The organism is Micromonospora sp. LOL_023 (genome assembly GCF_048060115.1).
GTDB lineage: Bacteria > Actinomycetota > Actinomycetes > Mycobacteriales > Micromonosporaceae > Micromonospora_E.
Genome location: NZ_JBHMIM010000001.1, coordinates 1 through 230,546 on the forward strand (window position 1 = coordinate 1; position 230,546 = coordinate 230,546).

The 230,546-nt window shown below is 70.5% G+C and carries 213 protein-coding genes and 6 pseudogenes; 66 read left to right on the forward strand and 153 right to left on the reverse strand.

Features of this window, described 5'->3' with window-relative positions; genetic code table 11:
* Positions 1-218: 218 nt before the first annotated feature.
* Positions 219-401, forward strand: a complete 183-nt coding sequence (locus tag ACFHVL_RS00005) for a hypothetical protein (RefSeq protein WP_416624396.1) — start codon at positions 219-221, stop codon at positions 399-401.
* Positions 402-1,370: 969 nt separating this feature from the next.
* On the opposite strand, the gene ACFHVL_RS00010 is transcribed toward ACFHVL_RS00005, so the two are convergent.
* The 8 genes from ACFHVL_RS00010 to ACFHVL_RS00045 form a co-directional block, all read right to left on the reverse strand.
* Positions 1,371-1,925, reverse strand: a complete 555-nt coding sequence (locus ACFHVL_RS00010) for an MBL fold metallo-hydrolase (protein ID WP_416624398.1) — start codon at positions 1,923-1,925, stop codon at positions 1,371-1,373.
* 270 nt (positions 1,926-2,195) lie between these two features.
* Positions 2,196-2,990 carry an alpha/beta hydrolase gene (locus tag ACFHVL_RS00015; protein ID WP_416624399.1) on the reverse strand — a complete coding sequence of 265 codons (795 nt, stop codon included), beginning with the start codon at positions 2,988-2,990 and terminating at the stop codon, positions 2,196-2,198.
* 46 nt (positions 2,991-3,036) lie between these two features.
* Complete coding sequence (locus ACFHVL_RS00020; RefSeq protein ID WP_416624400.1) at positions 3,037-3,873, reverse strand: alpha/beta fold hydrolase; 837 nt, start codon at positions 3,871-3,873, stop codon at positions 3,037-3,039.
* A complete protein-coding gene (locus ACFHVL_RS00025; protein ID WP_416624402.1) occupies positions 3,873-4,766 on the reverse strand; it encodes an alpha/beta fold hydrolase in 894 nt (297 codons plus the stop codon). Before ACFHVL_RS00025 ends, ACFHVL_RS00020 begins: the two co-directional genes overlap by 1 nt.
* A gap of 9 nt (positions 4,767-4,775) precedes the next feature.
* Complete coding sequence (locus tag ACFHVL_RS00030; RefSeq protein WP_416624404.1) at positions 4,776-5,771, reverse strand: helix-turn-helix domain-containing protein; 996 nt, start codon at positions 5,769-5,771, stop codon at positions 4,776-4,778.
* A gap of 97 nt (positions 5,772-5,868) precedes the next feature.
* Positions 5,869-6,555, reverse strand: coding sequence for a helix-turn-helix domain-containing protein (locus ACFHVL_RS00035; protein ID WP_416624406.1), 687 nt, complete (start codon positions 6,553-6,555; stop codon positions 5,869-5,871).
* Positions 6,470-6,829 (reverse strand): hypothetical protein, encoded by a 360-nt coding sequence (locus tag ACFHVL_RS00040; RefSeq protein ID WP_416624408.1) that lies wholly within the window; start codon positions 6,827-6,829, stop codon positions 6,470-6,472. The genes ACFHVL_RS00035 and ACFHVL_RS00040 overlap by 86 nt, the downstream gene beginning before the upstream one ends.
* Before the next feature lie 129 nt (positions 6,830-6,958).
* Complete coding sequence (locus ACFHVL_RS00045; RefSeq protein WP_416624410.1) at positions 6,959-7,477, reverse strand: CGNR zinc finger domain-containing protein; 519 nt, start codon at positions 7,475-7,477, stop codon at positions 6,959-6,961.
* A 96-nt stretch (positions 7,478-7,573) separates the two neighbouring features.
* Between ACFHVL_RS00045 and ACFHVL_RS00050 the strand changes: the two genes are divergently transcribed.
* Positions 7,574-8,455, forward strand: a complete 882-nt coding sequence (locus tag ACFHVL_RS00050; RefSeq protein ID WP_416624412.1) for an alpha/beta fold hydrolase — start codon at positions 7,574-7,576, stop codon at positions 8,453-8,455.
* A 24-nt stretch (positions 8,456-8,479) separates the two neighbouring features.
* Here ACFHVL_RS00050 and ACFHVL_RS00055 read toward each other — a convergent pair whose 3' ends face one another.
* Both ACFHVL_RS00055 and ACFHVL_RS00060 read right to left on the reverse strand, forming a co-directional pair.
* The gene (locus tag ACFHVL_RS00055; protein WP_416624414.1) at positions 8,480-9,445 is read right to left on the reverse strand and encodes a DUF2332 domain-containing protein; all 966 of its coding nucleotides are present in this window, start codon (positions 9,443-9,445) and stop codon (positions 8,480-8,482) included.
* Between the two features lie 18 nt (positions 9,446-9,463).
* Positions 9,464-10,774: a sugar transferase gene (locus tag ACFHVL_RS00060; RefSeq protein ID WP_416624693.1), complete on the reverse strand. Its 1,311-nt coding sequence runs from the start codon at positions 10,772-10,774 to the stop codon at positions 9,464-9,466.
* A gap of 199 nt (positions 10,775-10,973) precedes the next feature.
* Here ACFHVL_RS00060 and ACFHVL_RS00065 point away from each other — a divergent pair, with 199 nt between their 5' ends.
* A complete protein-coding gene (locus tag ACFHVL_RS00065) occupies positions 10,974-12,038 on the forward strand; it encodes an LCP family protein (protein ID WP_416624416.1) in 1,065 nt (354 codons plus the stop codon).
* A gap of 22 nt (positions 12,039-12,060) precedes the next feature.
* Here the strand turns inward: ACFHVL_RS00065 and ACFHVL_RS00070 are convergent, their stop codons facing one another.
* From ACFHVL_RS00070 to nrdR, 11 genes and pseudogenes are all read right to left on the reverse strand, one after another.
* On the reverse strand, positions 12,061-13,425 hold the full coding sequence (locus ACFHVL_RS00070) for a glycosyl hydrolase family 28-related protein (RefSeq protein ID WP_416624417.1): 1,365 nt from the start codon (positions 13,423-13,425) through the stop codon (positions 12,061-12,063).
* Positions 13,422-14,726 (reverse strand): hypothetical protein, encoded by a 1,305-nt coding sequence (locus ACFHVL_RS00075; RefSeq protein ID WP_416624418.1) that lies wholly within the window; start codon positions 14,724-14,726, stop codon positions 13,422-13,424. The genes ACFHVL_RS00070 and ACFHVL_RS00075 overlap by 4 nt, the downstream gene beginning before the upstream one ends.
* On the reverse strand, positions 14,723-15,952 hold the full coding sequence (locus ACFHVL_RS00080; RefSeq protein WP_416624419.1) for a hypothetical protein: 1,230 nt from the start codon (positions 15,950-15,952) through the stop codon (positions 14,723-14,725). Before ACFHVL_RS00080 ends, ACFHVL_RS00075 begins: the two co-directional genes overlap by 4 nt.
* On the reverse strand, positions 15,949-17,022 hold the full coding sequence (locus ACFHVL_RS00085) for a glycosyltransferase (RefSeq protein ID WP_416624421.1): 1,074 nt from the start codon (positions 17,020-17,022) through the stop codon (positions 15,949-15,951). Before ACFHVL_RS00085 ends, ACFHVL_RS00080 begins: the two co-directional genes overlap by 4 nt.
* Complete coding sequence (locus tag ACFHVL_RS00090) at positions 17,022-17,999, reverse strand: glycosyltransferase (RefSeq protein ID WP_416624422.1); 978 nt, start codon at positions 17,997-17,999, stop codon at positions 17,022-17,024. Before ACFHVL_RS00090 ends, ACFHVL_RS00085 begins: the two co-directional genes overlap by 1 nt.
* Positions 17,986-19,074, reverse strand: a complete 1,089-nt coding sequence (locus ACFHVL_RS00095) for a glycosyltransferase (protein ID WP_416624423.1) — start codon at positions 19,072-19,074, stop codon at positions 17,986-17,988. Before ACFHVL_RS00095 ends, ACFHVL_RS00090 begins: the two co-directional genes overlap by 14 nt.
* Positions 19,056-19,880, reverse strand: a complete 825-nt coding sequence (locus ACFHVL_RS00100; protein ID WP_416624425.1) for a hypothetical protein — start codon at positions 19,878-19,880, stop codon at positions 19,056-19,058. Before ACFHVL_RS00100 ends, ACFHVL_RS00095 begins: the two co-directional genes overlap by 19 nt.
* A gap of 430 nt (positions 19,881-20,310) precedes the next feature.
* Complete coding sequence (locus tag ACFHVL_RS00105; RefSeq protein ID WP_416624695.1) at positions 20,311-24,030, reverse strand: vitamin B12-dependent ribonucleotide reductase; 3,720 nt, start codon at positions 24,028-24,030, stop codon at positions 20,311-20,313.
* A 123-nt stretch (positions 24,031-24,153) separates the two neighbouring features.
* Positions 24,154-25,026, reverse strand: a pseudogene (locus ACFHVL_RS00110) (LAGLIDADG family homing endonuclease); the annotation flags it as partial.
* A gap of 9 nt (positions 25,027-25,035) precedes the next feature.
* Positions 25,036-25,608: pseudogene (locus tag ACFHVL_RS00115) on the reverse strand (hypothetical protein); the annotation flags it as partial.
* Positions 25,609-25,745: 137 nt separating this feature from the next.
* Entirely contained in the window at positions 25,746-26,243 is a 498-nt protein-coding gene (gene nrdR / locus ACFHVL_RS00120) for a transcriptional regulator NrdR (protein WP_416624427.1), read from the reverse strand.
* 514 nt (positions 26,244-26,757) lie between these two features.
* Here nrdR and lexA point away from each other — a divergent pair.
* The gene (gene lexA, locus ACFHVL_RS00125; protein ID WP_416624697.1) at positions 26,758-27,471 is read left to right on the forward strand and encodes a transcriptional repressor LexA; all 714 of its coding nucleotides are present in this window, start codon (positions 26,758-26,760) and stop codon (positions 27,469-27,471) included.
* Between the two features lie 80 nt (positions 27,472-27,551).
* Here the strand turns inward: lexA and ACFHVL_RS00130 are convergent, their stop codons facing one another.
* Entirely contained in the window at positions 27,552-29,261 is a 1,710-nt protein-coding gene (locus ACFHVL_RS00130; RefSeq protein ID WP_416624429.1) for a hypothetical protein, read from the reverse strand.
* 71 nt (positions 29,262-29,332) lie between these two features.
* Entirely contained in the window at positions 29,333-30,700 is a 1,368-nt protein-coding gene (gene hflX, locus ACFHVL_RS00135; protein WP_416624699.1) for a GTPase HflX, read from the reverse strand.
* Positions 30,701-30,996: 296 nt separating this feature from the next.
* On the opposite strand from hflX, the gene ACFHVL_RS00140 reads away from it, so the two are divergent.
* A complete protein-coding gene (locus ACFHVL_RS00140) occupies positions 30,997-32,529 on the forward strand; it encodes an NAD-dependent malic enzyme (protein WP_416624431.1) in 1,533 nt (510 codons plus the stop codon).
* A gap of 30 nt (positions 32,530-32,559) precedes the next feature.
* On the opposite strand, the gene miaA is transcribed toward ACFHVL_RS00140, so the two are convergent.
* Both miaA and ACFHVL_RS00150 read right to left on the reverse strand, forming a co-directional pair.
* A complete protein-coding gene (gene miaA / locus ACFHVL_RS00145; RefSeq protein WP_416624701.1) occupies positions 32,560-33,510 on the reverse strand; it encodes a tRNA (adenosine(37)-N6)-dimethylallyltransferase MiaA in 951 nt (316 codons plus the stop codon).
* On the reverse strand, positions 33,507-34,334 hold the full coding sequence (locus tag ACFHVL_RS00150; RefSeq protein WP_416624433.1) for a hypothetical protein: 828 nt from the start codon (positions 34,332-34,334) through the stop codon (positions 33,507-33,509). Before ACFHVL_RS00150 ends, miaA begins: the two co-directional genes overlap by 4 nt.
* Positions 34,335-34,597: 263 nt before the next feature.
* On the opposite strand from ACFHVL_RS00150, the gene ACFHVL_RS00155 reads away from it, so the two are divergent.
* Positions 34,598-35,806: a DUF349 domain-containing protein gene (locus ACFHVL_RS00155; protein WP_416624434.1), complete on the forward strand. Its 1,209-nt coding sequence runs from the start codon at positions 34,598-34,600 to the stop codon at positions 35,804-35,806.
* A gap of 583 nt (positions 35,807-36,389) precedes the next feature.
* Positions 36,390-37,760, forward strand: coding sequence for a cellulose binding domain-containing protein (locus ACFHVL_RS00160; protein ID WP_416624436.1), 1,371 nt, complete (start codon positions 36,390-36,392; stop codon positions 37,758-37,760).
* A gap of 56 nt (positions 37,761-37,816) precedes the next feature.
* On the opposite strand, the gene miaB is transcribed toward ACFHVL_RS00160, so the two are convergent.
* On the reverse strand, positions 37,817-39,316 hold the full coding sequence (gene miaB / locus ACFHVL_RS00165; RefSeq protein ID WP_416624438.1) for a tRNA (N6-isopentenyl adenosine(37)-C2)-methylthiotransferase MiaB: 1,500 nt from the start codon (positions 39,314-39,316) through the stop codon (positions 37,817-37,819).
* A gap of 97 nt (positions 39,317-39,413) precedes the next feature.
* Positions 39,414-39,914, reverse strand: coding sequence for a hypothetical protein (locus ACFHVL_RS00170; protein WP_416624439.1), 501 nt, complete (start codon positions 39,912-39,914; stop codon positions 39,414-39,416).
* A 170-nt stretch (positions 39,915-40,084) separates the two neighbouring features.
* Here ACFHVL_RS00170 and ACFHVL_RS00175 point away from each other — a divergent pair, with 170 nt between their 5' ends.
* From ACFHVL_RS00175 to ACFHVL_RS00190, 4 genes are all read left to right on the forward strand, one after another.
* Positions 40,085-40,831 (forward strand): amino acid ABC transporter ATP-binding protein, encoded by a 747-nt coding sequence (locus ACFHVL_RS00175; RefSeq protein WP_326554759.1) that lies wholly within the window; start codon positions 40,085-40,087, stop codon positions 40,829-40,831.
* 86 nt (positions 40,832-40,917) lie between these two features.
* Positions 40,918-41,808 carry a glutamate ABC transporter substrate-binding protein gene (locus tag ACFHVL_RS00180; RefSeq protein WP_416624440.1) on the forward strand — a complete coding sequence of 297 codons (891 nt, stop codon included), beginning with the start codon at positions 40,918-40,920 and terminating at the stop codon, positions 41,806-41,808.
* Between the two features lie 114 nt (positions 41,809-41,922).
* A complete protein-coding gene (locus ACFHVL_RS00185) occupies positions 41,923-42,630 on the forward strand; it encodes an amino acid ABC transporter permease (RefSeq protein ID WP_416624442.1) in 708 nt (235 codons plus the stop codon).
* A 67-nt stretch (positions 42,631-42,697) separates the two neighbouring features.
* The gene (locus ACFHVL_RS00190; RefSeq protein WP_416624703.1) at positions 42,698-43,726 is read left to right on the forward strand and encodes an amino acid ABC transporter permease; all 1,029 of its coding nucleotides are present in this window, start codon (positions 42,698-42,700) and stop codon (positions 43,724-43,726) included.
* Between the two features lie 106 nt (positions 43,727-43,832).
* Here ACFHVL_RS00190 and rny read toward each other — a convergent pair whose 3' ends face one another.
* The 7 genes from rny to ACFHVL_RS00225 form a co-directional block, all read right to left on the reverse strand.
* Complete coding sequence (gene rny, locus ACFHVL_RS00195; RefSeq protein WP_416624444.1) at positions 43,833-45,611, reverse strand: ribonuclease Y; 1,779 nt, start codon at positions 45,609-45,611, stop codon at positions 43,833-43,835.
* Positions 45,612-46,105: 494 nt separating this feature from the next.
* Positions 46,106-46,840, reverse strand: a complete 735-nt coding sequence (locus tag ACFHVL_RS00200; protein WP_416624446.1) for a regulatory protein RecX — start codon at positions 46,838-46,840, stop codon at positions 46,106-46,108.
* Positions 46,841-46,845: 5 nt separating this feature from the next.
* Positions 46,846-47,892 (reverse strand): recombinase RecA, encoded by a 1,047-nt coding sequence (recA, locus tag ACFHVL_RS00205; RefSeq protein WP_416624447.1) that lies wholly within the window; start codon positions 47,890-47,892, stop codon positions 46,846-46,848.
* Between the two features lie 273 nt (positions 47,893-48,165).
* The gene (locus ACFHVL_RS00210; protein ID WP_416624449.1) at positions 48,166-48,366 is read right to left on the reverse strand and encodes a DUF3046 domain-containing protein; all 201 of its coding nucleotides are present in this window, start codon (positions 48,364-48,366) and stop codon (positions 48,166-48,168) included.
* Between the two features lie 23 nt (positions 48,367-48,389).
* Positions 48,390-49,784: an MFS transporter gene (locus ACFHVL_RS00215; protein ID WP_416624451.1), complete on the reverse strand. Its 1,395-nt coding sequence runs from the start codon at positions 49,782-49,784 to the stop codon at positions 48,390-48,392.
* A gap of 2 nt (positions 49,785-49,786) precedes the next feature.
* Positions 49,787-50,485, reverse strand: coding sequence for a UdgX family uracil-DNA binding protein (locus tag ACFHVL_RS00220; protein ID WP_416624452.1), 699 nt, complete (start codon positions 50,483-50,485; stop codon positions 49,787-49,789).
* Positions 50,486-50,575: 90 nt separating this feature from the next.
* Positions 50,576-51,925 carry an aminotransferase class I/II-fold pyridoxal phosphate-dependent enzyme gene (locus ACFHVL_RS00225; RefSeq protein ID WP_416624454.1) on the reverse strand — a complete coding sequence of 450 codons (1,350 nt, stop codon included), beginning with the start codon at positions 51,923-51,925 and terminating at the stop codon, positions 50,576-50,578.
* A gap of 38 nt (positions 51,926-51,963) precedes the next feature.
* On the opposite strand from ACFHVL_RS00225, the gene ACFHVL_RS00230 reads away from it, so the two are divergent.
* Both ACFHVL_RS00230 and leuE read left to right on the forward strand, forming a co-directional pair.
* Positions 51,964-52,650 (forward strand): pyridoxamine 5'-phosphate oxidase family protein, encoded by a 687-nt coding sequence (locus tag ACFHVL_RS00230; RefSeq protein ID WP_416624455.1) that lies wholly within the window; start codon positions 51,964-51,966, stop codon positions 52,648-52,650.
* A gap of 44 nt (positions 52,651-52,694) precedes the next feature.
* Entirely contained in the window at positions 52,695-53,369 is a 675-nt protein-coding gene (gene leuE, locus ACFHVL_RS00235) for a leucine efflux protein LeuE (protein ID WP_416624704.1), read from the forward strand.
* Positions 53,370-53,379: 10 nt separating this feature from the next.
* On the opposite strand, the gene ACFHVL_RS00240 is transcribed toward leuE, so the two are convergent.
* From ACFHVL_RS00240 to ACFHVL_RS00285, 10 genes are all read right to left on the reverse strand, one after another.
* A complete protein-coding gene (locus ACFHVL_RS00240) occupies positions 53,380-54,444 on the reverse strand; it encodes a hemolysin family protein (RefSeq protein ID WP_416624456.1) in 1,065 nt (354 codons plus the stop codon).
* Positions 54,441-55,778 carry a hemolysin family protein gene (locus ACFHVL_RS00245; RefSeq protein ID WP_416624458.1) on the reverse strand — a complete coding sequence of 446 codons (1,338 nt, stop codon included), beginning with the start codon at positions 55,776-55,778 and terminating at the stop codon, positions 54,441-54,443. The genes ACFHVL_RS00240 and ACFHVL_RS00245 overlap by 4 nt, the downstream gene beginning before the upstream one ends.
* Before the next feature lie 149 nt (positions 55,779-55,927).
* Entirely contained in the window at positions 55,928-56,299 is a 372-nt protein-coding gene (mnhG, locus tag ACFHVL_RS00250; protein ID WP_416624460.1) for a monovalent cation/H(+) antiporter subunit G, read from the reverse strand.
* Entirely contained in the window at positions 56,296-56,589 is a 294-nt protein-coding gene (locus ACFHVL_RS00255; protein ID WP_326554773.1) for a monovalent cation/H+ antiporter complex subunit F, read from the reverse strand. Before ACFHVL_RS00255 ends, mnhG begins: the two co-directional genes overlap by 4 nt.
* A complete protein-coding gene (locus tag ACFHVL_RS00260; RefSeq protein ID WP_416624462.1) occupies positions 56,586-57,152 on the reverse strand; it encodes a Na+/H+ antiporter subunit E in 567 nt (188 codons plus the stop codon). The genes ACFHVL_RS00255 and ACFHVL_RS00260 overlap by 4 nt, the downstream gene beginning before the upstream one ends.
* The gene (locus ACFHVL_RS00265) at positions 57,149-58,831 is read right to left on the reverse strand and encodes a Na+/H+ antiporter subunit D (protein ID WP_416624464.1); all 1,683 of its coding nucleotides are present in this window, start codon (positions 58,829-58,831) and stop codon (positions 57,149-57,151) included. Before ACFHVL_RS00265 ends, ACFHVL_RS00260 begins: the two co-directional genes overlap by 4 nt.
* Positions 58,828-59,307, reverse strand: a complete 480-nt coding sequence (locus ACFHVL_RS00270; RefSeq protein WP_416624466.1) for a Na(+)/H(+) antiporter subunit C — start codon at positions 59,305-59,307, stop codon at positions 58,828-58,830. Before ACFHVL_RS00270 ends, ACFHVL_RS00265 begins: the two co-directional genes overlap by 4 nt.
* Before the next feature lies 1 nt (position 59,308).
* Positions 59,309-62,332 carry a Na+/H+ antiporter subunit A gene (locus ACFHVL_RS00275; protein WP_416624467.1) on the reverse strand — a complete coding sequence of 1,008 codons (3,024 nt, stop codon included), beginning with the start codon at positions 62,330-62,332 and terminating at the stop codon, positions 59,309-59,311.
* Positions 62,333-62,512: 180 nt separating this feature from the next.
* On the reverse strand, positions 62,513-62,941 hold the full coding sequence (locus ACFHVL_RS00280; RefSeq protein WP_416624469.1) for a hypothetical protein: 429 nt from the start codon (positions 62,939-62,941) through the stop codon (positions 62,513-62,515).
* 275 nt (positions 62,942-63,216) lie between these two features.
* Entirely contained in the window at positions 63,217-63,534 is a 318-nt protein-coding gene (locus ACFHVL_RS00285; RefSeq protein ID WP_416624470.1) for a hypothetical protein, read from the reverse strand.
* A 172-nt stretch (positions 63,535-63,706) separates the two neighbouring features.
* Here ACFHVL_RS00285 and ACFHVL_RS00290 point away from each other — a divergent pair, with 172 nt between their 5' ends.
* The 4 genes from ACFHVL_RS00290 to ACFHVL_RS00305 all read left to right on the forward strand — a co-directional run bounded on the left by ACFHVL_RS00290 (position 63,707) and on the right by ACFHVL_RS00305 (position 70,755).
* Positions 63,707-68,314: an ATP-dependent helicase gene (locus tag ACFHVL_RS00290; RefSeq protein WP_416624471.1), complete on the forward strand. Its 4,608-nt coding sequence runs from the start codon at positions 63,707-63,709 to the stop codon at positions 68,312-68,314.
* A gap of 163 nt (positions 68,315-68,477) precedes the next feature.
* The gene (locus tag ACFHVL_RS00295) at positions 68,478-68,717 is read left to right on the forward strand and encodes a CPCC family cysteine-rich protein (RefSeq protein ID WP_416624472.1); all 240 of its coding nucleotides are present in this window, start codon (positions 68,478-68,480) and stop codon (positions 68,715-68,717) included.
* Between the two features lie 332 nt (positions 68,718-69,049).
* Positions 69,050-69,781, forward strand: coding sequence for a DUF4142 domain-containing protein (locus tag ACFHVL_RS00300; protein WP_416624473.1), 732 nt, complete (start codon positions 69,050-69,052; stop codon positions 69,779-69,781).
* 131 nt (positions 69,782-69,912) lie between these two features.
* Positions 69,913-70,755: a DNA-formamidopyrimidine glycosylase family protein gene (locus ACFHVL_RS00305; protein WP_416624474.1), complete on the forward strand. Its 843-nt coding sequence runs from the start codon at positions 69,913-69,915 to the stop codon at positions 70,753-70,755.
* Here ACFHVL_RS00305 and pspM read toward each other — a convergent pair.
* The 9 genes from pspM to ACFHVL_RS00350 form a co-directional block, all read right to left on the reverse strand.
* On the reverse strand, positions 70,658-71,443 hold the full coding sequence (pspM, locus tag ACFHVL_RS00310) for a phage shock envelope stress response protein PspM (protein WP_416624475.1): 786 nt from the start codon (positions 71,441-71,443) through the stop codon (positions 70,658-70,660). The genes ACFHVL_RS00305 and pspM overlap by 98 nt on opposite strands.
* 45 nt (positions 71,444-71,488) lie before the next feature.
* Complete coding sequence (locus ACFHVL_RS00315) at positions 71,489-72,349, reverse strand: PspA/IM30 family protein (protein WP_416624477.1); 861 nt, start codon at positions 72,347-72,349, stop codon at positions 71,489-71,491.
* A gap of 268 nt (positions 72,350-72,617) precedes the next feature.
* A complete protein-coding gene (locus ACFHVL_RS00320) occupies positions 72,618-73,142 on the reverse strand; it encodes a helix-turn-helix domain-containing protein (RefSeq protein WP_416624479.1) in 525 nt (174 codons plus the stop codon).
* Between the two features lie 132 nt (positions 73,143-73,274).
* Positions 73,275-73,832 (reverse strand): CinA family protein, encoded by a 558-nt coding sequence (locus ACFHVL_RS00325; RefSeq protein ID WP_416624480.1) that lies wholly within the window; start codon positions 73,830-73,832, stop codon positions 73,275-73,277.
* A gap of 10 nt (positions 73,833-73,842) precedes the next feature.
* Positions 73,843-74,451 carry a CDP-diacylglycerol--glycerol-3-phosphate 3-phosphatidyltransferase gene (pgsA, locus tag ACFHVL_RS00330; protein ID WP_416624481.1) on the reverse strand — a complete coding sequence of 203 codons (609 nt, stop codon included), beginning with the start codon at positions 74,449-74,451 and terminating at the stop codon, positions 73,843-73,845.
* 4 nt (positions 74,452-74,455) lie between these two features.
* Positions 74,456-75,988, reverse strand: a complete 1,533-nt coding sequence (rimO, locus tag ACFHVL_RS00335; protein ID WP_416624482.1) for a 30S ribosomal protein S12 methylthiotransferase RimO — start codon at positions 75,986-75,988, stop codon at positions 74,456-74,458.
* A 77-nt stretch (positions 75,989-76,065) separates the two neighbouring features.
* Entirely contained in the window at positions 76,066-76,674 is a 609-nt protein-coding gene (locus ACFHVL_RS00340; RefSeq protein ID WP_416624483.1) for a TetR/AcrR family transcriptional regulator, read from the reverse strand.
* A 1-nt stretch (position 76,675) separates the two neighbouring features.
* A complete protein-coding gene (locus tag ACFHVL_RS00345; protein WP_416624484.1) occupies positions 76,676-76,996 on the reverse strand; it encodes a DMT family transporter in 321 nt (106 codons plus the stop codon).
* Positions 76,997-77,051: 55 nt separating this feature from the next.
* Positions 77,052-79,562, reverse strand: coding sequence for a DNA translocase FtsK (locus ACFHVL_RS00350; RefSeq protein WP_416624486.1), 2,511 nt, complete (start codon positions 79,560-79,562; stop codon positions 77,052-77,054).
* A gap of 210 nt (positions 79,563-79,772) precedes the next feature.
* On the opposite strand from ACFHVL_RS00350, the gene ACFHVL_RS00355 reads away from it, so the two are divergent.
* From ACFHVL_RS00355 to ACFHVL_RS00365, 3 genes are read left to right on the forward strand one after another with little or no spacing between them, the layout of a single operon-like run.
* On the forward strand, positions 79,773-80,243 hold the full coding sequence (locus ACFHVL_RS00355; RefSeq protein ID WP_416624487.1) for a YbjN domain-containing protein: 471 nt from the start codon (positions 79,773-79,775) through the stop codon (positions 80,241-80,243).
* Positions 80,244-80,247: 4 nt separating this feature from the next.
* Positions 80,248-82,074, forward strand: a complete 1,827-nt coding sequence (locus ACFHVL_RS00360; RefSeq protein ID WP_416624489.1) for an HSP90 family protein — start codon at positions 80,248-80,250, stop codon at positions 82,072-82,074.
* The gene (locus ACFHVL_RS00365; protein WP_416624491.1) at positions 82,071-83,645 is read left to right on the forward strand and encodes a YbjN domain-containing protein; all 1,575 of its coding nucleotides are present in this window, start codon (positions 82,071-82,073) and stop codon (positions 83,643-83,645) included. Before ACFHVL_RS00360 ends, ACFHVL_RS00365 begins: the two co-directional genes overlap by 4 nt.
* Here ACFHVL_RS00365 and ACFHVL_RS00370 read toward each other — a convergent pair.
* The 8 genes from ACFHVL_RS00370 to ACFHVL_RS00405 all read right to left on the reverse strand — a co-directional run bounded on the left by ACFHVL_RS00370 (position 83,611) and on the right by ACFHVL_RS00405 (position 91,118).
* Positions 83,611-83,976 carry a DUF2784 domain-containing protein gene (locus ACFHVL_RS00370; protein WP_416624492.1) on the reverse strand — a complete coding sequence of 122 codons (366 nt, stop codon included), beginning with the start codon at positions 83,974-83,976 and terminating at the stop codon, positions 83,611-83,613. The genes ACFHVL_RS00365 and ACFHVL_RS00370 overlap by 35 nt on opposite strands.
* Before the next feature lie 478 nt (positions 83,977-84,454).
* Complete coding sequence (locus ACFHVL_RS00375) at positions 84,455-84,664, reverse strand: DUF397 domain-containing protein (RefSeq protein WP_416624493.1); 210 nt, start codon at positions 84,662-84,664, stop codon at positions 84,455-84,457.
* 88 nt (positions 84,665-84,752) lie between these two features.
* The gene (locus tag ACFHVL_RS00380) at positions 84,753-85,658 is read right to left on the reverse strand and encodes a helix-turn-helix domain-containing protein (RefSeq protein WP_416624494.1); all 906 of its coding nucleotides are present in this window, start codon (positions 85,656-85,658) and stop codon (positions 84,753-84,755) included.
* Positions 85,659-85,752: 94 nt separating this feature from the next.
* Positions 85,753-87,441, reverse strand: coding sequence for a ribonuclease J (locus tag ACFHVL_RS00385; protein ID WP_416624495.1), 1,689 nt, complete (start codon positions 87,439-87,441; stop codon positions 85,753-85,755).
* The gene (gene dapA / locus ACFHVL_RS00390) at positions 87,438-88,361 is read right to left on the reverse strand and encodes a 4-hydroxy-tetrahydrodipicolinate synthase (protein WP_416624497.1); all 924 of its coding nucleotides are present in this window, start codon (positions 88,359-88,361) and stop codon (positions 87,438-87,440) included. The genes ACFHVL_RS00385 and dapA overlap by 4 nt, the downstream gene beginning before the upstream one ends.
* A 60-nt stretch (positions 88,362-88,421) precedes the next feature.
* On the reverse strand, positions 88,422-89,177 hold the full coding sequence (gene thyX, locus ACFHVL_RS00395) for an FAD-dependent thymidylate synthase (RefSeq protein WP_416624498.1): 756 nt from the start codon (positions 89,175-89,177) through the stop codon (positions 88,422-88,424).
* Positions 89,178-89,256: 79 nt separating this feature from the next.
* A complete protein-coding gene (locus ACFHVL_RS00400) occupies positions 89,257-89,838 on the reverse strand; it encodes a DUF2752 domain-containing protein (protein ID WP_416624705.1) in 582 nt (193 codons plus the stop codon).
* 2 nt (positions 89,839-89,840) lie between these two features.
* Positions 89,841-91,118 (reverse strand): winged helix-turn-helix domain-containing protein, encoded by a 1,278-nt coding sequence (locus ACFHVL_RS00405; RefSeq protein ID WP_416624500.1) that lies wholly within the window; start codon positions 91,116-91,118, stop codon positions 89,841-89,843.
* A gap of 258 nt (positions 91,119-91,376) precedes the next feature.
* On the opposite strand from ACFHVL_RS00405, the gene ACFHVL_RS00410 reads away from it, so the two are divergent.
* Positions 91,377-91,655: a YggT family protein gene (locus ACFHVL_RS00410; RefSeq protein ID WP_416624501.1), complete on the forward strand. Its 279-nt coding sequence runs from the start codon at positions 91,377-91,379 to the stop codon at positions 91,653-91,655.
* Positions 91,656-91,736: 81 nt separating this feature from the next.
* Positions 91,737-92,312, forward strand: coding sequence for a GNAT family N-acetyltransferase (locus ACFHVL_RS00415; protein ID WP_416624503.1), 576 nt, complete (start codon positions 91,737-91,739; stop codon positions 92,310-92,312).
* Here ACFHVL_RS00415 and ACFHVL_RS00420 read toward each other — a convergent pair.
* Positions 92,226-93,536, reverse strand: a complete 1,311-nt coding sequence (locus ACFHVL_RS00420; RefSeq protein WP_416624504.1) for a glycosyltransferase 87 family protein — start codon at positions 93,534-93,536, stop codon at positions 92,226-92,228. The genes ACFHVL_RS00415 and ACFHVL_RS00420 overlap by 87 nt on opposite strands.
* Before the next feature lie 31 nt (positions 93,537-93,567).
* Between ACFHVL_RS00420 and ACFHVL_RS00425 the strand changes: the two genes are divergently transcribed.
* Positions 93,568-94,143, forward strand: coding sequence for a GNAT family N-acetyltransferase (locus ACFHVL_RS00425; RefSeq protein ID WP_416624506.1), 576 nt, complete (start codon positions 93,568-93,570; stop codon positions 94,141-94,143).
* 10 nt (positions 94,144-94,153) lie between these two features.
* Here ACFHVL_RS00425 and dapB read toward each other — a convergent pair whose 3' ends face one another.
* The 16 genes from dapB to rimP all read right to left on the reverse strand — a co-directional run bounded on the left by dapB (position 94,154) and on the right by rimP (position 110,949).
* Positions 94,154-94,909 (reverse strand): 4-hydroxy-tetrahydrodipicolinate reductase, encoded by a 756-nt coding sequence (dapB, locus tag ACFHVL_RS00430; protein WP_416624507.1) that lies wholly within the window; start codon positions 94,907-94,909, stop codon positions 94,154-94,156.
* Positions 94,910-94,949: 40 nt separating this feature from the next.
* Complete coding sequence (locus ACFHVL_RS00435) at positions 94,950-96,296, reverse strand: M16 family metallopeptidase (RefSeq protein ID WP_416624509.1); 1,347 nt, start codon at positions 96,294-96,296, stop codon at positions 94,950-94,952.
* 11 nt (positions 96,297-96,307) lie between these two features.
* Positions 96,308-98,659 (reverse strand): polyribonucleotide nucleotidyltransferase, encoded by a 2,352-nt coding sequence (locus ACFHVL_RS00440; protein ID WP_416624510.1) that lies wholly within the window; start codon positions 98,657-98,659, stop codon positions 96,308-96,310.
* Positions 98,660-98,891: 232 nt separating this feature from the next.
* A complete protein-coding gene (gene rpsO, locus ACFHVL_RS00445) occupies positions 98,892-99,161 on the reverse strand; it encodes a 30S ribosomal protein S15 (RefSeq protein ID WP_326554809.1) in 270 nt (89 codons plus the stop codon).
* Positions 99,162-99,354: 193 nt separating this feature from the next.
* On the reverse strand, positions 99,355-100,317 hold the full coding sequence (locus ACFHVL_RS00450) for a bifunctional riboflavin kinase/FAD synthetase (RefSeq protein ID WP_416624512.1): 963 nt from the start codon (positions 100,315-100,317) through the stop codon (positions 99,355-99,357).
* A gap of 60 nt (positions 100,318-100,377) precedes the next feature.
* Positions 100,378-101,262, reverse strand: coding sequence for a tRNA pseudouridine(55) synthase TruB (truB, locus tag ACFHVL_RS00455; protein ID WP_416624513.1), 885 nt, complete (start codon positions 101,260-101,262; stop codon positions 100,378-100,380).
* A gap of 38 nt (positions 101,263-101,300) precedes the next feature.
* Complete coding sequence (locus ACFHVL_RS00460; RefSeq protein ID WP_416624515.1) at positions 101,301-102,632, reverse strand: MATE family efflux transporter; 1,332 nt, start codon at positions 102,630-102,632, stop codon at positions 101,301-101,303.
* Positions 102,633-103,072: 440 nt separating this feature from the next.
* Positions 103,073-103,291 (reverse strand): DUF6186 family protein, encoded by a 219-nt coding sequence (locus ACFHVL_RS00465; protein ID WP_416624517.1) that lies wholly within the window; start codon positions 103,289-103,291, stop codon positions 103,073-103,075.
* Positions 103,288-103,695 (reverse strand): hypothetical protein, encoded by a 408-nt coding sequence (locus ACFHVL_RS00470; RefSeq protein ID WP_416624519.1) that lies wholly within the window; start codon positions 103,693-103,695, stop codon positions 103,288-103,290. The genes ACFHVL_RS00465 and ACFHVL_RS00470 overlap by 4 nt, the downstream gene beginning before the upstream one ends.
* 77 nt (positions 103,696-103,772) lie before the next feature.
* Positions 103,773-104,810, reverse strand: a complete 1,038-nt coding sequence (locus ACFHVL_RS00475) for a DHH family phosphoesterase (protein ID WP_416624521.1) — start codon at positions 104,808-104,810, stop codon at positions 103,773-103,775.
* Positions 104,807-105,292: a 30S ribosome-binding factor RbfA gene (gene rbfA, locus ACFHVL_RS00480; protein ID WP_416624522.1), complete on the reverse strand. Its 486-nt coding sequence runs from the start codon at positions 105,290-105,292 to the stop codon at positions 104,807-104,809. Before rbfA ends, ACFHVL_RS00475 begins: the two co-directional genes overlap by 4 nt.
* 122 nt (positions 105,293-105,414) lie before the next feature.
* Entirely contained in the window at positions 105,415-105,708 is a 294-nt protein-coding gene (locus ACFHVL_RS00485) for a DUF503 domain-containing protein (RefSeq protein WP_416624524.1), read from the reverse strand.
* A 163-nt stretch (positions 105,709-105,871) separates the two neighbouring features.
* Positions 105,872-108,829: a translation initiation factor IF-2 gene (gene infB, locus ACFHVL_RS00490; protein WP_416624525.1), complete on the reverse strand. Its 2,958-nt coding sequence runs from the start codon at positions 108,827-108,829 to the stop codon at positions 105,872-105,874.
* A 93-nt stretch (positions 108,830-108,922) separates the two neighbouring features.
* The gene (locus tag ACFHVL_RS00495) at positions 108,923-109,255 is read right to left on the reverse strand and encodes a YlxR family protein (RefSeq protein ID WP_416624527.1); all 333 of its coding nucleotides are present in this window, start codon (positions 109,253-109,255) and stop codon (positions 108,923-108,925) included.
* Between the two features lie 9 nt (positions 109,256-109,264).
* Positions 109,265-110,302, reverse strand: a complete 1,038-nt coding sequence (nusA, locus tag ACFHVL_RS00500) for a transcription termination factor NusA (protein WP_416624528.1) — start codon at positions 110,300-110,302, stop codon at positions 109,265-109,267.
* Positions 110,299-110,949 (reverse strand): ribosome maturation factor RimP, encoded by a 651-nt coding sequence (rimP, locus tag ACFHVL_RS00505; RefSeq protein ID WP_416624530.1) that lies wholly within the window; start codon positions 110,947-110,949, stop codon positions 110,299-110,301. Before rimP ends, nusA begins: the two co-directional genes overlap by 4 nt.
* Positions 110,950-111,260: 311 nt before the next feature.
* Between rimP and ACFHVL_RS00510 the strand changes: the two genes are divergently transcribed.
* The 3 genes from ACFHVL_RS00510 to ACFHVL_RS00520 all read left to right on the forward strand — a co-directional run bounded on the left by ACFHVL_RS00510 (position 111,261) and on the right by ACFHVL_RS00520 (position 112,854).
* Complete coding sequence (locus ACFHVL_RS00510) at positions 111,261-111,821, forward strand: hypothetical protein (RefSeq protein ID WP_416624531.1); 561 nt, start codon at positions 111,261-111,263, stop codon at positions 111,819-111,821.
* Positions 111,818-112,234 carry a ferritin-like domain-containing protein gene (locus ACFHVL_RS00515; protein ID WP_416624533.1) on the forward strand — a complete coding sequence of 139 codons (417 nt, stop codon included), beginning with the start codon at positions 111,818-111,820 and terminating at the stop codon, positions 112,232-112,234. Before ACFHVL_RS00510 ends, ACFHVL_RS00515 begins: the two co-directional genes overlap by 4 nt.
* Before the next feature lie 68 nt (positions 112,235-112,302).
* Positions 112,303-112,854, forward strand: a complete 552-nt coding sequence (locus ACFHVL_RS00520; RefSeq protein ID WP_416624534.1) for a PadR family transcriptional regulator — start codon at positions 112,303-112,305, stop codon at positions 112,852-112,854.
* Here ACFHVL_RS00520 and ACFHVL_RS00525 read toward each other — a convergent pair.
* Positions 112,809-113,525, reverse strand: coding sequence for a VIT1/CCC1 transporter family protein (locus tag ACFHVL_RS00525; RefSeq protein ID WP_416624535.1), 717 nt, complete (start codon positions 113,523-113,525; stop codon positions 112,809-112,811). The two genes, ACFHVL_RS00520 and ACFHVL_RS00525, sit on opposite strands and share 46 nt — an antisense overlap.
* Positions 113,522-114,382 (reverse strand): type I methionyl aminopeptidase, encoded by an 861-nt coding sequence (map, locus tag ACFHVL_RS00530; protein WP_416624537.1) that lies wholly within the window; start codon positions 114,380-114,382, stop codon positions 113,522-113,524. The genes ACFHVL_RS00525 and map overlap by 4 nt, the downstream gene beginning before the upstream one ends.
* 96 nt (positions 114,383-114,478) lie before the next feature.
* On the opposite strand from map, the gene ACFHVL_RS00535 reads away from it, so the two are divergent.
* Positions 114,479-114,793 carry an STAS domain-containing protein gene (locus ACFHVL_RS00535; RefSeq protein ID WP_416624539.1) on the forward strand — a complete coding sequence of 105 codons (315 nt, stop codon included), beginning with the start codon at positions 114,479-114,481 and terminating at the stop codon, positions 114,791-114,793.
* Positions 114,794-114,825: 32 nt separating this feature from the next.
* On the opposite strand, the gene ACFHVL_RS00540 is transcribed toward ACFHVL_RS00535, so the two are convergent.
* Together ACFHVL_RS00540 and ACFHVL_RS00545 are read right to left on the reverse strand one after the other, a co-directional pair.
* Positions 114,826-118,572 (reverse strand): SpoIIE family protein phosphatase, encoded by a 3,747-nt coding sequence (locus tag ACFHVL_RS00540; RefSeq protein WP_416624541.1) that lies wholly within the window; start codon positions 118,570-118,572, stop codon positions 114,826-114,828.
* A gap of 162 nt (positions 118,573-118,734) precedes the next feature.
* Positions 118,735-118,929: a hypothetical protein gene (locus ACFHVL_RS00545; RefSeq protein WP_416624543.1), complete on the reverse strand. Its 195-nt coding sequence runs from the start codon at positions 118,927-118,929 to the stop codon at positions 118,735-118,737.
* Between the two features lie 266 nt (positions 118,930-119,195).
* On the opposite strand from ACFHVL_RS00545, the gene ACFHVL_RS00550 reads away from it, so the two are divergent.
* Both ACFHVL_RS00550 and ACFHVL_RS00555 read left to right on the forward strand, forming a co-directional pair.
* On the forward strand, positions 119,196-120,158 hold the full coding sequence (locus ACFHVL_RS00550) for a hypothetical protein (protein ID WP_416624544.1): 963 nt from the start codon (positions 119,196-119,198) through the stop codon (positions 120,156-120,158).
* A 15-nt stretch (positions 120,159-120,173) separates the two neighbouring features.
* Positions 120,174-120,686 carry a DUF309 domain-containing protein gene (locus tag ACFHVL_RS00555; RefSeq protein ID WP_416624546.1) on the forward strand — a complete coding sequence of 171 codons (513 nt, stop codon included), beginning with the start codon at positions 120,174-120,176 and terminating at the stop codon, positions 120,684-120,686.
* Here ACFHVL_RS00555 and ACFHVL_RS00560 read toward each other — a convergent pair.
* The 7 genes from ACFHVL_RS00560 to ACFHVL_RS00590 all read right to left on the reverse strand — a co-directional run bounded on the left by ACFHVL_RS00560 (position 120,637) and on the right by ACFHVL_RS00590 (position 128,531).
* Positions 120,637-122,772 carry a putative bifunctional diguanylate cyclase/phosphodiesterase gene (locus ACFHVL_RS00560; protein WP_416624548.1) on the reverse strand — a complete coding sequence of 712 codons (2,136 nt, stop codon included), beginning with the start codon at positions 122,770-122,772 and terminating at the stop codon, positions 120,637-120,639. The genes ACFHVL_RS00555 and ACFHVL_RS00560 overlap by 50 nt on opposite strands.
* A 26-nt stretch (positions 122,773-122,798) precedes the next feature.
* Positions 122,799-123,623, reverse strand: a complete 825-nt coding sequence (locus tag ACFHVL_RS00565; protein ID WP_416624549.1) for an SAM-dependent methyltransferase — start codon at positions 123,621-123,623, stop codon at positions 122,799-122,801.
* Between the two features lie 203 nt (positions 123,624-123,826).
* Complete coding sequence (pcaF, locus tag ACFHVL_RS00570) at positions 123,827-125,032, reverse strand: 3-oxoadipyl-CoA thiolase (RefSeq protein WP_416624551.1); 1,206 nt, start codon at positions 125,030-125,032, stop codon at positions 123,827-123,829.
* Between the two features lie 20 nt (positions 125,033-125,052).
* Entirely contained in the window at positions 125,053-125,850 is a 798-nt protein-coding gene (locus ACFHVL_RS00575; RefSeq protein ID WP_416624553.1) for an ABC transporter ATP-binding protein, read from the reverse strand.
* A 76-nt stretch (positions 125,851-125,926) separates the two neighbouring features.
* A complete protein-coding gene (locus tag ACFHVL_RS00580) occupies positions 125,927-126,703 on the reverse strand; it encodes an ABC transporter permease (RefSeq protein ID WP_416624555.1) in 777 nt (258 codons plus the stop codon).
* Positions 126,700-127,572 carry an ABC transporter permease gene (locus ACFHVL_RS00585; RefSeq protein WP_416624557.1) on the reverse strand — a complete coding sequence of 291 codons (873 nt, stop codon included), beginning with the start codon at positions 127,570-127,572 and terminating at the stop codon, positions 126,700-126,702. The genes ACFHVL_RS00580 and ACFHVL_RS00585 overlap by 4 nt, the downstream gene beginning before the upstream one ends.
* Entirely contained in the window at positions 127,569-128,531 is a 963-nt protein-coding gene (locus ACFHVL_RS00590; RefSeq protein ID WP_416624558.1) for an ABC transporter substrate-binding protein, read from the reverse strand. Before ACFHVL_RS00590 ends, ACFHVL_RS00585 begins: the two co-directional genes overlap by 4 nt.
* Before the next feature lie 150 nt (positions 128,532-128,681).
* On the opposite strand from ACFHVL_RS00590, the gene ACFHVL_RS00595 reads away from it, so the two are divergent.
* From ACFHVL_RS00595 to ACFHVL_RS00635, 9 genes are read left to right on the forward strand one after another with little or no spacing between them, the layout of a single operon-like run.
* Positions 128,682-129,905 (forward strand): 4-hydroxybenzoate 3-monooxygenase, encoded by a 1,224-nt coding sequence (locus tag ACFHVL_RS00595; protein ID WP_416624559.1) that lies wholly within the window; start codon positions 128,682-128,684, stop codon positions 129,903-129,905.
* Between the two features lie 36 nt (positions 129,906-129,941).
* Positions 129,942-130,781, forward strand: a complete 840-nt coding sequence (locus ACFHVL_RS00600) for a CoA transferase subunit A (protein ID WP_416624561.1) — start codon at positions 129,942-129,944, stop codon at positions 130,779-130,781.
* A gap of 38 nt (positions 130,782-130,819) precedes the next feature.
* A complete protein-coding gene (locus ACFHVL_RS00605; protein WP_416624707.1) occupies positions 130,820-131,545 on the forward strand; it encodes a CoA-transferase subunit beta in 726 nt (241 codons plus the stop codon).
* A 34-nt stretch (positions 131,546-131,579) separates the two neighbouring features.
* Positions 131,580-132,326: a protocatechuate 3,4-dioxygenase subunit beta gene (gene pcaH, locus ACFHVL_RS00610; protein WP_416624562.1), complete on the forward strand. Its 747-nt coding sequence runs from the start codon at positions 131,580-131,582 to the stop codon at positions 132,324-132,326.
* Positions 132,323-132,910, forward strand: a complete 588-nt coding sequence (gene pcaG, locus ACFHVL_RS00615) for a protocatechuate 3,4-dioxygenase subunit alpha (protein WP_416624564.1) — start codon at positions 132,323-132,325, stop codon at positions 132,908-132,910. Before pcaH ends, pcaG begins: the two co-directional genes overlap by 4 nt.
* The gene (gene pcaB, locus ACFHVL_RS00620) at positions 132,885-134,312 is read left to right on the forward strand and encodes a 3-carboxy-cis,cis-muconate cycloisomerase (protein WP_416624566.1); all 1,428 of its coding nucleotides are present in this window, start codon (positions 132,885-132,887) and stop codon (positions 134,310-134,312) included. The genes pcaG and pcaB overlap by 26 nt, the downstream gene beginning before the upstream one ends.
* The gene (gene pcaD / locus ACFHVL_RS00625) at positions 134,309-135,133 is read left to right on the forward strand and encodes a 3-oxoadipate enol-lactonase (protein ID WP_416624567.1); all 825 of its coding nucleotides are present in this window, start codon (positions 134,309-134,311) and stop codon (positions 135,131-135,133) included. The genes pcaB and pcaD overlap by 4 nt, the downstream gene beginning before the upstream one ends.
* Positions 135,111-135,590, forward strand: coding sequence for a 4-carboxymuconolactone decarboxylase (pcaC, locus tag ACFHVL_RS00630; RefSeq protein ID WP_416624569.1), 480 nt, complete (start codon positions 135,111-135,113; stop codon positions 135,588-135,590). Before pcaD ends, pcaC begins: the two co-directional genes overlap by 23 nt.
* Positions 135,591-135,617: 27 nt before the next feature.
* Positions 135,618-136,424 (forward strand): IclR family transcriptional regulator domain-containing protein, encoded by an 807-nt coding sequence (locus tag ACFHVL_RS00635; RefSeq protein ID WP_416624571.1) that lies wholly within the window; start codon positions 135,618-135,620, stop codon positions 136,422-136,424.
* Between the two features lie 99 nt (positions 136,425-136,523).
* On the opposite strand, the gene ACFHVL_RS00640 is transcribed toward ACFHVL_RS00635, so the two are convergent.
* From ACFHVL_RS00640 to ACFHVL_RS00655, 4 genes are all read right to left on the reverse strand, one after another.
* A complete protein-coding gene (locus ACFHVL_RS00640) occupies positions 136,524-137,075 on the reverse strand; it encodes an AAA family ATPase (RefSeq protein ID WP_416624573.1) in 552 nt (183 codons plus the stop codon).
* Positions 137,076-137,170: 95 nt separating this feature from the next.
* Entirely contained in the window at positions 137,171-137,707 is a 537-nt protein-coding gene (locus tag ACFHVL_RS00645; RefSeq protein WP_416624575.1) for a GNAT family N-acetyltransferase, read from the reverse strand.
* A 41-nt stretch (positions 137,708-137,748) separates the two neighbouring features.
* Positions 137,749-137,985, reverse strand: coding sequence for a DUF397 domain-containing protein (locus tag ACFHVL_RS00650; RefSeq protein ID WP_416624577.1), 237 nt, complete (start codon positions 137,983-137,985; stop codon positions 137,749-137,751).
* A 120-nt stretch (positions 137,986-138,105) separates the two neighbouring features.
* Positions 138,106-138,261 (reverse strand): Scr1 family TA system antitoxin-like transcriptional regulator, encoded by a 156-nt coding sequence (locus ACFHVL_RS00655; protein WP_416624579.1) that lies wholly within the window; start codon positions 138,259-138,261, stop codon positions 138,106-138,108.
* 59 nt (positions 138,262-138,320) lie between these two features.
* Between ACFHVL_RS00655 and ACFHVL_RS00660 the strand changes: the two genes are divergently transcribed.
* From ACFHVL_RS00660 to ACFHVL_RS00675, 4 genes are read left to right on the forward strand one after another with little or no spacing between them, the layout of a single operon-like run.
* Entirely contained in the window at positions 138,321-138,497 is a 177-nt protein-coding gene (locus ACFHVL_RS00660) for a hypothetical protein (RefSeq protein ID WP_416624580.1), read from the forward strand.
* Between the two features lie 4 nt (positions 138,498-138,501).
* Positions 138,502-139,134: a DUF998 domain-containing protein gene (locus tag ACFHVL_RS00665; RefSeq protein ID WP_416624582.1), complete on the forward strand. Its 633-nt coding sequence runs from the start codon at positions 138,502-138,504 to the stop codon at positions 139,132-139,134.
* A 10-nt stretch (positions 139,135-139,144) separates the two neighbouring features.
* Complete coding sequence (locus tag ACFHVL_RS00670) at positions 139,145-139,690, forward strand: ArsR/SmtB family transcription factor (RefSeq protein ID WP_416624584.1); 546 nt, start codon at positions 139,145-139,147, stop codon at positions 139,688-139,690.
* Positions 139,687-141,258, forward strand: coding sequence for a serine hydrolase domain-containing protein (locus ACFHVL_RS00675; protein WP_416624585.1), 1,572 nt, complete (start codon positions 139,687-139,689; stop codon positions 141,256-141,258). The genes ACFHVL_RS00670 and ACFHVL_RS00675 overlap by 4 nt, the downstream gene beginning before the upstream one ends.
* Before the next feature lie 403 nt (positions 141,259-141,661).
* Here ACFHVL_RS00675 and ACFHVL_RS00680 read toward each other — a convergent pair whose 3' ends face one another.
* From ACFHVL_RS00680 to ACFHVL_RS00695, 4 genes are all read right to left on the reverse strand, one after another.
* Complete coding sequence (locus tag ACFHVL_RS00680; RefSeq protein ID WP_416624587.1) at positions 141,662-142,501, reverse strand: GNAT family N-acetyltransferase; 840 nt, start codon at positions 142,499-142,501, stop codon at positions 141,662-141,664.
* Between the two features lie 336 nt (positions 142,502-142,837).
* A complete protein-coding gene (locus ACFHVL_RS00685; protein WP_416624589.1) occupies positions 142,838-143,386 on the reverse strand; it encodes a hypothetical protein in 549 nt (182 codons plus the stop codon).
* Between the two features lie 763 nt (positions 143,387-144,149).
* Positions 144,150-144,632, reverse strand: a complete 483-nt coding sequence (locus ACFHVL_RS00690) for a beta/gamma crystallin domain-containing protein (RefSeq protein ID WP_416624591.1) — start codon at positions 144,630-144,632, stop codon at positions 144,150-144,152.
* 209 nt (positions 144,633-144,841) lie between these two features.
* Positions 144,842-146,326, reverse strand: a complete 1,485-nt coding sequence (locus ACFHVL_RS00695) for an SDR family NAD(P)-dependent oxidoreductase (protein ID WP_416624592.1) — start codon at positions 146,324-146,326, stop codon at positions 144,842-144,844.
* A gap of 224 nt (positions 146,327-146,550) precedes the next feature.
* Between ACFHVL_RS00695 and ACFHVL_RS00700 the strand changes: the two genes are divergently transcribed.
* The 5 genes from ACFHVL_RS00700 to ACFHVL_RS00720 all read left to right on the forward strand — a co-directional run bounded on the left by ACFHVL_RS00700 (position 146,551) and on the right by ACFHVL_RS00720 (position 150,765).
* Positions 146,551-147,102, forward strand: a complete 552-nt coding sequence (locus ACFHVL_RS00700) for an RNA polymerase sigma factor (protein WP_416624594.1) — start codon at positions 146,551-146,553, stop codon at positions 147,100-147,102.
* Complete coding sequence (locus ACFHVL_RS00705) at positions 147,099-147,893, forward strand: zf-HC2 domain-containing protein (protein WP_416624596.1); 795 nt, start codon at positions 147,099-147,101, stop codon at positions 147,891-147,893. Before ACFHVL_RS00700 ends, ACFHVL_RS00705 begins: the two co-directional genes overlap by 4 nt.
* A gap of 87 nt (positions 147,894-147,980) precedes the next feature.
* Entirely contained in the window at positions 147,981-148,781 is an 801-nt protein-coding gene (locus ACFHVL_RS00710) for an ABC transporter ATP-binding protein (protein ID WP_416624708.1), read from the forward strand.
* Positions 148,778-150,154, forward strand: coding sequence for a hypothetical protein (locus tag ACFHVL_RS00715; RefSeq protein WP_416624598.1), 1,377 nt, complete (start codon positions 148,778-148,780; stop codon positions 150,152-150,154). Before ACFHVL_RS00710 ends, ACFHVL_RS00715 begins: the two co-directional genes overlap by 4 nt.
* Before the next feature lie 125 nt (positions 150,155-150,279).
* A complete protein-coding gene (locus ACFHVL_RS00720; protein ID WP_416624599.1) occupies positions 150,280-150,765 on the forward strand; it encodes a hypothetical protein in 486 nt (161 codons plus the stop codon).
* Positions 150,766-150,872: 107 nt separating this feature from the next.
* Here ACFHVL_RS00720 and ACFHVL_RS00725 read toward each other — a convergent pair whose 3' ends face one another.
* Positions 150,873-151,259 (reverse strand): hypothetical protein, encoded by a 387-nt coding sequence (locus ACFHVL_RS00725; protein ID WP_416624601.1) that lies wholly within the window; start codon positions 151,257-151,259, stop codon positions 150,873-150,875.
* Between the two features lie 100 nt (positions 151,260-151,359).
* Positions 151,360-151,773 carry a hypothetical protein gene (locus tag ACFHVL_RS00730; protein ID WP_416624603.1) on the reverse strand — a complete coding sequence of 138 codons (414 nt, stop codon included), beginning with the start codon at positions 151,771-151,773 and terminating at the stop codon, positions 151,360-151,362.
* 405 nt (positions 151,774-152,178) lie between these two features.
* On the opposite strand from ACFHVL_RS00730, the gene ACFHVL_RS00735 reads away from it, so the two are divergent.
* The 4 genes from ACFHVL_RS00735 (at position 152,179) to ACFHVL_RS00750 (ending at position 157,423) form a co-directional block, all read left to right on the forward strand.
* The gene (locus tag ACFHVL_RS00735) at positions 152,179-152,523 is read left to right on the forward strand and encodes a DUF4212 domain-containing protein (RefSeq protein ID WP_416624605.1); all 345 of its coding nucleotides are present in this window, start codon (positions 152,179-152,181) and stop codon (positions 152,521-152,523) included.
* Positions 152,520-154,208 (forward strand): sodium:solute symporter family protein, encoded by a 1,689-nt coding sequence (locus ACFHVL_RS00740; protein WP_416624607.1) that lies wholly within the window; start codon positions 152,520-152,522, stop codon positions 154,206-154,208. The genes ACFHVL_RS00735 and ACFHVL_RS00740 overlap by 4 nt, the downstream gene beginning before the upstream one ends.
* Positions 154,209-154,390: 182 nt before the next feature.
* Entirely contained in the window at positions 154,391-156,835 is a 2,445-nt protein-coding gene (locus ACFHVL_RS00745) for a low temperature requirement protein A (protein ID WP_416624608.1), read from the forward strand.
* A gap of 141 nt (positions 156,836-156,976) precedes the next feature.
* Complete coding sequence (locus ACFHVL_RS00750) at positions 156,977-157,423, forward strand: MerR family transcriptional regulator (protein WP_416624610.1); 447 nt, start codon at positions 156,977-156,979, stop codon at positions 157,421-157,423.
* 131 nt (positions 157,424-157,554) lie between these two features.
* On the opposite strand, the gene ACFHVL_RS00755 is transcribed toward ACFHVL_RS00750, so the two are convergent.
* The 6 genes from ACFHVL_RS00755 to ACFHVL_RS00780 all read right to left on the reverse strand — a co-directional run bounded on the left by ACFHVL_RS00755 (position 157,555) and on the right by ACFHVL_RS00780 (position 164,121).
* Positions 157,555-159,714 (reverse strand): cellulase family glycosylhydrolase, encoded by a 2,160-nt coding sequence (locus ACFHVL_RS00755; protein WP_416624612.1) that lies wholly within the window; start codon positions 159,712-159,714, stop codon positions 157,555-157,557.
* A gap of 277 nt (positions 159,715-159,991) precedes the next feature.
* A complete protein-coding gene (ispG, locus tag ACFHVL_RS00760; RefSeq protein ID WP_416624614.1) occupies positions 159,992-161,164 on the reverse strand; it encodes a flavodoxin-dependent (E)-4-hydroxy-3-methylbut-2-enyl-diphosphate synthase in 1,173 nt (390 codons plus the stop codon).
* Positions 161,165-161,171: 7 nt separating this feature from the next.
* A complete protein-coding gene (locus tag ACFHVL_RS00765; protein ID WP_416624616.1) occupies positions 161,172-162,419 on the reverse strand; it encodes a M50 family metallopeptidase in 1,248 nt (415 codons plus the stop codon).
* Positions 162,419-163,612 carry a 1-deoxy-D-xylulose-5-phosphate reductoisomerase gene (gene dxr, locus ACFHVL_RS00770; RefSeq protein WP_416624710.1) on the reverse strand — a complete coding sequence of 398 codons (1,194 nt, stop codon included), beginning with the start codon at positions 163,610-163,612 and terminating at the stop codon, positions 162,419-162,421. Before dxr ends, ACFHVL_RS00765 begins: the two co-directional genes overlap by 1 nt.
* Positions 163,613-163,637: 25 nt before the next feature.
* Positions 163,638-163,760, reverse strand: a complete 123-nt coding sequence (locus tag ACFHVL_RS00775; RefSeq protein WP_416624618.1) for a hypothetical protein — start codon at positions 163,758-163,760, stop codon at positions 163,638-163,640.
* A complete protein-coding gene (locus ACFHVL_RS00780; RefSeq protein WP_416624619.1) occupies positions 163,753-164,121 on the reverse strand; it encodes a hypothetical protein in 369 nt (122 codons plus the stop codon). Before ACFHVL_RS00780 ends, ACFHVL_RS00775 begins: the two co-directional genes overlap by 8 nt.
* Before the next feature lie 437 nt (positions 164,122-164,558).
* Here ACFHVL_RS00780 and ACFHVL_RS00785 point away from each other — a divergent pair.
* Positions 164,559-165,299, forward strand: a pseudogene (locus tag ACFHVL_RS00785) (YhjD/YihY/BrkB family envelope integrity protein); the annotation flags it as partial.
* A gap of 52 nt (positions 165,300-165,351) precedes the next feature.
* Here ACFHVL_RS00785 and ACFHVL_RS00790 read toward each other — a convergent pair.
* Positions 165,352-167,610: an MMPL family transporter gene (locus ACFHVL_RS00790; protein ID WP_416624620.1), complete on the reverse strand. Its 2,259-nt coding sequence runs from the start codon at positions 167,608-167,610 to the stop codon at positions 165,352-165,354.
* A gap of 53 nt (positions 167,611-167,663) precedes the next feature.
* Here ACFHVL_RS00790 and ACFHVL_RS00795 point away from each other — a divergent pair, with 53 nt between their 5' ends.
* Positions 167,664-169,352 carry a phytoene desaturase family protein gene (locus ACFHVL_RS00795; protein WP_416624622.1) on the forward strand — a complete coding sequence of 563 codons (1,689 nt, stop codon included), beginning with the start codon at positions 167,664-167,666 and terminating at the stop codon, positions 169,350-169,352.
* A gap of 50 nt (positions 169,353-169,402) precedes the next feature.
* On the opposite strand, the gene ACFHVL_RS00800 is transcribed toward ACFHVL_RS00795, so the two are convergent.
* Positions 169,403-170,989 carry a Rieske 2Fe-2S domain-containing protein gene (locus tag ACFHVL_RS00800; RefSeq protein ID WP_416624624.1) on the reverse strand — a complete coding sequence of 529 codons (1,587 nt, stop codon included), beginning with the start codon at positions 170,987-170,989 and terminating at the stop codon, positions 169,403-169,405.
* Between the two features lie 216 nt (positions 170,990-171,205).
* Between ACFHVL_RS00800 and ACFHVL_RS00805 the strand changes: the two genes are divergently transcribed.
* Positions 171,206-171,427 (forward strand): DUF2631 domain-containing protein, encoded by a 222-nt coding sequence (locus ACFHVL_RS00805; protein ID WP_326554906.1) that lies wholly within the window; start codon positions 171,206-171,208, stop codon positions 171,425-171,427.
* 88 nt (positions 171,428-171,515) lie between these two features.
* Here the strand turns inward: ACFHVL_RS00805 and ACFHVL_RS00810 are convergent, their stop codons facing one another.
* From ACFHVL_RS00810 to ACFHVL_RS00845, 8 genes are all read right to left on the reverse strand, one after another.
* Positions 171,516-172,643: a DivIVA domain-containing protein gene (locus ACFHVL_RS00810; RefSeq protein ID WP_416624626.1), complete on the reverse strand. Its 1,128-nt coding sequence runs from the start codon at positions 172,641-172,643 to the stop codon at positions 171,516-171,518.
* 37 nt (positions 172,644-172,680) lie between these two features.
* The gene (gene rlmN / locus ACFHVL_RS00815) at positions 172,681-173,808 is read right to left on the reverse strand and encodes a 23S rRNA (adenine(2503)-C(2))-methyltransferase RlmN (protein ID WP_416624628.1); all 1,128 of its coding nucleotides are present in this window, start codon (positions 173,806-173,808) and stop codon (positions 172,681-172,683) included.
* 91 nt (positions 173,809-173,899) lie between these two features.
* Positions 173,900-175,186, reverse strand: a complete 1,287-nt coding sequence (locus ACFHVL_RS00820; RefSeq protein WP_416624630.1) for a phosphatidate cytidylyltransferase — start codon at positions 175,184-175,186, stop codon at positions 173,900-173,902.
* A 113-nt stretch (positions 175,187-175,299) separates the two neighbouring features.
* Entirely contained in the window at positions 175,300-175,857 is a 558-nt protein-coding gene (gene frr, locus ACFHVL_RS00825; RefSeq protein ID WP_416624631.1) for a ribosome recycling factor, read from the reverse strand.
* 76 nt (positions 175,858-175,933) lie between these two features.
* Positions 175,934-176,689 (reverse strand): UMP kinase, encoded by a 756-nt coding sequence (pyrH, locus tag ACFHVL_RS00830; protein WP_416624712.1) that lies wholly within the window; start codon positions 176,687-176,689, stop codon positions 175,934-175,936.
* Positions 176,690-176,931: 242 nt separating this feature from the next.
* On the reverse strand, positions 176,932-177,762 hold the full coding sequence (tsf, locus tag ACFHVL_RS00835) for a translation elongation factor Ts (protein ID WP_416624632.1): 831 nt from the start codon (positions 177,760-177,762) through the stop codon (positions 176,932-176,934).
* Between the two features lie 39 nt (positions 177,763-177,801).
* Positions 177,802-178,659: a 30S ribosomal protein S2 gene (rpsB, locus tag ACFHVL_RS00840; RefSeq protein WP_416624634.1), complete on the reverse strand. Its 858-nt coding sequence runs from the start codon at positions 178,657-178,659 to the stop codon at positions 177,802-177,804.
* A gap of 298 nt (positions 178,660-178,957) precedes the next feature.
* Complete coding sequence (locus ACFHVL_RS00845) at positions 178,958-179,860, reverse strand: hypothetical protein (RefSeq protein ID WP_416624635.1); 903 nt, start codon at positions 179,858-179,860, stop codon at positions 178,958-178,960.
* A 182-nt stretch (positions 179,861-180,042) separates the two neighbouring features.
* Here ACFHVL_RS00845 and ACFHVL_RS00850 point away from each other — a divergent pair, with 182 nt between their 5' ends.
* From ACFHVL_RS00850 to ACFHVL_RS00870, 5 genes are all read left to right on the forward strand, one after another.
* Positions 180,043-180,405 carry a YraN family protein gene (locus tag ACFHVL_RS00850; RefSeq protein ID WP_416624637.1) on the forward strand — a complete coding sequence of 121 codons (363 nt, stop codon included), beginning with the start codon at positions 180,043-180,045 and terminating at the stop codon, positions 180,403-180,405.
* A 283-nt stretch (positions 180,406-180,688) separates the two neighbouring features.
* Positions 180,689-182,206, forward strand: a complete 1,518-nt coding sequence (locus ACFHVL_RS00855; protein WP_416624639.1) for a YifB family Mg chelatase-like AAA ATPase — start codon at positions 180,689-180,691, stop codon at positions 182,204-182,206.
* Positions 182,206-183,462 carry a DNA-processing protein DprA gene (dprA, locus tag ACFHVL_RS00860; protein ID WP_416624641.1) on the forward strand — a complete coding sequence of 419 codons (1,257 nt, stop codon included), beginning with the start codon at positions 182,206-182,208 and terminating at the stop codon, positions 183,460-183,462. The genes ACFHVL_RS00855 and dprA overlap by 1 nt, the downstream gene beginning before the upstream one ends.
* Positions 183,459-184,409, forward strand: a complete 951-nt coding sequence (locus tag ACFHVL_RS00865; RefSeq protein WP_416624642.1) for a tyrosine-type recombinase/integrase — start codon at positions 183,459-183,461, stop codon at positions 184,407-184,409. Before dprA ends, ACFHVL_RS00865 begins: the two co-directional genes overlap by 4 nt.
* A 38-nt stretch (positions 184,410-184,447) precedes the next feature.
* Entirely contained in the window at positions 184,448-185,668 is a 1,221-nt protein-coding gene (locus ACFHVL_RS00870) for an aminotransferase class V-fold PLP-dependent enzyme (protein ID WP_416624643.1), read from the forward strand.
* Here ACFHVL_RS00870 and ACFHVL_RS00875 read toward each other — a convergent pair.
* The 20 genes from ACFHVL_RS00875 to ftsY form a co-directional block, all read right to left on the reverse strand.
* Positions 185,642-186,211, reverse strand: a complete 570-nt coding sequence (locus tag ACFHVL_RS00875) for a M23 family metallopeptidase (RefSeq protein WP_416624645.1) — start codon at positions 186,209-186,211, stop codon at positions 185,642-185,644. The genes ACFHVL_RS00870 and ACFHVL_RS00875 overlap by 27 nt on opposite strands.
* A 175-nt stretch (positions 186,212-186,386) precedes the next feature.
* The gene (locus ACFHVL_RS00880) at positions 186,387-186,710 is read right to left on the reverse strand and encodes a DUF2469 domain-containing protein (protein WP_123604412.1); all 324 of its coding nucleotides are present in this window, start codon (positions 186,708-186,710) and stop codon (positions 186,387-186,389) included.
* A complete protein-coding gene (locus ACFHVL_RS00885) occupies positions 186,707-187,564 on the reverse strand; it encodes a ribonuclease HII (RefSeq protein ID WP_416624647.1) in 858 nt (285 codons plus the stop codon). The genes ACFHVL_RS00880 and ACFHVL_RS00885 overlap by 4 nt, the downstream gene beginning before the upstream one ends.
* A complete protein-coding gene (locus tag ACFHVL_RS00890; protein WP_416624649.1) occupies positions 187,558-188,067 on the reverse strand; it encodes an NUDIX hydrolase in 510 nt (169 codons plus the stop codon). Before ACFHVL_RS00890 ends, ACFHVL_RS00885 begins: the two co-directional genes overlap by 7 nt.
* Positions 188,068-188,110: 43 nt before the next feature.
* Positions 188,111-188,743, reverse strand: a complete 633-nt coding sequence (gene lepB / locus ACFHVL_RS00895) for a signal peptidase I (protein WP_416624651.1) — start codon at positions 188,741-188,743, stop codon at positions 188,111-188,113.
* Positions 188,740-189,588: a signal peptidase I gene (gene lepB / locus ACFHVL_RS00900; RefSeq protein WP_416624714.1), complete on the reverse strand. Its 849-nt coding sequence runs from the start codon at positions 189,586-189,588 to the stop codon at positions 188,740-188,742. Before lepB (ACFHVL_RS00900) ends, lepB (ACFHVL_RS00895) begins: the two co-directional genes overlap by 4 nt.
* Before the next feature lie 314 nt (positions 189,589-189,902).
* The gene (rplS, locus tag ACFHVL_RS00905; RefSeq protein ID WP_326554923.1) at positions 189,903-190,259 is read right to left on the reverse strand and encodes a 50S ribosomal protein L19; all 357 of its coding nucleotides are present in this window, start codon (positions 190,257-190,259) and stop codon (positions 189,903-189,905) included.
* A gap of 142 nt (positions 190,260-190,401) precedes the next feature.
* Entirely contained in the window at positions 190,402-191,175 is a 774-nt protein-coding gene (gene trmD / locus ACFHVL_RS00910; RefSeq protein WP_416624716.1) for a tRNA (guanosine(37)-N1)-methyltransferase TrmD, read from the reverse strand.
* A 164-nt stretch (positions 191,176-191,339) separates the two neighbouring features.
* Entirely contained in the window at positions 191,340-191,906 is a 567-nt protein-coding gene (gene rimM / locus ACFHVL_RS00915) for a ribosome maturation factor RimM (protein ID WP_416624717.1), read from the reverse strand.
* A 2-nt stretch (positions 191,907-191,908) separates the two neighbouring features.
* On the reverse strand, positions 191,909-192,169 hold the full coding sequence (locus tag ACFHVL_RS00920) for an RNA-binding protein (RefSeq protein WP_326554924.1): 261 nt from the start codon (positions 192,167-192,169) through the stop codon (positions 191,909-191,911).
* The gene (rpsP, locus tag ACFHVL_RS00925) at positions 192,144-192,656 is read right to left on the reverse strand and encodes a 30S ribosomal protein S16 (RefSeq protein ID WP_416624653.1); all 513 of its coding nucleotides are present in this window, start codon (positions 192,654-192,656) and stop codon (positions 192,144-192,146) included. The genes ACFHVL_RS00920 and rpsP overlap by 26 nt, the downstream gene beginning before the upstream one ends.
* Positions 192,657-192,883: 227 nt before the next feature.
* The gene (locus tag ACFHVL_RS00930) at positions 192,884-193,534 is read right to left on the reverse strand and encodes a DUF402 domain-containing protein (RefSeq protein WP_416624654.1); all 651 of its coding nucleotides are present in this window, start codon (positions 193,532-193,534) and stop codon (positions 192,884-192,886) included.
* Positions 193,535-193,657: 123 nt separating this feature from the next.
* Positions 193,658-195,064, reverse strand: a complete 1,407-nt coding sequence (gene proS, locus ACFHVL_RS00935) for a proline--tRNA ligase (protein WP_416624655.1) — start codon at positions 195,062-195,064, stop codon at positions 193,658-193,660.
* Between the two features lie 102 nt (positions 195,065-195,166).
* Positions 195,167-196,264: an amidohydrolase family protein gene (locus ACFHVL_RS00940; protein WP_416624657.1), complete on the reverse strand. Its 1,098-nt coding sequence runs from the start codon at positions 196,262-196,264 to the stop codon at positions 195,167-195,169.
* 8 nt (positions 196,265-196,272) lie between these two features.
* Positions 196,273-197,826, reverse strand: a complete 1,554-nt coding sequence (gene ffh, locus ACFHVL_RS00945) for a signal recognition particle protein (protein WP_416624659.1) — start codon at positions 197,824-197,826, stop codon at positions 196,273-196,275.
* A gap of 137 nt (positions 197,827-197,963) precedes the next feature.
* Positions 197,964-200,219, reverse strand: coding sequence for a [protein-PII] uridylyltransferase (locus ACFHVL_RS00950; RefSeq protein ID WP_416624661.1), 2,256 nt, complete (start codon positions 200,217-200,219; stop codon positions 197,964-197,966).
* Between the two features lie 19 nt (positions 200,220-200,238).
* Positions 200,239-200,577 (reverse strand): P-II family nitrogen regulator, encoded by a 339-nt coding sequence (locus ACFHVL_RS00955; protein WP_282226188.1) that lies wholly within the window; start codon positions 200,575-200,577, stop codon positions 200,239-200,241.
* 24 nt (positions 200,578-200,601) lie between these two features.
* The gene (locus ACFHVL_RS00960; protein ID WP_416624664.1) at positions 200,602-201,855 is read right to left on the reverse strand and encodes an ammonium transporter; all 1,254 of its coding nucleotides are present in this window, start codon (positions 201,853-201,855) and stop codon (positions 200,602-200,604) included.
* Positions 201,856-202,251: 396 nt separating this feature from the next.
* A complete protein-coding gene (locus tag ACFHVL_RS00965; RefSeq protein WP_416624666.1) occupies positions 202,252-203,082 on the reverse strand; it encodes a phosphotransferase in 831 nt (276 codons plus the stop codon).
* A 6-nt stretch (positions 203,083-203,088) separates the two neighbouring features.
* Complete coding sequence (gene ftsY, locus ACFHVL_RS00970; RefSeq protein ID WP_416624667.1) at positions 203,089-204,297, reverse strand: signal recognition particle-docking protein FtsY; 1,209 nt, start codon at positions 204,295-204,297, stop codon at positions 203,089-203,091.
* Positions 204,298-204,568: 271 nt separating this feature from the next.
* Between ftsY and ACFHVL_RS00975 the strand changes: the two genes are divergently transcribed.
* A complete protein-coding gene (locus ACFHVL_RS00975; protein WP_416624719.1) occupies positions 204,569-206,272 on the forward strand; it encodes an alkaline phosphatase D family protein in 1,704 nt (567 codons plus the stop codon).
* Here ACFHVL_RS00975 and smc read toward each other — a convergent pair.
* Both smc and ACFHVL_RS00985 read right to left on the reverse strand, forming a co-directional pair.
* Positions 206,232-209,831: a chromosome segregation protein SMC gene (gene smc, locus ACFHVL_RS00980; RefSeq protein ID WP_416624669.1), complete on the reverse strand. Its 3,600-nt coding sequence runs from the start codon at positions 209,829-209,831 to the stop codon at positions 206,232-206,234. The two genes, ACFHVL_RS00975 and smc, sit on opposite strands and share 41 nt — an antisense overlap.
* Before the next feature lie 317 nt (positions 209,832-210,148).
* Positions 210,149-210,343 carry a hypothetical protein gene (locus ACFHVL_RS00985; protein WP_326554934.1) on the reverse strand — a complete coding sequence of 65 codons (195 nt, stop codon included), beginning with the start codon at positions 210,341-210,343 and terminating at the stop codon, positions 210,149-210,151.
* Positions 210,344-210,750: 407 nt separating this feature from the next.
* On the opposite strand from ACFHVL_RS00985, the gene ACFHVL_RS00990 reads away from it, so the two are divergent.
* On the forward strand, positions 210,751-212,139 hold the full coding sequence (locus tag ACFHVL_RS00990; RefSeq protein WP_416624671.1) for a CAP domain-containing protein: 1,389 nt from the start codon (positions 210,751-210,753) through the stop codon (positions 212,137-212,139).
* A 62-nt stretch (positions 212,140-212,201) separates the two neighbouring features.
* Here ACFHVL_RS00990 and mutM read toward each other — a convergent pair.
* The 8 genes and pseudogenes from mutM to rsmD form a co-directional block, all read right to left on the reverse strand.
* A pseudogene (gene mutM / locus ACFHVL_RS00995) lies at positions 212,202-213,041 on the reverse strand (bifunctional DNA-formamidopyrimidine glycosylase/DNA-(apurinic or apyrimidinic site) lyase); the annotation flags it as partial.
* Positions 213,042-213,072: 31 nt separating this feature from the next.
* Positions 213,073-213,963, reverse strand: a complete 891-nt coding sequence (rnc, locus tag ACFHVL_RS01000; RefSeq protein WP_416624673.1) for a ribonuclease III — start codon at positions 213,961-213,963, stop codon at positions 213,073-213,075.
* Positions 213,960-214,982, reverse strand: coding sequence for a phosphate acyltransferase PlsX (locus ACFHVL_RS01005; RefSeq protein WP_416624721.1), 1,023 nt, complete (start codon positions 214,980-214,982; stop codon positions 213,960-213,962). The genes rnc and ACFHVL_RS01005 overlap by 4 nt, the downstream gene beginning before the upstream one ends.
* Before the next feature lie 45 nt (positions 214,983-215,027).
* A complete protein-coding gene (rpmF, locus tag ACFHVL_RS01010; protein WP_326554937.1) occupies positions 215,028-215,201 on the reverse strand; it encodes a 50S ribosomal protein L32 in 174 nt (57 codons plus the stop codon).
* 5 nt (positions 215,202-215,206) lie between these two features.
* Complete coding sequence (locus tag ACFHVL_RS01015) at positions 215,207-215,770, reverse strand: YceD family protein (protein WP_416624675.1); 564 nt, start codon at positions 215,768-215,770, stop codon at positions 215,207-215,209.
* A 90-nt stretch (positions 215,771-215,860) separates the two neighbouring features.
* Positions 215,861-216,361, reverse strand: a complete 501-nt coding sequence (locus tag ACFHVL_RS01020) for a hypothetical protein (protein ID WP_326555737.1) — start codon at positions 216,359-216,361, stop codon at positions 215,861-215,863.
* 179 nt (positions 216,362-216,540) lie between these two features.
* Complete coding sequence (gene coaD / locus ACFHVL_RS01025; protein ID WP_416624677.1) at positions 216,541-217,032, reverse strand: pantetheine-phosphate adenylyltransferase; 492 nt, start codon at positions 217,030-217,032, stop codon at positions 216,541-216,543.
* Positions 217,029-217,595: pseudogene (gene rsmD / locus ACFHVL_RS01030) on the reverse strand (16S rRNA (guanine(966)-N(2))-methyltransferase RsmD); the annotation flags it as partial. The gene coaD and the pseudogene rsmD, both read right to left, overlap by 4 nt.
* A gap of 387 nt (positions 217,596-217,982) precedes the next feature.
* Here rsmD and ACFHVL_RS01035 point away from each other — a divergent pair.
* Positions 217,983-218,987, forward strand: coding sequence for an LPXTG cell wall anchor domain-containing protein (locus ACFHVL_RS01035; RefSeq protein WP_416624679.1), 1,005 nt, complete (start codon positions 217,983-217,985; stop codon positions 218,985-218,987).
* A gap of 111 nt (positions 218,988-219,098) precedes the next feature.
* Here ACFHVL_RS01035 and recG read toward each other — a convergent pair whose 3' ends face one another.
* Positions 219,099-221,312 carry an ATP-dependent DNA helicase RecG gene (gene recG, locus ACFHVL_RS01040; protein WP_416624681.1) on the reverse strand — a complete coding sequence of 738 codons (2,214 nt, stop codon included), beginning with the start codon at positions 221,310-221,312 and terminating at the stop codon, positions 219,099-219,101.
* Between the two features lie 19 nt (positions 221,313-221,331).
* Positions 221,332-222,990 (reverse strand): DAK2 domain-containing protein, encoded by a 1,659-nt coding sequence (locus ACFHVL_RS01045; protein ID WP_416624683.1) that lies wholly within the window; start codon positions 222,988-222,990, stop codon positions 221,332-221,334.
* A 229-nt stretch (positions 222,991-223,219) separates the two neighbouring features.
* On the opposite strand from ACFHVL_RS01045, the gene rpmB reads away from it, so the two are divergent.
* Positions 223,220-223,414, forward strand: a complete 195-nt coding sequence (gene rpmB, locus ACFHVL_RS01050) for a 50S ribosomal protein L28 (protein WP_326554943.1) — start codon at positions 223,220-223,222, stop codon at positions 223,412-223,414.
* Positions 223,415-223,526: 112 nt separating this feature from the next.
* Here rpmB and ACFHVL_RS01055 read toward each other — a convergent pair whose 3' ends face one another.
* Together ACFHVL_RS01055 and ACFHVL_RS01060 are read right to left on the reverse strand one after the other, a co-directional pair.
* Positions 223,527-224,000: a GNAT family N-acetyltransferase gene (locus tag ACFHVL_RS01055; protein WP_326555738.1), complete on the reverse strand. Its 474-nt coding sequence runs from the start codon at positions 223,998-224,000 to the stop codon at positions 223,527-223,529.
* 57 nt (positions 224,001-224,057) lie between these two features.
* Positions 224,058-224,996 carry a thiamine-phosphate kinase gene (locus ACFHVL_RS01060; protein WP_416624685.1) on the reverse strand — a complete coding sequence of 313 codons (939 nt, stop codon included), beginning with the start codon at positions 224,994-224,996 and terminating at the stop codon, positions 224,058-224,060.
* A 111-nt stretch (positions 224,997-225,107) separates the two neighbouring features.
* Between ACFHVL_RS01060 and ACFHVL_RS01065 the strand changes: the two genes are divergently transcribed.
* Positions 225,108-225,341 carry an Lrp/AsnC ligand binding domain-containing protein gene (locus ACFHVL_RS01065; RefSeq protein ID WP_326554945.1) on the forward strand — a complete coding sequence of 78 codons (234 nt, stop codon included), beginning with the start codon at positions 225,108-225,110 and terminating at the stop codon, positions 225,339-225,341.
* Entirely contained in the window at positions 225,341-226,081 is a 741-nt protein-coding gene (locus ACFHVL_RS01070) for a DUF3515 family protein (RefSeq protein ID WP_416624687.1), read from the forward strand. The genes ACFHVL_RS01065 and ACFHVL_RS01070 overlap by 1 nt, the downstream gene beginning before the upstream one ends.
* 15 nt (positions 226,082-226,096) lie before the next feature.
* On the opposite strand, the gene ACFHVL_RS01075 is transcribed toward ACFHVL_RS01070, so the two are convergent.
* Together ACFHVL_RS01075 and ACFHVL_RS01080 are read right to left on the reverse strand one after the other, a co-directional pair.
* A complete protein-coding gene (locus ACFHVL_RS01075) occupies positions 226,097-227,197 on the reverse strand; it encodes a D-alanine--D-alanine ligase family protein (RefSeq protein WP_416624688.1) in 1,101 nt (366 codons plus the stop codon).
* Positions 227,198-227,405: 208 nt separating this feature from the next.
* A pseudogene (locus tag ACFHVL_RS01080) lies at positions 227,406-227,586 on the reverse strand (DUF397 domain-containing protein); the annotation flags it as partial.
* 132 nt (positions 227,587-227,718) lie between these two features.
* Between ACFHVL_RS01080 and ACFHVL_RS01085 the strand changes: the two are divergent.
* Positions 227,719-227,943, forward strand: a complete 225-nt coding sequence (locus ACFHVL_RS01085; RefSeq protein ID WP_416624689.1) for a hypothetical protein — start codon at positions 227,719-227,721, stop codon at positions 227,941-227,943.
* Positions 227,944-227,963: 20 nt separating this feature from the next.
* On the opposite strand, the gene ACFHVL_RS01090 is transcribed toward ACFHVL_RS01085, so the two are convergent.
* Positions 227,964-228,380, reverse strand: coding sequence for a hypothetical protein (locus ACFHVL_RS01090; protein WP_416624690.1), 417 nt, complete (start codon positions 228,378-228,380; stop codon positions 227,964-227,966).
* 144 nt (positions 228,381-228,524) lie between these two features.
* On the reverse strand, positions 228,525-230,546 hold a 2,022-nt coding region (locus ACFHVL_RS01095), incomplete at its 5' end, for an RHS repeat-associated core domain-containing protein (RefSeq protein ID WP_416624692.1).

Below are 230,546 nucleotides of genomic sequence, written 5' to 3' on the forward strand. Positions count from 1 at the left end.
CCACGTCACGCGGCACCGACCTCGCGAGGACCCCCAACGAGATCCAGTCCGGCAACCGTCCACCCACGACACCCGCATCCGCGACCACCCGCAGACCGTAGCGCCCCGCACCCCGGACCTACGCCGCGACACCAACACGGCCACGAAACCCCAGCCCAACACCATGATCAACTTACGTTAAGTGGCATTGGCTCCTGGGCGGCGGCACCATGGCGCTGATGGGCTGGCTCGTGCGCCGCGCCACCATGGCCGACCTGGCCGCCGGCATCGCCGTGCCCATCACGATTCCATGGCTCCCGTTGCTCGGCATCGGCGTCACCTGCCTGCTGCTCACCGCTGCGGCGGCAACGGCTGGCATCCGTACGCGAAAGCCACCGCACCTTGCCGACGACCCGGCCTGACCGACCGCAGCCGCCCAACACGATCGATACCCAAGCGAGGAGCGTCGGGGCCCGCTCGAACACCGGGACCAGGCACCTATCCAGTTACCCCGATTCTTGCTTTTAAGTCGAAATCAAGTATCCAGGATACCACCTATCGCCAACACTCACTCGCTGAGGCCAATAGTCAGCAGCAAATTGTTAGAACAAACGGCTGCGCTTGCACCGCCACGCTGCCGCCAAATTCTTTTATCAACGAGTCACGACGGCAGCACTCAGGCGAGCGGCCATTCTTCACGTGTAGCGCGCGAGCAGCGGGCTACCTGCGGCCACCTGGCCATACTTCCCGCTAGCCAACCTGGAAGTATTGTTCACTTACAGTCTGTATGGCCTCCTTGCCAAGCGAGCATACGTACGTCGATTTCGACGTCCCGCCCACCCACGGCCCATAATACGGACCGAATATTATTCCAGTGCCGGCATCTTGACACATGGTGCGTACGCGGTGATTCCAGCCATACGAGCCTGCTGGACACTGGGAGCCGGCCGCGTGCTTTGCCCAATGCACGAAAGTATATGCCCAACATGGCCCAGCAGCCGAGGCCGGAGTCCCTATCGCGACAACTGCGGACGTTAAGCCGACCACCAATGCCATGGTAGCACCAATATATCTTTTTCTTCTTGCCACAAATCCTCCCCAGTTATAACTGACTCCAGTCTGAGCGCAAGATTCATTTATTTCAACCCTTGACTTTATTGGAGCACCGCGGTAATGGCGGGGCGACTTCGAAGTTCATGACGGAAGGCAGTTGGCCCAGATCTTTCACGACCTTGGGGCAATGCCGCGAAGCACGAGTCGATCACGGTGTTGAGCTGGGACTTGTGGAACGTCGGTGTGGCGTGACGTTTGCGGGGTGGTGGTGCAACAGGTGACGCAGCGAGCACCACTCCCGGTGCCGGTGGAAGTACCACCGGCACCGGGAGCCCAGGTCAGACCGGCAGGGGTGTGAACGTGCCGGGGGTCAGCCAGTGCAGGCTGTGCCGTACCGGATCTCCGGCGGCGGTGAACGCGGCCTCGACCGCCGCGCGGCCCTCGGTGAAGTGGCCCCGGCCTTCGTAGTGCACCGGCACCACCGTGTGCGCCTTGACCAGGGTGCACAGCTCGACACCGTCGGCCGCTGTCATCGTGTAGCGCAGCGGCCCGGTCAGGCCGAACCGCACCGCGCCCAGGTGCAGCACCATCGTGCCGACGGTGAGCCGCTCGGCCACCTGCCGTACCCCGGGGTAGAGGACCGTGTCCCCGGTTATCCACAGCGCGCCGTACTGCTGGCCAGGCCAGCGCAGCGCGAACCCGGTCACCTCGCCGGCGACGGGGCGGCTCAGCGGCGGCCCGTGCCGGCAGGGGGTCGCGGTCACCTCGATGCTCGGGCGGCCCGGTGCGGTCAACTCGGTACCGCCCCACGGCGCGAGCCCGACCACCGCCGCGGAGCCGACCACCGCCGCGCGGCCGAGGGCTGCAGCCCCGAGGCGGCGGCTGCCGGCCATCGTGGTGACGATCCGGTCGGCGTACGGCAGCAGCGCCCGGCCGGCATCGTCGAGGTTGTCGGGCGTGGTGGTCGTGGGTCAACAGCACCACGTCGATGTGGCCCAACGCGTCCGGCGGCAGCGCCGGACCGGCCAGTTTGCGTGACGCCGTACCCCAGCCGAACCGGTAGGTCCGGCCGGGGTCGTCGAACGTCGGATCGGTCAGGATCCGCCAGCCAGCCACCTCGATCAGCGTGGTGGGACCGCCGATGTGGGTGATCCGCGTGTCGCTCACCGCACGTGCCGCAGCGCCCAGTCGAGGACCTCGTCGGCGATGGTCTCCCGCCCCTTCTGGGCGGGTAGCAGATGGGCGTAGCCCTCGTACTCCAGCCGTTCGGTGACGGTGTTCGACTTGTAGTGCTTGGCGTTCGAGGCCTGGATTGCCGGCGGCATGATGTGGTCCTCACTGCCGGAGACGAACAGCAGCGGCGCCCGGTCGTCGTTATGGTAGTCGACCCAGGTGTCCTGGTGGCCGGGCTGGAAGTTCGCCAGTACTCTGCCCCAGAGGATGCCGCCGCTGGCCGGGATGGCGTACCGCTGCCAGAGCGCCCGGCCCTCCTCCTCGGTGAACGTGTTGGTGAAGGCGTACTGCCACTGCTCGAAGGTCAACGGCACCGCCTTGTGCCGGTTCGCCGGGCTTTTCAACACCGGGAAGGTCGATTTCACCTGCGACAGCGGCACCACCCGGACGCCTTCGGTCGGAGCGGAGTTCATCGCCACCCCCACCGCGCCGAAGCCGTGGTCGAGCAGGACCTGGGTGAACGCGCCGCCGGCCGAGTGGCCGATGATGATCGGCGGCTTCTCCAGCTCGCCGATGATGGCCTCGTAGTGGGCGATGATCCGCGGCACGGTGGACTGCAGGATCGGGGTCGGGTCGGCGTTGAGCGCCTCCACCTCCACCTCGTACCCGGGATAGGCGGGTGCCAGGACCCGGAAGCCCTTTGCCTCGTAGTGGCTGATCCAGTGTTCCCAGCTGCGCGGGGTGACCCAGAATCCGTGGATCAGCACGATGGTGTCAGGTGCCACGTCAGGCGTCCTCTCCGGTAAGAAGGTCGAGTTAAGAAAGTCAGGGTCAGGAAGTCGAGGTCAGGAAGTCGAGCAGGTCCCGGCCGAGCTGCTCGGGATGGGTGTCGGTGATGCCGTGCGGCGCACCGGGGTAAACGAGCAGCCGGGCGTTCTTGATCCGGGCCGCCGATGCCTGGCCGCCCACCGCGAACGGCACGACCTGGTCGTCGTCGCCGTGGATGACCAGGGTGGGTACGTCGATCGCGTCGAGGTCGGGCCGGAAGTCGGTGGCCGAGAACGCGGCGATGCACTCATACGCGTTGCGGTGCCCGGAGGCCATGCTCTGCAGCCAGAACGCGTCCCGGATGCCCTGCGACACGGTCACGCCGGGCCGGTTGTTGCCGAAGAACGGCCCGTCGGCCAGGTCCCGGTAGGTCTGGGAGCGGTCGGCCAGCGACCCCGCCCGGATGCCGTCGAAGGCCTCGATCGGTACGCCGCCCGGGTTGTCCGGAGTCTGCAGCATCAGCGGTGGTACCGCCGAGACGAGGACGACCTGGGCGACCCGGCCGGTGCCGTGCCGGCCCACGTAGCGGGCCACCTCACCGCCGCCGGTGGAGAAGCCGACCAGGGTGACGTCCCGCAGGTCCAGGGTGTCGATCAGGGTGGCCAGGTCGTCGGCGTAGGTGTCCATCTCGTTGCCGTCCCATGTCTGGGTCGACCTGCCGTGGCCGCGCCGGTCGTGGGCGATCACCTGGAACCCGTTCTCCGCTAGGAACAACGCCTGGATCTGCCAGCTGTCGGAGTTCAGCGGCCAGCCGTGGCTGAGCACGACCGGGCGACCCGACGCGGGTCCCCAGTCCTTGTAGAAGATCTCCGCACTGTCGACTGTGGTCACGTACGGCATCAGGACACTCCTTTGATCGCGGCGAGGATGACGTCGGTGGTCGGGCCGGGCCGGGCCACCATGACGGCGTGCGAGGCCTTCACCTCAGTGACCCCGGCACCCGCCCGTTGCGCCATGAACCGTTGGGCGGCGGCCGGGATGACCTGGTCGTCGGTGGCGACCAGCGTCCACGACGGGATGGTCGCCCAGGCGGGTTCGCCGGCCGGCTGCCCGAGGGTGGCTAGTTCGGCCGGGCGCTGGGTGGCGGCCATCACCGCGGCGGTGCCGGCCGGTACGTCGGCGGCGAACACCGAGCGGAACAGCGAGGTCTTGATGTAGCCGTCGTTGCCGCCCGGGTAGGGGCGGATGTCGAGGGCGGTCGGGTCGAGCCGGCTGCCGGGGAACTGGCTGGCCAGGCCGCCGACGGTGTCGCCGATGTCGGGGGCGAACGCCGCGACGTAGACCAGCGCTTGATGTCCCGGTCGCCGGTCGCGGCGGAGGTCATGACGAAGCCGCCGTACGAGTGGCCGACCAGCACGATCGGGCCGTCGATGGTGGCCAGCACACTGCGCAGGTACGCGGCGTCGGCGAACGCGCCGTGCACGAGCACGACTGTCGGCTTGGGACCGTGCGGGCCGGCGGCGACCGCCGCCGATCCGGCAGTGCTCGGGCCAGCCGATCCGGCGGCGGCCGCACCACCCACCGCCGCCACACCGCTCACCCCGAGCAGTACGGTGACTGCCAGGGCCAGGCGTGGCAACCGCCGGCTTCGCAGGGATCTGAACATCGGAACTCCTCACGCGCCGGCCGCGTGCGGGCCGGCGTTGCGAAAAATGTCGCACCGTGGCGACGGTCGGAGTTTTCTGACGACGCACAGCACTTTCGCCTCGTTGCACAATTTGCTGTCGACGCACCCGCCGGTGTCAGCCGGAGCCGCCGTCGCTCGCCGAGGTGGCCAGTTCGCGCCGCCCGGGTACGGCCCGCGCCGCGACCAGCTGTCGGGGTGTGACGCCGAAGGCTTCCCGGAACTTGGTGGAGAAGAAGCTCGGGTTGGCGAAACCCCAGGCACGGGCGACGGCGGCGATCGAGGTGTACCGGCGGTGCGACGCGGTCAGGTCGGTCCGGGCGCCCTGCAGACGCTGCTCGATGATCGATCGTTCCAGGCTCTGCCCCATCGCCTCGTACAGCTTGTACAGGGCACGCAGCGAGATGGCGTTCGCCGCAGCGATCCGGGCCGGGGTCAGGTCGGGGTCGCGCAGGTTGTTGCGCACGTACGCCAGGACCCGGGCCTGCATGAACGACTGCATCGTGTCCCTGAGTCGCCGACCGTCACTTGCCGCCGAGACCACCAGCGCCCGCATCAGCTCGGCGGAGGCGGCCCCGAGCTCGGCCGCGCCGGGGCTGACGGCCAACTGCTCGGCCTGCGCGGTCACCCGGGCGACGTGATCGCGCACCAGGTCGTAGAGCGGGCTGCGACGCGGTTCCCGGGCGGCGGCGTGGATCAAGTCGCGGGGCAGGCCGAGCTGGTCGACATCGACATGCAGGGCGTACGAGGCACCACCACCCTGCCAGCCGTAGACGTAGGGCAGCGACAGGTCGACCAGCATCAGGTCACGGGGGCCGTACAGCCGTTCCTCCCGCGCCCAGCTCAGGTGGTTGTCGGTGCGCATCGGCAGGGCCAGCACGATCGACGTCTCCGGGCTGGACCGGGATATCGCCGGGGTACGGCGCAGCGTGGTGCCGGACGCGTCGATGTTGAAGACCTTCGCCGCGCCGAAGTCGGAGACCGTCATCTTCGCGTGGATCGCCGACGGGTCCTCGAACGTCGCCATGCTGGCCGAACAGTTCCCGCTGACCGTGGCCTGGAACGCCTCGGCGCGTTCCCCGGCCGGCATCGACTGCGTGTCGAGAACGAGCATGGCACTCCCCATTCGAGCTCCGACAGCGGAAACGTAACGTCGGGGCCCGGGGCCGCTGAGGGGCCCTGCGTGCACCGATGTTGCCCACAGTGCACGATCAGGGCGGGGCGGTCTCCTCGGCGGAGCGCCGCCACTCGCCGGGCGAGATGCCGTAGCGGGCCTTGAACCGCCGGGTGAAGTGCGTCGGGTCGCGGAAACCCCAGCGGTGGGCGATCACCGCGACCGGCCGGTGCCCGTTCTCCGGGCGGCGCAGGTCGTGCCACGCGTTCTGCAGCCGCTCGCTGATGATCCACTGTTCGAGGCTGGCGTCGGCCTGCGCGCACACCTTGTACAGGTGCCGCAGCGAGACGTTGTGCGCGGCCGCGATGCGGCCGGGCGTGAGGTCCGGGTCGGCCAGGTGCTGCCGGACGTACGTTCGGACGCGGGTGAGCAGCGTTTCAGCGAGCACCTGGCTGGTCAGCCGGTCGGCGTGGGCGGCCGAGGCGAGCAGCGCCCGGGCCAGTTCGATGCTGGCGGTGGTGACCGAGGCGGCGGCAGGGTCGGCGGTGATCCGCGCGGGATCCCGGGTGAGGTGCGCGATGTGGTCGGTGATTATGTCGTACAGCGGGCTTGACCGCAGCCGGTGGATGGCCTGCCGGATGATGTCGATCGGCAGTCCGAGCTGGTCGCTGGGGATCTGGATGCAGCCGGCCGCCCCGTCACCGGACCACGAATAGTCGTACGGTGCGGAGGTCGACGGCGAGTAGGTCGCCTGGCGGGACGACCTGCAGGTGCTGCTGCTCAAGGTGTCCGTGGGCCTGCCGCTGAACGGACAGCGCGACGACCGGCATCGCGTCCTGCCGGGCCTGTTTGGCCGTACGCAGCAACCGGATGCCGGAGGAGCGGCTGATGAAGATGTTGGCGCCGCCGAGGTCCCACAGCTCCATCCGGCAGTGGATGTCGCCGCCGGGATCCTCGTGGAGGACGTGGCACGGTGCCGAGGCGTACATCATTGCCAGGTAGACGGCTTCGACGCGGTCCGGCTGCGGCATGTCCGTGGTGTCGAGTACGTACGGCATCCGAAATCCGCTTCTACTGTCTGTCCACCTGCCCCGAAATATAGACCGCAGCGTGCGCAGGATGAAACCGTGACCGTCAAGGCTGAGGATCGCTATCGCCGAGGTCGTTTTCGTTTCGGGCGGGGCATGTCAGGTCGTCGGGTCCTGGCGGACGCGTTGTTGGTGGCGGCGCGCCTTCAGCCGGTTGCCGCAGGTCTTCATGGAGCACCAGCGGGCGGTGTTGGCCCGAGAGCGGTCCAGGTGGAACAGGCGACACTCGGTGTTGTCGCAGGGCCGCAGCCGGTCGGGTAGCCGGGTCCGGACGTCGTACCAGGCGAGCACCAGTTCCACGGCAAGCATCCGGTCGGGTGGCCCGCACAGCCGCCAGCGCAGGCCCGACGCGTCGATCTCGGGTAGCTGGTGGACGTCGGCGAGGATCCGTCGCAGGTCCGTTTCGGGCACGGTGCCGCGGGTGGCGGCCTGCAGCGCGTCTCTGGCGGTCCGTAGCCAGGCGGTCGCTGTCGGGTCACCGGAGCCGCCGTGCCGGTATGCCCACTGCCGCAGTGCGGTGTCGTCGGCCCACCGGTCCTGTGCCCGGCCGTCCACCACGGGCGTGCTGTTCAGCGCGTCGAGTAGTGCCTGCTCGTCGAGCACGGTGACCTCACCCACCCTCACCTCTAACCCCATCGCCACACTTGACAGGTTATCGCAGATCGGGTCCACTTGACTCCAGATAACCGCCACGAAGCTCCGAGAGGGTTAGAGATGGTCGAGGTTCACCACCGGTACGCCACCGTGCAAGGGCACCGCGTCTTCTACCGGCAGGCCGGCCCCCACGACGCACCGACGCTGCTGCTCCTGCACGGGTACCCCACCAGCTCACGGATGTTCCGCCAGCTGATCCCGCGACTCGCCGACCGGTTCCACGTCATCGCCCCCGACCACATCGGCTTCGGCCACTCCGACGCCCCGCCCGCCGACACGTTCCCGTACACGTTCGACGCGCTCACCGACGTCACCGAAGCGTTCCTGGCCGAGCTCGGTGTCACCCGCTGCGCCATCTACGTGCAGGACTACGGCGCTCCGATCGGATGGCGGCTCGCCCTCCGCGCACCCGACATGATCACCGCAGTCATCAGCCAGAACGGCAACGGGTACGACGACGGCTTCGTCCCCGACTTCTGGACGCCCGTGTGGGCGTACGCCGACGATCCGGGACCGGACACGGAGCCGGCGGTGCGCACCGCTCTCGGTCTGGACGCCATCCGCTGGCAGTACCTGCACGGCGTGGACCGGCCCGACCTGGTCGATCCCGACACCTGGACCTACGACCACCGCGACGTCAGCCGCCCCGGCAACGACCTGGCACAACTAGCACTCTTCCGTGACTACGCCACCAACCCGCCCCTGTACCCGAAGCTGCACGCGTACTTCCGGCGCAGCGGGACACCGCTGCTTGCCGTGTGGGGAGCCGAGGACCTGATCTTCGGTCCGGACGGCGCGCGGGCCTTCACCCGGGACCTGCCGGACGCCGAGATCCATCTGGTGCCCGGCGGCGGCCACTTCCTGCTCGAGAGTCACCTGGACACTGTGGTCGGCCACATCCGGAATTTCCTGGCCCGCGTACTGCCGGCGACCCGCCCGTGAATCGGCGCCCACCAGGGTTGGCGATCAGCTGAACCAGGTCATCCCCTGGCCGTGTGGCCGGGTCCAGGCCAGCGGGCGGCCGTCCAGGGCCAGCACGTTGTGCAACGTGCCGTCCGGTGGCGGCGGCAGCGCGTCGTGACGCAGGATGTCCGGCCCCTCGTTCGCCACCCAGTGGCCGGGCAGGCCGCGTACCAGGTCGACGAAGGCCGCCCGGCGCGCCGCCGGCACGTGGTAGAGCACGGCGGTGTGGAACACGACCAGCGTCGCGTCCGGCGGTGCCGTCGCAGCCAGCGCCGGCAGGTCGTCGACCAAGTCGCCGCGGACCAGCAGCGGCGGATCGGCCGCTGCCACGGCCGCCGCGGCCGCCAGCCGGGCCCGCCGATGCTCCTGTTCCGGCCAGATCAGCGCGTCGAGCCAGGCGATGTCGGCGGCGTCGGTCACGTCCAGCGGGGTGAGGTCCAGCCCGGCCCGCCACACCACCTCCGGCCGGGTACGCGGCAGCGCGACCCCGGTCGTCGCGCAGTCGAGCACCGGCGCACCCTCCCCCAGGATCGGCCCGCCGTCGTAACGGTAGGCGTACCGGTCCGGGTAGAGACACAGGCCCGCTGACGCGCCGACCTCCAGCAACGCCAGCGGCTGCGGCAACGCGGCCAACACCGGCAGCAGTACGGCGCACCGCCCGGCCTCGTTGGTCTGGGTGAGCCGGCGGCGCAGCTGCGCCTCGACCACCGGCCAGTTCGCCAGCGTGAAGCCGTGGAACCCGGTCGGGTCGTCGACCGGCCCGCCGAGCAGCCGGACCACTCCGAACAGCAGATTGGGTTGCCGCGTCGGTGCCGGCAACGAGTCGAGCAGCGTCAGGACCGGCTCGTCGCCGGAGACCGCGTACGCGAGGCGCTCGTAGCTGGGCGACACCCCGTGCGCCTGCCGACGCGCGAAGTCGATGTAGAGGTCAGCGGTCGGCGGAGTCGCCGTGCGGTCAGTGGGCTTCACCACCTCATGATCGCCGCCTCAGCGGCCGCCGCCACGGATGACTTCCATGATTGTCCACAGGATCACCTTCACGTCCAGCCAGAGCGACCAGTTCTCGATGTAGTAGTTGTCGAATCGGGCCCGGTCCGAGATTGGCGTGTCGCCGCGCAGGCCGCTGACCTGCGCCAGACCGGTCAACCCGACCGGCACCCGGTGGCGCATCGCGTACTCGGGATAGTCCACCGAGAACCGGTCGACGAAGTACGGGCGCTCCGGGCGCGGTCCGACCACGGTCATGTCGCCGCGCAGGATGTTCCACAGCTGAGGCAGCTCGTCCAGCGAGGTACGGCGCAGGAACCGGCCCACCGGGCCGAGGCGTGGATCGCCGGCGACGGACCAGGCGGTCTGTGACTCCGTCTCGTCCACCGGCCGCATCGACCGGAACTTGAACAGCTCGAACGGCTCGCCGTGCCGCCCGACGCGGACCTGACGAAACAGCACGCCACGGCCACCCTCGAACCAGGTGGCGACCGCACACAGCAGCAAGACCGGGCTGAGCAGCACCAGCGACACGCCGGCCGCGACGATGTCGAAGGCCCGTTTCACCGCGAACTGGGGGCCGGTCAGTGAGGGGCGGGTGACCCGGCTGACGCCGATCGCCCCGACGTGGTCGGCGATGCCGTCGCGGGCATGGAACTCCCGCAGCCGGGGCACCACCCACAGGTCACAGGCCGCGACCCCGGGCAGCCGGGCCACCCGCAGCAGCTCCTCGTCGGTGCAGTCGACGTCGGCGATCAGCACCACCTCGCACTGTAGCTGTCGGATCATCTCCTCGATCTGGTCGAGTTCACCGATCAACGGCTGCCGGTCGCGGCCCTCGTGTCCGGCCGTCGTCACGTCGACGAACCCGACCACGCGCAGACCGTACTCCGGGTGCCGGCGCAGCAGCCGGCCCAACTCGGTGGCGACCGGACCGCCGCCGACGATGATGGCGCCGTGCCCGACCCAGCGGCGTCGGCGGGCGAGCACCACGGTCAGCCGGGTCACCAGCCGCCCGGCCAGGACCAGCCCGGCGCTCTGGGCGACCACCCGCATGAATCCGCCGACGTAGTCCACCGAGTCATGCCGCTCGGCCGCGATGATCGCCACCACCGCGGCCGCGGCGAGCAGCCGTACGCACAGCTGGGGCAGCTCGTCGAGGAAACTGACATGTCGGCGGCCGGCGTAGAGTCCACCCAGGGCGAAGACGGCCACAGTGACCAGAGCGGCGGCGATGACGCCCTTCCAGTAGTCCCGGTTCCACGCCAATGGCAGCAGGAACGCGCCGAGATCGACTGGTAGCGTCAGCATCCAGGCCCGCAGCGCGCGGCTGCGCTGGGCCGACCGGGACGCCAGGTACGGCAGCACGGCGGTCGGCGTCGAACGCTGCCGTGGCACGGCATTCAGCTGCGCCATGAACTCCCCCGAGTCGCTGACCGAACCGACCAGAATAATACGGCGACTGTCAATGTCCACCCGTACCGTTACGAACGCCGCTACGATCGCCGCCATGCCCGCCGAAGCGAAATCCGCCGACGCCGACGCCGAACCGGTGGTCCGGCAACCGGCCGCTCCGACCCGACGGCGCCGGTGGCGGCGTGCCGTGCTGGTCACCCTGATCGCGCTCGCCCTGCTGGCCGGTGGCGGCGCGCTCGCGGTGTCATGGTACGCCCGGGACATCGGCGGCGACATCGTCCGCATCGAGGCGTTCGACCAGGTACCGCCGGAGGCCCGCCCGGTACGGGAGGAGGCCGCGGCGGACGCGATGAACCTGCTGCTGTTGGGCAGCGACACGCGCGATCCCGGGTCGACCGGTGGTTCCCGCGCCGACACGATCATCCTCGTCCATCTGCCGGCCGACCGCTCCGGCGCGCAACTGGTGTCCATCCCCCGCGACACCTGGGTCCACGTGCCGCGCAGCGCCGACGGCCGGTACGGCGACACCTACGCGAAGATCAACGCCGCGTACGCCTGGGGGGATACGCCGCTGATGGTGCAGACCGTCGAGGACTACACCGGGGTCCGGATCGACCACGTGGCGATGGTCGACTTCGCCGGCTTCAAGGAGATCGTGGACGCGCTCGACGGGGTCGAGATCGACGTCGAACGGGAGTTCACCTCGACCCACTCGCTGAACCCGAGCAGCCTGCGCAGATTCGAGGCCGGACCGCAGATCATGGACGGTGCCGCCGCGCTGGACTACGCGCGGGAGCGGTACGCGTTCGCCGACGGCGACTTCGCCAGGATCCGTCACCAGCAGCAGGTGATCCGGGCGATCATCGACAAGGCCTCGTCGGGCGGGGTCCTGACCAACCCCGGCCGGCTCAACGCCTTCCTGCGGGCCACCGCCGACACCGTCGCCGTCGACGACACGCTGAACATCCTCGGCATGGCCACCGAGCTGCGGCATCTCCGGAGCACGAACCTGAACTTCTACACCAGTCCCACCTCAGGCACCGGCACGCGCGGCGACCAGAGCGTCGTGCTGCCGGACCTGGCCAGGGCGAAGGTGTTCTATGACGCGGTCCGCCGCGACGATACGGCGGCGATCACGGCCACCGGCACCGCCGGATAACCTCCGGCCGCACCATGCCTCATCAGCTTTCGCCGGCCAGGACGCGGACCTCGCCGTTGGAAAACCGGGCGCAGAGCTGCGTACGGCCGTCGACCTCGCGGGCGAACACGCGGACCTGGCCGTCGTCGGGGGCCGCCGGGGTCGGTTGGGCCCGCAGGTCGAACGCGGGCCGCACGACCAGGTTCTTGGTGGCGTGACCGAGGCCGTGGGTGATGTCCACCTGCGAGTCCGGATTCGGCCGGCCGATCCAGCCGAGCCCGGTGCCGGTGACACCGCTGACCCCCGGCTGCGACAGCATGGCCCGGATGATCGACATGCCCCGGTCGGCACCGAAGTCGACGGCGGCGGTCGCGCAGTTGCGGATCTGCGTGTCGATGGTGGCCGCCGCAGGTTCCTCAGGTCCTACGCCGGGCGCGAACTGGACACCGATCTCGACGGCCGGACCGGCATGGTTGGCACCCTGCACGTAGCCGGCCAGCCAGCGACAGTCGTTGCGGGAGATTCGCACGCCGATCCCGCCGTCGAGGTCGGCGTAGCAGTTCACGCAGCCGATGCCGGAGGCCGCCAGTTCGAACGAGACGTTCTGCCGGATGCCCCAGGCATGGCAGTTGACCATCAACGTGCCGTACGAGTTGCCGGCCAGGTGGAACCCGGTGCCGCCGTTCTGAAAGGACAGACAGTTGACGAACATCGAGTCGTGCGGGCCGGCGAAGTTGACCCCGTGTCCGCCGTTCTCGTGGGTACGCAGACCGGTGATCCGGGACTCCATCTGGTGCGACGGGGCCGGCAGGTGACCGGCGGTCCCCCAGTCGCTGGCCACCCCGTCGGCACCACAGTTGAAGACGGTCAGGTCCGTCAGGTCGTAGCCGTACCCGTACAGGCGCAGCCCGTAGCTGACCGGGTTGTTCTGCCCACGGTTGCCGTCGAGGGTGAGGTCACGGACGCTGAACATGGTGATGCCCGCGTCGCTACCGGCGCTCGACTCCTGCTCGAAGCGGTCGGACTCGAGAATCGCGGTGTTGGTGTCGGGGGCCAGCCGCAGGACCGTGGCGTCGCCGCCGGAGCCGCGCAGATGGACCCGGGAGTACAGGGTGAGCCGGCGGGTCAGGTAGCTGCCCGGTGGCAGGAACACGGTGCCACCGGTCGCCCGGGCGGCGTCCAGGGCGCGTTGCAGGCTGTGGGTGTCGTCGGTCGCGTCGTCGCCGACGGCGCCGAATTCGCGCACGTCGTAGTCGCGGCCGGCCGGCGCGGCGCGGCCACTGCCGTACGCCGTGGCGCCGATCCCGCCGAGGCCGGTAGCGGCGATCAGCGCACCGGTGGCGGCGATCGCCCGACGGCGCGGCACCGCCGCTCGGGCGCCGTGCTCGCCGAGCGACTCGGGTCTCATGGCTTCTCCTGCGGCTGGCGCGACCTGACGAGAGTAGTCGATGAATCGTGGGGCCCGACAATCTCCGGAGGTGCCGGTGCGGCCGGTGCCGGCACTACCGGCGGAGGCGGAGGTACGGCCGTCACCAGCAGCCGTACGGTGAACCAGGCCGCGACCAGCGACTCGCCGAGGGCGAGCAAAACGAACAGGCCACCGACGGTGCGTACCCCCAGCAGCGCGACGGCCAGCCCGACGAACGCGATCGTCCGCGATCCGACCGCCGAGACGAGGTACGTGCTCGGTGCCGCCCGCACCAGGTGCCGCACGGACAGCCAGGTGGACACCATCACGGTGGCCTTGTGTGCGCAGTAGAGCGCCACCGTCGCCAGGGCCGCTGTGGCCAGCGCCTCGGCCAGCAGGCCACGCACCGGGGCACTGGCGAGCAGCACCCCGGAGATGCCGACCAGCAGCGCCATCGTCAACAGCCGGGTGCCGGTGCGGAAGCGGCTACCCCGGCCGGCCACCAGATCCTCGCGGGTGGTCGCGGCCAGCGCCACGTGGAACGGCCCGAACGCCAGGTCCATGGCGCGCAGCAGCACGATCGCGGCCGGACCGGCCACCACCGCGGCGACCGCCGGCAACGCGATGACGTACCCCAGGTCGACCGCTGCGGCCAGACAGTAGGTGGCCCCCGGGCGCACGCCGGCAAGCGGACCAGGCCGGGTCTGGCCGACCAGCCGGACCCGGGTGACCAGCACCCAGGTCAACACGGCGAGCTGGCTCGGGACGGCCGCGATCTCCAGCCGTACGCCCACGACGACGAAGACCACTGCGGTGGCGAGCGTGCCGGTTGCGACCAGCTGGGGTACCAGATTGGCACGCCGACGCCCACCGACCGCTGCCAGTGACCAGAACAGCGCCTCGATCGGCAGTTGCAGCAGTACCGGCAGCACGACCAGGAGCCGGTCGACGACCCCGGTGTACGGCAACGCCACCGATACCGCGGCGAAGCCGATCGCGGCGACCGGCAGCGTGACCACCGCCGCCGTCCGGGTCGCCCACGCCTGCCGGTCCCACTCCGATGGCACGATCCCGGCCGACTGCGGCCGCCCGACCAGGGCCTCGATCAGGGTGTACGGAATGGCGAGCAGCGCACCCTGGAACGCGACCAGGGCGAGGTGACCGTTGTCAGCCCAGGACGCCAGCAGGAACACGCCGATGCTGGTCAGCCGGGTCGCCGCCTGCACGGACAACTGCGACTGCTGCAGTCGCCGGATCACGGTGACGCCGGGGCGGAGCACGACGGCACCCAGACCGATCATGGCGGTGCCGAGGCGGAGCGCAGTCCGTGGTACCCGAACAGGATCAGCGCCAACATCGTCGACTCGAACTCCCAGACGTCCAGGGTCAGGCAGGCCCCGGCCAGGCCGCTCAGCAGGGCGATCGGCATCACCAGCTCCGGGTGCCCGGCCGAAGCCCGCGCGAGACGCACCAGGGCGAACACCGTCGCGCCGACCAGCAGCACCATCACCACCGGCCCGAACTGCAGCCCCACGTTCAGGAAGTAGTTGTCCACGAACCTCGGTGGCGAACTGGCCACCCGGGAGTAGGTGGCGCCGCCGGCCGCGCCGATGCCGTCCCCGGCCAGTGGCACCGAGGCCAGCAGCTCACCCCACACGCCGAAACGCTGGAACAAGCTGCTGGTGCCGCCCGCGCCGAACACGACGAACATCGCCGCGACGCCGACCGCGACCAGTCCGGCGAGGGCGATGGCGAGCCACCGCCGGGCCCGGGAACGGGCATGGGGCCCGACCAACGCGCCGGTCAGGCCGGCGACCACGAGCAGCGCACCGGACCGGCTGGTGCTCAGCGTCAGACACAGCACCGCCGCGGCCGCCGCCAGATGCCACAGCACGGCCCGTGGTCGGGCCATCTGGGTGAACCAGCAGGCCACGTAGCCGAGCAGGTACGCCCCGGCCAGCAGGCCCAGTTCGGCGTTGACCTCGGTCAGGGCGGGTACCCGGAACACTCCGTCGATGTAGCGGATGTTGTGGTGCGGGCTGAATCCCCAGCGGACCAGGGTCGCCGGCCCGATCAGCACCTCCGCCACCCCGGCCACCGCGTTGGCGACGATCATCCAGGACAGCGCGGTGAGCAGACGCGACACCGCCGCCGGCGCCAAGGCGGCGACGATCACCAGGAACGCCACCGGGATCAGGATCAGCCGCAGACCGGTGAAGGTCTGGGCCGCGCCGTGGTGCGCGACGCCGATCGCGCTCCAGGTCAGCGCCACCGCCGTACCGACCGCACCGACCACCACCCACCGCACCGGCAGGTCCCCGCCACGGCGCAGCACCACGGCCGCCGCGAGCACACAGGTGACCACGGCACCGGCCAGGCTGAAGACCCAGGGCCGGCCAGCGAACAGCAACCAGGACAGCCCGGACAGCGGAAGCGGCGCAGTGCTCGCCACCAGGACGAACAGCAGACCGTACTCGTGGACCCGGTCCCAGCGTGACGTCGTACGACTCGGATGTTGTTCGATCATCGGACCCCACCGGCGGCGAGTTCGTAGGCGTCGAGCACCGCGCTGACGTGTTCGTCCCAGTCCAGTCTGCTGCCGTCCGCCGCCGCTGACGCCGCCAGCCGGGCGTACTCGTCGGCCGGCATCGCGGCCGCCCGGTGCAGCGTCGCGCGCAGCCCTTCGACACCAGCGAAGGACAACGTGGACGCCTCGGTCGCCATCGACGGCAGCGCGTGCGCCCCGACGATGATCGGCCGGCCAGCCAGCAGCGACTCCGCGCAGACCAGCCCGAACGTCTCGGCGACCCGACTGGGGAACACCAGCCAGCCGGACCGGGCGAACGCCGCACGTTTACCGGCCTCGTCGAGGTGACCCAGACAATGCACCCCCGGCCCGGCCCGTTCGACGCGCGAACGCAACGGCCCCTCCCCCGCCACGAGCAGGGTGCCCGGCCCATCCCAGGCGTCCAGCAACCGGTCGAGACCCTTGTGGCTGCCCAAGGCGCCCAGGAACAGGAAGGTGGTGGGGTCGCCCGGCGGCCACGCCCGCCGGTTCCAGTCCAGCGCCACCGCCAGCGGCACGATCCGGGCCGGCGGCCGCCGGGTCGGTGAGGCGGCGCTCAGCACCAGGTCACGGACCCGTTCGGTGGCACACAGCAGCCGTAGCCGCCGGAACCGCCGCAGAATCCACGCCGACCGGAGCCGCAGCAGCGCGTCCAACCCTCGGGAGCGTCCCACGTTGCGCAACGCGTTGTTCGGATCCAGCACGGCGTAGTCGTGCACTGTGTGCACCGTCGGGTACGCCCGGGCCAGCCGGGCCACCGCCGGCACGCCGAGACCCTGCCAGTTGTGCACGTGCACCACGTCCGGCGCGAAGTCACGCAGGTCCACCGGGCCCAGGCCGGTGGGGTCGAACAGATCACCCAGATGCACGGCAGCCTTGCCGGGCAGCCGGGCCGACCAACGCGGCCGGTCCCCGGCGGTGCAGACGCGTACCTCATGCCCGCGCGCGGCAAGGCTGCCGACAAGATCGTCGAGGTAACGCTCGGCACCGCCGCGGACCGCGAAGGTGGCGTGCACCATGGCGATCCGCATCAGCGCCACAGCCGCTCGACGAGGTCCACGGTCGCCTCCCGCCAGGTACGTACCGTCACCGGCCCGGGTTTCTCGATCCGGCCCAACGCCTCCACCAGCGCCTCGACCGACCAGCTCCGCATCCGGATCGCGGCACCGGCGGTCGCCTCGTGCAGCGCCGGATCCGGCGAAACGATCGTGGGGGTCCCCAGCGCGAGCGCCTCGGCGGCCGGCAGACCGAAGCCTTCGAAATGGCTCGGCATCACGAACGCGGCGGCACCCGCCACGGTCGCCGCGTACGCGGCGTCGTCCAACCGGTCCAGGAACACCGTCGCGCCGGTGGCGTCGTGGAAGTGTCGGGTGCCGCCGGTCAGTACCACCAGCGTGTACCGGGGAAAGACCCGGATCGCCTCGATGGCGAGTTCGACGCCCTTGTGCGGGGCATGCCCGGCGACCACCACGTAGTCAGCCGGCAGCGGCGGCGCCACCCCGACAGCGGCCAGGTCACTGCCCGGATGCCAGACGGTAGCCCGCTCGCCGGCCGCCCCGTACAGGCCGAGCAGATCGTGACGGGTACGGCCGCTGACACACAACAGACCCGCCGAGCGGCGCAGCGCGGTGGCGTAGCTCAACCCCCGGTACGCAACTACCGACCGGGACAGCCCCTGCGGCCAGAGCCGGAAGGCGAGATCGTGCACGATGGTGGTGACCGGCAGGCGGGCACCGACGGCCGCCACCGACGGGCTGAGCGACAGGACCCGCCCGTGACGCTCCCGGCGCAGCGCCGCGAACGCGGTGGCGATCGTCGCTGACCGGCCACCGGACTGGCGACTCACCACGATCTCCGCCGGCCCGGTGAACTCGACCGGCGCGGCGACGAGACGCAGGTCATGCTCCGCCGGCCAGTGCCGGACCAACTCCTGGAGCATCCGGGTGATCCCGCCGGGGCCGACCCCGCTGGCGTCCAGCACCGTCACCCGGCGGTCACCGGAGCGCATCGTCGACCCACCTCGTCATCCGTGCGGCGAACCGGGCCGGGCCGAAACCTGCCGCGTGTCGACGGATCCGCGCCCGGTCCAGCCGCGACACCTGGGCCACCAGCCGGGCATGCACCCCCGGGTCGGTGGAATCGGCGAGCATACCGGTCTCGCCGTGCACGACCGTCTCCAGCAGACCACCCCGGGCCAACCCGACCACCGGGGTCCCGGCGGCCTGCGCCTCGACCGGCACGATGCCGAAGTCCTCGTGTGCGGGGAACAGCAGCGCCGCCGCACCGGCGTACAGCTCGCGCAGCCGCGACCGGGACGGACGCACCTCGAAGCGGACGTCAGGCCCGGCCCGCCGGCGCAGCTCCGCCTCCGCCGGCCCGGAGCCGGCGAGCACCAGCGGCATCCCGGCCGCCGCCGCCACCTCGATCATCAGATCGAACCGCTTGTACGGAATCCACCGCCCCACACCCAGCAGGTAGTCCCGGTCACCGGCCGGCCCGGCACCGAAGTACGCGACGTCCACCGGCGGATTGATCACCACCGCGTCGCGGCCCCAGAAGCGCCGGATCCGGTCCCGGACCTCGACGGAGTTTGCCGCGTACGCGTGCACGTGCCGCCCGCCCCACCGATCGACCCGACGCAACGCCACCCGGGGCAGGGCGAGTACCGGGTTCCTGCCCCGCCCGTCGAAACCGGGGCTCCACACGTACCGGGCCGGGGTGTGCACGTAGCTCAGGTGCCGGGTACGTGCCGGGTCACCGAACTTCACCGTGTGCGCGAACGCATGACTCGACGAGATCACCACGTCCGGCGCGGGCCGGCCCGCCGTACGCCAGACCAGCGGCATCACCGGCAACGCCAACGCCTTCGACCGACGCAGCGGAGTGCGAGCCAGCCACGTCTCACGCAGGCCGGTCCGGTCGACATCCGGTTCGGCCCACAGCACGTACCGTGCCGCGTGCGGAACAAGCCCGGCGATAGCCAGAAAGACGTTCTCCGAGCCGCCGACAGCGCTGAACCACTCATGAACCACCGCCACCGACCGGTCAGCGAGCAGGCCAGCCATCAACTGTGCCGCTGCCACACGGCACGCAGCGGATCCCACTCACCACCGAGGCTGTCACAGATCACGTCCATGTAGACGGCCGTGTCGGTACTGTCCGGGTTCCACCAGATACCGCACAGGGCCGGGTCCTTACCGGACCGCGTGGCGTACTCCACGTAGGTCCCCGCGATCGCGGTGACGCCGCCCAGCTTGCGGCCCGGCTGTTCGGCACCGGCCAGGATGCCCGCCGAGTTCAACGCGATCTGCTGGCGGTAGGCGAGGTCGGCGGCTTTCGCGTCCGCCGACTCATACGCGACGAAGTGCAGATACATGCCCCCGTTGCGGCACAGCACATGGGACCGCTGGCCGTCGTCCAGCCTCGGCCCGTCGCGGTCGGTGTCCGCGACACAGCCACTCATGTCGGCCAGCCACGGCTCAGCCAACGGAAGGAGCTCGTCGGGAAACTTGGCCCGGTTGGCCGCGATCAGCTCGGTGATCGCACCCGGCGGCGGAACCACCACCGTGACCGACTCGCCACTGTCGACACTCTCCCGTCCGAGAAAGAACGCGGCGGTCCCGGCCACCAGCGCCCCGGCGAGCACACCGCCGACCAGGATCGGCCAGACCCTTCTGCGCGGCGGTTGCGGCAACGGCAGGATGCGTCGCTGCGGCGACGGCGAGGGCTCGATCCGCTGCGGTTCCTGCGGCCGCCCGAAGTAGCCCCCCGGCGGCGGCGCGGGGTATCCACCGGGAAGTGGCTGGCCAGAGTCTCCACCGGAGACCGGCGCGATGTCGAGGCCGAACTCATCGCGCCCGTACGGCGAAGCCGCCGGAGACCCGGACACTGGAAACTCGGACGCTGGTTGACCGGGCACGGGTTGACCGGGCACGGGTTGACCGGGCAGCGTCGACCAGGGACCCGGCCGTGGCGAAGGGCTCTGCGGCGACGACGCCGGGCGGTCGTCCGGCTGGCCCGTGTGACCCGGCTGGTTTGCCTGACCCGGCTGGCCGGCGTAACCCGGCCGGTGCTCACCTGAGCGGGCCGCTTCATCAGTCACGAGCGGCACGATATCAGCACGCATCGACCCTGGACCGGACCCCGAACCGCAGCCGCCCGCCCTCGTCCGAAGGCGCCGCGACACCGCACGCTGCCGCCACGGTGCCGGCGCTGCGGCCGACATCCGACGAAGGGGCCCGACCACATCGGCCAGACCCCTCGGTCGACTACCGCATCTCAACGCGCCCCTGGCTGCGACACGCCGAGAATGGTCACTCTCAGCTGCAGCCCGAGGTGGAGCCGCAGCCCTCACAGACGTAGCAGCTTCCGGCCGGGCGCATCTTCGTGCCGCAGGTGAAGCAGAGCGGCGCGTCGGCCGCCTTGCCGATCACCGCCTCCAGCAACTCCGTCGACGAATGCGCCGACGACGGGGCCGGCGTCACGGCGGCCGGCAAGGTCGGCGTACCGCCGCCCGCCTCGACCGACGACGACGCCTTCGACTCGGTCCTCGGCTCGACCGGCGCGGACACCGCCATCGCCGACAGCTCCGACGCGTCGTTCTCCGCCTCCGCTTCGGCACGCATCTGCGCGGTCCGCTCGGCGGCGGTGAAGATCCCCAGCTCGGCCCGGCGGTCGTACGGCAGGAAGTCCAGTGCCAACCGCCGGAAGATGTAGTCCATCACCGACGCCGCCATCCGCACGTCCGGGTCGTCGGTCATACCGGCCGGCTCGAAGCGCATGTTGGTGAACTTCGCCACGAAGGTCTCCAACGGCACGCCGTACTGCAGGCCGATCGAGATGGCCACCGAGAAGGCGTCCATCACCCCCGCCAGCGTCGAACCCTGCTTCGACATCTTCAGGAAGACCTCACCGAGGCCGTCGTCCGGGTACGACGACGCGGTCAGATAGCCCTCGGCACCGCCAACTGAGAAGGAAACCGTCTCCGACGGACGCTTCTTCGGCAGCCGCTTACGTACCGGCCGGTACTCGACGATCTTCTCGACGATCGTCTCGACCACTTTGGCCTGCTCGGCGGCGGCGATCTCCTTGGACTTGTCGGACTTGGCCACCGACAGCGGCTGGCCGACCTTGCAGTTGTCCCGGTAGATCGCCAGCGCCTTGAGCCCCAGCTTCCAGCCCTGGTAGTAGATCTTCTCCACGTCGGCGACGGTCGCCGCCTCCGGCATGTTGACCGTCTTGGAGATCGCGCCGGAGATGAACGGCTGCACCGCCGCCATCATCCGCACGTGCCCCATCGGGGCGATCGACCGCTCCCCCATCGCGCAGTCGAACACCGGGTAGTGCTCGGTACGCAGACTTGGCGCGTCGACCACGTACCCGTGGTCGGCGATGTGCTCGACGATCGCCTCGACCTGCTCCTCCGGGTAGCCGAGGCTACGCAGCGCGCGCGGCACCGTCTGGTTGACGATTTGCATCGAGCCGCCGCCGACCAGTTTCTTGAATTTGACCAGCGCCAGATCCGGTTCGACTCCGGTCGTGTCGCAATCCATCATCAGACCGATGGTCCCAGTGGGCGCGAGCACACTTGCCTGGGAATTGCGCCAACCATTCTTCTCGCCGATCTTGTTGCCCATTTCCCATTGTCGGGCGGCCTCGCGGGCCAGGGCCGTGGCGGTCGGGTTGGTCGGGCGGATCTCATCACTGGCGGCGGCGTGCTTACGCATCACCCGCTTGTGCCCCTCGGCGTTGCGGGCGTAGCCGTCGTATGCGCCGACCACGCCGGCCAGTTCGGCCGATCGGCGGTACGCCGTACCGGTCATCACCGAGGTGATGGCGGCGGCGTACGACCTGCCGGCCTCTGAGTCGTACGGCATGCCGGAGGCCATCAGCAGGGCGCCGAGGTTGGCGTAGCCGATGCCGAGCTGCCGGTACGCGCGGGTGGTCTCGCCGATCTTCTGCGTCGGGAAGTCGGCGAAGCAGATGGAGATGTCCATCGCGGTGATGACGAACTCGACGGATCGGACGAACTTCTCCACCTCGAAGCCACCGTCGGCCCGCAGGAACTTCATCAGATTGAGCGAAGCAAGATTGCACGACGAATTATCGAGGTGAAGGTATTCCGAGCAGTTGCGAACTACCACACCGTTGGCAATGTACGAATGGTTGCGCGGCTCGGAAAGATTGTAGGTGGTCTCGAAACCGTCGAACTCACGGCTGACCAGCTTCGCGGTCTGATCCGTCCGGTAGGACCGGTGCTCCTCGAGCCAACGGGCCACCCGCTGCGCCTTGGCCGAATGGTCGAACCCGATCCGGCTGGCGAACAGGCGAATGTTCTCCCCGCTGATGCGCAGGTCGTACAGCTGCTCGCCGTGGTACTCCCGCTCATCGCCGTTCTTGGCGGTGTACCGGAAGGTGGCGCCGTCGGCCTCGCGGGTGGCGTGGATCCGGCTACCGATACCGAACGCGCTCAGCAGGCGCTGTGCCTCGCGGAGCAGCTCGATCGAGACCGCGCCGAACCCGACGTAGCGGGTGCCGTCGGCGGACTCGACGGCGCAGCCGTCCGCGTCGAAGAGTCCGCGCAGGAATGCCGCCTGGATCTCGGGCGGCGCTTCCAGCACCGACGACGGCAGCCGCTTGTCCACCGCTCGGGCGGTGCTCACGCCGAGCCCGGTCAGAAAGTCGACCACGGCGGTACGACCGCTGCGTAGTTGCACGGTGCCGTTCGGCGTCTGCATGGGCCGGAACCGCAGACCGACGATGCTCTCCAGCACGGACTGGTGACGTTGGACGATCTCGTTCGGGTCGGTCTGGCTGTAGGCCCAGCTGGCGTTCGGGTTGTCGCCGCGTACGCCCGGGGTGCCCTGGCGGACTGAGCCGTCGCCGACCAGCCAGCCGAGCAGGTGCGCGAAGTCCTCGGTCCACTTCTCCGGCAGCCGCGACTCACGCTGCCACCTGGTCGGCACGACCTCGCCGGGTGACACCTGGGCGTCCGCGCGCATCCGGAACTCCCAGGACGCGGCAGTCGCCGGCGTCGGCTGGTCGAGCGGCAGGATCTGGTCGTCCGGGGTGAGGTCCTTGGCCTCGACGTACCCACGGTTGGTGGTCCAGATCCGGTGGTTCGGGGTGCAGCGCAGCACCATGCCGTTGCTGAACTCGAGCCGGGTGATCTCGTTCGTCCCGGTGATCATGACCGCTTCGGGGCGGGTCAGCACGACCTGGTCGGCGGGGGCGTCCGGGTTGGTCGCGTCGTGGGTGTAGACGCCGAACGACTCACCCTGCCGGGTCCGGTCGACGAGTGCGTCGAACCGGATCAGCCCCTTGTCGGTGTGGACCAGGGTGTCGCCGGTGAAGCAGGGATTGGACGCGGTGATGCGTCCGGTTTCCGGGCAGGTGTGCCAGTCGTTGATCGTGTCGTCGTACTGCAGGCCAGGGTCTGCGCATTCCCAGGCGGCCTGCGAGATGGTTCCGAACAGCTTCTTGGCGTCGACGGTGTCGATCACCGAGCCGTCGAGCCGGCTGCGCAGGTCGAAGCTGCCGCCGTCCTCGTACGCCCGCATGAACTCGTCGGAGACCCGGACCGAGTTGTTGGCGTTCTGGTACTGGACGCTGACGATGTCGGCGCCGCCGAGGTCCATGTCGAATCCGGCGTCGCGCAGCGCCCGGATCTTGTCCTCCTCGCGGGCCTTGGTCTGCACGAACTCCTCGATGTCGGGGTGGTCGACGTCGAGGATGACCATCTTGGCGGCCCGGCGGGTGGCGCCGCCGGACTTGATGGTGCCGGCCGAGGCGTCGGCACCGCGCATGAAGCTGACCGGGCCGGAGGCGGTGCCACCGCTGGACAGCAGCTCCTTGGAGGAGCGGATCCGGGACAGATTGACGCCGGAACCGGAGCCCCCCTTGAAGATCAGCCCTTCCTCTTTGTACCAATCGAGGATGGAATCCATCGAGTCGTCAACGGCGAGGATGAAGCAGTTGTGCACCCGCAGGTTGCCGGAGAGGTACTCCCCCGACTCGGTCTGGATGTCGTAGACCTCCATCGCCCCGAGCAGTTCGACCCGCTCGATGACAAGGCGCTTCGTCGGCTTGGCGGACCGGCCCACCTTGGCGAAGCTCTCCTCCAGTTTGCCGGATTTACGGGCGTCGACGAACCCGATCTCCGCAGCGAAGGCGTCCCGGTCGCCGTGGTTCTGGATCCGCAACGACCAGGTGCCGTGCCGGTTCGGTCGCGGGTCGGCCTTGAAACCGACCCGAGAGAAGATCCCGAAGCGCAGCAGCAGCCGCTGCAGTCCGCGGACCAACCGCTCGGCGATCATGTCCATACCGACCAGGGTGGATGCCTCGCGTGCCGAGACATAGCCCTCGGCCTGGAAGATGCTCTTCAGATAGGCAGCGACGACCGGCAGCGGCGCGGTGAACAACGCTGCCGGCACCTCCATCTCGGTGCCCCGGGCGAGCAGGCCCCACTTGTCGACGAACGGGCGCAGATGCTCCCCGTACAGGCGGGTCCGCCGGCAGTCGAGAGTGATGTCCTGGGTGACGACGCGGCGTTCGTGGCGGTGTGCGCCAGGGAAGACCTGGTCGATTGCGGCGACAACCCAGCTGAGTTCGTCGTCGTTGACGGTCATCGCCTCGATCGTCAGCGACTGGTTGGTGCCCTGGTCGTACTGGCCGACGAAACCGTCGGACTGCAGCCATCCGGCCAGCGCGGCCTCGTGGACGTCGGCGAGGCGGAACTCCGCCTCGCCGACGCTGTCCCGCCGGTGCCACTCGAGCGTGTCCCCAGTGGCCAGAGTGCCGGCTTCGACGAACCTGCCGGTGCCGACGCCGGTGGATTTCCAGACCAGGTGGTCGGCGGTGACGTCCAGGGTGTAGCCGGCCTTGGTGTGCAGGCGCAGCACGTCTTTGCTGCCGTTGGCCTTGACCGCGAGGATCCGGGTCAGACCGTGCGCGTCGTAGACCTTCGCGCCGATCGCATTCTCCTCGACCAGCTTGCCGATCGGAACCAGGCCGGCCGGCGTGCTCACCAGCGAGTGGTACGGCTGGCAGGCCGATACCTGCTGAGGTGAGGCGGTGCCGACGTTGAACCAGACCGGGGAGTTGAAGCTGAACACCTGGTGCAGCAGCATCCAGGTCAGCTCGTGCTCGAAGATCTCGGCGTCGGCGCTGGTGGCGAAGTAGCCGTGCTGCTCACCGGCGGCCCGGTAGGTCTTCACCACCCGGTCGATCAGTTGCTTGAGCGACCACTCCCGCTGCGGGGTCCCTACCGCGCCACGGAAGTACTTGGTGGTGACGATGTTCGCCGCGTTGACGCTCCAGGTCTCCGGGAACTCGACGCCACGCTGCTCGAAGTTGATCGAGCCGTCCCGCCAGTTGGTCATCACCACATCACGGCGCTGCCAGGTCACCTCGTCGTACGGATGCACGCCATCGGTGGTCCAGACCCGCTCGACGGTCAGCCCGGCCGCACCGGCCTTGGCTCGCACCCGCCCGTTGCCGTTGGCCTTGGCTGCCACGCCGTTGGACCGGCCGCCCGCGCCATTGGACTTCGCCGTCGCGCTGTCGCCGACGCTACCGCCGGTATCGCCTGTCTTCGCGGTCACACCATCCCCCGCCATCTCATCGCCCCCTCAGACTCTCGCGCAGCACCCCGCCGCGCGGTTTGTTTCGTCAGACATGTATCGGTCTTGTTGTTGGCGCCGCGCGCGCCGATGCGGGCAGCCAGCCGCCCCGCTTGCCGGCGCACCGCGATGGGTCAGCCGGTAGCCGGGCCGGTCGGCACCGCGTCGGCGTCGGCCGACTTCGCCGTAGCGGCGGCCCGCAGCGTCCCGATCTCGCGTTCGAAATCGTCGAGCGAGTCGAAGGACCGGTAGACGCTGGCGAACCGCAGGTACGCCACTTCGTCGAGCTCCCGCAACGGCCCGAGGATCGCCAGCCCGACGTCGTGGCTGGGGATCTCGGCCGCGCCCTTGGCCCGAATGGTCTCGTCGACCTTCTGAGCCAGCAGGGCGATGGCGTCGTCGTCCACCGGACGCCCTTGGCACGCCTTGCGTACCCCGCCCATGATCTTGGTCCGGCTGAACGGCTCAGTGACGCCGCTGCGCTTGACAACGGCGAGGACCGCTTCCTCGACGGTCGTGAAGCGTTTGCCGCATTCGGGGCAGGATCGGCGGCGGCGGATGAGCTGACCGTCTTCGGCTTCCCGCGAGTCGACGACGCGCGAGTCGGCGTGCCGACAGTACGGGCAGCGCATGCCGAGATCCCTTCGGTCGAGTCAGGTGGGTCGCCGGGCGGGGTGTCCACCGCACCGGTCACCGTAGGGTGCGTGGGCGCGGCCGGCCGAAAATACCACTCCCGACCAGGAGACCCAACCTGTGGGCAACCTACACCCTTGTAACTACTAGATGTTGGGGTCGACGGTAGGCCGCAACCGGGGCTCGGTCAAGTTGACTGGCCCCGCTCGGCGCGTCGTCACTCTGCCAACACCAACCCTGGGCTCAGGGTTACCGTCAACCAGCGCGCAATCACCGGCCGACCGCCGCCGACCCCGACCATGACTCGTCGAGCCGACACGCCGACCGAAGTCGTACAGATGTTTGAACCTGGGCGGTTCTGTGGCTACGGTCATCGTCAACACCGACGGCACGCCGACAGGACGGAATCTGCCGGCTGACGAGAGGACGGACGTGTCGACCGACGACAGGACGGGCCCGCCCCAGCAGACGACCGGTACGGGTGGAGCGGCGACGGCCAACGCTGGCGCGTCGATGCGCGGCCGCCGTTCCGGACGGTCTGGTGAGCCCCGGTTGCGGGCCGTGACTCCTGTGGTGAGCACCTTCCCTGAGCCGGTCGCCGCCGAGTTGACCGTCCGCCAGCGCCGGATCCTGGAGTTCATCCGGAGTTGGGTGGACCGGCACGGTTATCCGCCGAGCGTCCGCGAGATCGGCGAGGCGGTCGGTCTGGTCTCCCCGTCGAGCGTCGCCTACCAGCTCAAGGAGATGGAGCGGAAGGGCTTCCTGCGACGGGACCCGAACCGACCCCGTGCCGTGGATGTGCGTCCCATGGGCGACGCCGCCGACGACGAGGCGGCACGAGCCTCACGGCCGACACCGGCGTACGTGCCGATGCTGGGCCGGATCGCCGCCGGCGGGCCGATCCTGGCCGAGCAGGCGGTGGAGGACATCTTCCCGTTGCCGCGTGAGTTGGTCGGCGAGGGCGAGGTGTTCATGCTCCAGGTCAAGGGCGACTCGATGATCGACGCCGCGATCTGCGACGGGGACTGGGTCGTGGTGCGCCAGCAGCCGACGGCCGACTCGGGAGAGATCGTCGCGGCGATGATCGACGGCGAGGCGACGGTGAAGACCTACCGCCGGCGGGACGGGCATGTCTGGCTGATGCCGCACAACGCTGCCTTCGACCCGATCCCCGGTGACGAGGCGACCATCATGGGTCGCGTGGTGGCGGTGCTCCGGCGGGTCTGACGACTTGCCCGCCGGACTGCCCGGCAGCGGTGTGGCAAGGCTTCCGTGGGCTGTGCCGGTTCGTCAACCGCGTCGGTTCGTCAGCCGCGTCGGTCGTGGTCCGGGTGCCCGCCTCGGCCAGGTCTGCCGTACACCCCGGCGTCCCGGTCGTCCGCTGGCGGCCGGCTGCCGGCCCGGGGTTGGTCGTAGCGGTCGCCCGGGTAGCCATCGCCCGGGTAGTCGCCGCCGACGTCGGGGTCAACTCGGTAGCCGCTGTTGCCTGGCCGCACGGGTGGGACCGGCTTGGCGGCTCCGTACACGGCTCCGGAATCGACGACTCCGGCGGCGCGGTAACCACCGGAGTCCCGCTGCGGTACCGCAGCGGGTGGTGGGGGCGGGGCTCCTCCGTACACCGCACCAGTGGGCGGTTTCGCGGCACCGCCGTAGACACCGCCGCCACCAGCAGCGGGTTTGGTGCTGCCGTAGACGCCACCCCCGGCAGATTTGGCACCGCCGTAGACGGCACCCTGTTTCCGGCCGGCCGCGCCCGGCGGGCCACCGGCCGGTAGCGCGCCGCTGCCCAGTGCGCCACTTGCGTACGCGCCGCTGCCCAGTGCGCCACTTGCGTACGACGCGGCGGCGGGTTCACTGTCGCCATCACGCTCGGATCGGGCCGGTTCGCGACTGGCTGCCGCCAGCCGGGCTTTGCGGCGCCCTCGCACGATGCCGTGGATACCGACGCCCACGAGCACCGCGCCGAGCAGGCCGACCGCCGCGATCAGCAGGTTGATGTCCTGCAGGGTGATCCGATTGATCCAGGATGGGCCCTGCACGCCATCTGATTCGGTATCGGTGGGGGCGGCGACCTCGGTGCTCGGCGTGTAGCGCAGGATCTCGACCGTGGCGTCCTCATCCAGGGTGGCGACGTCGGAGACGGTGACGAAGCTGGCGCCGTCGGCGGTGTAGGAGATCGCCTCACCGAAGGCGTCGGTGAGCGGGGTGGCTCGGGGTTGTTCGTCGGTCAGCGCGGCGACGAGATCGCCGTCGGCGGGCACGTCCCACTCGAAGGCGTCGGCGTAGGTACGGATGACCACCCGAGTGCCGTCCGGGGATCGGGCCGCGCCGGTGACGGTGAGTCGGCCGGCAGCGGCGAACAGATTCGGCGTGTTGGTCCGGGGTAGCTCCAGCTCGCCGACCTTCTCCATCGGCACCGGGTCCTCGTTGTCGCTGCGCAGCTGGTCGACGGGCCGGTAGAGGCCGGCGGGCCCGGTGTCCTTGGTGATGATCAGTGGGGTGCCGTCGTTGAGGATCAGCAGGGCTTCGGCATCGTGCGGGCCGTCCGGGTAGCTCAGCCGGTGGACGACCGGTTGCGCGGAGCCGTCCGCCGGTATCGACCACAGGGCGATCCGTTGCCGGCGTTCATCGTTGGTCGGATTGTCGCCGATGTCGCCGATCCAAAGGGTCTGCCCGTCCGGTGAGAGCGCCAGGTCCTCCGGATCGTAGGGGCTCACCGGGTACTGGACGGCGTTGGCGACCTCGCAGGAGGAGTCGAGGAAGAACACCCGTTCGTTGCGGCCGATGTCGGTGCCGTCGTTGACAACCACGTACCCGTCGGCCGTCGCCACCAGCCCGGAGAGTTCCCGAAGTCGATCATCGGTGATCTCACAGACCCGCTCACCCGGGGTGACCTGCGGGTCCACTGGTGCCGACGGGTCCTGGACGGGCAGGGCGACGGCCGGCCCTGCCGGGAGGACGACATGGACCGCGAGGAGTCCGACGACGATCGCGGCCGGGGTCAGAATCCGACGCATCTGACGAGTGTCGCATGCCGACCTCAAGGCCCGTGTTACATCGTGATCAATCACTGTCAGTTAATGGGTAACTACTCGTAGCGGGTCAGGAATGGCTCGAGTTCACCCGCGAGCGCCTCGTCGACCCGAGCGCTCAGCACGGTGCCGGCGTCGGTGTGCCGGGTTCCGAGCACCTCACCCCGGTGGTGCACCCGGGAGACCAGGTCGCCACGGTGGTACGGAAGCAGCACGCTCACCGGTACGGACGGTCGGGGCAGTCGCTGCTCGATCGCGGCGCGCAGATCCTCGATGCCCCGGGCCTGCCGGGCGGAGACGAAGACCGCCTCCGGCCAGAGACGTTTGAGCCGCAGCAGCTCCTCCTCACCCGCAGCGTCGATCTTGTTGACCACCAGCAGTTCGGGACGCCGATCCGCACCGACCTCGGCGAGCACGGTACGCACCGCCCGCACCTGCTCCTCCGGATCGGGATGGGCGCCGTCGACCACGTGCACCACCAGGTCTGCCTCCGCGACCTCCTCGAGGGTGGAGCGGAATGCCTCGACGATCTGGTGCGGCAGGTGCCGGACGAACCCCACCGTGTCGGACAGCGTGTAGACGCGGCCGTCGGCGGCATGGGCCCGACGGGTGGTCGGGTCGAGCGTGGCGAACAACGCGTCCTCGACGAGCACGCCCGCGCCGGTGATCCGGTTCAGCAGGCTGGATTTGCCGGCGTTGGTGTAGCCGGCGATCGCCACCCCTGGGACCGCGTTACGGGTACGTCGGGCACGCTTGGTCTCGCGTACCGTCCGCATGCCTTTGATCTCCCGCCGCAGGCGGGCGATCCGGGTCCGGATCCGGCGGCGGTCGGTCTCCAGCTTGGTCTCGCCGGGGCCGCGCAGGCCGACACCACCGCCGGCGCCCCCGCCGCGCCCGCTGCCGCCGCTCTGGCGCGACAGCGCCTCACCCCAGCCACGCAGCCGGGGCAGCAGGTACTCCAGCTGGGCCAGCTCGACCTGCGCCTTGCCCTCCTTGCTCTTGGCGTGTTGGGCGAAGATGTCCAAGATCAGGGCGGTCCGGTCGATCACCTTGACCTTGACCGACTGCTCCAGGTTGCGCAGCTGGGACGGGGAGAGCTCGCCGTCGCAAATGACGGTGTCTGCGCCGGTGGAGGTGACGACGTCGTCCAACTCGCCCACCTTGCCCCGGCCGACGTAGGTCGAGGGATCCGGGCGGTCGCGGCGCTGAATGAGCCCTTCCAACACCTGGGATCCGGCGGTTTCGGCCAGTGCGGCGAGCTCGGCGAGGGAGTTCTCCGCGTCGGTCACGGTTCCGCTCTCCCAGACTCCCACCAGCACCACGCGTTCCAGGCGGAGCTGGCGGTACTCGACCTCGGTGACATCGGTCAGCTCGGTGGACAGCCCGGCGACCCGGCGCAGTGCGTGCCGTTCGGCGAGCTCCAGCTCGCCGGTGGTCGCGACGTCCTCCGGCGGACGGGGGTCGTCGGTGACCGGGGAGTCGAAGAACGGATGGGGCGCCTCATCGGCGCGATACGTACGCAAAAGCTGCCTCCTCAGGGTTCGATCGTGACACGCCTGGCGTGCGGGCGCACCTACTATTCACGCCGCGTCGCCCGCGTCGGCGCCAGGGCGGTCGGCCCGGGGCCGTACGCGGGGTGGGGCGGGGACGTGACGGGTCACGCGCAAGAATGGTCGGGCGGCCCCGTACGGGTCGCCCCCACCAACGACGGAGGGAACCCGTGGCGACCACCCGCCTGCCCAGTGCCGGCTTCTCCATCACCATCCGGATCAGCATTCCCGCGGACGCCTCGGCGATCGGCCGGCTGACCACCTGCGTCGGCGAGGCCGGAGCCATCGTCACCGCGCTCGACGTGGTCGACTCCGACCCGGTCAGCGTGGTGGTCGACCTGACCTGCGACACGGCCGACTCGACGCACGCCGACGACGTGGTCAAGGAGCTGGAGGCGCTCGACGGCGTCGAGGTCCGTAAGGTCTCCGACCGGACGTTCCTGCTGCATCTGGGTGGCAAGATCGAGGTGTCGCCGAAGGTGTCGCTACGCAACCGCGACGAGCTGTCCCGGGCGTACACGCCGGGCGTGGCGCGGGTGTGCCTGGCGATCGCCGAGAATCCGGCGGACGCCCGCCGGCTCACCATCAAACGCAACACCGTCGCGGTGGTCACCGACGGCTCGGCGGTGCTCGGGCTGGGCAACCTCGGCCCCGCCGCCGCGCTGCCGGTGATGGAGGGCAAGGCGGCCCTGTTCAAGCGCTTCGGCGACGTCGACGCCTGGCCGGTGGTGCTCGACACCCAGGATCCGGACGAGATCGTGTCGATCGTGCGGGCGATCGCGCCCGGCTACGGCGGGATCAACCTGGAGGACATCGCCGCGCCGAGATGCTTCGAGATCGAGTCGAAGCTGCGGGAGCTGCTCGACATTCCGGTCTTCCACGACGACCAGCACGGCACCGCGATCTGTGTGCTCGCCGCGTTGACCAACGCACTGCGGGTGGTCGGCAAGCAGCTCGGCGACGTACGGGTGGTGGTGTCCGGTGCCGGCGCCGCCGGGACCGCGATCATCAAGCTGTTGCTGCGGCAGGGTGTCGGCGACGTGATCGCGTACGACCGGCCGGGAGCGCTGCACCGTGGACTGGCCGGGCTGAACCCGAGCTGGCAGTGGCTGGCCGAGCACACCAACATCGGCGGGTACGCGGGTGACCTGCGCGGTGCCGTGCGTGGCGCGGACGTGTTCATCGGGGTGAGCGCCCCCAACCTGCTGACCGGCGACGACATCGCGACCATGGCGCCGGATTCGATCGTGTTCGCGCTGGCGAACCCGGATCCGGAGGTGGATCCGCGGGAGGCCCGCAAGCACGCCGCGATCGTGGCGACCGGGCGTTCCGACCAGCCGAACCAGATCAACAACGTGCTGGCGTTCCCGGGCGTGTTCCGGGGGATGCTGGACGCGCACGCGGAGTCGTTCACCGACGACATGGCGCTGGCCGCGGCGCGGGCGATCGCGGACGTGGTCGGTGAGGAACGGATCAACCCGACGGTCATCGTGCCGAGCGTCTTCGACCCCCGGGTCGCGCCGGCGGTGGCCGCCGCGGTACGGGCGGCGGCACACGCCACGGCTGCCGCGGCAGCTGCGGCCTCGGTGTCCCACTCGGCAGAGGCGGCGGCCAGCACCGACGCCGCGGAGTTGGCGGTCCCCGGTGACCTGCCGGCCGGTGCGAGCACCGTCAAGCAGCGGTCGGCCACGACGATCCGTTGAGGGTTCGCGCGCTCTCGGAAACAGGTGAACTCAACCGGTGGTCAGGGCGGTCAGCGCCGCCCTGACCAGATCCGGTTCGCTGCCGTCGAGCCAACGCACCCGGTGGTCGCGTCGGAACCACGAGCGCTGGCGGCGGACGAACCGTCGGGTGGCGCGGACCGTGTCGGCCCGCGCCTGCGCGTCGTCGCATTCGCCGTCGATCATCCGGAGCACCTGCTGGTAGCCGAGCGCCCGGCTCGCCGTACGACCGTCCCGTAGGCCCTGGCCGACCAGGGCGTGGGTCTCGGCGACCAGCCCGGCCGTCCACATCCGGTCGACCCGGGCGGCGATCCGCTCGTCGAGTTGGTCGGTGGGCAGGTCCACGCCGAGTTGGACGGCGTCGTAGTAGGGGGCCGGCTCCGGTAGGGCCGCGGTGAACGGGTTGCCGGTCAGCTCGATCACCTCCAACGCGCGGACGATCCGCCGGCCGTTGCCGGGCAGGATCGCGGCGGCGGCGGCCGGGTCGGCGGCGGCCAGCCGGGCGTACAGCGGGGCCGGGCCGGCCGCGGCGAGTTCGGCTTCGAGGCGGGCTCGCAGTTGCGGATCGGTGCCGGGGAACTCGAAGTGCTCCAGTACCGCCCGCACGTACAGGCCGGAACCGCCGACCAGCAGTGGTAGGCGTCCCCGGCGCAGGATGTCGTCGATCGCCGCCCGGGCCAGGCGCTGGTACCCGGCGACGCTGGCCGGGGTGGCCACCGGCCAGATGTCGAGCAGGTGGTGCGGGACCCCGGCGCGTTCGTCCACGGCGAGCTTGGCGGTGCCGATGTCCAGGCCCTGGTACAGCTGCATCGAGTCGGCGTTGACCACCTCGGCGTCCAACTCCTGGGCCAGTTCGACGCTCAGCGCCGACTTGCCGGCCGCCGTCGGGCCGATCAGGGCCACCACCCGGGCCGGGCGCGCCCCGGCCGGGGTGCGCTGCGGCGGTCCGCCGCCGTTGGTCAGTTCCGATGCCACGAGGCCACAAAGTACGCGACGCCGTAGGGCGCGGCGTAATGGTCGACCCGGCCGCTCCAGTCGGCGGTGGTGGCGGCGACCGCTGCGGCGGCCAGTTGCCAGGTGGTCCGGCCGGCGACCTGTAGGTCGGCGGCGAGGTCCGGGGCCAACGCCGTCAGGGCTTGGTGGTCGGCGGCGGCCAGGGCGGCGGCGATCCGGTCGTCGAAGGGTTCGGCGCGTTCGTCGTGGTAGCCGGGCGAGGAGAGCCCTCGGCACGCCGATCCGTCGCCCATCACGAGTAGCGCCGAGGGCCCGTCTACGGCGAGTTCGCGGCCCCAGCGTCGGCAATCGGTGGGTGCCGCACCGGCCGGGACCTCGATCATCTCAACGGCGGTCGCCGCCGGATCGAGCCCGTTGCGCGACAGCAGCCAGGCGGCCATGGTCAGGCTCAGCGGCAGTCGGGCGGCCGGACCGACGGCTTCAGCAGCCGGGTGGGTTCCGGCCGGTGGCGGCTGGCCCCCGGGTACCGGGGCCGGCTGGGGCCGGACGGTCAGCTGTACGTCGGCCGCCAGGCCCCAGGGCCGGAAGCTGGCGTGCAGCGGTGGTCGGTAAACGGTCGGCCCGCCGCCCAGGGCCGGGCGGGGGCCACCGGGCGCACCGCCGGGGTCCTGTCCACCGACGACGACGATCCGATCGACCGCACGACCGAGCAGATCGCGGACCGCCGCATCGGCCGCCCGGCGTAGGGTGTCGAGTTCTCCGGCCGCCTGACCTGCGAGTTCGGGGACGAGCACCGGGGGTTGCGGGCAGAAGGCGACACGATGCAGTGGCACCGGACCACCCTAACCCCGACTCGGTGGCGTCAAGCGACCACCCGATCACCGACGGTGCGGACAATGCGGCGATTTGTAGGCAACCGCCGGGCCGACGCCGGACAAGGACACCGTATGGTCACGGTCGGCGACAGGCGCTCGACGCGGGCAGGGTTGGACCTGTGACAATGCGCGGGGGAAACTTACCTGCAACCTAACTGCGCCGTGGCGGCGCCCATCGAGATCTCTCGATCTCGCGGCGCCGGGAGAACGAGGATGGGCACATGAGTGACTGGACTTCCTTCGGACGGGTTGATGCGGACGGCACGGTCTACGTCAAGACCGCCGAAGGAGAGCGCACGGTCGGGTCCTGGCAGGCCGGCGCGCCAGAGGAAGGCCTGGCACACTTCGCCCGCCGCTTCGCCGATCTGGTGACCGAGGTGGATCTGACAGAGGCCCGGATGCAATCCGGCGCCGCCGACGCGACCCATTCGCTCAGCACGATCCGGCGACTACGCGCGTCCCTCGCCGACGCCCATGTGGTCGGTGACCTCGACTCTCTCGCCGAGCGCCTGGACAAGCTGACCACCGTCGCCGAGGCGAAGGCGACCGAGGCGAAGGCGGCCCGCGAGACCGCCCGGGCCGAAGCACTGGTACGCAAGACCGCGCTGGTCGAGGAGGCCGAGAAACTCGCCGCAGAGTCCACCGGGTGGAAGACCGCCGGCGATCGTCTCAAGGAGATCCTCGACGAGTGGAAGACCATCCGAGGCGTCGACAAGAAGGCCGACGGGGAGCTGTGGAAGCGCTTCGCCGCCGCCCGCGACGGCTTCACCCGACGTCGGGGGGCTCACTTCGCGACGCTCGACGCCCAGCGCAAGGAGGCGCAGACCGCCAAGAGCGCGCTGCTCGCCGAGGCGGAACGGCTGGCCGAATCGACCGAGTGGGCCTCCACCGCGAACCGGCTTAAGGAGCTGATGACCGAGTGGAAGGCGGCTCCACGGGCGTCGAAGGAAGCCGAACAGAAGTTGTGGGAACGGTTCCGCGCCGCCCAGGACGCCTTCTTCACCCGCCGCAGCGAGGTCTTCTCGGCCCGCGACGTCGAGCAGCGCGACAATCTGGAACGCAAGCAGGCTCTGCTGACCGAGCTGGAAGCCGTCGACCTGAGCGCGGACCCACGTACCGCTCAGGCGAAGCTGCGCGAGGTGCAGGGTCAGTGGCACGACATCGGCCGGGTGCCACGGGAAGCGGCCGCCGGGCTGGACCGCCGGCTGCGGTCGGTCGAGGACCGGGTACGCGAGGCGATGGACTCGGCGTGGCGGCGTACCGAGCCGGCGGCGAATCCGTTGCTGGCCCAGATGCGTGAACAGGTCGCTGAGGCAGAGCAGCGGCTGGAGCGGGCCCGGGCGGCTGGTGACGCCAAGCGGATCCGCGAAGCGGAGAAGGCGCTCGCCGGCAAACGGCATTTCCTCACCCTCGCGGAGCAGGCCAGGTAGCACGTCGCGGCGTTGCGGCGGGCGCTGGCCAGGAACCCGGTCGACGCCGGCAGTCCGGAACAGTTCGGCGTCGGCGCCAGGTCGGTGCCGCAGCCGGTGCACGCGTCCGGTTCGACCCCGTTCCGTTCGTCGGGATTGTCGACCGACCTGACGGCGTTCTTCCCCGCCGCGCCACGCTGCTTTCCCAGCTTGTGGGCGGGCCCGTCGCTACCGGGCATGCCGGAGGTCTTCGGCGGTGGCCTCTTGAACGGGCTGTCCGACAGCGGCGATACGCCGCCCGCCAGAGGACCACGTTCTCTCAGGTACCGCCAGAAACGACGTGACTGTCCTACAGCTGACTATCCGGTCATATCGCGGCCCCGCGAAGGCCCTGGGCGGGCCGTCAACCGCCCGCCGCCCACAGCCCAAGCTTTGACATTTGCATGCATCTATGCTCTGCTGGGGAAAGCGCTTCCCCGCACCGTCCAGCGGGAGCCGTCCTGTCATTCCCGTGGCAGGATGCGCCGCCAGCACTACACGTTGGAGCCAACCGGGCTAGCTCCTTCCACGGCGACGCACCCGCCAATGCGTAAGGAGATCCTCAATGCACGCAGTACGGCGCCCCACCGCGCTGATCACCACTGCGATCGCGGCTGTCGCCCTGACCGGGGTCACGGTCGTCAGCGCAAGCACCGCCCACGCTGCCGCCGGATGCCGAGTCAACTACTCGGTTGCCTCCGAGTGGCCTGGTGGTTTCACCGGTAATGTCGTCCTCACCAATCTCGGCGACGCGATGTCGTCGTGGACCCTGCAATGGAGCTTCGGCGCCGGGCAGCAGGTCGTCCAGGCATGGAACTCCGAGATCTCGCAGAGCGGCAGCTCCGTGACCGCCCGCAACGCCAGCTACAACGGCAACCTCGGCACGAACGCCGCGGTGTCCTTTGGCTTCAACGGCTCCTGGAACAACTCGTCGAACCCGGCGCCGAGCAGCTTCAGCCTCAATGGAGTGACCTGCACCGGCGGCACAAGCCCCACCACGCCGCCCAACCCCACCACTCCACCGCCCAACCCCACCACACCACCACCCAACCCCACCACACCACCGCCGGGGCAGACGCCGACCGGCCTGGTCGGCTGGGCCACCCAGAACGGTGGCACCACCGGTGGTGGTAACGCCTCACCGACCACAGTCAGCAACTCGTCGGCGCTGTCCTCTGCCATCAGTGGGTCCGGCTCCGCTGTCATCCGGGTGTCCGGCACCATCTCCTGCTCCGGAATGTTGAACGTCGGCAGCAACAAGACCATCGTCGGCACCGGATCATCGGCCACCATCTCCGGCTGCGGATTCAACATCAGCAACCAGCGGAACGTGATCATCCGCAACATCAACTTCCGCAACTGGAATGACGACGCCGTCAACGTCCAGACCGAGTCGAAGAACATCTGGGTCGACCACAACAGCTTCACCAACGGCTACGACGGTGCCGTCGACATCAAGCGGGGCTCCGACTTCATCACCGTGTCGTGGAACCGCGTCTTCAACCACGGCAAGTCGATGCTACTTGGCCACTCCGACAACAACGGCAGCCAGGACCGAGGCCACCTGCGGGTCACCTACCACCACAACTGGTTTGACGCCTCCGGGTCCCGCCACCCACGGGTCCGCTTCGGCAACCCGGTCCATGTGTTCAACAACTACTACTACGACAACGACTACGGTGTCGCCTCCACCGAGGGCGCTGGCGTACTCGTCGAGGGCAACTACTTCGAGAAAGTCGACGACCCGACGCACGTCGGTTACGCCGCCTCGGGTCCCGGCACCCTGGTCGCCCGTAACAACCACTTTGTCGACTCCGGCAGCCCGGAGACCGCCGGCAGCGTGGCCAGCATCCCCTACTCCTACTCGCTGACCACCGCGAGCCAGGTGAAGTCGGTCGTCACCAACGGTGCCGGCACCGGCAAGATCGGCCTGTAACCCTCAGCCCGTCCACCGCCTCCCGGCCAGCCCGCCTGGCCGGGAGACGCGTGTTGTCAGCGGTCGCAGCCCGGTGCGGCAAGCCGTGCGGGTGGCGGCTCACCAACTGTCGGCAGGCCGAGGAGCACCCCACCCGTACGGGGTGCCTGTCCTGCCTCGTGGGCGTCGCCGGCCCTGGTCCGGCGATGCGCGACCGGCTCGGCGTCGGCGTTGAGATGATGCGGCGCGGCGTAGTCGATCACCGTCTCGACGATGTCACCCGGGCGGATCCGCCCGGCGAAGCCGCCGGCGGCGAAGTGCACCAGCCGCCCGTCCCGGGACCGCCCGGACAGCCGCCCGGTCCGGTCGTCCTTGCGTCCTTCGCCGACCGCCACCAGCACCTCGACGGTCTTGCCGAGCAGCCGACGGTTCTCCGCCCAGGTGATCTCCTCGAGGCAGGCGATCAGCCGGTCGTAGCGCTCCCGCACCACCGCCTTCGGCACCTGGCCGGGCATCTCGGCGGCCGGGGTACCGGGCCGGATGGAGTACTGGAACGTGAACGCCGAGGAGAACCGGGCCGCCCGGACCACGTCCAGGGTGCGTTCGAAGTCGTCATCGGTCTCCCCCGGGAAACCGACGATGATGTCGGTGGTGATCGCCGCATCCGGCATCGCGTCGCGAACCTTGTCGATGATGCCGAGATAGCGCTCGGCCCGGTAGGAGCGCCGCATCGCCCGCAGCACGGTGTCCGACCCCGACTGCAGCGGCATGTGCAGCGAATGGCAGACGTTCGGGGTTTCCGCCATCGCGGCGATCACGTCGTCGGTGAAGTCCTTCGGGTGCGGGCTGGTGAACCGGACCCGTTCCAAACCGTCGATGCCGCCGCAGGCGCGCAGCAGCTTGCCGAAAGCGAGGCGGTCGCCGAATTCGACGCCGTAGGAATTGACGTTCTGGCCGAGCAGGGTCACCTCCAGCACACCCTCGTCGACCAGCGCCCGCACCTCGGCGAGCACGTCACCGGGGCGACGGTCCTTCTCCCGGCCACGCAGCGCGGGCACGATGCAGAAGGTGCAGGTGTTGTTGCAGCCGACGGAGATCGACACCCAGCCGGCGTAGGTCGACTCCCGGCGGGCCGGCAGCGTGGAGGGAAAGACCTCCAGCGATTCGAGGATCTCCACCTCGGCGGCGGCGTTGTGCCGGGCGCGGTCGAGCAACGCGGGCAACGCGCCGATGTTGTGGGTGCCGAACACGACATCCACCCAGGGTGCCCGGCGGACGATCTCGCTTCGGTCCTTCTGCGCCAGGCAGCCACCGACCGCGATCTGCATCTGCGGATGTTTCTGCTTGGCCGGACGCAGTTGGCCGAGGTTGCCGTACAGCCGGTTGTCGGCATTTTCCCGCACGGCGCAGGTATTGAAGACCACGACGTCCGGATCGTCGGACTCCCCCACCCGGAGGTATCCGGCCGCCTCCAGCAGCCCGGAGATCCGTTCGGAGTCGTGCACGTTCATCTGACAGCCGTAGGTGCGCACCTGATAGGTACGCGAGTGGCGGGCGTGTGCTGCGCTGGTAGTCATGACACGAGACAGCGTAGCCGGCAGCCGCCGGACGCCGGCAGCCTCGGGTGGTGCCCGCTCGGCACCGGCGGACCCGGCCCGGCGGATGCCGACGCTCTCAGGCGGCGCGGCGGGCTGGCACCACCGAATCCGGTCCCCAGCGCGACGCGCCGCAGGACACCCCGTTGTGGCAGCCGGGGTCGGCGAGGCTGCACAACCGCAGGTTGGCCCGGCGGTCCCCGTAGCTGGTCGGCTCGATGTCCAGGTGCACCGGGCGCAGTGTGCCGTCCGGGGACACCAGCAGGTGCCGGCCGGGGTCGAGGGTGTCGTCCGGCAGTACGCACCGGCGCCGCACCCGCCGGGCGAACGCGGCGAGGACCAGGGTCTCCGGCAGTTCCGCCGGCACGGCGTAGCAGTCGACGCCGACCGGGAACTCGCCGGCTCCCTGCCACACGTCGCAGAGCACCGCGCCGTCGGGGAACTGCTCGGCCGGCACGGTGTCCAGGGCGACCACCGGCCGGCCGAGGATCGACGCGAGGGTGGCTCGGACCTGACCGGGGACAAGTGGTCCATCAGTGGACCAGTTCCACAGCGCGGCGCGAAACGGTGCAATCGCCATACGATCATGTTGCCGGCACCGTCGCCGCTACGCGGGGTGTGTTACCGCTCCGTGACCATTTGAGTTGCCTTCCGACACATTGCCCCGCCTAAAGTGGCGGGACAGACGTGAGGTGGCCTCGGCCGACCGTTGACCCAGGGACGGTGCATGGACAGGGACGGTGCTTGACGGTGACGACCAGTGAACCTCTGATCGTGCTCAGTGGGGTGAACAAGTGGTTCGGCCCACTTCACGTGCTCGACGACGTCGACCTCTCCGTCGACCGTGGTGAGGTCGTCGTGGTGATCGGCCCCTCGGGGTCCGGCAAGTCCACTCTGTGCCGCGCGATCAACCGGCTGGAGCCGATCAACTCGGGCACCATCGTGTTCGACGGGCAGCCGCTGCCGGCCGAGGGCCGGGCGCTGGCCCGGCTGCGCAGCGAGGTCGGCATGGTGTTCCAGTCGTTCAACCTCTTCGCGCACAAGACCATTCTGGAGAACGTCGCGCTCGGCCCGATCAAGGTGCGCCGGGAGAAGCCCGCAGCGGTGCGGGAACGAGCCCTGCAGCTGCTCGACCGGGTGGGGATCGCCAACCAGGCGGACAAGTTCCCCGCGCAGCTCTCCGGCGGCCAGCAGCAACGCGCGGCGATCGCCCGGGCGTTGGCGATGCAGCCGAAGGCGATGTTGTTCGACGAGCCGACCAGCGCGCTCGACCCGGAGATGGTCGGTGAGGTGCTCGACGTGATGACGTCGCTCGCCGCCGAGGGCATGACGATGGTCGTCGTCACCCACGAGATGGGTTTCGCCCGGCACGCGGCGAACCGGGTGATCTTCATGGCCGACGGCCAGCTCGTCGAGGACGCCCCGCCGGCCGAGTTCTTCGCCAATCCCCGCAGCGACCGGGCCAAGGACTTCCTGTCGAAGATCCTGACCCACTGACCTTTTCTCACAAACCTGATATTTCATCCATCGTGGAGTCGACCGCGATCCGGCCGGCTTCCCAACGTAGAGGAGATCACTGAGCAATGCGTATCTCACGCATGGCGGCGGTAGCCGCAGCGGCCGCACTGGCGCTGTCCATGGCGGCGTGTGGCGACAACGGGGACGACACCGGCGGTGAGAACCCCGACGTGGTGGAGAGCCCGACCTTCGAGGCCGGCACGACCATGGCCGAGCTGAGCGAGGCTGGCAAGCTCGTGGTCGGCACCAAGTTCGACCAGCCCGGCTTCGGCCTGCAGGGCCTCGACGGCACGCCCGCCGGTTTCGACGTCGAGATCGCCAAGCTGATCGCGGGCGAGCTCGGCATCGCCGCCGACGACATCGAGTACGTCGAGGCTCGCTCCGCGGTCCGCGAGGAACTCCTCGAGCAGGACCGGGTCGACATCGTGGTGGCCACCTACACGATCAACCCGACCCGCAAGGAGCGGATCGACTTCGCCGGCCCGTACTACGTCGCGGGCCAGCACATCATGGTGCGCGCCGACGACGACTCGATCACCGGGCCGGAGTCGTTCGAGGCCGGCGACAAGAAGGTCTGCTCGGTGCAGGGCTCCACCCCGGCGGAGAACATCCAGGAGTACCTGGCGAACGCCGGTGAGCAACTGGTGCTCTTCGACATCTACGACAAGTGCGTCGACGCGCTGCGCGGCGGCCAGGTCGACGCGGTCACCACGGACAACGTGATCCTGCTCGGCTTCATCGCCTCCAACGAGGGCGAGTTCAAGCTCACCGGTGAGCAGTTCACCGAGGAGCCGTACGGCATCGGGGTCAAGAAGGGTGACGACGCGTTCCGCGACTTCATCAACGACACCCTGGAGAAGATCTACGAGAACGGCGCCTACGCGCAGGCGTGGGAGTCCACCGCGGGTGAGTTCGACGACAACACCCCGACCGGCCCGGCGGTCGACCGCTACTGACCTTCGAGGTCGCATCTGATCGAGCACGGCCGGCCCGGTGCCTTCCAGCTCCGGGCCGGCCGGTCGGCACCGGCCGGTCGTCCCGGCGGATGGTTCGCAAGAAGGGTCTTTCGTGTGAGAGTGCTCGTCGACCACTTCGACGTGTTCGTCGGAGGTTTCTGGCTCACCCTCCAGCTGTGCGTGCTGTCCGCGACCGGTGCCCTGCTGATCGGCACGTTCATCGCGATCCTGCGGATCTCGCCGGTGCCACCACTGCGGTGGCTCGGCGGGGCGTACGTGACGATCTTCCGCAACGTGCCGCTGACCATCGTGATGTTCTTCTCGGCCTTCGGGCTGCCGGCGCTCGGCTCCAACGCCGACTTCCTGCGGATCCCCGGCCTGTCGTCGATCTTCAGCCGGCTCGGCATCGACCTGCCGTACTTCCGGTTCGCGGTGATCGCGTTGAGCGTCTACACCGGAGCCTTCGTCTGTGAGGCTATCCGCAGCGGCATCAACGCGGTCTCTCCCGGTCAGGCGGAGGCCGCCCGCGCGATCGGCCTCACCTTCACCCAGAATCTGCGGTACGTGGTGCTCCCCCAGGCATGGAAGGCCGCGATCGTCCCGCTGGGCAGCGTCATCATCGCGATGATCAAGAACTCGGCGCTCGCCGGCTTCTTCGGGGTGGTCGGTGACCTGTCGAACTCGGCCCAGAACCTGACCAGCGCCCTGGGCGAGCCGATCATCCCGGTCTTCGTCGGCATCTCGATCGGCTTCCTGATCATGACCGTGCCGTTGGGCATGCTGTTGGACCGGGTCGAGGGCCGCCGGGCGGTGGCCCGGTGAGCACAGCCGACGGGTCCGGCCCCGTAGCCGCGAACCAGGGATCGGGCACCGCGAACGAAGGGTTGGCATCGTGAGCCAGCAGAGTGTGCTGTACGACGCCCCCGGCCCACGGGCGCGGCGGGTCACCCTGATCGTCAGCGTGCTGTCGGCGGTCGCCGCCGCGGCTGCCGGCTACTTCTTCGTCTACCGGCCACTGGCCGCACGTGACCAGTTCACGATGGCCAAGTGGGGTCCGCTGATCGACCCCGGTGACGACGTGTTCGGCCAGGTGTGGGCGCTGCTCGGCGACGGCATCGCCGCCACCCTGATCGCCGCCGGCCTGGCGATCGTGTCGTCGCTGCTGTTCGGCACCGCGCTGGCGATCCTGCGGATTCAGCTCAAGGCGCTGATGCGCCGCCGGTTCGTCGGTCTGGCCACGCCGCTGGCCATCGGAGTGCGGGCGCTGAGCTGGGTGTTGAACGCGGTGACCCGCTTCTGCGTCGAGGTGTTCCGTGGGCTGCCGGTGGTCATCACCATCTTCTTCGTGGCCCGTGGACTGCCCGAACTCGGTCTCGAGGTCACACTGCCGTTCGGCCACGAGATGCTGCCGTACCTGGTGCTGGGCCTGACGATCTACAACGGCGTCGTCCTCGGTGAGATCGTTCGTTCCGGCATGGAGGGTCTGCCCTCCGGGCAGCGGGAGGCCGCCGCTGCGATCGGGCTGACGTCGTTCCAGACCACCCGGATGATCCTGCTGCCGCAGGCGTTCCGGATCATGCTGCCGGCGCTGATCAGTCAGCTGATCGTGGTGCTCAAGGACACCTCGCTGGGCTTCATCATCGGCTACCAGGAAACGTTGCTGGTCGGCCGGACGATCATCCAGAACCTGCGCAACCCGATCCAGGTCTACATCGTGATCGGGGTGCTCTTCATCGCGGTGAACTACGCCCTGTCGCGGCTCGCCGAGTTCGCGCAACGGATGCTGGCCCGGGGCCGGCGCTCCGGCCAGCTTCCGCCGGCCGCCCCACCGGCGTCGACGTTGGTCGGTCCGCAGCCGTCTGTGAGCGGCGGCCCCGGTGCCGGTGCCGGCGCCGGTACGACCGCACCCACACCCTGACCCCTCCGACGATCTTGCAGTCATCGAGAGCGTTCGTCTGAACTGTCCGTCGAGGGGCAAGATCGCTGCGTGCGGCGGCGGGTTGGGTCAGCGGATCCGGACGGGTTCAGCGGGCGATTTCGGTGACCCGGGACTCGCGGACCACGGTGACCCGGATCTGCCCCGGGTAGGTGAGCTCTTCCTCGATCTGCTTGGCCACGTCCCGGGCGAGCACCGCCGCACCGATGTCGTCGACGTCGTCCGGCTTGACCATCACCCGGATCTCCCGGCCGGCCTGCATGGCGAAGACCTTGTCGACGCCGATCTTGCCGGCGGCGATCTCCTCGATCCGCTCCAGCCGCTTGACGTACGCCTCCAGGCTCTCCCGCCGCGCGCCGGGACGCCCACCGGAGCAGGCGTCGGATGCCTGGGTGAGCACGGCCTCGACGGTCTGCGGGGGCACCTCGTTGTGATGGGCCTCGATGGCGTGCACGATGTCCTCGGCCTCGCCGTACTTGCGGGCGACGTCGGCTCCGATGATCGCGTGGCTGCCCTCCACCTCGTGGGTGAGCGCCTTGCCGATGTCGTGCAGGAACGCGCACCGCTTGATCAAAGCGACGTCCAGGCGCAGCTCGGCCGCCATCACCCCGGCGATGTGTGCCGTCTCGACCAGGTGCTTGAGCACGTTCTGGCCGTACGAGGTCCGGTAGCGCAGCCGGCCGAGCAGGGCGACCAGCTCCGGGTGGATCTCGGTGATCCCGACATCGACGAGCGCGTCCTCGGCCGCGCGGTGACACAGCTGCTCGACTTCCTGCCGGGCGGTCTCGAACACCTCTTCGATGCGGTGCGGGTGGATCCGCCCGTCGAGTACCAGCTTCTCCAGGGTGAGCCGGCCGACCTCCCGGCGGACCGGGTCGAAGCAGGACAGCAGGACCGCTTCGGGAGTGTCGTCGATGATCAGGTTGACGCCGGTCACCGATTCGAAGGCCCGGATGTTGCGACCCTCGCGGCCGATGATCCGGCCCTTCATCTCGTCGCCGGGCAGGTGCAGCACGCTGACCACGCTCTCGGCGGTCTGTTCGCTGGCCACCCGCTGGATCGCGTCCACCACGATGTGCCGGGCCCGTTGGTCGGCGGTGTTGCGTGCGTCGGCCTCGATGTCGCGTACCAGGATCGCGGCTTCCCGTTTGGCCTGGTTCTCAATCGCCTCGACGAGCTCACCGCGGGCCGCCTCCGTGGTGAGCCCGGCCACCCGCTCAAGCTCCCGCCGCCAGCGTTCCTCGGCGGCGGCGAGGTCCGCCTCCCGCGCGGCCAGTGCCGCCTTGCGCTCGGCGAGTTCGGCGGCGGTGGCGCTCAACCGGCGGTCCCGCTCGGCGATCCGGTCGGCCTCCTCGGTGTGCTGCCGTTCCCGCTCGTCCATCCGCTGGCTGCGCCGGTCCAGCTCGACGGACTGCTCCTTGACCGTCCGGGACAGCATCGCGATCTCCCGTTCGCCGCTGCGGCGGGCGGCGGACCGGACCTGCTCTGCCTCGGCCTCGGCCTGTCGGTGCGCGCGTTCCAGCACGGTGTCCGCCTCGGCACGGGCCGCGTCGAGAACCCGGCGGGCCTCGGCGCGGGCGGCGGTCGCCTCGGCCTTGGCTGCGGCAGCGTCGGTCCGGGCGGCGGCAGCGGCGGTCTTGGCCTGCTCGACGGCGCTGGTGGCCTCGTCGGCGGCGGTACGCAGCGCGGCGAGGGACTGCTCGTGGCGGTCCCGGGCGGCGACGAACGCGGGGTCGTCCTCGGCCGGGGGTGGCGGACCGGGCGGCGTCAGCCGGCGCAAGGTACGGGCGCCGACGACGAGCCCGGCGGACACCGCGCCGACGAGTACGACGACGGCGGCGAACAGCCCCCACTCCAGCCCGGTCATGCCGATGCTCCGGACACGCCGGCACTCACGTGCCCCGCCGGGTCCCTGTGCTGCGCCATGACCGCCTCCAGTCCGCCGTCGACCCGTCCGGAGGCCCGTCGCTCCGGCCGGCCACGGCTATGGGAACGCCCGACCGTGGCGGCTGACCATCGACCAGACGGCACCCTCGCGGTGCCTCGTGACAGCGGCGTGGTGCCGCCGTCGCATGCCATGGCCACCGGACCGGCCTGTCCGGTGGCGACGTATCTGGCTACTCAGCTGCTGCGAAGTGATGTCGTACTGTTATGAGATCTATATTGTGCGGTTAGCCTACGACGGATCGGTTGTTCGTCTGTAACGCGAGGCTAGGTCGCGAGGGGCCGTTCGGTCAAGAACTCATGATCGAACCCATGGCGGAACTCAGGGCAGCCACGCGCTCACTGCCAGCTTGCCACGCTCAGGACGCAGCAGGATGAGTCGGAAATTTGGCACATCCTGCGGTGGAGTACATCTCGTCAGGTGGGCCAGCCACGCCCGGCATCCGGGTCGGGCAGGTCGCCGATCAACCCGTCTTCCTCCACCAACTCGGTGAATTCCGCAGCCTCGGTGGAGTGTGCGGCGAGCGCCTCCCGCACCACCGGCACCGCGACGCCCGCCGAGTAGCCCTTGCGGGCCAACATCGCGACCAGACGCCGGAAGAGCGCCGCCGGCTCCCCTCGGGCGGTACGCAGTTTACGGTTGACCAGCTCCTCGGCGGTGGCCAGCTCGGTCTGCTCGTCCAGCCCGTCGAGAGCGTCCCGGGCGGTCTCAGGATCGACTCCGCGTTGGCGCAGCTCGACGGCGAGGCTGCGCCGGGCGAGGCCGCGACCGTGATGCCGGCTGGACACCCAGGCCCGGGCGAACGCCGCGTCGTCGATCATCCCCACCTCGTCGTACCGGTCCAGCACCGACCGGGTTGTCTCCTCCGAGATGCCACGACGACGCAACGCGGCGGCCAACTCGGCCCGGGTCCGCGGTCGTGCCGCGAGTTGACGCAGACAGATGTCGCGCGCCCGCTGAGCCTCGTCGATCTCCTGGCCGCCGGCCACCGTGCCACGGCCGGCGGAGCGTGGCACCGGTCCAGCGGTGCCGGCCAACTCGGCCGGCTGTCCGTCAGGGTCGTCCTGCTGCCCGATGTGGGACGTGCGTGGACGGGGCGGAGCCGCATCCCAGCCCCGCCCCGTCCACGCACCTCGACGCCGCCCTGCCATCTGGATCAGAAGTCGACCGGCGGCAGCTCGGGCCCACCGGCTTCGTCCGCGCCGAGCACCCCGACACCCAGCTTCTCCAGGATCTTCTTCTCGATCTCGGCGGCCACGTCCGGGTTCTCCCGCAGGAACTCGCGCGCCTTCTCCTTACCCTGGCCGAGCTGGTCGCCCTCGTAGGTGTACCAGGCGCCGGACTTACGGATGATCGACTGCTCGACGCCGACGTCGATCAGCGAGCCCTCCCGGGAGATGCCCTTGCCGTACATGATGTCGAACTCGGCCTGCTTGAACGGCGCGGAGACCTTGTTCTTGACGACCTTGACCCGGGTCCGGTTGCCGACGACGTCGGTGCCGTCCTTGAGGCTCTCGATCCGGCGTACGTCCAGCCGCACCGAGGCGTAGAACTTCAGCGCCCGGCCACCGGTGGTCGTCTCCGGCGAGCCGAACATCACACCGATCTTCTCCCGGAGCTGGTTGATGAAGATCGCCGTGGTGCCGGTGGTGCTCAGCACACCGGTGATCTTACGCAGTGCCTGACTCATCAGCCGGGCCTGCAGGCCGACGTGGCTGTCGCCCATCTCGCCCTCGATCTCGGCGCGCGGCACCAGCGCGGCGACCGAGTCGATGACGACGACGTCCAACGCTCCGGACCGGATCAGCATGTCGGCGATCTCCAGCGCCTGCTCACCGGTGTCGGGCTGGGAGACCAGCATCGCGTCGGTGTCCACGCCGAGTGCCTTGGCGTACTCCGGGTCGAGCGCGTGCTCGGCGTCGATGAACGCCGCGATGCCGCCGGCGCGTTGGGCGTTCGCCACCGCGTGCAGCGCGACCGTGGTCTTGCCGCTGCTCTCCGGTCCGTAGATCTCGACCACCCGGCCCCGGGGCAGCCCGCCGATACCCAGGGCCACGTCGAGGGCGATGGACCCGGTCGGGATCACCGCGGTCTGGATCACCGGCCGATCGCCCAGCCGCATCACCGAGCCCTTGCCGAACTGTTTGTCGATCTGAGCCAGCGCCAGATCGAGCGCCTTTTCCTTGTCAGGCACTGCCGCCATTGCTGCCACCCCTACGTTTGCCGACTTTCCAGGCGTCCTGGCCGAGCTTCTCGTCACACGGCCACGCTAGGCGCTGGGTCCGACAGAAAACAGCCGACTGGCCGCAGCCTGTGGACGAGCACCACTGGGTGGACAATAGCCGAACAGATGTACGACTGGAGCGGGGACACGCCAACCAGATTTCCACCGCAGAGCCATCAAGCAATTGCACAGCGTCGCAATTTTACGTGCCGCTTCCAGGCAACAACTTTCAGTGAGCGACGCCGGACCGGTTCAGCGCAATCGGGCTGGCACCCGATCCGGATAGGCGGCGCAGACAGCACGCCAGACCACCACGGTCTGCTCGCCCGCCGCCAACGCCTGGGCGATGGTCCGACCGCCCAACTGGGCCAGCACCTGGTCCACAGCGATACTGCGGGCGTACGCCGGACCGAAGACCTCGTCCAACCGTCCCCAGAAGTCCGTCAACCGCATTCCGACCTTTCCCTCCTACGACGTCAGCCGTCCACCGAATTGGTCACTGTGGACACCGGACCGGCCGGTACCGGGCCCGCCGGGGCGGGTGCCGACGTCGGACGCAGCGCCAGACCCAGCAGCGGCACCGTCGCCAACGCCGCGAGCACGGTCAGCACGCCGAAACCAGCGACACCGACGATGACGCCGCTGACCGCTCCCGCCGCCGCGCCGGCCAGACCCATGATCAGATCGGACAGACCCTGCACCGACGGACGGACGTCGACCGGCACCGACTCCGACAACAGCGTCGATCCGGCCACCATCGTGCCCGACCAGCCGAGGCCGAGCAGCACCAGGCCGACCGACAGCCGTGGCGCGTCGTGGCCGGCGGTGCCCGCGACCACGCACGCGGCGACCAGCAAGCCGACCCCGCCGAGGATCACCGGGCGCCGACCGGCCCGGTCGGTCAGCCAGCCGACCACCGGCGCGAACGCGTACATGCCGGCGATGTGCAGACTCAGCACCAGCCCGACGATCCGCAACAGGTCGTCGCCGGCGTGCGCCGAGCCGAGATGCACCGGCGTCATCGCCATCACCCCGACCATCACCAGGTGACCGACCGCGACAGCGGCGATACCGAGTCGCGCGGCCGGTTGGATGGCGACGACCGCGAGCGCCGGCCGCAGACCGCGGGCAGCCCGCGCCGGTGGGTGGCCGGCGGCACCGGCCGGGGCCACCGGCAGGGTGCGACCGGCATCGGCGGCTGAGGCCTGCCGCGGTACGACGACGGCGAGTCGCCGGGCGGTCAGCAACGGGTCCGGGCGGAGTAACACCAGTACCAGCAGCCCGGCGATCAGGAACGCCACCGTGCTGACGACGAACGGACCGGACAGCGGTGGCAGTCCGAAGCCACCGGCCGACCGGTCCGCCGCCGACGCGAGGTTCGGCGCGGTGACCGCACCGATCGTCGTCGCCCACACCACCAGGGACAGTTGGCGACCCCGGCGGTGCGGCTCGGCCAGGTCGACGGCCGCGTACCGGGCCTGCAGCCCGGCCGTACTGGCCCCGCCGAAGAGCAACATGCCGACGAAGAGCAGCGGCACCCAGCGCAGCGCGGTGGCGGCGACCACCAGCACCCCACCGAGCGCACCGACCAGGTAGGCCAGCACCAGACCGGGACGGCGGCCGTACTGGTTCATGATCCGGACGACCGGTACGGCGAGCAGTGCCCCGCCGACCACCGCCGCGCTCTGCGCCAGACCGGAGACGGTAACCCCGCCGAGGTCGGCGGCGAGCAGCCCGCCCACCGAGATCCCGATGGTTACCCCGATGCCGCCGATCACCTGGGTACCGGACAGCAGTCGCAGCGTGCGTCGCTGGATGCGGGCGGTGTCGCCGACCGGCGTGGCCGGTGCCGGCGGCGGCGTGGTCGACACGGTCACACCCGTCCTGCCGGTAGGGCGCCACGTGGGCTGGCGCGGATCAGTCTGCTGGCGACGCCGAGGTCGGCCACCAGGCCACGGTAGGCGGTCTCCTGATCGTCGGCCCGCAACACCGCGGACGGGTGGATGGTCGCCACCAGTTGGGCCGAGCCGGCCGGGAAATCCTCCGCCCGCGGCGCCGAGTCGGGCCACGGCATCGGTACGCCACGCGACCGGGTCACCCGGAACCCCGGACCCAGCAGGGCCTGACCGGCGGTCGCACCGAGCACCACGACGACCTCCGGCCGCAACATCGCGAACTCCGCCACCAGCCAGGGCCGGCAGGCGGCGATGTGCATCCGGTCGGGTGTCTGGTGGATGCGGCGGCCGCCCCGTAGCTGGAAACGAAAGTGTTTCACGGCGTTGGTCAGGTAGATCTGGTCGACCGGGATCGCGGCGTCGTCGACCGCCCGGCGTAGCAGCCGGCCGGCCGGGCCGACGAACGGTAGCCCGTGCCGGTCCTCGACGTCACCGGGCTGCTCGCCCACCATCACCACCCGGGCGGCGGCGTCGCCCCGACCGAACACCACCTGACTGGCGTCGGAATGAAGCTCGCACCCCTGACATCGGGCGGCGCCGGCGCGCAGGTCGGCGAGGCCGGTGGCGTCGGTGGGCACGAAGGGCTGTGCGCCGGGGCTGGTCTCGTCTGCGGTCACCGGTCATTCTTACCGGTAGGCCCGCCGAGGGCCGACGGCAAGGGGCGGGCCGGGTCGGCGCGGTCCACCGGCGCGGTCCACCGGCGCGGTTCACCGACCGGTGCCGACCCGCCGCGGCGGGCGGCTCGCGTCGCGGACCGCCACTGCCAGCTGCGGGATCGTCGAGTCGTCCAGCTGGCTGACGGTGATCCGGATACCCGGCGCGCTGCGCAGCCGGTGCCGCGCGCCGGCCGAGACGGTGTAGCCGCCTGCCTGCAGCGCGGTCACCACGTGGAGTTCGTCGGCGACCGGGACCCAGATGTTGAGTCCGCTGTCGCCGTGGCTGGTCACCCCGTACCGGTCGAGTGCGGCCCGCAGTGACTCCCGCCGGCGCCGGTACTCGATGCCGGCGTCCTTCACCGCCGCGGTGACGGCCGGGTCCCGCCACAGCTCGCTGAGCAGGCGTTGCAGCACGGTCGAGACCCAGCCGGAGCCGATCCGCATCCGGCCGGCGACCCGGCTGACCGTGGCCGGGTCCCCGGCCAGCACCGCCACCCGCAGGTCGGGACCGTAGGGCTTGCTCGCGGAGCGGACGAAGGCCCATCGGGCGCTGGCGCCGGCGAGCACCTGCGGCGGGGTGTCCGACAGCTCCGCCGCGTGGTCGTCCTCGATGAGCAGGACGTCGGGGCCGGTTCGCAGGACCCGGCGCAGGGCGGCGGCCCGCCGTGCGCCCAGGATCGCCCCGGTCGGATTCTGGGCACGGGTGGTCACGACGACGGCGGCCACACCGGCGGCGAGCGCGGCCCGCAGCCCGTCCTCGGTGGGTCCGTCGTCGTCGACCGGCATCGGCACCGCGGTGAGGCCGAGGGCGGCGACCAGGTCGAGCAGATTGGCCCAGCCCGGATCCTCGATCGCCACCCGGTCCCCTGGGCTCAGCTGGCAGGTGAGCAGTCGTTCGATGCCGTCGAGGGCGCCGCTGGTGACGGTCAGCGCGCCGGACGGCAGTCCATCCGCCGTGAGCCGGTCGGTGGCGAGTTCGACGAGTTCAGGAAGTGGTCCGGCGTCGGCGTAGCTGGTCGCGGGTTCACCAGCGGCCAGCCGGCCGGCGACCGAGGTGAGATGCCGGGCCAGGGGTGGTAGGAGCGTGGGATCGGGTTCGCCGGTGGACAGGTCGAGTCCGCCGGGCGGCGGTGGGACGACGGGGACGGATCGGGTGCCGGCCACCGGCGGTCGGGGGCGGATCCGGGTACCCCGGCGCCCGTCGGTGTCGACGATGCCTCGTTGACGCAGCATCTGGTACGCCCGGGCCACCGTGGCCGGGCTGACCCCGAGCGTCGCGGCGAGGGTCCGGACGGCCGGCAAACCGGCACCGGGCACCAGGTTCGCGGTACGGACCGCCGCCTCGACGCTGGCGGAGATCTCACTGGCGGTCGCCCCAGTGGGCTGATAATGTTCTGCCACAATTTATAAATTGTACTACTACAAAATTTGGAGCTGCCGTGTACCCCCGTTCCGCCCGGACCACGGCCGCCCGCGACCGCGGCCGGATCGGCTATCAACGGGCCGACGCCCACCAGATCCTCGACGAGGCGTACCACTGCTGCCTGACGTTCGTCGTCGACGGCGAGCCCCGGGCGCTGCCCACCCTGCACGTACGCATCGGCGACGAGCTCTACCTGCACGGTTCGACCGGCAGCACCCCGCTGCTGGCCGCCCGCCACCCCGACGGTCTGCCGGTCTGCGTGGTGGTCACCATCCTCGACGGACTGGTCTACGCCCGGTCCCAGTTCCACCACAGCGCCAACTACCGGTCCGTCATCGTGCACGGCACCGCCCGGCTGGTCACCGAAGCACCCGACAAGCGCCGGGTGCTCGACGCCCTGGTCGACAAGGTCGGCAGTGGCCGGGCGGCCGACAGCCGGCCCCCCACCCGGCGGGAACTCGCCGAGACCGCGGTGCTCGCCGTCGCGCTGACCGAGGTGTCGGTCAAATGCCGAGCCGGTGGGCCGGGCGACGACCCGGCCGACCTGGCGCTACCGCACTGGGCGGGCGTCGTACCGCTGCGCACCGTCGCCGGGCCGCCGCAGCCCGCGCCCGAGGTACGGAGCGCGCCCCCCGACTACCTGGCCACCGTCGCACGGACCCCGTCCGGCGGGCATCCACATGGTGCCCGAACGCACACGTGACCAGCGACAAAACCGCTCGCCCGAAAGCCGGCCGCCGGGTGAGGATGATCGCCATGCTGGGCATCACCGACATCTGGACCTACATCCTCGGCACCGTGGCGATCATCCTGCTGCCCGGACCGAACTCGCTGTTCGTCCTGTCCACCGCCGCGCGACGCGGCGTACGGCAGGGCTACCGGGCCGCCAGCGGCGTGTTCCTCGGTGACACCGTCCTGATGGTGCTGTCCGCTGCCGGGGTCGCCTCGCTGCTCAAGACCCATCCCGCGCTCTTCGCAGTGATCAAGTACGCGGGTGCGGCGTACCTCGGCTATGTCGGATTCACCATGCTGCGTGGTGCCTGGCGGCGCTGGCGGCTACGCGACGACCCGGCCGCGCCCCGGCTGGTCGACACCGCAGAACCGGCAACGGTGCGGCATCCGTTCCGCAAGGCCACGGTGATCAGCCTGCTCAACCCGAAGGCGATCCTGTTCTTCGTGTCGTTCTTCATCCAGTTCGTCGACCCGGCGTATCCGTACCCGGTGCTGTCGTTCCTGCTGCTCGGTCTGATCGCCCAAGCGTTCAGCGTGATCTACCTGACCGTACTGATTTTCACTGGAACGTACCTGTCGATGCAGTTCCGCCAACGTAGGCGGCTGGCCGCCACGATCACCAGCGGGATCGGCGCGTTGTTCCTCGGCTTCAGCCTCAAGCTCGCCACCGCCAGCGCCGGCGCGGCCTGACCGGCGCCGTTCACCGCAGCCGGCGGCCCCGGGCAGCGGTGTCGGTCTCGTCGTCGAACTCGCCGATGACCTCCTCCAGCAGGTCCTCCAGTGCCACGAAGCCCACCGGCTGCTGTGCGCCGGCGCCGTTGGTGACCAACGCCAACTGCACCTGGTCGGCGCGCATCGCCGCCACCGCCTCGGTGACCGTGGCGGTGGCGGGCAGGACGAACGGCCGGGCCATCAACGCCTCCGCCGTCGGCGCACCGCCCCGGGTGTTGGCCAGCACCGCGTCCCGGACGTGCACGACGCCGATCAGCTCACCAGCATCGCCCCGGACCACCAGCCGCGACCGGCCGCTGACCCGGGACAGTTCCTCGACCCGGTCGGCGGTGTCCGTCCTGGCGACCACGACCACCTGGTCGACCGGCTGCATGACGTCGCGCACCATGGTGCGCTCCAGCTGGAGCATCTTGGCCAGCAGCTCGTGCTGGTCCGGCGGTAACAGGCCATGCTCACGCGACTGTTCCAGCAGGATCCGCAACTCGTCCGGGCCGTGCACCTGGGCGAGCTGGTCCTGCGGCTCGACCCGGACAACCCGCAACATGGCGTTGGCGATCGCGTTGAGGCCGAACAGGACCGGCCGGGACACCCGGGCGAACGCCCGGAACGGCAGAGCCAGTAGCAACGCCGAGCGTTCCGGATGGGTGATCGCCCACGACTTCGGCGCCATCTCCCCCACCACCAGGTGCAGCAGGACGACCAGGGCGAGGGCGAACAGGAAGGCGATCAGGTGGCTGGCGGCGTACGGCAGCCCCGCCGACTCCAGCCACGGGGCGACGAGCCGCTCCACCGCCGGCTCGGCGAGCGCGCCCAGACCCAGGGTGCAGACCGTGATACCCAGCTGCGCCCCGGCCAGCATCAGCGACAACTCGCGGGAGCCGTCGACCGCCGCCCGGGCGGCCCGCGAGCCAGCCGCCGCAGCCTGCTCCAGCCGGTAACGTTTGCTGGCCACCAGGGCGAACTCGGCGGCCACGAAGAAGCCGTTCAACGCCAGCAGCACCACCGAGGTCAGCAGCGCCCACCCGGTGCTCACCCGATGACCTCCATCCGGACCGAGTCCGGCACGTGCCGGTCGACGGAGAGCACGTGCAGCACCGCCCGCGCGCCGGCGGGGTGACTGTTGCCGGTCGTCGTCTCGTCGAGGCTGATCGAGATCTGGTCACCGACGGCGGGCACCCGCCCCAGTTCACGCATGACCAGACCGGACAGCGTGTCGTACTCCGGCGCGGTCGGCAGCCCGACGCCGGTCGTGTCGGCGACCTCGTCGATGCGCCACCGGGCCGGCACCAGCCAGGAACCGTCCGGCTGGCGGACCGGAGTCGGCTCCTCCGGATCGTCCTCGTCGCGGATCGGGCCGACCAGTTCCTCGGCGATATCCTCCAGGCTGATCACGCCGGCGAACCCGCCGTACTCGTCGACCACACAGGCGAGCTGACGATGCCCCTTGCGCAGCCGGTCCAGCACCGCCGGCAGCGGCAGGGTCTCCGGGACCAGCAGCGGCGGCACCAGCACCGCCGCGACGGTCGTCGCGGCCCGCTGTGCCGGCGCTACCGTGAGCACGTCGGCGATGCTGGCGATACCGACCACGTCGTCGACGCCGTCCGACCCGTACACCGGGAACCGCGAATGGCCGGTCTCCAGCAGCTCGACGAGTTCGGTGACAGGTGCGTCGACCCGCACCGTGTGCACGTCGACCCGGGGCACCATCGCCTCCCCGGCGGTCAACTGACGAAAGTGCAGGCCCCGGTCGAGCAGGGTGGACAGCACCGAGTCGAGGTGCCCCTCCTGGCGCGACGCGGCGATGATCTGGCCGAGGTCCTCGGCGGTTGCGCCGCTGGGCAGCTCCTCGATCGGATCGACGCCGATCCGCCGTAGCAGCCGGTTCGCCGCGATGTCGAACAACCTGATCAGCGGCCCGGCGACGGCGAGGTAGAGCAGCGTCGAGCGGCTCAGCGCCCGCGCGAGTACCTCGGCCCGGGCCAGGGCCAGGTTCTTCGGGGCCAGCTCCCCGAGGACCATCTGCACCACGGTGGAGATGACCAGGGCAAGGGCGACGGAGACGGTCAGGCTCGCGGCCGCCGGGACGCCGATGTCGCCGAGCAGCTCGGACAGGCCGGCCCCGAGGTACGGCTCGGCCACGTAGCCGACCAGCAGGGCCGTCACGGTGATGCCGAGCTGGGCGCCGGAGAGCATGAACGACAGTCGGCTGGTCACCCGCAGTGCCCGGATGGCCGCTGCGTCACCCTGCTCGGCCATGCTGCGCAACCTGCCGCGATCGACGGCGACGTAACCGAACTCCTGGGCGACGAAGTAGCCTGTCGCCACGGTGAGCACAACGATCAGTAGCAGACCGACGGCTATCAGCACGGCAGGCTCAGCGCTCCGGTGACCGGCGACGAGGTGACAGGCAGCCGGGGCTCACCCGGCTGGCTACTGCCGCCCTCCCGGGCAGAAGCGTCGGTCATTGCCGGATTATATAGCCGCCGGCCACCGGGGACCGGTTCGCGCGGTGCCGGTCATCGATCGGATCGCGGCCGTTCGGCGACCGGGCGCTCCGTGCCCATCCCGACCGCCTCATCGGTGATCAACAAGTCCCGCCGGACCAGGTCGGCACGGTAGGCCGCCCGGCCGATCATATGTGCCGCCACCGGTGCGGTCGCCATCTGGAAGATCGCCACCAGCAGCAGGGTCGCCAACTCGGTCCCGCTGGACAACCGCAGCGCCACCCCGGCGAGGACCAGCAGCAGCCCGAGCACCTGCGGCTTGGTCGCCGCGTGTATCCGCGAGGCGACGTCGGGAAACCGGAGCAGACCGATGCTGGCGGCCAGGCTGAGCAGGGCTCCGCCGACCAGCAAGACACCGGACAGCGCGTCGGTCACAGCAGTCACTTTTCCTTCCCCCGTTCCGCCGCGGCCGTCGCGGGTGATCGGGCGGCCACGAACCGGACGATGCTCACCGAGCCCACGAAGCCCAGCAGCGACAGCACGACCAGCACCGGCAATGTCGTGGCGTGCCGGTTCACCGCCGCCTCGGCGGCGATACCGCCGACGAGGATCGCGATCAGTACCTCGGTGGCCACCACCCGGTCCAGCAGGGAGGGGCCACGAATGATCCGTCCGACGGCCAGCAGGGCCGCCGTACCCAACAGGACACCCACGACGACGCCGACGGCGGTCATCGGACCGTGGCCTGTCGCGGTGCCGGGACATCGAGTTGACGCACCTCATCGGCCGAGCCGATCGCGCGTACGATCCTGGCCTCCAACGCGAGCACCTTCTCCCTGGCCCGCTCGACCCCACCCTGATCGGTCACGTCGAGTACGTGGATGTAGAGCGTGCCGGTCGCCGCGTCGGCCTCGACGATGAGGCTCCCCGGGAGTAGCGACAGCGCCTCACCGGTGAGGGTCATGTTGAGGTCGGTGCGGACCCGCAGCCGGACCGCGATCACCGCGCTGCGCGGGGTGTGTCCGAACCGGACCGCCGCCCACGCCACCTGCGCGCTCGCGGCGAACAGGTCGACCACGAACCGGCCGAGGAACCGCAGCACCGCCAGCGGTCGGATCCGGCCCTCGAACGCCACCGGCGGCAGCGGAAAGACCGTGATGACCACCAATGCGACCAACGCGCCGCCGATCAGGTTGCCGACCGAGAACTGCCCGTAGAACAGGTTCCAGAGCACCACCAGCACGGCGGCCGCGATGAGTTGGCTGCGCCACCGCGCGGCCTTGGAGACGGGACTCATGGGGCTCCCTGCGGAAAGACCGCTTCGATGTACGGCGTGCGGTCGACCAGGTTGGCCGCCGCCTCGGTGCTGATGTCGAACAGCGGTCCGGCCAGCACCATCAGGGCCAGCCCGATCACCACCAACGCGGTGGTCGCGCCGACCAGCAGGGGTGGCATCGGCTCCACCGCCCCCGGTCCGCCCGCCGCCAGCGGGGTGGAGTCCGAGTCGGTGGACGGAACCCGCGCCGCGGTGGACGGGCGCGGCGGGGCCAGGGGCGTGGGCCCGGCCGGGCCGGCGTCCGATGCTGCCGGCGACACCGGACCTGGCGGGGGTGTCGAGCCGGCCAGCACCGGCTCGAGCTCCCCGTGGCCGGCGTCCGGAGCGGTCTTGCGCCAGAACGCGAGGTTCCACACCCGGGTCACCGCGTACAAGGTCAGCAGGCTGGTCAGCGTGCTGCCGGCGACCACCGTCCAGGCGAGTGGGCTGCCGTCGGCGACGCCGGCCTGCAGCAGGCCCAGCTTGCCCAGGAAGCCGGAGAACGGTGGAATCCCGGCCAGATTCAACGCCGGCAGGAAGAACAGCACGGCCAACAGTGGTGCAGCCCGGGCCAACCCGCCGAGTCGTTCCAGGTTGGTGCTGCCACCCCGGCGTTCCACCAGACCGGTCGCGAGGAACAACGTGGTCTGGATGGTGATGTGGTGCACCACGTAGAAGATCGCCGCGGCCAGCCCGGCGGCGGTGCCGAGCGCGATCCCGAACAGCATGTAGCCGATGTGGCTGACCAGGGTGAACGACAGCAGCCGTTTGATGTCCGACTGGGCGACCGCACCGAGGATACCGACCACCATGGTGAGCAGCGCGACGATCAGCAGCATGTCCTGGGTCCGGCCGCCGGGGAACAGCAACGTCTCGGTCCGGATGACCGCGTACACGCCGACCTTGGTCAGCAGCCCGGCGAAGACGGCAGTCACCGGCGCCGGCGCGGTCGGATAGCTGTCCGGCAGCCAGGCAGACAACGGGAACACGGCAGCTTTGATGCCGAACGCGAGCAGCAGCATCAACTGCAGCACCAGCCGCAGACCGTCGGGGAGTCCGTCGAGCCGCTCGGCCAACTGGGCAAGGTTGACCGTGCCCGTCGCCGCGTAGATCAGACCGATCGCGGCCAGGAAGATCACCGACGACAGGATGCTGACCACCACGTATGTCGTACCGGCCCGGATCCGCACCTCGGTGCCGCCCAGGGTGAGCAGCACGAAGCTGGCGCCGAGCAGGATCTCGAAGCTCACGTAGAGGTTGAACAGATCCCCGGAGAGAAACGCGTTGGTCACCCCGGCGGTCAGGATCAGGTACGTGGGGTGGTAGATCGCCACCGGCGTGCTCTCCCGGCCGTCTGCCCGGCCTTCGCCGATGGAGTAGAGCAGCACGCACAGCGTCACGGCGGTGGAGACGACCAGCAGCAGGGTGGCGAGCTGGTCGGCGACCAGCACGATGCCCAGCGGCGCCGGCCAGCCGCCCACCAGCACCACCTGCGGACCGTCACGGTGGGCGATGACCAGCAGGGCCAGCGCGACACCGAAGGTGACGGTGAGCGCGGCGACGCTGGTGGTCCGCTGGGCCCGTGGATGGCGGGCCAGCACCAGGGTGATGCCGGCACCGAGCAACGGCAGGATCACCGGCAATGGCACCAGTGCGCTCACTTGCCGCTCCCTTCGAGGTCGCCGGCGCGGGCCGGTGCGGTACGCGGCGCACTTATCGCGTCGACGGGGTCGCCGTCGCCGTCGCCGTCGTCGTCGTCCTCGGCGTTCGGCCCCTGGTCGGCGATGGCGCGCGCGACGATGAGCCGGTCCTCGAGGTCGTCCTGGACCTCGTCGTGGCCGAAGAGCAACCAGCTGCGGTACGCCATGGCGAGCAGGAAGGCGGTGAGCCCGAGAGTGATCACGATGGCGGTGAGGATCAGCGCCTGCGGCAACGGGTCACTCATCTCCTCCCGCGCGGTGACCTCGTCGATCGGCGCGCCGCCGGACCTGCCGCCGAGCAGGATCAGCAGGTTGGCCCCGTTGCCGAGCAGAATCACGCCGAGCACCACCCGGGTGAGACTGCGTTCCAGCAGCAGGGTCACCCCCGTCGCGAAGAGCACCCCGACGACGAGGACAAGTACCAGGTTGGGCGGCACGTCAGCTACTCCTCTGGCCGAGCGGGATCTCGTCGCCCCGGGCCTCGGACGCCGGGGTGTCGGTGGTCGCGGAGATGTCGTTCGACGGAGTGTCGTCGACGTCGACGTCGGGCTCCACGGATCGGGCGATCTGCCGGTCGACCTCGGCGCCGAGACTGCGCAGGATGTCCAGCACCAGTCCCACCACGATCAGGTACACGCCGATGTCGAAGAACAGCGACGTGACCAGGTGGATGTCACCGATCACCGGGACGTGCAGGTCGACGATGGCGCTCTGTAGTACCTCCCCACCGATCAGGATCGGGCTCAGCCCGGCGCCGACGGCGAGGAACAGCCCCGCGCCGAGTACCAGGCCGGCATCGACCGGGGCGGCCTCGTTCAACTCGTAGCGGCCACCGGCGAGATAGCGCACCGCGAGCGCGAGGCCGGCCACCAGCCCGCCGGCGAACCCACCGCCGGGGGCGTTGTGTCCAGAGAAGAGTAGAAAGATCGAATAGACCAGGATGGCGTGGAACAGCAACCGGGTGACCACCTCGAGGATGATCGACCGGCCACGGGCCGCCTGAGTGGCCCCGCCGCGCAGCCAGATCCGCTGCCGGCGGGGACGCGGCGGCGTGCCCGGCGGTGATCCCTGCGACATCGCCGACGTGGCCGGCGCGGACGGCGCGGACGGCGCGGACGGCGCGGACGGCGCCACGGTGCCGGACGGTCCACCGCGCGGCGGACCGGTCACCGTGGCAGGGCTGGCCCGTCGTGGCCCGGGCCCGGTCCGGGGACGGAGGAAGACCAGGCTGGCCACCCCGGTCGCGGCCACGACCAGCACCGATATCTCGCCCATGGTGTCCCAGGCGCGGATGTCCACCAGGGTCACGTTCACCACGTTGCGGCCGCCGCCGTACTCGACCGCCTGCTCGGGAAAGGCGTCGGAGATCGGTGCGGCCTCCCGGCCGCTGACCGCCGCGGCCGCCATCCCAGCCATCACGGTGCCGACCACCACCCCGAGTGCGATCCGCGCGTACCGGCTCGAGCGCAGCGGCCGCTCGGAGAAGTAGATCGGTAGCCGGCGGAGCACCAGGACGAAGACGACGACGGTGATCGTCTCGACCAGGAACTGCGTCAACGCCAGATCCGGAGCACCGTGCAGGACGAACATCAGCGCGGTGCAGTAGCCGGTGACCCCGGCGAGGAGCACCGCCTTGAGTCGTCGCTGTGCCCGTACCGTGGCGATCGCCGCGACGGTCAGCACGACGGCCACCACGACCTGCGCCGGGGTGCCGTACCAACGCCACGGCTCCAGCCAGGGCCGGTTGATCAGCAACGCTCCCCCCGGCACGGCGACCAGGACCAGCAGGATGGTGCTGAGGTACTGCGGCAACGACCCCCGCTGGGTGGCACCGGTCACCTCGACCGACAGCCGGTCCAGCCCGTGGGTCACCTGGGCGTAGACGGTTGCCCCGTCGGTGGGCGCACGCAGCCGGCGTTGGGCGGTGGCGACCCGCTCGCGCAGGACGAACAGCACCGCGCCGCCGGCCAACGCGACCAGCGACAGCGCCAACGCGGGAGTGAATTCGTGCCACAGTGCCAAGTGGTACTCACCCGGACCGAACAGGCCGGCGTACGGGGCGAGCAGCTGGTCGACGACGCTGGCGAGCGGGCCGAGCGACAGCCCCAGCAGGGCCAGCACACCGACCGGAGCCACGAACGCCGCGCCCGGCGGCTGGCTCGTGGTGGGTTCGACCCCCGGTTTGCTGGCGAACGCCCCCCAGACGAACCGCGCGCTGTACGCGGTGGTGAGCACCGCGCCGAACACGATCAGCGCGAGCACCACCGGGTCCGCCGCGAACGCCTCCAGCACCGCTTCCTTGCCGACGAAACCCAGCAGCGGCGGCACTCCCGCCATCGACGCGGCGGCGAGCACCGCGGCGGCGGCGACGACCGGCATCCGACGACCGAGCCCGCTCAACTCGGTCAGGTCCCGGGTGCCCGTGCATCGGTCGACGATGCCCACCACCAGGAAGAGGGTGGCTTTGAACAGGGCGTGGGCGAGCAGCATGGTCAACCCGGCCAACGCCGGATCCCGGTCACCGGCGCCGGTGACCACCATGAGCAGACCGAGTTGGCTGACCGTGCCGTACGCCAGGAGCAGTTTGAGGTCGGTCTGACGCAGCGCGGCCCAACCACCCGCCAGCATCGTCGCGGTGCCGGTACAGACGATCAGCCAGTACCACCACGGGTTGCCCCCGTACACCGAGGAGAACAGTGCGACGAGGTAGACGCCGGCCTTGACCATCGCGGCGGCGTGCAGGTAGGCACTGACCGGGGTGGGGGCGGCCATCGCGGCGGGCAGCCAGAAGCTGAACGGGAAGATCGCCGACTTGGACAACGCGCCGACGAGGACGAGGACGAGCGCGGTCGCGAGGTACCCGCCCGACGCCGGGGGGCTCTGGGCAATCTCCGACCAGCGGTACGTCCCGGCGTGCTGGCCGAGCATGATGAACCCGACCAGCATGGCCAGCCCACCGAGCGTGGTCACGATGAGGGCCTGCGCGGCGGCCCGTCGGCTGGCCCGCTTCTCCGGGTTGTGCCCGATGAGCAGGTAGGACAAGACCGTGGTCAACTCCCAGAAGACGTAGAGCAGGATCAGGTCGTCGGCGAGCACCAGTCCCAGCATCGCGCCGGCGAACCCGGCGAAGACAGCGGTGAATCGGCCGAGGCCAGGCTCGCCCGGCGCGAAGTACCGCGCGCAGTAGATCAGCACCAGCGCGCCGATCCCGCCGACCAGCAGCACCATCAGCCAGGACAGGGTGCCGGTGCGGAAGGCTAGGTCGAGGCCGAGTTGCGGCACCCAGGTGTACGTCTCGGCGATCGCGTCACCGCCACGTACCGCCGAGGTGTTGACCAGCGCCCAGACGAATGCGGCACCGGGCGCGGCGGCGACCACGTAGCAGGCACGCGGACCCCACCAGCGAACCAGTACCGGCGCGAGCAGCGCCGTCCCGAGGTGGACGATCAGCAGGACCAGCACGCGGAGCTCCAGGTAGGTGTCGTCGCGGGCCGTCGCGGCCCGGTCGTTGACAGATTCGCACGCGTGGTGCGCGAGGTACGCCGGATGGCGGTTGCGGCCGTCGCGGTAGGTGCACGGGCCGACCGGGCCGGTAGCCGGTGGCCGGTGCGGAGTCGACGGTGCGACGCCGCCGGGGCCAGGTCAGCCGACGGTGGTCGAGGTGGGCTGGACCCGCCGGGGTGGCGCCCGGGCACCATGGGGGTGGTCTGCCCGGCGGACCAGCGGGTCGGCGGTGGCCGGGTGAACGGTCGGCGGGTCGACGTCCGTCCCGGTCTCCGGGGTCGCGACGATCGCCGCGACGAGTTCACCGCGGTCGGCGCCGCCGGCCGATCGGGGGTGGTCGTCGATGCCCTGCCGCTCGCGCGCCACCGCGCGGTCGTCGCAGCCGCCACGGCCGCCGGGGGTGACCGTGGGATGCAGCAGAGCCGCGCCGATCGAGGCGGGACCGGCCGCGATCGCGACGACCGGCACGGCCACCGAGGCGGCCCCGTGCACCGCGGTCACGGCGAGCAGGAAGGACAGGGCGAGAGCGATCCAGCGAGAGCGCGGCAGGTGGCGCAGGTGTGCCATCGACGCCCCTTCCGCTGTTGTCGTTGCCCGCTACCTTACCGGCTCACCGTCGCCGGCCCGCGACCGTCGGTGTCGCGACCCGGCCGCGGCCAGCGTCACCGTTCGGTCGGTCGGCCCGGTCGGGAACTGGAATGGTAAGCCGACAAAGGCTTATTGGCAGTTACCAGACGGTTACCATCACATGCCGGAGGCGACCGCCGGACCGGCGTAGGACAGGAGGCGGTGCGGCCAGGATGGGCGGGGCGAACAGAGTGAGCGGTACGGCGGTGGGCAGCTCAGTCCGCTGCGGGCACGACGGTGGAGTTGTCGGCGGCGGGCACCGGCCGGCCGACCGTGATCCTCGCCGGGACCGACGGCAGTCCGCCCCGGCAGGCCAGCACCATGTAGTAGTGCACGGTGGCACGCACCCGGGCCCGGTCGGCCGCGCTGGCCGGACCGCTGGCGACGATCAAGGTACGCAACGCGTCGGCGAACCGTTCGACAGCCGCCGGTTCGACCCGGTCGTGACGCAGCCGAAGCAGGGCGACCAAGCCGTCCACCTGACGGAGAAGTACCTCGGTGTCGTGATGGAGGCCACGTTCGACAACGGGCATAGGGGTACTCCTCGAAAGAACGATTGATGACGGAAAGTTACTCCATAACTACTAAGTCGGGCAAGTCAGACCTGCCGTGTCGCTCATTTCTTTCCCAGAGCCGGCCGCATCCGGCGGGCGGTGTCGGACCCGACAGGCAGGATGGTGACGAGACCAGCCGGCAGGAGGCGCGATGACGGCGGTACTACAGCGTTTCGGTGCGGCCACCCGGGAGTGGTTCACCGCCGCCTTCGCCGCCCCGACGCCCGCACAGATCGGCGCGTGGCAGGCGATCAGCGATGGCGAACACGCCCTGGTGGTCGCACCGACCGGTTCCGGCAAGACCCTCGCCGCCTTCCTCTGGTCGTTGGACCGGCTGACCCGCGCGCCCGAGCCCGCCGACCCCCGGCACCGGTGCCGGGTGCTGTACCTGAGCCCGCTCAAGGCGCTCGCCGTCGACGTCGACCGGAACCTGCGTACCCCGCTGGTCGGCATCGGTCAGGCCGCCGCACGGCTGCACCTGCCGGCCCCCCAGGTGACCGTCGGCATCCGTACCGGCGACACTCCCGCCGACCAACGCCGCGCCTTCGGCAAACATCCCCCGGACATCCTGATCACCACACCGGAGTCACTGTTCCTGCTGCTCACGTCCGCGGCCCGGGAGTCGCTTCGCGGCGTGCAGACCGTCATCGTCGACGAGGTGCACGCGGTGGCCGGCACCAAACGCGGCGCGCACCTCGCGCTGTCCCTGGAGCGACTGGACGCGCTGCTGCCCCGGCCCGCCCAGCGGATCGGGCTGTCGGCGACGGTACGGCCGGTCGAGGAGACCGCCCACTTCCTCGGCGGACACCACAAGGTCCGGGTCGTCGCCCCGGCGGCGGCCAAGACCATCGACGTCAGCGTGCAGGTCCCGGTGCCCGATCTCGCTCAGCTCGACGAGCGGGAGGAGACCGGCGACACTGCGACCAGCCCGGTGTCCCGCTCGATCTGGCCGGCTGTCGAGGAACGGGTCTTCGACCTGATCAACCGGCACAGGTCGACCATCGTCTTCACCAATTCCCGGCGATCGGCGGAACGGCTGTGTGCCCGGCTCAACGAGCTCGCCGCCGACCGCGCCGCCACCGGGCACCCCTCGGTGGACACCACGCCGACGCTCCGACCGTCGACCCGGATGCCGGCCGAGATCATGACGCAGTCCGACGCCGCCCGGGGCGCGCCCGCCGTGATCGCCCGCGCCCACCACGGCAGTGTCTCCCGATCCGAACGGCAGCAGATCGAGGAGGCGCTCAAGTCCGGCCGGTTGCCGGCGGTGATCGCGACCTCCAGCCTGGAGCTGGGCATCGACATGGGCGCCGTCGACCTGGTCGTCCAGATCGAGGCACCGCCGAGTGTCGCCGCCGGTCTGCAGCGCGTCGGCCGGGCCGGGCACCAGGTCGGGGCGCTGTCGCGCGGGGTCATCCTGCCGAAGCACCGCGGCGATCTGCTCGCCTGCGCGGTGGTCACCGAGCGGATGGCGCAGGGCGCTATCGAGCGGCTGCAGTTCCCCCGCAATCCGCTGGACGTGCTGGCCCAACAGATCGTCGCGATGGTGTCGCTCGACCCGTGGCCGCGCGACGAGCTGGCCGCGCTGGTCCGCCGGGCGGCACCGTACGCGGAGCTGCCCGACTCCGCGTTGCACGCCGTACTCGACATGCTCTCCGGCCGCTACCCGTCGACCGCGTTCGCCGAGCTACGGCCCCGCCTGGTCTGGGACCGCGGCAGCGACCTGCTGACCGGGCGCCCGGGTGCCCAACGCCTCGCCGTCACCAGCGGCGGCACGATCCCCGATCGTGGTCTGTTCGGCGTGTTCCTGGCCGGTGCGGATCGGCCCGCCCGGGTCGGCGAGCTGGACGAGGAGATGGTCTACGAATCGCGGGTCGGTGATGTCTTCCTGCTCGGGGCGACCTCGTGGCGGATCGAGGAGATCACCCCCGACCGGGTGCTGGTGACGCCGGCCGCCGGGCAGCCGGCCCGGATGCCCTTCTGGAAGGGCGACCAGCCGGGACGACCGATCGAACTCGGCCGGGCCCTGGGCGCCCGGCTGCGGACGATCGGCCGCCAGGACCCGGACACCGCGCTCGCCGCGCTGCTGACCTGCGGGCTGGACGACTGGGCCGCCGCCAACCTGCTGCGCTACCTCGACGAGCAGCGCAGCGCCACCCGCACACTGCCCGACGACCGGACGATCGTGGTCGAACGGTTCCACGACGAGCTCGGCGACTGGCGGCTGGTGGTGCACAGCGTCTTCGGCGCGCAGGTCAACGATCCGTGGGCATTGGCCATCAGCCGCCGGCTCACCGAACGGTACGGTGTCGACGCCCAGGTGCTGCCCACAGACGACGGCATCGTGATCCGGCTGCCCGAGATGGTGGACCAACCGCCCGGCGCGGAGCTGGTCGCGTTCGACACCGACGAGATCGGCCAGCTCGTCGAGGAAGCGGTCGGCGGGTCCGCTCTGTTCGCCGCCCGGTTCCGCGAGTGCGCGGCGCGCGCGCTGCTGCTGCCCCGGCGCGATCCCCGCCGCCGTCAGCCGCTGTGGCAGCAGCGACAACGCGCCGCCCAACTGCTCGACGTCGCCCGAGAGTTCCCCGACTTCCCGATCACTCTGGAGGCCGCCCGGGAATGCCTGCGGGACGTCTTCGACCTGCCGGCCCTGGCCGGGCTGATGGGCGACCTGGCCGCCCGGCGGCTGCGGCTGGTCGAGATCGAGACACCCCGGCCGTCGCCGTTCGCCCGGTCGCTGCTGTTCGGCTACGTCGGCGCGTTTCTGTACGAGGCGGACCTGCCGCTCGCCGAACGCCGCGCCGCCGCGCTGAGTCTGGACTCGACGCTGCTCGGCGAGTTGCTCGGCCGGGTCGAGCTGCGGGAGCTGCTCGACCCGGCCGTTCTCGCCGAGACCCACCGGCGGTTGCAGTGGCTCGGCGGGCACCGGCGCCCGCGCGACGCCGAGGACGTCGCCGAGATGCTGCGGATCCTCGGGGACCTGACCGAGGATGAGGTGGTACTGCGGCAGGCGGATCCGGGCTGGTTGACGGAGCTGTACCGGGCCCGTCGGGCACTGTCGGTGCGGATCGCCGGACAGCAGCGCTGGATCGCGGTGGAGGACGCCGGCCGGATGCGCGACGCGTTGGGCGTCGCCCTGCCGACCGGCGTCGCGCAGGCGCATCTGGCTCCCGTCGCCGATCCACTCGGTGATCTGGTCTCCCGCTACGCACGCACCCGGGGGCCGTTCGACACGGCGCAGTGCGCTGAACGGTTCGGGCTCGGCGGCTTCGTCGTCGAGCAGACCCTGCGCCGGCTCGCCGCCACCGGCCGGATCGTCGCGGGCGAGTTCTCGATGGACCGGCCCGGCGCCGAGTGGTGTGACGCCGAGGTGCTCCGGCTGCTGCGCCGGCGTTCGCTCGCTGCGCTCCGGCGGGAGATAGAGCCGGTGCCGGCGACCACCCTGGCCCGGTTCCTGCCCCGCTGGCAGCAGGTCTCCGGTCCGGGCCGGGGCGTCGACGGGGTGGTCACCGCCGTCGAGCAGCTGCAGGGCCTGGCGATCCCGGCCTCCGCACTGGAACGGCTGGTCCTGCCGGCCCGGGTGGGCGACTTCTCCCCGGCGCAGCTCGACGAGCTCTGCGCCGCCGGCGAGGTGCTGTGGGCCGGTTCAGCGGCGATCGGCTCCGGCGATGGCTGGATCCGGCTGGTCTTCGCCGACACCGCTCCGCTGCTGTTGCCCGCACCGGACCCGGCGTTGTCGCTCACCCCGATCCATCAGGCCGTCCTCGACGTCCTCGCCGAGAATCAGGCGCTCTTCTTCCGGCAACTCGCCGACCGGGTCGCCGGGTTGGTCACGACCTACGGCGGTGCGCCGGCCGATGCTCCCGGCACCGACGGGCCGGGAGCGGCACCCGTCGAGGCAGCCCTCTGGGATCTGGTGTGGGCCGGTTGGCTGACCAATGACACGTTGGCCCCGTTGCGCGCCGTACTCGGTGCCAGCGGTGCGCACCGCGCCCGCCCGGCCGGCCAGGCCCGCGCCGCGACCCGCCGGGTCGGGCGCGCCGGGCGAGGTTTCGCGGTACGGGCCGCGGCGCCGACGGTGGCCGGCAGGTGGTCCCGGCTGCCGTCACGTGACCTGGACCCGACCCGGCGGGCGGCGTTGCTCGCCGACGTCCTGCTCGAACGGCACGGCGTGGTGACCCGGGGTGCGGTCGCCGCCGAGGGCAGCCCCGGCGGGTTCGCCGCCGTCTACCCCGTGCTGTCGGCGCTGGAGGAACGTGGTGCGGCACGTCGTGGCTACTTCGTCGACGGGCTCGGCGCGGCCCAGTTCGCCGTACCCGGCGCGGTCGAGCGGCTTCGCGAACTCGCTGGCGACGACGCCCCGGCCGGGCGGCGGCCGGCGGCGCTGGTGCTGGCGGCCACCGACCCGGCGAACCCGTACGGCGCGGCGCTGCCCTGGCCGGACCGGATCGTCGACCCGGACGCGGCACCGGCCGGGCACCGGCCGGGGCGTAAGGCCGGCGCGGTCGTGGTCCTGGTCGACGGGGAACTGACGGTATACGTCGAACGGGGCGGCCGCAGTCTGCTCTGTTTCACCCGCGACGAGAAACCGCTCGAGGTGGCGGCACAGGCGCTGGCCAGGGCGGTTACCTCCGGAATGCTCGGCACCTTGTCGGTCGAGCGGGCCGATGGCGATCCGGTGCGCGAATCCCCGTTACGCACGGCGCTGGCCGCCGCCGGCTTCCGCGCCACCCCCCGTGGACTGCGGCTACGGGGTTGACCGCGAACCGACTGGCTCGACCTTGGACCGCCCCGCGACCGAAGCCCGACCCGCCCCAGCCCGGGACCGGTCCGACCGACCACTGTGCGGCGTGCCCCGATGACCGGTGGCCGACACCGGCCCTAGGCTCATGCCCAAAACGTTCTTATGGAAGGCTTAGCCGGTGGGCCCGTACTCCGTCGACAGATGTCCCTGCTGTGGTTACCGGACCGGATGCATCACCTGTCCCGTCTGCTTCTGGACCAACGACGGCCAGAGCGACGATGACGCTGGCGTGGTGCGGGACGGACCGAACGGCGACCTAAGCCTCTCCTATGCCCGGCTCAACTTCGCAATCTACGGGGCCAGTCACCCACGCTACGCCGAGATCGTCCGGGCGCCCCGCCCCGACGAGTACCCGTAGCGGAATCACGCATCACAGGGTCAAGAATAGGCCCACATTCTGCTACCGTGTCGGCACGCTGTTACCTGCGTGCAACACGTCGGCTGTCAGGTGTCGGTCGAACTCCCGAATTCGCACTCTGTGAGCAACGCCCTGACCTGGACCTTGAACCGTTGGGATCAGCCGAACGTACGATGCCGTCGAGTTCAGTAAGATTAACCACAGCAAGCGATTAGACGTAGCCAAAGTTTGACAATTTCCGGCCCGGAGCATTGACGGCGAACGGGTATCCGGCATAACGTTCTGATCGATCACTAACTCCTCTATGGTCCCCACTCGGAGGTTGAGTAACTATGGTTCGGGCACGATCTGCGGCACGCACCCCGCGCCGACTCACGGCGGCCCTCGTGGGTCTGGTCGCCGGACTGCTCGTCCTGCCCGGCGTCGCCCAGGCCCAGCAGTCCGGATCAACTCAGCTCGGTGCCGCCGACATCGCGCTACTCAATGGGGTTCGGCTGGCCGGCCTGTGGGAGATCCCCGCCGGCCAACTGGCCGCGGAGAAGGGCAGCACGCAGCGGGTCCGGGAGGTCGGCGCCGAGATCGCCGCGCAGCACATCGAGCTGGACCTACTCGTCGTCGAGGCGGCGAACCAGCTCGGGGTGGAGCTGCCCACCGACGCCACCCCGACTCAGCAGGGCTTCGTCAACGAGATGAAGACGGCAACCGGCGCACGGTTCGACCGCTACTTCGTCGACCGGCTCCGGGCCGCGCACGGCAACATCTTCCCGGTCATCGGAGCGGTACGGGCCAGCACCCGCAACGATGTGGTCCGGCAGTTGGCACAGGACGCCAACGGCTTCGTTCAGACTCATATGAGCCTGCTGGAGAGCACTGGGCTGGTGCGCTACGAGGAGCTGCCGCCGGTGGCGATGCCTGCGCCGCCCGACGACAGCATGTTCGCGGCGGTCAAGGCGAACGCCGAGTTGGGCAGCGGGATCAGCTCCACCGTCATCTGGGTGATCCTGGGCGGGGCGCTACTCCTCGGCACCGGTGCCACCTTCGCGGTGTTCCGACGACGATACTGACCTTCAGGTACCGGCGGGTCGGGCGTCGAGGACGATCCGGACCGCTGGCCGACGACCTGCACCGGGGGGCGGATCTTCTCCGCCCCCCGGTGTCGTCTGTTCGGGCGTCCATCCTGCGGCAAGATGGACACGTGCCCGAAGGCGACACCGTCTGGAACACCGCCCAGGTATTACGGGCGGCGTTGGCCGGCCGCCGACTGACCGGTAGTGATTTTCGAGTCCCTCGGCTGGCCACCGTCGAACTGACCGGCTGGGTCGCACTGGACTGCCTCAGCCGGGGTAAACACCTACTCATCCGGCTGGCCGCGCCGGACGACCGCCGGTTCACGCTGCACTCACACCTACGGATGGACGGCAGTTGGCGGGTCTACCGCAGCGGGCAACGCTGGGCTTCGCGGCCCGCGCACCTGATCCGAGCCGTGCTGCGCACCACGGACGCCGCCGCCGTCGGCTACCACCTGCACGAGTTGGTTGTCGTGCAGACGGCCCGGGAGGCGGAGCTGACCGCAGGGTCGGGGCCCGACCTGCTCGGCGCCGACTGGGATGCGGCCGAGGCGGTACGGAGGTTGGCCGCTCAGCCCGACGTCACGGTCGCCGAGGGCCTGCTCGACCAGCGGAACCTGGCCGGCGTCGGCAACGTGTACGCATGTGAGGTGCTGTTCCTGCGTGGCGTCGCGCCGTGGACGCCGGTGCGCGAGGTGCCCGATCTGACGGCGCTGGTCGAACTGGCACACCGGTTGTTGCTGGCGAACCGGGGTCGCAGCCGCCGCACCATCACCGGGCTGCCGCAGGAGGCCACCTACGTGTACGGCCGGGCGCATCGGCCGTGTCGCCGCTGCGGCACCACGGTACGTCGGGCCGAGCTGGCCGGCAGGGTCAGCTACTGGTGCCCGAACTGCCAGCCGGATCAGCGTGGCGACGCAGCTCGGCCAGCCCTGCCGCCACCCCCCGCAGCAGGTCGCTGGCCTCGGTGAGCCGGGACACCGAGGGATCTTCATCGGCCGCGCGGCCGTCCTCGGCGACGTAGTTCGCGGCGGCCGCGACCAGGCCCTCGTAGGCCACGATTCCGGTCGCCAACTGCTCGACGAGGACCCGGTGGGAGTTGGCCAGGGTGGCGTCGGCCGGCGCGAGCCGCAATGCCTTCTCCACGCTGGCGACCCGGTATGCCAGGTCACGCAGAGATCTTTCGGCCACCGCCGCTTCCAACTGGGCCGGCTCGCCCGGTCCGGTCAGCCGGGGTGCCAGCCCGGCGAGGGTACGCGAGGCGCGATCGAGCCGCGACCAGGAGTCGGCGGCGGCGGTGCCGCGCAGCGCGAGCAGTGCCTGCTGGCGACGGATCCCGCCGACGGCGGCCCGGCCCAGTGGATTGCGCTCGACCGACGCGACGATCCTGAGCCGGGCCTGTTCGGCCGCGATGGCCGGATCGGGCGCAGGCGGGGGTGGTTGCGCCGTCAGGGCACGCAGGTCGGACCACCGCCAAAACGCCAGCGCGGTGCTGGCACCGGCCGCCGCGGCCCAGCAGGCGTCGACCGGGCTGACACCGCCGAGCGGCACCAGCACCGCCGCCGCTCCGCCGAAACCGCCGGCGAACACGCTCCAGCGGCGGGCGGACCGACGCAGCCGGCGCAGGTTGCGGAAGTAGCGGGTACGTGGATCTGCCACTGTTGCTCCTCCCCGGCGGCCGGCTGGATACCGCGTCGGCAGCGATCAGCTGGCCGCGCTGGCGTCACCGGTGTTGTTGTCCTTCGCCATGGAGGCGCGTAGCTGGTCGAGACGGGCGACGCTGGCACCGTCGGCGGTCGGGGTCGACTCGACGGCAGGCGACGGTTGCGCTCCGGCGAGTTTGTCCCCGGCCATGCTGGCCCGGATCTGGTCGAGGCGCGAGGAGCCAGCTATGTCCAGGGTCGACTTCTGGACATCCAGCATCCGTCCCTCGACCGAGTTTCCCGCCAGTTCGGCCCGGCCCATCGCGGTCGCGTACCGCTGCTCGATCTTGTCGCGCACCTCGTCGAGCGACGGAGTGTTCTTCGGCGCCGCGAGCGCCGACATCGACTCCAGTGAGGCTGCCACGGTCTCCTGCATCTTGGCCTGCTCGAGTTGACTGAGCAGCTTCGTCCGCTCGGCGAGCTTCTGTTGCAGGATCATCTGGTTGTTCTCCACCGCCTGACGAGCCTGAGTGGCGGCGGCGAGTGACTGGTCGTGCAGGGTCTTGAGGTCCTCCATCGACTGCTCACCGGAGACCAGCTGGGTGGCGAGCGTCTGCGCGGTCTGCTCGTACTTGTTCGCCTCAGCCTCGTCCCCGGCGGCACGTGCCTTGTCTGCCAGCACCAGCGCCTGCCGGGCCATCCCCTGCAGTCGCTCGACCTCGCCCATCTGCCGGGACAGCTTCATCTCCAGCTGACGCTGGTTGCCGATCACCGCGGCGGCCTGCTGGACCAGCCCCTGGTGCTGGCGCTGGGCGTCCTCGATCGCCTGCTGGATCTGAATCTTCGGATCGGCGTGCTCATCTATCTTGGCCCCAAACAACGCCATCAAGTAGCGCCAACCCTTGACGAACGGGTTCGCCATGTCCGCGGTATCCCCTCACTATCGGCGCTTACGGTCGGGCACTGATCAGACCCGACCCGGGCAGTGGTGCGACGCACCCCATGCCATCGTCCCAGGCCGCCGCCACGGCGTCATGGGGCGTCAGTGGGAATTCCGCAGGGTACGCCGGTAGGGGATCAACCTTAGTGGCCCGGATCCAGCGCTGGCCAACCACGGACCTGCGGCGGCCCGCTCCGCGCGGCGCGATCGCCCGCGCGCCGCGGGCTCGGCGGTGTCCCGGCGTAGCGGATCAGGCGGCACAGACGACATCGCGCTCCCGGCCGCCGGCGTGCGACACCCGTCGCGTCGCCCGTAGCGTCGTCTTGAGCGGGGAGTCGTTGCGCACGGAAACCGTCACGCCGTCCTCGGTCGCGACCTGGTGGACCATATCCTCGCCGCGTTCTGCGGCGACCCGACCGGCCTCGGTGTCGGGCCGCAGCGCCGAACCGGACCGGGCGGTGACCGGCGGCTCCGGGCGGCGGTGGGCGTCGGTCGGTGGCGCGGATTGCTCCGGCACCGCCACCAGAACCCCTTGCACCTGCTCCGCATCGGCGACAGTGTGACTGACATCACGCAGAATCTCGGAGAGCTTGGCACCGAGCGCGTCGCAGATCGCCGCGAGCAGCTCGCTCGAGGCTTCCTTCTGGCCACGCTCGATCTCGGAGAGATAGCCGAGGCTGACGTTCGCGGCGGTGGAGACCTCCCGCAGGGTCCGGCGTTGACCCTGCCGGCGGGCACGCAGCGCGTCACCGATGACGCGGCGTAGCAGGACCATCGCACCTCCCCCTGATCGGGACCGGCCGGCTAGTGCCGGAGGCTTCCCGCAACCTTATCCGCTAGCCAACCGATCGACACCCCACCCTGACGTACGAATGAGATTCAGGGCGCGGAATCGACAGGATGCGAGTTATGTCCCCTCGGCCGGCGGCAGACCCCGCAGCTGCAGGATCAACAGACGCAACGCAGCGGTGACACTCGCCGCGCGCACCGCGTCGCGTCCCCGACCGAGGTCCAGCCGACGCACCTGCCGGACACCCGGTCCGACCACCGCGACATACAGGCGACCGACCGGTTTGCCGCCCTGCGGCTGGGGACCGGCGACCCCGGTGGTGGCCAGCGCCCAGTCCGCCGCGCAGCGGACCCGGCCGCCCTCGGCCATTGCCAACGCCACGTCCGGGTCGACCGGACCCCGCTGCGCCAGCAGCCCGGCCGGCACTGCGGCCAGCGACGCCTTCAGGTCGGTCGCGTAGACGACCAGCCCGCCGCGGAACACCGCGCTGGCTCCCGCCACGTCGACCAACGCCGAGGCCAGCAGCCCGCCGGTGAGCGACTCGACAACCGCCAGCGTCTGTGCCCGCTCGGTCAGGGCGTGCACCACCGCCGCCGCCGGGCTACCTGCGGCCGGCCGGTCGACACCGAGATCACCGCCGTCGGGAGCGTCCGGGCCGGCGAGACCCTCGCTCACCCGTGCCCGCTCACGGCTGCCCGCCAACCGACGGACGGCGTAGCCGCAGCGCCCGGACCAGGTAGTCCCCTCCGGTGGCCACCGTCACGAGCAGCGCCGCCCCCATGACCCACGGGGCCACCGCGGCGAGTGCCGTCGGCAGCGGCAGCAGGTACCAGACGATAGCGGTGATCTGCAGCGCGGTCTTCACCTTGCCACCTCTACTGGCCGCGATCACCCCGTGGCGCAACACCCAGAACCGGACCAGCGTGATCCCCAGCTCCCGCACCAGGATCAGCCCGGTCACCCACCAGGGAACCAGGTCGTACCCCGACAGCAGCACCAGGGCGGTACCGGTCAGCGCCTTGTCGGCGATCGGATCGGCGACCTTGCCGAAGGAGGTCACCAGCGCGTACCGGCGGGCGATCCAGCCGTCCACCAGATCGGTGGCCGAGGCGACCACGAAGGTGAGACAGGCGGCGATCCGCCAGCCCGGATGGGTCATCTCGGATGCCACCACGAAGGCCACGAAGACCGGCACCAGCACCATGCGCAGGCCGGTGAGCGCGTTCGCGGCGTTGACTACCGGAACAGCCGGCACCACCGGACGCGTACCGGCAGGAGCGCCCGACTCGGACATCCGCTCACCTGGCCACGGTCGACAGCGACTGGCCCCTGGCCGCCGGCGAGAGCACCTCGACCGGCACCGCGGTCAGGTCCACCCCTTCGGTGCCGGTCACCGTGGCCCGCACCAGGTCGCCGGGGCGCAGCCCAACCAGCTCCACCGACCTGCCGCCGGCCGTCCGGTGCCCGGACGCGACGAGGGTCGTCGAGCCGTCCACCTCCGGTGCCTGGTGTGCGGCGCGCCCTTCGACCAGCGGGTCGTCCGAATCGGGCAGCGCCTCGACCGTATCGATCAACACGTCGACGGTGCCGCCCACCCGTTCCTCGGCCCGCTGCGCGCACAGCTCCTCGACCAGCGCACTGATCCGGTCGTACCGGCGTTTGACGGTCGCCGCCCGCACCTTGCCGGGCAGGTCGGCGGCTTCGGTGCCCTCCTCGTCGCTGTAGTCGAACACCCCGGCCGCGTCCAGCCGGGCGGCGGACAGGAACCGGACCAGTTCCTCGACGTCGGCCCGGGTCTCACCGGGAAAGCCGACGATGAAATTGCTCCGGGCACCGGCCTGCGGTGCCAGCGACCGGGCGGAGGCCAACAGGTCGAGAAACCGCCCGGTCGAGCCGAACCGGCGCATCCGGCGCAGCACCGGCTCGCTGGCGTGCTGGAACGACAGATCGAAGTACGGCGCCACGCCGTCGGTCGTCGCGATCGCCTCGACCAGACCAGGCCGGGTCTCCGCCGGCTGCAGGTAGCTGACCCGGACCCGGACGATGCCGTCGACCGCTGCGAGCTGCGGCAGCAGCTTCTCCAGCGCCCGGGGATCGCCGAGGTCCTTGCCGTACGACGTGGAGTTCTCGCTCACCAGCACCAGCTCACGCACGCCGGTGCCGGCCAGCCAGTGCGCCTCGGCGAGCAGTTCGTCGGGCGTACGCGAGACGAACGCGCCGCGGAAGGCCGGGATGGCGCAGAAGCTGCACCGGCGGTCGCAGCCGCTGGCGAGTTTGAGGGAGGCGACCGGGCCGGTGTCCAGCCGACGGCGCAGCACCGCCCGCAGGTGTGCCGGCGTCCGCTCGTCGACCACCGCGTGCCCGGGGACCACGACACCGGACCGCTGGCGGGCCACCGGGGTCAGCGGCAGCAGTTGACGGCGGTCCCGGGGGACGTGCGCGGGTATCGCCTCGCCGGCCAGGACAGCGGTCAACCGGCCGGAGATGTCCGGGTAGTCGTCGAAGCTGAGCACGGCCTGCGCCTCAGGCAGCTGATCGGCGAGCTCCCGGCCATACCGCTCGGCCATGCAACCGGCCGCCACCACCTTGGCCCCGGTGTCGGCGGCGTCGAGCAGGGTCTGCACGGAGTCCTGCTTGGCCTTGTCGATGAAGCCGCAGGTGTTGACGACCACCACGTCGGCACCGTCGGCGTCGGTCGTCACCTGCCAGCCGTCGGAGTCCAGTCGTGCCGCCAACTCCTCCGAGTCGACCTCGTTGCGGGCGCAGCCCAGGGTGAGCAGGGCGACTCGCCGGCCGGAGGGCGGCGGTGGGGTCGGGAGAAACGCAGACACCTGACGAGGGTACCGGTCCGCAGGGCCGCGGCGTCCCAGTGCCGTCCCGAGCAACCGCTCAAGAGACGGACCGGCGGTCAGCCCGGCCGTCCCACCGGGGTCCCGGTCACCGTCGGTAGCGCCACGGCCAGCCGGCGGCGTGCCTGATCGAGCGCGGTGTCCCCGCCTTCGGCCAGTTCGCTGAGCAGGATGCCGTCGGCGAGCGCGAGCAGCGTCCGGGCGCCGTCGGGCGGGGGTGGGTAGCCGACCCGGTGCAGCAGGTCGGCCAGCAGGTCGACCAGACCGGTGTTCCAGTCCCGGACCACCGGACGGACGGCAGGTCGCCGGCCAGCCTGCAGGAACCGTTCGTAGAGCGCGCTCACCCGGGCTGGTGGCGGGTCGACCAGGTCGCCGACCAGGATGGCGATCACCACCTCGGCCAGCCGGTCCGGCGGGCAGAGCCCGGCACCGGTCGCGTCGACGATCTCGCGGCCGGCCCGCAGATGCCGGCTGCGCAGTTCCTGGGTGGCGGCGGCGAGCAGGATGTCCAGGGTCGCGAAGTAGTAGGTGGTGGCGGCGAGTGGCAGCCCGGCCCGGGTCGCCACCGTCCGATGGCTGATCTGGTCGAAGCCGACCTCCTGCAGCAGTTCGCAGGCAGCGGCGAGCAGCGCGGCGCGGCGGAGGGCACCCTTGCCGGTGATGGCCATCTCAGCCGCCGTGGAACAGCCGGAGCCCGACGACGCCGGCGACGATCAGCGCGATGGATACCAGCCGGCCGGCGTGGCTGGGGTCGCCGTACCAGAGAATCCCGACGACCGCGGTCCCGGCCGCGCCGATGCCGGTCCAGACCGCGTACGCGGTGCCGACCGGCAGGTCGCGCAGCGCCAGGGAGAGCAGCCCGAAGCTGCCGGCGGCGAAGGCGACAAAGAAGACCGACGGGACCAGCCGGGTGAATCCGGCGCTCTGCTTGAGCGCGAGGGCGAATCCGGTCTCCAGCACCCCGGCGACGGCCAGCACGATCCAGGCCACGACAAACCTCCAAGTGGTACGGGCGCACCAATTCGTACGACCGTACCACTTTTTCTCAGCCCGCCTCGACTCCGCGCAGCGCGGCCAACGCCTCCGCCAGCTCGTCCGGCTTGACCAGCACGTCGCGCGCCTTGGACCCCTCCGACGGGCCGACGATGCCCCGGGTTTCCATCAGGTCCATCAGCCGCCCCGCCTTGGCGAAGCCGACCCGCAACTTGCGCTGCAACATCGACGTCGACCCGAACTGCGAGGTCACCACCAGCTCGATCGCCTGCACCAGCACCTCGAGGTCGTCACCGATGTCTTCGTCGATCTTCTTCTTGCTCTCCTGGGCGACGGTCAGCACGTCCGGGCGAAACTCGGGCTCCCGCTGCTTCTTGCAGAAGGTGACGATGTCGTCGATCTCCTTCTCGGTGACCCAGGCGCCCTGGATCCGCAGCGGCTTGGAGGCCCCCATCGGCAGGAACAGCCCGTCGCCGCGACCAATCAGTTTCTCCGCGCCCGGCTGGTCCAGGATGACCCGGGAGTCCGACAACGACGAGGTGGCGAAGGCCAGCCGCGACGGCACGTTCGCCTTGATCAGACCGGTCACCACGTCCACCGACGGCCGCTGGGTCGCCAGCACCAGGTGGATGCCGGCCGCCCGGGCCAGCTGGGTGATCCGGACCACCGAATCCTCCACGTCGCGCGGCGCGACCATCATCAGGTCGGCGAGCTCGTCGACGATCACCAGCAGGTACGGATACGGCCGGATCTCCCGCTCGCTGCCTGGTGGCGCGGTGATCTCCCCGGCCCGGACCTTGCGGTTGTAGTCGTCGACGTGCCGCACGCCGTTGGCGGCCAGGTCGTCGTAGCGCATGTCCATCTCGCGCACCACCCACTCCAGCGACTCCGCCGCCTTCTTCGGGTTGGTGACGATCGGGGTGACCAGGTGTGGGATGCCCTCGTAGCCGGTCATCTCGACCCGCTTCGGGTCGATCAGCAGCAGCCGCACCTCATCCGGGGTGGCCCGGGTGAGGATCGAGACGAGCAACGAGTTCAAACAGGACGACTTGCCGGCCCCGGTCGCCCCGGCGATCAGGATGTGCGGCATCTTCGCCAGGTTGGCGACCACGTAGCCGCCCTCGATGTCCTTGCCGAGGGCCACCAGCATCGGATGGTGGTCGGCACTGGCCGCCCGGGAACGCAGCACGTCACCGAGCGCGACATCCTCCCGGTCGGTGTTCGGTATCTCCACCCCGACCGCGCTCTTGCCCGGGATGGGGCTGAGGATCCGCACGTCCGGTGACTTCACCGAGTACGCGATGTTGCGCGACAGCTGGGTGATCCGCTCGACCTTGACCCCGTGGCCGAGCTCGACCTCGTACCGGGTGACCGTCGGACCACGGGTGAACCCGGTCACCGCGGCGTCGACGTCGAACTGCTCGAACACCCCCTGCAGCGCCGCGATCACCTCGTCGTTGGCCTTGCTGCGGGTCTTGGCCGGCGGACCCGTGCTCAGCAGCTTCGGCGGCGGCAACGTGTAGTCGCCGGCCAGGCCGGTGATCGCCAACTGCTCGGCCCGGGTCGGCACCGGTGAGTGCTCCGGCGGCTCGACCGACTTGCGGGTCGCCGGCACCCTGGCCGGCGACTTGCGCGGCAACTCGATGGTCTCCTGCAGGTCGAGCAGGTCGTCCCGGACACCCGGGTCGGGCGACGGACCCGCGTCGGCGTCCGCGGTGCGGCTCGCCTGCCGCCGCCGGGCCGGCCGCCGCCGCGCCCGGTCCGGATCCGGCCCTTCGCCGTCGTCGGCAGCACCGCCGGTGGCGTCGCCGTCAGCGCCGGCATCCGGGCCGCGCCCGGTCACCACGCCCGCGAGCAGGCCCAGCCGCTCCGGGATCTTGTTGATCGGGGTGGCCGTCACCACCAGCAAACCAAAGATCAACAACAGAATCAGCAACGGTACGCCGACCCAGTAGCTCACCGACCGCTGCAACACCTCACCGATACCGAGCCCGATCAGCCCACCGGCATAGTCCCGCTGCAGGTCGTCGGCCGGACTCTGGCCGATGTGCAACAGGCCGGCGGTGCCGACCAGCATCGCCGACCAGCCGACCACCCCGCGTCCCCGGGGCTCCGGCTCCTCCGGCGGATCGCGCATCAGGCGAACCGCGCCGATCAGCAGCAGCAGCGGCACCGCGACCGCGATCGCGCCGACGAACAGCCGCAACGAGTCCGCGACGCGCAGACCGAACGGCCCGGCCGCACTGAACCAGACCGCCATCGACGTGAGGATCGCCAACCCGAGCAGAAACAGCCCGGCGCCGTCCCGGCGATGCTCCGGCCCCAGATCGCGGGCGGTCGCCGCCCGGCGCCCGGCAGCCCGGACCGCCCAGCCGACACCGTGGGCCAGGCCCATCCAGGTAGCGCCGACGGCCCGCCCCACCAACACCGCGGGCGAGCTGCGGGCCGGACGTCTGCGGGCCACCGGACGCTTCCGGGCCGGCGTCCGGGCACGGCTGGCGGTGGCGCCCCGGGTCGTCGACCCGCCACGCCGCCGACTCGCCTGGGAGGTACGGCCCGCCATAGAGTCACACGGTAGCCCGCACGGCGTACGAATCCTCGCTTTTTCCAGCCGTGTCCGCGACCGTCTTCGCCACGGCGGCCGTGTCCGGGCCCCGGACGTCGGCGCGGCTGTGCCACCATTCCGATCGGCCCTACCGTCCCCCACGGCCGAGCTGCCGACGCCCCGCCCGCGTCGACCCCCACTGGCCCCGCCCGTTTGAAAGGAACACCAATGCCCCCGCCGGACCCAGACGACCTGTCGGATGCGCCCGCCGGTGGCGGTGAGATGCAGGTCCTGCGACCGCTGACCACCGAGTTCGTCGCCGAGGTGCTGACCGCCCGCGAGTACCGCTTCCAGATCGACGACGACGGTGACCTGGTCGGCCGCTGGAACGACAACGTGATCTTTTTCTCCCGACTCGGGCCGCAGGGCGAACTGCTGCGGATCCGTACCATTGCGGCGACCACGTTCACCGTGGACGACGTGCCGACGCTGTACGCGTTCTGTAACGCGTGGAACCACGACCGGCTGTGGCCCAAGTCCTTCGTCCACGTCGACGACGACGGCACCGCCCACATCGTCGGTGAGCTGGTCACCGACCTGGAACGCGGCGTCACGCCAGCCCAGCTCGACCACCTGATCAGCTGTGGCATCTCCACCGGTTGCCAGGTCTCCGACGCCGTCGCCGAGTTGGCGCACTGATCCGATGGAGCACCGTTTCCAGGTCGACCTGCGGGGCATCGTCGACCTGCTCAGCCACCACCTCTACGCCAGCCCGCGGGTGTTCGCCCGGGAACTGGTGCAGAACGCCACCGACGCGATCACCGCCCGCCGTGAGGTCGAACCCGACTGGTCCGGCGGCGCGGTCACGATCGAGCCGTCCCCCGACGGTGTGCTGCGGGTGCACGACGACGGCATCGGGCTGACCGAGTCGCAGGTGCACACCTTCCTGGCCAGCGTCGGGCGTACCTCCAAACGCGACGACCTGGGCTTCGCCCGGCAGGACTTCCTCGGCCAGTTCGGCATCGGCCTGCTGTCGTGCTTCATGGTCGCCGACGCGGTCGAGGTGGTGACCCGTTCGGCGCACGGCGGCCCGGCGGTGCGCTGGACCGGGTACGCCGACGGGCGCTACACCACCGAGATCGACGACACCGCCCGCGACGACATCGGCACCAGCGTCACGCTGCGCCCACGCGCCGACGCCGGTCCGTGGCTGGCCCCGGCCCAGGTCCGCGAGCTGGTGACCGGGTACGCGCATCTGTTGGACGTACCGGTGCTGTTCGCCCCGCCTGCGGCCGAGCCGGTCCGGCTGACCGAGCCGCAGGCGCCGTGGGAGATCGTCTACGACGACCCGCAGCGACGCCGCGAAGCGCTGCTCGATTACGGCACCACCGTGCTCGGCGCCAGGCCGATGGACGTGCTCGACCTGCGGGTGCCGGAGGCCGGACTGGTCGGTGTCGGTTTCGTGCTGCCGTCGGCCGCCACCGTCGGGCAGGGCAGCCACCGGGTTTACCTCAAGCGGATGCTACTCAGCGACGACGCCCGTAAGCTGCTACCGGATTGGGCGTTCTTCGTCCGCTGCGTGGTCGACACCACGGTGCTGCGCCCGACCGCCAGCCGAGAGGCCCTCTACGAGGACGACCTGCTCAGCGCGGTGCGGCAGGGGTTGGGCGGACAGATTCGCGACTGGCTGTTGGAGCTTTCCGTCAGCCACCCCGAGCGGCTCGCCACCTTCCTGCGGGTGCACCACCTCGGCGTCAAGGCGCTCGCCGTACGCGACGACGAGATGCTGCGGCTGGTCGACTCCTGGCTGCCGTTCGAGACCAGTCGCGGAATGATGCCGCTGCGGACGTTCCGTCAGCACCTGTCGATGATCCGGTACGTGGAGACCGTCGACGAGTTCCGGTCGCTCGCCGCGATCGCCTCCGCCGCCGGCACCCCGATCGTCAACGCCGGCTACGCCTACGACGCCGAGATCCTGCAACGGCTGCCCCGCCTCGACCCGGCGATCCGCACCCGCCGGCTCGACCCCGGTGAGCTCGCCGCCCGGTTGGAGACACTGTCCCCCGGGCAGCTGGCGCTGGCCGCCAACCTGCTGGCCGCCGCCCGGTCGGTACTTGCCGAACTGGACTGCGTCCCGCAGCTGCGCCAGTTCGACCCGGTCACCGTGCCGGCCCTGTACGTCCTCGGCCGGGCAGCACAGGAGCAAGACAGTATCCGGCGCGGCCAGGAAGGCTCCGACGAGCTCTGGTCCGACGTGCTGTCCGCGTTCGCCGACGTCGACGTGGACCACCGCCCGGAGCTGGTGTTCAACTGGCGACACCCGCTGATCCGCCGACTCGCCGGTCACCCACCGGGAGCGGCGTTGCGGCACGCCGTGGAGGCGCTCTACGGTCAGGCGCTGCTCGCCGGGCACCATCCGCTGCGGGCAGTCGACAGCGCCGCCCTCAACCGATCGTTCCTGGCCCTGCTGGACCAGGCATTCACCGACCCGACCGCTGGGCCGGGCACCCCCGCCGAGGAGACCCCGTGACCGCCGACGAGTTGATCCAGGCGTTGAACGAGGCGACCGACCTGCCCGACGGTGACGGCAAGATCACCGAGCTGGAGCGGATCGCCGCGCACGCCGACGCCGCCGGTCACATCCGGCTCGGCTTCGACGCCCGGATGGCCCTGATCGACACGTACAACAACCACACCGAACGGTGGCGGATGCTGCCGTCGTTCGGGTGGTGCCTGAACACGTTCGACCGGCACCCGGAGTTGTTCGAGCCCTGGGACGCCGAACTCCTGCGCTGGTACCACAAGTGGGCGGTCGCCACCCTGCGCAGCACCCCACGGGTGGGTCTGGCGCAGACCGAGGCCGCGCTCGACGACATGCAACGCCGGTTCACCGCCAGCGGACAGAGTCTGCAGGCGGTCTACAACCTGCGCTGCAAGATCGCCGACCATGTCGGCGACGAGACGCAGGCCCGGCAGTGGCTGGACCGCTGGCGGACCGCCGAACGCGACGAGAACAGCGACTGCGCCGGTTGTGACCCGTCGCGGCAGGCCGACCTGCTCGCCGGTTGGGGCGAGTGGGCCGAGGCTCTCGCGGTGGCCGAGCCGGTGCTCAGCGGGGCCCTCGGCTGCACCGAGCAGCCGGAGAAGGCGCTGGTCGTGGTGATCATGCCGTACCTGCGGCTCGGCCGGTACGCCGAGGCGGCCCAGGCGCACGTTCGCGCGTACCGTCGGCACCGCCACGAACGCGACGCCTTCCCGTACCTCGCCGAGCACCTGCGGTTCTGCGCGCTGACCAACCACCACGAACGCGGACTGGAGATCCTCGCCGAGCACCTGGAGTGGTTCGACCGCCCGTACGACGACGCCTCGGCGATGGAGTTCGCCGCCGCCGCCGCTTTGGTCTGCCGGCTCGCCACCGCCACCGGTCTTGGCGAACGGGTCGTGCACCGGCCGGAGCACGGCGACCGACCGGCGACCGACCCGACCGTCGAGGCGCTCGGCGTCGAACTCGCCGCCGCCGCCGGTGACCTGGCGGCCCGCTTCGACGCCCGTAACGGCACCGACCACCAGTCGAGGCGGATCGCCGGCTGGCTGGCCGCCGAACCGCTCGTCGACACCGTCGAACTGCCCGCCGAGCAGCCGGTCGGCAACGCTTCGGGAGTGGGTGGACCACCTCCAGGGGGCGTGTCCGATGTGGTCGCGCCGCTGACGTTGGAGGGCATCACCGGCGCGCTCAACGAACGCGGCGACCGGTACTTCGTCGATGAGAGCGGGGTTGTCGGCGGCAAGTGGGGGTGTGCGGTGATCCACTTCGAGCGCCTCGGCGAGGAGCACGAGATCCTGCACGTCCGGATGATGGCGGACCGGCGGCTGCCCGCCAGTCGGCTGGCCGAGGCGTTCCAGTTCTGCAACGCGTGGAACCACGACCGGCTGTTGCCGAAGGTCTACGTGCACGACACCGGAAACGGGGAGCTGATCCTCGCTGGCGACGTCAGCACCGACCTGGAGTACGGCGTCAGCGGCGCGCAGATCGCCGTACTCGTCAGTGCGGCGATCGCTACCGGGGTCAGCTTCGCGGACGCCGTCGCCGAGCTGCCCTGACCAACCCGGCCCAGCTGACCGCCACGACCAGGGCGACCACCAGACGGGCCAGGCCGGCGTACCCGTCGGGGTAGACCACGCCGGTCAGGTACCGGTCGACGAACCCTTCGTCGAAGCCGACCTGGCCGGCCTGCCGGCGCGACCAGTGCTCGGCCGACGTCAGCGGGCAGCTCAGGTTGGCCGCCACCACCAGCACCCCCCAGCCCGCAGCGGTGAGGTGCAGCCAGATCGTGCGTGGCCACCGCCAGGCGAGGAAGCCGCCGAACACCAGGTAAGCCAGGAACCCGAAGTGCAGCGCCAGAATGACGGTGGTCAACAGCCGATAGCCCATCACGAATCCTCCCCGCCTGCCAGGTTAGGAACGACCTCGGGTTGGCGGGAGGGTACGCGTACTCAGGGAGTCGGACGGGTGGGTGCGCCGTCCCCGGGGAGGGCGGTCCCCGGGGACGGCGCGGCGGGTGGCGGTCAGTTCACCGAAAACCCGAGGAGGTATCCACCCACGCCTTGACCGGACTCGACCCGGTACCGGTAGGAACCGGCGGCAGGGTGACGAACGCGAGAACCCCCACCGCAGCCACGGTCACCCCTGCAGTGCTGAGTCGTCGGCGTCGCATCCGTGTCTCCTTCCGCTACCGCATTCGGAGGTACCGGGCGGTGGTACGGGAGACATCCATCAATGGATCAGTCGATTCGCGATGCAGAATGTCACAATCAGACGAATGAACCGGCTAGGACCGGAGCGCGTACAACCGGGCGGCCGCGCCGGTGGAGACCGGCCTCCACCCGGTCTCCACCGGCGCGGCGAAACCTCACCTCGGGTGGGCCGCTGGCGTGGCGAGTTCGCCTTGGGCGAGTCCGCGCAGGAACGTTCGCCAGCCGCCCTCACCGAACTCCAGACGCGGGCCGGCTGGATCGGCTGAGTCCCGCAACTCGACGCCAGCGCTCGTTGCCGCCGCTTCGACGCAGGCGTTGGTGTCACACCGGCTGCTCCGTCGCCATCCTTGGTCTGCCCGCAACATCGCGTCATCCACCTCTCGGACTTATGCCAATTTTTCAGCATTGTGCCCGTTTTTACGCTTCTTCGTAGCAAAAACAAGGTGCTGAACGTCAGGTTTCTTCCGTCGGCAACCCGTCTGTCGCCAGGGCCGCTGCCCGCTCGGCGATCAGCCTGGCCGAGGCGGCCTCCTCGTGCGCCGACTCCCAGATGAGCGCGAAGTAGCCGCGGTGCCGGCTGATCCGCTGGGCGGCGTGCACGATCTCGTCCAACAGAATGCCTTCGCGGTAGAGCAGCGCATTGTCCTCGTCGCCGAAGTCGAGCAGCGTGAACGGGGCAAGCATCGCCATGATCGCGGCATCGGCGAACGGCGCGATCCGCACCCGTACGTTGGGTCGACACATCAGCTGCAGCAGATGGGCGAACTGCCCGGCCATCACCTGTGGACCGCCGATCGTGCGCCAGAGCACCGACTCGTCGATCACCAACTGGAACTCCGGCGGGTCCGGCCGGTCCAACACGTGCTCGCGACGGCGCAGCCGGGCCTCCAACCGCAGCACCCGGTCGGCCTCCGGCAGCTCGCTGCGCCAGAAGTTCAGCACGAACTCGCCGTACTCCCGGGTCTGCAACATGCCGGGGATCAGCGTCGGCTGAAACACCCGGATCGCGCTGGCCTCGCTCTCCAACTGGAGCAACTGCAGCATCGCCGGGGTCAGATGCTCCCGGTAGCGCGGCTCGTCCCACCAGCCGCGCAGCCGCGACGTCCGCGCGTCGTGTAGCAAACCAGCGGCCCGCTCCCGGTCGACGACGCCGTACAACTCCAACAACGCCCGAAGATCGGTGCTGGAGACCGTGACGTCACCCTTCTCGATCCGGTTCACCTTGGAGACCGACCAGTCCAAGGCCTCGGCCACCTTGCCCTGGGTGAAACCGGACGTCTCGCGGGCACGGCGCAGCGCCAGCCTGAGCCGGCGCCGCGCTGCCGCCGGAGACTCACCGGTGCCAGGATCGTCACGCACGCCAGTCCTTCCGGACGACGATAGGCAACTGTCCACCCAGTATGCCGCCAACGGGCGGCCCCGGTCAGCCCCGACGGCGCGAACCACGCCGTCTTCAGACCTCCACGACGGTCGGCACGATCATCGGCCGGCGCCGGTACGCGTCGTTGACCCACCGGCCGAGCACCCGCCGGACGATCTGCTGCAACTGGTGCGGATCGGTGATACCGTCGGCCGCCGCCCGCCCCAACGCCTCGGTGATCAACGGGATGGCCGGGCTGAACGCCTCCGGATCGTCAGAGAAACCCTTGGCCGAGACGGTCGGCCCACCGACCACCTTCCCGGTCACCGAGTCGACCACCACGGTCGCCGCGATGAATCCGCCGTCGCCGAGGATGCGCCGCTCGGTCAGCAGCGACTCGTTGACGTCACCGACCGCGAGACCGTCCACGTAGACGTACCGGCTCTTCACGTGCCCGACCTTCGTGGCGTGCCCGTCGACCAGGTCGACCACGTCGCCGTCCTCGCAGAGCACCACCCGCTTGGGGTCCAGGCCCGACTCGATGCCGAGCCGGGCGTGGGCCCGCAGGTGGCGCCACTCGCCGTGAACCGGCATCAGGTTGCTCGGCCGCACCACGTTGAGCACGTAACGCAGCTCCCCCGCCGGCGCGTGCCCGGAGACGTGCACCTTCGCCGTCTCCTTGTGGATCACTGTCGCCCCGGCCCGGGACAGCCGGTTGATCACCCGGTAGACCGAGGTCTCGTTGCCCGGCACCAGGGAACTGGCCAGCACCACCGTGTCCCCGGGCTCGACGGTGATGTGCCGGTGGTCGCCGGTCGCCATCCGACCCAGCGCGCTCATCGGCTCGCCCTGCGACCCGGTGGACATCAACACGATCCGGTCCGGCGGCAACGTCGTCGCCTCGTCCAGCCCGACGACCAGCCCGGTCGGGATCCGCAACAGGCCGAGATCGCGGGCGATGCCCATGTTGCGCACCATCGACCGGCCGATCAACGCGACCTTTCGGTCGTACTCGTACGCCGAGTCGATGACCTGCTGCACCCGGTGCACGTGCGAGGCGAAGCTGGCCACGATGATCCGACCCTTGGCCTTGCCGAAGATCGAGTCCAGCACCGGCCCGATCTCGCGCTCCGGAGTGACGAAGCCCGGGATCTCGGCATTGGTCGAGTCCGACAGCAGCAGGTCGACGCCTTCGGCACCGAGCCGGGCGAACCCAGCCAGGTCGGTGATCCGCCCGTCCAGCGGCAACTGGTCCATCTTGAAGTCACCGGTGTGCAGCACCAGACCCGCAGGGGTACGGATGGCCACCGCGAGCGCGTCCGGGATGGAGTGGTTGACCGCGAAGAACTCGCACTCGAACGGCCCGATCCGTTCCCGCTGGCCCTCCCGCACGGTCAGCGTGTACGGGTCGATGCGCCGCTCGGCCAGCTTCGCCTCGACCAGCGCCAGGGTGAACTCCGACCCGACCAGCGGGATGTCCGGCTTGTGGGCGAGCAGGTACGGCACCGCGCCGATGTGGTCCTCGTGACCGTGGGTAAGCACGATCGCCTGGACGTCGGCAAGCCGGTCCAGGATCGGGGTGAAGTCCGGCAGGATCAGGTCGACGCCCGGCTGCTCGACGTCCGGAAACAGCACCCCGCAGTCGACGATGAGCAACTTGCCGTCGAACTCGAAGACGGTCATGTTGCGCCCGATCGCACCGAGCCCGCCCAACGGGATGACCCGCAGCCCGCCCGGCGGCAACTCCGGTGGCGGGGCCAGCTCAATGTGTGCCTGACTCACGGCAGCTCCAGTCCAGCGTCGGCGCAGTCGGTGCGCAGTTGATCCAGCTCGGCTTCGGTGGCGTCGACCAGCGGTGAGCGCACCGGGCCGGCGGGCAGGCCGAGTACGGCGAGCGCGGCCTTCACCAGGATCGTGCCCGGGCCGCGGAAGATCCCGGTGAACAACGGCAGCAGCCGACGGTGCAGAGCCAACGCGGCGGCGTGGTCCCCGGCGACGTACGCCTCGATCATCTGCTTGGTCAGCGCGCCGGTCAAATGGGTGGAGGTACCGACCAGGCCGACCCCGCCGATCGCCAGCGTCGGCAACGTCAGCGCGTCGTCACCGCAGTAGAACGCCAGGTCCGTACGACTGGTCACCCAGGAGGTGGCGGCCAGGTCTCCCTTGGCGTCCTTGACCGCGACGATCCGCTCGTGCTCGGCGATGCGGGCCAGCGTCTCGTTGGTCAGGGCAACACCGGCGCGGTGCGGGATGTCGTACGCCATCACCGGCAACCCGGTCGCGTCGGCCACCTCGGTGAAGTGTCGGACCAGCCCGGCCTGCGGCGGCTTGTTGTAGTACGGCGTGACCACCAGCACGCCGTGCGCGCCGGCCTTCTCGGCGGCGGCGGCCAACTCGATGGTGTGCCTGGTGTCGTTGGTGCCCACCCCGGCCACCACCCGGGCCCGGTCCCCGACCGTCTCGATGACGACCCGGAGCAGCTGCGCCTTCTCCTCGTCGGTCGTGGTCGGCGACTCGCCGGTGGTCCCGCTGATCACCAGGGCGTCGTTGGCCTGCTCGTCGACCAGGTAGCTGGCCAGCCTGGCGGCACCGTCGAGGTCGAGCGAGCCGTCGTCGCTCAGCGGGGTGACCATGGCGGTCAGGAGCCGCCCGAACGGAACCGGTGCCCCCGGCCCGGAACCGGCTAGGTGGTGCTGCGTCATACCGACAACCTATCGGACAGCCGCACCGCGATTTCAGCGCTGCCGGTACCGGCGTGAGATCTACTCTCCTTGTCGGGTGTACGGGCTCGCGGCCACCTCGGAACCGTCCGGCAGTTCGCTGATCTCGAAGTCGGCGAACACGCTCGGCGCGACCCGCTGCAGCTGCCGCAGGCACTCCACCGCGAGCTCCCGGATCTCCACATCGGCGTGTTCGGTCGCCCGCATCCCGATGAAGTGCCGCCAGGCCCGGTAGTTGCCGGTGACCACGATCCGGGTCTCGGTGGCGTTCGGCAGCACCGCACGGGCCGCCTGTCGGGCCTGTTTGCGACGCAGCGTCGGATTCTCCACGTCGGCGAAGCGCTTTTCGAGCCCTTCCAGCAGCTCGGTGTAGGCCCGCACGCTCGCCTCGGCGGCGGCGACGAACTGCTGGTGCAGTTCCGGATCGTCGGCGATGACCGACGGCTCGACCATCGCGGCGTCGCGCTCGGGCACGTACCGCTGGGACAGCTGGGAGTAGGAGAAGTGCCGGTGCCGGATCAGCTCGTGGGTCAACGAGCGGGAGATCCCGGTCAGATAGAAGGTGACGCTGCCGTGCTCCAGCACCGACAGGTGACCGCTGTCCAGGATGTGCCGCAGGTAGCCGGCATTGGTGGCGGTCGCCGGGTTTGGCTTGCGCCACGACTGGTAGCAGGCTCGGCCGGCGAACTCCGCCAGTGCCTGGCCACCGTCGGTGTCGGTGGACCAGTCGACGTCGGCGGGCGGCTCGAAATGGGTCCAGGCGATCAGCGTGACCTGCGGCGACACGATTTCCGGCATTTCTCGGACTCTAGTTGCCCGCCAGCATCAGCGCCAACACGGACATCGCCGGACCGCCGGCCCAGCCCGTCTCGCCAGCTCAGACGTAGAACCAGGTGAACGGCGGCCACGGCAGGTTACGCAGCACCGAGAACGCCAGCCAGGCACCGAGGAACCAGCCGACGACTCTGGGTGTGAGCTGCAGCTGTGGCAACCGCCAGGCCCGCATGTGCTGACCCGCCCAGGCGACGTAGACGTAGAACAGGAACGGGATCGCGAACACCAGCAGCATGTGGTGGCGGGCGGCCGCCCCGAGGTCGGCGTTGAGTAGATACCAGACCGCCCGGGTGCCACCACAACCCGGGCAGTCCAGCCCGGTGGTCAGCTTCATCAGGCAGGTCGACGTCGCGTCGGCGGCGCTGTTGGTCGGATCGGTGATCACCGTGTAGCCGGCGGCCGCGCCGATGCAGCCGAGCACCGCCAGCGGGGCCAGCCAGCGCGGCGACCGCGCCCAGAGCCGGTTGACCAGGCGGGTCAGCCGATCCGGCTGCGGCTGCGGCTGGTACGCGTAACCGGTCGGGTACGCATGGTCGACCGGGTGCGCATGGTCGCCAGGCTGCATCTGCGGCGCCGGATCGTCCACGGCGGCCTGACTCACCGCTGAGCCGTCCTGACCCGCCATCGTCACGCCCTCTCCTCGGCCGGGAAATCCCACGGTACACCGGCCGCACCAGGCGCACCGGCGGCGGCCAAGGCTCGGGTGAGCGGTCCGGCGAGGTCACCGGTGACTGGTGGCACGACCGCAGCCAGGCCGAGCCAGCCGGCCAGCCGGGCCAGCTCGCCGGCCAGGGCCGCCGCGGTCTGATCGGGGTCCGTCGTGGCAGCCGGCACGGCCCAGACGGCGGGCACCCGGAGCACCCCGGCGGCCCGGTCCGCCTTGAGGTCGACCAGCGCGGTCAGCTGATCGCCGTCGAGAAACGGCAGTACGTAGTAGCCGTGCACCCGCTGCGCGGCCGGCACGTAGATCTCGATGCGGTAGCGCAGCCCGAACAGCCGTTCGGTGCGGGCCCGCTCCCAGACCAGCGGGTCGAACGGGCTGACCAGCGTCCGGGCCCGCACCCAGCGGGGCAGCCGGGCACGGTGGTGCAGGTATGCCGGCTGCCGCCAGCCCTCGACCCGCACCGGGCGCAGGACGCCGTCGGCGACCAGGTCGGCGAGGACCGGCCGGACGGCGGCCGCCGAGAGCCGGAAGTAGTCGCGCAGCTCCGGCTCGGCGGCCACCCCGAGGCTGGCGGCGGCGATCTCGACCAGCTGCCGGTGTGCCTGTGCCTCGGTGGGCGTCGGCGCGGCCATCACCCGGGGTGGCAGGACCCGCTCCGGCACGTCGTAGCGGCGGGCGAAGGAACCGTTGCGCCCGGCGGAGGTGATCTCGCCGGCCCAGAACAGGTACTCCAGGGCGGTCTTCACCGCCGACCAGTTCCAACCCCAGTTGCCGGTCGGGCGGACCGTGTCCTGCTCGATCTCGGCGGCGGTGACCGGGCCGCGCGCACGCACCTCGGCGCGTACCCAGTCGACCAGGTCGGGCTGCTCGACGACGATCCGACGGATGCCGCCCCAGGCGTCGCGGTGCGCGCGCTCCATCCGCCAGCGCAGCGCCGGCTGCAGGTCGACCGGGATCAGCGACGCCTCGTGACCCCAGTACTCGAACAGCTCCCGGGGGGCGCGGCCGGCGGCCCGGTCCAGCAGCTCGGTCGGGTACGGGCCGAGCCGGCTGTACAGCGGCAGGTAGTGGGCGCGTTGCAGGACGTTGACCGAGTCGATCTGGATCAGACCGACCCGGTCCAGCACCCGACGCAGGTGCCGGCGGGTCGGCACGCCGGTCGGCGCCGGATCGGCGAAGCCCTGGGCGGCCAGCGCGATCCGGCGGGCCTGGGCGAGCGAGAGACTGTCTGGTACGGGCATCGCCACGCAAGCTACCGCCCCCGTACGACACCGTTGACCGGGTGTCGGTGTCGTCCCGCCGCCACGTTCGAAGATCAGTTGACGCACAACCGGGCCTTCACCGGCGTGTCGGCCGCAATCACGTCAACTGATCATGGTGGACCGCGCCCCACTCGATGTGCGGGTCTGAATCCGTTCGCCCTGCGATGAATCACAGCGACCACACAAGGTCGCCAGGCATAGTGGAACGTTCACCGGTTCTTCTGGAGGTTTGCGCCCATGGGTCCCCTGCTCGCCCTGGTCAGTCTGCTGCTGCTCGCCTTTCAGCTGATCCTCATCGCCCGCGCGATCCTCGACTGGACGGCGGTGGCGGCTGGGCCGAGCTCGCACGACTCGTTCCGGTCCCGGGCGACCACCGTGCTGCACAAGCTGACCGAACCGGTCCTGGCCCCCGTCCGTCGGGTGTTGCCGCCGCTGCGCCTCGGCGGTGTCGCCATCGACCTCTCGTTCATCGTCGTCTTCCTGGCCATCGCCGTGGTTCGCCTGCTGCTGCGGTAGGAAGACCAAGCTGAACGGCCTTTCGGCGACACCGCGCAGCGCTGCTGGACCTCGGCGACGAATCAGGATAGAAAGCAACATATGCCAGAAGTCAGGCAGGAGACTCCGGAGGATGCCGAGGCCATCGCCGGTGTACACGTCCGGGCGTGGCAGGCCGGCTACCTGGGCCTCGTCCCCGCCGACGTCCTCGACCGGCTCAACGTCGCCGCTTGGGCGCAGCGCCGCCGCGATGTCGGCACCGCCGACCCGGAACACCCGTTCCGCACCCTGGTCGCCACCGAGGGCGGGCAGATCGTCGGATTCAGCACCGTCGGCCCGTACCGGATCGACCAGGACCGCGACCACCTCGATCCGGCGTACGGCGAAATCGTCAGCATGTACGTCGACCCGGCCCACTGGGGCCACGGCATCGGCCGCGCCCTGCTGACCGCCTCGATCGCCGAGCTCACCGGGCAGGGCCGGCGCACGATGCGCCTGTGGGTGCTCGACGGCAACCACCGGGCCCGGCGGTTCTACGAGTCGGCCGGGCTGCGGCCCGACGGGGAACGCAGCGTCTACCAGGTGCCCAGGTCACCGGGACAGACCCCGGTCGCCCTCGACGAGGTGCGCTACCTGGCCCGCATTGTCGGCGACCGGATTCTCGCCCTGGCCGGCTGACGACCTGGCCGCCGGCGGCCAGGTCCCGTCCTCGGCCAACCGGCGCACCGGCAGGAACAGCAGCAGTCCGATGCTGACCCAGACGTACGCGTTGCTGCCGAGGAAGCCGACCAGGTTCGCGGCGTCCTGGTTGCGCCAGATCCACACCAGCCGGCTGACCAGCACCAGATAGCCGACCGTGGCGAAGCCCAGCAGCGCCCGGCGCCGCCGGGACCGGGCCGGTGCCGCCAACGCGTTGTCCACCAGCAGGATCAGCGCCGGGATCAGCCACACCAGGTGATGCACCCAGGTGACCGGGCTGACCAGGCAGCCGACCACCCCGGTCAACGCGAAGCCGGTCACCTCGTCACCAGCGGCGACGGCCGTGCGGCAGCGCCACGCCCACCAGAACAGGGTGACCAGCACCAATACCAGCCAGGCGACCGTACTCGGATGCAGCGGGTCGATCCGGGCGACGATCCCCCGCAGCGACTGGTTGGAGACGAAGTCCAACGCGCCGACCCGGTCGGTGTTCCACAACGCCTGCGTCCAGTACTCCCGGGCGGCGTCCGGCGCGATCGCGGCCGCGACCAGCGTCGCCACCGCGGCGGTGGCGGACGCGGTGATCGCCGCCCGCCACCGTCGGGTCACCAGCAGATAGACGATGAAGATGCCGGGGGTCAGCTTGATCGCGGTCGCCAGTCCGACGCCGACGCCGGCGAACCGACGCCAACGCCGTGGCACCGGTGATCCCGCCGCCACCAGCCAGAACAGGTCCGCCGCGACCAGGAACAGCAGCAGCATGTTGACCTGACCGAAGTTGACCGTCTCCCGCATCGGCTCGTACGCGGCGACCAGACAAATGGCGACGGCGAACGCGAACCACCGGGTCCAACCCTCCCGGCGGGCGATCGGGTCGACCAGCCACCACAGCACCAGCGCGCTGGTCACCACGGTGAGCGTCACGCTGACGACGATCGCCAGATGCCAGGGCAGCAACGCCATCGGCGACATCAGGAACGCGGCGAACGGCGGGTAGGTGAACCCGTACTGGCTGAACGGCTTCATGTGGTCGTAGAGTTCGCCGCCGTCGCGCAGCCAGTGGTGCATCGCGCCGTAGTAGACCTTGAGGTCGAAGAAGCCGTGCCGTTCGGCGGCGAAGGCGAGAAAGCCGGCGACGACGACCGCGAGCGCGACGACGATCGCCACCTGCCGGCCGGTGCCCCTGGCGGCCCGCTGCGGCATCGCCGCCCCCCTGTCCGTACGCTGACCAGTCATGGCGCTCGGATATGTCCGTCCTGCCCGCTCGGGCGACGCTGGCGACATCGCCCGCATCCAGTTGACCACCTGGCGGGTCGCCTACCGGCGGTTGCTGCCCCGGCAGGTGCTCGACGAGTTGGACGAGGACTGGCTGGCGCAGCACTGGGACGCCGCGATCACCAGCCCACCGTCGCCGCAGCACCGGGTGCTGGTCGCCGTCGAGCAGGCCGAGCAATCCTATCTGGTGGGCTTCACCGCCTCCGGTCCGGCCGACGAGCAGGCCCTCGCCGCCGAGGAGCCGGCCGAGGCGCTCGGCGGTGGGGTCGCCGCCGTCACCGATCTGCTGGTCGAGCCGCGCTGGGGTCGGCGGGGGCACGGCAGCCGGCTACTCGCCGCCGCGGTCGACCTGTGGCGTACCGACGGCTTCGACACCGCGCTCGCCTGGGCGTACGACCAGGATCCGGCGACCCGGAAGTTCCTCGGTTCCGCCGGCTGGGCGCCGGACGGGGCGACCCGGGCGTTGGACGTGGCCGACATGCTCGTCCCACAGCTGCGGCTGCATGTGGCGATCCCGCCAGCCGCCGACGAGTAACGGCTGCGGCTCAGTCGAGCAGGCTGTCCAGGCCCACCGTGAGACCGGGCCGCCGGGTGACCGCCCGTACGGCGAGCAGCACGCCGGGCATGAACGACGCCCGGTCGTAGGAGTCGTGCCGGATCGTCAGCGTCTCGCCGGCCGTGCCGAACAGCACCTCCTGGTGGGCGACCAGACCGCTCGCCCGTACCGAGTGCACCCGGATGCCGTCGAGGTCCGCGCCCCGCGCACCCGGCAGCTCGTCGGTGGTCGCGTCCGGCATCGCCCCGAGCCCGGCGTCGGCGCGCGCCCGCGCGACCACCCGCGCGGTGTGCCCGGCGGTGCCGCTGGGCGCGTCGACCTTGGCCGGATGGTGCTGTTCGATGATCTCGACCGACTCGAAGTACCGGGCGGCCTTCGCCGCGAACTGCATCATCAGCACCGCGCCGAGGCCGAAGTTGGGGGCGATGACCACGCCGACCTGCGGCTGCTGCGACAGCCAGGAGCGGACCTGTTCCAGCCGCTGGTCGGAGAAGCCGCTGGTCCCGACGACGACGTTGATCCCCTGGTCGATGCACCAGTGCAGGTTGTCCAGCACGACGTCGGGGTTGGTGAAGTCGACGACCACCTCGGCGGCGGCGTCGGCGGCGTTGGAGAGCCAGTCGCCCTGGTCGACCGAGGCGACGAGGTCGAGATCATCCGCCGCGTCGACCGCCCGGCAGACCTCCACGCCCATCCGGCCACGGGCTCCGAGCACCCCGACCCGGATCGCACGATCTTCACTCACCGGCACAACCTACCGCACCCGGGCCGGCGGCCTACACGCCTCATCCCGACAGGGACGCGGACTCCACCGGGCCGATCACGGCGAGCGACATGGGCCGGGTGAGCAGTTCGGCGGCGACCGCGCCGACCTGTTCGACGGTCACCTCGGCGACCTGGGCGAGCAGTTGGTCCACCGGCAGCTGTTCGCCGTAGAGCAGCTCGCCCTTTGCCAGTCGACCCATCCGGGATCCGGTGTCCTCCAGGCCCAGTACGTAGCCGCCACGGCTCATGCCCTTGCCCCGGGCCAGCTCGTCCGGGCTGACGCCGTACTCGGCGACCGCCGCCAACTCGGTGCGGACCAACGCCAGCACCTCGTCGACCTTGCTCGGCGCGCAGCCGGCGTACACGGCGAACGTGCCGCCGTCGGCGTACTGGCTGGCGTAGGAGTAGACCGAGTACGCCAGCCCGCGTCGCTCCCGGATCTCCTGGAACAGTCGGCTGGACATCCCGCCGCCGAGGACGTTGTTGAGCACCCCGAGCGCGAACCGCCGGTCGTCGCCGCGGGCGATCCCGGCCCCGCCGAGCACCAGGTGGGCCTGCTCGGTCTCCTTGTGCCGCAGGATCACCCGGGGCGGACGGGCACGCACCGCCGGGGTCGCCGGGCGCGGCGGCTCCGGCCTGCCGGGATTCTCCGGATCCAGCGGGCTGCTGCGCAGCGCGGCCCGCACCTGGCGGACCACCGTACGGTGGTCCAGGTTCCCGGCGGCGGCGATGACCATCGCACCCGGGGTGTAGCGGCGCCGGTAGAAGTCGTTGATCTGCCGGCGGGTCAACGCCGAGATGGTCTCTTCCGTGCCGGAGATCAACCGACCGAGTGGATGCGGCCCGAAGACCGCTTCGGCGTGCAGGTCGTGGACCTCGTCATCGGGCTCGTCGTCGTGCATGGCGATCTCTTCGAGGATCACGCCACGTTCGGTTTCCACGTCGGCCGGATCGATCACCGAGTTGGCGACCAGGTCACAGACGACGTCGATGGCCAGCGGCAGGTCCTCGTCGAGCACCCGGGCGTAGTAGCAGGTGTACTCCTTCGCGGTGAAGGCGTTGGTCTCGCCGCCGACCGCTTCGATCGCCGCCGAGATCTCCCAGGCGGTACGCCGCTGGGTGCCCTTGAACAGCAGATGCTCCAGGAAGTGCGACGCCCCGGAACGCGCAGGTGTCTCGTCGCGGGAGCCGACGCCGACCCACACGCCGAACGAGACGCTGCGCATCGCCGGGATCGCTTCGGTGATCACCCGCAGCCCGTTGGGCAGCACGGTACGGCGTACCGTGCCGCCCAACGGGTCGGCGGTGAGTGTCCGGGTCACCGGCCGGGACCTGCCCCGGCCGGTGACCGGTTCGGTCCAGGTCATGTCGGCCGGCGTCAGCTGTGCCGGTTACGGCGTCGGCGTTGATCGCCGCCGTCACCGTCGCCCCGGCTGGGGCCACGGTCGCCCTGTTCCCGGTCGCCACGGTCGCGCGGCCCCCGGTCGCCACGGTCGCGACCACCGGGCCGGTCGCCGCCGTCGGCGCCTTCCGCCGCCGGCACCTCCGCGCCTTCGGGACGGACCTTGTCCAGGTAGATCTTGCCCCGGGCGTCGATGTCCGCAATGGACACCTCGACCTTGTCGCCGACGTTGAGGTGGTCCTCCACCCGCTCGACCCGCTTGCCGTCGCCCACCTTGGAGATGTGCAGCAGGCCGTCGCGGCCGGGCAGCAGCGAGATGAACGCGCCGAACGCGGCGGTCTTGACCACCGTCCCGAGGAACTTGTCGCCGAGCTTCGGCAGGGTCGGGTTGGCGATCGCGTTGATCCGCTCGACGGCGGCCTCGGCTGCCGGCCCGTTGGTGGCACCGACGTAGATGGTGCCGTCGTCCTCGATGGAGATGTCCGCGCCGGTCTCGTCCTGGATGGCGTTGATGGTCTGGCCCTTCGGGCCGATCACCATGCCGATCTTGTCGACCGGGATCTTCACCGTGGTGACCCGAGGGGCGTGCTCGCTCATCGCGGCCGGTCCCTCGATCGCCTGGCGCATGACCTCCAGGATGGTCAGCCGGGCCTCACGGGCCTGCTGCAGGGCGCCGACGAGCACGTCGGACGGGATGCCGTCGAGCTTGGTGTCCAGCTGCAGCGCGGTGATGAACTCCGGCGTACCGGCGACCTTGAAGTCCATGTCGCCGAAGGCGTCCTCAGCGCCGAGGATGTCGGTCAGCGTGACGTAGCGGGTCTGCCCGTCGACCTCGTCGGAGATCAGACCCATCGCGATCCCGGCGACCGGGGCCTTCAGCGGCACGCCGGCCGAGAGCAGCGCCAGGGTGGAGGCGCAGACCGAGCCCATGCTCGTCGAGCCGTTGGAGCCCAGCGCCTCGGAGACCTGGCGAATCGCGTACGGGAACTCCTCGCGCGACGGCAGCACCGGCACCAGGGCCCGCTCGGCGAGCGCGCCGTGGCCGATCTCGCGCCGCTTCGGCGACCCGACCCGGCCGGTCTCACCGGTGGAGTACGGCGGGAAGTTGTAGTTGTGCATGTACCGCTTGGACTTCTCCGGGGACAGGGTGTCCAGCGTCTGCTCCAACCGGAGCATGTTCAGCGTGCTGACGCCGAGGATCTGCGTCTCGCCGCGCTCGAACAGCGCCGAACCGTGCACCCGGGGCAGCACCCCGATCTCGGCGGTCAGCGGACGGATGTCGCGCGGTCCGCGACCGTCGATACGCACCTGGTCGCGCAGGACGCGGGCCCGTACCTCGGACTTGGTCAGCGACCGGAACGCGGCACCGACCTCCTTCTCGCGGCCGTCGAAACGCTCGGCGAGCCCGCCGACGACCTTCTCCTTGATCCGGTCGAGGGCGTCCTCACGCTCCGCCTTGGAGGCGATCTTCAGCGCTTCGGCGATCTCGTCGCTACCGGCGGCGGCGACCGCGTCGTACACGTCGTCGCCGTAGTCCAGGAACACCGGGAAGTCGGCGATCGGCTTCGCGGCCACGTCGGCCAGCTCGCTCTGCGCCCGGCACAGTTCCCGGATGGCGGGCTTGGCCGCCTCCAGTCCACTGGCCACGACGTCCTCGGTGGGCGCGGTGGCCCCGCCGGCGATCAGTCCGACCGCGTGTGGGGTGGCTTCGGCCTCGACCATCATGATCGCGACGTCACCGTCGGGCAGGGCCCGACCGGCGACGACCATGTCGAAGGTGGCGCGGGCCAGCTCCTCCAGGGTCGGGAAGGCAACCCACTGGCCCTCGACGTGGGCGATCCGGGTCGCCCCGATCGGCCCGGAGAACGGCAGTCCGGAGAGCTTGGTGGACATCGACGCCGCGTTGATCGCGATCACGTCGTAGGGGTGGGCCGGGTCCAGCGCCAGAATGGTGGCGACCACCTGGACCTCGTTGCGCAGGCCCTTGGCGAAGGTCGGGCGCAGCGGCCGGTCGGTCAGCCGGCAGGTGAGGATCGCCTCCTCGCTGGGCCGGCCCTCCCGGCGGAAGAACGAGCCGGGGATCCGGCCCGCGGCGTACATCCGCTCCTCGACGTCGACGGTGAGCGGGAAGAAGTCCAGGTGCTCACGGGGCTGCTTGCTCGCCGTGGTCGCGGAGAGCACCACGGTGTCGCCCAGCTGGGCGATCACCGAACCGGCGGCCTGACGGGCCAGCCGACCAGCGGAAAAGGTGATCTCACGGGTGCCGAAGGCCCCGTTGTCGATCACGGCGGTGCTGCGTTGGGTGCCGAGAGTGTTCTGCTCGGTCATGGGAATGTCGCGCTCCTTTACGCGTCGTGGGCCACGACCTCGGGGAGCTGCTCAACTGGCCGGTCTTCGATCGAAGCGCCCGGGGGAGCCGGCGGTGCCGGCTGGCCCGGGGGCCACTACCGAGGACCGGTACGTTGACCGGCTCCCTTCGACGGGTGGGTCGTGGTGGCCCGGAGTGTCGGGTGGTGGTGCGGCGCGACGGGGACAACTGGCCCGCCGCCGCGCCGCTACGTCACCGCCGCAGGCCGAGTCGCTCGATCAGCGACCGGTAGCGGTTGATGTCCATCTTCTGCAGGTAGTTGAGCAGCCGGCGGCGCCGGCCGACCAGCAGCAGCAGACCACGACGGCTGTGGTGGTCGTGCTTGTGCACCTTGAGGTGCCCGGTGAGGTCGGCGATCCGCTTGGTGAGCACCGCGACCTGGACCTCCGGCGAACCGGTGTCCGCCTCGCCGGTGGCGTAGTCTTCGCGGATCTTGCGCTTGGCTTCCTGATCGAGCGCCATGTTCTCCCTGATCTGTGCGGGCTGTCCCTCGCCTCGCACCCGCGGCGTCGTGCAGGCACGCGAGACGAACCGTCGGTGTTCCGACGCTGGGTTCAGGCTACCAGCAGGTCGCCGGCGGGGATCGCAAGGCCACGGTGCGTCGTTGGGGTACCGCACGGCCGGCCCCGGGCACCGGACGGCAGGCGCTCCGGTCTCAGGCGCCGAGAACCGTCCGTACCTGGGCGACGTCTTCGTTCATCTGGGCGACCAACGGGTCGACGCCCTCGTACCGGCGGGTCTCCCGCAGCCGGGCGACGAAGTCGATCGCCACCTGCTCGCCGTAGATGTCCCGATCGAAGTCGAGGATGAAGGCCTCGACCCGGCGGTCCCGGCCGGCGAACGTCGGGTTGGTCCCGATGGAGGCGGCGGCCGGCAGCCCCGGCCCTCCCCCGCTGAGGCCGTCCGGGCGGACCGGGCCGTCGGCGCGGACCAGCCGGGCCGCGTAGATGCCGTCGGCCGGCACCGCCACGTGCCGCGCGGTGAGCAGGTTCGCGGTGGGGAAGCCGATCTCCCGGCCCCGGCGGTCGCCGCGGACCACCACCCCTTCGAGCCGGTGCGGGCGGCCGAGCGCGGCGGCTGCGGCCGTGACGTCACCCGCGTCGATACAGGCCCGGATGTACGTCGAGGAGAAGACCGTCCCACTGTCGGCCACCAGCTCGGCACCCTCGACGGCGAACCCGAAGGTCCGGCCGAGTCGCTCGAGCAGCGCCACGTCACCGGTGGCCCGGTGGCCGAACCGGAAGTTCTCCCCCACCACGACCAGTGCGGCGTGCAGGTGCTGCACCAGCAGGTCGTGGGCGAACTGCTCGGCGGTCAGCCGGGAGAACTCCATCGTGAACGGCAGTACGCAGAGCACGTCGACGCCGAGGGACTCGATCAGTTCGGCCTTGCGGGCCGGACCGGTGAGCACCGTGGGGTGGCTGCCGGGCCGCACCACCTCGGCCGGGTGCGGGTCGAAGGTCACCACCACCGACTGGATCCCGAGATCACGGGCGCGTTTGACCGCATGGCCGATGATCGCCTGGTGCCCCCGGTGGATGCCGTCGAACACGCCGATGGTGACCACCGCGCGGCCCCAACCGCCACCGGCCGCCTCGACTCCCCGCCACCGCTGCATGATGCCTCCCGCCTGTGCCGCCAAGGTCCCCCGGCCGGGTGACCGCCCGGGTCGATGCTGTCACGCCGGGGCGAGCACGATCTCCGCCCGGGCCCGGCCGTCACGTTCAGAGACCACCGCCAACAGTTCGCCGTCCGGGGCGAACACCGCGTACGGGCCGGGCTGGCCGACCGCGCTGATCGGACCGCCGTGACCGAGCACCCGGGCCTCTTCCGCGTCGGCCTCCCGCCGGGCCAGGAACCGGCCGGCGGCGGCCGCCATCGGCAGCCGCACCACCTCCGGCGCCTGCTGCTCCAACTCCGCCAGGGTGGCGGCCTCGGCGAGGGTGAAGTCGCCGACGGCGGTGCGGCGCAGCGCGGTCAGGTGCCCGCCGACGCCCAGCGCGGCCCCCAGGTCGCGGGCTATCGCCCGGATGTAGGTGCCGGACGAGCAGTCGACCTGTACCTCGACGTCGAGGCCACCGTCTACCGGTGGGCGGATCGCGATGGGTTCCAGGCGGGAGATCGTCACCCGGCGGGCGGGCAGCGTGACGTCCTCACCGGCCCGGACCCGCTTGTAAGCCCGCTGTCCGTTGATCTTGATGGCGCTGACCGCGCTCGGGATCTGGTCGATCTCACCGGTGAGCGCCGCCAGCCCCGCCCGGATCTGCTCCGGCGTGATCCCGGTGGCCGGGGTGCGGGCGGTCACCTCGCCCTCGGCGTCGTCGGTCACCGTCGACACGCCGAGCCGGATGGTCGCGGCGTAGCTCTTCCGCGCACCGATGATGTAGGTGAGCAGGCGGGTGGCCCGGTTCACCGCGACGACCAGCACGCCCGTCGCCATCGGATCCAGGGTGCCACCATGGCCGACCCGGCGGGTGCGGGCCAGCCGGCGGAGCCGGGCTACGACATCGTGCGAGGTCATCCCGGCCGGCTTGTCGACCACGATCAGTCCGTGCGTACTCACGACTGCCAAGACTGCCAGATCCCGATGCCGCGCGACGATCAGGCCCGGCCCACCGGCACGCCGAGCACCGCCCAGCGTGGCGAGCGCAGCCGCAGGGTCAGCCCGGCCAACCGGATCAGCATGAACAACCCCAGCCCGGCCCAGACGCCGGCGAGGCCGAGACCGAGCGCATAGCCGACCCAGATCGCGGGCAGGAAGCCGCCGAAGGCCGCGCCGAGGGTCAGGTTGCGCAGGTACCGCAGGTCCCCGGCGCCGATGAAGACACCGTCGAGGGCGAAGACCACCCCGGCCACCGGCTGCATCGCGACGAACCACGGCCAGACGATCCTGGCTTGGGCGTGCACCGTGGGGTCGGGGCTGAACCAGCCGGGAATCACCGGTGCCCCGGCGGTGAACAGCACCGCGAAGGCGATGCCGGCCAACGCACCGAGCAGCACGAGTCGTCGGGCCAGCGCCCGGGCACCCGCCGCGTCACCGGCACCGAGCGCGGCACCGACCAGGGACTGACCGGCGATCGCGAGGGCGTCCAGCGCCAGCGCGGTGAAGAACCACAACTGGATGGCGATCTGGTGCGCAGCCACCTGGACGGTGCCGTACCGGGCGGCGACCGCGGTGGCGGACAGGAAGCTGGCCTGGAAGGCGGCCCCCCGGATCAACAGGTCACGACCGACCGTGAGGTGCGCGACGATCAGCTCCGGCCGTGGTCGCAACGGCACCCCGGCGCGCGCCAGCGCGATCACGAACAGCAGCCCGCCCAGGGTCTGCGCGACGACGTTCGCCACCGCCGAGCCAGCCAGGCCGAGGCCGGCCGGATAGACCAGGATCGGGCAGAGTACGGCGGAGATCACGTTGGCCGTCAGGACGTACCGGACCGGGCGGCGGGTCTCCTGGACCCCGCGCATCCAGCCGTTGCCGGCGGCGGCGAGCAGCAGCCCGGGCGCACCCCAGACGGCGATGCGCAGCCAGTCGCCGGCGGCCTGCGCCACCGCGTTCTCCGCGCCGGCGAGTCCACCGGTGATCGGGGCGGCGAGGACCTGACCGACGACGGCGAGCAGCACGCCCGCCACGAAGGCGAGCCAGGACGCTTGGACGCCTTCGGCGATCGCCGCCCGACGATCGGCCGCGCCGAACCGGCGCGCGGCTCGGCCGGTGGTGCCGTAGGCCGCGACGATGCCGAGCCACGCCGCGACCGACATCACGGTGCCGCCGATGGCGACAGCCGCCAGGGAGACCGCCCCGAGCCGGCCGACGACCGCGGTGTCGACGAGGACGTACAGCGGCTCAGCCGCCAGCACCACCAGCGCAGGCAGCGCGAGTTGGGCGATCCGCCGGGTCGGCACCGGGGTCGGGAGGGCGCTCTCAGCTTCCATCGACACGAAGCGTCGCAGCCGACAGGTAAGGAGCGCTATCGCCTAGTTCACTTACCTCGGATCGACCTGCTCGGCGGATACCCGCCGAGCGCCGGGGCGCGGGGTCGAACCGCGCTACTGGCGGGTGTCCATCGACGTCTGCAGAGCCCGCCGGGCCTGCTCGCGGGCGTCGTCGGTCTCGGGCTTGGGCTTACTGGGCATGGCGACACGACCTTCACACAGAGTTGAGGCACTGGGTGCCGCAGGCGGCACGACCGGGATCGCCGGGGACCGCGACTGAGCGGGCTGCAGGGCGGGCAGATGTGGCCCGTACCACAAAACCAAGCTATCGTTCAGGTCCATATTCTGCGCATCGTTCCCATGATTCGAGAAGTCCACAGCGCGACAAGCCCTCGCCCACGGGGTGGCGGCGAGAACTGCCGCGACCTACGGCAAATCGGTCACCTGGCGAAGAAGTGCCACCCCACCCACCACCAGAAACCCAGGACACCGATCCGACCGACCGGGACCCTGCCCACCTCGTACTGCATGACGTAGGCGCAGACGTCGCCGAAGCTCGGGATGCGGGAGCCGGGACGGCGGGCGAGCACCTCCAACACGCCGAACGCGACGAAGGCGGCCGCGAAACCGGAGATCACCAGGATCCGGGTGGCGCTCATCGGCGGACCAACGCCCAGAAGGCGGCCAGCCAGGCGAAGTACACCGCAGCGCGAGCCAGCGGCCCGTCCAGCACCGGATCCGCCAGCTTGGAAAAGGTGGGAAAGTCCTCGGTCGAGCCCAACGCGTAGGTGGCTCCCTCGAAGACCGTGAAAACCGCGACCGGCAGCACCCACCAGACCGCACCGTCACCGAGCCGGCGTGGTGCGGCCCGCCGAGGCATCCGGTGCGACAGACCGAGCCAGATCAGCGCGCCGCCGGTGCCGATGGAGTAGATGTTCGCCGCCGTCGAGAACGACGGCAGCTGCCCGCCGACCAGCGCGAGCACCACGATCACCGGCATCGACACCACCGGCCGGTCCCAGGCCCGCGGGACGTCCACGGCAAGATCAGACGGATGTTCCATCATCCGATTGTCCCCACCAGGTGACAGCGAGTGAAGCACGCCGAGCCAGTGGGCCGGTCGGATCTGCGTCGTCCAGCTCAGTCCAGCCGGGCGCGGATCGCCGCGACGATCTCCTCGACACTGCCGGCACCGGTGAAACCGGCCGCGAGCCGGTGCCCACCGCCGCCGAGGGACACCGCGACCTGGCTGACGTCGACGCCGCCCTTGCTGCGCATCGACACCGCCCAACTGGTCTGGGTCACCTGCTTGAGCACACAGCTCACATCGGCCTCGACAGTGCACCGGACCGAGTCGATCAGGGCTTCGAGCACGTACGGCGGCTGCCGGTAGGTCTCCAGGTCGGCCAGCGTGGCATAGGTCCAGACCAGGCCCCGACCGCCGGCCGCCGCCGGCTCCAGAACGCTGCGTTGCAACACCGCGCCGAACAGCCGGACCGCGCCGAACGGACGGCTGTCGAACACCCGGCGGGAGATCTCCGCCGGACGGATCCCGGTGGCCAGCAGCCGCGCGGCCAACTCGTGCACCGCCGGGGTGGTCATGTCGAACCGGAACGAACCCGTATCGGTGACCAGCGCGATGTAGAGACACTCGGCGATCTGCTCGTCCAACGGCACACCGAGCCGTTCGAGCAGCCGATCGACCACCACCGAGGTCGCCGCCGCGCCCGGGTCCACCAGATGGATACCACCGAACCGGGTGTTGGACGCGTGATGATCGACGACGATCGCCGTCGGCGAGTCCATCCGCTCGGCCAACGGCCCGAGGCGGGACGCGGCGGCCACATCGAAACAGAGCACCAGATCCGGATCGGTCCAGCTCTGGTCGGGCGGAACCAGCAGCTCGGCACCGGGCATTCCCTGCAACGACGGCGGCAGATCCTGACTACCGGAGAACGTCGCCTGGACCGACCTGCCACCCAGGCGACACAGGCCGAGCCCGAAACCGAGCATGCTGCCGAGAGCGTCCCCATCCGGATTGACGTGGCAGAGCAGCAACACCCGCCCGCCGGGCGGCACCGCCTCGATCGCGGCCACCGCCGCCGACCATTCACCCGGGGTCGGCCCGGTGGGCAGGTCGGTCGCGGTCTGGCCCGACGGAGACGGCACGGCGATCATCGGCGCGGCCCGTCCAGGTCCGGCTTGCCCGCCGGTGCCGCGTCCACCGGGTCGTCGTCGGTGTCGTCGTCGGCCCGGTACGGCTCCGCGTCCCCGGCGTACTCGGCGTTCGCCGCGAGCCGCTGTACCTCGGCGTCGGCCGTCCGGGCCACGGTCAACAGATCGTCGATGTGCTTGGCGTGCTCCTGTACGTTGTCGAGGACGAAGGTCAGCGTCGGCGAGTGCCGTAGCCCCAACGCCTTGCCGACGGTGCTGCGCAGCAGGCCGTTCGCACTGTCCAGGGCCGCCTTGGTGTCGGCCTCCGCGGCGGCGTCGCCGAGCACGGTGTAGAACACCGTGGCGTCACGCAGGTCAGCGGTGATCCGCGAGTCGGTGATGGTGATCATCCCGAGCCGAGGATCCTTGATCTGGGTACGCACCACCGAAGCCACCAGCTCGCGCACGCGCTCCGCGTGCCTGCGTACCCGGGCCGGGTCCGTCATCTCGCTACCTCCGCCATGTCCGTCAACGTGTCGACCCTACCTGTGTGTCGGCCGCCGGGCCGGGCGGTGCGGTGGCGTCGCCGCCCGGCCCGGTGCCCGCCCGCCTGACCGCTTCGCCAGCGTCAATCGTCGGCCCCGTACAGACGGCGGCGGACGGACAGCAGCTCGATCTCCGGCCGGGCCGCCACCAGCCGCTCACACTTGTCGAGTACTTCCCGTACGTGTGCCGCGTCGGCGGCGACCACCGCCACCGCCAGCTCCGCGCGGCCGTGCCGGTCCAACACGCCGACCTCGGCGGCCGAGACCTCGAACCGGCGCAACGCGGCGATGATCGGGCGGACGTACGAGCGCTTGGCCTTCAGCGACTGCGAGTCGCCGGGCAGCAGCATGTCGAAGATCGCGGTTCCGGTAAACATCGCCCCGCAGGATACCCAACCGGGCCCGCGACGTCCGCCGACATACGCCGACGGACGTCTCGTCCACTGCCACGGCGCCGACATACGCCGACGGACGGCCGCGCCCGGCACGAGGTGCACCGGTCGCGACCGTCCGTCGGATCGCCGATCCCCGATCAGCGGATCAGGCGCGAACCTTCTCCCGCATCTCGAAGGTCTCGATGATGTCGCCAACCTGGAGGTTGTTGTAGTTGCCCAAGGTCAGACCGCATTCGAAGCCCTCGCGGACCTCGGTCGCGTCGTCCTTGAACCGCTTCAGCGAGCTGATCGTGACGTTGTCCGCCACCACCGCGCCGTCGCGCAGCAGTCGCGCCTTGGCGTTGCGTCGGATGACCCCGGAGCGGACCATGCAGCCGGCGATGTTGCCGATCTTGGACGAGCGGAACACGTCGCGGATCTCCGCCGTGCCCAGCTCGACCTCTTCGTACTCCGGCTTGAGCAGGCCCTTGAGCGCCGCGTCGATCTCCTCGATGGCCTGGTAGATGACCGTGTAGTACCGGATCTCCACGCCTTCGCGGTCGGCGATCTCCCGGACCTTGTTGGAGGCCCGGACGTTGAAGCCGATGATCGTCGCCGCCTCGGCGGACGCACTCGCGAGCATCACGTTGCTCTCGGTGATCGCGCCCACGCCCCGGTCGAGGATCCGCAGTTGGACCTCCTCCGGGATGTCGAGCTTGAACAGCGCGTCCTCGAGTGCCTCGACCGAGCCGGAGACATCGCCCTTGAGGATCAGGTTGAGCGACGTCTTCTCGCCCTCCTTGATCTGCTCCATGAGCGTCTCCAGCGTCGCCCGGCCACGGGAGTTGGCGAAGCTCGCCGCCCGCCGCCGTGCCTGTCGCTGCTCGGCGATCTGCCGCACCGTCCGGTCGTCCTGCGCGGCGAGGAACGTGTCACCCGCGCTGGGTACCGCGGTGAGACCGAGCACCAGTACCGGACGGGCAGGACCCGCCTCGGCGACCTGGTTGCCGTTCTCGTCGAGCATCGCCCGGACCCGGCCGTGCGCCCCACCGGCGACGATCGAGTCACCGGTACGCAGGGTGCCCTTCTGCACCAGGACCGTGGCCACCGCGCCACGACCCTTGTCGAGGTGTGCCTCGATGGCGATGCCCTGGGCCGGGCCGTCGATCGGTGCGGTGAGCTCGAGTGTCGCGTCGGCGGTCAGCAGCACCGCCTCCAACAACTCGTCGATGCCGAGCCCTGGCTTGGCCGCCACGTTGATGAACATGGTGTCGCCGCCGTACTCCTCGGCGACCAGACCGTACTCGGTCAGCTGCTGGCGGACCTTGTCCGGGTTGGCCTCGGGCTTGTCGACCTTGTTGACCGCGACCACGATCGGCACCTCCGCCGCCTTGGCGTGGTTGAGCGCCTCGATGGTCTGCGGCATCACGCCGTCGTCTGCCGCGACCACCAGCACCACGATGTCGGTGACCTGGGCACCACGGGCACGCATGGCGGTGAACGCCTCGTGACCCGGGGTGTCGATGAAGGTCAACGCCCGGTCGGTCCCGGCGTGTGGCACACGCACCTGGTACGCGCCGATGTGCTGGGTGATTCCGCCGGCCTCGTCGTCGACCAGGTTGGTCTTGCGGATCGCGTCGAGCAGCTTGGTCTTACCGTGGTCGACGTGACCCATCACGGTCACCACCGGTGGCCGGGTGACCAGCCGGTCGGAAGCCACCTCGGCGTCGAGGTCGATGTTGAACTGCGCGAGCAGCTCACGGTCCTCGTCCTCCGGGCTGACGATCTGGATGTCGAACCCGAGGTGCTCGCCGAGCAGGTGCAGGGTCTCGTCCGAGCAGGACTGGGTCGCGGTGACCATCTCGCCCAGGTTGAACATCTCCTGGACCAGCGATCCCGGATTCGCGTTGATCTTGTCTGCGAAGTCCGACAACGAGGCACCACGTGACAGCCGCACCACCTGGCCCTGACCACGGGGTGCACCCGAGCTCATGGTCGGCGCGGAGAGGTTGTCGAATTCCTGTCTGCGCTGCTTCTTCGACTTGCGGCCACGGGTCGGCCGGCCACCGGGGCGTCCGAACGCACCCGCCGCACCGCCGCCACGGCCACGACCGCCGCCACCCGGGCGACCGCCACCGCCAGCCGGCGCACCGGGACGGAAGCCGCCGCCGGCACCACCGCCGGGACCGCCACGGTAACCACCGCCGCCACCGCCGGCACCACCGCCGGGACCGCCACGGTAACCACCGCCGCCACCGCCGGCACCACCCCGACCGGCGCCACCGGGACCACCCGGGCGTCCGGCGCCACCGCCAGGACCGCCGCCGGGGCGGCCGGGACGCTGCGAAGGCATGGATGCCGGGCTCGGCCGGGGCGGCATGGATGCCGGGCTCGGCCGGGGCGGCATCGACGCCGGGTTGGGCCGAGGCCCGCCGCCGGCAGCCGGCCGCTGGCCGCCACCCTGGCTGATGCCGAACGGGTTGTTGCCGGCGCTGCGCGCAGGCGGCCGGGCCCCCGGACGGCCGGGCGCCGACGGCGCACCGGGTCCGGCCGGTCGGCCGCCGCCGGCCGCTCGGCCTGCGGCCGGGCTACCTGGACGCGGCGGTACCGCACCTGGACCTGGCCGGGGCCCGGTCCGCTGGCCACTGCCCTCGGCCGGCGGCTCCCGGCGGGTCGTGTCACGCTGCTTCGCCGCCTGCTGAGCGGCCTTGACGTTGGCTTCCTGCTCAGCCTTGAGGGCAGCTGCCCGGGCCTCCGCGGCAGCCACCTCGATGTCGTGCGCGCTCGCCGGCTTGGCGACCGGTGCCGCCGACGGCGGCGGTCCGGGCACCGGGCCCTTGGGGCGCATCGGCGCCGGCGCGGCCGGCCGGCGCGGCGGTGCCGGTCGGGCGGAGATTCTCGGTTCGGTGCTGCTCGGCGACGGCGCGGCCGAGGCGGCCGGCGCTGCGGCCGGTGCCTGGGCGGACGCCGCGAACGCACCACGGAGGCGCCGGGCCACCGGTGCTTCCACCGTGCTCGACGCGGATTTGACGAACTCGCCCATCTCCTTGAGCTTGGCGAGAACGGTCTTACTCTCGACCCCGAGCTCTTTGGCTAGCTCGTGTACGCGGGCCTTGCCTGCCACTGCACTCCTCACTCCGAGGTCGTGCGGGCAGCACCCGCAGCGACCTCACTCGTGCACTTGAAGCCTGATCATTGCTGGGACTTCATCGTGTGCTCATGTCCGTCGTCCTACCTTGCTGTGCGACCCTCGTCCGGCCGGATGACCGGACGTAGCGGTTGACTCGCGAATGTACTCAGCCAGCTCATCGGTGTCGACGACACCGGTGAGCCGCAACGCCCGCCCGAGGGCGCGACGCCGCTGTGCCAGCTCGAGACACATCGGATCGGGGTGCAGATGAGCGCCCCGCCCCGGCAGACCACGGATCGGATCAGGTCGCAGGCGACGTTCCTGCTCGCCCCCGACCACGACGAACCGTAGTAGGTCGTGAACCGCTGCACGCTGCCGACAGCCCACGCAGGTGCGCTCCGGCGACGCGCGTCGTACCACGAGAAAAGTCTACCCCGACGCGCCCGAGACCGCGCCGCCCGGTTCCGGAGCGGGGTCACGACCTACCGGGGCAGCCTCGGTGTCGGGGCGGATGTCGATCCGCCAACCGGTCAGCCGGGCGGCAAGGCGGGCATTCTGTCCTTCCCGCCCGATCGCCAACGAAAGCTGGAAATCCGGCACGGTCACCCGCGCCGCCCGGCTGAGGGCGTCCACCACCTCGATCCGTAGCGCCTTCGCCGGTGACAGCGCGTTACCCACGAAAGTGGCCGGATCCTCCGACCAGTCGATGATGTCGATCTTCTCTCCGTGCAACTCACTCATCACGGCCCGGACCCGTTGGCCCATCGGCCCGATGCAGGCGCCCTTGGCGTTTACCCCGGCCGTCATCGACCGCACCGCGATCTTGGTCCGGTGCCCCGCCTCCCGAGCGATGGCGGCGATCTCCACCGTGCCGTCGGCGATCTCCGGTACCTCCAGGGCGAAGAGCTTCTTCACCAGGTTGGGATGCGACCGCGACAAGGTGATTTGCGCCCCCCGGAAGCCCTTGGCCACGTGCACGACCACACAACGGATCCGCTGCCCGTGCGGGTATGTCTCCCCCGGCACCTGTTCCGAGTTGGGCAGCACCGCCTCCACCTTGCCCAGGTCGACCGAGACGATGCCCTTCTCCGAGCGCGCCTCGTGCGCCTGGATCACCCCGGTGACCAGGTCACCGTCGCGGCCAGCGTACTCACCGAAGTGCACCTCGTCGGTGGCCTCCCGCAGCCGCTGCAGAATCACCTGCTTGGCGGTCATCGCGGCGATCCGCCCGAAGTCGTGTGGGGTGTCCTCCCACTCCCGCAACTTGGTGCCGTCGGCGTCGAACTCCTGTGCGTACACCAGAGCCATGCCACTCTTGCGGTCGATCTCGACCCGCGCGTGGCTCTCGGCCCCCTCGGTGTGCCGGTAGGCGGTCAGCAGCGCGGCCTCGATTGCCGAGAGAATCGTGTCGAACGGGATCTCCCGCTCACGCTCCAGTGCGCGCAGCGCCGCGAGGTCGATGTTCACCTCTCCTCGTCCTCCACTTCGTCGTCGTCAGCCGTGCCGTCCAGATCCATCAGGTCTTCGTCCTCGACCTCGTCGATACGGTTGAACTCCAGCTGGACCCGGCCCGGGCCGAGATCCTCGTACGGCCACTGCCGCACCTCGCCCTCGACGTCCAGCCGCACCGAGCTGTCATCGGCTGCGACGACCCGCCCGGTGACCTGGCGCTGCCCGGCCATCACCTGCACCAGCCGACCGGTGTTACGGCGCCAGTGCCGGGGTAGCCGCAGCGGCCGGTCCACCCCGGGCGAGCTGACCTCGAGTTGGTATTCGCCGGGAATCAGCTCCGCCCCGGTCGCCGACTCCGCCTCGTCGAGCGCCGCGGAGATCGACCGGGACACCTCTGCCACCGCGTCCAGCCCGACGCCACCGTCGGCGTCGACCATCACCCGGACCAGATGCCGACGCCCCGCCCGGGACACCGACACGTCCTCCAGGTCGAACCCGGCCAACTGCACGACCGGCTCGATCACCGCACGAAGCCGCTCGCGCCGGGCACCAGGGTCGACCCGGGGCCGAGAACCACCCTCCGGGCGGGGCCGAGGCGCGGTGACGGCCCGGCGGGAGCGGGATCCGGGTGACCTGCCATCGGCACGGTCACGCTGTGTCATCTCCGCACCCTTCACCGTCATCGTCTTCAGGTATCTGCCATAGCGGCACCAGCAGCACCGCCGGATGCGACTCATCCGTGGCTGGGCAGAGCGTAACGCGCTCCTCGGGCGATCGACCGCCCGGCGCACCGACGAAAGCCCGCACCTGGCACATGCTGGGTCAAGGACCACTGACAGCACCCTGCGGCGTCGTTTCGTGCCCGCGCGACCCAACCGTCCCGCCTGGCCGTACGGACCCGGCGACAAGATCGAGCCGGCCGGTGCGCGTGGTACCGAAGCGATCGCCGCGGGCGATGGTGTTGACTAGTCCGGTGCTCAGCTCGAACCAACCCGGCCGACACGACGCCGCCGGCTGCGGTCGCCGTGGCGTGCTCCGAGGCGCGGTCGGTGCGGTGATCGCCGTCGCCGTACCCGGCGTCCTCGCCGGCTGCGAACTACCAGGCCGCACCCCGGAACCTGACCCTCAGCCCGACCCGCTCGCCAGCCTTCTCACCGCCACCTTGGAGCTGGCCGGGCAGTACGACGAGGCCATCCGCACGGTCGCCGAACTCGGAACCGTGCTGGCGCCGATCGCCGCGACCCACCGGACGCATGCCGAGGAGCTCGGTCGGATCGTCGGCGTCGCCCCACCCACCGCCACCGACGGCCCCACACGGGACGGATCCGACCGGGCCGGTACGTCCGGCCCACCGACCCCGGCGACAAATCTCCCGCCGGCGGATCCGAGGGCCACCGTCGCCGCGCTACGGGCCGCCGAGGAGACGGCCGGCGCGGCGGCGGCCGAAGCGTGCCGCAGCGCCCCGGCCGAACGCGCCGCGCTACTTGGCTCGATCGCCGCCGCCCGCGCCTGTCACCTGGAGGTTCTTCCGTGACTGACCAGTGGGAGCTGGCCCTGGCCGCCGAACACGCGGCGATCTTCGCGTACGGGCGACTCGGCGTGCATCTGCGCGGCGAAGCCGTACAGCGGGCACGAACCGCCGAATCGGCGCATCGCGCCCGACGCGACCAGCTGATCCTCCGGTCCGCCGGCAACGAGCCGGTGGCGCTGGATCCCGCCTACCAGCTGCCGTTCCCGCTGACCGACCAGGCCAGCGCGGTACGGCTGGCGGCCGAGGTGGAGGAACGCACCGCAGCGGTCTGGCGGGCGGTCCTGCCGGTCACCGAAGGTGCGCAACGCGAGGTGGCGCTCGCCGCGTTGGTCGAGTACGCGGTCCAGGCGACCCGCTGGCGGCAGGCTGCCGGAATCACCCCGGCCGCCCCGACCTGGCCGGGACGGCCGGATTGACCTCACCCGATCGGCGATTCATGTTCCGGGTTGCCCCCCCACCTACTCGGTATGCATACTCGGGTGCCATGTCGATCCGCCACGGGCTGCTCGCGCTGCTCGACCGCAGCCCGATGTACGGCTACCAGCTACGCGCGAACTTCGAGGAGTCCACGGGCGGTGCCTGGCAACTCAACATCGGTCAGGTCTACACCACGCTCGCCCGGCTGGAGCGCGACGGTCTGGTCCGTGCGCTGGCGGCGAACGACGGTGGACAGCGGCCGTTCGAGATCACCGTGGCGGGTCGCGGGGAGTTGGCGATGTGGTTCGACACACCGGTGACCCGCGCGACGCGACCACGTGACGAACTGACGATCAAGTTGGCGCTGGCGCTGAGCACCCCGCTGGTCGACGCGGCACAGGTGCTCGCCGCCCAGCGCACCGCGAGTATGACGGAGCTGCGGAGCCTGGTCCGGGCACGGCGGCGGATCGAATCCGGTGACCGGGCCCGCCAACTGGCCCTCGACGCGCTGGTGTTCCAGGCCGAGGCGGAACTACGCTGGCTCGATCACTGCGAGGCGACCGTACTGCCGGGTCAGAACAGCCCCACGCCGGCACCCACCAGCCAACCGACCAGGTAGGTCGCGGCGGCCGCCAACGCGCCGAGCGACAGCAGTCGCAGCCCGCCGCGCCACCACCGTCGACCGGTGAACCGAGCCACCAGCACTCCGGCGACGAACAGGCCCGCACCGCCGACGGCCAGTGCGAACCACAACTGCCCGAACCCGAGCAGAAACGGGAGCAACGGCACCAGCGCACCGACCGAGAAACAGCCGAACGACGACCCGGCGGCCACCCATGGACTCGGCCGGTCGTCGGGATCGACGCCGAGCTCCTCCTGGACGTGCATCCGTAGTGCGGCTTCCGGCCGATCCCGCAGCGCCGTCGCGACCTGCTCGGCGAGGTCCGCGGGAATCCCCCGCCCGACGAGCAGACCGGCGAGCTCCCTTGCCTCCGCCTCCGGATGGCTGTCGAGCTCGCGGCGCTCCTTGGCGATCTCCGCGGCGATCTGCTCGTTCTGTGCCCGGACGCTGGTGTACTCGCCGAGCGCCATCGATATCGCGCCGGCGGCCAGTCCGGCGGTGCCGGCCAGGACGATGCTCCCGGCCGCCGCCCCACCCCCGCCGACCCCGGCGATCAGGGCGATGTTGGTCACCAACCCGTCCATCGTGCCGAAGACGGCCGGACGAAGCCAGCCACCGGCGACGTCGGCATGGTGCTCGCCGGCCGCTGCCGGCAGCGCGGCACTCACGGCAGGGTGAGGATCTCGTGGCCGTCCTCGGTCACCAGAATCGTGTGCTCGAACTGGGCGGTCCACCGGCGGTCCTTCGTCACCACCGTCCAGCCGTCACGCCACATGTCGTACTCGTAGGTGCCGAGGGTGATCATCGGCTCGATGGTGAAGGTCATCCCCGGTTCCATCAGGTCGGTGGGCCGTGGGCTGTCGTAGTGCGGCACGTACAGGCCGCTGTGGAACGCTTCACCGATGCCGTGCCCGGTGAAGTCCCGGACCACGCCATAGCCGAACCGGCGGGCATAGGACTCGATGACCCGGCCGATCACGTTGATCTGCCGGCCAGGGGCGACCGACCGGATCCCACGCATCATGGCTTCATGGGTCCGCTCCACCAACAGCCCGGCCTCTTCGCTGACCTCGCCGACGCAGAACGTGGCATCGGTGTCGCCGTGCACGCCGTCGAGGAAGGCAGTCACGTCGATGTTGATGATGTCGCCGTCGGCCAGCGCGGTGGAGTCGGGTATGCCGTGACAGACGACCTCGTTGAGGCTGGTGCAGCAGGACTTGGGGAATCCCTTGTAACCCAGCGTCGACGGGTACGCCCCGTGGTCGCAGAGGAACTCGTGCACCACGCGGTCGATCTCGTCGGTGGTGACCCCGGGCTTGCAGTGCTCGCCGGCGAGCTGTACGGCCTGGGCGGCGAGCCGGCCGGCCACCCGCATCCGTTCGATGATCTCCGGTGTCTGGACGTGCGAGCCGCGCCACGGAGTGGGCCGCTTGCGGCCGACGTACTCCGGCCGGGCGATGTGCGCTGGCACCTGGCGCCAGGGTGACAGCGTGCCGGGGGTCAGCGAGGCGCGGACGGTGGTCATGATTGCAGCCTATCGCCGGCCGGGCACCGCCGGCCGCCGGCCGCCGCGAGGTCGGCATTGTTGCCGGATCGGCATGGTTGTGCAATCTTCTACCACGTGGATCACGAGGGACCGGAGCCTGTCTTCTCCGCCACGAGCGACCTGGACGGCGATCGGCTGACCGTCACCGTGCGCGGCGAGGTCGACATGTCGACCGCCGACAGCATGTTCCGGTCCGCTACCCACGGCGACGCCGGCGCGGTGACCCTGGACCTGCGCCAGGTGTCCTTCTTCGACTCGGCGGCCATCCATGCCCTGATCCGACTCACCGACCGGTACCCGCAGACGCTGACGGTCCTGCCGTCTCGCCAGGTCCGTCGGGTTCTGGACATCTCCGGGTTGGGCGAACAGCCCTGGCTCGCCGCCCCCTGACCCCTCGTCTGCCCGGCCTCGCCGCCGCACGCTCAGTTCGGCCCGGTCCGGGCCGCCAACTGACGGCGCAGTGTCACCCGGCTGCCGTGCTCGTCGCGGTCGATCCGCAGGTCGGCGAGGGCCGCGATGAGAGCCAGACCACGGCCGCGGAATCCGGCATCGGCCGATTCACGCCAGCCGCCGCTGTCGCGCACACTGGCGGTCAACTCGTCGCCGTCTATCGTCACTTCGATCCGGATGTCCGTATCCGCCGGGCTCACCGGGTGTTCGATCGCGTTTGCCGCCGCCTCGGAGATCGCCACGGTCAGATCGAACTGGTCGGTTTCGCTGATCGCGTGCGCGGCGAAGAAATCCGTCAGCCGCCGGCGCAGCAACGCCAGCTTGGTCGGCTCGGCTGGCAGCCGTAGCGTCAGCCGGTTCAGCTCGGTCGCCTCCAGTATCAGCACCGCGACGTCGTCGCGGCGTGGCTGACGGGCGATCCGCAGCATCAACCGGTCGGCCAGGTCCTCGACGTGATCGTCACCGGCGAGGGCGTCGGCGCGGATCCGGCCCAACCCGACGTCGATGCCCTCGACGCGGTCCTCGATGAGCCCGTCGGTGTAGCACAGCAGCCGGTCCGTCGGGCCGAGGCGGTCAGTGGCCATGCCGTAGACGCTGGCGGAGATGGCCCCGATCGGCGGGCCCAGCGCCTGACCGTGCAGGAACCTGGCGGCACCGGCGGCGACCAGCACCGGCGGTGGATGCCCGGCGCTGGCGTAGCGGAGTTCACCGGTCGACGGGTCGAAATGCAGGCACACCACGGTCGCCAGTGACCGACGGCCCATCGTCGCCAGCAGACGGTTCAGCCGGGTCAACGCGTCCCCCGGGGCGAACCCCTCCAGCAGGTACGCACGCAACGCGTTGCGCATCTGCCCCATGGTGGCCGCCGCGGCCACCCCTTTGCCGACCACGTCGCCGAGGACCAGTACGAGCCGGCCACCGCCGACCTCCACTACGTCGTACCAGTCGCCGCCCACCTCGGCCTCGGTGTTTCCCGGCAGGTAACGGCTCGCCACCAGGGCGCCCGGCACCCGGGGCAGGGTCTGCGGAAGCAGGCTGTGCTGCAGGGTGGTGGCAATCCGGTGCTCGGCCTCGTACAGTCGGGCGTTGCCCAGTCGCAGCCCCACCATCCGGGCGAATTCCGCCAGGGTCGCTTCGTCGATGTCCGGGCCCACCCCGTCGTACGCCCAGACCAGCAGTTCGCCGAGGCGCTCTCCGGTAGCACCGATGAACGGGATGACCGCCGCCGGCTCGGCTGAGGCCTGGCCGCCGCCGTCGGCCTCGTGCCGGGCACCGGGAGCGGTGGCCACCACCCGGGCGGCGTGAACCAGTTGCTGGACGTGGTCGACCGCGACCCGAAGCACCTCGCTCGTGGTCTGCGCGGTGTTCACCGCGACGGCGGCGTCGGCCAGCGCCCTGAGCTGGCGGATGATCTGACCACGCAGCTGACCCAGTTCGAGGTTGGCGCGCACCCGGGCCACCAGTTCCTGGGCCGCGAACGGCTTGACCAGATAGTCGTCGGCACCGGCGGAGAGCCCCGCGACGGCTGACTCCGGCCCGGCGCGGGCGGAGAGTACGACGATCGGCACGTGTCGGGTCCGCCGGTCCGCCCGCAGCGCCGCCACCAGGCCGAATCCGTCCAGGTGCGGCATCATCACATCGGTCAGGACGAGGTCGAAGGGGGTCCGGGTGGCCAGATCGAGCGCGGCGGCACCGTCCGAGGCGGTGACCACCTGCCAGTACGGCAGCAGCAGCCGGCTGACGTGGTCCCGCAGGTCCGCGTTGTCGTCCACTACCAGCACCCGACCGGGCGGCTGCTCGGCGCAGGAGACCGCGCCCGACGCCGAGGGAGCCTCGGCGTCGGACGAGGCGCCCTGGGCGTCGGGCGGACCGGTCCACCGTTCGGTCTCGGCCAGATACAACCGGACCGTGTCGCGGGTGGCGGACCCGGCGGGCCAGTCGTCGGATCCGTTGCCTGGCCCGCCGGACGGCAGGTGGTCCGCACCGGTCGGAACCTCGACGGTGAACACGCTGCCCCGTCCCGGTTCGCTGCGCACCGCGACGGTGCCGCCGTGCAGTTGGACGAGCTCCCGGACCAGCGCCAGACCGATCCCGGTGCCCTCGTGGCTGCGGGCCCGCACGCCGGCGACCCGGTGGAACCGCTCGAACAGGTGCGGCAGGTCTGCAGGCGGGATCCCGACGCCGGTGTCGGCGACGGTCAGCTCGACCCTGTCGCCACGGCTGCGCAGCCGCACGGTGATGGAACCTTCCAGGGTGAACTTCAACGCGTTGGAGAGCAGGTTCAGGACGATCTTCTCCCACAGGTCCGGATCGACGTGGACCGCGGCCGGCAACGGCGGGCACTCCACCGTCAGGTCCAGCCCGACGCGTTGGGCGGCGGACCGGAACGTGCTGGCCAGCCGGGTGGTGAGATCGGCGAGATGGACCGGCTGGAACGCTGCCGTGGCCCGGCCGGATTCGAGCCGGGAGAAGTCCAGCACCGTGTTGACCAGCTTGAGTAGCCGCAGCGCGTTGCGCTGCATCATCTCGGCACGCTCACGGTGCACGGCCGGCAGGTCCGGGTCGGCGAGCTGATCCTCGACCGGCCCGAGCAGCAACGTCAGCGGGGTACGGAACTCGTGGCTGACGTTGGCGAAAAAGTCGGTCTTGGCCTGGTCGATCGCGGCGAGTTCGGCGGCTTTGGCCCGCTCGTGCAGGTACGCCCGTTGATTGGTCACCGCGCTGGAGATCTGGGTGGCGAGCAGGTCGAAGAAGTCGCGGTAGTCACCGCGCAACTGCAGGTGCCGGCTGTAGCCGAGGACGAGGGCACCGACCGGATCGGTGGCCGCGCGGATCGGCAGCACGAGTACCTCGGCCGCGGCGTTGTCCGGCGGTACGTCGACGAAGTCCCCGGCCGCGGCGACCCCCGACTCGCCGTCGTACAGGGCCTCCAGCAGCGCCAACGGTGCGGAACCCGGCTCCGGATGCCGTGGCGCGGCGAGGGTGTCGGCGTCCACTCCGGTGAAGCCGACGAGCTGCGCGCAGGCGGCGTCCGAGCCAAGATGGAGCAGTGCGAACGGCACATCCCGACGACATCCGTCGAGCGTGTCGAGGACTCCTCGGCGTAGGTCCGACTGGCTCTGCAGGTCGGACAGGCGGGTTCCGAGCTCGGCCAACGCGCGCATCCGCCGCTCACCCAGCACCCGTCCGGTGGTCTCGTTGACGATGCAGTAGATGCCGCCGACGCTGCCGTCGGCCACCCACAGCGGGTCGTAGGAGACGTCGAAGTAGGTCTCCTCGAGGAAGCCGTGCCGTTCCAGCATGAACGGATGGTCGGTGCCCTGGTAGGCGGTGCCGCTGTCGACCACCCCGTCGAACAGGGGCTCCAGCACGTCCCACAGCTCGGACCAGTGCTGGTCGGCCGGTTCGCCGAGGGCTGCCGGGTGCTTGCCGCCGATGGTCGGCAGGTAGGCGTCGTTGTAGAAGGCCCGCCGCTGTGGACCCCAGTAGAGAACGATCTGCGCCTGCGACGACAGCATCATGCTGACCGCCTGGGTGAGGCTGGCCGGCCAGGAGTCCGGTGTGCCGAGCGGGCTGTTGCTCCAATCGTGGTCGCGGATTCTCCCCGCCATCTCGCCACCGCGATCCAACACGGCGGCGAGCGCGGCGGGAAGCTCCGGTGCCGGCGGGGCCGAGATCGGCCCTGCGGAGGAGTCCTCCAACCGATCGTCCTCTGCCATTTCGACCGCCTTCGGTAATCGAGCCGTTGGCACAGCCCTGCCGCCCGGTTCCGGCCGGATGGACCGTCGCTCAGCAGGATCATCCGGCATGGTCCGCCTCCTACCCTGCCGCGGGCCGTGGGTAACGTGCGGCGCCGGCTGCTGGGCATTGGTTCCCGCTGCTCAGGAGAACGCCGGCATCTTGGGCGGACCGTCGAAGGCGCAGAACACCAGCGTGATCCGGCCGCTCGCCCGTAGCTGCGCCACCGTCTCGGCGCCACTGCCGTGATTAGTCCAGGTATGCCACCCGGTGCAGTCCAGGTATGCCACCCGGTGCTCGTCGAGCCGTCCACCGATGTCGGCGTACAGCTTCCCCATGGCACCAATCGTCGCACGCCCGGATCACCTGTTGACCTGAAGCACGCTCGAAGTCATGGCGTGCGACGGGTGACAGCGAACTGATCGCGTCGGCGACGGGGGCGTCGGGGCCGGCGGCCACCGGGTGGCCGTCGGCCCCGACGCCGCCACCGACAAGCGGCACCGCCGGTGTCACCGATGGGCACCGCCGACCCGTCATGCCAGGTGTAGGCACCGAGCGTCGGCGAATGGCAGGATCACGACCCGCGGGATCGGAGGCAGCCACCGTGGCAGGTGAGATCGGGCGACTGCTGGCGGACGAGCTGGCTCGACAACCCGCGCCCCCGATCGGGAATCTGGTGGCGGATTCGATCCGTCAGGGCCGGCGGCGACGCCGGATGCGCCGGGCCGCCGCCACCGGCCTGGGGATGATCGGCGCCGCGTTGGCGGCGCTACTCGTACCGGCCGTGCTGGGTGGCGGTTCTCCCCCGCTGGCCGAGATGGTGGCCGCTCCAGCGGCACCGCAGCCGGCGGTCGCGGAGTCGGTGGTTCCGCTGCCCCTCGTACCGGCCGAGACGGCCGTGTCCACGTCGGCGCCAGCCGCATCGGCACCGACACCGCAGTGTGGTGCCGACATCCGGACCGGCGACGCCCTACCGCAGACGGCGCCACTCACCCGGGTGACCAACTGCCCGGTGGCCGAGGCGTTGATCTTCCCACGACGTGCCGGGGTGCACTGGCCGCCCAGCCAGGGTGCCCCGGCGACCCCGCCGGGTGTTCTCGAACTGCTCAGTGAACTCCTACCGCCGGGTCGGACCAGCGGGTACGCCCAGGGCGACGTCCGCGGGCTGGCCCCCGGGACGGTCGCCGTACAGATCTCTCTGGACCGGGGCGACGGACCTGGCATGATCCGGCTCTGGTTGTCACAAGAGAAGCCGCCCCCGGAGCCCCGCTGCGGGGCCGGGGAACTCTGCTACGTGCTACCTGACGGCGGCATGGTGGCGCTTTCCGACATCGCCGACAATTGCGTCAGCGGCCGTTCGATGGTCCTGCACCGCGCCGACGAGACCCGGATCAGACTGAACTTCGCTCGTTGCCTGGCCGGGGATGGCCGCGCCGAGCCGGTACTGACCACTCAGGAGGCGCTCGACATCGCCCTCGACCCGCGATGGGGGCCCGAGCTACCGCTGGACGTCACGAAACGCGGCATGTTGCGGTTCACCGAGCTGCCGTGGATCGACTATGGCTGACCGTAGGGTCGACCGGTGAGCAGACTCTCCCGGACCAACCGTGACCGCGACCCGACCGGGCGGCCCCGCAACGCCCGACCCCGCGACGCACTCGGCCGACCGCTGCCCCCCGGCGCGACCGGGGTGCCGACCACACCCGACGACCTGGTCCTCACCGCCGACGAGGCTCTCGATGAGGCCCAGCGGCTACTGGACGCAGGCCGGCCGTTCCACGCCCACGAGGTGCTCGAGGCGGCCTGGAAGGCGGCGCCCGACCAGGAGCGGGAGTTCTGGCGCGGACTGGCCCAACTCGCGGTCGGGCTGACCCACGCCCGGCGCGGCAACCTCGCCGGCGCGGCCCGGCTGTTCACCAGGGCCGCCGACCGGATCGCCCCGTACGCCGGGCAGTGCCCGTACGGCGTACCCGTGCCGGATCTTGTCCGATTCGGCCGTCAGGCGGCCGAGATGCTCGACCGCGACGGTGCTGCGGCCACCGACCTCACGGCCCGGCTACGGCCCGGCCCCGGCTCGCCGAGAGCACCGCGGTGATCGACTCGGCCGGTGCTGGCCGGCCGAAATGCCAGCCCTGTGCCTGGTCGCAGCCGAGCGCGGCCAACCGGTCCGCCTGCTCTTCGGTCTCGACCGCCTCGGCGGTGACGGTCAGCCCGAGCGCATGGGCCAGCCGCACCAACGCGTCGACGATCCGCTCGTCGCGATCGCCGTCCGGGCCCGCCACCCGCATCCCTTCGACGAACGGGCCGGCGAGCTTGAGCACCTGAATCGGCATCCGGCGCAGGTAGGCCAGGTTCGAATACCCGGTGCCAAAGTCGTCGATGGCGAGCCGGACACCGAGGCCGGCCAGCCGTCGCAACGCCCGCATCGGCTCGCCGCCGGTGGCCATCACCGCACTTTCGGTCAGTTCCAACTGAAGCAGCTCCGGTGGCAGCCCGGACCGGGTCAACACCCCCGCCACCTCGCCGACCAGGTGCGGGTCGCTGACCTGGCGGGCCGAGATGTTGACGCTCACCACGATCGGGTCGTCGGGGTGTTCGGCCCGCCAGCGGCTCGCCTGCCGACACGACTGTTCGAGCACCCACCGACCGAGCCGGACGATCAGCCCGGTCTCCTCGGCCAACCCGACGAACCGGTCCGGTCCCAGCCGGCCGAGCTGTGGGTGCTGCCAGCGCACCAGCGCCTCCACGGCCGTCACCCGCTGATCCGTCAACCGGGTGATGGGCTGGTACTCCAGCACGAATTCACCCCGGTCCAGCGCCGCGGGCAGGGCGGCGGCCAACGCGGACCGGGTGACGTCCTGTTCACCGCGTACCGGATCGAAGATCGCCCACCGACCGCGGCCCTCGGCCTTGGCCCAGTACAGGGTGGTGTCGGCCGCCTTCATCACATCGATCGGGTTGTCGCCGGCAGCCGGCGACTCCACGATTCCGATGCTCGCCGACACAGTCAGCTGATGGCCCTCGACGTGGATCGGCGCGGCCAGCGCGGCCAGCGCGGACTCGGCCACCCTCACCACCTGGTCGGTCCCGGAACACGCCGCCACCAGAATGACGAACTCATCGCCGCCCATCCGGGCAACCAGGTGTCCGGCCGGCGCGACGCTGTCGGCGAGCCGCCGTGCCACCTCCGCCAGCAACTGGTCGCCGACACCGTGCCCGAGACCGTCGTTGATCGACTTGAATCCGTCAAGGTCGAGAAAGCAGACACCGACCTGCCGGCTGCCGGCCAGCGCCGAGGCGAGCCGGTCGAAGAAGAGCACCCGGTTGGGCAGCCCGGTCAGCGGATCGTGTTCCGCCTGATACCGCAGCCGTTCCTGCATCTCGTAGCGGTCGGTGATGTCCTCCACCATGGCCACGGTGAACCGGGGACGACCGTCGTCGTGGCGGACCAGCGAGACCGCCAGGTCGGTCCAGATCGGCACCCCGTCCTTGCGGTAGAAACGCTTCTCGACCCGCGCGCTGTCCCGCTTGCCATCGACGAGGTCAAGATAGAACTGGTACAGACCGGGCGCGTCGTCCGGGTGGAACAGGTCCGCGACGTTGAGCGCGCGCAGCTCGGCGACGGGGTAGCCGAGCAGGCTGACGAAGGCCTGGTTGACGTCGGTGATCCGGCCGTCGACATCGGCGATGCCGATCCCGATCGCGGCACCGGTGAACATCGCCCGAAACCGTGCCTCGCTGTCCCGTAGCGCCTGCTCCGCCTCGTCACGGGCTGACCAGGCCGCCTGCCGGATGCTCGACTGCTGTACGAAGATCCGGTCACGCAGTTCCCGGGCGTACCCTTCGGCGAGCGCGCCCTGCAGCTGACTGATCCGCTCCCGGGCCGACGGCACGGCAGCCAGGTGGGGCAGCACCAGCGCCAGAAAGTCCCGGCCGAGCGCACACACCGTCCAGTCGAGCACGGCTGGTTCGGTCAGGTGACCGGTCACCATTGCCCGCCCCACCTCCCGGCCGGACCTGCCGCTGAACGACTCTGCCTGCACGGCGGCCGCCAACCGCAGCGTATGTCCGTACAGGACCTCTTCGGTCTCGGCGGAACTCAGCGGCAGATAGCCCAGGCCGGCGGCCGCTCTCGCCCACCGCTGGGCGAAGTGCCGCGCACCGCCGACGTTGGCGCCCACGACGCCCGCACCGGACGCCGACACGATCAGCCCGCAGCGGCGTCCCGGCGGGCGACGCCACCGAAGGCACCGAACCGCTCCGGGCGCTCGTCGACGTCGGCCGGCGCGTCGGGCCGCCACAACGGCAGGTGGACGATGCCCGGCTCCAGGATGGTGAAGTCACCGAACATGGCACGGATCTCCGCCTTGGACCGCAAGGTGATCTCGGTGTCGGTGCGGGCGGACAACCGTTGGGCGGCAAGCACCTCCGGCGGCTGATCCTCGAAGGTGGCGTGCGAGATCACCAGATGGCTGCCGGGCACCGCCCTGGACCGCAGCCGCCGCAGGACGTCCTGCGGGTCGTCGGCGTCCGGGATGAAGTGCGTCACGCCGGCGAGCAGGATCGCCACCGGCCGGGTGAAGTCGATCAGACCGCTGGCCGCTGCCTGCTCGCAGATCGCGTCGGGATCCCGCAGGTCGGCCTGAATGACGGCGGCCTGCGGCACGTCGGCCAGGATGCTGCGGCTGTGCGCCACCGCCACCGGGTCGATGTCCACGTACAGCACGGTCGCCGCCGGTGCTACGGCGTGCGCGACCTCGTGCACGTTGCCGACGGTGGGGATCCCCGATCCGATGTCCAGGAACTGGTCGATTCCCTCGGCGAGCAACGTACGCACCGCCCGGCGCAGGAATGCCCGACCGGCCCGCATGGTCTCCGCCAGGTGCGGGGTCATCGCGGCGATCTGCTCGGCGAGCTGGCGGTCGACCTCGAAGTTGTGCGCACCACCGAGGAAGAAGTCGTAGACCCGCGCGGCGCTTGGACGATCCAGGTCGACCCCGGCCGGCGGGGCGCCACCTGCCTGTTCCGTCATCCTGACCTCAGCTTCCTCGCGGTGTACGCATCGGCGTGACCCGCCCGAGGGGTGGGCCTGCTCCGGGTGACGTCCGGCACCCGACGCGTCACGCCGGGCTCATGCTATCGCCGCCGGGGTGGAATGTGCACCGCTGGCAGGTTCACGACTTTGCCCGAAGCCTGTCGTGGACCGGTCAGAAAGCTACCCGCTCCCAGTGCCGTTCAACGTGCGGACTCCAGCATCAGCGAGATTCCCTGCCCCACCCCGATGCACATGGTGCACAGTGCCCGGTCGGCTCCCCGCTCGCGAAGCTCCAGGGCGGCGGTCAGCGCGAGCCTGGCTCCGCTGGCACCGAGCGGATGGCCCAGGGCGATCGCCCCACCGTTGGGGTTGACGTGCTCGGCGTCCTCGGGCAGGCCCAGCTCGCGCAGCACCGCGACCGCCTGAGCGGCGAACGCCTCGTTGAGTTCGACGACGTCCACATCGGCCAGTTTGACGCCGAGCCGGTTGAGCAGACGACGAGTGGCCGGCACCGGCCCGATGCCCATCACCCGGGGCGCGACGCCCGCCGTCGCCGCACCGGCCACCCTGGCCAGCGGGGTCAGCCCGTACCGCCGCACCGCCGCACCGCTGGCCACCAGCAGCGCCACCGCTCCGTCGTTGACCCCGGAGGAGTTGCCGGCGGTGACCGTACCGTCGGCGCGGAACGGCGTCGGCAACGCCGCCAGCTTCTCCAGTGTCGTCTGCCGGGGATGCTCGTCGACGCCGACGGTCACCGTACCCTTGCGGCCCTGCGGCACCTCGATCGCGACGATCTCGCCGGCCAGCCGGCCGCTGGTCTGTGCCTGCGCCGCCCGCTGCTGGGAACGCAGCGCGAACGCGTCCTGCGTCGGCCGGTCGATGCCGTATTCGGCGGCCACGTTCTCCGCCGTCTCCGGCATCGAGTCGGTGCCCCAGCCGGCGCGCATCAGCGGATTCACCAGCCGCCAACCGATCGTGGTGTCGTGGATCTCCGCCGCCCGGGAGTATGCCGCCTCCGCCTTGGGCAGGACGAAAGGCGCCCGGCTCATGCTCTCCACGCCACCGGCGACGACCAGGTCGGCCTCACCGGCGGCGATGGCTCGAGCGGCCATTGCCACCGCGTCCAGCCCGGATCCGCACAACCGGTTGACGGTCGTGCCGCTGGTCTCCACCGGCAGGCCGGCCAGCAACGCCGCCATCCGGGCCACGTTGCGGTTGTCCTCCCCCGCCTGGTTGGCGCAGCCGAGCACCACGTCGTCGACCGCCGCCCAGTCGACCGACGGGTGCCGGGCGACGAGTTCGCGGATCACGTGGGCGGCCAGGTCGTCCGGGCGGACCGGGGCCAGTGCCCCGGCGAACCGGCCGATCGGGGTGCGTACCCCGGCGACGAGATAGGCGTCGGACATCGCGGCTGTCCTTCCGTAGGTCAGTGCCGGCCGGCGGCGGTGGCCGGGCGCTGCCCCCGCTTGGCCGCCTGGATCTGTTCGTACACGTGGCCGCGCAGCGCGGTGAACCGCGGGTCGGCCCGGGTGTGCAACTGGTCGCGCTCGTGCGGCAGGTCGATCGACAGGGTCTCCTGGACCACGGTCGGCGACGAGGACAGCACGAGCACCCGCTGCCCGAGGTAGACCGCCTCGTCGATGTCGTGGGTGACGAACAGGATGGTGACGCCGAGCCGTTGCCACAACTGGCGGATGAGATCCTCCAGGTCCGCGCGGGTCTGGGCATCGACCGCGGCGAACGGCTCGTCCATCAACAGCACATCCGGCTGGTACGCGACCGCACGGGCGATCGCCACCCGCTGCTGCATGCCGCCGGAGAGCTGCCACGGGTAGGCGCTGTGGGTGTCGCCGAGTCCGACGGCGTCGAGCGCCTCGTCGACGAGCTCCCGGCGCTTGGCCCGGGACATCGACTTCTGCCGCAGCGGCAGTTCCACGTTGTCGCGCACGCTCATCCACGGGAACAGGCTGCGCCCGTACTCCTGGAAGACGACCGCCATGCCGGGCGGCGGCCCGGTCACCGCCTGCCCGCGCAACCGAACCTCGCCGGAGGTCGGCGCCAGCAGCCCGGCCATGCACTTGAGCAGGGTGGTTTTGCCGCAGCCGGAGGGCCCGACCAGGCAGACCAGGTCCCCGGCGTCGAGGGTGAAAGTGAGGTCGCGCACCGCCTCGACCTGGCGTTCGCGTCCTCCGTAGACCTTACGCAGGCCGCGGACATCGAGCATGGCTGGACCTCTCTGTCGTTTCCGATCCATCGTTGCCGGCGCGGCCGGCCGACCGGGGCCGCACCGCAGGCGCGGGTCATGAGCCGCGCTGGGCCTGCCGCAGGCCGTGGTACCAGGCCAACGCCCGCAACTCGACGAAGCGGAAGATGACCGACAGGGCGAAACCGAGCAGGCCGAGCAGCAGGATGCCGCTCCACATCTGCGGGATGGCGAAGGTGCGCTGGAACTGCACGATGGTGAAACCGAGACCGTTGCTGGCCGCGAACATCTCGCTGATCACCATCAGGATGATGCCGATCGACAGGGCCTGGCGCATACCGGCGGCGATCTGCGGGCTCGCCGAGCGCAGCACGAGGTACCGCAGCCTGGCTGAACCGGTGATGCCGTAGCAGCGGGCGGTGTCCGACAGCACCTCGTCGGTGGCCCTGACTCCCTCGACCGTGTTGAGCAGGATCGGCCAGACGCAGCCGGTCGCGATCACCACGACCTTCATCGTGTTGTCGATGCCGGCGAAGAGCATGATGACCGGCACCAGCACCGGCGGCGGGATGGCCCGGAAGAACTCCAACACCGGTTCCAGCACCGCCCGGACGGTCCGGACGCTACCGACCAGCACACCGAGCCCGATGCCGACGACAACGGCCACGGTGTAGCCGCCGGCCAGTCGCAGCAGGCTGGGCAGTACGTCGGCGCGCAGCCGGTCCAGCGTCCACGTCTCGGTGAAGGTGGTCAGGATCCGGCTCAACGGCGGCGAGTAGAAGCTGGTGCTGCCGGCGGAGGCGAACCACCAGACGGCGAGCAGTACCACCGGCAACGCGACGACGAACCCGGCCCGCTTGAGCAACCCGGTCACACGATCACCTCACCGCGCATCGACTGGTGCCAGGACAATGCCCGTCGCTCGACCATGCGGGCGATCAGGTTGATCGCGACGCCGAGTAGGCCGGTGACGACCACGAGGGCGTACATCAGGGGTACCGCGCCGGAGGTCTGTGCCACGGCGATGCGGTTGCCGAGCCCGGGGGCACCGATGACGAGCTCCGCGGTGATCGCCAGCACCAGGGCCACCGAGGCGGCGAGCCGTACGCCGGTCATCACGTAGGGCAGGGAAGTCGGCCAGATGACGTACCGGATCCGGGCCCAGCGGCCGAGTCCGTAGCTGCGGGCGGTCTCGTCGGCGACCGGGTCGACATCCTGTACGCCGTACAGGACCTGGACCAGCACCTGCCAGAACGACGCGTAGACGACCAGCAGCAGGGTGGACCCGATGCCGGTGCCGAAGAGCAGCACCGCGAGCGGGATCAGGGCGACTGACGGGATCGGGCGCAGGAACTCGACGGTCGAGGCGGTGAAGGCACGCAGCACCGGCACCGACCCGATCAGCACCCCGAGCGCGATTCCGGCGCCGACCGCGATGGCCAGCCCGATCGCCCAGGAGGTGAGGGTGTCGCCGAGCGCGACCCAGAACCGGCTCTCGCCGAGCAGTCCGTACAGTGCGGCGAGGATCTCGGTGGCCGGCGGAAGGTACCGGGGCGACACGAGCGGGGTGGCTGGGAGGACCTGGACCAGGGCGAGCAGCCCGGCCAGCCCGGCCAGGCCGAGCAGGGCGGTCGGCGGCGGGCGGCGGCGCCTCGGCGGCGCGGGCGGCGGCCCGGATCCGGACGTGCCCCGTTCGGGGCCGGCGATGCCGGCCCCGAACGGGGTGTTGTCGACCGTTGTCACGGCAGCAGGGCGTCCAGATCGGGCGCGGTATCGAAGACGCCGTCGGCGAGGCCGAGTTCGGCGACGCGCTCGATCGAGGCGCGGTTGATCTCGGCCGGCCACACCGGCAGCGTCATCGCGTCCAGGATCGCCTGGTCGATGTCGGTGTAGCTACGCAGAACCTCCCGCACCTCGTCCGGGTGGGCGTTGGCGTAGGACAGCGACTCCGCCATCGCCTCCTGGAACCGCTGCACCAGGTCGGGGTCCTCCTGGATGAGCTTGGTGCTGGTGAAGTAGACCGCGACGGTCAGGTTCGGGGCGGTGTCGACGAAGTTCCACGCGACGACCCGGGCTCCGGCGTCCTTGGCCACGGTGAGCGAGGGCTCGACCATCCAGGCCGCGTCCACCTTGCCGCCCTCGAGGGCGGCCGGCATCGCCGGAAAGGCCATCTCGACGAACTCGATGCCGTCCGGGTCGCCGCCGGCCTTGCGGACCGACTCCCGGATGCTGGTGTCGCCGATGTTCATCAGCGTGTTGACCGCGACCTTCTTGCCGGCGAGGTCCGCCGGGCCCTGGATCGAGCTGTCGCCCTTGACCGCGACGCCGCCGAAGTCGCCGTCGGTGCTGCCGGTCGAGGCGACCCCATTGGCGACCGCCTTGATGGGTACGTCGGCGACCTGGGCGGTGAGCAGCGAGGTGACGTTGCTGAAGCCGAACTGGAACTGATCGCTGACCACACCGGGAACGATGGCCGCGCCGCCCTGGCCGCTCTCCATCGTCAGGTTGATGCCGCGCTTGGTGAAGAAGCCCTTGTCCTTGCCGAGGTAGATCGGCGCGACGTCGACGATCGGGATGACACCGACGGTGACGTCGGTGACCTCATCGGTGCCGCCGGCCTCGTCGTTGGACGAGTCGGAACCACAGGCGGCGGTGATCAGCAGCGCGGTAGCCAGGGTGAGGGCGACGAGGGGCCGTCGCATGGGACCTCCAGTTGAGGGGATGGTTGATCCTATCGGGGATGTTCGCTAGCCGAACGGTGGTTCTTATGATGAACGTACGGCGTGCCGGCCGGCCACGTCAATGTCGCATATCGGAATTACCCTGCCAAGCCGGCGAAGGGAGGAAGTGCCATGCGAACCCAGGTTGGCATCATCGGGGCGGGACCAGCGGGGCTGATGCTCTCCCACCTGCTGCACCTGGAAGGTATCGACTCCGTCGTACTGGAGACCCGCAGCCGGTCGTACGCGGAGAGCCGGGTCCGCGCCGGGGTCCTCGAACACGACACCGCGCAGCTGCTGACCGACACCGGGGTCGGCGAGCGACTGCGCCGCGAAGGGCTGGTTCACACCGGTCTCGACCTGCGCTTCGACGGCGTTTCGCGACGGATCGACCTCTCCGCGCTGACCAGCGGGCGGGGGATCACCGTCTACGGCCAGCAGGAGGTCGTCAAGGATCTGATCGCCGCCCGGCTGGCCGCCGGTGGCGAGATCCTTTTCGAGGTCACGGACGTCAGCCTCGACGGTATCGACGGCGATACCCCGGTGGTCCGGTTCAAGCACGAGGGCACGATACGCGAACTGAGCTGCGTGATGGTTGCCGGCTGCGACGGCTTTCACGGGGTGTCCCGCCCCAGCATCCCAAGCTCGGCCCGCCGCACCGTCGAGCACACCTACCCGTTCAGCTGGCTCGGCATCCTCGCCCAGGCCGCGCCGTCGGCCCACGAGTTGATCTACACACACCATGAACGTGGATTCGCCCTGCACAGCATGCGCAGCCCCGAGGTGACCCGGCTCTACCTGCAGGTTCCCAACGAGACGTTGCTGGACGACTGGCCGGCCGCGCGGATCTGGGACGAGCTGCACACCCGGCTGGCCACGAACGACGGGTTCACCTTGAAGGAGGGTCCGATCCTGGAGCAGGGGGTGACTCCGATGCGGAGTTTCGTTACCGAACCGATGCGCCACGGCCAGCTGTTCCTCGCCGGTGATGCGGCTCACATCGTCCCACCGACCGGGGCCAAAGGGTTGAACCTGGCCATGGCCGACGTGCGTTTTCTTGCCGACGCGCTGTCCACCTGGTTCCGCCAGGGGCGCGACACCGGCCTGGGCGAATACTCCGCGCGGTGCCTGCGCCGGGTCTGGCGGGTCCAGCACTTCTCCGCCTGGATGACCAACCTGCTGCACCAACCGGTCGACGCCGACGAGTTCTCCCACCGGCTGCAGGTCGCCCATCTGGAGTACGTCGCGACGTCCACCGCGGCGGCCACCACCCTGGCCGAGAACTACGTCGGACTGCCGTTGGACTGGGGCAGTCGCGTTGACATGCCCGCGAGACCGCCCGTACCGTTCGCTTAGCGAACAGCTGTTCTCTAAGCGCACGGGGGATGTGGCATGGGAGTAATTTCCTCACTGGCTGAGGCGGTCGCCGAGCTGGTCCACGACGGCGACAGCGTCGCCCTCGAAGGCTTCACCCATCTGATCCCGACCGCCGCCGGGCAGGAGATCATCCGGCAGGGCCGGCGGGACCTGACGCTGATCCGGATGACCCCGGACATCGTCTACGACCAGCTGATCGGTGCCGGCTGCGCCCGCAAACTGATCTTCAGCTGGGCGGGCAACCCCGGTGTCGGCTCGCTGCACCGCTTCCGCGACGCCGTACAGCGAGGCTGGCCACGGCCGCTGGAGATCGAGGAACACAGCCACGCAGGCATGGCCAACAGGTACGTCGCCGGCGCCTCCGGGCTACCGTTCGCCGTGCTACGTGGCTACGTCGGCACCGACCTGGTCGCACACACCCCCACGATCGCACCGATCACCTGCCCGTTCACCGGCGAGGAACTCACCGCCGTACCGGCGCTGAACCCCGACGTCGGGATCGTGCACGCCCAGCGCGCCGACCGGCACGGCAACGTGCAGGCGTGGGGTATCACCGGAGTACACAAGGAGGTCGTCCTGGCCGCCAAGCGTTCACTGGTCACCGTCGAGGAGATCGTCGACGAGCTGGAGCCACGCCCCGGCGCGATGGTGCTGCCCGGCTGGGCGCTCACCCGCGTCGCCAGGGTCCCCGGCGGCGCCCACCCGTCCTACGCGATGGACTACAGCGACCGCGACAACGACTACTACCAGCAGTGGGACGAGATCAGCCGGGACCGGGAGACGTTCACCCGCTGGCTCGACGAGCACGTCCTGGCCACGACGACGACCGATTCGGCGTACGGTGGTGCTCCGTGAGCGACCAGCCAGCCGCCGGGGATTTCACCCTCGACGAGATGATGACCGTCGCCGCCGCCCGGGCCCTGCGCGACGGAGCCCGCTGCTTCGTCGGCATCGGCCGGCCCAGCACCGCCGCCAACCTGGCCCGGCGCACCCACTCCCCCGACCTGGTGCTGATCTACGAGTCAGGCACGATCGGCGCCAAACCTGGCCGGCTGCCGCTGTCCATCGGCGACGGGGTGCTCGCCGAGACCGCTGACGCGGTCGTCTCGGTGCCGGAGATCTTCAACTACTGGCTGCAGCCGGGCCGGATCGACGTCGGCTTCCTCGGTGCCGCGCAGATCGACCGGTACGCCAACATCAACACCACGGTGATCGGCGCCGACTACGCCGAACCCAAGGTACGGCTGCCCGGCGCCGGCGGGGCGCCCGAGATCGCCGCGTCCTGCGGCGAGGTGATCGTCGTCGTGCCGCAGAGCCGGCGTACGTTCGTCGACCGGGTCGACTTCGTCACCTCGGTCGGCTTTGGCACCGGCCCCGGCGACCGGCAGCGGCTCGGCCTGCGCGGCCGGGGCCCCACCCTGGTCATCACCGACCTCGGCATCCTGCGCCCCGACCCGGACTCCTGCGAGCTGACCCTCACCCAGCTGCACCCCGGGGTGACCCTCGACCAGGTCACCGCCGCCACCGGTTGGCCGCTGAAGGTCACCGCCGACCCGACCACCACCGCCGCGCCCACCCCGCACGAGCTGGCCACACTGCGGAAACTGCTCAACCCCTGACCGGCCGGTCGACCTCGCCCAAGGAGGCATCGCCATGTCCGAGCCCAGCCCCGTACCGGCGGGCCGCCCCGACGGGTTGCTCCTGCCCAGCTACCGGCGTGACGACGCGGCGGTGCACCCACCGCTGCTCTCCCCCGGATACAAGTCCACCGTGCTGCGGGCCCCGGCGCAGCCGCTGGTGCTGCTGCCACAGACGCTGACCGAGATCACCGGTCCGGTGCTCGGCGAGGACCGCGTCACCGACGCCGACGCGGACCTCACTCACGGCCGCGACGGTGAAGCGCAGGGCCAGCGGATCGTCGTGCACGGCCAGGTCCGCGACAGCGACGGGCGACCGGTGCCGAACACCCTGGTCGAGGTCTGGCAGGCCAACGCCGGCGGGCGTTACCTGCACAAGCTGGATCAGCACGACGTACCGTTGGATCCGCACTTCACCGGCGTGGGCCGGGCGATGACCGACTCGCTGGGCCGCTACCGGTTCGTCACGATCAAGCCCGGCGCGTACCCGTGGCGCAACCACTTCAACGCCTGGCGCCCCGCGCACATCCACTTCTCACTGTTCGGCCGGGCGTTCACCCAGCGACTGGTCACCCAGATGTACTTCCCCGACGATCCGCTGTTCGCGTACGACCCGGTGCTCAACTCGATCCCCGACCCGGCCGCCCGGCAACGACTGATCTCCAGCTTCGACCTGGAGAACACGGTCGAGGAGTGGGCGCTGGGCTTCCGGTTCGACATCGTGCTGCGCGGACGCGACGCGACCCCGATGGAGGAGTCATGACCAGCAGCGTGACCGCGCGGAACTGGGAAGCGCAGCCGGGACTGACCCCCGCGCAGACCGTCGGGCCGTACCTGGGAATCGGTCTGCCCTGGCCGGACGGACCGTTCGTGATCGACGAGGGCACCCCCGGCGGCGTCTGGCTGCGCGGCCGGGTCCTCGACGGTGCCGGCGACCCGGTGCCCGACGGGCTGATCGAGACCTGGCAGGCCGACCCGCAGGGCCGGTTCGACCACCCGGACGACCCACGCGGCCCGTCCGCCGGCTTCCGGGGCTTCGGCCGCTGCCCCACCGACGAGTCGGGCGGGTACGGCGTCTACACCCACAAACCCGGGCCGGTACCCGGACCAGGTGGTCGGACGCAGGCCCCCCACGTCGACGTGTCGGTCTTCGCCCGTGGGCTGCTGCACCGGGTGGTCACCCGGATCTACTTCCCCGACGAGGTCGAGGCCAACGCCGTCGACCCGGTGCTCGCCGGGGTGCCGGACGCCCGGCGGGGCACGCTGATCGCGATCGCCGAACCGGGCGGTTACCGCTTCGACATCCGGCTACAGGGCGAGCATGAAACCGTTTTCTTCGCCGTCTGACCCGGACGACACCGAGGATTCCGACTCCGGTGGTGCCGGGCTGTTCGACGCCCTGCTCGCCGCCGGCGGGGTCCGCGCCGCCGTCGACGACCGGGCCTGGCTGCGCGCCATGCTCGACGTGCAGGCCGCGCTGGCCCGCGCCCAGGCCCGCCTCGGCACAGTGCCGGCGGCAGCCGCCGAGGCGGTCACCGTCGTCTGCCGGCGGCACCCGTTCGACCTGGCGGCGATCGGCGCCGACGCCACCGGTGCCGGCAACCCGGTCGTGCCGCTGGTCGCCGCGCTGCGCGCCGCCGTCGGACCGGACGTCGGCCGGTACGTCCACGCCGGGGCGACCAGTCAGGACATCCTCGACACCGCGGCGATGCTGATCGTCCAACGGGCGCTGCGGCCGCTGCTGCGCGACCTGGACCGGGCCGCCGATTCCGCCGCGCGGCTCGCCGACGCCCACCGCGACACCCTGCTACCGGCCCGAACCCTGCTGCAGCAGGCGCTGCCGACCACCTTCGGGCTGGTCGCCGCCGGCTGGTTGACCGCGCTGGACGGCACCGCCGACCGGATCACCACCGCGCGCGCGCAGGTACCGGCGGTGCAGCTCGGCGGGGCCGCCGGCACCCTGGCGTCGTTCGGCACCGACGGGCCGGCCCTGGTCGAGCTGTTCGCCGCCGAGCTCGGGCTGGCAGCGCCGCCGCTGCCCTGGCACACCGATCGCAGCCGGCTGGCCGACCTTGCCGGAACGCTCGGTACCACCGCCGGCAGCCTCAGCAAGATCGCCCGCGACGTCACCCTCCACGCGCAGACCGAGGTCGGCGAGGTAGCCGAGGAACGACCCGGCGGCTCGTCGACCCTGCCGCACAAACGCAACCCGGTCGCCGCCGTCACCGCGATCGCCTGCGCCGCCCAGGCACCCGGTCTGGTCGCCACCCTGCTGGCCAGCATGACCCAGGAACACCAACGGGCCGCCGGCGCCTGGCACGCCGAGTGGCGGGCGCTGCGGGCGCTGCTGGAATCGGTCGGGTCGGCGACGTACTGGCTGCGAACCTGTCTGGACGGCCTGCGGGTGGACACGGCACGGATGCGGGCCAACCTGGATCTCACCGGCGGTGCGCTGCTCGCCGAACGGGTCAGCGGCGCGCTCGCCGAACGGCTCGGCCGCCAGCAGGCCAACGCGATCGTCAAAGCCGCCCTGGTCGATCCCGGTCCGGCCAGTCCCGGTCCAGCCAGTCCCGGTCTGGTCGACCGGTTGGCCGCTGACCCGCAGGTCAGCGCGCTACTCACCCGGGACCAGCTCGGTCAACTGCTCGACCCGGCCGGCTACCTCGGGGCGCACCGCGAGTTGATCGACCGGGCACTCGCCGCACATGGCAACCGGTTGTCGACGCTGTCAAAGGAGGAACGGACTTGATCGGCGACAGCCGCCCCGTGGAGGTCGACTACGAACTCACCGGACCATCGGGTGCCCCGGTGGTGCTGCTGGCCAACTCGCTGGGCAGCACCCGAAAGATGTGGGATCCGCAGGTGCCGGCATTGACCGACGCCGGCCTACGGGTGCTGCGCTTCGACACCCGCGGGCACGGGCGCTCGCCGGTGCCCGTCGGCCCGTACACCATCGACGACCTCGGCGCCGACGTACTCGCCCTGCTCGACCGGCTCGACCTGGCCCGGGTGCACGTGGTCGGCCTGTCGCTGGGCGGCATGCTCGGCATGTGGCTCGCCGGACACGCCGCCGCGCGGGTCGACCGGCTGGTGCTGTGCTGCACCTCAGCACTGCTCGGGCCGCCACAGGCGTGGGCGGAGCGGGCCGCTCTGGTCCGTGCCGAAGGCACCGGCGCGGTCGCCGACGCGGTCGCCGCCCGCTGGTTCACCCCGGGGTTCGCTGCCCGGCAGCCGGCGATCGTCGCCGCCGCCCGCGAGATGATCGCCGCCACTCCGCCCGAGGGGTACGCCGGATGCTGCGCCGCTATCGGGCGGCTCGACCTGACCGGCGTACTGCGGTCGATCGCCGCACCGACCCTGGTGATCGCCGGGGCCGACGATCCGGCGACCCCACCGGCGCACGGCGCCGCGATCGCGGTCGGCATCCCCGGCGCCACGCTGCGGGTGGTAAACGACGCCGCTCATCTGATCAATGTAGAGCAAGCAGATACGGTCACCCGGCTGATCCTGTCCCAGCTGACCGGTCCGACCGCAGAGAGGACGACCGATGCCCACCGATCCGACCAGTGACGTCCCGGCGTCGGCGGCCGACCCGACGCACGCGGCAGGAATGACGGTACGCCGCGCGGTGCTCGGCGACGCCCACGTGGATCGGGCGGTCGCCAACACCAGCGAGTTCACCGCCGACTTCCAGGACTTCATCACCCGGTACGCCTGGGGCAGCGTGTGGACCCGCGACGGGCTGGACCGACGGACCCGCAGCTGCATCACGCTCGCCGTACTGACCGCGCTGCACTGCACCGATGAGCTGGCGATGCACGTACGGGCCGCGCTACGCAACGGCCTGACCGCGCAGGAAATCAACGAGGTGCTGCTACACACCGCCGTCTACGCCGGAGTTCCGGCGGCGAACAGCGCGTACGCGGTGGCGCAGCGGGTGCTTGCCGAGTCCTCGGATCCGGGTAGTCAGATGCCCGACAGTCCAACGGCATCCTCGGCTGATCACGGTGCGGTGGAACCCGATTAGGGTTCTGCGAAACACCACGGGAGAAACATGAGCGAGCACGGACGGGAAGCTCATTTCGTACAGTCACTGGAGCGCGGCCTGGCGGTGATCCGCGCTTTCGATGCCCGCAATCCCGAGCTGACGCTCAGTGAGGTGGCCCGGATCTGCGACCTGACCCGGGCCGCCGCCCGCCGGTTCATGCTCACCCTGGTCGACCTCGGCTACATGCGTACCGACGGGCGGATGTTCTCGCTCACCCCCCGGGTGCTGGAGCTCGGGTACGCGTACCTGTCGGCCATCTCGCTGCCCGAAGTGGCCGAGCCACACCTGGAGCGGCTGGTCGCCCAGGTACACGAGTCGTCGTCGGTCTGCGTGCTGGACGGCGAACACATCGTCTACGTCTCCCGGGTGCCGACGTCCCGCATCATGGCGGTGTCGATCAACGTGGGGACCCGGTTCCCGGCGTACGCCACCTCGGTCGGCCGGGTGCTGTTGGCGCACCTGCCGGAGGATGAGATGCAGGCCCGGCTGGAGCGCAGTTCGCCGCAGCGGCTGACCGTCAGGACCATTCACACCCTGCCGGGGCTGCGGGTCGAGCTGAACCGGGTGCGTGCCCAGGGGTACGCGATCGTGGACCAGGAGCTGGAGGAGGGTCTGCGGTCGGTGGCGGCGCCGATCCGGGACCGGCTCGGCAAGGTGGTCGCCGCGGTGAACATCTCGGTGCACGCCAGCCGCAACTCGGTCGAGTCGATCCGCCGGGAGCTGCTGCCGCACCTGCTCGCCGCCGCCGCCAAGATCGAGGCGGACCTGCGGATCGCCTCCCCCGGCCGCGTCCAACGTCTCCCCGGCGCCTGACCCCCTTCTTCCTCGGCGATCTTGCACTCATCGAGAGCATTTGTCTACTTTGTCCGTCGATAAGTGCAAGATCGCCGCCCGACGTCATCTTGACGTTCGCTAGCGAAACAGACAGGCAAGGAAATCCCGGTACGCCTGGTCCGGCTCGCCGTCACGGGTCTGCACCACCTGTGTGGCGGGACGGTCCGCCACCACGGACAGCAGCCGATCGTAGAGAGCCGCCAACTCGGCCAACCCGCCCTGCCGTTCCAGCATCTCGGCGGCCTGCCGATGCTCGGGAGTCTCACCGCGCGCCGTCCGCCCGACGAACCGGCGGATGGCATTCTCCTTCGAGTCGAGCAGCAGCACCTCATGGAACGTCGCAGCGGTATCGCGCGCCACCTGCTCGACCTGCTCGAGGAAGACCGGCTGGGCGACGAGCTGCGGAATCACGACGTCGTGACCGCCGGCCAGGTGCGTACGCGCCGCCGCCAGGGCGATCGACCGGGCCAGCAGCCCCGCCGGCCGAGGCTGCTGCGCCCACCCGCCGAGCAGGTCACGAACGCGGTCGATGTCGAGGTCGAGTGCCAACGGATGATCCTCGACGTACCGCCGGGCGAGGGTGGACTTGCCGCCGGCCGGCGGACCGTTCAGCAGGATCAACCGGGGCACCCGACGAGTGTAGGCATGATCTGGTGCACGGCGGCGGACTGGCTGGTCGACCAGCAGGTGTCGGAACTGGCGTCAGCGAGATGCCGTCGAGCCGGTCACAGGTCGCGGCGCATGGCCACTCTCGGCCAGCGGTCCAGGCCATGGTCGGCTTCCCTGGCGCGGACTGCCCGCAGGCCCGGCGGCAGTGCGTCGTCGGCGAGGGCACGGAAGCCGCACCGCAGGTAGTACGGCGCGTTCCAGGGCACCTGGGCGAAGGTGGTCAGGGTCAGCGCCGGCACGCCGCGTGCCGACGCGACCCCGGCGAGGTGCTCGATGAGCCGCCGGCCGATGCCCTGACCGGCGGAGCCGGGGTGCACCGACACCTGCTCGATGTGCAGGTTGCCGTCGACGATGTCGGCGAGCAGGTAGCCGACCGGCACATCAGCGGACCGAACGGAGCCGGCCGGCCGGTCGGCGGGATCGACGGCGACCCAGGCCCGGCCGACGGCCTGGTAGTCGGCGAGCACGTCGAGCGGCAGCGGCTCGTCGGCGGCGATCTCGGGCATCCCGACACTGTGGAAGGCCAGACCGGCGGCCCGCTCGATGTCGCGCAGCACGGGCAACTCATCGACCCGGACGATTCGGATGCGCACCGGGGCGACCTCGACTGCGACTGGGCGATGACGTGGGTGGCTCAGCGCTCGACAGTGCCGGTGAAGGCGGTGCTGGTGAAGGCGGTGCTGGTGAAGGCGGTGCCGAGGGTGGCGACGAGGGCGGACCAGGCCGACGGGTCGAAGGCCAGGGTGCCGCCGGTGCGGTCCTTGGAGTCGCGGACCAGCACCCGGCCGGGCAGGTTGTCGGCGACCTCGACACAGTTGCCACCGGAGGCGTTCGATCGGCGGGAGGTGCGCCACATCGGCTCAGCGTTCATAGCTCCCTCGACATCTGCCGGATCAGGTCACGGGACTGGGCCGCGTTCAGGGCGAGCGCGTTGATAGTGTGCCACGCCCGGCCACCTTCGACGTGCTGCACGGGCACTCATCGAGCGCGGTCACCCGCGACGGCTCGATGACGAGCCGGCCCCGTCCGGCACCACGTGCACGAAGGTCCGGTCGCGCTCCGACTCTGCCAGCAGCCGCTCCAGCTGCGCCTTGGCCATCGTCGGATGCGCCGAACGCAACGCGGCGGCATCCATATGAACACGCATACGTCCGGGGTGGAGTGGCGACGATCTCTTGCGAGACACTCCACGAGGGAGGTCAACGGATGCCAGGAAACGACGGGATCGGCGGGTTCCCGCGACAACTGCGGTGGCTGCCCGCTGAGGCCGGGACCAGTTCCGGCCGGCGCGCCGGCCCGGCCGGTCCGGCTCACCCGGCCGACACCACCGACGGATACACCTGGTGGCGACGCCGACCCGGAGCAGCGGACGTGACACGGTAGCGAGGTGTGGCGTACCAGGTGGTGGGCGGTTGGCGCGGCGGTCGGCGCGGTCGGCGGGGCGGTGACCGCGACGGTCGCCGTGATCGGCGGTCCCGGTCCGCGACTGCGCGGGTACGTCAGCGAGTCCGGGGTCGGCGACGGCGGCTTCGTGCTGGCGTACCAGTTGGGGTTCCTGGCGTTGGCGGCGAGCCTGCTGCTGCTCGCCGGGGCGCTGCGCCCGGTCCGCGCCGCCGCCGCGCTGCTGGTCGCGGCGGCCGTGGCGACCGCCGTTTCGGCGACGGTGCCGTGCCGGGAGGGCTGCCCGCTGCCGCCGCACGATCCGGTCACCGTGCCTGACCTGGTGCACGGCGGGGCGAGCATCGTCGCCGTCGCCTGCTGCGTCTTCGCGATGGGCGCCACCTGGTGGTCGGTGGCGTCGACCCGGTCGTTGCGCCGGCTTGCGTTGTGGGCAGCCTGCGGCGCGCTGCCACTGTCTGCCGCGGTCGGGCTGGGCATGCTGCTGGTCGGCGGCGGTCTGCTGGTCGGCGTGCTGGAGCGGCTGCTGTTGCTGCTGATCATCGCGTGGTGCGTGGCCAGCGCGGTGACCGTGATCCGTGATCCAGCACACTCGGATTGCGATAATTACGTAGCTACGTAATATTGGATCTGTGAGCGAAGAGTTGACCGGGCGGGTCGCCGCCCTGGAGCAGCTGGTGCAGACCCTGGTCGAGCGGCTGGACACGGTGGCACCGACCACCACCACCGCTGCCACGACAAGCAGCGCGGACACGTCACCAGACCCTGACGGAAACCCGTTCTGGGCGCTCGACGGGCTCAAGGCACAGGTCGGCGAGACACCCGGCGCGGTGCTCTACACCGGCACCGTCACCCTGCCGACCGGCGAACACTACGACTGGCAGTACGGGCACACCGTCGCCGACCTGCTCGACGCCGACTGGAGCGGGTACGCCGGCACACTCACCGCCCTCGCTCACCCGGTGCGGCTGCTGCTGGTGCGGCACATCCTGCACGGCGCGCGGACCACCGCCGAGTTGGCCGAGATCGACGGTCTGGGCACCACCGGTCAGCTCTACCACCACCTGCGACAACTCGTCAGCGCCGGCTGGCTGCGTTCGTCGGCGCGCGGGCAGTATGCCGTACCGCCGGAACGGGTCGTCCCCCTGCTGATCGTCCTGTCTGGATCTCACCGATGACCACCCTCACCACTGCCACCCGGACCCGGGTCCTGATCATCACGGCGGTCGCCGTCGTCGGCGGGCTGATCGCGGCGCTGATCGCGCCCTGGCCGGCCCGCCTCGGTGACGCCGACACCGGGCACGCCGCGCTCGCCGCCGAGGTCCGCACGGTGATCGACGACCCCGGCGGCTACCGGGGGCTGGCCGTCGCCCGGATCACCGACGGGCAGGTCCGGGTCGCCGGGCTCGGCGACCGGAGCACGGGCCTGGCCGGTGGCGGCGGTGAGCCCGTGCAGCCGGACACCCCGTTCGAGATCGGGTCGGTCGGCAAGACGCTGACCGGGATCCTGCTGGCCGACCAGATCGCCGACGGGCGGGTCGACGCCGACACGACGCTCGCCGAAGCCCTGCCCGGTCAGCGCTTCGGCGACCCGGCGGTCGGCGAGATCACCCTGGCGGAGCTGGCCAGTCACCGTTCCGGGCTGCCCCGGCTGCCGACAGTCGGCCTCACCGACACACTCACCATGTCGCTGGGGGCGCTGCGTGGCACCGACCCGTACGCCGGTCTGGACACCGACCGGATCCGCGAGGCGCTGGCCGACGCCCGGGTGGGCGACGGGTACGGCGAGGTGCACTACTCCAACTTCGGCATGGCGCTGCTCGGCATCGCGCTGGCCGAGCAGACAGGGCAGGCCGGACAGACAGGGCAGGCCGGCACCAGCTTCCCGGAGTTGGTCCAGCGGGAGATCCTCGACCCGATCGGGATGACCGACACCGGGTACGCCCTCGACGGTGCCGCCGCGCCGGCCGGCGCGGCGACTGGCAGCACGGCCAGCGGCCGGGACACCGACCCGTGGCAGGCGTCCGGGCTGGCCGGTGCCGGCATCGGGCCGTGGTCCACCGCGCCGGACCTGGCGACCCTGGTCGCCGCGATGCTCGACGGCGGCGCGCCCGGAGCGGACGCGGCGCAACCACGCTTCGACGCCGGCGAGGACAGCCAGATCGGCTACGGCTGGTTCACCACCAGCTACGACGGGCGGGAGATCGTCTGGCACAACGGCGCCACCGGCGGGTTCCGCTCGTACGTCGGTTACGACCCGGCCACCGGTGACGCGGTGGTGGTACTGGGCAACACCGACAAGGGGGTCGAACCGATCGGACTTTCGCTGCTCGGAGTCGACACCGACGCCGACTCGACCGGTGCCGGGCCGCTGATGATCGGCATCACCGTCCTGTTGCTGCTCGCCGGAGCGGTGACGCTGGGGCTGACCGCGATCGGCGGCAACGCGAGCGGCGGTGGCGTCGGGAAGCGGTTGCCGACACCGGACCGGCTCAAGTTGGTCACCTCGGCGCTGACCGCCCTGGTCTACCTGCTGATCGTGCACACCACCGGCGCCTGGCAGGACGTGTGGGCCGGCTGGTGGGCGCTCGCGGCCGGGCTGGCCGTCGGTGGGGCGGCGGCCGGGGCGCTGCGCTGGCGGCGACTGCCGCTGCTCGGCTCGGGCCGGCCGTGGCTGCGCTGGACCGGTGCGGCACTGACCGGCGCGGTCACCGCCCTGCTGCTGGTGCTTGTCGCTCTGTTCTGAGCCTGAGCCTGAACCGTGCTGTTCTGCGCGCCTGGGCTAAGAGCAAGCAGCCCAGGCGCAGAACAGCACGGGCCTGCCCGGCGTCGGTGAGCAGTCCGCGTAGGACGCTTCTTGCTGTCACCTCGGAGAGATCCCGCTGCGCTGAGGACATAGCGACACCACTGCGGTCATCACAGGGCCAGCAGCCAACGGGCGAGCCGTAGCATCGAGTCCAGATCAACACTCACTCGGTCGCGTCGCGCCTGCAACTAGGCCTACAGGTCGCCATCTGCCGGGTGTTCATCCGAACGTCCACCGGTCGCACCGATCGAGAGCTTCAACTACCAGATCCGGACCGACGCGCCCGCCGAGTTCTTCACCGCCCCGGTCGCCTCGGAGCCCACCGGTTCGTGAAGCTCGCCGCTCAGAACAACACGGTGGCGAAGGTGCCGACGCTACGGAAGCCACACCGGTCGTACACCCGGCGGGCAGCAGCGTTGTAGTCGTTGACGTACAGGCTGACCGTCGGGGCGACCCGGCGCAGGGTGTCCCGGACCACCGCCGCCACCGCCGGGGTGGCCAGGCCCCGGCCACGCCACATCGGATCCACCCAGACCCCCTGGATCTGCGCGGTGTGCCGGGTGACGACGGCCAGCTCGGCCTTGAAGACCACCTTGCCGTCGACGATCCGGGCGTACGTGCGACGGGCCCGGACCAACTCGGCGACCCGCCGCCGGTAGCCGCGCCCGGCGTCCTCCGCTGTCGGGGAGACGCCGACCTCCTCGGTGTACATCGCCACCGCGGCAGGGAAGAGCAGGTCGACCTCGTCGGAGCGGACCAGTCGCACCCCCGGGTCGGCGGGCACGGCCGGCGGCCGGTCGGCGACCAGCAACGGCTGGTTGGACCGGACCTCCCGGGCCGGCCCCCACCGCTCGGCGAGCCGATCCCACAGTCCCAGCACGGCGTCGACCCGGCCGACGATGGACGAGCAGGCCCGTTCCTCGCTGGCGAGGCGTTCGGCGAACGCGGCGACCGCCGCCGGCGAGGCGTGTACGGGGGTGAGATGCCCGCCGACCCAGCACAGCGACTCGAGTTGCCGGCGGGGGCCGTAGCCGAAGACCCGGCCGTCGGCCCGCCACCAGGCCAGCCCTTGTGCGGCGACCCGCTCGGCGACCTGGGGTGCGGCAAAGGGATCGAGGTCGAGGATCCGCTCCACCGCCCCACGCTCGGCGTCCCCGAGCTGCCGTACCGGCACCGTCAGCACAGCTACCAGCCTGCCAGATCCGAGGCGTTGTCACAGACCCGATCGGCAGCCCGCCCTGGTCGGGCCCAGCTCAGGCGGGGCGGCGCACCACGGGCTCAGTCGGCAGGATCACCGCGGCGTACGAGTCGCCGGCGACGGCCGCGGTCAGCCAGTGGTTCCCTTCGCCCCACCTGGGCACCTTCGCCGCAGACCTGTCCGGGGCCGACAGCCCGTCCGCGACAAGATCAATGTGAGCGTCCGATACCCTAAAACCGACGCGTAGGGTATCGGACGCTCACATTGATCTTGGAGATCCCACTGCCGCAGGTGACCATGCCCCGGTACGGGTCGGCAAGGTCAACGGTCACGGGTGAGACGTTCGACGTCGGCGGAGGTGGCGACCTCGTCGCACTCCTCCGGCGTCAGCTTGTTGACCAGCGCCTTTCCTGCCTGTGCCTGTCTGGTGGTGGGGAGCATCCCGGCGACGAGGTCGGGCAGCACCAACTCATAGCCGACCCTGGCCCGTGGCGAGTAGCGGTCGCGGTTACGCGCGACGGCGCATGCCACCCGGATGGCGCGCTCGTTGCCCGGCGGCACATCCGGCCGGTCCACTTCCCGGCCGGCGAAGCGCACCCCGTGGTGGTAGGTGCACCGGTGGCACGTCTGCGGCCCCCGGGTGAGGCCCGATCCGCAGTCGGTGCAGGGCAGGCGGTCGATCGCGGCGTCGACGACCCGCCAGTCGTGCTCGGCGGGGTTGTCGACGACGAGCCAGCCCAACCTTGTCTCCTCGGCGGATCCGGCGGCGACGCCACGCTCAGCCAGCAGTCCAGCCCATGCCTGGTCGAGCTCCGCCTCGATCATCTCGATCGTGCGGGCCAGCTCGGGACCCCGCCACACCTGACCCATTTCCGGTCACACCACCTTCTCTAGTCTCTCGTGTCATGCGGCGACACCGGGCGTCACCGTAGTACACCCGACCGTGGTCGATACCGACACGCTACGCGCATCGCCACAACACGGAATGTGGCGAGGTGATTGTGCCGATAGCCGGGCTGATCAACTGCGCTGGCGCGGGGCTTGGCCGCAGCAGGGCCGGTGAGTGCGCAGAAGTCGATGGCGTACCTCCTGGTCGTGGAGCGGTCGGGTGGGCAGGAGCCCGACATCGAGTTCACCCGGCACGGCGACCAGGGGCCCTCGCCCTCGATACCGCTGGCCACGGGCTACCGGAGACCCCTACGTCGGATCGATCGCCTTTCTACGTCGACCGTGCGACAAGGACAGTGCCGACTGACCCGCGCGAATCAGGAGTTCCAACAGCCCAACGACCCCTGGGCCTTGATCACGATTCGGCATGGTCCGGGTCACCACTCCGTCGGTCATCCGCGTCTCGGCCCGGTACTCCCCGCCAGCCAGCGGCGGCAGGTGCATCGCCGCCCAGGTCCCGACGTACCGTCACCGTTCGATCCCGGCGACAAAGCCAAGGAGTACGTGCTTCACGCGCATCGGCCGGGACACAGAGCCGCTGCTCGTGGTCCGACAGCTCCCACGTCGCCGCGGACGAACTCACGACAGCAGCGGGCCCAGCCCCGGAACCCCCGGCTCCCCTTGTCAAGTGGTGAGCTCGCAGCGCTTCAGACGCCGCGAGCCCACGACGGTGGTCAGACAGCGGTCACCAGATCCGCACTTCGTAGACCCGGACCCGGGCACCACCGAAGTCGGAGCCCCGCCACTTGTCCAAGGTCGTGCTGTAGTACCGGCCGTCCCGTTCGTAGTTGAGTGTTGCCTTGTTGTTGCCGGTGTCGAATCGGTAGACGCCGTCGATGTTCACTGCGGTCACCCCGCCGTTCGCGAAGCACCGGGCAAAGCCGTAGCCGGCGCCGAAATCGATGTGCAGCTTCAGGAAGTCGTTCCGGCTACCGCAGGAGACCTGGCTGATGGCCATCGCCGGGCTCGCCGGCAGGCCAAAGGTCATGGCTACGACCGCCATCAGCCCAATCGCGATCTTCTTCAGGCTCAACGTCATCTGGTTCGATGTCCCTTCAGTGTCCGGTGTCAGTGCATAGTCAGAACGATGTGCGGTGCCACCGCGTTCACCAGACGCCGATAGGGTTTTGCCGAGATCCGGCGAACATCCGGATGACTCCCACCGCATCCTCCCGTATGGTCCGTCGCGGCACGAGGAGGAAGCCCCGACGACCACGCCGGCCGGCCAAGCCCAACCGGAGCACGTCGCCGACGCCGATCGCGGCGGTCTCGTCGGTCCGCGAAGGAGTCGGTGTCCGGGAATTCGCCGGGGTCCGGTGGCGCGGAGTTCCCGAGCGGGCAGCAGCAAGCGGCGTTCCTGACGGCGGCGACCTGTTCCTACCAGCCGCTGGGGGCGTAGTCCTTGAGGAAGCAGTCATACAGATCCTCGCCCTGCTCACCACGGACGATCGGGTCGTACACCCGGGCGGCGCCGTCGACCAGGTCCAGCGGCGCGTGGAAGCCTTCGTCGGCGAGGCGCATCTTCGTCGGATGCGGGCGCTCGTCGGTGATCCAGCCGGTGTCGACGCTGGTCATCAGGATGCCGTCGGTCAACAACTCCCGCGCGCTGGTGCGGGTCAGCATGTTCAAGGCGGCTTTCGCCATGTTGGTGTGCGGGTGGCCGGCGCCCTTGTAGCCCCGGGCGAACACCCCTTCCATCGCCGACACGTTCACCACGTACTTGCGCCGGGCTGGCGCGGCGGCCATCGCCGGCCGCAGCCGGCTGATCAGGATGAACGGCGCGACGGAGTTGCACAGCTGCACTTCGAGCAACTCGACCGCGTCCACCTCGTGCACCCGTTGCACCCAGCTGTTGACCGGATCGAGGTCAGGCACCAGCCCGCCGGCGTCGATCGCCGACGCCAGGGCGATCCGCTCGGGTGAGGCTGAGCCGCTGGTCAGCGCCAGCGCGGTCAGCGCGTGCGGCGAGATCGCCGAGGACTGCGGTGAGGACTGCGGTCGCGGTGCGCCGATCGCCGCCGCGGCATCGCCCCGTCCGCCGGCGGACGAGAAGCTGACGATCTCCGGCAGCGGCCCGTCGGGCAGCGGGGCCGATTCGGCGGCGACCAGGTGCGCGTACGCGCCGGGGCTGCGCCGGACGGTCTGCGCCGCGTTGTTGATCAGGATGTCCAGCGGCCCCTGCGCGGCGACCGAGTCGGCCACGGCGATCACCTGTGCGGGGTCGCGCAGGTCGACGCCGAGAATCCGCAGCCGGTGCAGCCACTGGTCGCTGTCGTCCATCGCGGCGAACCGACGGGCGGCGTCCTGGGGGAACCTGGTGGTGATCGTGGTGTGTGCGCCGTCGCGCAGCAGCCGCAGCGCGATGTACATGCCGATCTTGGCTCGGCCGCCGGTGAGCAGCGCCCGCCGGCCGGTCAGGTCGGTACGGGCGTCGCGGCGCTCGTGGTTGAGCTTGGCACACGCCGGGCAGAGCTGGTGGTAGAAGGCGTCCACCTCGCGGTAGCGCTCCTTGCAGATGTAGCAGGCGCGGGGCTGGTGCAGGATGCCGGCGACGGCACCGACCGTCGTCGACGCCAACGGGATACCCTTGGTCTCGTCGTCGATGCGGCCCGGCGCTCCGGTCGCGGTCGCCGCGGTGACGGCCCGGTCGGCGGCGAGGACGGCGTCGCGCCGTTCCTCTCGCCGCCGCAGTTTGACCGCTTTGTAGAGCTTCGCGGTGGCCCGCTGCACTCGCACCACATCGGGATGGTCGGACGGCAACGCCGACAGCGCCTCGATGACGTCCAGGCAGACCTGCAGCTGCGCCGAGTCGATCCCGGCCGGATCCAGATCACGATCCGGTCGTACGTCGTCCACCGTCATGCCCGTACCCGTCTCGTTCCTGTCGCCGCTGCGATGCGACCTGGAACTCTACCCACCACCGCGTCAAAGCCGTACCGCAGCTACGCGGACATACCAAGCCACCCGCGCGATCGACTACCGTCGCCATGTGGCGCGGCCGGCAGGAGCCACCCAACCGAGAGACATGTGACGCGAGTCACTTCAGACAAGAAACCGAAGCAGGTGCCCTGATCGTCTTGCCTGCTGTGAGACGGAGCCTGGACGCACTCGACGAGGGTGCACTGCTACGCCGCATCGCCAAGGGCGATCGGCGGGCCTTCGACGAACTGTACCGCCGTACGTCGCCTTGGTTGACCGCCCGGCTGCGCCGGCGGTGCGCCGACGACGACCTGGTGGCCGAGGTCCTACAGGACACCTACCTGGCGGTATGGCGCTGCGCCGGCAGTCAGGCGCAGGACTCGGCCAAGGGCAGCGCCGTCGGCTGGCTGTGGACGATCGCCGCCCGCCGACTGGTCGACGCGTTCCGTGCCCGGGCCCGCCGTGAGCGGGTCCCGGCGGTGCAGACCTTCGCCACCATCGCACCGGCCGCCGAAGACGAGGCGCTGGCCGACGGGATGGACGCCAACCTGGAGCAGGCCCTGCTGGCGTTGCCGGTCAACCTGCGCCAGGTGCTGCGCGCGATGGTGCTCGACGGCCTGACCACCCGGGAGACATCGGTACTGCTCGGCATGCCGGAGGGAACCGTGAAGACCTACGCGCGGCGGGCCCGGATCGCGCTACGGGAGGCACTGTCATGAACACTCATCCGACTCCGGTCCTCATCTCCCGCTACGCCACCGGTGACGACGGCGTCGACGACGCGACCATCTGGGCGATCGAGGCCCACCTGGAATCCTGCGCCGCTTGCCGGAACACCCTGACCGAGACGGTCGACCCGGCCGCCCGGCAGTTGCTCGACCGAGTTGCCGCCGGAATCGCCGCCGGAATCGCCGCCGGCCCGGAGCCGGCCAGGCGTCGGCGGCTACGCCGCACCGGAGCCACCGCGCAGATCCTGCCCTGGCTGGCTACGGCGGTCGCGCTGATACTGGCCGCTGTGTCGTTCGAGTCGACGTTCCGCAGCATGCCGTCGCTGGTGCTGCTGGTCGCGCCGATGGCGCCGCTGCTACCGGTGGCCGCCGTGTGGAGCCGACACACCGACCCGGCCTGGGAACTGGTCTCCACGATGCCACGCACCAGGCTGGCGCTGCTGCTACGTCGTACCCTCGCCGTCCTGACCGCGGTCGTCCCGATGCTGGCTGCCGCCGGCGGGCTGACCGGACACTCCCCCGTCCTGTGGCTGCTGCCCTGCCTGGCCTTCACCGCCGGCGCGCTGGCCCTGGGTGGGCTGGTCGGTGTGGACCGGGCGGCGCTCGGGCTGTCGGCCACCTGGTCCGTCGGCGTGATCGCGCCGAGCCTGGTGGGTCAGCGACTGCCGGTCATCCTCGAAGCCGGCAGTTGGCCGGGCTGGGCTGCGGCCACCGCCGGGCTGGTCGTGGTGGTGCTGCTGCGGGCCACCCACTACGGCCGGCGGGGCATCGGCCGCAACTGACTGCGGTACCGCCGGCCCTCGCAGCCGGCCGGGCTTCACCTCAACCGGCGGGATGTCCGCCAGTTACCGACGAACGGAGAGATCATGATGCGCGCGGTCAACGCGGCGGAAACCGCACCGACCACGTACGCGTGGGCGGTGCACGCCGAGAACCTGATCGTCCGGGCCGGCCGTCACCTCGCGGTCAACGGGCTCGACCTCGCACTCGGCACCGGAGTGCACGGGCTACTCGGCCCCAATGGCGCGGGCAAGACAACCCTGATGCGGGCACTCTCGACGGTGGTCAAGCCCGCCGGTGGACGGCTCGACCTGCTTGGGGAGGACATCACCGGCCGCGCAGACCTGCGGCGGGTACGCCGCCGGCTCGGCTACCTGCCGCAGCACTTCGGATTCTACCCCCGGTTCACCGTCCGCGAGTTCGTCGAGTACATGGCCTGGCTCAAGGAGATGCCGAAAACAGACATTCCTGGCGCGGTGCAGCGGGCCATCGACCGGGTGGATTTGTCCAGCCGGGCCGACTCGAAGCTGAAGACGCTCTCCGGCGGCATGCTGCGCCGCGCCGGCATCGCTCAGGCCATCGTCAACGACCCGGAGGTCCTACTACTCGACGAACCGACGGTCGGCCTCGACCCGGAGCAGCGCCTCCATTTCCGGGAGTTGCTGCGCGAGGTCGGGTCGGACAGCTGTGTGCTGGTCTCCACCCACCTGGTCGAGGACGTCGCGGTGGCCTGCACCGACGTGGTGCTGGTCAACGAGGGACGGCTGGTATGGCAGGGCACCCCCGCGCAGCTCGCCGCGCAGGGCGGCGACGGCGACGCCGGGGACAGCGCCACCGAACGCGGCTACTCCGCACTGCTGCGCGCGCACCGAGAGAACGTACCGGCGTGACCGGACGGATAGTGTGGACCGAGGTACGCCGGTCGGCGGTGCCCGGTCTCGCCGTGCTGTTCCTGGTGGTCTGCGTGGGGCTCACGCTGACCTCGATCGAGTTCTTCGCCGGGCGATGGACACAGCTGATGATGTACGGCCGAGGGTCGCTGGTCCTGCTCTTTCCATTGGCGCTGGCCGGTGGCGCCTGGCTGGGCCGGCGTGACCGGCGGCACCGGGTCGGGGAGTTGTTCGCCACCACCGTACGGCCGCGCTGGCAGCGGATCTTCCCGCTCGCCGTCGGGTACGCCGGGGCCATGGTCACGGTCTACCTGCTGGTGCTGCTCATCGGCGCGGTGTGGGTGATCCCGACGGCCGGCTACTTCCCCAGCGCGGTCCTCGGTATCACCGCGGTCGGCGCGCTGGCCGTGGTCGCCGCCGGTTGGCTGGGGATGGCCGCGGGCCGGGCCGTGCCCCGGATCGTCACCGCGCCGGTCCTCGCGGTGGTCGCGTTCGCCGTGGTGGCCCTGCTGCCCGACTTCGTGTCGATGGCCGGCTACGACGAGAACTTCGTCAAGACGCAGCCGGATCCGTCCGCGTTGCTGCTGAATCCGGCTTCTGCCGACAGCCTCGACGACTTCCAGACCATTGCGGGCTCGGTCAGCCTGGTACAGGCGGTGTGGCTCGGGGCGCTGGCCGGCTCCGCGTTGCTGCTGATCAGCGCCGTACGCCGCAGCGTGCTCGCGCTGGCGGTGCTGCCCGCCGTGCTCGGTGCCGCCGTGGCGGTTCCGCTGCTGCCCGCCGGCGGCTACCCCGGTGCGGCCGTCGTCGACCCCGTCGCCGTCGAACTCGTCTGCGACGACAACGGCCCGCAGGTGTGTGTCCGCAGGGTACACGCGGCGCTGCTGCCCGACCTGGTCGAGCCGGTCCGGGAGGCACTCGCGGTCATGGCGGCCAAGCTGCCCGACCCACCGGTACGCGCGGTGCAGAGCACCCGAATGGTCGAGTGGGCCGCGCCGGAGCAGACAGTGGACCGGCACGACGCGGACACACTGACCTTCGAGACGCCGAGCATCGACCGGTCCGGTAGGGCGGATCTCAGTAGCGGGTACTTCGAGGCAGAGCTGCTGCGGGCGCCCTGGTCGCAGGAGTGTGGCAACAGCACCTTGCCCTCCACCGCGCAGGAGGTGGCGGCCGCCTGGCTCCTCGGTGAGCCGCCGGTGCCGCCGGACTGGTTGAGTCCCGAGCAGCAGCAGCTGGTCGAAGCGTCGTACCAGGCGTTGACCGCAATGCCGGCGGACCAGCAGCGGCAGGTGGTCGCGCAGGCGCGCGACGCAGCCCTCGACTGCGATACCGACCGACTCGGAGCGCTCCTGCTGGTGGGTGACGTATGAGGTGGCTCGGCCTGTACCTACGATCTCGCCGGATTCCCCTCGCTGTGGTCATCACGGTCGGTGCCATCGCGCTGCCCTGGGCCAGCTGGCCGTACTTCTCTGATGGACATACCGTCAACGCCAGGATGATCAGCATCACTGTGCTGATCGCTGTGGTTGCCATCGGCACCACGCTCAGTGGTGCAGACGACGCGCTCGACCACACCGCGGCAATCAACTGGCCGGCCCGCCGCGCCGGACACCTGCTGATCGGCACTGCCGCAGTCATCATCTTGTTGCTGATCAGCACCCTTACCGACACGCGGTTCGAGCCGCTCAGCGTGGTGGCGCGCAACACGGCAGGCCTGGTCGGACTCACCGCGCTCAGTGCCGTGCTGCTCGGGTCCGCGCTGTCCTGGATCGCGCCACTGATCTGGACACTCGTCGCGATCCTGCCGTGGATGGGCCCCAGCGAGCAGTTGCGCACCCAGCTCAGCTCCTGGCTGATCCAGCCAGCCGACACCACTTCCGCCACGGTCTGCGCCACGGTCCTCGCGGCAGCCGGGCTTCTCGCGTACGCCCTGCGGGGTTGCCCTCGACGCCCAGTTGCCGAGACCACCCCCGACCGCTGACCTGGCTGTAGCCAGTTTCGCGTGCCGGTGACGGCCAGCCGGGCAGTGCCCGGCTGGCCGTCACCGGCACGCTGCGGTACAGGACCGGACGGCGCCGGGCGACCGGGTCAGCGGTATCCGGCCAGGATCCGGGCGTTGTACTGCTCGACGCCCCGCGCGGCCAGGATCGCTCCCACCGCGAGATAGGCCAGCCAGGTCATCGGCATGGTGACCCAGCCGATGACAATGAAGACCAGCAGGAAGTTGATCCAGAACGTCACCCAGAAGGTCAGCATCAACACGATGCCGGTCGCTACCTTGCCGGCGTAGATGTTCCCGACTCCGAAGATCCCGAACAGGCCCAGCACGATCTCCAGGACGATCGCCGCTCCGGCGGACTTGGGGGCCACGACGAGTTGCGGCGCGGGCGGGCCCCAGCCCTGCTGGGGGTGGCCATAGACCGGTGCCGACAGGTGCTGACCCTGCCCTGACTGGTAGGGATCCGGGTACCTCACCACCGCAGTGTTCCAGGGCCCGAGCCGCGCTCGACACCCTACGTTCGGTCGGGCCGCTCGACGCGGCGGCCGTCGGACGCCCGGACCCGGGCGGGACTGGCTACCGGATCGAGATCAGTCGGATCGCCGTCCGCAGCAGGACGACCGCGCCGCCGGCGACCATGACCATGCCGATCCCGGGCATCAGCTGGCCCCAGCTGTCGGTAGTGGAGCTGAGGTAGATCAGCCGGGCGACCTGCCACCCGACGATGGCGGCGACCGCGATACCGGGCAGCAGGGCGTGGCCGATCGCCACCAGGCGGTACGGCAGCAGCGCGCCGGCGATGGCGAGGAAGCCGGCGCAGAATGTCCACAGCCCGGGCCCGGCCGCACCGGACAGCGGCCCGAACGGCGTGATGACCCAGGGCAGCAGGGAGCCGACCAGCGCAAGCAGGCCGCCGATGATCATGCCGAGGCTGCCGGCGTGCAGAACGCGCCGACGAGCAGGTGCGGCGGTGGTTGCGGTGTCAGCCATGACCGGATGCTAGGTCGCGATACCCGCTGGGACCTAGCCGGCAATCGGTGAATGGTCGGGCTGAGCCGTTGGGCGGCGAGTTGACTGCCCGAAAACCCTACAAAACAGGCAGGACCTGGCCGGTCCGCCTGCCCGGACTACCGCTCACGGAACCCGGGAGACCGTTCACCGCCCCAACCCGCAGTCAAGCAGATCAACTCTTGCCTGAGCCGACCCTGTCACGTTCCCTTCCCAGATTAAGGGTGTGACCGACCACACAAGCCGCCGGGCGACGTGACAGCACGTCGGCCGCGCGGAGTGAGTGGATCGGGCAGCGGCACCGCCGTGCCGACGGCGACCAGCAGGTCGCTGCGGCGCGGCCCGTCACCGGACCTGCCGTTCCCACAGCGACTAGGAGGCCCCACAGTGACCGAGGTAAGCCCCGATAGCAGCCCAGGTGGCGGAGAATCGCCACCGCCGACAACGGCACCGCCGGACAACGGCTGGCGCAAGGAGTACTGGCGCCGGAACCTCCGGCTCATGGTGATCCTGCTGGCCATCTGGTTCGTCGTCTCATTCGTCTGCGGCATCCTGCTCATCCAGCCGCTGAACAACATCGTGATAGCCGGATTCCCGCTCGGCTTCTGGTTCGCCCAGCAGGGATCGATCTACACCTTCGTCGTACTGATCCTGGTGTACGCAAAGATGATGGACCGTCTGGACAACGAGTACGGCGTCAATGAGGTGCCCGCGGAGGGTGGTGCGAAGTGAGCCAGATCCAGGGCTGGACGCTCGGCTTCATCATCGTCACCTTCGCCCTCTACCTCGGCATCGCCTGGCGCAGCCGGGTCAAGGAGACCACCGGCTTCTACGTCGCCGGACAGGGAATTCCCACTGTCGCGAACGGGGCCGCCGTCGCCGCAGACTGGATGTCGGCAGCCTCGTTCATCTCGATGGCCGGCCTGATCGCCTTCCTCGGGTCAGACGGCTCCATCTATCTGATGGGCTGGACCGGTGGCTACGTGCTGCTGGCCCTGCTGATCGCCCCGTACCTGCGCAAGTGGGGCAAGTTCACGGTGCCGGAATTCGTCGGTGACCGGTACTCGGAAACCGTACGGACGATCGCCGCGGTCGCCGCGATCATTATTTCCTTCACCTACGTCGTCGGCCAGATGCGCGGTGGTGGCATCGTGTTCAGTCGCTTCCTCGGGCTGGACATCACCGGCGGTGTGATCGTCGCGGCGCTCATCATCTTCGCGTACGCGGTGCTCGGCGGCATGAAGGGCATCACCTGGACCCAGGTGTCGCAGTACACGGTGCTCATCATCGCCTACCTGATCCCGGCGATCGCGGTGGCCCAGCAGGCGACCGGTATTCCGATCCCGCAGATCTCGTTCGGGCAGATCCTCGACGAGCTCAACGCCATGAGCGTGCAGATGGGGCTGAGCCAGTTCACCGAGGCGTTCTCGGCCCGACCACAGATCGATGTCTTCCTGGTGACGATGTCGTTGATGATCGGCACCGCCGGCCTGCCGCACGTGATCATCCGGTTCTACACCACGAAGACCGTCCGGGGCGCCCGCTACTCGGCCTTCTGGGCACTGTTCTTCATCGCCCTGCTCTACACCACCGCCCCGGCGGTCGGCGCGTTCACCAAGCTGAACGTGCTGGAGGCGGTCAACGGGGTCGCGGTGGACGCCCTACCCGCCTGGGTCGACAACTGGGCGGCGACCGGGTTGATCACGTTCGGCGAGAACGTGACGACAATCGGGTCGGTCAGCAACAACCCGGCCTCCGGGGCCGACCTGATCGTCAACAACGACATCCTGGTGCTGGCCAGTCCGGAAATCGCCGGGCTACCCGCGCCGATCGTCGGTCTGGTGGCTGCCGGCGGTATGGCCGCCGCGATGTCCACCGCCGCCGGCCTGCTGCTGGTCATCTCCTCGTCGTTCTCCCACGACCTGTACTTCCGCCGGGTCAAGCGGGACTCGACCGACAAGCAGCGGCTGCTCGCCGGCCGGATCGCGATGGGCCTCGCAGTGCTGATCTCGGTGTACGCCGGCATCAACCCGCCGGCGTTCGTCGCCCAGGTGGTCGCGTTCGCCTTCGGTCTAGCCGCGGCCAGCTTCTTCCCGATCATCGTGCTCGGCATCTTCTGGAAACGATGTAACGCCACCGGCGCCGCCGCCGGCATGGTTTCCGGCATGGTGTTCACCGCCGCGTACATGATCTACACCCTGGAGGTCTTCGGCACCTCGGCGCACGCGCACATCTTCGACATCAGCCCGGAGGCCATCGGCACCATCGGCGCCATCGTCAACTTCATCGTCACCATCGTCGTGTCGAAGATGACGGCGCCACCGCCGGAGGAGATCTCCGAGATGGTGGAGAACATCCGCTACCCGGCTGCCACCCGCCGCACCGTGACCGCCGGCACCACCGGCGACGCTGCCTGACCCCCGACCCACTACCCCTGCGAACAGCACCGGTGGGCGGCCCTGACAAGGATGTCGGGGCCGCCCACCGGCCGGTTCACACCCTTCGACTCACGCCACGACGCCATGACGGACCCGGACCGGGAGTCACCGAGATCGGCGATCCGGCTCCGCGTGGGGTGGGGCGTTGCCAGAGTTGACCCGTGCATGACGACAACCCGCACCCGCATCCGACCGCTGGCGGTTTTCGCCTGGTGCGTCGGAATCCGCAGGTCGCCGGCGACGTCAGCTGGATGGAACTGTTCGTCGACCTTTTCTTCGTGTTCGCATTCCTGCAGGTCACCACGTTGATGGCGGCCGACCTGACCGCAGTCGGCATGCTCCGCGGGGCCCTGGTGACCCTGCTGCTGTGGCACTGCTGGACGGCGTGCGTCTGGCTCGGCAACGTCGTCCATCTGGACCGGGGCGGCATGCCATTGCTGATGGCCGGCATCGCCACCGTCCTGCTGGCGGTCGGAGTGGCCGTGCCCGAGACGTTCGTCGACACGCCGGGCAGCCTGCCCGGACCGGTACTGGTAACGGTCGGCTACTTGGCGATCCGGGTCAGTGTGCTCACGGTCCTCACCAGGGCCCGCTGGTCCGACGGCCCGGCCGGCCGACGGCCGGCCGCAATCGCCTGGGCGACGCTCGCCACATCGACTCCGGTGCTGCTGACCGCCGCGCTGCTGCCACCGCAGCTGCCGGCCCGGTTCGACGGTGACCTCGTGCGGTTGGTGCTGTTCGCCCTGGCACTCGCCATCGACTTCTGCGTCCTGAGCACGGTCGGCCGAGGCAGTTGGCAGCTCGTCTCGCCGTGGCACCTGGCCGAACGGCATGCCCTGATCGTCCTGGTCGCGCTGGGCGAGACGATCATCTCGATCGGCACCGGCAGCGGAGTCGGCATCAACGTCGCGGTCACCTGGCCGCTGATCGCCGCCGCCATGCTCGGCCTGATCATCGTCTCGGCCCTATGGTGGACCTATTTCGACCTCGCCAAGATCCTCGCTGAACACGCCCTGTCCCGGCGTACCGGCATCGACCAGACCCGGATGGCCCGGGACGGGTACAACGGCCTGCACCTGCCGATGATCGGTGGTCTGATCCTGTTCGCCCTCGGGCTCAAACACGCGATCGCCACCATTACTGGCGGCTCCGAGCACCCCTGGGTCACCGCCGATGCCGTCATTCTCTTCGGCGGAGTGCTGATCTACCTGCTCGCGCTACTCGCGTTCGAATGGCGGACCGGACGCGTACTCGGTCGCAGCCCGATCCTCGGCATCGCCCTGCTCGTGGGTCTGCTCCCGGTGACCACCCAGACGTCGCCGCTGGGCACGCTGGCGCTGCTGGCCGTCTGCGTCATGACGATGCTGATCGCCGACCGCACCGTGTTCCACCACCGACACGCCAAGCTACACCGGTTGGCCGAATCCGAGACGTCCCGCCTGCACGGGGCCACCCCCCGGGAGCTCTTCCTCGATCTGGTCTTCGTCTTCGCTTTCATTCAGGTCACCACGCTGATGATGCGCGACGCCTCAGCTGTCGGCATCCTCCGAGGGTTGACCTTGCTGGCGCTGCTGTGGTGGGCCTGGACCTCGTACTCGTGGCTCACCAACGCGGTACGCAACGAGACCATCCTGGCCAGGTTCACGATGATCGGCGTCGCCGCGTCGGTCGTGGTGATCGGCATCGCCATCCCCCAGGCCTTCGAGCCAGCCCCGGACAGTCTGCCCGGCTTGCTGATCATCGTCGCCGGCTACCTCGCCGGACAGCTCATGCAGACCGTGCTGATCATGCAGGCATCGCGCACCGAGCCCATATTGGGCTCCATCGCCAAGCAAAACGCGATTCCGTCCACGATCTCGCTGCTACTGCTCTGCGGCTTCGCGGTCGTCGAGCTGGCCACACCTGACCGGCTGGCCGCGTTGCCGGTCGTGACGCTGCTGTGGGTCGCGGCGTTGGTTGTCCAGTTCTTCGGCGGTTACTCGACCGGAGTGCGCTCCTGGCGCCCCAAGTCGGCGCGCCACTGGGTGGACCGGTACGCGTTGATCATGCTGATCGCCTTCGGTGAAGCCATCATCTCGGTCGGCATCGCCGTCGGGAACAGCCCGATCACCGTCACCATCATGCTGATCGTCGCCGTCGCCGCGGTAGCGATCGGCCTGCTGTGGTGGTCGTACTTCACCACCATCGACTCGGCCCGCCTCGCCCTGCAGTCCAGGACCGGTGTCGACCGCGCGAGACTCGCCCGCGACGCCTTCACCTACCTGCACCTACCGATGATCGCCTCCGTCCTCCTGGTCTCCTACGGCCTGCATCAGGTCATCGCACCGCACGACCAGGCCGCGGCCAGGTACGGACACTTCGCCTTCTACTGGGGCGTGGCGTTCTTTCTTCTATCCAACCAGGTGTACTGGTGGCGCATCTGGCGCACGGTCAGTTGGGCGCGGATTCTCAACCCGGCCGTGGTGGTCGTTCTAGCGTTCCCCACCGCCACGTTGCCCCCTATCTTCACCCTGTCCGCGCTCACGGTCTTCGGTCTGGTCGCCGCGGCCGTCGAGTTCCGGCACGGCGGAGACTTCCGGACCCGCCAGCCTCGGCCGACGTCCTGACCATCGACAGGCGCCTACCTGCTGCCGATCGGGTCGAAATGTCGAACGTCATACCGTCGTCAGCGAGGAGCGGTGCCGCCGCCGGCCTCCGGGTTCCCCGGCTTGACATTGGAGTTCACTCCAGGGTTTATCGTCGTTTCCATGACCACGGGCACCGATTCCAAGGTTCTCGGCCGCACCGGAATGCGGGTCGCGGAACTCGCCGCCGCCGTCGGGCTGTCACCGGACACGATCCGCTACTACGAGCGGGCCGGGCTGCTGCCACCACCGGGCCGGACCGCCGCCGGATACCGGATGTACCGGTGCGACGCGGTCGACCGGCTGCGGTTCATCCAGGGCTGCCAGCGGCTCGGCCTACGGCTGCGGGAGATCGCCGACCTGCTCGCCGTACGCGACACCGGGGTCTGTCCGTGCGAGCCGGCCGAGCAGTTGCTGCATCGCCGGATGGCGGAGGTCGACGCGGAGCTGGCCCGGTTGACGGCGCTGCGGGCGGAGATGGCGGCGATGGCGGCGGCGTTGCCGTCTGCTGGCTGCCCACCGGAGCCGGAGCCGGGCCGCTGGTGCCCACCAGGTGACGAGGGGAGGTGATCACGATGCTGGAGCCGACCACGCGCTGCGACTGCGAGCCGGACTGCTGCGGACCGGACTGCTGCTGACCCCGTGCGATGCCAGAGTGGGTGCCGCCGAGCGCGCCGGCGACACCCACCAGGTGACGGGCGTTACGAGACGGTGCCGGTCACGGATGAACCGCTGCGCCGCACCGTGTAGGTGACCGTGGCCCCGCTCCAGAAGTGGAAGGTGAGGGTCACCGGAGCGTTGTCGTTGACCTCGGCGAAGAAGGTCGACGTCAACGAAATGTTGTTGGCACCGTAGTTCGGCGCGAACGTCACGTCGAACTCCTTGTACGAGGTCCAGTTGTGCGGGCCGGCGTTGGAGCCGTCCGCGTACCGGGCCTCCATGGTGGCCAGCTGGTCGCCGTTGAAGGCCGTCGGGATGGTGAACGACGAGGTGGTGCCGGTCGCGTTCTGCAACACCGGCCGGTCGGAGGAGACGATGTTGATCCGCCACGGTACGCCGGCCGAGAAGTGGGCGTGCAGGGTAGCGTTCACCCCGTACGCCCGGTTCCCGACCAGCCGGGTGACCGCTGACGTCGTCAGCGTCAGCTGGTTGCCGCTGATCGTGTAGTCGGTGCCCTGCACCAGGTTGGTGTTGCCCTGGCGCAACGACTGGAAGGTCAGGCCGTTGAGGTTGAGCGCGACGGACTTGGCCGTGATGGCACCGGCCCGCGGCACGAAGATCATGTCGCTGGCGGCCGTGCCACTGCGGGTGGTCCAGGCAGACTTGATCTGCGCGATCAACTCGGGGTCACTCCACTGGAAACTGGTCCGGCCCAGGTGCTGGCCGTTGTCCCAGAGCTGGATGGCGATGTTGCGGGTACGGGTGTGGTAGCCGAAGAACTCGAAGAACTTCAGCTTCTCGCCCTGCTGGATGGTGCCGGTGTGCCGGTCGAAGCCCAGCAGGCCGAATTCGCCGATCACGACCGGGATGCCACGCGAGACGAAGGTGCTGTGCACCCGGTTGAGCGAGTCGACCACGTCCTGCTGGGCGGTGGCGTCGAAGCGGTAGCCACCGGCCACGTTGACGCTGAACGGCCAGTATCCGTAGTAGTGCACGGTGGCGATCATGTTGGGGTCGTTCAACGCGGTGAAGGTGCTGGCCAGTTCGGTGAGCCGGGCCTGGTCCGACGAGGTGTGCAGGGTCGGCAGGATCAGCAGCCGGGTGGCGTTGTTGCCGCCGGAGCCACGGACGATCTGGTGGAACCGGCGGTTCAGCACATCGAGCAGCTGGGCGTTCTGGGCGGTGCCGGAGCTGCCGGTGAACTGCGGCTCGTTGACGCTCTCGAAGTGCAGCTTCGGTGACGAGTCGCGGAACGTGGTCGCCAGCTGGGTCCACAGTGCGCTGTAGCGGGCCAGCACGGTCGTCTGGTTGCTCGGCATATGGTTGATCCACTGCCATGAGTCGTGATGCAAGTTGATCATGACGTAGAGGTCCTCGGCGAGGGCCCAGTCGACCACCTGCTTGACCCGGGCCAGCCGGTTCGGGTCGATCGTGTAGTTGGGGGCACCGCCGTGGTGGTGGGTCCAGGTCGTCGGGATCCGGATGCTCTTGAAGCCCTGCGCCTTGATGTTGCGGATCAGCGCCTGGGTGACCAGCGGGTTACCCCAGGAGGTCTCGCCACTGCCGGCCTGGTTGTCGCCGGTGGAGTCGAGGGTGTTGCCCAGGTTCCAGCCCGGCTGCATGTCGTCGACGATGGCCTGTGGATTGCCCGGTGGGCGCGGGGTGGTGGTCGGCGTCGGAGACGGCGGCGCGGTCGTCGGTGGTGCGGTGGTCGGTGGGACCGTCGGCGACGGCGAGCCGGTGGGCGGCGCGGTGGTCGGGCCGACGCCGCCGGTGCAGGTGGCACCGTTCAACGCGAACGAGGTCGGGGCGGTGTTGCTGCCCGTCCACGATCCGTTGAAGCCGAAGGAGACGGTCGCGTTGGTGCCGAGGTTCGCGTTGTAGCTGACGTTGGTCGCGGTGACCTGGCTGCCCGAGCTGGTGATGTTGGCGTTCCATGCCTGGGTCACCTGCTGACCGGACGGGAAGGTCCAGGTCAGCCGCCAGCCGTTGATCGGGTCACCGAGGTTGGTGACGTTCACGTTTGCGGAAAATCCCCCGGGCCACTGGGACGGCACCGAGTACACCACGCGGCAGCCGGTCGCCGCGTGCGCGCTGGCGGCGATGGCGAAGCTGCCGCCGAGCAGGGCCGCCGTGACGCCGCCGGCGACCAGGCCGGCGCGCCACCGCCGGCCGCGAGCCGTCGTTGTCTGTTGGGTCATGTCGCTCCTCGCCGTGGGATGCCTGCAGGCAGGCATGAAGGACGGGCACCGCCGGTCGCAGCGGGCAGCCAGCGCCAGCGAAGTGGCCGCAGACTAAGTCGGGAGCCTAAACTTTGTCAATCGGCGCCTGCCTATGTAGACAGCTGGCGATGCCCCTGTCTGGCCGGTCACGAAAAAATCCTGCCGGAGGATCAAAGTCCTCCGACAGGATCACCACAGGCGAACGGACGCCGCGCCAGCACCGACCAGCGGGGTCAGCACCGAGCGGACAGGTGCGTCAGTGCACCGTCACCGTCGCCCCGGAAACCAACTCACGCAACTCCGGCGGCAACTCGGTGCCCATCTCGTCGGCGAGCCGTAGCGCCTCCTCCACCAACGTCTCCACGATCTGGGACTCCGGTACCGTCTTGATCACCTCGCCACGGACGAAGATCTGACCCTTGCCGTTGCCGGACGCCACCCCGAGATCGGCCTCGCGCGCCTCACCCGGCCCGTTGACCACGCAACCCATCACCGCGACCCGCAGCGGCGCCGGAAAACCCTCCAGCGCGGCGGTCACCTGGTCGGCGAGGGTGTAGACGTCGACCTGCGCCCGGCCGCACGACGGGCAGGAGACGATCTCCAAGCCGCGCTCGCGCAGCCCGAGCGACTCCAGGATCGCCGCGCCGACCTTGATCTCCTCCACCGGCGGAGCTGACAGCGACACCCGGATCGTGTCGCCGATCCCCTCGGCCAGCAGTGCGCCGAACGCCACCGCCGACTTGATCGTGCCCTGGAACGCCGGACCGGCCTCGGTCACCCCGAGATGCAGCGGATAGTCGCAACGCTCGGCGAGCAGCCGGTACGCCCGGATCATCACCACCGGGTCGTTGTGCTTCACCGAGATCTTGATGTCACGGAAGCCGTGCTCCTCGAACAGCGAGCACTCCCACAGCGCCGACTCGACCAGCGCCTCGGCGGTCGCCTTGCCGTGCTTGGCCAACAGCCGCTTGTCCAGCGAGCCCGCGTTGACCCCGATCCGGATCGGCGTACCGGCCGCCGACGCCGCTCGGGCGATCTCGGCCACCTTGTCGTCGAACTGCCGGATGTTGCCCGGGTTGACCCGCACCGCCGCACAACCGGCGTCGATCGCCGCGAAGACGTACTTGGGCTGGAAGTGGATGTCGGCGATCACCGGAATCTGCGACTTGCGGGCGATCGTCGGCAACGCGTCCGCGTCGTCCTGCGACGGCACCGCCACCCGCACGATCTGGCAACCGGACGCCGTCAGCTCGGCGATCTGCTGCAGCGTGGCGTTGACGTCAGAGGTCACGGTGGTGGTCATCGACTGTACGGAGACCGGCGCGCCGCCGCCCACCGGCACCGGACCGACCATGATCTGCCGGCTGACCCGGCGCGGCGCCAACGGCGGCGGCGGCACCGTGGGCATGCCCAGACTGACAGCGGTCACTTTCAACTCACCTCGTGAACAGCGTGATCGGGTTGACCACGTCCGCGGTGACGGTCAGCAGCGTGAACGCGCCACCGACCAGCAGGACCACGTACGTGAGGGGCATCAATTTGAAGTAGTCGACCCGGCCCGGATCGGGGCGGCCGATGGCGGCGTACAGCCAGGACCGCAGTTTCTCGAACCAGATGATCGCAATGTGGCCGCCATCCAGCGGAAGCAGCGGCAGCAGGTTGAACACCCCGACGAAGAAGTTCAACGAGATGAACAGCAGGACGAACAGCTCCCAGGCGTCGTTGGCCACCGCCTCCCCGCCGAGCCGGCTCGCCCCGACCACGCTGATCGGGGTGTCGATGTCCCGCTCGGCGCCGGTGATCGACGCCCACAGCGCGGGGATCTTCTCCGGGATCCGCATCATCGCCTCGGCGGTGCCGATCGCCATCTGCCGCAGGTAGTCGCCGGTCGCGCCGAACGCCTCCAGCGGCCCGTACGTCACCATGCCGGGTTTCTCGATGCGCAGCCCCACACCGAGCGCGGCGACGGTACTCACCGGCCCGTCGTCGCTGCCCAACGCCGGCCGCTGGACCGCCGCGAGCTCCGCCTCGACGGTCCCGGTCGTGCCGTCGCGCTCATAGGTGATCGTTGCCGTTCCCGGCTCCGCGCCCCGGACGACCTCCAGCATGTCGCCCCAGGTCTGCACCGGGGCACCGCCGACGGCGAGGATCCGGTCGCCGTCGCGCAGGCCGGCCTCGGCCGCCGGGCTGGCCGGGTCGGTCGCCTCGCAGACCCGGGAGACGTTCTCGACGACGACGCAGTCGGTGACCGCGACGACCGCCGGCTCCTCGCGGGCCTGCTCCTCCGAGGAGGGGAAATCCGGGTTTGGCAGCCCCATGAAGACCGCAGCCAGCCACAGCGCGACGATCGCCAGCCCGAAGTGGGTGATCGACCCGGCGGACATCACGATGGTCCGCTTCCACACCGGGAAACGCCACATCACCCGGGATTCGTCCTCGGGTGCCACGTCGTCGTCCTGCGGGGTCATCCCGACGATCTTGCAGAAGCCGCCGAGCGGGATGGCCTTGAGGCCGTACTCGGTCTCGCCGCGCCGGAACGACCAGATGGTGGGGCCGAAACCGACGAAGTAGCGGGTGACCTTCATCCCGAACTTCTTCGCGGTCACCATGTGACCGGCCTCGTGAAGACTGACCGAGATGAGAATCGCAAGGGCGAAGAGAACCACCCCGAGCAGGTACGCCATCAAGCTCCCTCCGCCGACGCACCGATGAACTCCTGCGTCCGGGACCGGGCCCAGGATTCAGCAGCGAGCACATCCTCGACCGTACCCGGTTCCCCGAAATCGGGCGCCAACTGCAGCACCCGTTCCACCGTGTCGACGATGCCGAGAAACGGTAGCCTGCCGGCGACGAACGCCGCCACGCACTCCTCGTTCGCCGCGTTGTACACCGCCGGGCGGCACCGCCCGTCCGCGCCGACCTGCTTGGCCAACGCGACCGCCGGGAACGCCGCGTCGTCGAGCGGCGCGAAATCCCAGCTGTGTGCCCGGGTCCAGTCCACCGGCACAGTGGCGGCCGACACCCGGTCCGGCCAGCCCAGGGCGAGCGCGATCGGCAGCCGCATGTCCGGCGGGCTGGCCTGGGCGATCGTCGAGCCGTCCACGAACTCCACCATCGAGTGGATCACCGACTGTGGGTGGACCACCACCTCGATACGCGGGTACGGGATGCCGAACAGTTCGTGCGCCTCGATGATCTCCAGGCCCTTGTTGACCAGGGTCGCCGAGTTGATCGTGATGACCGGCCCCATGTTCCAGGTCGGGTGGGCCATCGCCTGCTCCGGGGTGACCCCGGTCAGCTCGGCACGCGAACGGCCCCGGAACGGGCCACCGCTGGCGGTCACCACCAGCCGGCCCACCTCGGCTGCCGACCCGGACCGCAGACACTGGGCAAGCGCCGAGTGCTCCGAGTCGACCGGCACGATCTGGTCCGGACGCCGCATCGCGGCCCGCACGATCGGCCCGCCGGCGATCAACGACTCCTTGTTGGCCAACGCCAGGGTCCGGCCGGCCCGCAACGCCGCCAGGGTAGGCGCCAGCCCACGCGAGCCGTCCACCCCGTTGAGCACCACGTCACACGGCCACTGCGCGAGCTCCGCCATCGCCGACGGACCGGCCAGGATCTTCGGGATCTTGAAACCGCCGGTCGGGTAGCCACGCCGGGACGCCTCGGCGTAGAAGGCGAGCTGCAGATCCTGGGCGGCCGAGGCACGGGCCACCGCCACCGCCTCGACCCGCAGCCGCAGCGCCTGGGCGGCCAGCAACTCGACGTTGCCACCACCGGCGCCGAGCGCGACGATACGGAACCGGTCCGGGTTGCGGGTGACGATGTCGACCGCCTGGGTACCGATCGAGCCGGTCGAGCCGAGCAGAACGATCTCGCGCGGGGAGGAAGTCACCGCCTCATTCTGGCGCAGCCTCGTCGAGCAGATCCGCCGGGTCGATCGAGAACTCGAACGGCTCCTTCATCACGAACATGGTGCCCGCTGCGGCCGCCGCCACCGGTCGGTACTCCCCGTCAGCCAACTCGTGCAACACCAACGCCGGCACCCGGTCGCCCACTGCCGCAGGAGCGGAGCACCGCTATGTCCGGGATGAACAGATCCTCACCGGAGACGATGTTCACCTCGTGGTAGAGCCAGAGGTTCGCCCGGCGGGCCGCCTGCTTCAACAGGTACGCCAAATCCAGCTCGATCGTCTGGCGGTCGAACCCGGCATGTGGTGTCACGATCACGCTCCCGCTGAGAACCTCGACCTTGGGACCATTGGTCTCCGGCAACAGGTCAAGGGCGAGCTGCGCGGTCCACGGCTCGTCGAAATCCCCGAGCACGTCGAACGACGGCTCGCGCGGTGACTGCGGATCGGATACGAACGCCGGCAGTGCCATCGTGCTCACCCCTTCCCGCGGGACACGATGCACCGACCAGCCTAGCCGCGCCGGCGCGTCACGGCGACGCGCCGGGCCATGTCGCCAACCCGACGGTTGCCGCCGCCGATCGGCCGTCCACGCCGAATAGCCCGCGCGGTAACGGGAGTGACGGTTGCCCCGGTGGGGAAAGGTAGCGCAATGGGCAGCGGTCACCGAAGTCTCGTACGCGACGCCGCGTCGGCGTTACGAGTCCGGGACGCTGCCCGTTCCCACCTACCGGATCGGCCGTCTGATCATGGTCGGGGAACCGGTCACCGGCACGCCGGCCGGGACCGGGCAGACCGTGGTGTACGCACGGGTGTCATCGGCCGATCAGCAGGCGGACCTCGACCGGCAGGTCGCAAGGCAGGACTACCAACCGTGTGCCTGCCAGAGCGCACTGAGAGGTGACGGCCATGGTCACCCGAGGTCGCAGACTGGTCCGGGCCGCGTTCCGGCCGCTACGCGGGCAGGACCTGTCGCTGCACGCCGCCTCGATCACCTTCTTCGGCGCGATCGCCGTGGTGCCAGTGGTGCTGCTGGCGATCTGGCTGACCGGGCTGTTCGCCGGCGCCGACCGGGTCCGCCGGCTCACCGACCCGGCGATCGACACCCTGCCGGGGCAGCTCGGCGCCGATCAGGCCGCCGCCGCGCTGATCGACGCCGGCCTGCACCTCACTCCGCTGCTGGCGTTGGCCGCTCTGCTGCCCGCCTCGCTCTACGGCGAAGGACTGCGCCGGGCGTTCGTGTCGGTGGCACCACCACCGGCGCCGGCCGAGTCGATGGTCGGCTGGCGGGGCCGCGTACTGCTGCTGCCGTTGCTCGGCGCCGCACCCGCGCTGATGCTGCTGGTCCTGCTGGCACTGCCGTCGGCCGCCGGGCTGTTCGTCCGGGGCGGCTGGGCCGGAGCCCTCGGGGTGATCGTGTCGTTCCTGGCCGTCTGGCTGGGGCTGAGCCCGGTGCTGGTCTGGGTCTACCGGGTGGTCGGCCCGGGCAAGCCGGACTGGTTGGCCACCGTCGCGGTCGGGTCGTTCACCGCGGCCAACCTCGCCGGCTTCCTGCACGGCTTCATCCTGTTCTGCTCGCTGCCGCTGGACCTCGGCCTGCCGTTCGGCGGACTCGACCAGGTCGGGGCGGCGGTCGCCGTGCTGCTCTGGCTCTACCTGCTGCACGTGATCGTGCTGGCCGGCTACTCGGCGACGCTGGTGTTCAGCCGGTGGCGCCAGCGCCGCCGGCCCGACCAGCCGGGGAACCAGCCGGGGAACCAGCCGGGGAACCAGCCGGGGAACCAGCCGGGGAACCAGCCGGGGGGCCCGCCGGCGCGGGCTGCGGCGGCGCCTCGTGCAGACCGAACCGGCGGTACAGCCGGCCCGACGGACCCGGTGCCCACCAGTTCCACCGACCCAGCAGCCGCATGGTCGCCGGCACCAGCAGCAACCGGACCAGGGTGGCGTCGACCACGATCGCCACGATCATGCCGACCCCGATCAACTTGACGAACGAGATACCGCCGGTGGCGAAGCCGGCGACCACCACGATCAGCAGCAGCGCGGCGGCGGTGATGATCCGCCCGGTGTGCTGCAGCCCGGCGGCCACCGACGCGGTGTTGTCGCCGGTGCGGTCCCACTCCTCGCGCACTCGCGACAGCAGGAACACCTCGTAGTCGGTGGCCAGTCCGAACAGCACCGCCAGCATCAGGATCGGGTTCGTCGGGTCGATGAACCCGGTCGGAGTAAAGCCCAGCAGATCAGCGAAGTGCCCGTCCTGGAACACCCAGACGACCACCCCGAACGAGGCGCCGATCGACACCAGGTTCATCAGCACCGCCTTGATCGGCAGCACCACCGAGCCGAACGCCAGGAACAGCAGCACCATCGTGGCGGTCGCCATCAACAGCGCCATCCACGGCAGGTAGGTGCCGAGGCTGTCGAGCATGTCGAGGTCGGCGGCGGTCCGGCCGCCGACGAGGAGCTCGGCACCGGCCGGCGGCGGCAGGTCCCGAACGCTCCGGACCAGCGCCTCGGCCTCGTCGCCGGTCGGCTCGCCGACGTAGCTGACCCGGATCAGCGCCGAGGTGCCGCGTACCGCGGCGAGCTGCACGCCGGTCGCGCCCGGCAGCGTGGCGATCTCGTCGGCGAAGGCCTGCGCCACCTCGGGCCCGGCGCCGGAGAGCAGCACCTCGACCGGCCCGACGCTGGCACCGTCGGGAAACTCCTCGGCGATCGCCTCGGCGACCACCCGCGACTCGGCGCCGGCCGGTAGCACCCGCTCGTCGAACCCACCGAACTCCACCCGCAGGAACGGGGTGGCCAGCAGCAGCAGACCGACCACGACGACGGTGGCGTAGCGCACCGGGCGACGCATCACGCTGCGGGCGATCCGTGCCCAGACCCCGGCGGTCGCCGCCGTCGTCGCCGCCGGGTCGGCCCGACGACGGCGCCACGGCAGCGGTACGGCGAGCGCGTTGATCCGGGGGCCGAGCACCGCCAGCAGGGCCGGCAGCGCGGTCACCGACGCGAGCATGGCGACCAGCACAGCTGCCATCCCGCCGAATCCGATGCCGGTCAGGAACGGCTGCGGGAAGATCAGCAAGCTGACCAGCGAGGTGCCGATGATCAGACCGGAAACCGCGACGGTACGCCCGGCGGTGGCCACCGTCCGTACCAACGCCTCTTCGCTCGGATGCCCGGCGGCCAGCTCCTCCCGGAACCGGCTGACCACGAACAGCGCGTAGTCGATCGCCATACCCAGCCCGATCAGGGTGATCACGTTGATGGCGAACACCGACACCTCGGTGACCAGGGTCAGCGCCCGGACCGCGACGAACGCGCCGAGAATGGCGAGGATGCCGACCAGCAGTGGCATCGACGCCGCCACCAGCCCGCCGAAGATGAGCACCAGCAGCACCAGCAGGATCGGCATGGCGATCAACTCGGCCCGGGTGATGTCCCGGACGGTCTGCTCGTTGGCCTGGTCGAGGAACGGCACCGGGCCGCCGGCCTGCGTGGTCAGCCCGGGGGTGGCCAGCAGTGGACGGATCTGGTCGTAGCCGGCGGTCTTGGCGTCCTCGTCGGTGCCGGCGAGCTGGACCAGGGCATAGGTGGCCTGCCGGTCGGTGGCGACCAACGCCGGGGACTGGGTGTCGTAGAAGCTGGTGACGCTGGTCACCTCGGGATGTGCGGACAGCCCGGCCAGGGTGCCGGTGACCGCTTCCCGGAACGCCGGGTCGTCGACGGTGGCGGAGTCGCTGCGGAACAGCACCAGTACGTCGACCGCCTGGCTGCCCAGTTCGGCGTCGATCCGCTCCTGTGCCTGCGTCGACTCGGCGTCCGGATCGGCGAATCCGCCGCCGGACACCGCACCGAACAGGCCGAGACCCCAGGTCGCGCCGACCGCCAGCAGCAACGCCGCCGCGGCCAGCACCACCCACCGCAGCCGGACCACGGTCCGTCCCCACCATACGAACACGGCTCGACTATCGCAGGCCCGGTGGGACGCCGTGCGGCGACTAGGGTCGACGCATGGGTACGTCACAACCTCCGGCGGCCGGCCTCGACGCGCCGTACTCGCACGCGCCGAAGCCTGACGCGCTGGACCTCGACGCGCTGCCGACCCGCGCGGACGTGATCATCGTCGGCGCCGGGCACAACGGGCTGGTCTCGGCGATCCTGCTGGCCCGCGCCGGGCTGGACGTACTGATGCTGGAAGCAGCCGACGTGATCGGCGGCGCCACCCGCACCGAGCGGCCGTTTCCCACGGTGCCGGGACTGCGCCACTCCACCGGGTCGTACCTGCTCGGGTTGATGCCGCCGGAACTGCTGACCACCCTCGACGTCGACATCCCGGTGCTGCGCCGCGACCCGCACTACTTCCTGCCCACCCCGGGCGGGCCCGGGTCGCCGTACCTGCTGTTCGGTGCCGACCGGGCCGCCACCCGGGCGCAGATGGCGGCAACCTTCTCCCCCGCCGACGTGGCCGCCGACGACGCCATGCAGGCCGAGCTGGCAGCGCTACGCGACGACCTGGCACCGGCCTGGCTGACCGAGCCGCTGCCGGTGGAGCAGACCGCGCAGCGCTACATCCGGCCGGCGCTACGGCAGGTCTTCGTCGACCTGGTCCGCGGCTCGGTCGCCGCCTACCTGGCCCGGTTCGAGTTCCGCTCCGAGCTGCTGGTCGCCATGTACGCCGTCACCGACGGACTGAGCGGGCTGGCCGCCGGGCCGGACGACCCGGGCACCGGCCACAACTTCCTCGCCCACAACATGGGTCGGCTGCCCGGCTCGGACGGCACCTGGATGATCGCCGCCGGCGGGATGGGCACCGTGTCGCGGACCTTCGCCGACGCCGCCCGCGCCGCCGGGGCCCGGATCGTCACCGGCGCACCGGTCACCGCCGTCACGGTCACCGGGACCGCCGCGACCGGCGGCGCCGTCACCGGGGTCGTCGTCGCTGGCGACCGCGAGGTGACCGCGAGCGTGGTGCTCGGCGCCGGTGACCCGTACCGGTTGCTGGCGCTGGTCCCGCACGGTGCCCTGCCCACGGAGCTGACCGACCGGATCGCCGCCGCCCGCCGCCCCGGCAGCACCCTGAAGGTCAACCTGGCGCTGACTGGGCTGCCCCGGTTCAGCTGCCTGCCCCAGGCCGCACCCAGCCCGTTCGGTGCCACCATCCACCTGCTGCCCGGCTCGACGTCGCTGCTGCCCGGCGGTGGCGGTGGCGAGTCACCGATGGCGGCGCTGCGGGGAATGTGGGCCGACGTACAGGCCGGCCGGTTGCCCGCCGAGCCCACCATCGAGTGGTACCTGCACACCACCGTCGACCCGTCGCTGCGCGACGCCGCCGGGCATCACTCGTCGGCGTTGTTCGTGCAGTCGGTGCCGTGGGCACCGGCCGGTTCGTCCTGGGCGGCCGAGCTGCCCGGGTACGTCGACCGGCTACTCGCGATCTGCGACCGGTACGCCCCCGGCACCAGTCCACTGGTCGCCGAGGCGGTGCCGCTCGCCCCGCCCGGCATCGAGGCGCACTTCGGCATCACCGGTGGGCACATCCACCACGTCGACAACACGGTGTCGTTCACCGACCGGATGCCGTACGCCACCGGGCTGAACGGGCTGTACGCCGGCAGCGCCGGCTGCCACCCGGCGGGCAGCGTGATCGGCGCCGCCGGGCACAACGCGGCCCGACGGATCCTCGCAGATCTGGGTCGGTGATCCGGGCGTCGGATCGGGGCCGTGCTCCGGACTGCGCCGGCGACCGGCGCTCAGGCCTGTGCCGCCGGCTCGGCGACGGTGGACTCGCCCGGTGCCGGGGTGCCGGCGCGCCGCGCGCGGATCTCGTGCCCGACGCTGGTCAGGCAGCGGCCGCTGTTCAGGTCGAACCGCCAGCCGTGCAGCTGACAGGTCAGCTGGTCGCCGTCGACGATGCCGAACCGGGTCAGGTCGGCCTTCAGATGCGGGCAGCGCCGCTGCACGATCCAGTCACCGATCTTGATGTCCTCGGCGTCCGGACGCTGCTCGGCGTACCACCCCTCGGCGTACTGCATCCGTTCGGTGGACAGGCACTTGAAGAACGCGTACACGAACTCGTTGTACTGGCCGATCCGCGCGGCGGTGAAGCGGCAGGACAGGAACAGCGAGTTGACCCAGTCCACCTCGCCGATGTGCAGCAGATGCTCCACCAGCGCCCGGTCGGTACGGAACCGGTAGCGGACCTTCTCGTCGGCGTACGGGCGGACCTGTTTGCCGGGGAAGTCGACCACGATCGACTCGACCGACTCGCCGTCGTAGTCGACCAGGTCGAACCGGACCGGGCCGCCGACCCCCTTGGCCAGGTAGACCGACTCCTCCAGCAGCGGCTCGATGCGACGCTTCATCTCGCCGAGTACGTCGATCTCCGGGTGCCGCCAGGACATCTTCTCCGCTTCGATGACCGGGCGCTTGCGCTCACGCATCTCGACCAGGTGGGATTCCTTGGCGGCGAAGAACTCGTCGACCGGCTGCGGATGGGTCGCCCGACAGTCGTCCGCGGTCACCTCGGCGGCCGAGCCGGGCAGCAGCACCACCGCGTTGGTCCCGCCGACCTTGGCGTACTCGGACACGAAGACCTGCTGGTCGGGGAAGATGTTGCCCTCGTCGCCATGGATGTCGTTGAACTGCCACAGTTCGTCGTCGAGGAAGCAGGGCGGGCCGGCGATCGGGAACACGTGCGACGCCTTGAGGTCGTCGATGTAACGCCAGGTGCGGTCGAACTGGCGGTCCCGCTTCTGCTTGCCGAACGCGGTCTTGGCGGTGGCTGGCAGTTCGTAGACCATCGGGTACCAGATCGCCCCGGAGAACTGCAGCATGTGTGCGTGCACGTGGCCGAGCGCGGCGAAGACCGACAGATCGGCGGGGCGGGCGTCGTTCTGGTTGAGCAGGCGTACGCCATCGTGCTCGACCCAGAGTGAGGAGTCGCCGATCGGGCCGTCGGTGGGGCTGGTCAACGCCTGGATCATCACGTTGAGTCCGCCGTCGAGCTCGACGACCTCGTTGGTCCTCGTCCGCAGGAAACTGCTGAAGCCCAGCTCGCGCAGCTCGTCCTCCAGCTCGGAGGTCGGATACTCCGGGAGCAGCACGGTCGCCTTCTTCGACACGAACCGCTTCAGATGCGCCGCGTCGAAGTGGTCCCGGTGCAGGTGGGAGACGTACAGGTAATCCACCTGGCCGAGCGTCTCCCAGTCGAGCTGGGAGTTGTCCGGGAAGGGGAACCACGAGGCGAAGTAGGCCGGATTGACCCACGGGTCGCACAGGATGCTGCCCGCGGCCGTGTCGATCCGCATGCTGGCGTGCCCGGTACCCGTCACTCGCACCGCACAGACCCCCTAGGTCGCAGGAATATGGTGAACGCCCGAAACGCTACCGGAGACCGTTGCCGCCCCGGCTGGCGACGCCCGGATCGATCGGCGCGCTCCGGGTTGCCCGGACTCGCCTGCGGGGTCCCTCGGCATCGGTCTCCCCGGTGTCATGCCAAACTGGTCGGGTTCCGTTCAGACTGAGCGGGTGCCACTCGAGAAGGAGGACGACCCGTGGCCGGAACCGAGCCGGTGACCTCGCCCGACCAGCGCAAGCCGGGCCACCGCAAGCTGGGGCAGATCGGTGCCGTCGTCTCGGCGTTGGTCATGCTGTCGATGCTGATCGGCAACCACGAAGGCCGTATCGAGAACATCTGGCTGATCGCGTTGGCCGTCGGGCTGCTGGCGATCGTCGTCGGTGACATCGTGCTCCGCCGCAACGGCCTGCGTTCCTGACCGACTGCGCCGGGCTGGTCGAAGGCCGCCGCCCGACCATGAGTCGGCCTGCCAGACCGGCTGCCGGTCCGGCAGGCCGCCACTGCGGTCAGCGACCCCGATGCAGGATGTCCTGCACTTCCTTGAGCGCCGCGTCGACCTCCGCCTCGAAGTAACCCCCAGTGACCAGGCCGAACTGCATCGTGTCGAGGTCGGCCGTGTTCACCGGCATCGGACCCCGGCCGGACATCGCCGTCAGGATGTCCTCGAACAACCGATCCACCTGCGCCGGGTCGTAGCCGCTACCGAACCGGCGGACCTGGAAGGTACGTCGGATCTGGTCGACCCGATGCAGATCGCCACCGCCGCCGCCCGGCCCCGGCGGTCCACCTGGCATCGCGCCGTGCCCGCCCATCCCCGGACCAGGTCCGGGATGACCACCCATCCCCGGGTAGCCGCCGGCACCGGGATGGCGCTGTCCGCCCATGCCGCCGGGCCCGCCCGGCCCGGGCATTCCAGCCGGGTTCGGCATGCCACCCGGCCCGGGCATTCCAGCCGGGTTCGGCATGCCACCCGGCCCGGGGTGACCGCCGGGTGGCGGACCGGGCTGGCCGGACCGACGATCGGGTAGATAGATTTCTGCCGTCATATCTGCCTTACCGTGCCGGCCCTGCTCGAACCCGTCAAACCGGCCTTCTGGACCAGGGCCGAAACCGCGGTGCGGCGCGGCCGGAACCGGCACGGACGCTTGACCGCCGGGCGCGCTCTGCGGATAGCCTCCGGTGCCGCGCGGGTCCTCGTACCGGGCATACCCGCCGGTCGGCTGCTCCGCGTAGTTGCCGTACGGGTCGGGCGCCGGCCCCGCCTGCGCCGGCAGCGCCCGTGGCGGCATCACCGCGGTGGGCGGCGGCCGATCGTCGCGCATCGGCGGGCTCATCCTGTCCGGCGGGGGCGCGGCGGTTCTGGCATCGGCGCCGCGACCGGCGGCCGGCCCGCGCTCCTCCAACTCGGTCAGTTGGCGTTCCACCCGGTCCAGATGCAGGTCGACCTGCCATTCGTCGTATCCGTTGAAGCGGACCCTGAATACGACATCATGCACTTCCTGTGCCGAAACCGGTGATCCGACGGGCTCGCCAGCGAGCGTGGCCTCGACACGGTCGAGGAAGGCGTCCACCTCGTCGACCTTGTAGCCCCGACGAAGCGCCTTGCGCCGGAAGCGCTGTCCCTGACTCGCCACTATGTCTCCTGACTCACTTGCTGATCACACCGGTAGCTCATGACGCCATCTCGGCGGCGGCGAGCTGCCCGCACGCGCCGTCGATCTCCCGACCGCGAGTGTCGCGGACGGTGACCGCGACACCGGCCGCGCGCAGCCGACTGACGAACTCCCGCTCGACCGGCTTGGGACTGGCGTCCCAGCGGCTGCCCGGAGTCGGATTGAGCGGAATGAGATTCACATGGGCCATCCGACCGGCCAGCAATCGACCCAGCAGATCGGCTCGCCATGGTTGGTCATTCACATCCCGGATCATCGCGTATTCGATGGAGACCCGCCGACCCGTGCGGTCCGCGTATTGCCACGCGGCGTCCAGGACTTCAGCGACCTTCCACCGTTGGTTGACTGGCACGAGTTCGTCGCGCAGATCATCATCGGGTGCGTGCAACGACAGCGCAAGAGTCACGGAAAGGTCTTCTCCGGCGAGTCGGCGCATCGCGGGTACCAGGCCGACGGTCGAGACCGTCAGGTGGCGCTGCGACAGCCCGAGCCCTTCCGGCGCCGGCGCGCAGAGCCGCCGGATGGCGGCGATCACCCGGCCGTAGTTGGCCAGTGGCTCACCCATCCCCATGAACACGACATGCGACAGCCGCGGTGGTGACCCGGTGACGCCGCCGGACGCGGCCACCGCGGCCAGGTAGACGACCTGGTCGACGATCTCCGCGGTGGAGAGGTTGCGGGTCAGCCCGGCCTGACCGGTGGCGCAGAACGGGCAGGCCATCCCACAGCCGGCCTGGCTGGAGACGCAGACGGTGACCCGATCCGGATAGCCCATCAACACGCTCTCGACCAGGGCACCGTCATGCAGCCGCCACAGCGCCTTTCGGGTGGCTCCTTCGTCACAGGCGCTCTCGCGTACCGCGGTGAGCAACGGCGGCAGCAGGCGTTCGGCGATCCCGGCCCGGGCCGACGCCGGAAGGTCCGTCATCGCCGCCGGGTCCCGGACCAGCCGGTTGAAGTAGTGGGTGGAGACCTGCTTGGCCCGATAGTCCGGCTGGCCAAGCCCGGCCAGCAACTCCTGTCGCTGGGAGAGATCCAGATCAGCCAGGTGTCGGGGTGGCAGGGCCGGGCGACCACCGGTTGTCGGGGTCGCCGGGCTGGTTGGGGTCAGAGGCAGACTTCTCATGGCAGATCCAGTCTCCCACGATCCCACCGAAACAGGCTCGCCCCGGGGCCGGGATCGGAACATCCCGATCACTGAACGAGGAATCAGCGCCTCAGCCCGTCGACCCGATCAAGGTCAACACCAGGTAGGAGACGGGCAGGGCGAACAGGATCGAGTCCAGCCGGTCCATCAGCCCACCGTGTCCGGGGAGCAGATTGCTCATGTCCTTGACCCGAAGATCCCTCTTGATCATGGACTCGCCGAGGTCGCCGAGGACAGCGGCGACCGACACCGCGACGCCGAACACGGCACCCCACAGGGGCATCACGTCGAGCAGGAAATAGAGCAGCAGCGCGCTGCCCGCGCCAGCGGCGGTCACCGAACCGGCGAAGCCCTCCCAGGACTTCTTCGGACTCACCGTCGGGGCCATCGGATGGCGACCGAGGAACACCCCTGCGGCGTACCCACCGGTGTCGGACAGGATCACCGCGGCGAGCGTCACCAGGATCTGCAGGTCGCCGTCCGGACGGTTGGCCAGCAACGCGGCGAACCCGCCGAGGAACGGCACGTACACCGCGATCAACGTCGCCGTCGCCGCGTCCCGTTGGTAGCCGGCAGGCCCGTCACCCAGCCGCCAGATCAACATGGCGAGGATCGTCAGCAGCAGTCCCAACGCCAGAGCGTCCGGACCCACCCGCCACGCGAGCACCGCCATCAGAACGCCACCGGCAAGCAGCGGCGGCAGCGGCGGCCGGGCTCCGCTACCGCGTACCGCCCGGGTCATCTCCCAGGTGCCGAGGCCAACCGCCACGACGAGGACGGCAAGGAACGCCGGTCGCCAGACGAACAGTGAGGCGAGGATCACCACGACCAGACCGACGCCGACGCCGATCGCGGCGGGAAGGTCACGCCCGGCCCGGCCCGGTGCCGGCGATCCGACGCCGGACTGCCCCGTCGACTCCGGCGGGTCCTGCCCCGCCGGGTCCTGGTCGGCCGGGCGGTCGCGCTCCGGACCCGGATCCGCCGAGGCGGTGGGTCCGGGCCGGCCGGCACGACGACGACGTGCGCCGGCCCGCCGACGCGCCGACGAATCCGACTCCACCCGGGGCAGCGACTCGGTCGGGGTGTCCGGTGCGGCCGGGGTGTCCGGTGCGGCCGGGGTGTCCGGTGCGGCCGGACCGGACTCCTCGCGGTCGGCCGGCGCGGGGCCGGCCAGCGGCCAGCCACCGACGCTGTTGCCGTTGCCGTTGCCGGGATACGGGAACTCGCCGGTACCGGTGTAGGGCCCGCTGGGAGCCGAACCACCGCCGTACCCGGACAGGTCAGGTCCGGGTACGGCGTACGCGGTACCGCCATGCGTCGAGCCGGCCATGTTGCCGTACTGGTCGGGTCGGTCCACCGCCGGATGGCCGTTGCGGTGCTCCGTGGCTACGGGCTCAGGCGCGGCATCGCGGTGCCACGCCCTGGTTCGAGCGTCCGGATGATCGCCGTCAGCGGTCTCGGGGTAGGACATCAGACCTCGAGCAGCTCGGTTTCCTTGTGTTTGACCAGGTCGTCGACGCTGGAGACGTACCGGTGGGTCACGTCGTCCAACTCCTTCTCTGCCCGCCGCCCATCGTCCTCGCCCGCCTCGCCGTCCTTCACGACGCGGTCGAGCTCTTCCTTGCCCTTGCGCCGGACGTTACGGATGGCCACCTTCGCGTCCTCGCCCTTGCCGCGCGCCACCTTGATCATTTCCCGGCGACGATCCTCGGTCATCTGGGGCAGTAGGATCCGCAGCTGGCTGCCTTCGTTGTTGGGGTTCACCCCGAGGTCCGAGTCACGGATCGCCCGCTCCATCGCGGCGAGCTGCGACATGTCGTACGGCTTGATGATGGCCATGCGCGGCTCGGGCACCGCAATGGACGCCATCTGGGTAATCGGCGTCGGGGTGCCGTAGTAGTCGAGCATGATCCGGGAGAACATCGCCGGATTGGCCCGCCCGGTCCGGATCGCGCCCAGCTCCTCTTTGGCATGCTCGACCGCGCGTTCCATCTTTTCCTCTGCTTCGAGCAGAGTCTCCTCGATCACCTGTTCCGTCGCCTCCTTCTGAGGATCCCTGTCTTGCTGACACCCTGATCGCCGTCGGCGCCCACGGAGGGTCCGGTCAGGTGGTGATCAAGGTGCCGATCCGCTCACCGGCGACCGCACGTACGATCGTGTCGTCGCCCTGCGCGCCAAACACCAGCATCGGCAGATCGTTGTCCATGCAGAGGCTGAAGGCGGCAGCGTCGGCGACCCGCAGCCCGCGCCGCAGCGCCTCGGCGAAGGTGACCGTGTCCAGCTTGCTGGCGGTGGGGTCGGTACGCGGGTCGGCGGTGTACACCCCGTCCACCCCGTTCTTGCTCATGAGCACGACATCGGCATGGATCTCCAGCGCCCGCTGGGCCGAGACGGTGTCAGTCGAGAAGTACGGCATCCCGGCACCGGCACCGAAGATCACCACGCGGCCCTTCTCCAGGTGTCGGATGGCCCGCAACGGAATGTACGGCTCAGCGACCTGGGCCATGGTGATGGCGCTCTGCACCCGGGTCTCCACGCCTTCCTTCTCCAGGAAGTCCTGCAACGCCAGGCAGTTCATCACGGTGCCGAGCATGCCCATGTAGTCGGCGCGGGCCCGGTCCATTCCACGCTTCTGCAGCTCGGCACCGCGGAAGAAGTTGCCCCCGCCGACCACGACCGAGACCTGGACACCGAGTCGGGTGACGGTCGCGATCTGCCGCGCGATGTCCTGGACCACGTCCGGATCGACGCCGATCGCCCCGCCACCGAAGACCTCACCGGAGAGCTTCAACACCACACGACGGGACCGACCAGGGGCGGGTGCGGTGGGGTCGTCCGCCGCCAGCGGATGTCCACTCATTAGCTGCGTCATCCGACCCGCCCTTCCCTAGCTGCCCTCAGCGCCGTCGTGTCTGGATCCGGCGTAGGGCGTCCCACCCGCACACTGGCATCCGCACCGGTGCCCACCCTACGGAACGAGGAGGCCGTGGTGCCTGTCACGTACACCAACGGCCTCCTGTCGATCGAGTTGTCCGTCGTTCGGACCGGCGCCGCGCGGCGCCGGTCCGAACGACCGCCGGTACGCGCCGACGACGCCGTGGCTCAGGCCTGGCCGACCTCGAACCGGACGAAGCCGGTGGCCTCGATGCCGGCCTCGGCGAGTACCTGCTTGACAATCTTCTTGTTGTCCGCCACCGATGCCTGCTCCAGCAACACGAAGTCCTTGAAGAAGGCGTTGACCCGACCCTCGATGATCTTCGGCATGGCCGCTTCCGGCTTGCCTTCCTCGCGGGCGGTCTGCTCGGCGATCCGGCGCTCCGACTCGACGGTCTCCGCCGGCACCTCGTCACGGGTGAGGAAGCGCGGGCGCATCGCGGCGATCTGCATCGCTACGCCCCGGGCGTCGGCGTCGCCGGCCTCGTCGTTCTTGCCGGCGTACGCCACCAGGACACCCACCTGCGGCGGCAGGTCCTGTGCCTTGCGATGCAGGTAGACGGCGATGGTGCCGTCGAGGCGGGCGAACCGGTTGAGTACCAGCTTCTCGCCGATCTTGGCCGACTGCTCCTGTACCGCGTCGGCGACCGGACGGCCATCGCGCAGCGTGGAGCCGAGCAGGGTCGCCGCGTCGGTGGCCTTGATCTCATCGCCGTGCTCGACCAGCAGCTGGGCGAAGTCGATGAAGTCGGTGTTCTTCGCGACGAAGTCGGTCTCGCAGTTGAACTCCAGCAGCGAGGACCCGGCGTGCGCGACGAGGCCGTTCGCCGCCGTACGCCCAGCCCGCTTGCCGACGTCCTTGGCTCCCTTGATCCGCAGGATCTCGACGGCCTTGTCGACGTCGCCCTCGGCCTCCTGCAGCGCCTTCTTGCAGTCCATCATGCCGGCGCCGGTGAGGTCGCGGAGCTTCTTGACGTCCGCGGCGGTGAAGTTGGACATGACTCTCTCTTCAGTCTCGTCAGACGGCTTGGGTGGTCGTCATTCCGCGGCGGGGGCTGCGGCGGCGGCAGGGGCGGGGGCTGCGGCTGCGGTCGGCTCGGCCTCCTTGTTCGCCGGGCCCTCGAGCAGCTCGCGCTCCCACTCGGGCAGCGGCTCGTCGGTCGCGACGGCACCCGGCTCAGGCTTGGCCTCGGCACCGCGCGCCTTACCGGACCGCGCGATCAGCCCGTCGGCGACAGCCGTCGCCACGACGCGGGTGAGCAGTTCGGCCGACCGGATGGCGTCGTCATTGCCCGGGATCGGGAAGTCGACCTCGTCCGGGTCGCAGTTGGTGTCGAGCACCGCGATCACCGGGATACCCAGCTTGCGGGCCTCGTCGACGGCGATGTGCTCCTTCTTGGTGTCGACGACCCAGATGGCCGCCGGCACCTTCTGCATGTCCCGCAGACCACCGAGAGTCCGGCTGAGCTTGTCCTTCTCGCGGGACAGCTGCAGGGTCTCCTTCTTGGTGTAACCCTGAGCGGTACCGGTCAGGTCCAGCGCCTCCAGCTCCTTCATCCGCTGCAGCCGCTTGTACACGGTCTGGAAGTTGGTCAGCATGCCGCCGAGCCAGCGGTGGTTGACGTACGGCTGGCCCACCCGGGTCGCCTGCTCCGCGATGGCTTCCTGCGCCTGCTTCTTGGTGCCGACGAACAGGATGTGGCCGCCGTTGGCGACGGTGTCCCGGATGAAGACGTACGCCGTCTCGATGTAGTCGAGGGTCTGACGCAGGTCGATGATGTAGATGCCGTTACGCTCAGTGAAGATGAACCGCTTCATCTTCGGGTTCCAGCGCCGGGTCTGGTGCCCGAAGTGAACACCACTTTCCAGCAGCTGACGCATGGTGACGACGGCCATGAGGCTTGTCTCCCTAGGTGTCCCTGGTTGTCACGCCGGCCGGGATGGCCGGGCGTCCTAGCGCCCGGTCGGCGGTCATGGTGGGCCCGAATGGATCGGGACCAGGGGACCGTCGCCCCCACGGCAACTGCCGGAGAGAAGGGCGCGCGAGGTCGGCCGCGCAGAGCGGTCGCCAGTTGCCAAGTGTACGCCCTGAACCCGGCCGAGACCCCGGCAGCCCGAGCAACGACCATCATCAGCCAGGTAGCGCAGGCCGGGCCGGGTATGGCCGACCCGCGCCAGGCAGCCCGGCCCGAGCTCAGCCGGCGGCGAGGCCAGCGGCGACGAACAGCACCAACCCGACCAGCAGGTACGCCGTCGGCGGTCGCAGCCAGGCCTCGACCGGGTCACCGACCTTCGTCGCCCCGGTGGACAGGCCGAGCATGCCAAGGGCCAACAGGGGCAGACCGATCATCAACGCCGTACCGCCGACGACCGCACCGACCTGAACCGGGTCAGCCAGCGCGCCGTCGAGCAGCAACCGCAACGCCGGCACCTCGAAGATCATCACCAGTGCGGCGTAGAGAATCGTCAGCGCCGGCCGGCTGCTGCGGTACACGCCGTCACCGATCGGACCGACCGAGGGAGATCTGCGGCCGTACTCCCCGGCCGGTGGCCCATCGCCCGCCGGTCGCGGGGCCGCCGGCGTCACCGGCGGCATCGGCCCGGTCGGCACGTCGATCGAACTCCGCCGGTCGGCCGACCTGCCCGGATCGGCGGTACGCGCCGATTCCGCGCTCACACCCCACTCCGGGGGCCGCTCCACGGACGGCATCCGCTGCTCCAGGTCGGCCGATGGCGGTCCGCTCACCGACTCCGAGCCGTGCGACGGTGGAGCCGACACCGAGCCCGGCGGCGCGAACGGGGGCCGCGACGACGAACCCGGCGGCGCGAACGGGGGCCGCGACGACGAACCCGGTGCGGCGAACGGCGGAGTCGACGTCGGCTCGACGGCGGCTCGACGGCCGGACTCGGCGTACCGGCTGCTCAGGCCCAGCGGGTCGTCACCGAAACGGTCGGTCGCCGGTTCGGCGGCACCGTCGTGCGGATCGGTACGCGGGTAGCGCTCAGCCGAACTTGACTGCCACGGCTTGTCGACATAGGTGCGCTCGGAGTACCACCGCGGATCGGGGTCGTCCGAGTGGTTTCGGTTCGGGTCCACGGTCAGGCACCGTATGCCACCCGTACCACCGCCGCCACCGACCCCGGTCCGTACCCAGACGGTCTGGCATGCATCGAGGGCATATTTCCTATTTCTCGGGCGACCCGTCGCGGGACCGTCCGGTTGTCCACAGGGTGCCCCAGGGGTCGACGGGAACCGCCGCCAAGATGGGACGGTTCGGCATGGGCAACAGCAGACAGGCCGTCGGGGCGTATGGCGAGCGTTGCGCCGTACGGCATCTGACCGACGCCGGGCTCGTCGTGATCAGCCGCAACTGGCGCTGCGCGGCCGGGGAGATCGACATCATCGCCCGGCAGGGCGACACCATCGTGTTCTGCGAGGTGAAGACCAGACGCAGCCATCGATACGGTTCGCCGGAAGAGGCGGTGACCCCGGCCAAGGCACGTCGGATTCGTCGACTCGCCGCAGGTTGGCTCGCCGAGCACCCCGACCAGCGTCGTCGTGAGGTGCGCTTCGACCTCGTCTCGGTGCTGGCCGACGGCGCCGGCGCGGCGCGGGTGCGGCATCTGCCGGCGGCGTTCTGATCCGGCAGGTCGGGCTGGCCGAGGTGACCGCGGTCGGCACCGCCGGTCACTCACCCGCGGTCCCGCAACGGCCGGTAGCACACATCGTCGACGGATCGGGCGTCGTCCACAGCCACACCGCTCGTCCACAGCCTCACGCCGGCTGCCCCCCACACCCGGGTCGAAGTGGCGATCGTCGAGGTATGACCAGTCACAGGCAACGCCACGATCAGCGGCCCCGCCCACGCCCAGCCGGTGTCCGCCCACCCGCCACCGTTGATGCCTGCCGACCGGGTGCCACACGATGAGCTACGCGAAAGTGCTGTGCGTAGGTCTGGTCGGGGTCACCGGACACCTGGTGGAGGTCGAGGCCGACCTCGCCGCCGGGCTGCCGGCGGTGATCGTCTCCGGGCTGCCGGACGCCACCCTGCACGAGGCCCGCGACCGGGTCCGGGCGGCCATCGTGAACTCCGGGCAGCAGTGGCCCAACCGACGAATCACCCTGAACCTGCTGCCGGCGACGCTGCCCAAGGTCGGCTCCGGATTCGATCTGGCCATCGCCACCGCATTGCTCGGCGGCACCGGCGAGTTGCCGCTGGCCCCGGTCGACGGCGTCGCCCTGCTGGGTGAGCTCGGCCTGGACGGCACCGTACGGCCGGTCCGGGGGATGCTTCCGATGGTGGCAGCCGCCGCCCGGGCCGGGGTGACCCGGGTCGTCGTACCCACGGCCAACGCCGCTGAGGCCGCCGTCGTGCCAGGGGTACGGGTCCGGGCCGTCGACACGCTACACCGGCTGATCTCGTTCATCCGGGGAGAAGCACCGCTGATCGACCCGCCGGCCGAGGCACCGACCGCCCCGCCCTGCGGACCCGACCTCGCTGACGTGGCCGGCCAGGCATTCGGCAAACGCGCACTCGAGATCGCCGCCGCCGGAGGCCACCACGTGGCCCTGCTCGGGCCGCCCGGAGCCGGCAAGACCATGCTGGCCGAGCGATTGCCCGGCCTGCTGCCGCCGCTGGACGACGCGGCGGCGCTGGAGGTCTCGGCGTTGCATTCCATCGCCGGGGTCCTGCGACCGGGTAGCCCGCTGCTACGCCGGCCTCCGTTCCAGGCGCCGCACCATTCGGCGACGGTGGCATCGCTGGTCGGCGGCGGCACCGGCCTGGCCCGACCCGGCGCGGTGTCGCTGGCCCACCACGGTGTGCTCTTCCTCGATGAGGCCGCCGAGTTCAACGCCCGCGTCCTGGATTCACTTCGGCAGCCGCTGGAGAAGGGCCGGGTGCTCATCACCCGGGCGCTCGGCGTCACCGAGTACCCGGCCCGATGCCAGTTGGTGCTGGCCGCCAATCCCTGTCCATGCGCGAGACCCGCCGGTGATCAGTTCTGCGACTGTCCGTCGGCGGTCCGGCGTCGCTACCGCAGCCGGTTGTCCGGTCCGCTGCTGGACCGCATCGATCTGCATGTGAGTCTTCCCCCGTTGCGGGCCGCCGAGCTGATGGCCGGCAGCGCGCCGGCCGAAACGTCCGCGGCGGTCGCGGCCCGGGTGACCGCCGCCCGTAGCGCCGCCGGACAGCGGTGGGCCACGAGCGGGTGGCGGACCAACGCAGTCGTGCCCGGGCCGGCGCTGCGGCGACCACCGTGGCGGCTGCCGACGGCGCACACCGCGGCGCTGCGGCATCGGTTGGACATCGGGGCGATCTCCGCCCGTGGCTTCGACCGGATCATTCGGCTGGCCTGGTCGATCGCCGACCTCGACGGGCGCGACCGGCCCGACGGCGACGACATCGAAGAGGCGATCCAACTGCGTACGGGGGATCTCTGATGACGCACACCGCTGCTGGACCTACCCGGCTCCAACTCGCCCGGGTGGCCCTGAGCTGGCTCGCCGAGCCCGGCAACGAGAGCGTCCACCGGCTCGTGGCAGCGGTCGGCCCGGTGGCGGCGCTGGCGCAGGTGTGCGACGGGCCCTGGGGGGACGATTCGACCCGCAACGCGGTGGTGGCGCGGTTGGCCACCGCGGATCCGTTGGAGGTGGCGGCCGGCGCCGTGGACCGGGCCACCCGGGCCGGTGCCCGCCTGGTCACGCCCGAGGACCCGCACTGGCCGCACCAGGTCGAGGACCTGACCCGGCTGACCCGCCGCGGCCACCACCCGGACGGGGTGCCGGCGAGTCACCGCGACAGCGCACCGCCGCTCCTGTTGTGGGTACGTGGGCCGTGGCCGCTCGGCGAGACGCTGGCCAGCTCGGTCGCCGTCGTCGGCACCCGGGCGCCGACCGAGTACGGACGGCACGTCGGCGGGGAGTTCGGCCACGGTCTCGCCGAACGGGGCTGGACGATCGTCTCCGGAGGCGCGTACGGCATCGACACCTGCGCCCACCGTGGCGCGCTGGTGGCCGGCGGGCGGACCGTGGCGGTGCTGGCAGGCGGGGTCGACCGTCCCTATCCGACCGGCAACGCCGCATTGTTCGACCAGATCGCCGAGACCGGACTACTCATCAGCGAGTGGCTGCCCGGTGCCGAGCCACTGCGCCACCGGTTTCTGACCCGCAACCGGCTGATCGCCGCCGCGACGGCGGGCACGGTGGTCGTGGAAGCCGGTGCCCGTAGCGGAGCGGCCCAGACCGTCCGGCGCGCGCTGGCGCTCGGCCGGGCGACGATGGTGGTGCCCGGCCCGATCACCTCGGCGACGTCGGTCGGCTGTCACGAGATCCTGCGCGACCATCCGCAGGCCCGTCTCGTCGCCGGCGTCGCCCACGTGCAGGAGGAGATCGGCCGAATCGGTGTCGACCTGGCACCGCCACCGCGCGGCCCGCAGCGGCCGCGCGACGGGCTCGATCCACCGGCCATGCGCATTCTGGAGGCGGTGCCAGGCCGGGGCGGGATCGGGCTGGACGAGCTCGCCGGCCGGGCTGGCGTCGACATCCGTACCGCGATGCGCACAGTTTCCATGCTGCAGACGCAAGGGTTGCTGGTCGGCGCGGACGGGCGGTTCCGGTTGCCGCCGCGCACCGCTGTCGACGCCGATCGGCGTGGCGGCTTGACCGCGCCGGGCGGCGAGCCGATGGTCGAACCGTGAGCAGGGGGGGCAGCCGGAGCACCGCTGATCGGCATGCTGGGCTGCCACCGGAGATGCGGGAGGCCGCGGACGCCTTCGCCACTGAAGTCGCGCTGGTCGACAATCGCTCCGCCAACACGGTCCGGGCCTACCTCGGGGATGTCGTCTCGCTGCTCGACCACGCCTGTCGAATGGGAGTACGGACACCGGCGGGGCTGGACATCACGGTGCTGCGCAGCTGGCTCGCCCGGCAGCGGACGCTCGGCGCGGCGCGGACCACGCTCGCTCGGCGGGCCGCCGCCGCCCGTGCCTTCAGCGCCTGGGCGCATCGTGGTGGCCTGATCGACGCCGATCCGGGTGCCGCCCTGGCCAGCCCGAAACCGCACCGGGAGTTGCCGGTCGTGTTGCGGGCCGATCAGGCCGCCCAGTTGGTGGCTTGGCCGGGGACCGACGATCCCGGGGAGCGGTTGCGGCTGCGCGACCGGTTGGTCCTGGAGCTGCTGTACGCCACCGGCGTCCGGGTCGGCGAGCTCTGCGGCCTCGACGTCGGCGACGTCGACCACGGCCGCCAGGTGGTACGGGTGCTCGGCAAGGGTGCCCGGGAGCGCACCGTGCCGTACGGCGAGCCGGCGGCGGCGGCGTTGAACGCCTGGCTGCGGCGTGGTCGACCAGCGGTGGCGCTCCCCCACTCGGCGGACGCGCTGCTGCTCGGGGCCAAGGGTGGCCGGTTGCAGGCCGCTGTGGTTCGTCGCATCGTGGTTGCGGCGGCCCGCGACGCCGACGTCCCCCGGATCACCCCGCACGGGCTGCGTCACAGCGCCGCGACACATCTGCTGGAGGGCGGCGCGGACCTCCGCGCGGTGCAGGAGTTGCTCGGGCACGCTTCGCTGTCCAGCACCCAGCTCTACACGCACGTCTCGATGCAGCGGCTGCGGGCGGCGTACCAGCAGGCCCACCCACGGGCGTGACGGCTCCGGCGACCGCGGCGGCCGCCTAGGATCCACGGATGAACGCCGGTCTGGTCCCACCCGATCCCCTACCTGGCGCGCGGATGTTGTTCTCCCTGGATCCCGCGATGTCCCACCTCAACCATGGCGCGTTCGGCGCGGTACCGCTCACCGTGCAACGCACCCAGCAGCGGCTCCGCGACGAGATGGAGACCAACCCGCACCGGTTCTTCACCCAGGGCCTGCTGGAACGGCTCGCCCACACCCGTCGTCACCTGGCGGGGTTCGTCGGGGCCGATCCGGAGGGCGTGGCCCTGGTCGACAACGTCACCGTCGGCACCGCGATCGTGTTGCGGACCCTCCGGCTGGCGGCCGGAGACGAGGTGCTGCTGACCGATCACGGGTACGGGGCCGTAGCCCTCGCCGTCCAGCACGAGTGCGCCCGGGCCGGGGCGGTGCCGCGGGTGGTCGACGTGCCGCTGGCGGCGTCGTCGTCGACGGTGGTCGAGACGATCCGGTCGGCGTTGCGGCCCGGGCGGACCCGCCTGTTGATCGTCGACCAGATCGCCTCGTCGACCGCGCAACTGTTTCCGGTCGCGCAGATCGCGGCGGCCGGGCGGGCGGCCGGCGTGCCGGTACTGGTCGACGCGGCTCATGTGCCGGGAATGCTGTCGGTCGACGTGGACCGGATCGGTGCCGACTTCTGGGTGGGCAATCTGCACAAGTGGGCCTTCGCGCCGCGTGGCACCGCGCTGCTGGCGGTCGCAGCGCAGTGGCGGGACCGGCTTGAGCCACTCGGCGTCTCCTGGGAGCAGGCGTCGGGCTTTCCGCAGCGGCTGGAGTGGCAGGGCACCCGTGACTACACCGCCTGGTTGGCCGCGCCAGCCGGGCTGTACGCGCTGCGCGCTCTCGGGCTGGATCGGGTGCGGGCGCACAACGCGGCGCTGGTCGGCTACGGGCAGCGGGTCATCGCCGAAGCCTTGGGGGTGCCGGCTGACCGACTGCCGGTCCCGGACCCCGGCCTGCCCGAGTCGGCCGACCTAGCGATGCGCCTCATCCCATTGCCCGACGGATCGGCCGGCGACATGGGGCAGGCGACACGACTGCGCCAGCGGATCGCCGACGAGTTGGCCGCGGAGGTTTCGGTGAGCTGGTGGTCCGGTGGGTCCTGGCTGCGGATCTGCGCCCAGGTCTACAACCGGACGACGGAGTACGACCGCCTCGCCGACCTCCTGCCTGCGACGTTGCCCAAATCAGCCGGACGCGCCGGTGGGCAGTAGCCGGCTGCGTCCGTGACCGAGCAGCAGCATCGGATCCAGGTAGGTGCCATCCAGTTGCCGTAGACCCCAGTGCAGGCAGGTGGCGGCGGGACAGCCCGGGTGACCGGCGGTGAGGAGACCGATCGGGTCGCCCGACCGGACGGTGGCGCCGACCGGCGGAGCGCCGTCGACCGGCTCGTAGGTGGTGCGCAGCCCACCAGGGTGGCTGACGCTCACCACCCCACGGCCGGCTATCCGTCCGGAGTGATGGACCGTGCCGGTTCCGGCCGCCACGACCACTGTCGTGGCGGGACCGGCGACCAGGTCGACACCACGGTGGCCGGTCGACCAGGGCACCGGTGGCGGGTCGAAGCGCCGGCCGATCCGCAGTGGGCCGGGCAGCGGCGCGACGAACTGGCGCTCAGCGGCCGACCAACCGGCGACGGCGGTCGTACCGGTGGCCGGCGGTTGGTCGGCCGGGGGAACGCCAGGGACTGGTGCCGCCGAGGCGGGCAGGCCGGCGGTGAGAACGACGGCCAGGATCGCCGGCAGGAGTGTGCGCATCCAGGCAGGGTCGCAGCGAGAGTTGCCAGTCGTCACGTGCCCGGCGGCGGGCTGTGGACGGACGGCCGGGCTGTGGAGAGTGCGTCACCTGCGCCGGCGATCTGGTATAGGCACGTGGACAGGCGGCCGGTGCACCGCTGCCGGCGGTTCGACTCCGTCGCCGGCGCGGCGGGGGTCAGCCGCTGAATCCAGAATCTGCCGGTAGTGATATCTCCGGCTTGTCCAACTCTTCGACATTGACGTCTTTGAACGTCATCACTCGGACATTCTTCACGAAACGGGCAGGACGGTACATGTCCCACACCCAGGCGTCGTGCATCTCCACCTCGAAGTACACCTCGCCGTCAGAATTGCGTACGTGCAGGTCGACCTGATTCGCCAGATAGAAGCGACGCTCGGTCTCGACGACGTACGAAAACTGGCGGACGATGTCGCGGTACTCCCGGTAGAGCTGCAGCTCCATCTCTGTCTCGTACTTTTCGAGATCCTCGGCGCTCATCGCCGTCCGCCTTCCATGACCACATCTTCCCCCAGTAGCGCCTGTTGGCGAAGCTGCTCGTCCAACGCCACGCCGACGGTACCGCGTGCCGGGACCGGACGCCCCATCGGCTCACGGATGCCAATGTCGTCGAAGCCGACCGATTCGCCACCCGGTCCGCCGGTGCCAGGGTCGGCCGGCCGACGGGCGCGCGGTGGCAGTCGCGAGGCGCCAGAGACCGCCGCCACGTTGGCATACGAGAACCGGTGGTCGACACAGGGACCCAGCCGGTCCAATGCGGCCTGATGCTCCGCCGTGGCATAGCCCTTGTGCTCGGCGAACCCGTACCCGGGAAACCTGCCGTCCAGTTCGACCATCAACCGGTCCCGGGTCACCTTGGCCAACACGCTGGCGGCGGCCACGCACGCGGCCACCCGGTCACCCTTCCATACCGCCAGGCCGGGCACGCCCAGCCCGTCGACCCCGAAGCCATCGGTGAGCACGTAGTCCGGTGACACCTCCAGCCCGGCCAACGCCCGCCGCATCGCGGCGAGGTTGCACACGTGCAGGCCCCGCCGGTCGATCTCCTCCGGGCCGACCACCACCACCCGGTACGCCACAGCTTGGGCGTGCACCGCGACGAAGACCCGTTCCCGGGCCGACGGGGTGAGCAGCTTCGAGTCGGCCAATCCGGCGATCTCCCCACGGCGGCCGGGCGCCAGTACGACAGCGGCCGCCACCAGCGGCCCGGCGCAGGCGCCCCGGCCGGCCTCGTCCGCCCCGGCCACTCGGGCGAACCCGCGCCGCTGCAGAGCCTGCTCGAGCGCGTACAGGCCGGCGTCACGGCGGATCACGGTCCGCGGCGGGGTCAGCACGGCTCCGCCCGCCCCGACACGCGCCGCAACAGGACCGGCAGGTCCGGCGGATAGATTCGCTGCGGTGTCACGGCAAGCTCCCCCCGCGTCCACCAACGGTGGGCGTCGATGGTACGGCGTTCGATCTCGTCGAACCCGCTGGTGTCGACCTGCCAGTCGACCACTCGTAGCAGGAAGAACTGCTGTTCCTGCCGGTACCGGTGGCCGGCGAACGGGAACTCCACGATCTCCTGCCACACCGACTGGCCCAGTTCCGCCGCCGACACTCGAAGCCCGGTCTCCTCAGCGAGTTCCCGGGCCGCGCCGGCGGCGAACTCCTCGCCCGGTCGGAGTCCTCCGCCCGGGGTGAACCAGTACCGGTGATCGGGGCGCCCTGGGTCGTGGCCGTGCAGCAGTAGCACCCGATCGGCCGAGTCGATCAACAGAACCCGGGCGGCCCGCCGAGCACGCGCCGGCCGGTTGGCCGACTCTGCCAGATCGACCGTCTCCTGCGGGTGCGTCACTCGACCAGACTAGGGCCTGTGTCGAGGTCGCGTCCGGCCCCGGTCACGACGCTGGGACGCTGTCGAACGGTTCCGGGACGGTGAGCCAGGTCGCCCGGTCGATCGGCCAGAAGACGGTGAAGGCCCGACCTACCACCCAGTCCTCGGAGATCGTCGCGATGTCGATCTCACCGGTCCGGTCCCAGTGCTCCAGCGAGTCACCCGAGGCCGAGCGGTGATCGCCCATCACCCACAGCCGCCCTGACGGCACCGTGATGTCGAACGGGCCGACCGCCGCCGGATCCTGGATGCCACCCTCGGAGAAGATGTACGGCTCGTCGAGCGGCTGCCCATTGATGATCAGGCGTTCCTCCGGGTCACAGCACTGGACCCGGTCTCCCCCGACCCCGATGACCCGCTTGATGAAGTCCTCGCCGTTGGGGTTGCTGCTCCACTCGGCCGGTGCCTTGAACACGATGATCTCGCCACGATCAGGTGACCGGAAGTGGTACACGACCTTGTTGACCAGCACCCGGTCGTCGATGTCCAGGGTGTGCTCCATCGACGGCGACGGGATGTAGAAGGTCTGCAGGACGAAAGCCCGCACCAGGACGGCGACCAGGACCGCCACACCCAACAGGATCGGTAGTTCGCGCCAGAAGGAGTTGGGCTTCTTGTCGGTCTGCTCGTCGATCACAAGCGGAGCCTACGACGTTCGGCTGGCAACGACCGCACGGAGCGCGAAGCGAACAGCAACGGAATCAACACCGGAAGCACCACCACGAGGTCACCGGAGGTGTCCGGCACAGTGTCCGGACGATCGACCGCAGCCGGTGTCGCGCTGGATGGCGGCAGGCCGTCGAAGGTGCCCGGCACGGGCAGACCGTCCCATCTGTCCTGCGGCCAGACGATCACGAATGCCCGGCCGATCACGTTCTCGATCGGCACCGATCCCTGGCACCGGGCGTCCTGCGACACCAGCCGATGGTCCCCCATCACGAACAGGCGTCCTGGCTCGACGACGATCTCGCCGAAGCGACGGGACCGGCATTCGTTCGGGTTCGGTGGGACGTCCAGCGGGGAATCCACGTACAAGTAGGAGGACTCGTCCAGCGCCTGGCCGTTCACAGTCAGCCGGCCCTGTTCGTCGCAGCAGGCGATCCGGTCGCCCGGCACGCCGATGACCCGCTTGATGAAGTCCTTCTCGCCGGGTCGGCCGAATCCGACCAGCTCGCCGACCGTCCGGCTGAGTTTGGCGGCGAACCCCAGGTTGGGATCTTCGATGTTCTCCGGAGCCCAGTCGTCGGTCCCCCGGAAGACGATCACCTCGCCCCGGATCGGATCCCGCACGTCGTAGACGACCTTGTTGACCAGCACCCGGTCGCCGACCAGCAGCGTCTCCTCCATCGACCCGGAGGGAATGAAGAAGGCCTGCAGCAGAAACGACCGGATCAGCACGGCCAGGCAGAACGCCACGACGAGCAGCAGCGGGAGTTCCTGCCACAGCGGCATCTGCCGGCGTCTGCGCTGCACCATCTGCATGCTGGAGCGGCTGGCCCGGCGCGGCCGGGGCCGCGCCGCTGGTCGACTCTCCCGGCGGCTGCGCTGCGCTCCGCCGACGGGCTCGGCGCGCCGCTGAAAGGGGTCCTGATCTTCCTTCGGATACACGCTACGCATCTCCCCGGTCCCGAGACACGGCGCTACCGCCCACGGCGCCTCTTGTCAGGCGCCACAGGCGGTAGCAGAGTCGGCTCCCGCCGCCGCAGGTGTAGCGCTCCTCATCGGTCACTACCGCAAGGGTAGTTCGCGCAGGCCCGCAGCGGCAGTCCTCGAATCGGGATCCGGGACGAACAGGCTCAACTGACCTGCTTTTCCCGCTTCTCCTTGATCTTGGCGGCCTTGCCGCGGAGGTCCCGCAGGTAGTAGAGCTTGGCGCGTCGCACATCACCACGGGTCACCATCTCGATCCGGTCGATGGCCGGGCTGTTGACCGGGTAGGTCCGCTCGACCCCGACGCCGAAACTGACCTTGCGGACGGTGAAAGTCTCCCGCAGGCCGGCACCCTGCCGGCGGATCACCACGCCCTGGAAGATCTGAACCCGGGAACGGTTGCCTTCGATAACTCGGGCGTGCACCTTGAGCGTGTCGCCGGCGCGGAAGTCCGGGAGGTCGGTCCGCTGCGACTGGGCGTCTAGAGCGTCCAGCGTGTTCATCGCTGCATCCTTGGGCTACTCAAGGCGCACCGAGTCCCGGTGCGCGGATGGATGATTCTGATCCCCGGCGGGTAGGCGTCAACGCCGACCCACCGGTTGGATCCTCGCAGTCGGGCACGCGCGCCCGACTGCGGCAACCTCACTACTCTGCCATATCAGCGGCCGAGACTTGAAATCCGGCCGCCTGCAGCACCGCAATGTCTTTTTTGTCGAATTTTTCGGGAGCCAACTTCGCGATCAGATCCGGTCGGCGGGTCACCGTACGCCGCAGCCCCTGATCACGACGCCAACGGGCAATCCGCCCATGGTCACCCGAGCGCAGGACCTCCGGCACCTCGTGCCCGCGCCACTGCGGCGGCTTGGTGTACACCGGCGCCTCCAACAGTCCGTCCGCGTACGACTCCTCGTCCAGCGAGCCGGCATTGCCGAGAACCCCGGGGATCAACCGGGTCACCGCCTCCAGGATGACCAGGACGGCGACCTCACCTCCAAAGAGCACGAAGTCACCGAGCGACACCTCGGTCACCGGCATCCGGCTCGTCGCGTGCTCGATCACCCGCTGATCGATCCCCTCGTACCGACCGCAGGCGAAGATCAGCCTGGGCTCGACCGCGAGGCGCTGCGCCATCGCCTGGTCGAAGCGCTCACCGACCGGGGTCGGCACCACCAGCCGGGCCGGCGGCCGCCCCGGCGCGGTCAACTCGTCGAGCGCGGCACCCCACGGCTCCGGGCGCATCACCATCCCGGCACCACCGCCGTACGGGGTGTCGTCCACCGTACGGTGGACGTCCTGCGTCCAGGACCGTAGGTCGTGCACCGCGAGGTCCAGCAGACCCGCCCGACGGGCCCGCCCGACCAGCGACAGCTCCAGTGGCGTCAGGTAGTCCGGAAAGATCGTGACGACGTCGACGTGCAGTCCGACGGAGTCGGTGCAGCCACCAGGCCGGCCAGGAGCGTCACCAGGCCGGCCAGGAGCGTCACCAGGCCGGCCAGGAGCGTCACCAGGCCGGCCAGGAGCGTCACCAGGCCGGCCGACAGGATCATCGGGCCGGCCAACCGATTCCGGCCCCGCCGGGGTGCTCACAGGTCGAACAAGCCGGCTGGTGCGTCGACCACCACCCGGCCACCCGGCAGATCGACCTCAGGGACGATCGCGCGGACGAACGGCACCAGCACACTCTGACCGCCCGGCCGACGCAGCACCAGCAAGTCCGAGGCGGGAGCGTGCTCGACCCGGGTCACCTCGCCGAGAACCTCACCGGCTGGCGAGACCGCAGTCAGCCCGACCAGCTGCTGATCCCGGTACTCGTCGGGGTCCTCGGGATCGGCGACCTCGCTGCTCTCCACACAGAGCAGCACATCACGGAAGGCCTCAGCGACGTTACGGTCGGTAATGCCAGCAAAGTGAATCAACGGGCGGCCCTGATGCCACCGCAGTGACTCGACCGTCAGCCGCTGCGGGATTCGCACCTGGACCGCCCCGGGCGGCGGTCGGTCCGGCACCTCGCGGCCGGCCGGCGCCGCCGCCGGATCGGTGATCAACACCGATCCGGCGGCGAACCGAAGCTCCGGCTCGTCGGTCCGGACCTCGACAGTGACCTCGCCGTGGATACCGTGTGGTCGGCCGATCCGGCCGACAATCAACAGCATCAGTACGAGTCGACGATGTCGACTCGTACGCCGCGGCCGCCGATCGAGCCGATGACCTGGCGCAACGCCTTGGCGGTACGCCCGCCCCGACCAATGACCGTACCCAGGTCCTCCGGGTTCACCCGGACCTCCAGGCGCTTGCCACGGCGCGAATCGACCAACCGGACACGAACGTCGTCGGGGTGGGTGACGATCCCCTTGACCAAGTGCTCCAGCGCGGGCCGGAGTACCATGTCAGGCCTGCTCGGTGGAGCCTGCACCGGCTGACTCCTCGGTCGCGGCCGGCGACTCGGCGGCGGGGGCCTCGGCTGCCGGCTCGGCCTTCGCCTCAGCCTTGGGCTCAGCCTTCGCCTCAGCCTTGGGCTCAGCCTTCTTCTTGGCCGGCTTGGCCGGGGTGTCGGCGATACCGGCCGAGGCCTTCGCCTCCGCCTCGTACACGGCCGTGCGGTCGGCCCGCTCCGGTGCCATCAGCAGCGGCGGCGGCGCGGGCAGGCCCTTGAACTTCTGCCAGTCGCCGGTCTTTTCCAGCAGACGCTGGACGGCCTCACTCGGCTGGGCGCCGACCGAGAGCCAGTACTGGACGCGGTCCGAGGTCACCTCGATGACCGACGGGTGCTCCTTCGGGTGGTAGATCCCGACGAACTCGATCGCCCGGCCGTCACGCTTGGTACGCGAGTCGGCGACGACGATGCGGTACTGCGGGTTGCGGATCTTGCCCATCCGCAGAAGCCGGATCTTTACGGCCACGGTTTGTTCGCTCCTGTTGCGATCTTCACCAGCCCCCTGGGGCGGTGCGCGGGTGAACGCCGACCGGCACAGTGGGGTTGGGCCAGAGGCAGCTCGGGTGGACTGGTTGACGTGCCCGGGTAGAGGGCGCCGGACACGCACCGGATACCAACATGTCATTGTGCCAGACGGACGGCGTACCGCCACACCCGGTCGCCCCGGCGGGTCACCGGCCCACCTGCCGGCGGTCAGTCGACTGCCGGCGGCCGGTCCCAGCCGGTCGGCAATTCGGCCGGAAGCGCCCAGGCAGGGTCTGGCCGGAAGTCGCACCAGGTACCGTCGAACGGAAACTCTCCCGCTTCAGCGATCTTGATCACCCGCCGGCCCTCGGCCCGGACCGCCGCCTCGTCGCGCACCCAGTAGTGATCAGGAAACGCGAGCCGCTCGACGAACTCCTCCTCGTCCTTCCACATCCAGCTTCGGTCCGGACGAACCACGACGTCCAGGTCCTGGTCGACCACGTCGACTCCGGCGAGGTGATCGTCGACCCAGCGAACCCCGGGCTCCTCGAGGTTGACGTACCAGTTGAGGAACCGCCCGCTGTCGTCGCGGAACCACCAGACCGAGTGGGCCGCGCCAGCGGGCAGGAACTTCAGCACCGGCGGGCCGAGCCAGAAGCCGTGCTTGCTCCGGTACGACCGGGTGATCCACTCGGTGAACGGCATGGCCCGCATGCCGCGGCCGTCATCGGCGACCTCGTTGACCACCGGGCTTCCCCGGTCGACCCAGACCAGCAGGCCACGCTCGTCGTCGGCGACCACGCGGGCGGGACGGACCCAACCGAGCCGGCCGCGCCGCACGTTCCGGTGCATGATCAACTGCCCAGGCTGGAACCGCATGTCTCATCCCCTCGCTCACAAGCCCAACGACGATGGCGGCCACGAGCGGCGCACGGCGACTCCGTCTGGGACCGGAAGGCCGGCCCGTGGTGATCCGGAGCCGCGCCACCGGCCTGGTCGCGCTCAGTACGAGCGGGCCAGCACCGCCACCAGGTCGGGCTCGTCGTCGCCGTCGGGCACCGAGCCGTCGGGGCGTACCAGGCAGCGCACGGTGACGCCGTGCCCGTTCGCCTCGGCCTCGCCTGCTGGCCCGACCTCGGACCAGGGCAACCGGGCCCAGCCGGTGCCCGCCGCGGCGATCGCGTCAGCCAGGTTGCCCACCTCGACGGTGTGCGACTCGCGCAACGCCAGCGCCTCGTCGTGCAGGGCCTGCTGGTCGGCTTCGAGCGCGTCGCGGACCGCGCCGACCACGTCGGCGACCGCCACCGGGGTCTTCGACCCGTCGGTACGCCGGACCAGCACCGCGTTGCCGGCGGCCAGATCGCGGGGGCCGACTTCGATGCGTACCGGGTAGCCCTTGAGCTCGGCGTCGACGGCCCGGCGGCCGAACGGGGTGTCCACCCGGTCGTCCAGGCCGACCCGCAGCCCGGCGTCGCGCAGCGCGTCGCGCAACCTGGTAGCCGCCTCGGCGACCCCGTCACCGGCCTTGACGATCATCACGTACGCCTGGATCGGTGCCAGCCGGGGCGGCACCCGCAACCCGTTGTCGTCGCCGTGCACCATGATCAGCCCACCGAGCATCCGGGTGGAGACACCCCAGGAGGTGGTCCAGGCGTGCTGCACGGTGCGCTCAGCGGAGGCGTAGGTGATGTCGAAGGCGCGGGCGAAGTTCTGGCCGAGCTCGTGCGAGGTGCCCAACTGCAGCGCCTTGCCGTCGCCCATCATCCCTTCGAGGGTGTAGGTGCTGGTTGCTCCGGCGAAGCGCTCCCGGGCGGTCTTACGCCCCACCAGCACCGGGATCCCGAGCACGTTGACCATGAAATCCTCGTACACCTCGTGCAGGATGCGCCGGGCGTACGCGCGGGCGTCGGCGAAGTCGGCGTGCGCGGTGTGGCCCTCCTGCCAGAGGAACTCGCTGGTCCGCAGGAACACCCGGGGCCGCAACTCCCAGCGCACCACGTTGGCCCACTGGTTGAGCAGCAGCGGCAGGTCACGGTAGGAGTCGACCCACTTGGCCATGAACTCGCCGATGACGGTCTCACTGGTCGGCCGGACCACCACCGGCTCGGCGAGCTGCTTGCCACCGCCGTGGGTGACCACCGCGAGCTCGGGCGAGAAGCCCTCGACGTGCTCGGCCTCCCGGCGCAGGTAGCTCTCCGGGATGAACAGCGGGAAGTAGGCGTTCTCGGCACCGGCCGCCTTGATCCGGATGTCCATCTCGGACTGCATCCGCTCCCAGATGGCGTACCCGGCCGGGCGAATCACCATGGTGCCGCGCACCGGTCCGTTGTCGGCCAGCTGCGCCTTGGCGATCAGATCCTGGTACCAGCGGGGAAAATCCTCCGCACGAGGTGTGAGCACGCGGGCCATGACCGGACATCCTATGCGCCGCCGGCGGCGGCTGCGAACCGCACCCACCGACAGCGGCCCAGCACAGTGCCCACCGACAGCGGTCCAGCAAGGCAGGGAGGCTCAGCGCAGTACCCGCCCGCGCAGGATGATCCGCTGCGGCGCGCGGACCACCCGCAGATCGGTCCGGGGGTCGGCCGGGTAGGCGACCAGATCGGCGAGGCCACCTTCGACCAGACCGGGGAAGCCTAGCCAGTCCCGGGCAGACCAGGAGGCCGCGGCGAGCACCGCCGGCGCCGACATGCCGGCCCGGGTGTGCAGGGTGAGCATCTCGTCGGCGGCCCGGCCGTGGTCGATCCCACCACCGGCGTCGGTCCCGACGAAGATCGGCACGCCGGCGTCGCACGCGGCGCGGACCACCTCGGGGAAGCCGTCGCGCAGGGCGAGCATGTGCTCGGCGTACCGGGGGAACTTCTCCCGGGCCTGGTCTGCGATCCCACCGAACGTGGCGATGTTGATCATCGTCGGGATCAGCGCGGTTCGGCGCCGGGCCATCTCGTCGATCAGGTCGAGGCTCAGTCCGGTGCCGTGCTCGACCGAGTCCACCCCGGCCCGGACCAGGATCTCGACCGCCGCTTCGTCGAAGGTGTGCGCGGCGACCCGGGCCCCGGCGCGGTGCGCGGCGGCGATCGCCTCGGTCATCGCGTCGGCGTCCCAGGCCGGGGCAAGGTCGCCGGTGGAGCGTTCGATCCAGTCGCCGACCATCTTGACCCAGCCGTTGCCCGCTTTGGCCTGCTCGGTGACCGCGTCGGCAAGCCGCTCGGCCGGCACCTCGACGCCGATGTCGCGCAGATAGCGCCGGGGCGGCGCGACGTGGCGGCCGGCCCGGGCCAGCCGGGGCAGCTCTGGTTCGTCGTCGAGCTGTGGATACGGGTACGGCGACCCGGCGTCGCGCAGCGCCAGCACGCCGGCGTCGCGGTCGGCGTAGGCCAGCTTGCGGGCGTCGTCGAGGGAGCCGATCGGCACCCCGCCCCGGGCGATGCCGATGTGGCAGTGCGCGTCGACCAGCCCGGGCAGGATGAACCCGCCGTCGACGACGGTCGTGGCGCCCGGGACCGGGGTCAGCGTGACCCGGTCACCGACCAGCCACAGGTCGCGGGTCTGGTCGTCGGGCAGCACGACGCCACGTACGTGCAGCGGGACCGGCGCGGGTACGGTCACGGCCGTACTCAGTCCTGCTCCCGCTTGTTCAGCTTGTTGAAGTCGATCTTCGGAAGCTTGAAACCGGGCGGCAGACCGTCACCGCCGCCACCGAGCGCGTTCGGGTCCAGGCCCGGCGGCAGCTGCGGCATCCCGCCGGGGAAGCCGGCCGGCATCCCGCCGGTGCGGGGCCGGGCGCCGCCACGGTTGCCGCCCTTGGTGCCCTTGCGCTTGTTCTTCGGCGACTTGGTCGCCTTTCGCCGCCCGCCGGGCAGGCCCATCATGCCGCCCATCTGCTTCATCATCTTCTGCGCCTCGGTGAAGCGGTTGAGCAGCTGGTTGACATCCATCACGGTCACGCCCGAGCCGTTGGCGATCCGAGCCCGCCGGGAACCGTTTATGATCTTGGGGTTGGTCCGCTCCCCCGGCGTCATCGACCGGATGATCGCGGTGACCTTGTCGAAGTGCTTGTCGTCGACCTCGGCCAACTGGTCCTTCATCTGCCCCATGCCGGGCATCATCGCCAGCACGTTGGCGATCGGACCCATCCGGCGGACCGCGATGAGCTGGTCGAGGAAGTCCTCCAAGGTGAACTGCTCGCCGCCCATCAGCTTGGCGGTCATCTTCTCCTTCTGATCGGCGTCGAAGGCCTGCTCGGCCTGCTCGATCAGGGTGAGAACGTCGCCCATGCCGAGGATCCGGCTGGCCATCCGGTCCGGGTGGAAGACGTCGAAGTCGCTGAGCTTCTCGCCGGTGGAGGCGAACAGGATCGGCTCGCCGGTGACCTGCCGGACCGACAGCGCCGCGCCACCACGAGCGTCGCCGTCGAGCTTGGACAGCACCACGCCGGTGATCCCGACGCCGTCGCGGAAGGCCTCGGCGGTGCGTACCGCGTCCTGACCGACCATGGCGTCGATGACGAAGATGATCTCGTCGGGGTCGACCGCGTCACGGATCGCCGCTGCCTGGGCCATCATCTCGGCGTCGATGCCGAGCCGACCGGCGGTGTCGACGATGACGATGTCGCGGGCCGACCGGCGGGCGTGCTCGATCGACGCCTTCGCGACGGCGACCGGATCACCGACCCCGTTGCCCGGCTCCGGGGCGTAGACCTCGACCCCGGCCCGACCACCGAGCACCTGCAACTGGCCGACCGCATTGGGCCGCTGCAGGTCGGCGGCGACCAGCAGCGGCTGGTGCCCCTGGGACTTCAGCCAGCTGGACAGCTTGCCGGCGAGCGTCGTCTTACCGGAACCCTGCAGACCGGCCAGCATGATCACCGTCGGCGGCTGCTTGGCGAACCGCAACCGGCGCTGTTCGCCACCGAGGACCGCGACCAGCTCCTCGTGCACGATCTTGATGACCTGCTGGGCCGGGTTGAGCGCCTGGGACACCTCGGAGCCGAGGGCCCGTTCCTTGATCCGGGCGATGAAGGACTTGACGACCGGCAGCGCGACGTCCGCCTCCAGCAACGCCAGCCGGATCTCCCGGGCGGTGGCGTCGATGTCGGCGTCGGTGAGCCGGCCCTTGCCGCGGAGCTTGCCGAAGATCCCGGACAGCCGATCACTCAAAGTGTCAAACACGACGCAACATCCTGTATGTCGATCCGGCAGGGCCACTCGCAGCGGCATCGGGCAACAGCGCACCCCGACCTCACAAGCCTAACCGTCGACCGCACTGCCCGCTCCCGCCGCTCCACCGCGCCGGCACCTGGGTAGGGTCAGCCGGCGGCGGCGAGCACCGTGCTCTGCAGCCGTTCCCGCTCGGCGTCGTCCGGCCAGCCGCCCACCAGATAGAAGGCGTCCACCACGTCGCCACCGAGGGTGGAGATCCGCGCTGCGCGCACCTGGGCGCCGGCCTCGTCCAACGCGCTGGTCACCCGGTACAGCAGGCCGGCCGAGTCCGCCGCCCGCAACTCCAGCACCACCGCGTCGGTGGCGGCCTCCCGATGCCAGACCACCCGCGGATCGGCCCCGCCCCGGCGGGCCGCCAGCGCCCGCCCGCGCAGCCGCTGGGTGACCGAGATGTCGCCGGTGACCGCCCGGCGCAGGTCGGCGGTGAGTGCGATGGTGTCCGGCGGGGTGCCGTAGCGCGGCTGCACCCGGAATTCGACCAGGGCCCGCCCGTCGACCGTGGAGGCGTCCGCGGTCAGCACGTCGAGCCGGTGCAGGGACAGACATCCGGCGACCGCGGCGAGCAGGCCGTGCCGGTCGGCGGCGGCCACCGCGACCCGGTCGTCACCATCGATGTGTACGGCCGGCAGCGGGCCGGCGACCAGGGCCGAATCGGGCTGTGGCGGACGCGGCAGCACTCCGGTGTCCAGCGCGGTGTGCACCCGGCGGACCAGTTCGGCGATCAGCCGACCCTTCCAGTGCGACCAGGCGGCCGGCCCGGTGGCCTGCGCGTCGGCCCGGGCCAGCCCGTGCAGCAGCCCGAGGGTGGTCGTGTCGCCGACCGCCGTGGCCACCTGCGAGATGGTCACCGGGTCGCTGAGGTCGCGACGCGTGGCCACCTCGGGCAGCAGCAGATGCAACTGGACCAGTTTCCCGATCAGGTCGACGTCGGCCGGCGGCAGCCCGATCCGGGCGGCGATCCGGGCGGCGATCGGTGCGCCGACCGTGCTGTGGTCGCCGGGCAGCCCTTTGCCGACGTCGTGCAGGAACGCACCCAGCAACAGCAGGTCCGGCCGGTCCACCTCGCGGGTGTACGCGGTCGCCTCCTGCGCCGCCTGCACCAGGTGCCGGTCGAGGGTGAACCGGTGCACCGGGTTGTGCTGCGGCAGGCTGCGCATCCGGGGCCACTCCGGCAGCCAGCCGTCGACCAGCCCGTACCGGTCGCAGGTTTCCCAGGTCGGCACCAGACCGGGGCCGGCACCGAGCAGGGTGACCAGCGCAGCGCGGGCCTGGTCCGGCCAGGGTGCCGGCAACGGCGGGCAGTACGCGGCCAGCCACTCGCAGGTCGCCCGGGCGATCGGTAGGCGGCTACTGGCCGCCGCCGCCGCGACCCGTAACGACAGGCTCGGATCGGGGCGGGCGCCGATCGCCGCCCGGGCGAGCACCAACTCCCCGTCGTGTTCGACGACGTCGCGGGCGACCGGCCGGCGCACCGGCGACCCGCCCCCGCGCCGCCGGCCGGACCGCAGCCGCTCGGCCGCGCGCCAGGCGTCGTCGAGGGCGTGGGTGATGGTGCGGGCGTCGGAGGCGACCCGGCGCAACAGGGTGTCCGGGTCGTCCAGGTCGAGCAGCCGCGCTACGGTGGTCCGCTCCTGGGCGACCAGCCGGTCCACCCGGCGGCCGACGGCGACGTGCAGCGCGTCGCGGGTGTCCAGCAGCCGCAGATGCGCGGCTCGGGCCGCCGGACGCATGCTGTCGGCGATCCCGGCGAGGGCGATGCCCCGCAGGATTCCCACGTCCCGCAGCCCACCGGCGGCTTCCTTCAGATCGCCTTCGAGCAGGAAGGCAAGCTCACCGTGGGTGCGCCAGCGGGATTCGGTGACGTCACGCAACGCTGGCAACTGGCGGATCGCGGTGCGCCGCCACTGGTCGGTGGCGGCGGCCTGCAGGTCAGCGGTGAGCGCCCGGTCCCCGGCGACGTGCCGGGCGTCGAGCAACCCGAGAGCGACCTTGACGTCGTCGTGGGCTACGGACAGCGCCTCCGGCAAGGTACGTACCGAGTGGTCCAGCCCGAGGCGGGCGTCCCAGATCGGATACCACATCCGGGCGGCGATCTCGTCCATCCCGGCGACGCCGCGGTGCATCAGCACCAGGTCGAGATCGCTGTACGGGGAGCACTGGAGCCGGCCGAGGCCACCGACCGCCACCAGGGCGATGCCGGTGAGCCCGGCCGGCATCAGGGTGGTCAGCCAGACGTCGAGCGCCGCCGCACGCTCCACACGTGCGGCGGCACCGATGCCGTCCGACAGCGACGGGCCGGGGCCGGCCGCACGCTGGCGCCGAACCCCGACTCCGTCTGCCATCTATCCTCCTGCTGCCGGATCAGAGTGCGTCGAGACCGCGTTCACCGGTACGGACCCGGATGACGTCCTCTACGGCCGTGACCCAGACCTTGCCGTCGCCGATCTTGCCGGTGCGAGCCGCCGTGACGACCGCGTCGACGACCTTCTCGACGTCGATCTCGTCGGTCAGCACCTCGACCCGGATCTTCGGTAGGAACTCGACGGTGTACTCCGCACCCCGGTAGACCTCGGTGTGGCCCTTCTGACGTCCGTACCCCTGGACCTCGCTCACGGTCAGACCGGCCACGCCGAGGGCGTGCAGGGCCTCCTTGACCGCGTCGAGCTGGTACGGCTTGATGACCGCAGTCACCAGTTTCATGTCTAACCCCTCCATCAGGGAACGTTAACCGGCGACCTTCTCGCTGACCGGAGCGGACTCACCCGTCGCTGCGGGTGCCTTTCCGATACCTGCGGCGGCGAAGCCACCACCCGAGGTGCTACCGAACTCGTAGGCACTCTCCGCGTGCTCGGCGGTGTCGATTCCCTCGACCTCGGCGTCGGGCTTGAGCCGGAAGCCGATGGTCTTGTCGATCGCGAAGCCGATGATGTAGGCGACGACGAACGAGTAGACCAGCACCGCGACCACACCGAGCGCCTGCAGGCCGAGCAGGTCGAGCCCACCACCGTAGATCAGTCCGTTGTTGCCCTCACCGGCGAGAACCTCAAGGGCGAGGAAGCCGATGAGCAGCGAACCGATGATGCCGCCGACCATGTGCACGGCGACGACGTCGAGCGAGTCGTCGTAGCCGAGCTTGTACTTCAGGCCGACCGCCAGGGCACAGACGGCACCGGCGATGATGCCGAGCGCGATGGCGCCGAGCGGCTCCAGGAACGCACAGGCCGGGGTGATCGCCACCAGACCGGCGATCGCGCCGGAGGCCGCGCCGAGGGTGGTCGGCTTGCCGTCACGCAGCCACTCGACCACGATCCAGCCGAGGACCGCGGCGGCGGTGGCCACCTGGGTGTTGATGAAGGCGACCGTGGCGGTGCCGTTGGCGGCCAGGGCCGAGCCGGCGTTGAAGCCGAACCAGCCGAACCACAGCAGGCCGGCGCCGAGCAGGACCATCGGCAGGTTGTGCGGCTTGAACTTGTCCTTCGGCCAGCCGACCCGCTTGCCGAGGACGAGGGCAAGCGCCAGGGCTGCCGCACCGGCGTTGATGTGCACCGCGGTGCCACCGGCGAAGTCCAGCACGCCGAGCTCGAAGATCCAGCCGCCGCCCCACACCCAGTGCGCGACCGGGAAGTAGACCAGGGTGGCCCACAGACCCGCGAAGAGCAGCCACGGACCGAACCTGGTCCGGTCGGCGATCGCGCCGCTGATCAGGGCGACGGTGATGATGGCGAACATCATCTGGAAGACGACGAACAGCAGGTCCGGGATGCCGCCCTCGGTGCCGGACTCGAGCATCCCGCGCAGGCCGGCCATCGACAGGTCACCGGTGATGCCCGCGACGTCGTCGCCGAAGGCGATGCTGTAGCCGTAGAAGACCCACAGCAGGCTGACCAGGCCGATCGCCCCGAAGCTCATCATCATCATGTTGAGCACGGACTTGGACCGCGTCATGCCACCGTAGAACAGCGCCAATCCGGGCGTCATGAGCAACACCAGGGCGGCTGAAGTCAAAATCCAGGCGGTGGCACCAGAATCTAGTTCCGGCACGCTGCCTCCTCTCAGTTGGAAACAAAACCGGCACCAAGAGGCAGCATCGCCTGCTCGCCGGTTGCGCGAAGCTTGCTGGCCAGCTGTTTCACCCACGGTGCCCGAGGGGTTTCCAAAAGGTGACAGGTTGTTTCCAACATGTGAAGAACACTTCACTATCCGAAGATCAGTCAGGGTCATATCAGCCGAATAGCCGCCCCAGACCGTCCGGAAGGCGACAGTTCCTTGCAGCCCGTCGCATCGACGCTACCGAGCGGTGCCACTCGCCGGCCATCCACCGCACGACGGCCACCCTGACGTGCCGGCGTTGTCAGACACAGCGATGCGACTTGATCATCGCAGCGCGTACTCCAGAATGTGCCGCTCGTAGTCGAGCAGCCGAAGATCACGCATTGGGCGACGAAGGTGCCCTTTATGCACAATCCGGACAAAGGCCGGATCACCGGCGGCAGCCATCCGACGAATTCCCTCGACGTGGTCGACCACCCGTTTGCGGATGGTGCGGACCAGGCGGTGCCGGTCCCGGGGGATCAGCCCGTAGGCGTCCGCGAACAGGCGTAACCGACGAGGCCGGTCCGGCTGACGCCAGCCGAGCGTGTACGAATCCCGGTCGGAGAAGAGCGGCACCCAGGTCCAGGCCGCGTAGGCGACGTCATAGATCCGCGCGCCGGGCGAGGCCAGGTCGAAATCGATCAGCGCCAGAGTGCCGTCCGGCCGCCAGATGACGTTGTGCGGCGCGGCGTCGTGATGGCAGATCACTTCGGTGTCCGGCGGCGGTGGACCGAACGACCGCCACACCGCGCTGCGCGGCGGATTGAACCCGTACTGGGCGTCGTGGAACATCCGGAGCATCGTCGCGACCGTGACCAGCGCCTCGTCGCTGACCCAGTGCGGTGCCAGCGGATACTCCCCGCACTCACCCTCGACGTACGAGAGCACCTCCCGGTTGCGCTCGTCCATCCCCAGCACCTGGGGTGAGCCGGTGAACCCGACGTACTCCAGGTGGCGGAGCAGCGCGTGCACCGAAGGGGTCCACGGACCGACGTTGCGTCTGACGGTGTCACCGACCCGCACCACGGTGCTGACGTTGCCCCCGCGCAACGGAATTTCATTCTGGGTCACGTACGGTCTCCCGAGACGTGGCTCCTCGTTGCGATACGTCACCCGAGGTTACGCATCCGTTCCACGTGGTTCGACGCCCATCAGGGCATCGACGAACTGCGCTGGGTCGAAGGGGGCAAGATCGTCCGAACCCTCCCCGAGACCTACCAATTTGACGGGAATGCCGAGTTTACGCTGCACCGCGATGACGATACCCCCCTTGGCGGTACCGTCGAGTTTGGTCAGCACCACCCCGGTGACCTCGACCGCCTCGGTGAACACCCGGGCCTGTTCCAACCCATTCTGACCGGTCGTCGCGTCCAGCACGAGCAGTGTCTCGTGCACCGGACCGAGCTTGCCCACCACCCGCTTGACCTTGCCGAGCTCGTCCATCAGCCCGACCTTGTTCTGCAGCCGCCCGGCGGTGTCGATCAGGACCGCGTCCACCTTGGTGTCGATGCCCCGTTTCACCGCGTCGAACGCGACGCTGGCCGGGTCGGCACCCTCCGGACCGCGTACCACCTCCGCGCCCACCCGCGACGCCCAGGTGGTCAGCTGGTCGGCGGCGGCCGCCCGGAAGGTGTCCGCCGCGCCCAGCAGCACGCTGCGCCCGTCGGCGACCAGCACCCGGGCGATCTTGCCGCAGGTGGTGGTCTTACCGGCGCCGTTGACGCCGACCACCAGCAGCACGCTGGGCTCGCCGGTGATGTTCAACGTCCGGTCCAGCTGCGGATCCAACGCCGCGACCAGCTCCTCGGTGAGCAGCGTCCGCAGCTCGGTGGCGCTGCGGGTGCCGAGCACCCGGGTCCGCTCCCGCAGTCGGTCGACGATCTCCCGGGTCGGCTCGATGCCCACGTCGGCGGAGATGAGGCTCTCCTCGACCTCCTCCCAGACCTCCTCGTCGAGCCGGTCCCGCGACAGCAGGTTCAGCAGGCCCTTGCCAAGCAGACCCTGCGAGCGCGACAGCCGGGTCCGGAGCCGCACCAGCCGCCCGGCGGTCGGCTCGGGGCGCTCCAGCACCGGCGCCGCCGGCGCGACCGGCTCAGCCGGTGCCTGGTCGGGCTCGACGGGCGGGGCCGCCGGGCGATCCTCGACCGCGATGCCGACCGGCCCGTCGCCCTGCTCGACCGGCGGGCGCTCATCCGGCTGCAGGCCACCGGGCGGAGTCGGCGGTGCCGGGGGCAGCGGTGGCTGTCGGCGTAGCCGAGGCACCACCAGCCCCACGCTGGCGAGCAGTAGCACACCGAGCAGGATCGCGGCGAGGACAAGGTAATCCATGCCGGAAATCCTGACAGATGGCTGCCGCCGCGTCCCGCCCACCGCGCCCATCAACCGGCGGCCCCGGCCGGTACCCTGTCGCGGCCAGGCGACTCATGCGTGATCGGACACTGGCGCGGGTAGAAACGGGGAACAGTCCGCGCCCCTTCACGAAAGGTCGACGATGCCCTCGACGTCCCGCCGGTACGGCCCACCGGTGCCCGAGAACGCCGTTACGGCCGCTGAAGGCGACGAGCCGCTCGAAACCCTCGTGAACGGCACCGGCGATCCGATATCGGGCACCGAGCTCCTGGTCGGGCCGCTGCTGCGGCGGGTGGTCGGTGATCGGGCCACCATCTGGGTGGAGACCAGCGCCCCGGCCACGGTACGGGTCGAGACGTCGGGTGCTGCGGGTGGAACGGCAGCCACCTTCAGCGCGTTCGGACATCACTACGCACTGGTCGTCGTCACCGGGCTCGCCCTCGGCACCAGCGTCCGGTACCAGGTGTTCCTCGATGACCGGCCGGTATGGCCGGAGCCGGACTCGCCGTACCCGCCGAGCGTCATCCGCACCCGTCGGGCCGACGACGCCGATCAGCCCGTACGGCTGCTGTTCGGTTCCTGCCGGGAGACCACCCAGCATTCGACGACCCGCCGGCTGCCACCGGACGCGCTCGACGCGTACGCCCGCCGGCTGGTGGACCTGGACCCGGCCGGTGACGCCTGGCCGGACCTGCTACTGCTGCTCGGCGACCAGGTGTACGCCGACGAGACCTCGCCGGTGATCCGCCGGTTTCTGCGCCGTCGGCGCCGCCACCGCGGGCTGCCGCCCGGTGCCCCCGACGATCAGGTGGTCAGCTTTCCGGAATACACCAAGCTGTACCTGGAGTCCTGGCGGGATCCGGAGATCCGCTGGCTGCTGTCGACCGTGCCCAGCGTGATGATCTTCGATGACCATGAGGTGATCGACGACTGGAACACCTCGGCGCGGTGGCGGGCCGGGATGCACCGGGAAGCCTGGTGGACCGAGCGGATCAGCAGCGGGCTCGCCTCGTACTGGGTCTACCAGCACCTGGGCAACCTCGACCCGGACGAGATCGCGGCCGACCCGGTCTACCGCGCGGTCACCGCCGCCGAGGACGCGACCGAGGTGCTGCGCGAGTTCGGCATCCGGGTCGACACCGAAGCGGACCTGGCCCACGACCAGCAGCGGTGGGCCCAGGTGCAGTACCAGTGGAGCTACTCGTTGGATCTCGGCCGCACCCGGGTGATCGTGCTGGACAACCGGTGCAGCCGGGTGTTGCGGCCCGGCGCCCGCAGCATGTTGCCCGCCGGCGAGTGGTCCTGGTTCACCGACCGGGCACACGGCCGATACGACCACCTGGTCGTCGGCTCGTCGCTGCCCTGGCTGATGCCGCCGGGCATCCACCACCTGGAGTCGTGGAACGAGCGGCTCGCGGACTCACCGCGCCGCCCGGTGGCAGCGGTGTCGGAATGGCTGCGCCAGCTGGTGGATCTGGAACACTGGGCCGCCTTCCGGCGCTCGTTCGACGACCTCGGGCAGGTGTTCGCCCGGCTCGGCACCGGCGATCGGTCGCCCGCCTCGATCAGCGTGCTCTCCGGCGACGTGCACCACTCCTACGTCGCCCGGGCCGAACTGCCCGGCGACGTGCGTACGCCGGTGTATCAGCTCACCTGCTCACCCATCCACAACCAGGTGCCGGCACCGATGCGGCCGCTGATGCGGCTCGGCTGGTGGCGTGGACCCGCCGCCATGGTGCGCGCGCTCGCCCGGACCGCCGGGCTGCCCGCCCCCTCGGTCCGGTGGCGCAAGCTCGACGGACCGTACTTCGGCAACGCGGTGAGCACGTTGGTACACGACGGGGCGTCGGCCGAGGTCGTGTTGGAGGGCACCACGAAGGAGGGTCAGCTCCGCACGGTGGCCAGCCGCCGGCTCACCCCGCCGGGTCCGCCGGTGCCTCCTCGGCGGACTTGAGCCGTTGGCTGATCACCTGAGTCACGCCGTTGCGCATCGTGACGCCGTAGAGGGCGTCGGCCACCTCCATGGTGCGCTTCTGATGGGTGATGATGATCAGCTGGCTGCGGTCGCGCAGTTGCGCCATCAGGGTGATCAGCCGGCCGAGGTTGACGTCGTCGAGCGCCGCCTCCACCTCGTCCATGATGTAGAACGGGCTGGGCCGCGCCCGGAAGATGGCCACCAGCATGGCCACCGCTGTCAACGACCGTTCACCGCCGGAGAGCAGCGACAGGCGTTTGATCTTCTTCCCGGGCGGCCGCGCCTCCACCTCCACCCCGGTGGTCAGCAGGTCGTCCGGGTCGGTCAGCACCAGCCGGCCTTCCCCACCGGGAAACAGCACCGTGAAGACCTGCTCGAACTCGCGGGCGGTGTCGGCGTACGCGCTGGCGAAGACCTCCAGGATCCGGTTGTCCACGTCCGAGACCACGGTGAGCAGGTCCTTGCGGGTCGCCTTCAGATCCTCCAACTGGTCAGAGAGAAACTTGAACCGCTCCTCCAGCGCGGCGAACTCCTCCAACGCCAACGGGTTGACCTTGCCCAGCAGCGCCAACTCCCGCTCCGCCTTCGCGGAGCGCTTCTCCTGGGTGGCCCGGTCGAAGGGCACCGGCTGCGGTTCGGGTCTGCCCCCGGCCGCCGCCGCCGCGATCTGGGGTTGCGTCGGCGGCACCGGCTGATGCGGGCCGTACTCGGACAGCAACGTGTCGACATCGAGGGAGAAGTCCTCGGCCGCCTTCGCCTCCAGCTGTTCGATGCGCAGCCGTTGCTCCGCGCGGGCCACCTCGTCGCGGTGCACCGCGCTGGTGAGCCGCTCCAGTTCGGCGCTGAGGCGCTTCGCCGCACCGCGTACCTCCTGCAACTCGGCCTCCCGCGCGGCCCGCGCCCCGGCGATCTCGTCGCGGGTCCGGGCCGCGTCGACCAGCGAACCGGTGAGCCCGGTCAGCGCGGCACGAGCACCGACGGTGACCGCCCGGGCGATCTGCGCGCCTCGCGCCCGCGACGCCCGCCGGGCCGCGGCCCGTTCCCGGGCCGCCCGCTCGGCCGCGGCCTGCCGCAGCAGCGAATCCGCTCGGCCGGCGATCGAAGAGACCCGTTCCTCGGCGGTACGGACCGACAGCCGCACCTCCATCTCGTTCTGCCGGGCCCCGGGCAGCATCGCCGCCAACTGGTCACGTTCGGCCGTCGAAGGGTCCTCGTCGATCGGCGTCGCCTCGGCGAGCCGCAGCCGCTCCGCCAGCTCCTCCAGGGTCGCCAGGTCGCGTTCCCGGGCCTCGGCTGCCTTGTCGCGGGAGGCACCGAGCCGGTCCGCCTCGGCGCGGGCCGACCGGGCCGCCGCACCGAGCTCGGCCAGCCGGCGGGCAGCGGCGTTACGCTGCCCCTCGGCTTGGCGGCGGGCGGCCGCGGCCGCGGCGACCTGCTCCTTGAGCGTCGCCGCCGTCTCCCGGGCCTCGCCCAGTTGCTCGCGCAGCTCGGCGACGGTCGCCTCGGCGGTGAGCCGGTTGGCGCGGGCCTCCTCGACCGCCGCCTGCACCTCGATGAAACTGGGTGCCTTGGCGGAGCCGCCGGCGGCGGCGTAGGCGCCGACGATGTCGCCGTCGGGGGTGACCGCCCGCAGCTGCGGGCGGTCGACGACGGCCTGGGTGGCGGCGGCGAGGTCGTCGACCAGGATCACGTCGCGCAGGGCCAGGTGCAGCGCCGGGCGTAGCTGCTCGGAACAGGTGATCACGTCCGGTGCCCAGGTCGCCCCGGACGGCAGCGCCGGGCGCAGCGCGTCGGCGGAGCCGATCATTCCCGGCCCCGCCGGGCCGGCCACCACCAGGCTGGCGCGGCCGGAATCCTGAATCTTCAACAGCCGCATCGCCTCGGCCGCCTCGTCGACGCCGGTCACCGCGACCGCGTCGGCGAGCCCGCCGAGCGCGGCGGCCAGCGCCGCCTCGTGTCCGGGTGCGACGGTCAGCATGCTGGCCAGGCTGCCGAGCAGGCCGGGAATCTGGTCGGCCCGGGCCAGCAGCGCCCCGGCACCGTCGGCCCGACGCAACCCCATCGCCAGGGCGTCCTCCCGCGCCTGCCAGGTGGCGGCTTCCTTCTCGGCCCGACGCTCGGCGTCGGAGAACTGCCGTACCGCCGCGGCGGCGGCGTCGTGGGCGGCCACCGCCTCGGCGTGCCGGGCGTCGAGGTCGGCGTTGTCGCGGTCGGCCTCGGTGGACTGCTCGGCCGCCGCGTCCAGCTCCTGCTGGGCCTGGTCGGCACGACCCTGCGCGTCGGCGTATGCGGCGGCGAGCCGGGAGATCTCCTCGGCGGAGCTGGAGGTACGGGCCCGCGCCGAGTTGACCTGGCCGGTCAACCTCGCCAGTCCCTCGCGCCGGTCGGCGATCGCCTTGGCCGCGGCGACCAACGCCCGCTCGGCCCGCGCCAGCTGCGCTTCGAGTTGCTGGCGGCCCTCCACCGCCTCGGCGAGCCGGATCTGGTCGTCGGTGAGCGCAGCCCGCAGCTCCTCCTCCTGCTCCCGGATCCGGTGTGCCTCGGCGGTGAGCTGGTCCGGATCGCGGCCGGGTCGCTCGTCGTCTGGCACCATCGACAGGTGCCGCAGTCGTTCGCCGGCCAGCTGCTCGGTGGAGCGGAACCGCTCCTGCAGGGCGGCGAGCTTGTACCAGGTGTCCTGAGCCGCGGCGAGCAGCGGCGCGTCCTCCGCGAGGGCAGCTTCGAGCTCGGCCAACCGACCCTGCACCTCGACGTGCTCGGCTTCCACTTCGGTTCGCCGCTGTCGCAGCGCCGTCTCGTCGGCGATCTCCTTGTCGAGGGTGGTCCGCAGAGTGGTCAGGTCGTCGGCGAGCAGACGCAGCCGGGCGTCGCGCAGGTCGGCCTGGATGCCGGCGGCCCGGCGGGCCACCTCGGCCTGGCGGCCCAGCGGTTTGAGCTGACGGCGCAGTTCGGCGGTCAGGTCGGTGAGCCGGTCTAGGTTCGTCTGCATCGCGGTCAGCTTGCGCAGCGCCTTTTCCTTGCGCTTGCGGTGCTTGAGCACGCCGGCGGCCTCTTCGATGAAGGCCCGCCGGTCCTCCGGCTTGGCGTGCAGTACCGCGTCGAGCTGGCCTTGGCCGACGATGACGTGCATCTCCCGGCCGATGCCGGAGTCGGAGAGCAGTTCCTGGATGTCGAGCAGCCGGCACGAGCTGCCGTTGATCTCGTACTCGCTCTCGCCGGAGCGGAACATCCGGCGGGTGATCGAGACCTCGGTGTATTCGATCGGCAGCGCACCGTCGGTGTTGTCGATGGAGAGGGTGACCTCGGCCCGACCGAGCGGGGCGCGGCCGGCGGTGCCGGCGAAGATGACGTCCTCCATCTTGCCGCCGCGCAGCGCCTTGGCACCCTGCTCGCCCAGCACCCAGGAGATAGCGTCGACGACGTTGGACTTGCCGGAGCCGTTGGGACCGACCACGCAGGTGATCCCGGGCTCCAGCTTCAAGGTGGTGGCGGAGGCGAAGGATTTGAAACCCTTCACCGTCAGGCTCTTGAGATGCACGGTCCGATTCCTCGTCCAACGGGTCGCCGGGCGGCCGTCAGTGCTGGTCAGTACCGCACAGGCTAACCCGTCCGGGCCCTCGCCACCTGGTACGCCATGGGTGCACGGCTCACGCCAACGGGGTGCCGGGCAACGCCAACAGGGTGCCGGGCAACGCCAACAGGGTGCCGGGCAACGCCAACAGGGTGCCGGGCAACGGGCGGACGGCTACAAAAGGATGCGCGCCGGCACTGGCGTGTCGGCGCGCTCTCGGTGCGTGCGTTCTGGGATCTGGATCACTGGCAGTGGGCGCCGGCGGGTGACCGGCGCCCGGGAGATCAGGTGAGCGCGGGCTCAGCGAGCCGCAGCAGGTCGTCGGTTTCGGCGACCTCTGCCGCGAGCCGGTCGTTCTCGGCCCGCAGCCGGGTGATCTCGAACTCCAGTGCCTGAACCGTGGCACGCAATCGGGTGACCTCGTTGAGCAGGCGCCGGTCGGGTGCTGCACCAACGTGGCCGTAGAGGGCCTTCGCCATTTCGTCTCCTTGTAATGCGCTGCCGGAAAGGCCGGCCAACGCGCGCCCGTGAAATCCCCGCGACTGTCAACCCTCGGGCATGCGAGGGCACGACTGGGCGCGACTGGCGACACCCCTATGTTCCGCCGAAGTCATCGCTTCGTCAAGTTGCACCAGACGAGGATCACCACATCATCTACCGAATCTATCGCCCAAAAGGTACGAAGGGCGGCGGTTTTGCGGTGTAGGTCACAGGAGCGCCGTTGGGCCCCAGCGACGAACTGTCCGCCTTATCTCTTCCTTAGGTCGATCGCCGGTTTCCCTTAGAACAGTTGCCGAGCCTCCCACCCGGCCCATAGCGTCGCAATCGGCCCCGAGTGCCCCGGCGAGTCCGGTCGGCGCCGCCGCCGACACCCCACCTGCGGAGGATGAAGACCTTGTACCGGCGCAACGACCGGGTCAATGGCACGAGCCCGGACAGGCTGCCGCCGTCCGCCGCGAGTCCTGCCGGCCGTGACGGCACTGGCCATGAGAGCACCGACTGGGACGACGACCGGCTCGGACAGCGTTCCTGGCATGACCACCTCGACACGGGCTGGCGCGGCGACAGCGACCACAACCCTTCGGCCGGCTCCTACGCCCCAGCGGACCCCTACCCCTCGACGGCAGGACATCTTGCGGCCGCCGGGTATCCCCCGGAGGACGGATACGCCCCGATCGACAGCTACCCGCCAGTCGACAGCTACTCGCTGACCGACGGCTACTCGCTGACCGACGGCCACCCCCCGGTGGACGGTCACCCCGGCCTGGCTCGCGACGCCGACTGGCCCGCCGGCACCGGCGGGTACGAATTCGACGACACCGCCGGGTTCGACGACACCGGCCGCGACCTGTCCGGCGGCAACGACGCCACCGGATGGATCGAAGCCGACGACTCCGCTACCGTCAGCCACGAAACCGTCGGCCGACGCCGGGCGCGCAAGACCAGAAAGGACGCCGACGCCACCGGGCCGGGCAGCAACCGTCGGCGACGCTTCGTACCCGGACCAGTCGCGCTGGCCACGCTCGTCGCCGTCCTGCTGGTCGCCATCGGCGGCGGAGTCGCCATGCTGCGCGCCGGGCTCACCGGCGGGCCGGACGACGGGTCCGGCAAGGGCGGTACGGCGACAGCCGGACTCGACACGACCGTCGATCCGCCTGCCGGCCCGACCAGCTCCACCGCCGACCCGCAGATCGGCGAACCGGAGGTCCTCGCCGCCGAGCTCGGACCCGCCCCCACCCCGAGCGCCAGCCCGGCCCCACCACCACCACCACCGCCGCCGACCTCGGCCGCCCCAGTTCCGAGCCGCACCACTCCCACCGCGCAACCGCAGCGCACCACCCCGGCCGCCGCCCCGACCACCCCGGCGCCGCAGCAGCCGCCGGCCGACTCCAACAACCTGGAGCAGCAGGTGTTGGTAATCGTCAACCAGGAACGCGACGCCAACGGGTGCGGGCCGGTGACCATCAACACCCGGCTCTCCGAGGCGTCCCGGCTGCACAGCGAAGACCAGGCCGCAACCAACAACATGTCCCACGACGGCAGCGACGGCAGTTCGCCGTGGGAGCGCGCCGAACGGGCCGGCTACCAGCGGGCGATCGGCGAGAACGTCGCGGCCGGCTATCCTACCGCCGCCGCGGTCATGCAAGGCTGGATGAACAGCCCCGGCCACCGGGCCAACATCCTCAACTGTGACGCCGTCGCGATGGGCGTCGGCACGGCTGAATCGGCCAGCGGCACCCTGTACTGGACTCAGATGTTCGGGGCGGTCGCGTAGCCCGGCCCGTCGCCGACCGCAGCGGACGGCCGTCGGGCCACGGCCACCGGCCCACCGGTCTCCCTCGGGCTCGGCTGACACCGCGGGCAACTGAACGACGACCGGTTCATGAACGACTCCCGCCGGACGGCCGCACCGCAGCGGCGGCAGGGCCGGCCTTCCTGGCCGTACACGTTCAGTGAGCGGTCGAAGTACCCGCTCTGCCCGTTGACGTCGACGTACAACGCGTCGAAGCTCGTGCCACCCTGGACGATTGCGTCGGAGAGCACCTCGCGTACCTGGGCCAGCAGCAGCGTGACGGTCGCCGCGGTCAGCCGGTCGGTAGGCCGGGAGCCGTGCAGCTCGGCACGCCACAGCGCCTCGTCGGCGTAGATGTTGCCGATCCCAGAGATCAACGACTGGTCCAGCAGCGCCCGCTTGATCTCGGTTCGCCGCCGACGCAGCGCGACGACGAAGGCCTCGTCGGAAAAGTCCGGGTCGAGCGGATCGCGGGCGATGTGCGCGATCTCCGCCGGGAGGTCGGCACCACCGGCGGAGACCGTGAGCCCGCCGAACGTACGCTGATCGACGAAGCGCAGTTCGGGACCGCCGTCGGTGAACCGGAACCGGATCCGCAGATGTGCCTCGTCCGGCGCCGTGGCCGGCTGCAGCAGCAACTGTCCGGACATGCCGAGATGACCGACGATGGCGTCTCCGCTGTCCAGCGGCAACCACAGGTACTTGCCCCGTCGGCGTACATCGAGAATTTGACGGTCGGTCAGAACGGCGGCGAAGTGCACCGGGCCCGGCACGTGCCGGCGGACCGCACGCGGATGGCGGACCTCGACAGCGGCGAACCGCCGGCCGAGCACCCAGCCGGCCAGGCCCTGCCGGACGGTCTCGACCTCGGGTAGCTCTGGCATCGGGTCCTCCCTGGACGGGGTCGCGGGCGGCTCAGGCGGACGCAGCCGGATCCGGCCGGTCCTGGTCACCGCGCGACTGACCGTCCACCGGAGCCGGCAGCGAGCCTTCCGCTGCAGCCGGCAGCGTGCCGTCGGACGGCACCACCGGGCTGTCGGGGGACGCGGGGCTGTCGGGGGTCACCGCGGCACCGGCCGACTCCGTGGCTTCAACCATCTGCGTGGAGAGGGTACGCCAGGCGGCCTCGGCGGCCCGCTGCTCGGCCTCCTTCTTACTCCGACCCTCGGCTCCGCCGTACCGCTGCTGAGCGACCACCACCCAGGCGGTGAAGGTCTTGGCGTGATCCGGGCCGGCGTCGTCGATGCGGTACTCGGGAACGCCGAGCCCCAGCGTCGCGGTCAACTCCTGCAGGCTCGTCTTCCAGTCCAGGGCGGCGCCCCGCCGGGCCGACTGCGCCATCAGCGGATCGAACAGGCGATGAATCACGATCGATGCGGTGTCCAGCCCGTACTGCAGGTAGACCGCGCCGAGCAACGCCTCCAGGGTGTCCGCCAGGATACTCGCCTTGTCGCGCCCGCCGGTGCTCTCCTCGCCCTTGCCGAGCAGCAGGTACGGGCCGAGTCCGTGTGGGCCCAGCGACCGGGCCACCTCGGCCAGTGCCCGCATGTTCACCACGCTCGCCCGCAGCTTGGCGAGCTGCCCTTCCGGCAGGTCCGGATGGTTGTGGTAGAGCGCCGAGGTGATCACCACCCCGAGCACCGAGTCGCCGAGGAACTCCAGCCGCTCGTTGGTGGGCAGTCCGCCGTTCTCGTACGCGTACGACCGGTGGGTCAACGCCCGTTCCAACAGGTCGGCGTCGAAGGCGATGCCGAACGCCGCCTCCAGATGGACCACCGGCGGACGGCGGAGCTGGTTGTTGCTCATGGTGATACCTCGTCCTGATCTGCGAGCTGCCGGGTGGAGTCGTCGAGCATCCCGGCGACCGTCGCGGTCACCTGGTCACGATGCAGGCTGGCGGCGAGCGCGATCCCGGCGGCGAGGTCCGCGCCGCTGGCCGCGCCGTGGCAGACCACCACCGCTCCGGCCACCCCGAGCAGCATCGCGGCCCGGGGGGCGATCCCGCCCGGTTCCGCGCCGCCGGCCATGGCGTACGCACCTTCGATGCCCTTGAGGAGGACGTTTCCGGTGAACCCGTCGGTGACGACGACGTCGGCGCGACCGCCGAGGGTGACGTCATGTCCTTCGACCAGCCCGACATAACGGCCGGCGGCGGGCAGGGCCGCCGTCTGGAACAGGGTGTCGGCGCTGCGTCGGGCACGGTCGCCCTTGCCCGGCTCGACGCCGATCGACAGCAGCCCGACCCGGGGGCGGCGCAGGCCGAGCCGGGCGGCCGCATACGCGGCCCCGAGTCGGGCATGCTGGGCCAAGGTCGCCGGGCGGGCCTCCACGGAGGCACCGACGTCGAGCAGCACCACCGGGCCGGTGACCGCCGGCAGCAACGCGACGAGCGCGGGCCGACGCATCGTCGGCCAGCGGCCGAGGCCGAGCGCGGCCGCGGTGACGATCGCACCGCTGGGCCCGGCGGAGATCACCGCGTCCGCCGCGCCTTCGGCGACGGCGGCCACCGCGGCCTGGATGGTGGTGGCGGCCCGGCCGCCGCGAACCGGCCCGTCGGCCATCTCGGCGGCGCGCGTAGCCGGCCGTACGGCGACCCGGTGCTGTTGCCCGGCGGGCAGCGCGGCGCGGACCTCGCCGGCGATGTCCGGCGGGCCGACAAGCAACAACTCGAGATTGGGATCAGCACGGCAGGCGTGCAGAGCGCCGTCAACCACGACGGCGGGTGCCCCATCCCCGCCGAGGAGGTCGACGGCGATCCGCAGGGTGCCCGTCGGGGAGACGGTGCCGGCCCGTTCCCGGGCCGGCGCACCCGGCGATCGCCAGATCGTCCGCGCCGCCCGATCGGAGACCGGCGACGTCACGACGACCGATCAGACCTCGATGACCTGGCGGCCGTTGTAGGTGCCGCAGACGGTGCAGGCGGTGTGCGGCAGCTTGGCGGACTTGCACTGCGGGCACTCCACGGTGACCACCGCGGAGGTCTTCCACTGGGACCGGCGGGACCGGGTGTTGCTACGGGACATCCGGCGCTTGGGAACGGCCACGGTTCTTACTCCTCTTGGCGGGTCAGTTGCGACAGGCCGGCCCACCTGGGGTCGACCTCCTGGTGACTGTGGTCGTCCGGCAGCTCGTCCCAGTGCACCCCGCATTCGGAGCACAGCCCGGGACAGTCGCTCCGGCAGAGCGGGTTGGTCGGCAGTGTGAGCACCACCGCGTCCCGCAGCGCCGGCTCCAGGTCGATCAGATCGTCCTGCAACCGGCCTACCTCGTCGGTGTCGGTCGTCTCGTCCGTGGTGCTGTTCTCGTACGCGTACAGCTCCTGGATCGTGACGGTCAGCGACTCGTCGATCGCGCGCAGGCAACGCCCGCACTCGCCGGAGACCGGTCCGGAGACCGTCCCGGAGACGAGGACCCCTTCGGAGACCGACTCGAGCCGCAGGTCGAGGCTCAGGTCGGCACCCTCGGGGACGCCGTTCATCTCCAACCCGAGGTCTGCCGGCGCAGGCACCACCCGGCTGACGGTACGCAACGCGCCAGGCCGGCGCGGCAGTTCCCGGGTATCGAGAACGAGCGGCGACCTGGGGTTGAGTGTGTTCGACGAGTGATTGCGCATAGTCAGACTCCGGCCTGGTAGAGGCCGACATAGCAGGTTACCCGAGCAGCGGCCGTAGCGTCGAATTGGGTCAGGGTCGGGCGGCGCAGGTCAGAACGGCAACGGGCGCTCGCTCTCGTCCCCCGCACCGAAGGTACCGATCTCGCGCAGCGCGTGCATCTTGTCCCGACCACGCTCTATCGAGGCCAACGCCCGGGTCAGGAACTGCTCGAAGTTTGCCAGGGCGGTGTCGACGTAGTCGTCGACCTCGGCCCGCAGCCGTTGGGCCTCGGCCCGTGCCTCGGCGACGATCCGGGCACCCTCGTGCTCGGCGGAGACGGTGATCTCGTTCACCGACACCAGGCGGGCGTGTTCCGCCTCACCCTCGCTGATGATCCGGTCCGCCTCCCGCTTGCCGGCGTCCATGATCTTGTCCCGCTCCTCCAGCAGCGCGGCGGCCCGGCGGATGTCCGCCGGCAACTCGGCCCGCAACTGGTCGAGCACGCCGATCATCTCGGCCCGGTCGAGCATGCAGTTGTTCCTGGACATCGGCACGGCCCGCGCGGTCTCCACCATCGCGATGATCTCGTCGATGCGGTCGAACGGATCCACCAGCATCTCACTCCCTGTTGTCGGCGGGTCGACCCAACATGATGTCAAGGCCGGGCCAGAACGTCATCATCGCAACCGGCGAACCGGTCGTCGCTCCACCAATGATGCGACCCTGCACAACACGCGGTCCATCCTGACCCCCGGCAAGTCGCGGCGCGCCGCACCGGGGGGGCGAGGTCTCAGGCCGCTGGCGGCGGCGTGACGACGCGGGCGATCAACTGCTCGCGCACCACGTCGGGCAGGTGTGCCGACACGTCACCGCCCCACTTGGCCACTTCCTTGACGAGGCTGGAGGAGACGAACGAGTAGAGCGGATTGGTGGGCATGAACAAGGTCTCGACGCCGGCCAGCCCGATGTTCATCTGGGCCATCTGCAACTCGTAGTCGAAGTCACTCACCGCGCGTAGCCCCTTGACCACCACCACGGCGTCCTGCGCCTTACAGAAGTCGACCAGCAGACCCCTGAACGCAGCGACCCGGACGTTTCGATAAGACTCCGTCACTTCGCGCAGCATCGATATCCGTTCGTCGACGGTGAACAACCCCGCCTTGGACTGGTTGATCAGAACCCCGACGATGACCTCGTCGAACAGCCGGCTGGCCCGGCCGATGATGTCGAGGTGACCATTGGTTACCGGATCGAACGAGCCGGGACACACCGCGCGTCTCATGATCGCCGACCGTACCAAAGCATGGTCTCGCCGTACCGCCGCCCGCGTTCGGCAGTGATGCCTTCCACCCAGCTCAGGGCCGGCCCACGGGCCGATCGCTCGACCACGACCACCGCGTCCGGAGCTAGCCAGCCATTGGTGACCAGCGTGTCGAGCACGGCCCGCAGCTGGTCGTCGGTCACCGCGTACGGCGGGTCGGCGAAGACCACGTCGTAGCCGGGGCCGTCCGGCGGCGCGGCCAGGGCGGTGGCGACCTTGGCGGTGACCAGCCGGGCATCGGCCGCCACCCGCAACGCGGCGATGTTCTCCCGGATCGTACGGGCGGCCCGGGCGTCGGATTCGACCAGCAGCGCGTGGGACGCGCCGCGCGACAACGCCTCCAGGCCGACCGCGCCGCTGCCGGCGTACAGGTCCGCGAAGCGGGCCCCGACCAGGTCCGTCATCGTGCCAATGGCACTGAACAGCGCCTCCCGGACCCGATCGGCGGTGGGCCTGGTGCCGACGCCGGGCGGTGCCGCGATCCGCCGCCCGCCGAGCCGGCCGGAGATGATCCGGGTCATCGGCGACGGGCGGTGGCGGTGTCCGGTGCGGTCATTGCATGGACGCTAGCCCATCACCACCCAGTCACCCGAACCGCCCACGACCGCCACGATCTGTGCGGTTACCACTGGGTATTTCGCTACCCAAGTGACTGTTGATACGTCAATAACTACCAGCGGATGGCTACCTGAACACTTTACGTAGATTAAATATCTCAAATCAACAACATGATTCTTAGCCCGAGCTTTGGGTCACCGCCGCACTTCAGGAGCCGCTAAGGTCTGGCGCTGTACCGGCGGGACACGCCGGTCGCACGACGCGGGGAGCCGTTGCACCAGCCATCGACTGAGTTTGTCCAGTAGGTGTCCGCCTGCCCGCCGTGCCCTGAACCCCCTTACTCAGGAGTACGTGTGAACCGTCTGAAGTCTCCGCTTCGTCGCGCCATGGCCGTCGCGGCCGGCGCAACGATCGGCCTGGTCGGCGCGGTGGCCCTGACCACCCCCGCCAGCGCGCACCACCCCATCCCGGTCGGCCTACCGGTCTGCGTGACGGCAGACGGCGACTGGAAGGTCGTCTGGAAGGTCTGGAACAGCGAGCGGGACCTCGCCGCGACCTTGACGGCTGTCTCGACCGATCCGGCCGGGAGCGAGCTCACCGGCGAGATCGTCGTCGGCGCGGAACTGCCGACCGGCAAGGAGGGCATCCGCAGCGAGCAGACTCTGCCGTCCGAGGTCTCCCAGGTGACCCTGACGGTGACCGCTGAGTGGAGCCGGGCCGGGTCCAAGAAGACCAAGATCGTCACGCAGACCGTCACCAGCAACGCGGTGAAGAAGCCGCGGCGGCCGATCGACGGGTGCGCCGAGCCGTCGCCGGAGCCGACTTCCGAGCCGACTCCCGAGCCGACTCCCGAGCCGAGCACGAGCAGCGAGCCGAGCCCGGAGCCGACCGAGAGCCCCACCGCACCGGCGACCCCGGAGCCGACCGAGAGCGCCACCCCGGAGCCGACCGAGCCGCCGGTGGTGGAGCCCAGCGAGCCGGAGGGCGTCGTCGAGTACACCTGCGACCAGCTGATCTTCACGATCAACAACCCGGAGGACGGCGAGACCGTCACCGTCGACTTCGTGCCGAACGAGGGTGACACGCTCACCGTCACCGTGGGTCCGGGTGAATCCGGAGTCGCCGAGTTCGACGCGTTCGAGGGACTCGAGGTCACTCCGGTCATCGAGGGCTTCGATGACACAGAGGCCTTCGCCTGGGAGCTGCCGGAGGACTGCGAGGGTGGCGAAGGCGGCGGCGAGCTGCCGGTCACCGGTGCCGCCGCTGGCGGCATCGCCGCTGGCGCCGTCGCGCTGCTCGCGATCGGTGGCGTGCTGTTCTACCTGGCGCGTCGTCGGCGGGTCACCTTCACCGCCTGAGCTGTCCATCACTGAGATCGAGTGACTGACTAGCCAACCGCACCACCCCTGGAAGGGCGTCGACCACCCCGGTCGGCGCCCTTCCGCTCGCCCCCGTCCATGATCGCCCCGTCAGCCTTTTTCGAGGTACTCGGCGCGGTCGGCGTCGACCAGGGTGTCGACCGAGGCCGCCAACTCCGGATGCCGGGTCAGCTCCGGATCCTCGTCGAGCAGCTCGATCGCCTCGGCCCGTGCCTGGCCGATCAGGTCGGCGTCGCGCAGCAGCGACAGCAACCGCAGATGCGAGCGACGACCCGACTGGGTTGCCCCCAGCACGTCGCCTTCACGGCGCTGCTCCAAATCCAGCTCGGCCAGCCGGAACCCGTCGGTGGTCGACGCGACCGCGTCCAGCCGCTCGCGGGCCGGCGTACCCTCGGCGGCATCGGTGACCAGCAGGCACAGCCCGGCCGCCGAGCCCCGACCGACCCGACCGCGCAGCTGGTGCAGCTGCGACACCCCGAACCGGTCGGCGTCCAGCACGATCATCACGGTGGCGTTCGGCACGTTCACCCCGACCTCGACCACCGTCGTCGCCACCAACACGTCGACGTCACCGGCGGCGAACGCCCGCATCACCGAATCCTTCGCGTTGGCCGGCAGCCGCCCGTGCAGCACCTCGATCCGCAACCCGCGCAACGGCCCCTCGGCGAGCAGCGGCGCCACCTCGGTCACCGCCAGCGGCGGCCGCCGCGCCCCGGGATCGTCACCGTCGCCGGGAGGCTCCTCGTCGGCGCCGGTGCCGGTCGCGTCACCGATGCGGGGACAGACCACGTACGCCTGGTGGCCGGCGGCCACCTCCTCGCGTACCCGCCGCCAGGCCCGCTCCAGGAACGCCGGCTTGTCCGCCGCCGGCACCACATGCGAGACGATCGGCGACCGGCCCCCGGGCAGCTGGGTGAGCGCCGAGACCTCCAGGTCGCCGTAGACGGTCATCGCGACGGTGCGCGGGATCGGGGTCGCGGTCATCACCAGTACATGTGGCGGCTGCTCGGCCTTGGCCCGCAACGCGTCGCGCTGCTCCACGCCGAAGCGGTGCTGCTCGTCGACCACCACCAGACCCAGGTCGGCGAAGTCGACGCCCTCGTACAGCAGGGCGTGGGTGCCGATGACGATCCCGGACCGGCCGGCGCGGACCTCGTCCAGCGCGGCCCGGCGGGCCGCCGCACCCAGCGAACCGGTCAGCAGCGTCACCCGGGTGCCGGCCGGGTCGCCGTCGAGCTCACCGGCCCGGCCCAGCGGCCCCAGCAGCTCCTGGATGCCCCGATGGTGCTGGGCGGCGAGCACCTCGGTCGGGGCGAGCAGCGCCGCCTGACCGCCCGCGTCGACCACCTGCAGCATGGCCCGCAGCGCACAGACCGTCTTGCCGGAGCCGACCTCACCCTGCAGCAGCCGGTGCATCGGATGCGCGACGGCCAGGTCGGCGGCGATCTCCTCGCCGATTCGCTGCTGACCGTCGGTCAGCTGGTACGGCAGCCGTTCGTCGAAGGCGGCCAGCAGGCCGCCGTCGGAGCGGGGCCGGGGTCGCGCCGGCCAGTCGGCGGCGCGCAGCTTGCGGCGCACCAACGTCAGCTGTACGGCGAACGCCTCGTCCCACTTGAGTCGCCGCCGGGCCTGGAACAGCTCCGGCTCGCTGGCCGGGCGGTGGATCCGCCGCAACGCCGGGTCGAGGCCGATCAGGGTGCGGCTGGCCCGCACCGCCGCCGGCATCGGGTCCTCCGGCGCGGTGAGCACGTCCAGCACGGTCCGTACGCAGCGGGCGATCACCCAGGTGGGGACGGCGGCCGCCGCCGGATAGACCGGGATCAGCGCCCCGGCGAACTCCTCCACCGGGTCCTCGGCGGCCACCTCACCGTCGGCGGCACCGTCGCCGAGCAGCACGTACTCGGGGCCGTTGAGCTGGCGGACGCCCCGGAACTCGGTGACCTTGCCGGCGAACAGCCCCCACCGGCCCGGTTTGAGGTCCCGCTCCCGCCACGCCTGATTGCCGAAGAAGGTCAACGTGAGGGTGCCGCCGGTGCCGTCCTCGACGACCGCTTCGAGCAGCTTGCCGCGCCGCTGACGCATCGGTCGTACGGTGGTCCGCCGCACCTGGCCCAGGACGGTGACCTGCTCCCCCACCTCCAGCGAACGGATGTCGGTATGTTCGCCGCGCTGGTCGTAGCGGCGGGGAAAGTGGTAGAGCAGGTCCCCGACGGTGTGCAGGTCGAGGTGGTCGGCCATCGCCTTGGCGGTCTTCGCGCCCAGGTTGACGGTCAACGGGGTGTCCAACGTGCATGGCTGAGTCATCCGGGCTCCAACGGCTGCATCATTCGACTCCGACCAGGAGCGGGAAGTGTGGCTGGCCGCCGGTGTAGGTGTGCACCTCGACGAACGGCCAGCAGCGGGTCACGTGTGCTTCGACCGCCGTGCCGAGCCCGGCCGGTGCCTGGTCACCGAGGATCAGGGTGACCAGGTCACCGCCGCCGCCGAGCAGCTGGTCGAGCAGGTTGCGGCAGGTGCCGTCCAGGTCGGTGCCGATCAGCAGCACCTCCCCCTCGACCAGCGCGAGTACGTCGCCGGGGCGGCAACGACCGGCGACGGTGAGGGCTTCGCGGGCGGCGAAACACACCTCGGCGTACCGGCAGGCGCCGGCGGCCTCGGCCATCGCGATCACGTCGTCGTCGAAGCGGCGCTGCGGGTCACGGACCGCGAGCGCGGCGAGGGCCTGCGCCGGGGACCTGGTCGGCACCACGGCGACCGTGACCCCGGCGGTCTCCGCCTCGCGGGCGGCGAGGCCGGCGACGGCCTGGGTGTCCGGATCGTTGGGCAGCACCACGACTTCGGTGGCGCCGGTGGCCCGGACGGCGTCGAGCAGCTCGGCGGTGGACGGGGATCCGCCGACGACGGCGGCACCTTCGCCGGCGAACAGGGTGGCGAGGCCGGCGCCGGTGGCGACCACGACGGCGGACCGGGTGGGCGGACCGGCCGGCACCGGGTGGTCGGCGAACCGGGTGACCGAGATCTGGTACGGCCGGCCGGCGGCGATCCCCGCCTCGATGGCGGCACCGATATCGTCGACGTGCACGTGCACGTTCCACACCGGAGGGTCGTCGCCGGTGCCGACGACGACCAGCGAGTCGCCGATCGCGGCCAGTGCGGCCCGCATCGCCTCGACGGCGTCGGCGGGTGCGTCCAGCAGGAACTGCACCTCGTAGCCGTACTCGTCGGATCCGGTCTCGCGGGCGGTGACCGGCACCGGGCCGGCGGCCGGGACGACCGGGGCCGGCTGCCCCGCCCCGCCGTCGCGGCCTTCGCCGATGCGGTCGGTGCCGCCGGCTGTGCCGCTGGTGCCGGTGTCGCCGTCGACCACGACGAGCAGGGCGTCGAGCAGCAGGCACAGGCCCCGGCCGCCGGCGTCGACCACGCCGGCGCGGGCCAACGCCGGCAGCTGGGTGGGGGTGATGGCGAGGGCGTCACGGGCGGCCGAGGCGGCGGCCCGTACCACTGTGGTCAGGTTGTCGGAGCCGGCGCGGTCGGCGGCGCGCGCGGCGGCGGCGACCACGCTGAGCACGGTCCCTTCGACCGGGCGGGCGACCGCCGCGTACGCCGCGTCGGTGGCGACGGTCAACGCCGCCGCCAGGGCCCGGCCCCGGACCACCGTGGTGTCGGTCAGCGCGTCGGCGAGCCCGCGCAGGATCTGCGAGACGATCACCCCGGAGTTGCCCCGGGCACCGAGCAACGCACCCCGGGCCATCAGCCGCAGCACCCGGCCGTGCGCGGTCTGCTCCCCCTCAGGGGAGTTGTCCAGGTCCAGGGCGAGCGCCTGCTGGGCGGAGGTGAGCGTCAGCACCAGGTTGGTGCCGGTGTCGCCGTCGGGCACCGGGTAGACGTTGAGCGCGTCGATCTCGCCCTGGTGACGACGCAGCGCGGCCAGTCCACCCGCGCACCACCGACGGACGGCGGCGTCGTCGAGGGTGTCCAGCACGGCGATGAGCCTACTGGCGGTCGCCGACAGGCGCGGCGAAGACGAGCCCGGGCTGCGGTGCGGACCACGCCACGGGCTGCGGTGAGCGGCGCGGCGGGCTGCGGTGAGCGGCGCGGCGGGGGCGGTTGGCCGGCGGCCTGCTCGATCGGGTAACCTGGCCAGGTTGTCTGGGCGGTGTGTGTCCCGGCGACCGGCAACCTGATTATCAACAAATCCCCAGGAGTGTTCCGTGGCTAGCGTGTGCGACGTCTGTGGCAAGGGGCCGGGCTTCGGTCACAACGTGCCGTGGTCCAAGAAGAAGACCAACCGCCGCTGGAACCCGAACATCCAGACGGTGCGCACCCCGGCCGGTGGCGGCAACACCCGCAAGGTCAAGGCCTGCACCTCCTGCCTCAAGGCCGGCAAGGTGGTCCGGGGCGCCTGAGCCCCGCCCCCACTGATCGACACTTCCGTAGCCGCCGGGCCAGCTTGGTCCGGCGGCTACGTGTGTTCCCCCCGGACAGCGGGGAGCTCAGGTCCCCGGACAGCAGGATGGTTCAGAGCACCCGACCGAAGGACAGGCAACCCGGCGAGTCCCGGTAGTAGCCGAAGTTAGGAATCCGGGCGTACCCGCTGCTGCTGTAGAGCGCGATCGCCTCGGGCTGCTTGTCGCCGCATTCCAGGATGAGCCGGCGGCGGCCCTGACCGGCAGCGGAGCGTTCCACGGCGGCGAGTAGCGCCCGGGCCACGCCCCGGCCGCGGGCGTCGGCCGCGACGTACATCCGCTTGAGCTCGGCGTCCTCGCCGGAGGTGCCGTGGCTGCGCCAGCCGGCGCAGCCGGCCGGCGCTCCGTCCAGGTGGGCGATCAGGAAGGCCCCGCCGGGCGGGTCGAAGTCGGCCGGGTCGACCGGGGTGTCGTCGCCGGTGCCGCCGTAGCGGGCACCCAGATCGGCCATGGCGGCGGCGACGAGGCGTTGCGCGACGGCGTCGGTGAAGCGGACCCGGCGCAGCTCGACGCCGGTGGAGAGCAGTTCAGTCACGGATAAAGGGTAGTGCGGCGCTGGCCGATCGCCCGGTGTGGTGGCGCGTTACTGGAAGTGTTCCCAGCCGGGGGCGCCCTGGTAGGGCTGGCCGTCGATGGTCACCCCGGCACCCTTGACCACGTGCCCGACGTGCCGCCAACCCTTCGGCAACGGCAGGTCCTCGGGAAAGGTCGCGGCGAGGGCGTGGTCGTCGCCACCACCGAAGATCCACTGGTACGGGTCGACGCCGAGCGCGTTGGCGGTGTCGCGCATCTGCGGTGGCACCTCGAACGCCTCCCGCCGCAGGTCGATGCCGACCCGGCTGGCGGCGGCGATGTGCCCCAGGTCGGCGATCAGCCCGTCCGAGACGTCGATCATGGCGCTGGCGCCGACGTTCGCGGCGGCCGGACCGGCCGCGTACGGCACCTCGGGACGTCGATGCGCTTCCACCAGCAGCTTCGGTGAGCGGAAGCCGCGCGAGAGCACCGTGTAGCCGGCGGCGGCATAGCCGAGCCGCCCGGCGAGCGCGACCACGTCGCCGGCGTGCGCCCCGCCGCGCAGCACCGGGGTGGCGCCGTGCAGGTCGCCGAGGGCGCTCACCGCGATGGTCAACGTGGGGCTGGCCGACATGTCACCGCCGACGACGGCTGCACCGACCTTGGCAGCCTCGTCGTTCAGGCCGACCGCCAGGTCCTCGGCCCAGCCCGCGTCGGTCTCCGGCGGCGCGCAGAGCGCCACCAGCAACGCGGTCGGCACCGCCCCCATCGCCACGATGTCGGCCAGGTTCGCGGCGGCCGCCCGGTGCCCGACGTCGATGGCGCTGGACCAGTCGCGCCGGAAGTGCCGGCCCTCGACGAGCACGTCGGTGGAGGCGACCACCCGGCCGTCGGAGGCGGCGACGATCGCCGCGTCGTCGCCGGGACCGAGCAGGGTGGCCGCGCCTGAATGTAGCCGCGCGGTGACCCGGGAGATGAGCCCGAATTCACCCGCCCGTGCCACATTCACCGGTACACCTCGTTCATCGTCGTCTCCACTCGGGCACCGTCATGAATCCGGCCTGCTCCGTACGGTAGTTTCACGTTCGAGTCGCCCTCGGCGGCGGATAGGAGTCGGGTCGTGGTCCAGGCATACATCCTCATCCAGACCGAAGTCGGAAGGGCACGCGACGTGGCTGACGCGATCGCGGACATTTCCGGCGTGGTCCGGGTGGACGCGGTGACCGGGCCGTACGACGTCGTCGTACTGACCGAGGCGCATACCGTGGACGAACTCGGCACGATGATAGTCAGCCGGGTCCAGATGGTGCCGGGCATCACCCGCACCCTGACGTGTTCGGTGGTTCGACTGTAGTGACCGACCAGCTCAACTCCCCTACTACCAGTGCTTCCTCGCCCGGCGTCGACCCGGGCGAGTCGTCCGCGCCGGCTCCCGACGGCCTTCGACCGCGCGGGTCAGGGTCGGCTCCCGACGAGCCTGGACCGGGCGGGTCCGGGTCGGCTCCCGCCGGGCGGGACCGCACCACCCGGCAGGCAGCGATCTGGGCCACCGTGGTGGCGCTGCCGTTGACCGTGATCGTGGCACTGGCCGCGATCAGCCGGCTCACCCCGGCCAACCCCGTCGTCGACCCACAGGCGGGCGCGGACCCGTCGGCGTCGGCGTCGGTCGCGCCGGTGCCGACCACGCCGGTGCAGATCGCCGCACCCGCCCTGGGTGAACGCGCCGAGATCGTCTGCCGGGCCTTGCTGTCCCAACTTCCCGGTACGCTGCGCGACCTGCGCCAACGGCCGGTCAGCGCCGGGGCGGAACAGAACGCCGCGTACGGCGAACCGCCGATCACCGTCGCCTGCGGGGTGCCGGCCGCCACGTTCGCGCCGACCGACCTGGTGTACCCGCTGGACGGGGTCTGCTGGCACGCCGCCGAGCAGCCCGACGCCACGGTCTGGACCACCGTCGACCGGGAGATTCCGGTGCAGGTCACCGTGCCCGGCACGTACGACGAGCCGGGCCAGTGGGTGATCGCGTTCGCCGACACCCTGATCGAGACGGTGCCCAGCGACGCCGACGCCGCCCCACGCGGCTGCCGGGCCTGAGCCTATGACCGCCGCTTAGTGCAGGCCGGTGCCCCGGCTGAGCGCGGAACGGATCAGCCGGTCGACCAGCTTCGGGTACTCCAGGCCGGTCGCCGCCCACATCCGCGGGAACATCGACGTCGAGGTGAACCCCGGCATCGTGTTGATCTCGTTGAGGTAGACCCGCAGGTCGTCGGTGACGAAGAAGTCGACCCGGGCCAGCCCGGCACAGTCCAACGCGGTGAAGGTCCGGCAGGCGTAGTCCTGCACCTGCTTGGTGACGTGCTCCGGCAGCCCGGCCGGGATGTCGTACTCGCAGGAGTCGTCCAGGTACTTCGCCTCGAAGTCGTAGAACTCGTGGCCGGCGACCACCCGTACCTCGGCCAGCAGCGACGCCTCCGGGCTGCCACCGGCCTCACCCTCGATCACCCCGCACTCGACCTCCCGGCCGACGATCGCCGCCTCGACGAGCACCTTCGGGTCGATCGCGCGGGCGGCGGCGACCGCCGCGTCCAGCTCCGCCCAGTCGGCGACCTTGGTGACGCCACAGGACGAACCGGCCCGCGACGGCTTCACGAACACCGGCAGGCCGAGACGCTCCTTGTCGGCGTCGCTGAGGCTCACCCCGGAGCGCAGCACCGCGTACGGGCCGATCGGGATGCCCTCGGCGGTAGCCAGCTTCTTGGTGAACTCCTTGTCCATCGCGGCGGCCGAGGCGAAGACCCCGGCCCCGACGTACGGGATGTCGGCCATCTCCAGCAGGCCCTGGATGGTGCCGTCCTCGCCGTACGCGCCGTGCAGCGCCGGGAAGACCACGTCGACGCCGGCCAACACGGACGCCCCCTCGATCGGGTCCAACATCATGATCCCGTTGTCGGTTGGGTCGGCCGGCAGCACCACGGCGGAGCCGGCGGCGGCGGTGACCTCCGGCAGCCGCCGGTCGGCGATGGCGAGCTGAGAATCCTCCCCCGAGGTGAGCACCCATCGCCCGGCGCGGGTGATGCCGACCGGCACGATCTCGTACTCGTCGCTGTCCATCGCGGCCAGGATGCTGCCGGCGCTGACGCAGGAGATCGCGTGCTCGGTGCTGCGGCCGCCGAAGACGATGGCGACGCGGGTCTTCCGTGGGCTTGTCACAGGGGCGCCTTTCTTCGCGGCCGCACACGCCTGCCGAGCTGGTTCAGGGGGAGCCCAACAGGTACGCGGGTTCACGTTTCCCGCTCACGCCGGTGACCCTACTCTGCGTACCCGTCGGACGTGCCCTGTCCGGCCAGCTTTCCACCCGCCGGTGCACCCAGTAACCGGCAGGCAACTGGCACCGTTGAGCCGCGACGCGCGGCGCGGGTCAGCTTGGCTCGGACACGCCCATGCAGGCGTATCCGGCGAACGCTGCGCACTTGTCTGGCGCGAAGACGAGCGCTGGGCCGTGCGGGTCTTTGGAGTCTCGGACGCCGATGGCACCGGACTGGTTTGTCGGCGACCTCAACGCAGTCGCCACTGTTGCCGTCGCTGCGGGTGCTCTTGCGCCCCTGTCAGGAAAGCTCGTGGCAGCCCAGATCGAGGATCAGCGTCGCGTTCCAGACCCAGTCCTCCAGGTCGGCCGACTTTCACACCCATACCAGCAACATGATGAGTCATCTGACCGCAGCCCGTCACCGGTGGCTGACCGCTGGTCCAGCTATCCGCGTACGGCCCCCGACCTCAACCCGGTCGAGAGTCTGTGGTCGACGGCGAAAGCCGACCTGGGCGAGCCCGCCATCGACGGCATGGACCACCGCGCCGCGATCATCCGCAACCGGCTCAAACGCATCCAGTACCGGCCGGACCTGATACCCGGCTTCCTCACCCAGACCAGACTCGCCCTCGAACCGGAACCACCCTGACAACTACAGACCTCAGCTATTCAACCACTGTAGCCAGGAAGCATGTCCCCTACTTGGTGACTCTCTAGCAGCACGACGATGCCAGCAGAGCAGGACTCCGGATCTATGTAAGGCGTGAAGGCGGCACCAACTGAGCTAAACGCAACGTTGCCAGTCACTTGCTCCGGACTAAACAGCATGGGTGTCACCGTCACATAGGCAGCAACTCCGCACGCAACGTCTGAGTCTCGCAATCTACACAGCGCCGCCCAAGCGAAGGAAACGCCACGGCGCAGCAAGACGCGAATCGTGTCCGAAGATGCCGGATCGAGATCCATGTCCGGGATGGCTCGCCCATTCACCGCAATTTCGTATCCTACGACATCAGTGAACCTATTGCGGTCGCCGTGGTAACTTTCGCGGAAGCGTTTTAGCAGCACAGCATCCCGCTCGACCACCCAGCCATCCGCAATCACTTCCTCGAAGCCCGGCGGAATGTCGACGGACGACAGGCCCCGAAGCAATCCAGGAGCCCCGACCCCTAGCGCTGCAGGACTAAACCTCATAGCTCCCACCAACCCAACATCTCGCCGACACACTCATCAGCAGAAGCCCTGGATTCCGAGATAGCGAGCACCCTTTGGAATGGCGCCCCGGTAGCTCGGATACTTTTTATCCAACGTCTTCCTCAAGCTTTTTGACATACCTTCAAACTCTCCCGTTTCGAAGTTGTATTGATATTTTGGCGCCTGGCTCGACTTGACCCCATTGATTTGCTCCTGCAAGTGCATCTGCGGGCCGCCTGGCCCTTGCTCCACATCAATTCGATAAGGCCCACCGCGCCAAATCGTCTGGCTGCCAGTCAGCTTCGGAACATCGCCACCGTCATTGTGAACCAGTACTGGCACGTTGCCGGCGATCACGTAGTACGTGTGGATGTCTGCGATAGTGAGGTTGTGAACGGGCGTGTTGGTGGTCCATGGACGGGTGTTGACTACCTCGACCCTACCGCCAGTTGCGGTGAGTAGTTGGTCGTCTGCAGCGAGCCCTCCAGCCGTTGTCCATGTTTCGGAATCCGGGTCCCAGAAGGGGTGGTTGTCAGTTGCGAGTACCCGCTCGACCTTGTCGCCCTGATTGCCGTGGACGTCGACAATGACCTCGGCGAGATTCTTGGTTCCGGCTCCGATGATCGTGGCGACTACGACCTTCGCCGCCGTTTGACCGGTTTCAGGGTCAGTGGCGATGACGTAATCGCCTATCTCAACGTCTTCGATGGGTTTCTTTGTGCCGTCGGCCATGAGGACATGGGTGCCTGGCGTGAAGCTGCTACAGGCTTTTCTGAGGTCGTTGTATTTGTCGAAGAGTTTGGCACCTTTGCCTGCTGCGCCAGCGTAGCCTAGGACCGGTATTGCGGACCCTGCGGACAGTAGGGCGCCTTCCCAGTCACCTTCTGCTGCAGAGACTACCGCGCCTGTGATATCGCAGGGTTCACCGACGTACGGGGCTAGGCCGCAAGCGAAGAGTACGAAATGCACGCACCACATGACGCTCGGACACAGCGCTTCTCCGCTGCCGTAGGAGTAGGAGTGGGTGGGTGGTGCCATCCCGTCGCCCCAGGGGGAGACTTCCGGGGTCGGGTTTGCGCGGGACTCGGTGTTCGCCTGAGCCACGTTGACCGCCGGGGCGGGAGTCGATGTCGGTGCGGGGCTGTACTTTTGGCACGATCCCATGCACGTTTCGTTTCTGGGTGTGCCGCTGACGGTGTGGCCGCCGCCGGGTTTCGGGGTGGCGTACTGGTTACAGCCGAGGTCGCCGCAGACGCGTAGGCCGGTGGGGTCAGTCCAGGTGACGGGGTTGTTGTTGGAGTAGGAGTAGCCGTGCATTTGTTGCAGGTCGGTCAGGTCCATGATCGGGTCGACGGAGATGAACCGGCCGTGCTGGGGTTCGTACTGGCGGGCACCGATGTGTGTCAGTCCGGTGGGGTCGATGTCGCCGCCGACGAAGCCTTTCAGGTTCGGCCAGGTCGGCGTGCTGGTGCCGCGTGGTTCGCCGTACGGGGTCTGCCGACGCTGAGTGACGGCCTGTCCGCCAGTGTGTGAGATGGCGATGTTCTGAGTGGAGTGATGATCCGTGACGAGCCACTTGTGGCCGAAGGCGTCGCGCATTGCGAACACGCCGTCGACGTAGCTGTAGTAGCGGGTAGCGGCCTTTGTCTCGGTGGAGGTGGTGTAACGGATTTCCATGCCCGGTAGGTATAGGGTCTTGCCGGTGGCGTCGCGGCGGATGAGCCGGTCGCCGTCGGCGGTGTAGACGTTCTCGTGCTGCTGGCTGCCGTCGGTGAGTTGGGCCAGCCGTCCTTCGGTGTCCCAGTCCAACGTTTGCGCCGTGGTCGAGCCGGGTCGGGATGTGGTGTTGCCCGCATTGTCGTAGCTGTAGTTGGCGATGCTGCTGCCGGTCGGCCCGGATGTCGTGACGGAGGTCAGGGCGTGCGGCCGGGCCGCGCCCGACGCCGGGTAGGTGTAGGTCTTGGTGGTGTCACCGGCGCTGGTGTGTGACACCTCGGTCAGCCGGTTGCCGATGTCGTTGAACGTCCAGGACTGCCAGTAGGGTGCCGGTCCGCCGAG

Bases quoted from the DNA above. Each gene is read 5' to 3' on its own strand.
- ACFHVL_RS00005 (WP_416624396.1), top strand. From the start codon at position 219: ATGGGCTGGCTCGTGCGCCGCGCCACCATGGCCGACCTGGCCGCCGGC.
- ACFHVL_RS00010 (WP_416624398.1), bottom strand. From the start codon at position 1,925: ATGGCCGGCAGCCGCCGCCTCGGGGCTGCAGCCCTCGGCCGCGCGGCG.
- ACFHVL_RS00020 (WP_416624400.1), bottom strand. From the start codon at position 3,873: ATGCCGTACGTGACCACAGTCGACAGTGCGGAGATCTTCTACAAGGAC.
- ACFHVL_RS00030 (WP_416624404.1), bottom strand. From the start codon at position 5,771: ATGCTCGTTCTCGACACGCAGTCGATGCCGGCCGGGGAACGCGCCGAG.
- ACFHVL_RS00040 (WP_416624408.1), bottom strand. From the start codon at position 6,829: ATGCCGTACGTACTCGACACCACGGACATGCCGCAGCCGGACCGCGTC.
- ACFHVL_RS00050 (WP_416624412.1), top strand. From the start codon at position 7,574: ATGGTCGAGGTTCACCACCGGTACGCCACCGTGCAAGGGCACCGCGTC.
- ACFHVL_RS00060 (WP_416624693.1), bottom strand. From the start codon at position 10,774: ATGCTGACGCTACCAGTCGATCTCGGCGCGTTCCTGCTGCCATTGGCG.
- ACFHVL_RS00065 (WP_416624416.1), top strand. From the start codon at position 10,974: ATGCCCGCCGAAGCGAAATCCGCCGACGCCGACGCCGAACCGGTGGTC.
- ACFHVL_RS00070 (WP_416624417.1), bottom strand. From the start codon at position 13,425: ATGAGACCCGAGTCGCTCGGCGAGCACGGCGCCCGAGCGGCGGTGCCG.
- ACFHVL_RS00075 (WP_416624418.1), bottom strand. From the start codon at position 14,726: ATGATCGGTCTGGGTGCCGTCGTGCTCCGCCCCGGCGTCACCGTGATC.
- ACFHVL_RS00080 (WP_416624419.1), bottom strand. From the start codon at position 15,952: ATGATCGAACAACATCCGAGTCGTACGACGTCACGCTGGGACCGGGTC.
- ACFHVL_RS00085 (WP_416624421.1), bottom strand. From the start codon at position 17,022: ATGCGGATCGCCATGGTGCACGCCACCTTCGCGGTCCGCGGCGGTGCC.
- ACFHVL_RS00090 (WP_416624422.1), bottom strand. From the start codon at position 17,999: ATGCGCTCCGGTGACCGCCGGGTGACGGTGCTGGACGCCAGCGGGGTC.
- ACFHVL_RS00105 (WP_416624695.1), bottom strand. From the start codon at position 24,030: ATGGAGGTCTACGACATCCAGACCGAGTCGGGGGAGTACCTCTCCGGC.
- nrdR (WP_416624427.1), bottom strand. From the start codon at position 26,243: ATGCGCTGCCCGTACTGTCGGCACGCCGACTCGCGCGTCGTCGACTCG.
- lexA (WP_416624697.1), top strand. From the start codon at position 26,758: ATGCGCGGCCGCCGTTCCGGACGGTCTGGTGAGCCCCGGTTGCGGGCC.
- ACFHVL_RS00130 (WP_416624429.1), bottom strand. From the start codon at position 29,261: ATGCGTCGGATTCTGACCCCGGCCGCGATCGTCGTCGGACTCCTCGCG.
- ACFHVL_RS00155 (WP_416624434.1), top strand. From the start codon at position 34,598: ATGAGTGACTGGACTTCCTTCGGACGGGTTGATGCGGACGGCACGGTC.
- ACFHVL_RS00160 (WP_416624436.1), top strand. From the start codon at position 36,390: ATGCACGCAGTACGGCGCCCCACCGCGCTGATCACCACTGCGATCGCG.
- miaB (WP_416624438.1), bottom strand. From the start codon at position 39,316: ATGACTACCAGCGCAGCACACGCCCGCCACTCGCGTACCTATCAGGTG.
- ACFHVL_RS00170 (WP_416624439.1), bottom strand. From the start codon at position 39,914: ATGGCGATTGCACCGTTTCGCGCCGCGCTGTGGAACTGGTCCACTGAT.
- ACFHVL_RS00180 (WP_416624440.1), top strand. From the start codon at position 40,918: ATGCGTATCTCACGCATGGCGGCGGTAGCCGCAGCGGCCGCACTGGCG.
- rny (WP_416624444.1), bottom strand. From the start codon at position 45,611: ATGACCGGGCTGGAGTGGGGGCTGTTCGCCGCCGTCGTCGTACTCGTC.
- ACFHVL_RS00200 (WP_416624446.1), bottom strand. From the start codon at position 46,840: ATGGCAGGGCGGCGTCGAGGTGCGTGGACGGGGCGGGGCTGGGATGCG.
- recA (WP_416624447.1), bottom strand. From the start codon at position 47,892: ATGGCGGCAGTGCCTGACAAGGAAAAGGCGCTCGATCTGGCGCTGGCT.
- ACFHVL_RS00210 (WP_416624449.1), bottom strand. From the start codon at position 48,366: ATGCGGTTGACGGACTTCTGGGGACGGTTGGACGAGGTCTTCGGTCCG.
- leuE (WP_416624704.1), top strand. From the start codon at position 52,695: ATGATCGCCATGCTGGGCATCACCGACATCTGGACCTACATCCTCGGC.
- ACFHVL_RS00255 (WP_326554773.1), bottom strand. From the start codon at position 56,589: ATGACCGCCGTCGGCGTCGTCGTGGGTGTCCTGTTGGGTACGGCGGCC.
- ACFHVL_RS00260 (WP_416624462.1), bottom strand. From the start codon at position 57,152: ATGAGTCCCGTCTCCAAGGCCGCGCGGTGGCGCAGCCAACTCATCGCG.
- ACFHVL_RS00280 (WP_416624469.1), bottom strand. From the start codon at position 62,941: ATGGCACACCTGCGCCACCTGCCGCGCTCTCGCTGGATCGCTCTCGCC.
- ACFHVL_RS00285 (WP_416624470.1), bottom strand. From the start codon at position 63,534: ATGCCCGTTGTCGAACGTGGCCTCCATCACGACACCGAGGTACTTCTC.
- ACFHVL_RS00290 (WP_416624471.1), top strand. From the start codon at position 63,707: ATGACGGCGGTACTACAGCGTTTCGGTGCGGCCACCCGGGAGTGGTTC.
- ACFHVL_RS00300 (WP_416624473.1), top strand. From the start codon at position 69,050: ATGGTTCGGGCACGATCTGCGGCACGCACCCCGCGCCGACTCACGGCG.
- ACFHVL_RS00315 (WP_416624477.1), bottom strand. From the start codon at position 72,349: ATGGCGAACCCGTTCGTCAAGGGTTGGCGCTACTTGATGGCGTTGTTT.
- ACFHVL_RS00320 (WP_416624479.1), bottom strand. From the start codon at position 73,142: ATGGTCCTGCTACGCCGCGTCATCGGTGACGCGCTGCGTGCCCGCCGG.
- pgsA (WP_416624481.1), bottom strand. From the start codon at position 74,451: ATGTCCGAGTCGGGCGCTCCTGCCGGTACGCGTCCGGTGGTGCCGGCT.
- ACFHVL_RS00340 (WP_416624483.1), bottom strand. From the start codon at position 76,674: ATGGCCATCACCGGCAAGGGTGCCCTCCGCCGCGCCGCGCTGCTCGCC.
- ACFHVL_RS00350 (WP_416624486.1), bottom strand. From the start codon at position 79,562: ATGGCGGGCCGTACCTCCCAGGCGAGTCGGCGGCGTGGCGGGTCGACG.
- ACFHVL_RS00355 (WP_416624487.1), top strand. From the start codon at position 79,773: ATGCCCCCGCCGGACCCAGACGACCTGTCGGATGCGCCCGCCGGTGGC.
- ACFHVL_RS00360 (WP_416624489.1), top strand. From the start codon at position 80,248: ATGGAGCACCGTTTCCAGGTCGACCTGCGGGGCATCGTCGACCTGCTC.
- ACFHVL_RS00370 (WP_416624492.1), bottom strand. From the start codon at position 83,976: ATGGGCTATCGGCTGTTGACCACCGTCATTCTGGCGCTGCACTTCGGG.
- ACFHVL_RS00375 (WP_416624493.1), bottom strand. From the start codon at position 84,664: ATGTTGCGGGCAGACCAAGGATGGCGACGGAGCAGCCGGTGTGACACC.
- dapA (WP_416624497.1), bottom strand. From the start codon at position 88,361: ATGACGCAGCACCACCTAGCCGGTTCCGGGCCGGGGGCACCGGTTCCG.
- thyX (WP_416624498.1), bottom strand. From the start codon at position 89,177: ATGCCGGAAATCGTGTCGCCGCAGGTCACGCTGATCGCCTGGACCCAT.
- ACFHVL_RS00400 (WP_416624705.1), bottom strand. From the start codon at position 89,838: ATGGCGGGTCAGGACGGCTCAGCGGTGAGTCAGGCCGCCGTGGACGAT.
- ACFHVL_RS00405 (WP_416624500.1), bottom strand. From the start codon at position 91,118: ATGCCCGTACCAGACAGTCTCTCGCTCGCCCAGGCCCGCCGGATCGCG.
- ACFHVL_RS00410 (WP_416624501.1), top strand. From the start codon at position 91,377: ATGGGTCCCCTGCTCGCCCTGGTCAGTCTGCTGCTGCTCGCCTTTCAG.
- ACFHVL_RS00415 (WP_416624503.1), top strand. From the start codon at position 91,737: ATGCCAGAAGTCAGGCAGGAGACTCCGGAGGATGCCGAGGCCATCGCC.
- ACFHVL_RS00420 (WP_416624504.1), bottom strand. From the start codon at position 93,536: ATGCCGCAGCGGGCCGCCAGGGGCACCGGCCGGCAGGTGGCGATCGTC.
- ACFHVL_RS00425 (WP_416624506.1), top strand. From the start codon at position 93,568: ATGGCGCTCGGATATGTCCGTCCTGCCCGCTCGGGCGACGCTGGCGAC.
- ACFHVL_RS00435 (WP_416624509.1), bottom strand. From the start codon at position 96,296: ATGACCTGGACCGAACCGGTCACCGGCCGGGGCAGGTCCCGGCCGGTG.
- ACFHVL_RS00440 (WP_416624510.1), bottom strand. From the start codon at position 98,659: ATGACCGAGCAGAACACTCTCGGCACCCAACGCAGCACCGCCGTGATC.
- rpsO (WP_326554809.1), bottom strand. From the start codon at position 99,161: ATGGCGCTCGATCAGGAAGCCAAGCGCAAGATCCGCGAAGACTACGCC.
- ACFHVL_RS00450 (WP_416624512.1), bottom strand. From the start codon at position 100,317: ATGCAGCGGTGGCGGGGAGTCGAGGCGGCCGGTGGCGGTTGGGGCCGC.
- ACFHVL_RS00460 (WP_416624515.1), bottom strand. From the start codon at position 102,632: ATGGAAGCTGAGAGCGCCCTCCCGACCCCGGTGCCGACCCGGCGGATC.
- ACFHVL_RS00465 (WP_416624517.1), bottom strand. From the start codon at position 103,291: ATGAGCGCCACCCGGATCCTGGTGATCTCCGGTTTCGCGGCCGCCTTC.
- ACFHVL_RS00470 (WP_416624519.1), bottom strand. From the start codon at position 103,695: ATGGAACATCCGTCTGATCTTGCCGTGGACGTCCCGCGGGCCTGGGAC.
- ACFHVL_RS00475 (WP_416624521.1), bottom strand. From the start codon at position 104,810: ATGATCGCCGTGCCGTCTCCGTCGGGCCAGACCGCGACCGACCTGCCC.
- rbfA (WP_416624522.1), bottom strand. From the start codon at position 105,292: ATGACGGACCCGGCCCGGGTACGCAGGCACGCGGAGCGCGTGCGCGAG.
- ACFHVL_RS00485 (WP_416624524.1), bottom strand. From the start codon at position 105,708: ATGTTTACCGGAACCGCGATCTTCGACATGCTGCTGCCCGGCGACTCG.
- rimP (WP_416624530.1), bottom strand. From the start codon at position 110,949: ATGACACAGCGTGACCGTGCCGATGGCAGGTCACCCGGATCCCGCTCC.
- ACFHVL_RS00520 (WP_416624534.1), top strand. From the start codon at position 112,303: ATGTCGATCCGCCACGGGCTGCTCGCGCTGCTCGACCGCAGCCCGATG.
- map (WP_416624537.1), bottom strand. From the start codon at position 114,382: ATGACCACCGTCCGCGCCTCGCTGACCCCCGGCACGCTGTCACCCTGG.
- ACFHVL_RS00540 (WP_416624541.1), bottom strand. From the start codon at position 118,572: ATGGCAGAGGACGATCGGTTGGAGGACTCCTCCGCAGGGCCGATCTCG.
- ACFHVL_RS00545 (WP_416624543.1), bottom strand. From the start codon at position 118,929: ATGGGGAAGCTGTACGCCGACATCGGTGGACGGCTCGACGAGCACCGG.
- ACFHVL_RS00565 (WP_416624549.1), bottom strand. From the start codon at position 123,623: ATGACGGAACAGGCAGGTGGCGCCCCGCCGGCCGGGGTCGACCTGGAT.
- pcaF (WP_416624551.1), bottom strand. From the start codon at position 125,032: ATGTCCGACGCCTATCTCGTCGCCGGGGTACGCACCCCGATCGGCCGG.
- ACFHVL_RS00575 (WP_416624553.1), bottom strand. From the start codon at position 125,850: ATGCTCGATGTCCGCGGCCTGCGTAAGGTCTACGGAGGACGCGAACGC.
- ACFHVL_RS00590 (WP_416624558.1), bottom strand. From the start codon at position 128,531: ATGCGACGGCCCCTCGTCGCCCTCACCCTGGCTACCGCGCTGCTGATC.
- ACFHVL_RS00595 (WP_416624559.1), top strand. From the start codon at position 128,682: ATGCGAACCCAGGTTGGCATCATCGGGGCGGGACCAGCGGGGCTGATG.
- ACFHVL_RS00600 (WP_416624561.1), top strand. From the start codon at position 129,942: ATGGGAGTAATTTCCTCACTGGCTGAGGCGGTCGCCGAGCTGGTCCAC.
- ACFHVL_RS00605 (WP_416624707.1), top strand. From the start codon at position 130,820: ATGATGACCGTCGCCGCCGCCCGGGCCCTGCGCGACGGAGCCCGCTGC.
- pcaH (WP_416624562.1), top strand. From the start codon at position 131,580: ATGTCCGAGCCCAGCCCCGTACCGGCGGGCCGCCCCGACGGGTTGCTC.
- pcaG (WP_416624564.1), top strand. From the start codon at position 132,323: ATGACCAGCAGCGTGACCGCGCGGAACTGGGAAGCGCAGCCGGGACTG.
- pcaB (WP_416624566.1), top strand. From the start codon at position 132,885: ATGAAACCGTTTTCTTCGCCGTCTGACCCGGACGACACCGAGGATTCC.
- pcaC (WP_416624569.1), top strand. From the start codon at position 135,111: ATGCCCACCGATCCGACCAGTGACGTCCCGGCGTCGGCGGCCGACCCG.
- ACFHVL_RS00635 (WP_416624571.1), top strand. From the start codon at position 135,618: ATGAGCGAGCACGGACGGGAAGCTCATTTCGTACAGTCACTGGAGCGC.
- ACFHVL_RS00650 (WP_416624577.1), bottom strand. From the start codon at position 137,985: ATGAACGCTGAGCCGATGTGGCGCACCTCCCGCCGATCGAACGCCTCC.
- ACFHVL_RS00655 (WP_416624579.1), bottom strand. From the start codon at position 138,261: ATGCGTGTTCATATGGATGCCGCCGCGTTGCGTTCGGCGCATCCGACG.
- ACFHVL_RS00660 (WP_416624580.1), top strand. From the start codon at position 138,321: ATGCCAGGAAACGACGGGATCGGCGGGTTCCCGCGACAACTGCGGTGG.
- ACFHVL_RS00675 (WP_416624585.1), top strand. From the start codon at position 139,687: ATGACCACCCTCACCACTGCCACCCGGACCCGGGTCCTGATCATCACG.
- ACFHVL_RS00685 (WP_416624589.1), bottom strand. From the start codon at position 143,386: ATGGGTCAGGTGTGGCGGGGTCCCGAGCTGGCCCGCACGATCGAGATG.
- ACFHVL_RS00690 (WP_416624591.1), bottom strand. From the start codon at position 144,632: ATGCGGTGGGAGTCATCCGGATGTTCGCCGGATCTCGGCAAAACCCTA.
- ACFHVL_RS00695 (WP_416624592.1), bottom strand. From the start codon at position 146,326: ATGACGGTGGACGACGTACGACCGGATCGTGATCTGGATCCGGCCGGG.
- ACFHVL_RS00705 (WP_416624596.1), top strand. From the start codon at position 147,099: ATGAACACTCATCCGACTCCGGTCCTCATCTCCCGCTACGCCACCGGT.
- ACFHVL_RS00710 (WP_416624708.1), top strand. From the start codon at position 147,981: ATGCGCGCGGTCAACGCGGCGGAAACCGCACCGACCACGTACGCGTGG.
- ACFHVL_RS00720 (WP_416624599.1), top strand. From the start codon at position 150,280: ATGATCAGCATCACTGTGCTGATCGCTGTGGTTGCCATCGGCACCACG.
- ACFHVL_RS00730 (WP_416624603.1), bottom strand. From the start codon at position 151,773: ATGGCTGACACCGCAACCACCGCCGCACCTGCTCGTCGGCGCGTTCTG.
- ACFHVL_RS00750 (WP_416624610.1), top strand. From the start codon at position 156,977: ATGACCACGGGCACCGATTCCAAGGTTCTCGGCCGCACCGGAATGCGG.
- ACFHVL_RS00755 (WP_416624612.1), bottom strand. From the start codon at position 159,714: ATGACCCAACAGACAACGACGGCTCGCGGCCGGCGGTGGCGCGCCGGC.
- ACFHVL_RS00765 (WP_416624616.1), bottom strand. From the start codon at position 162,419: ATGGCGTACCTGCTCGGGGTGGTTCTCTTCGCCCTTGCGATTCTCATC.
- ACFHVL_RS00780 (WP_416624619.1), bottom strand. From the start codon at position 164,121: ATGGCACTGCCGGCGTTCGTATCCGATCCGCAGTCACCGCGCGAGCCG.
- ACFHVL_RS00795 (WP_416624622.1), top strand. From the start codon at position 167,664: ATGGGTACGTCACAACCTCCGGCGGCCGGCCTCGACGCGCCGTACTCG.
- rlmN (WP_416624628.1), bottom strand. From the start codon at position 173,808: ATGAGAAGTCTGCCTCTGACCCCAACCAGCCCGGCGACCCCGACAACC.
- pyrH (WP_416624712.1), bottom strand. From the start codon at position 176,689: ATGAGTGGACATCCGCTGGCGGCGGACGACCCCACCGCACCCGCCCCT.
- tsf (WP_416624632.1), bottom strand. From the start codon at position 177,762: ATGTCCAACTTCACCGCCGCGGACGTCAAGAAGCTCCGCGACCTCACC.
- rpsB (WP_416624634.1), bottom strand. From the start codon at position 178,659: ATGGCCGTCGTCACCATGCGTCAGCTGCTGGAAAGTGGTGTTCACTTC.
- ACFHVL_RS00850 (WP_416624637.1), top strand. From the start codon at position 180,043: ATGGGCAACAGCAGACAGGCCGTCGGGGCGTATGGCGAGCGTTGCGCC.
- ACFHVL_RS00855 (WP_416624639.1), top strand. From the start codon at position 180,689: ATGAGCTACGCGAAAGTGCTGTGCGTAGGTCTGGTCGGGGTCACCGGA.
- dprA (WP_416624641.1), top strand. From the start codon at position 182,206: ATGACGCACACCGCTGCTGGACCTACCCGGCTCCAACTCGCCCGGGTG.
- ACFHVL_RS00870 (WP_416624643.1), top strand. From the start codon at position 184,448: ATGAACGCCGGTCTGGTCCCACCCGATCCCCTACCTGGCGCGCGGATG.
- ACFHVL_RS00875 (WP_416624645.1), bottom strand. From the start codon at position 186,211: ATGCGCACACTCCTGCCGGCGATCCTGGCCGTCGTTCTCACCGCCGGC.
- ACFHVL_RS00880 (WP_123604412.1), bottom strand. From the start codon at position 186,710: ATGAGCGCCGAGGATCTCGAAAAGTACGAGACAGAGATGGAGCTGCAG.
- lepB (WP_416624714.1), bottom strand. From the start codon at position 189,588: ATGCAGATGGTGCAGCGCAGACGCCGGCAGATGCCGCTGTGGCAGGAA.
- rplS (WP_326554923.1), bottom strand. From the start codon at position 190,259: ATGAACACGCTGGACGCTCTAGACGCCCAGTCGCAGCGGACCGACCTC.
- ACFHVL_RS00930 (WP_416624654.1), bottom strand. From the start codon at position 193,534: ATGCGGTTCCAGCCTGGGCAGTTGATCATGCACCGGAACGTGCGGCGC.
- proS (WP_416624655.1), bottom strand. From the start codon at position 195,064: ATGGCCCGCGTGCTCACACCTCGTGCGGAGGATTTTCCCCGCTGGTAC.
- ACFHVL_RS00950 (WP_416624661.1), bottom strand. From the start codon at position 200,219: ATGGCAGACGGAGTCGGGGTTCGGCGCCAGCGTGCGGCCGGCCCCGGC.
- ACFHVL_RS00955 (WP_282226188.1), bottom strand. From the start codon at position 200,577: ATGAAACTGGTGACTGCGGTCATCAAGCCGTACCAGCTCGACGCGGTC.
- ACFHVL_RS00960 (WP_416624664.1), bottom strand. From the start codon at position 201,855: ATGACGCCCGGATTGGCGCTGTTCTACGGTGGCATGACGCGGTCCAAG.
- ftsY (WP_416624667.1), bottom strand. From the start codon at position 204,297: ATGGATTACCTTGTCCTCGCCGCGATCCTGCTCGGTGTGCTACTGCTC.
- ACFHVL_RS00985 (WP_326554934.1), bottom strand. From the start codon at position 210,343: ATGGCGAAGGCCCTCTACGGCCACGTTGGTGCAGCACCCGACCGGCGC.
- ACFHVL_RS00990 (WP_416624671.1), top strand. From the start codon at position 210,751: ATGAAGACCTTGTACCGGCGCAACGACCGGGTCAATGGCACGAGCCCG.
- rnc (WP_416624673.1), bottom strand. From the start codon at position 213,963: ATGAGCAACAACCAGCTCCGCCGTCCGCCGGTGGTCCATCTGGAGGCG.
- ACFHVL_RS01015 (WP_416624675.1), bottom strand. From the start codon at position 215,770: ATGCGCAATCACTCGTCGAACACACTCAACCCCAGGTCGCCGCTCGTT.
- coaD (WP_416624677.1), bottom strand. From the start codon at position 217,032: ATGAGACGCGCGGTGTGTCCCGGCTCGTTCGATCCGGTAACCAATGGT.
- recG (WP_416624681.1), bottom strand. From the start codon at position 221,312: ATGACTCAGCCATGCACGTTGGACACCCCGTTGACCGTCAACCTGGGC.